The sequence below is a fragment of the Salinicola sp. CR57 genome, from assembly GCF_003206585.1.
GTDB classification, from domain to species: Bacteria; Pseudomonadota; Gammaproteobacteria; order Pseudomonadales; family Halomonadaceae; genus Salinicola; species Salinicola lusitanus.
Genome location: NZ_PZJL01000011.1, coordinates 169393 through 345601, shown reverse-complemented (window position 1 = coordinate 345601; position 176209 = coordinate 169393). Strand labels below are relative to the sequence as shown.

Sequence of the window (176209 nt, the reverse complement as noted above, 5' to 3'; positions counted from 1 at the left end):
GGCGAGCCAGGTCAGTCCGCTGCGATGGTGGCTCTGGCAGTGGGTGACGATCTCCTTGTCCGGCGTCAGGCCGCGGGCTTCCAGCTCGGTGATCAGTTCGGCGTAGTCGCGCAGGCGTAGATCATTATGCTTGTCCATGACGTCGAGCCAGTCGAAATTGACCGCGCCGGGGATATGGCCAAGTTTCCGGTTGTCGCCCTTGGTGCCGCGATACTCTTCCGCGGAGCGGGCATCCCAGATCGCGAGCTGCGAATCGTCGAGGCGCTCGATCAGCTCTTCGCGACGAATCTGGAGCGTCGGATTGAGATAGGCGGCTTCATAATCGCTCGGGGTCGGCGTGGCCGGGGTGGTGGAGAGCGGGTAGCCGTCGGCGCGCCAGGCATGAATGCCGCCGTTGAGGTAGGAGTAGCGGCGGTGTCCGATCAACTCCAGCGTCCACAGCAGGCGCCCGGCCCAGCCGCCGCCTTCATCGTCGTAGGCGACGACGTGGGTTTCCGGCGTCAGCCCGAGTTCCGAGAACAGCGTGCTCAGCGCGGCTTCGGTTGGCACGTCGTTGGGTACATCGCCGGAACCCGCCAGCAGACGGCGGGAGTCGAGGAAGATTGCTCCGGGCACGTGACCGGCTGGGTAGCTGTCCGCCTTCAGCGGCACGTCGATGATCAGCAGGTGCGGGTCCTCGAGATGTCGTGACAGCGTGGCCGGATCCAGAATCAGCGGCAGTTGCGGCGTTTCGGAACTCATGGGCTTTCTCCTTGGGATCGATATCACGTCTGAAGCGGATTCACAGGCGGCACACCGGCGATGATGACATAGCCCGCCGTCGGCCCGGTAGCTGGACGGCCTGCCGGACCGGATAGGCTTTCGTTATACTACGCCGCGCTTGGCGATCGGCGGTGGCGCCTGGGAGTAAAAGTTGACAGGTTGGTCAACTTTTGGCTTTTCATTGCCTTCATTCTTGTATACAAAATGACGATGCGAACGCCCCCGCTGGCGGGGGTGTCGCCCGTCGTCGCGGATCTTGCAGGCCCGGCAACGCTGTCCGTAGGGATGCCGAGACGCCGCCGACGACACCGCCAACAACAATGACAGTACCGCCCAGGAGATAGTCGCGTGCTAGAAAAACTGTTTTCCCTCCGTTCACTGGAGACTACGCCGAAAACCGAGGTGTTGGCCGGCGTCGCCACGTTCCTGGCGGCGATGTACATCATCGTGGTCAATCCCTCGATTCTCTCCGGCGCCGGCGTGCCTTTCGCCGGGGCGCTGACCGCCACTGTGCTGATCAGCTTCTTCGGCAGCGTGATGATGGGGCTTTACGCGCGTAATCCGATTCTGGTCGCCCCCGGGATGGGGATCAACGCGCTGTTCACCTACACCATGGTGATGGGGGCCGGTATTCCCTGGCAGACGGCGCTTGGCTGCGTGTTCTGGTCCGGGGTGCTGTTCGGGATCCTGGCGCTGTTCAACGTTCGCCGCTACGTGGTCGATGCGATTCCCGCCACGCTGCGTCACGCCATTGCCTGCGGGATTGGTCTGTTCATCACCGTGATCGGCCTGGTCAACGCCGGCATGCTGGTGTCCAATCCGGCCACGGTGGTCGGGCTGGGCGAAATGACTCCGGCGCTCGTCACGTTTCTGATCGGACTCGGCATCACCGCGGTGCTGGTCGCGCGGCGCGTCCAGGGGGCGCTGATCCTGGGCATCGTCGTCACCACGTTGCTGGCGATCCCGATCGGTCGCCTGTGGGGCGATGCCAGCGCGGTATCGCCGGCCGGCACTCCGACGCTGGTCAACTTCCAGGGTATCTTCGCCTGGCCGGACTTCAGCGCCATGGGTCAGGTCGATTTCAGCGGCGCGCTGTCGGTGGCCTACTGGCCGTTCATCTTCGTGATCCTGTTCACCACCTTCTTCGATGCGATGTCGACCTTCATCGGGGTTTGCCAGGCGGGGAACCTGCTCGACGAAGACGGCGAGCCGCGCAACATCCGCCGCTCGATGATGGTCGATGCGGCTTCCGCGCTGATCTCCGCGCCCATGGGCACCAGCCCGGCCAATGCCTATGTCGAGTCCGCTGCCGGTATCAGTCAGGGCGGGCGCTCGGGCCTCGTCGCCGTAGTCGCCGGGCTGCTGTTCCTGCCGTTCCTGTTCCTGTCGCCTTTGCTGGCGCTGGTGCCGGCGATCGCCACCGCGCCAGCGCTGATCATGGTCGGGGTATTCATGCTCTCGCCGATTCGCACCATCGACTGGCAGCAGTACGACGATGCCATTCCGGCGTTCGTGGCGATGATGCTGATTCCGCTGACCTACTCGATCACCCATGGCGTGGTGTTCGGGTTCCTCACGTTCGTCGTGGTCAAGGTCGGCGTTGGCAAGGCGAAGGAAGTGCGCCCGGCGATGTGGGTGCTGTTCCTGCTGTCGATCCTGATGCTGTTCGAGGGTTGATCCAGACGACGGCCTGCGCTCAGGCCGCTCTTAAGCAATCGCCGCGTCTCAGGGCGCGGCGTTGCATTTCTGAGCCTAGTTGATTTGCTCGAAGTCTCGCACCCTGGGCGCCTTCCAGAACGGCGCTGAACGCAGAGCGTCGAGCCGGGTCTCGCGTCATGGATGACGCGAGATTGCAGTGGAACTACGACTGCCGAGTCCAACCCAGTCTATGGCTCACCGTGACGAGGGGGCTTGACGCTCGCCCCCTCGTCGCTCCCCCTCTATTTTGCGCCACAAGACCCGGCTCAACGCGAGCCGTTCAGCGTCGTCCTGCAAGGCGCCTGGGGTGACATCGACAAATCTTGGTGGCTCTTACGGCGCGGCAATATCGTCCCGTATCCGCTGAAAACTGGCGAAGCGCTGGGGATGGATCTCGCCGCGCTCGACGGCGTCGAGCAGGGCGCAGCCGGGCTCTTGACGGTGGCGACAGTCGCGAAAACGGCAGTGGCCGAGAAAGGGGCGGAACTCGATGAAACCGTCGGCCAGCTCGCGCTCGTCGAGGTGCCACAGCCCGAACTCGCGAATGCCGGGCGAGTCGATCAGATCCCCCTCGCGGGGGCGCCCCGCAATACCGCCCTCGGGCAGCGGGTAGAGCCGGGCGGTGGTGGTGGTGTGCTTGCCCTTGCGGGTGTCCGCCGACAGGGCGCCGATGCGCAGCGTCTCCTCCGGTAGCAGCTTGTCGATCAGCGACGACTTGCCGACCCCGCTCTGACCGACGAAGACGGAGGTGCGGTCCGTCAACTGCGCGTGCAGCGCGTCGAGACCGTTATCACCCCGCGCCGAGGCTTCGATCAGCGGATACCCTAGCTCAAGATAGCGTGCCAGCATGGTGCGTAACGGCCCGCCCTCGGCTGGCAGCAGGTCACTCTTGTTGAGGATCAGTGCCGGGGGGATGCCGGTATTCTCGGCAGCCACCAGATAGCGATCGATCAGGTTCGGATGCGGCTCCGGTTCCGTCGCGACCACGATCAGGATCTGGTCGATATTGGCGGCCACCGGACGCAATTGGCCATGAGAATCCGGGCGCTCCAGCACGCTGGTGCGTTCGCCGCGAGCGACGACGACGCCGCTGCCATCGCTCGCTTCCCGCCAGATCACGGCATCGCCGGTGACCAGCCCCTCCAGATTGGCACGCAGATGGCAGCGGTGCCGACTGATGCTGTCGCCCTCGACGAATTCGACCTCCAGCGAGCGGCCGAAATGGGCGGCGACACGCCCCGGGCGCTCGGCGCTGTAATCGCCGGCATCGAGGCGCTCGCCGTCGCGCTCGTCCTTCTTCGAGGCGCGCTCGGCACGCTCGGCCTGGATCTTCTCGACCCGCCAGCGCTGCTGGCGGGTCAGTTTGCGGCGGCTCATGGTTGGCGTCGACTCACGGTTGTCTGCAGCTCAGGAGAGGGAAAGCTCACCTCAGGCGTTTGCCCCTTCCTCGTGTCACGGGGGTAGAATGGCGGCATTGTAGCCGTTACCGACCTGCCGTGTCCGCTCGCGTCCGTGTGGCCGGGGACACCGACTCTGGAGTTGTTCATGTCTGAACCATCCGCCGCTGGCGCCCGCCGCGATCTGCTGATCTGGATCGATCTGGAAATGACCGGTCTCGACCCAGATCGGGAGCGCATCATCGAAGTGGCGACCCTGATCACCGACGGCGAGCTCAATCTGATCGCCGAAGGCCCGGTGCTGGCAGTGCATCAACCGGATGCCCTGCTCGAGGGGATGGACGAATGGAACCAGAAGACGCACGGTGAGTCCGGACTGGTTCGGCGGGTGCGCGAGAGCGCCATCGATACCTCGGAGGCGGAGCGGCGCACGCTGGCGTTCCTGGCCACCTACGTCGTGCCCGGCACCTCTCCGGTCTGCGGCAACAGCGTCCACCAGGATCGACGCTTCCTGGAGCGCGAGATGCCGACGCTCAACAACTTCTTCCACTATCGCAACCTGGATGTCTCGACGCTGAAGGAGCTGGCCAAGCGCTGGAATCCGGCGGCGGCCAACGGCTTCACCAAGCAGAACACCCATCAGGCTCTGGACGACATTCGCGAGTCGCTGGCGGAGCTTAAGCATTATCGCGAAACCTTCCTGAAGCTTCCGGACTGATCGTCGACGGGGCGCCGGTCGCTCGCGGCCACGCCTCAGCCGCTGGCGATGCGCGCCTCACGCTTGTGCCGCTGCTCCTCCAGTGCCCAGCGCACGTGCTCGCGTACCAGGTCGGAGGGGTAGGCCAGACGAGCTCGCAGGGCGTGCTCGACGCGCTCGCTCCAGGGCGCATTGCCCAGGCCGATGGCCAGGTTGCGCAGCCAGCGCGGGTAGCCGATACGCCGGATCGGGCTGCCTTCGGTGCGCTTGAGGAATTCGCTCTCGCTCCAGGCGAACAGATCGATCAGTTCCGCGCGGTCGAGATCGTGGCGCGGGGCGAAATCCGGCTCGGCGCTGACGCGGGTGAAGCGGGTGAAAGGGCAGAACAGCTGACAGTCGTCGCAACCGTAGACGCGGTTGCCCATGGCACGGCGAAATTCGAGCGGAATGCTGCCGTGGAGCTCGATGGTCAGGTAGGAGATGCAGCGCCGCGCATCGATCACCTTGTCGTCGATGATCGCCCCGGTCGGGCAGGCGGTCTGGCAACTGTTGCAGGAGCCGCAGTGCTCGCGCTCGAACGGCGGGTCCACCGGCAGCGGCAGGTCGGTGTAGAGCTCCCCGAGGAAGAACAGCGAGCCGGCCTGGGGATTCAACAACATGGCGTTCTTGCCGAACCAGCCCAGGCCGGCCTTTTGGGCCAGGGCACGCTCCATGACCGGGGCGGAATCGACGAAGGCGCGATAGCCGATCCGGCCGACCTCCTGCTCGATCCTGCGCGCCAGCTGGTCGAGACGCTTGCGGATCAGTTTGTGATAGTCGCGCCCCAGGGCGTAGCGTGAAACGTACGCCTTGTGCGGTTGTCCCAGTACCCTGGTGGTCTCGACCTCGGGCGGCAGATAATCCAGGCGCGCGCTGATCACGCGCAGCGTTCCGGGAACCAGCTCCTCGGGCCGTGTTCGCTTGGTCCCGTGCTTGGCCATGTAGTCCATCTCGCCATGATGTCCGGCCTCCAGCCAGCGCTGCAGATAGCGCTCATGGGTCTGCAGATCGGTATCGGTGATACCGATCGCCTGGAAGCCGAGCTCTCGTCCCCACTGCTTGACGCGTGAGGCGAGATCGTTGAAATCGACGCTGGATGGCTGTGACATAGCGCAGGAGTGCACGCAGAGGTGGGAATGTCGGGTGCGCTACCCTACACCACTAGCACTAGCCGGTCGAACGTCCGCCGGATGCCGGTCACGGCGTTTGGCGGCGTCGTTCATCGATAGCCACACCAGGGTTGTTCGCCATCTTTCGGAACACGACAGGAGCCTCCATGTCCGCCTCCTCTTCTCAGCGCCCGCTCTATCTCGCCGGCCAGGTCCGTGAACTGGATCGCCGCACCATCGAGGCCGAGGGTGACGGCTTCGCCCTGATGCGACGCGCCGGCGAATCGGCCTACGAGGCGTTATGTGCCCGGTGGCCGGGTATCCGTCGCCTCTGCGTGCTCTGCGGCGGAGGCAACAATGGGGGCGATGGCTATATTATCGCCGCGCTGGCTGCCGCCGATGGCGTGGCGGTCGAACTGGTGGCGCTGAAGCCGGTGGCCGAGCTCGAGGGCGATGCGCGGCGAGCCGCCGAGTTGGCGGCGGAAGCGGGCGTCGTGCCGGTGGCGTGGAATGACGAGCTGACGCTGGATGGGGAACTGATGGTCGACGCGATGCTGGGGACCGGCGCCCACGGTGCACCGCGCGCGCCTTATGCCGCGGCGATCGCCGAGGTCAATGCCAGCGGCTGCCCGGTGATGGCACTGGATGTCCCGTCGGGAGTCGATGTCGATACCGGTCACGTCGAGACGGAAGCGGTGGCGGCGACGCTGACGGTCACGTTCATTGGTGACAAGCTGGGGCTACATACCGGCGCGGCACTGGACGTGGTCGGCGATGTGATCTGCGCCTCGCTGGGCGTCGACCCTCAGTCACATGGCGATATCACGTCAGTCGCCTGGCTGCAGACGCGTGAGGATCTGGCTCGGGCCCTGCCACCGCGGAAGCCCAGCGGCCACAAGGGGGATTACGGCCACGTACTGGTTGTGGCCGGCGCACCGGGAATGGGCGGGGCGGCGCTGATGACCAGCGAGATGGCGGCACGCATCGGTGCCGGCAAGGTCAGTCTGGCCACCGACGCCGCTCATGTCTCGGCAAGCCTGACCCGGTTCCCCGAGATCATGGCGCGAGGCGTGCGCGGCGCGCCGGATCTGGCGGCGATGATCGACTCCGCCGACACGGTGGCCATCGGCCCGGGCATCGGGAGCGGTGCCTGGGGGCAGGCGGCGCTTCAGAGCGTGCTCGACGCCGGCAAGCCCTGCGTGGTCGACGCCGATGCGCTCAACCTGCTGGCTCGGGAGGAGAGCGGCGGCCACCGCGACGACTGGGTGCTGACGCCGCATCCCGGGGAGGCAGGACGACTGCTGGGAATGTCCACTGCCGAGGTGGAGCGGGATCGGCATGCAGCCGTGATCGCCCTGCAACGGCGCTGGGGTGGCACGATCGTGCTCAAGGGCGCGGGTACGCTGGTCTACAACGGCGAGCGGCTCACGCTCTGTCCGTTCGGCAATCCCGGCATGGCCAGCGGCGGGATGGGCGATGCGCTGACCGGCATCATCGCCGGGCTGGCCGGCCAGCTCGGATCGCTCGAGGAGGCTGCACGGATCGGCGTGCTGGTCCATGCCCTGGCGGCGGACGCGGCGGCGCTGGATGCCGGCGAGCGTGGTTTGCTGGCGACTGATCTGGCATCCTATGCGCGAACTTTGGTCAACCCTCAACCTGTCTCGAGCCATGCCGATCACACTTAACGACGAAGCCGCCCAGGTGGCCTTTGGTGAAACGCTGGGCCGGGCTCTGGCCGGTCGTGGTCAGGTTCATCTGATCGGTGACCTCGGTGCCGGCAAGACCACGTTGGCGCGGGGCATACTCCGGGCCTATGGCCATGGGGGCGCGGTCAAGAGTCCGACCTATACGCTCGTCGAGCCCTACGAGACCGCGTCGGCCCGAGTCTTTCATTTCGACCTCTATCGCCTCGGTGACCCCGAAGAGCTGGAGTTCATGGGCGCTCGCGACATGCTGGGTAGCGATGCACTGTGCCTGATCGAGTGGCCGAGCCGTGGCGCGGGTTGGTTGCCGGCCCCGGATCTGGAGATTCATCTGCAACTGGTCTCCGGTGGTGGCCGGCGGGTGTCGGGAACTGCTTACAGTCAACAGGGAAGAGCCGTCTTGGCGGCAATGCCGGCGAGCTTGAGTCACAAGGAAGACGAATGCTGAAAGACGCTCGAGAGATGTCGGCCGCGGTCGTGACCGTCCGTCGCGAGGTCCCGTCACGAATCGCCGGTGGGATCGGGTATGCGCTACTGCTACTGGTGTGGATCTGCTCGCTGGCCATGGCAGTGAGGTTGGCCGGGTTGGCCATGAACCGTTTCGTCGGAAGCCGGATAGATCGTCTCGGGAGGTATGGGCGGGCAGCGGTGACGGCGCTGGTGTCTCTCTGCTGCCTGGGCACGGCCGTGCAGGCGCAGGCGGTGGAAGTCCACAACATGCGGCTGTGGTCGGCGCCCGATCACGTCAGGCTGGTATTCGACATGTCGGGGCCGGTCAACGCTAACGTCTTCACGCTCGACGGCCCGGACCGTGTCGTGATCGATCTCGACAGCACCGACCTGGATTTCGATGTCGACAAGCTGGATCTGGACGACAGCGCCATCTCCAAGGTGCGCACCGGTGTACGCGAGAGCGGTGGGCTGCGGGTCGTGCTCGACGTCAATCGGGCCGTGGTACCCAAGAGTTTCACGCTACCGCCCAACGAGCAGTACAGTGCTCGGCTGGTGGTCGATCTCGACTATCCCGGCGCCAGCGCGGTCAAGAATCCCATCGATCCGATCGAGGCCATGATCCGGGATCAGGAGATCGCCGCGCAGCGGGCGCAGACCGAAGCCGTTGCCGAGGGCAATCCCGAGCAGGCCGAGGTGGTGGCATCCGCCGTCGAGGCCCAGCCCCATCCCAAGCGTGACATCATCATCGCCGTGGACCCCGGTCATGGCGGCGAGGACCCCGGTGCGATCGGTCCCCACGGTACCCGGGAGAAAGACGTCGTGCTGGATATCGCACGCAAGGTCAAGCAGCGCTTCGATCAGACGCCGGGATTCAAGGCTTTTCTGACCCGAGATGGCGACTACTACATCGGCCTGCGCCAGCGCACCCTGATCGCGCGCCAGCAGAAAGCCGATTTCTTCGTCTCGGTGCACGCCGATGCGGTGCGCAGCAGCCAGCCATCCGGCAGCTCGGTCTATGCGCTTTCTCAAGGGGGGGCGACCTCGGAGACCGCACGGTGGCTGGCGGCAAGCGAGAACCAGTCGGATCTGATCGGCGGTGTCGATGGCAACTTGAGCCTGGACGACAAGGACGAGGTATTGCGCGGCGTGCTGCTCGATTTGACCATGACCGCGACGATGAACGACTCGCTGGCAACCGGCGGGCAGGTGATCGACCAGCTCGGGCGAATCAACAAGCTGCACAAGTCGAGTGTCGAGCAGGCCGGTTTCGTGGTGCTGAAGTCACCCGACATTCCGTCGCTGCTGGTGGAAACCGGGTTCATCTCGAATCCGCGCGAGGAGGCCCAGCTCAAGTCCTCCGCACACCAGGCCAAGCTGGCCCAGGCGATCTACGACGGGATCGTGGCCCACTTCCGCCAGCATCCGCCGCCCTCCAGTCTGCTGGCGTGGCAGCGGGATCAGGGGCGTGGCGGTGCCAGCAATGAATACCGCGTCCAGCGAGGCGACTCCTTGTCCCAGGTGGCGGCGAACCACAACATCAGCATGAAGGCGCTGAAGCAGGCCAATGGGTTGGATAGCGATATCCTGCGGGTAGGGCAGGTGTTGACCATTCCATGATGAGGGCAATCGAGGCGATAGCCGCAGGAGACCGTCGATGAGCGAGTCGTCACGCATCCGCATACTCGACCCCCGCCTGGCCAACCAGATCGCCGCGGGGGAGGTCGTCGAGCGTCCGGCGTCGGTGGTCAAGGAGATCGTCGAGAACGCCATCGATGCCGGCAGCCAGCGCATCGAGGTCGAACTCGAGGCGGGTGGTTCCCGGCTGATCCGGGTACGCGACGATGGCATCGGCATCGGCGAGGAGGATCTGCCGCTGGCGCTGTCCCGACACGCGACCAGCAAGATCTCCTCGCTCGAGGATCTCGAGGACGTCTCCAGCCTGGGGTTTCGTGGCGAGGCGCTGGCCTCGATCAGCTCGGTCTCGCGGCTGGAGCTGATTTCCAACGCCGCCGACGACCCCGCCGGCGGCTGGCGGGTGGTCGCCGAGGGGCGCCAGATGGAGCCCCGGGTCACCCCCGCGCCCCACCCGAGGGGTACCTCGGTGCTGGTGCGCGACCTGTTCTTCAATACTCCCGCTCGGCGCAAGTTCCTGCGTACCGAGAAGACCGAGTTCGGCCACGTCGAGGAGGCGTTCCGGCGGCTGGCGTTGTCCCGTTTCGATATTGCCTGGGTGCTGCGGCACAACCAGAAGGTGGTGCATCAGCTGCCCGCCGTGGCGTCGGATCAGGCCGGGCGCGAGCGCCGAATCGGCTCCCTGCTGAGCAGACGTTTCCTCGATGAAGCGCTTCACGTCGACCTGGAAGCCACGGGGCTGCGACTGTGGGGCTGGGTCGGCCAGCCGACCCATTCGCGGGCCCAGGCCGATCAGCAGTATTTCTTCGTCAACGGCCGCATCGTCCGGGACCGGCTGGTCGCCCATGCCATTCGCCAGGCCTATCGCGACGTGATGTTTCACGGCCGACACCCGGTGTTTGTACTCTACCTGGAGCTCGATCCGCGGGTGGTGGACGTCAATGTTCATCCGACCAAGCACGAGGTGCGCTTCCGCGACGGGCGCCTGGTCCACGATTTCCTATTCTCGAGCCTGCACCGCGCGCTGGCCTCGGTGAAGCCCAACGATGCGGTGGCGGAAAGCGGCGAGGAGGGCGCGCACGAGTCCGCCGCCGACATGACGGTCGCCACGGCCTCGCCACGGCCGGGCAATCCGGCACACCCGTTGGCCGGGGACGACTCCCCGGACTGGCAGCAACAGCGGATGGCGCTGGCCGGGCAGCACTCGCTGGGGGCACAAGTGGGGCAGAACCGGCCCGGGACGCAGCGCATTCGCGAATTCATGGCCGGTTATCACGCGCTGCATCCGGATCATGAATCGACGCTTCTCACGCCGCGGGAAGCAGGCGCTGGCGCGCCCGGCGGCGAAGCGGCCAGCGTCGCCCAGGACGAGCGCTCGCCGGCAGCGGTGACCACCCTGCCGGCCACGGACGACACCCAGGCACCGCCGCTGGGGTATGCGGTAGCGCAGTTGCATGGCGTCTATATCCTGGCGCAGACCGAGCGCGGCATGGTGATCGTCGACATGCATGCCGCCCACGAACGGATCGTCTACGAGCGCATGAAGCAGCAGATTCACGCGGGCGCGCTCGATGCCCAGCCGCTACTGGTGCCGGTCTCCATGGCGGTCAGCGCGGGTGAGGCCGAAGTGGCGGAACAGGAGCGCGAAGCGTTCGCCCGGCTGGGGGTCGTGCTCGATGCCGCCGGCCCGGAGACACTGCTGATCCGCCAGGTTCCCGCACTGCTGGCCGACGCGGACATCGAGCCGCTGGTGCGGGACATGCTCGGCGATCTCGAAAAGTTTGGCCGCTCCGACCGTCTCGAGACCCGCATCAACGAGCTGCTCAGCACCATGGCCTGCCACGGCAGCGTGCGCGCCAACCGGCTGCTGACCCTGCCGGAGATGAACGCGCTACTGCGAGACATGGAGCGAACCGAGCGCAGCGGGCAGTGCAATCACGGTCGTCCCACCTGGACCGAGATGTCGATGGCGCAGCTCGACAAGCTGTTTCTTCGGGGGCAGTGACCGCGTGAACGACATCTCTTCCACTTTTCCACCGTCAGATCATTCGCGCCGGGACGACCGACCGCTGGCGATTCTGTTGCTCGGTCCGACCGCCTCGGGCAAGACCGACAGCGCGATCGCGCTGCACGAGCGGCTGGGGGCCGAATTGATCAGCGTCGACTCGGCCATGGTCTACCGGGGCATGGATATCGGGACAGCCAAGCCGTCTCCGGCCGAACTGGCGCGGGCGCCACACCGGCTGATCGACATTCGCGATCCGGCGGAGATCTACACTGCCGCCGATTTTCGCCGCGACGCCCTGATCGAGATGGAGAAGATCAGTGCCTGCGGCAAAATGCCGCTGCTGGTGGGCGGGACCATGATGTACGCCAAGCGTCTCGTCGAGGGGGTGGCCGCCATGCCCGCCGCCGACCCGCAGCTGCGCGAGCGACTTCGTCGGCGCGGCGAGTGCGAGGGCTTCGAGACGCTCCACGCGGAACTCGCCCAAGTCGATCCCCAGGCCGCCGAGGCGATCCATCCGCGCAACCGGCAACGCCTGATCCGGGCGCTCGAGGTGTTTCAGCTCAGTGGCGTGACGCTCTCCGAGCACTGGCGGTGCCAGCAGCAGGAAAACTTTCCCTGGCGACTGTTGTCCATAGCTCTCGCGCCTGCAGAGCGTAGCGTGCTGCACCAACGCATCGCCCGACGTTTCGATGCCATGCTCGCTGGTGGATTCGTCTCGGAAGTGGCTACATTGAAACAGCGAGGCGATCTTCACGCGGATCTGCCATCGATGCGCAGCGTCGGCTACAGGCAGGCTTGGGAGTATCTCGAAGGCGCCTATGATCGCGATGCGTTGCGTGAGCGTGGCATTGCTGCCACGCGTCAACTGGCCAAGCGCCAGCTGACCTGGTTGCGGCGCTGGCCAGATCTGCACTGGGTCGACAGCTGTGCGCCGGACGTCGATGGGCAGATTGCGAAAATCGTGCGTGAGCACGGCAGTTAGCGTAAAATGGCGGGCTTCGTCCAGACCTATACTCGCGGCAAGCGATGCCGCCGGTGTGATGCCGAGTCAGAACGAATCGCCGCCCAACTAAAACAGCACTACTCATAACAGCATTAGGGAGAGCAACATGTCCAAAGGACAGTCCCTTCAGGATCCGTACCTGAACATTCTGCGCAAGGAGCGCATCCCGGTTTCCATTTTTCTGGTCAACGGCATCAAGTTGCAGGGACAGATCGAGTCTTTCGATCAGTTCGTCATCCTGCTGCGCAACACCGTCAGTCAGATGGTCTACAAGCATGCCATTTCGACGGTCGTGCCGTCCCGTAACGTCCGGTTGCCGCCGCAAGACCCCAACGCAGCACCCGGACTCGATAGCTAATCGAGAGGTTGTGATTGTTTTTCGAACGTCCCGACGCCGGCGAAACGGCGATTCTGGTCCATGTGGACTTTCAGGACGAGCAGGAGCGCGAAGATCCGGGTGAACTCCTGGAACTGGTGCGCTCCGCCGGGGCGGAGTCGGCTACCCTGATTCAGGGCAGTCGGCGCCGCCCCGATCCTCGTTCCTTCATCGGCAGTGGCAAACTCGACGAGGTCAAGACCGCGCTCGAGGCCCATCATGCCGAACTGGTCATTTTCAATCATGCCCTGTCTCCCTCCCAGCAGCGTAACCTCGAGCGTACGCTCCAGTGTCGCGTGCTCGACAGAACGGGCCTGATTCTCGATATCTTCGCGCAGCGCGCGCGAACCCATGAAGGCAAGCTACAGGTCGAGCTGGCCCAGCTCGAATACATGTCCACGCGCCTGGTGAGGGGCTGGACGCACCTGGAGCGGCAGAAAGGCGGCATCGGTCTGCGAGGGCCCGGCGAGACCCAGCTCGAGACCGACCGTCGCCTGCTGCGTGGACGGATCAAGTCGATTCACAAGCGCCTCGAGAAGGTCCGCAAGCAGCGCGATCAAAATCGCCGCGCCAGGGCTCGGGCGGAGGTGCCCAGCGTGTCGCTGGTGGGTTACACCAACGCTGGCAAATCGACCCTGTTCAACTCGATCACCGCCTCCGAGGTGTACGCCGCCGATCAGCTGTTCGCCACGCTCGATCCGACCCTGCGCCGGCTCGACGTGCCGGATGTTGGAGACGTGGTGCTGGCGGATACGGTCGGGTTCATCCGGCACCTGCCGCACAAGCTGGTCGAGGCGTTCCAGGCCACGCTGCAGGAGGCCACGGAGGCGAGCCTGATCGTCCACGTGATCGACGCCGCCGACCCGGATCGCGAGCTCAATGTCGCCCAGGTCGACAGCGTGCTGTCGGAGATCGACGCCGACGAAGTACCCCGTCTGCTGGTAATGAACAAGATCGACCTGCTGGGAACGTCGCCGCGCATCGAGCGCGACGAGCATGGATTCCCCCAGGTCGTATGGCTTTCCGCCCGCGACGGCGAGGGACTCGAGCTGCTGCGCGAGGCGCTCGGCGAGTGGCTGGCCGAGGATATCCTGGATATCCGCTTGACGCTGACACCCGAGCAGGGTCGACTACGAGCGGCGCTGCACGAATTGCAGGCGGTGCAGAACGAAGCGTTCGACGAACAAGGACATTCGAATCTGGAGATTCGCTTGCCCCGGCGGGAGTTTATGCAGATGATGGCTCGCTTGGGCGAACGCGCCGACGACTATTTACCCACCTCGGAAAAGACACCGGTTGCCGATTGGGAACGGGTTTGAGGTGACAAAAACGACGCAGGGGAGCTTCGTGGTCCGGGAACCGGACCCGAACGATGCAGGGTAACGAGGGTTCGATCTCGGTTCGAACAACCCTTTGCACGCGAGTGCAACGCCACGGCGGCTCACGCTCCCGATGCCATGCGTAATGCTTCGGCCTGACGCAACGCTTTGATCGCATCATTGGAGACTAGGTATGGCTTGGAATGAGCCTGGTGGTGGCAACAACCAGCAGGACCCCTGGGGCGGCGGAGGGGGCCGGCGTCCGAGTGGTAATGGTGGCAACAACGGTGGCGGCAATCAGGGGCCGCCAGACCTCGATGAAGCGCTGAAGAAATTTCAGGACAAGATCAATCGTCTGCTGGGCGGGCGCGGCAAGCGTTCGGGCTCCGGGGGCGGGGATAGCGGCGGTGGCGGCAAGCGCAATCCGTTCGTGCTGCCGATCCTGGTGCTGATCGTTGCGGCCGTGATCTGGGCCGGTTCGGGTTTCCACCTGATCGACCAGTCCGAGCGCGGCGTGGTGTTCCGTCTCGGCAAGTACACCGACACCTTGAATCCCGGCCTGCACTGGAATCCGCCGATCATCGATCGGGTGGACAACGTCAACGTGACCAGCATTCGCTCCGCCACGCAGACGGACTCGATGCTGACCAGTGACGAGAATATCGTTCGCGTCAGCGTGTCGACCCAGTATGTGGTGAGCGATGCGCATGCTTTCCTGGTCAACGTCAACGAGCCGGAAATGACGCTGCAGAACGCGATGGACTCTGCCCTGCGCCAGGAAGTGGGCAACATGCATCTGCAGGAGATTCTCACCACCGGCCGGGACCGGCTGGGGCAGCGCATCTTCGATCGTCTGACTGCCTACATGGACGCCTACGGCACTGGCCTGCGCCTGCAGACGGTCAACGTCGAATCGACGGCGCCACCGGACCAGGTCCAGAACGCCTTCGACGACGTCATCCGTGCCCGCGAGGAGCGTCAGCGCTCGATCAACCAGGCCAATGCCTACAGCCAGGCCGTCGTGCTCGAGGCCAAGGGTCAGAAACAGCGGCTGGTCGAGGAGGCCAACGGCTACAAGGCGGCCATCGTGTCGGACGCCACCGGTCAGACCAATCGCTTCAACTCGCTGCTGGGCGAATACCGCCAGGCACCGGACGTGACCCGGCAACGCCTCTATCTGGAAACCATCAGCCAGGTGCTGAGCAATACGCCGAAGGCGCTCGTCGACCTGGGTGACAGCAATGCCGTGACGGTACTGCCGCTCAACCAGATGCAGGCGGGTGGCAATGCCAGTGGCAAAAGCGGTTCATCGTCGATGAGCATGCAGCAGCTCGAACAGATATCACGCCAGGTAGTCGATCACATGAACAGTGGCTCGCAGCAGCCGACGCGTAGTTCCAGCCTGCGGGAGGGTCGCTAATGTTTAATAACCGCGCCCTGATTGGCGTCATCATCCTGGCCTTGCTGGCATGGTTCGCCAGTGCCAGTTTCTACGTCGTCAACGAGACCGAACGCGCCATCAAGCTGCGTTTTGGTGAAGTGATCGAAAACGATATCGGCCCCGGCCTGCATTTCAAGCTGCCGGTGTTCAACACGGTTCGTATCTTCGACGTCCGCGTGCAGACGGTGGACTCCAGTGCGACGCGCTATCTGACTGCCGACTCCAAGGCGGTGATCGTCGACTCCTTCGTGAAATGGAAGATCGCCGATCCGCAGCAGTTCTACGAAGCGACGCGGGGCAATATCCAGGTCGCCGAGAACCTGATCGCGCCGCGAACCGACGAGGCGCTGCGCAACAAGTTCGGTCAGACCGAGATGTCATCCATCATCCAGGAGCGGATCGCGGCAGAGAGCGACAACCAGCAACTGGTGGGAGAGGACAAGGGGGCCGATACCGTCGAGGGTGCCCGGGAAGAACTCATGGTCGAGCCGGTGCAACAGCTCGATCAGGCCATGCGCGACGAGCTTGGTGTCCATATCCTCGACATCCGCGTCAAGCGTATCGAGCTTCCGCCCGAAGTGACCCAAGCCGTCTACGAGCGGATGAACTCGGAGCGCGAGCGCGCCGCCCGGACCTATCGTGCGGAGGGCTCTCAGCAGGCCGAGGCGATCCGTGCCGATGCCGACCGTCAGCGTCAGGAAATTCTGGCGAATGGACGTCAGGAAGCGGAGACCACGCGAGGTGAGGGCGATGCCCAGGCGGCGAAGATCTACGCCAGTGCCTATCAGCAGGCACCGGATTTCTTCTCCTTCTACCGCTCGATGCAGGCCTACCGCGACAGCTTCAGTGGCGAAGGAAAGGATCTGCTGGTGTTGAGCCCCGATAACAGCGACTTCTTCCGCTACCTGAAGAATCCGACCCCTGACGGGACCTCGGCGCCGTGAGTGGCATCAACCGCGAATAGTGCGGAAAACGGACGCCCGCGGGATTTTTCCGCGGGCGTTTCGTGGTAATATCGTCTAGCCGGGTTTCGCCCGGCTTTTTTGTGCGGCCTGTATCGGTGCCATCACTTTCGGCTACGCCGAGCCAGGCGCAGGCGCGATTCCGGGATGCGCCGCGTGGCCACGCCCCATGGCGCCTCGGCCGCGATTATCACGGGTGGGCAAGTTCGCCTTGGCACCCGATCACTACCGAATCACCGCTTGGCAGGACAAGCTCATGACGATCGCTGACCGCTGGTTGCTTCCCGACGGCATGGATGAAATATTGCCGCCGCAGGCGACCCGGATGGAGGAGTTGCGTCGGACGCTGCTCGACCTGTACGACCGCTGGGGCTACGACCTCGTCATGCCGCCGCCGGTCGAGTTTCTCGATTCGCTGCTGACGGGCACCGGCACGGATCTGGATCTGCAGACGTTCAAGCTGACCGACCAGTTGACCGGTCGGATGATGGGGGCCAGTGCCGACGTCACGCCGCAGGTGGCGCGGATGGATGCCCATTCGCTGAAGCGCCAGGGTCCGGTTCGACTCTGTTACTGCACGACCGTGCTGCGTGCTCAGGCCGACAAGCACCAGGGTGGGCGGAGTCCGATGCAGGTCGGCGTCGAGCTCTTCGGTCATGCCGGTCTCGACGCCGATGTTGAGGTGTTGAGGCTAGCGCTTTCCAGCCTGGAAGCGGCGGGCGCCAGCGAGATCCATCTGGCCCTGAGCCACATCGCGATCTATCGCGAGCTGGTGCGCGGCATCGACTGGAACGAAGAGGTCGAGCGGGCGTTTTTCGACGCCATCGAGCGCAAGGCGTACGTCGTCATCGACGAGCTGGTCGCCGCGAACGTCGCGGACCCCGGCCTGGCGCGCATGCTCGGCGAGCTGCCGAGGCTACATGGCGGCGCGGAGATTCTCGAGCATGCCAGGCTGGCACTGGCCGATGCGCCGAACGCCGTGCGGGAAGCCCTCGACCAGTTGGTGCGGTTGCATCGTGGCGTGGTGGCGGAGCACCCCGAGGTCTCTTTCTACTTCGATCTGGCCGAGCTTCGTGGCTATCAGTATCACACCGGGATGGTGTTTGCCGCCTACGTGCCGGGTTACGGCCAGGCACTGAGCAAGGGCGGGCGCTACGACGATACCGGGAAGGCGTTCGGTCGAGCCCGCCCAGCTACCGGCTTTTCCATGGATCTCAAACAGTTGGCGACCCTGGCCGAGCGCGAGCCGCCAACCAATGGCATCTGGGCGCCGGACCGCGAGGATGCGGCGCTGAACGACGCCATCAATCGCCTGAGGGCACAGGGAGAGCGCGTGATCCAGGCACTGCCCGACCAGCGGACCGGTCCGGGTGCACACCGATGCAATCGCCATTTGGTGCTCCAGGAGGGAGAGTGGCGTACCGAGCCGCTGGATTGACCGATGACGGCGAGATGCCGACAAGGTGACAGCGAATGGATCGCGACGAACGACGGGATCGCGACGGGTTGATCAAGAGACGAGAGCAATGGGCAAGAACGTAGTCGTATTGGGTACTCAGTGGGGCGATGAGGGCAAGGGTAAGGTCGTCGACCTGCTGACCGAGTCTGCCAGTGCCGTGGTGCGGTTCCAGGGCGGACACAACGCCGGCCACACGCTGGTGATCGATGGTCAGAAGACGGTTCTGCACCTGATTCCCTCCGGCGTGTTGCGCGACGACAAGATCTGCGTGATCGGCAACGGCGTGGTGCTGTCGCCGGAAGCGCTGATCGAGGAGATCAAGGAGCTGGAGGCCAAGGACGTGCCGGTGCGCAAGCGCCTGCGGTTGTCGCCTGCCTGTCCGCTGATCCTGCCGTACCACGTCCGTCTCGACCAGGCGCGCGAGAAGGCCCGCGGGATCGCCAAGATCGGCACCACCGGTCGCGGCATCGGCCCAGCGTACGAGGACAAGGTCGCGCGACGTGGCCTACGGCTCGGCGACATGCTGCATCGCGAGCGTTTCGCGTCAAAACTGGGCGAGGTGCTCGACTACCACAACTTCGTGCTCACCCGGTATCACGGCGAGCCGGCGGTCGATTTCCAGGAAGTGCTGGATCAGGCGATGGCCTTCGCTGAAGAGCTGCGGCCAATGGTCTGCGACACGGTCTCTCTGGTGCACGATATCCGCAAGTCCGGCGAGAACATTCTGTTCGAGGGTGCTCAGGGCTCGCTGCTGGACATCGATCACGGTACCTACCCGTACGTCACCAGTTCCAACACCACCGCCGGCGGCACCGCGACCGGTTCCGGTGTGGGCCCGCTCTATCTCGACTACGTGCTGGGCATCACCAAGGCCTACACGACCCGAGTGGGGTCCGGTCCTTTCCCCACCGAGCTGTTCGACGAATTCGGTCGGCACCTGGCGGAGAAGGGCCACGAGTTTGGCGCCACCACCGGGCGGGCGCGACGCTGTGGCTGGTTCGACGCCGTGGCGCTGCGGCATGCGGTGCAGATCAACTCGGTATCGGGTATCTGCCTGACCAAGCTCGATGTCCTCGATGGCCTCGAGAATATCCGGGTCTGTGTCGGCTATCGCAGCAAGGATGGCGAGACCATCGACAATCCCGTCGACTCCGAGGGATATGAGGTGATCGAGCCGCTCTATCACGATCTGCCGGGCTGGAACGAGTCGACCATCGGTGCGCGCAGCATCGATGATCTGCCGGCGAACGCGCGGGCGTATATCGCCTTTCTCGAGAAGGAGGTGGGGACGCCGATCGATATCATCTCCACCGGCCCCGACCGTAACGAGACGATCGTGTTGCGCAATCCGTTCGACTGATGCCCCGCGCTGGACGATGACCCCGACGACGAGACCCGNNAGCGGGTCTCGTCGTTGGTGGGGCGGCGTTCATGCCGACGCCGCGCGTTCACTGCGCTTTATCTGGCCTGGCGATTCCTCGTGCAGCACTCAGGTTGCCTGGCCAGCGGCATCGGCGACATCCGTATCCTCGAGTAGATCCTGCAACGTTCTGATGGCGGTTTCGCTGTCGCTCTCCATCACGCCATCGAGCCAGATCATTGCCTGCTGTTGATCGACGAACTCCACGCCCCGCGCCTGAAGGTAGGCCTGGGCCAGCGACACGCGGGCGGATCGGTGTCCCTGGCGTGCCGCATCGACCAGCAGTCGGGCGCCCTTGTGGGTATCGCGCGGCAACACCTCGCCACTGAGATAGGCGCGACCCAGCGCCGCCTCGGCACCGGCGTGGCCAGTGTCGGCCGCCGCCGTCAGCAGCTGCCTGCCGCGGGCCACGTCCTGGGCGATACCGCCTTGCCCCTCGAGATAAGCCGTACCGAGCGCAGCTTTCGCAGAAACGTTGCCGTTGTCGGAGGCGCGGGAGAGCCACTCGATGGCCTGGGCCGAGTCCTGGCCGACGCCATTACCCTCCAGATAGGCCTGCCCCAGGACACGCTGGGCATTATCGTCGCCGTGCTGCGCCGCGCGCTCCAGATAGCGCACGCCCTTGGCGGGATCGGCGGCGACACCGGTGCCGTTCAGGTAGGCCTCGCCGAGGGTCACGCCGGCGGAGCCGTGGCCGGCGTTGGCGGCCCGGGTCAGTAGCCTGACGCCGCGTTGTGGATCGACGGTGACGCCGTCGCCGGTCAGCAGCATCTTGCCCAGGTCGGCTTCGGCGCCGACATGGCCGGCGGCAATCGCACGTTCGAAATAGTTGGCGGCGCGCGCCTTGTCGACGCCGACCCCGAGACCGTCGGCGTACATTCGGCCTAGCGAGGCGGTGGCGCCGGGATGGCCTTCGTCGGCGGCGCGTGACAACCATTTCCTGGCGCTGGCGTCATCGGCGCGAACGCCTTGACCACCAAGATAGGCGCGACCCAGGTCCGCCATGGCCGGCACCTGGCCCATCCGGGCGGCGCGAATCAGGTCATCGATGTTGCCCTGCTCGCCACTGGCGCGATAGGTGCGCGCCAGCGCCTGCTCAGCGGAAGGGTGGCCGGCGCGGGCGGCACGTTGCAGCCAGCGTTCGGCGCGGTTCAGGTCCGGTGGCACGCCGACCCCGTCACGGTAGGCGCGGCCGAGCACGACCATGGCGTAGGCGTCACCCTGATCGGCGGCTTGCTCCAGCAGCCTGACGCCCTGGTGATCCCTGCCGGGCAGCTTGCTCTCGAGGATGCCCTGACCGAGCCGGGTCTTGGCGGTGGTGTCGTCGGGGTCCTGCTCGATGGCTCGGTCCAGCCACTGCTGCGCCTTGGCTGGGTCGCGCTGGACTCCCTCACCGTCCAGATAGGCGATCCCCAGGGTCCGGGCGGCACCGCTCTGATCCTGTTCGGCCGCCTCGCTCAATAGCGAGACGCCGCGTTGCGGGTCGGCCGGCGTACCCTCGCCCTCGAGGCAGGCTTGGCCTAGGCGCGCCGTGGCGTAGGGATGCCCCAGTTCGTGGGCACGTTCGAGATATTCGATGCCCTGTCTCGGCTGAGCCTGGAGCCGATCTCCCTCGAGATAGAGATTGCCCAGCAGGGCGAGGGCGTAGGCGTCGTCGTGCTGTGCCGCCCGCTGCAGCAGCGCGACCCCGCGCTGGAGACTTAGCGACAGGACGTCTCCCGCCACATAGGCCTGGCCCAGCGTGCGGGCGGCATCGAGCTGGCCCTGCTGGGCGGCTTCCGACAGCCACTTTTCGGCCAGGCCCGGATTGGGCTCGATCTGACCTTGGCCCAGATAGGCCTGGCCCAGCCAGTAGGCAGCGTCCACATTGCCGGACTCCGCCGCGCGCCGGAGCATGTCCAGCCCCTGGGCGGGATTCTGCTGCTTGACCAGCAGGTGGCCGGCGGCCGCCAGCGCTTGCGGGTCACCGCTGTCGGCGGCACGGATCAGCCACTGCCGCTGGCGTGCCGGCTGGGGCAGCAGACCGTCTTCGGCGTAAGCGCGCGAAAGCGCCAGCATCGCGCCAACGTCGCCGCTCTCGGCGCGCGGCGTCATTGCCTGGACGTAGCGTTCGGCGTAGGCCCGTGCCTGGCTCGGGTTGCTATCGAAAGCCCCGCCCGGCGCGTAGTTCTCGGCCAGGGCCTGGAGCGCGCGCGGCTCATTCTGCGCCGCCGCCTGTTCCAACTGGAGGCGAGCTCCGTCGACGTCACGCGCGACGCCTTCTCCGGCCAGCTGCATTTCGGCGATCTCGATGCGCGCACTGGGGTTGCCATCGTGAGCGACCGCCTGTTGAAACAGGTTCCACGCCAGGGCGGGGTCCTTCTTGACCCCGTCGCCGGCGCGGTAGAGCCGGCCCAGTTTCAACGAGGCGTTGTCGAGGCCGCTGAACTCATAGGGAACGGCCTGGCGATAGTAGTGCGCCGCCATCGCCGGATCACGGGGTACGCCGGTCGCGTCGTCGTAGATTCGAGCCAGCTCGTAGCTGGCCTCGGGATGGGTGACCGCCATCGGCTTGAGCAGTGCGATGGCCTCGAGACTCTGCCCCTTGGCTTCGAGGCTGCGGATATACTCCACCCGGTTCCAGTCGGTGGAGGGCATCGACTCGACGTAGTGATGGGCGAACAGCTCCTGGTCCTTGGCGGCGATCGGTTGCGTCTGGGCAGGTTGCTGGCTCGCGCAGGCGGTCAGCATCACCACCGATGCCAGGCCCAGCATGAAGCGACTGCCAGTGCGGCGGCGTATTACTGGCACGTCTTCGCGGGTGGAAGGGGACGTCGGTCTGGTCATGTGAATCTCTCCTTCGGGGCAGGCCCGGCCTCCGTCCCTGGAGCGGGCCAAGATGGGTCAGGGGTCGAGCTCGAGGCTCGAATGTGGGTGTCGGGACTGGCAGCGTGATCAGGCGTCGGGCTCGAAGGCGGCAAGTTCCGCCCTGTCGGGTTCCGGTAGCGCCCGAGGCTGGGCCTGCGGAGCCATGAAATAGAAGGTGACGTAGCCGCCGGCGCTGCGGTTGTCGACGGGCCGCTTCTGGCTGACGTAGTGGGCGACCCTGTCGTCGTCGTGGTGACTGAGATAGATCTCCATCCAGGCGAGATACTGCTCGTCGTCGAGGAAGCCGTAGTACTGTGCGTGGGTAGCCAGGTCCCCCAGCGCCGCCGGATCGTCGAACGTGTCCAGGGCGAACTGGACGGCGTCGTCGATGGTGTGGCCGTGGTATTCGAAGTCGAACAGATTGTAACCCTGGCGATAGGCGACCTGCATGATGGTGACCAGATAGAGCAGGGCGTAATTCTGGTAGTGGCTGGCGCGGCGGCCGCGAGCCATCTCGTGGGGCAAGGCGCCGCGTGGGGTCAGGTCGTTGAGCGCCGAGTAGACGGCGCTGACGCCGAACTGGAACAGCTCATCGTCGTCCGTCAGCACGCCGATCATGCTGGCGTAGAGCGCGCGACGATAGAAGTGGTTGTTGCAACAGCTCGGGTCCCCGCCACGGATGGAGGCGTGCTTGTGGGCCAAGGTGTTGAGCCAGTGGTCGATACGCTCGATCGCCTCCGGACGCTTGTCCGCGACCGCCGGACGCACGACCGAATAGGCGAGCGCGGCGGCAAACATCATCGATTCGGTCGAGTACCAGCCCTGGGGTTCCAGGCGATCGTAGTAGAACTGGCTCAGCGCGTCGTGAGTCGCCCACTTGTCCAGGAACCGAACCAGGCAGTCGGCGTAGTAGTCGTCACCGGAGGCGACATACGAGCCGGCCAGGTTGGAGACGGTATCCTCGAAATCGAACAGCGGCTCGGAGGCCAGCTCCCACGCCTTGGGCTGCGGATAGTAGCCGGGGATCCGGATGACGCTGTCCAGCGCCGGCTTGGAAAGCTCCTGACGACAGCTCGGACCCTGCTCGAGTTGATCCCGGTTGTACTGCAGCAGGTCGTTGTCGGTGCGCTGCAGCAAGGCCATGCGCGCCTTGACATCGAAATAGGACGCATCCGGATCGGTGACCGTGTACTCGGACAGATCCAGCTTCTGGCGCTGGGCGAAGCTCATCGTCTCGTCCGCCTCGGCGGGCCGGTCCGTCGGCGTCGGTTCGGCCGCCTGTGCCGATAGGGCCGAGTCGAGGGTCGCCAGACCCAGGACGAGAACGAGGCTGTGACGCAGGCCGGGTCGGCCCGCGATTGGCATCCGGTTCATGAGAATCGACTCCCTGTCGATAGGATGAATCACCCCTTCGGGGTCATCAGCGTGAAATCGGCGAAATCGACGGTCTGGTCCCGAGGCGTGCGCCAATCGCTGCCATGGCCGCCGAAGAAGGTCGAGAACATCAGCCCGTCGATGTGCACCTCATCCGTGGTGCGATAGACGATGCCCTGCTGTTCCAGTGTCGGCTGGCCGTCGATCCAGACTCGCGCAATGCCGTTCTTCCGCTCGGGATCGTTGAGCACGATCTCCTCCTCGACCGTGACCCACTGTCCCGGCGTGAAGTGCCAGCGGCCCCGGCCCACCGATTCGCCGTAGTCGGAGTCCTTGTTGACGACATACTCGTAGAGTTCGCCCTGTCCCTGCTTGCGCCACATGAACCGCATCGAGAAGCCGTTCTTGCCGGTGACTTCGTCGCCGCCGGTAGGGCCATCGCCGCCGTACAGCCCCGGTAGCTTGCCACCCTTGACGAAATCGAAGCCGGCCGGGAAGCGCACCCGGTAGCGCAGGCAGACGCGATCGGCCTGACGCAGCGCCGGCACCGGTACCACGAAACCGGCGCCGCCCTCTTCGGCGTCGCTGGGCGACGACGTGCCCGCGGGATAGTCGACACGCAGGGCAGGGCTGCCAAGACCGCTTTCGGTACTGTCCAGGACTTGCAGGTTCTGCTCGCCCCAGCGACGCTGGCCAGCCAGGTTGTCCTTGATCCAGGCTTTGGGGTCGGCATTGTCATTCATCGCCAGGATCTGCACCGGCGCATAGCGGGATGAGCAGGCGCTGGCCTGCGGCTGGGTGAGCGAGTGATCGCTGTCCGCCTGGGCGGGAAGCGAGGCCAGTGTCAACGCGCCAGCGACCAGAATCGCCGAACCCAGCGGGCGCCGCCGGCGAGGTTGGCTATTGTCGAGCTTGGCTGGAATCATGTTCGTCTCCTTGGCGAGAGTGGCGCTTCGTGAATGGCTAGGTGATGTTCGAGTTCATGACACGATCAGTTCATGGCGCTCTTCATGCCGTCGGCGGCGCGGCCCCACAGTGACTGAACGCCCTGAGCCATGGCGCGGCCGGCCTGGTAGGTCCATTCGGCAGCGGTATCGAGCATCGGGGCATCGGTGAAACGCACGTCGACCGGCGTGCCTACGGTGCTTGCCGGCAGCGGCGATTCCGGCACCAGCAGCACGCTGGCCACGTTCTGCTGTTGACGCACCCAGTCGGGGAAGCCGGCGCGCGGCTGACGCTCGACGTCGAGGGCGACGCTGCGCACGCGAGCGGGAATCGGCTCCGAGGCGTTGGGCAGGGCGATGTAAGCCTTCTGGTGGTTCTCGATATCGCCGATGTCCTCCATATGCACCAGCGCCTCGACCATCACGTCGTTGTTGCTGGTACTGACCAGCGTCATGACGCGGTCGCCCTCGTTGACATAGGTACCGCCGGCGGCGCTGAGCGCCCAGGCGACCTCGCAGTCGCAGGGGCTGTAGATGGTGTTGGCCGCGACCCGCGCCTTGTAGGCGTCGATACGCGAGCTCTCGTAGTCCCGGGCCGTCTCGAACTGCTCGACCCGGGTCTTGGCAATTTCCGGTGACAGGGTTTCAAAACCCAGCTCGCCGTTGGCGGGATTGGAGGAGGTGGCCACGCTGACCTTGCTGTTGCCGGCGTCATCGAGGCTCTGCTGCAGGTTCTCGATCAGGCGCTTGTTGTAGTCGAACGAAGCCTGAGAGAGCAGCAGGTCGTTCTGCAGCTCGGCGTTGTTGACGTCGATCAGTGGCTGGTCGCGTTCGACCTTGTCACCGGCCTTGAGATCGAGATCCTTCAACTGGCCGGCGCCGGGGGCAAGGATGTCGGTGCGCGGCGCCGTCACCGCAGCGAAGCTCGGCTCGATCAGGAAAACGTTGCGATAGACGGTCGCGGCGACGGCAGCCGTCAGCACGCCGGCGGCGACCAGCAGGGCCAGGTAGCGGAACATCGGCACCCGGCGCTTGGGTCGGGTGGCCGGCGTCGCCACGTTGCTCCGGCGTTTGCGCGGCGTTTGGGCGTCCTGCGGATCGATCAGGCCATCGAGACTGACGTGGCGGCCGCTCATCTGGGCTCGAATCACCCGGCGCAGGATATCCCGTTGACGGGGTTCCATCCGGGTGAACTCGAAGGCGACGAGCTGCGAACGGCCTTCGCCGATTTCCCGCAGCGGACGCGCCGTGGCGGAAAGGGCCAGTTCGATGCCGCTGGCGGTCAGCATCAGCGCCACGGGAATCTCGCGCTGGCGCTCGAGCGGCATCGAGGTCTCCGCCGAGAAGCCACCCATCGAGAGATCGTGGCCCTTGGCCACATGGCCGTCGCCCAGGCGTACGTCGAAGGGCATCTCGACGCGAACGTGGCGGCGTTCGTCACGGCGCTCGTGGCGTAACTGGTCCGTGTCGTTGTGTTGATCTGACATGATGAAATCTCCTTGTCGAGTCCCTGACCTACTGGCTGTTCCGGGCCAGCAGTTGTGTTTTCTCGTGGGCTTCGCCGAGCACCAGTGACAACTTCGTCAGGAGGACCTCCTGTCCGCCGACCCGGAGTCGGCAGGGGCGCTGTTCGTCACACTGGAATCGGCCCGCCTCGGCGAGCGTGGTGCCGTCGGCAATGAGCTGGGGGGCGAGATCGCCGGCGACCTGCAGCGTGGTCGGATCATCGGGGTCGCCGTAACCCTGAAGGCTGGCGCCTCGGATCTTGTCCAGCGAGGCGACCTGGTCGTTGAAGCCGGCATCGATCCGGAAGTGACCCGCCGGCAGCTGCACGCTGCCATCCTGCGGGGCATCGGCCAACGTCAGCGCGAGCCAGCGATTGTCGTGGCTGGCGCCGTGGTCGGTGGCGTCCGGCTGGGTGCCGACCATTGCCGCGAGCGAGAGCCGGTCCGCCGGTGCCATGATCCCGCCGAAGACGGCCAGCACGAAGATCAGCGCGCCAAAGTAGAGCGTGTGGATCAGGTGGCCGCCCAAGCGCTGGCGGCGCGCGGCACGTGGGTCCTCAGGCTCACCGGCTGAAATGCCCTGACGCGACCACTTCTGGCGATTGAAGCGAAAGCTGACGTAGGTCTTGAGAATCGCGCCGCTGAGCTGGTTGTAGTAGAGCATCGGCACCCACAGCGCGCTCCAGCGGCCACGCTGCCATGCCAGCACCAGGCTGGTGATGCCACGGGTCATCAGGATCCAGAGCAGATAGGCGAAGATGAACGACGGGCGTACGAACAGGGTCAGCAGCACGGCGATGCACGGGCCGATCAGGGTGGTCCACATCGAAAGCCGCTGATCGACGAGGCTCCACCAGGTGTAGAAACCCATTCGCCGGGGGCCGAGCGCAATCGCGCGGCCGTTGGTGCGCAGCATGTTGCCGAACCAGCGGCGCATCAGGTCTAGCGTAGACTTGAAGAAGCGCCGGCGATCCGGTAGTTCCTCGAAGCCGGTGACGGTGACGTCCGGCAGATAGAGCATCTTCCAGCGATGCTTGAGCAGCCAGAACCAGGTCGACTTGTCGTCGCCGGAGAGGAACTTGAAGTTACCGAAACGCCAGTGCTCGACATGGTCGTTCTCTACCAGTTCGATGAACTCGGGCTGGGTGGCCAGGTCGGCGCGGAAGGCACTGTAGCGGCCCGTCAGTACCAGCAGCCGTTCCGATACGGAGGTCGAGCTCATGACCAGGTGACGCTGGGCGTAGCGCAGGTCGTACCACTCCTTGGTCGCGTCGTTCCCGATCACCACGGCGTTGTTGTTGGTGGTGATCGCGCCCAGATCCTCTTTCGCCAGGAAGAACGACAGCGAGCGCGCCAGCGTTCCCGGCTCGATGCGAATGTCGCCGTCCATGCTCACCAGCAGCGAACGGTGCGTCGGCATGCAGCGCGAGATGGCGCGTAGCACCTCGGCCATGGCCGAGCGTTTGCCATCGCCTTTCTGGAACATGTAGCGGACGCTGATATTGTCCGGCCAGCCGTGTTCGTCCATCACCTGATCGATGATGTCGACATCGCTGCGATCGGCGATCGCGGCGAACAGCGTGGTCGGCACGCCGTAGTCAGCGGCATCGCGAACCAGGGCGTCGTAGACGGCGAAAGTGACTTCGGTGTCGATCCGGAAAGACGTGCACAGTATGTAGAGCGCGTCCGGTGTCTCGGTGGCACCGACGGCATCGGCCTGGGCTCGTAGCCGGGGAAACATGCGGCGGTTGTACCAGACCGAACGGATCGCCTGGACGAACCACCATGAGTAACGCCAGACGCCGATCAGGCCCACGGCGAAGATGAAGCTCTTCGAACCGGGATGGAAGACCTCGCCTGGCAGATGCGTTACCAGCAGCAGGACCAGCGTCGCGAGCAGCAGCATGACCGTGATTTCGGTTGCCACCGACGCCCTGCTGGGTCTGGCTCGGGTGTAGTTGATGTCGCTCATCGGTTGTCCCTGAAATCTTCTTCTGGGGTCGCTTCATGACGCGACGTTGCGGCGTCATTCATCGACCCGGTCCCTTGCCCGTGACCACCGAGTCTCTAGGGCAGACACGACGTTCCCGGGACCGACGCGGTGGCGCCGATCCAGATCGTGATCGAAAGGAGAGGTCGGCGGCCCTGCCGCCGACGAGGCCGGGTGTTACAGCGTGTAGGCGACGCTTGGTCCGTTTTGCCCGACCCGGGACAGCGGGGCCGGGGCGCCGTCGCCGCCGGAGAGCGGGATGCGCAGCGAGTCGGCACGACCTACTGCGAAATAGAGCAGGCCCGCGGTGCGTACGCTCTCCGGGTTGAACAAGTTGCGCCCGTCGATGATCGCCGGGGTAGTGAGCTGCTCGCGCAGGCGCCGGAAATCGACCGTGCGGAAGGCCTTCCATTCGGTACAGATGACCAGCGCGTCGGCGCCTTCTAGGGTGTCGTCGCGGCGCTTCGCCAGCGCCAGGTCGTCGCGCTCGCCGTAGAGGCGTCGACACTCCTGCATCGCCTCCGGATCATAGGCCCGGACCTTGCCGCCGGCGGCCCAGACGGCTTCCATCAGCTCGCGGCTCGGCGCTTCGCGCATGTCGTCGGTATTGGGCTTGAAGGCGAGGCCCCACACCGCGATGGTCTTGCCCTCCAGATCGCCGTCGAGGGCCTGGGAAAGCTTGGTGAACAGGCTCGCCTTCTGGCGATAGTTGACCGATTCGACGGCGTTGAGCAGTTGAGCTTCGTAATCGACATCGGTGGCAGTTCGCGCCAATGCCTGAACGTCTTTCGGGAAGCAGGAGCCGCCGTAGCCGCAGCCGGGATAGATGAAGCTGTAGCCGATGCGCGGGTCGCTGCCGATGCCGCGACGCACGTTCTCGACGTCGGCGCCGAGCCGTTCGGCCAGATTCGAGATCTCGTTCATGAAGCTGATCTTTGTCGCCAGCATGGCGTTGGCGGCGTACTTGGTCAGCTCGGCGCTGCGGATGTCCATGAACATCAGCTTCTCCTGGCGCCGGTTGTAGGGGGCGTAACATTCACGCATCAGCGGTTCGACGCGGGGCGAGTCGCAACCGATGACGATGCGAGCGCCCTGGGAGAAGTCCTCGACGGCCGAGCCCTCCTTGAGGAACTCCGGGTTGGAGCAGACATCGAATGGGATGTCGACGTCACGCTGGTGGAGACGCTGGGCAATGGCCTCGGAGACGCGATCCGCCGTGCCTACCGGCACCGTGGACTTGTCGATGACCAATTTGTACTCCTGCATGTGCTCGGCAATGGTGTCGGCCACGCTGAGGACGTACTTGAGATCGGCGCTGCCATCCTCGTCCGGCGGGGTTCCTACGGCGATGAACTGCAGGGTGCCGAAGCCGACGGCCTCGGCCGGATCGGCGGTGAACAGCAACCGCTCCTCGGCGACGTTCTGCTTGACCAGGGCTTCCAGGCCCGGTTCGTAGATCGGCACGATGCCTTTCATCAAGCCGTTGATCTTGTTGCTGTCGACGTCCATGCACATGACTTCGTGGCCGGCCTCGGCGAGGCAGGTACCGGTGACGAGTCCGACATATCCCGTTCCAAAAATGGTGATCCGCACGATGGCTCTCCTTGCTGGTTCGTGTCGCGACGCGTTCTCTTTCAATGGCATCAACCTGTCGCTACGGGGCCGGATTCGAGGGTCGACGACCCTATTATCACGGTCCTCAAACGGTAGCGCTCGGGTTACAGCCGATGACAAACAGCGTTTCCGAAAAGTCGAGACAACGGTAGGTGCAAGGCTTACTTAGGTCCAATTCAGGAAATCCTGATGTAATCGAGAGTGCGATATTTGTGTCGGTGTATTGCACAGGGCGTAGCCGGTTACGGACGCCGGGTGTCGCAGCACGGGGACGTGCAGGACAAGCAAAACACCCCTTTGTGTAACTATATATTTCAAAAACGTTGCTTTAAGAACGGAATGACTCCCTGCTTTGCTTTTTGTGTCATTTTGTTGTTGCGCGATTTGACGACATGTTTTGGCCTTCGCGCTCGTTCCTCCGGCATCACGGGGTGGTTGTCACCACTCGACGGTCGGAAGCCGTGATCCTCCAACAGCGAGCCTGCCAAGGCGACGCCTTTGCAGCAGTTCCTCCAGCAGGCGCCGCGTCCCATTTTCTGGACGCGCATGACGATGGTTTTTCAGGGGGCTATCTCGGTGCGTCGCGGCGAAGGTTTCGCCGTCCGTTGTGGGTTCACAGCGTATGTAAAGAGGACTAAAATGGTCCTATATGGCGGCTGTCAGGATCGAGAGGGCATCGAGACGTGCTGAAGCTATCGAAATTGACGGACTATGCGGCGGTGATCATGGCGCAGATCGCGAGGGATCCGGATCAGGCCCACACCGCGTCGGAGTTGGCGGCGCGCGTGAAGCTTCCGCATCCCACGGTAGGGAAGACGCTCAAAATGCTGGCCAAGAGTGGGCTGCTCGAGTCCCGTCGGGGTTCGCACGGTGGCTATGTGTTGTCCCGCTCTCCGGCGGATATCACGGCCAGTGATATCATCGCCGCGATCGAGGGGCCGATCGGCATGACCGAATGCAGCCACGCCGACGGCGAGTGTGGGCTGCTCGACTCCTGCGGCGTCGCCGACAACTGGCAGCGCGTGTCGCAGGCGATCCGCACGCTGCTCGATGGGGTGACACTGGCGCATCTCGCGCAATCCAGTCCACTCAAGCTGCCGGTGCAACTACCTATTCAAAGCGTGACGTTGCCCACGGCAAGCGGGGCGTTTCGCGAACATTAAGAAGGTGCGGCGATGGCTGGCCCAGTGGTGGCGACATTCGTTGCCTCTGGTCCGGCCCGGGATTGTGCCTTCGTCATAAGACTCTCGGTGGAGAGGAGAGAAGACCATGGCTAGCGAAGAGATGGAGCAGTTGGTCCGTCGCGAATACAAGCAGGGATTCGTGACCGACATCGAAAGCGATACCGTGCCGCCCGGCCTGGATGAAAGCACGATCGCCTTCATATCCCAGAAAAAGGGCGAGCCGCAGTGGATGCTGGAGTGGCGCCTCGAGGCTTTCCATCAGTGGCTCAAGATGACGCCTCCCTCCTGGGCACACTTGGAGTACCCGCCGATCGACTATCAGGCGATCTCCTACTTCAGCGCGCCCAAGAAGCCGGAAGATCGCCCGCAGAGCCTGGACGAAGTGGATCCCAAGCTGCTGGAGACCTACGAAAAGCTGGGAATCCCGCTGCATGAACGGGCAGCGCTGGCGGGGGTCGCGGTGGATGCGGTATTCGACTCCGTGTCCGTCACCACGACGTTCAAGGAAAAGCTCCACGAAGCGGGCGTGATCTTCTGCTCCATTTCCGAGGCGATCCGTGAGTACCCGGAACTGGTCCGTCGATACCTGGGCACCGTGGTGCCCCAGGCGGATAACTACTTCGCGGCATTGAACTCCGCGGTGTTCACCGATGGTTCCTTCGTCTACGTGCCGGAAGGCGTGAAATGCCCGATGGAGCTCTCCACCTATTTCCGGATCAATGCCGCCAATACGGGGCAGTTCGAACGGACGTTGGTCATCTGCGACAAGCAGGCCCAGGTCTCTTACCTCGAGGGCTGTACCGCGCCGATGCGTGACGAAAACCAGCTGCACGCGGCCGTGGTCGAGCTGGTGGCGCTGGAAGACGCTTACATCAAGTATTCGACGGTCCAGAACTGGTATCCGGGCGACGAGGATGGCAAGGGCGGCATCTACAACTTCGTCACCAAGCGTGGCGACTGCCGCGGCGATCGCTCCCGGATCAGCTGGACTCAGGTCGAGACGGGCTCGGCGATCACCTGGAAATATCCCTCCTGCATGCTGCGCGGCAAGGAGAGCATCGGCGAGTTCTACTCCGTCGCGGTGACCAACGGCCGACAGCAGGCCGACACCGGCACCAAGATGATCCATATCGGTGAGGGCACCCGTTCGACCATCGTCGCCAAGGGTATCGCCGCCGGTCGCAGCGATCAGTCCTATCGCGGGTTGGTCAAGATCGGGCCGCGGGCCAAGGGCGCGCGAAATTACACCCAGTGCGATTCGCTGCTGATCGGCGATCAGTGTGGTGCGCACACTTTCCCCTATCAGGAGATCGGCAACAGCACCGCGACCGTCGAGCATGAAGCCACGACCTCCAAGATTGCCGACGATCAGCTGTTCTACTGTCGTGCCCGGGGTATCGACGAGGAAGATGCCGTGAGCATGATCGTCAACGGCTTTTGCAAGGACGTCTTCCAGGAGCTGCCGATGGAGTTCGCGGTCGAGGCCGAGGCACTGCTCAACGTCACGCTAGAAGGCTCGGTGGGCTGATCCGTCGCCATTGCCGAAATCATTTCATTCGGGAGGCTGCGTCGGCGGTCTCTCTCGTTTCAAGGGTTTCACATGCTCGAAGTCAAAGATCTTCACGTCACGGTCGAGGACAAGGCGATCCTCAACGGCCTCAACCTGACCATCAATGCCGGTGAGGTGCACGCCATCATGGGGCCGAACGGCGCCGGCAAGTCGACGCTGTCGGCCGTGATCGCCGGCAAGGACGGCTATGAAGTCACCCAGGGTACAATTCTGTTCGAAGGTCAGGACATCTTCGAAATGGAGATCGAGGAGCGCGCTCGCGCCGGGCTGCTGCTGGGCTTCCAGTATCCGATCGAGATCCCCGGGGTCAAGAACATCTACCTGCTCAAGGCCGCGCTCAATGCGCAGCGCGCCGCCCGGGGCGAGGGCGAGATTCCGGCGCCGGAGTTCATGAAACTGGTGCGCGAGAAGAGCGCCGAGATGAAGATGGACCCGAGCTTCCTGCAGCGTGCGGTCAACGAAGGTTTCTCCGGCGGTGAGAAGAAGCGCAACGAAATCCTTCAGATGCTGGTGCTGCAGCCGAAGCTGGCCATGCTCGACGAGATCGATTCCGGTCTCGACATCGATGCCATGAAGGTCGTCGCCAGCGGCGTCAACTCGCTGCGCAGCGCCGATCGCGCGATCCTGCTGGTGACCCACTACCAGCGCCTGCTCAACCATATCGAGCCGGATCGCGTTCATGTCCTGGTCGACGGTCGCATCGTCAAGAGCGGCGACAAGGAACTGGCACTGGAGCTCGAAGCCCGCGGTTACGATTGGGTGCTGGAGGAGTCTGCTGCATGAGTGCACCGGAACGCTTTCTCGAGCGTCTGACCTTGCGTCGCACGGACGACCCGAGTTGGGTCGCGGCGAGGCGCCAGGCTGGCGCGGCTCGATTCGAGGCGATGGGTTTTCCGACCCGGCGTGACGAAGCGTGGAAGTATACGGACGTGCGCCGTATCGCCGAAGGCGACTTCGCGCTGGCGACCGACGCCGGTTTCGATGCGACTCGCTTCGAGGCACAGCGGCTGGACATCGATGCCTACCGGCTGGTGCTGGTCGACGGTGTGTTCAGCAAGGCGCTCTCCGAGCTCGAGGGCTTGCCCGATGGCGTCCAGGTCGAGCCGCTTTCGCGAGCCCTCTCTGCCAATCATGAAGCGGTGGGTGGCGCCCTGGGGCGTCTGGCGGGCGTCGATTTTTCTCCCTTCACCGCGTTGAACACCGCCTTTGCCGACGAAGGTGTCGTCGTGCGCCTGGCCCCCGGTGCGGTGGTCGACAAGCCGATCTACGTGCTGCTGCTGTCGCGTGCCAACGGGCAGGCGGTGATGAGTCACCCCCGCGTGTTGATCGAGGCGGGAGCTCGTAGTGAAGCGACGGTCATCGAGCACTACTCGGGTGAAGCCGAAGCGGCCAACTTCACCAATGTGGTGACCGAGGTGCTGCTCGATCGCGGTGCCATCGTCGACCATTACAAGCTGCAGGAAGCCGCGCTGACGGATCTTCACGTGGCCAGCATCCACGTCGACCAGAGTCGCGACAGCCGCTTCAACTCCTACAACCTGAATCTCGGCGGCGCGCTGGTGCGCACCGATCTGGTGACCGATCTCAACGGTGAGGGTGCCGAAGCTGCCTACAATGGACTGTTCTTCGTCCAGGGGCGACAGCACGTCGACAATCACACCCTGGTCAATCACAACTCGCCACGGACGTTCTCCAACGAGAACTACAAGGGCGTTCTCGATGATCGTGCCCATGGCGTGTTCAACGGCAAGGTCTTCGTCAAGAAGGATGCGCAGCAGATCGAGGCGTATCAGAACAACGCCAACCTGCTGCTGTCCGACCGCGCCGAGATCGACACCAAGCCGGAACTGGTGATCTACGCCGACGACGTCAAGTGCTCTCACGGCGCCACGACCGGTCAGCTCGACGAGGATGCCGTCTACGCCCTGCGCAGTCGTGGCATCGACGAGCCGATGGCGCGGGCGCTGCTGACCCTGGCCTTCGTGGGCGAGGTGATGGACAAGGTGCGACTCAACGTCATTGCCGAGCGCGTCGAGCGGGCCGTTGCCGGTCGCTTGCCGGAGCGCTTCAATCTGGCGGATCTGGTCGAAACCGCCGAGGCGATCCAGGAGGCCTGACATGACGTCGATCACCGATCTGACGCTGGACCTGGCGGCGGTACGCCGGGACTTCCCGATACTTGAGCGGGAAGTTCACGGCAAGCCCCTGATCTATCTCGATAACGCGGCAACCAGCCAGACGCCGGTGGCCGTCATCGATAGTCTCGGCGACTACTACCGTCGTTACAACGCCAATATCCACCGCGGCCTGCATACCCTGGCCGACGAGGCGACCGCCGCCTTCGAGGGCGTTCGCGCGACGGTCCAGCGGCACCTCAACGCCTTCGAGCCGCGCGAGATCGTCTTCACCCGCGGGACCACCGAGGCGATCAATCTGGTGGCCAACAGTTGGGGGCGGGCCAATCTGCGTGCCGGCGACGAGGTCGTGGTGTCGCTGATGGAGCATCACTCCAATATCGTGCCCTGGCAACTGCTCGAGCGCGAGTTGGGTATCGTGATCAAGGTCATCCCGGTCGATGCACGCGGCGTGCTCGATCAGCAGGCCTATCGCGAGCTGCTGGGCGAGCGGACGAGGCTGGTCTGCGTCAACCATGTCTCCAACGCGCTTGGCACGATCAATCCCATCGCCGAGATGGCGCGCGATGCCCACGCCCATGGCGCCTTGATTCTGGTCGACGGCGCTCAGGCGGTGCCGCACCAGGCCGTCGACGTGCAGGCTCTGGATGCCGACTTCTACGCCTTCTCCGGCCACAAGGTGTATGGCCCGTTGGGTGCCGGCGCGCTCTATGGCAAGGCCTCCATTCTCGAGGCGATGCCCCCCTGGCAGGGGGGCGGGGAGATGATTTCACGCGTCTCCTTCGAGCGTGGCACCGAGTTTGCCGCCGTTCCCCACCGCTTCGAGGCGGGCACTCCGTCGGTGGCTGACGTGATCGCCATGGGCGCGGCCCTCGACTGGGTCAACGCGCTCGGTATCGAGCGCCTGTCGGCCTGGGAGCAGTGGCTGCTGGATCACGCCACGCAGAAGCTCGAACGGATCGATGGCTTGAAGATCATCGGCACGGCGCCGCAGAAGGCGAGCGTGATCTCGTTCGTCGTCGACGGCGCACATGCGCAGGATATCGGGCTGCTGATCGACCAGTTGGGCGTGGCGATTCGCACCGGGCACCACTGTGCCCAGCCGGTATTGAACCACTTCGGTGTCGAGGCGACCTGCCGTGCCTCGCTGGCGGTCTACAACACCCCGGAAGAGGTCGATGCCTTCGTCGAGGCATTGCAGCGCGTGCTGGGGATGCTGCGTTGAGCCGGTCCAGGCGCCCGGCCGGCTCGGGTCGACAACTCTCTCAGGAGCGACGATGGATCCGTTAAGCCAGGTCTACAAGGGCCAGGAGATGCCGCTGCAGCGAGATGTCGATGCCATCTCGATTCCGTTCGGCAAGACGGTCACGCTGGTCGAGGACAGCACGGTCGTGGTGATGCAGGCCAAGGGCAGTTCGGTCAGCGTCAGCTACGAAGGTCGCCTCTATCTGATCGAAGGGCATGATCTCGACTCGCTGGGTCTCGACGCCCTCGAGCGTCCCACGCTGGCCCCGGGCGCGAGCGAGGAAGAGATGGAAGCTTTCGTCTGGGCGCAGCTGCGCACCTGCTTCGACCCGGAGATACCGGTCAATATCGTCGACCTGGGGCTGGTCTACGGCTGTCGTATCGAACGCCTCTTGACCGGCGAGTGCATGGTGACCATCCGCATGACGTTGACCGCGCCGGGGTGCGGGATGGGCGATGTCATCGCCGAAGATGCGCGCCGCAAGATTCTGGGCGCGCCGCAGTTCTCCAAGGTCCACGTGGAAATCGTTTTCGATCCCCCTTGGAGCCGTGAGATGATGAGCGAAGAGGCGCGTCTTGAACTGGGAATGTTCTAAGGACTTTACAGACGGAGCCTGACGAACGTTCCCGGCTTGCACAGCCGGTTTCTGGCAGAGCAACGAACGCGATATGCTGATCGACATTTCAACGCGCCACCGGATTTCCGGTAGAGGCCCTCGGTGGCCGCTTCCTGTCAATCGACCTTGTTCTTCCCCATGTTCCGGCTGCTGAAGGGCGTGTTCAAGGCGCTGCTGGCCAGCCTGTCGCTGGTGGCTGTCGGTATCGTGGTGATCAACCTCTGGATACTGCAGAAAACCCACGCGCGCATCGAGCACGAGGTACCGCTGTGTACGGTGCAGCCAGTCGGCCTGGTCTTTGGCACTTCGCAGTGGTTGCGTCAGGGCGGTTCAAATCCCTACTACCAGGCCCGGATGGAAACCTCGGCGGAACTGCTGCGGTTGCACCGTGTCCAGCACCTGCTCCTCTCCGGCGACAACCGCACCCGCTACTACAACGAGCCGATCAGCATGTGGCGCTCCTTGAAGCATCGCAATGTCGACGATACCCACATGACTCTCGACTATGCCGGGTTCAGTACCTTCGATAGCGTGGTTCGGGCCAAGGAGGTCTTCGGCGCTGATCGGTTGATGCTGATCTCGCAGGATTGGCACCTGCCACGCGCGCTATTCATTGCCGATGCACTGGGCATCGAGGCGACCGGATGCGCCGTGCCCGACGACGGCATCAAGGGGGAGTGGCGATTGCGGTTGCGAGAGTGGCTGGCCCGTGCGGCGACGTTCGGGGATCTCTATTTCTGGGGGCGCGAGCCTTACTTCCTCGGGCCTCTCGAGCCGATCCGGCTATCGTCATGAACTCGGCGGGGCGCCGACCGTTCTCTCTCAGCGCTGGCGCTGCTGGAGCTTGTTGATTTCCCGAATCAGTGCCCGGCAATTCTTCCAGCAGCGCTCCAGTGGCGGCTCGAGCGCTTCCGGCAGGGGATGGGTGAAGGCCGTGCCCAGCGCCTGCATCAGAACTCGCTCCTGCTCGAGCAGTTCTCCCAGCAGCACGGCGCTATCGTTGCCGACGAAACTCTTGATACGGCTCCAGAGCCAGAGGTAGTCATCGCGTTCGACGTCGGCATCCCGTGGCAGGATGTCGAGATGCTCCCGCACCAACTGCTGGAGTTCATGCATGGCAGCCCCACGTTCCTCATAATGGGGTTTCAGGGCATTACGCAGCGCCGGACGCAGGCGATCGAGATTGTCCTGAAAATAGTCGAGACTGTCGGCCAGCGCTTCGAGCACGCTGTCCATCGCCACTTGGCGATTGTCGAGAAACATGTGCGGCCACCTCCTGAGGTGACACAAATTGTGCGGCCGGAAACACTGTTTTGCTACCCCTGGGGGCAGAAAAATTTAGGGTTTCCGGCTATTTGTTCCCTTTCTCTAGCTCAGCCCTTGGGTTTCGGCGGCGCCTTGCGTGGCGTGCTGGCATTTTTCTCCAGATGCTCGATGATCAGTCCCGCGATATCCTTGCTGGTCGCCGTCTCGATACCTTGCAATCCGGGCGAAGAGTTCACCTCCATGATCACCGGGCCGTGGTTGGAGCGCAGCAGGTCGACACCCGCCACGGACAATCCCATGGCCTTGGCCGCTCGGATGGCGGTGGAACGTTCTTCCGGGGTGATGCGGATGACACTGGCGGTGCCGCCACGGTGCAGATTGGAACGAAATTCGCCATCGGCGGCCTGGCGTTTCATCGATGCCACCACTTTGTCGCCGATGACGAAGCAGCGAATGTCGGCGCCCTTGGCCTCCTTGATGTACTCCTGCACCATGATGTTCGCCTTCATGCCCATGAAGGCCTGGATGACGGATTCCGCTGCCTGATTGGTTTCTGCCAGGACCACGCCGATGCCTTGGGTTCCCTCCAGCAGCTTGATCACCAGCGGCGCCCCCTTGGCCATGGTGATCAGGTCGGGAATGTCGTCGGGCGAGTGGGCGAAGCCGGTCACCGGGAGCCCCAGGCCCTTGCGCGACAGCAGTTGCAGTGAGCGCAGCTTGTCGCGGGACCGGGTGATGGAGACCGAGTCGTTGAGTACATAGGTGCTCATCATCTCGAACTGGCGCAGTACGGCGCAGCCGTAGAAGGTCACCGATGCCCCGATGCGCGGCACGATCGCGTCGAAGGACTCGAGTTCCGCACCCTTATAGTGGATCGAGGGGCGGTGCGACGCGATATTCATGTAGCAGCGCAGCGTGTCGACGACTCTGACACTGTGGCCACGCTGCTCGGCGGCCTCGATCAGGCGGCGCGTCGAGTATAGGTTGCGATTGCGTGACAAGATGCCGATATGCATGCGCGAGAGGCTCCGAGCCGTGGTGTGAGGGCGGTGGCGAGAGAAACGTCAGGGTTCACCGTGAAGGAACGCGGCGCCCGGGGCAACCAGCAGCCGTCGCATGGCGCGTCTCCCGAGCAGCATGGGATGACGCATGTTGCTGCGATCGGTCAAGGTCAGTTCGATGGGGAAATCCAGGCCACCGAGGAGGAGGCGGGTGCGGATGACATAGCGCCACTCCTGCTGCCCGTTGGAACTCCTGACTCTCCGCCGGTCGTGCAGCGGCAACTGGCACTCGTGATGCGCGATGGGCTGCCCGCTCGAGCGGGTGATGAACCGAACCCATGGGTGTCCGCTCTCTTCGTAGGGCTCGATCTGCTCGGCATGTAGCGCCGAGGTACGGGCCCCGGTGTCCGCCTTGCAGCACAGTGTCATCTGCAGGTCGGGTAGCGTCACCATCTCGCGTCGACCGATGATCGCCTGGACCTGATAGGGCATTGCTTTCATGAAATCATGCGTTCCGTTGTCTGACGAGCCGGCCCAGGGAGGAGTCCATCGGTGCCTGACGTAGCATCATCAATATGGGCAGCCGCAGGCGAGGGATCAATGCCAAATCACGCACGACGGGACGAAAGTCGACCTCCGGGCTCTCCGCCAGGCGCTGCAGAAACCGTTCGAGGCGGGCCTCGTGCTCGAGATGGTGCCAACCACGGGCGGCAATGGCGGCAAGACAGTCGGCGGCCATCAGGGCGTCGTCATCGAGAATGCGGCCCAGCCACTCCCCGACCCTGGCGTCCTCGCTACCCAGTAGGGCTCTCAACAGGGCGCAGAAGGCTTCGATATCCCGTCTCTCGCGAGCGCTGTCGAGCATGCTCCACAGTCTCGGTAGCAACTCGTCCGGGGTGTCACCATGTTCCAGCAGGTAGCAAAGCGCTAGAATCACCTCCCGCGGCATGGCATCGAGGCCTGCCACCAGCGCCCCGATTACCGCCGGGTCCTTGGCGACAACCTGGTCGGCCAATCCTTGGAGACCCAGCATCTGCCAGTCGAGCGACTCATCGCCGAGGAGATAGCGGCGTGTCATGTCAGAGAAAGCCGAGGGAGGCTGGCCGAAATGACGAGACAAGCGGGCGTGCAGCAGCGCTCGCTGGTGTAGCTCCGGTTCGAAGGCCAGCGGGTTGTCCTGCATCAGATTGTCTGGCGCCAGATCCTCGTTAGAGGATGCCGCGCGGGCGCTCAGGGTCTGCAGCAGACGGTCGAGGAACGCATCGCGAGGGGCGGGCACCAGTTGGCCCTGCTCATCCAGTGGTAGAGAAAGGAACCAGATGGCCGGGTCCGTTTCGAGTTCGGGCCAGCTCAACGCACAGGCGACCTGGGCACGGTCGTTCCAGGGGAGTGGCCAGGGCATCTGCTCCCGCTCGAATGCGGCGAAAGCGGCCTGTTCCATAGGGGTGACGCGACGGCCCAGGGTCGATATCACGACCTCCGCGCCGCTGCCCGAGAAGAAATCGCTGAGCGTTTGCATGATAGGGGGTCGCCGTCTCCATCGAGGCGCGCACTGTAACTTGCCGCGCCGGCGCTGGATAGGTCCTGGCCAAAAATTGATCAGTCTGCGCCGAGACATGCATTACGCCGCGTCGGGATAGGTGTCCCAAGTTTATCCACAGGCTCCTTCAGGTTTTTTGTGAGCAACCAGAACAGTTTCCACACCCACCATTTCAGGAGGAACAATGACCTCGCACGACAGATTGGCTCACGCCTTGCGTGAATTGGAATCGACGCTGATGGACGTCGGTTTGTGGGAGGCATCGCAACCCCAACCGTCGGCGTTCGAGAGCCAGCAGCCATTTTGCGTCGATACCATGTCGATGCCGCAATGGTTGCGCTACGTCTTCATCGCGCGGCTCCAGGCGCTGGTCGATGCCCGTGCCACCTTGCCCGCGACTTGCGCCGTCGCCCCGGCGATGGAGGTCTGGCTCAAGGACGAGCCGGCCTCGACGAGGGATCCGGTAGTGCGTGAGCTTGCCAACGTCGATCTTATCGTCACCCAGGCATGATCGATCGCGGTCGAGCCCCGCTGGCCGAATCCGAGGCACAAAAAAACCGGGCCCTTGGGCCCGGTTTCCGATAGCGACTGCCGTTCGCTTAGAAGCGAGCGGTGACACCGGCACCGACGGTGACCGGGTCGAGATCGATGTCGCGACCGCCACTGATGTCGGCGCTGACATCGGTGTACTGAGCGAAGGCGTTGAAGCCGAAGTTGTCGGTCACGTTCAGATCGACACCCAGCTGGCCCGCTGCGCCCCAGGAGTCGTCGACGCTACCGACACCGCTCTCGTCAGAGAACGTGGTGTAGTTGACACCGACGCCAGCATACGGCTGGACGCGAGAATCGAGGCCACCCAGCGGATAGTACTGCGCCATCAGGTTAATCGGGACCTGCTTGAAGGTACCGCCTTCAGCGTGGACCTTGGTTTCAGTCATGGAGCTCAGCTCGACGCCGATCTTGTCGTGAACCATGTAACCCAGGCCCAGGTAGGCGCCCTTGTCGTTGTCGCCGGTATAGCCGGTATCAACGTCTGTCTTGGCTACGCCCAGGCGGCCGTAGAAATCGCCAGCGCCGTAGGCGAATGCAGCTTGAGTTCCGAATGCGCAAGCGCCGGCGACTACCATTGCGGAAAACAGTTTGGTCTTGGTCATGATAAGTACTCCCTTTCTTTCATCATGAAGCCGTGTTACCGGCCTTCACATTCTATGAGACAACGTCGCTATGATAGGAAACGGTGTTTTTTATGTCCAGTAAAATTTTGAAACAGTGTTTTTTTACATTCCGGTAGCGTTTACGCCTGTCTGTGCGCAGTCGCCTTTCTACCGCTAGGATTAGCCTAGACGCTGACGGATGACGTCGCCAACCCAAGGTGGGCCGACGTCATCGACCGAGGAGAAGAGCGCCGTGGAGAGATACCGAAAGGATTGGATGTTGTCGATCGTGGTACCGGTCATGAACGAGGAGGAGGCGATCGACCGGTTTCTACAGGCGGTGGACCGAGAGTTGGGCGATAGACTGCCGGCACTGGAGGTATTGTTCGTCGACGACGGTTCCACCGACGCAACGCTCGAGAGGCTCCGCACGAGTGCGTCCCGGGATCCCAGGGTTCGGGTTCTCTCCTTGACGCGGAACTTCGGCAAGGAAGCTGCCATGACCGCCGGGCTGGATCACGCCCGGGGAGATGCCGTCGTGCCAATGGATGTCGATCTGCAGGATCCCCCTGCGGTGATCCTGGAGTTCATTCGGCTGTGGCAGGACGAAGGGTACGACATGATTTACGGCATTCGTGGCTCTCGAGACGAGGATACCCAGGCCAAGCGGGCCTCCGCCGGCCTTTTCTATCGCTTTTTCAACCGTTTGGCCGAAACGCACATTCCCAGCAATGCAGGGGATTTCCGGCTGCTGGATCGCCGTGTGGTGGAAGCCATCAAGCGGTTGCCCGAGCGCAACCGGTTCATGAAAGGCTTGTTCAGCTGGCCGGGATATCGCTCCATCGGTGTCTATTACGATCGGCCGGCTAGAGAGAGCGGGGAGAGCAAGTTCAATTTCTGGAAGCTGTGGAATTTCGCCATCGATGGTTTCGTCAGCTTTTCTACCTGGCCATTGCGTATCTGGATGTATTTCGGCGCCGTCATCGCCGGACTCGCCTTCCTTTATATTCTCCTCCTCGTCGGGCGCGTGATCGTGGTGGGCAATGATCTGCCTGGCTACGCATCGTTGATGACCGCGATCCTGTTTTTCGGCGGCATGCAGCTGTTGTCCGTCGGTATCCTGGGCGAGTACGTCGGGCGCCTTTTCATCGAGACCAAGCAGAGACCGCTCTATCTGGTCGCCGAGGATAGTCTGATCGATCGGGAGGGGCAGATCGGTGAGGGTAGCAGGGCCTACCACGGGTCTGGCGGCTCGTGAAGCGCCGGCTCAAGCGTGAGGCGAAGACGGCTGCCCGGTTCGGGCTGGTGGGCGGTGTGGCGACGGCCGCGCACCTGACGATTGCGGCCATCCTCAGCGCCCTGTGGCCGGAGCTGTCGGAATTCTTGGTCAATCTGTGCGGCTTTCTGGTTGCCTTCCAGATATCGCTGATCGGCCACCGACGCTTGACGTTCCGGCGCCGGGGGAAGGCCAGGCGCTTCTTCACCCTGGCCTTACTGGGGTTCGTTCTCAATAACGGTGTCCTCGCCATGCTGCTGGCTTCGACCCGAGTGTCCGGATTCTGGGCCATCGGCATTGCCACGCTTACCGTGCCAGTGATTACTTACGTCGGCTCACGATTGTGGGCGTTTCGCGAGCATCACCACTGACAATCGGTAATTCTTGGGCGCGGGCGCGGGCGCGGGCGCGGGCGACGGCGATGCCGGGACCGATTGGCGGTTCGGGTTGCTACTCACGATCGCGATTGTCCGTGTGATGGCAGGCACGAAAAAGGGCTCCCTCAGGAGCCCTTGATCTTGGCGTTCGAGCCATGCTCAGCGCGTGATCTGGCGATACTCGCCGGCGTCGCTGGTCATGCGGCTCACCACCACGATGGCGAGGAAGGAGGCGATGAAGCCGGGGATGATCTCGTAGACGCCGGGGCCGCCCAGGAACGAGTTGCTGAAGCCCAGCGCGATCCACACGATTACCGTCACCGCACCCACCACCATGCCGGCGATGGCGCCGGCGCCATTGGTTCGCGACCACATCAGCGACAGCAGGATCAGCGGGCCGAAGGCGGCGCCGAAGCCGGCCCAGGCGTTGCTGACCAGGCCCAGCACCTGGGAGTCGGGATTGGAGGCGATGATCGCTGCCACCAGGCCCACCGCGACCACGCTCAGACGACCAATGGTGACGGTCTCCTTCTCGCTCGCCTCCTTGCGCAGGAACAGGCGGTAGAAGTCCTCGGTGAGCGACGAGGAGGCCACCAGCAACTGGCTGGAAATGGTGCTCATGATCGCCGCCAGCAGCGCCGCGTAGAGGAAGCCGGTGATCAGCGGATGGAACAGCAGGTTGGAGAGGATGATGAAGATCGTCTCCGGGTCCTGCACCTCGAGGCCGTTGCGAATCGCATAGGCGCGGCCGAAGATACCGACCGAGATCGCGCCGACCAGCGAAATGAACATCCAGGTCATGCCGATGTTACGTGCCGTGGGCACGTCCTTGACAGAGCGGATCGCCATGAAGCGCACGATGATGTGCGGCTGGCCGAAATAGCCCAGGCCCCAGGTGACCGCAGAGAGCCAGCCGACGATGGTCAGCCCGTCGGTCCAGGAGAGCAGCGTGGGGTCTACCTGATTGAGCGTCTGCTGGGCCTGGCTGAATCCGCCGCCGCCCTCGCCGAAGAGCACCACCGCGGGCATGATCACCAGCGCCAGCATCATGATGCAGCCCTGCACGAAGTCGGTCATGCTCACCGCCAGGAAACCGCCGACCACGGTATAGACCAGCACCACCCCGAGGGTGAGGATCACGCCAGTGGCGTAGTCGCTCAGCCCGCCGATGTCGATGACGCCGGAGAAGGCGCTCTCGAACAGCTTGCCGCCGGCCACCAGGCCCGAGGCGGTGTAGACCGAGAAGAACACCACGATGACGATGGCCGAGACCGTGCGCAGCGACAGCGCGCGGGTCGGGAAGCGGTTGGCCAGAAACGCCGGAATGGTGATGGCATTACCGTAGTGAACGGTCTGCTCGCGCAGCCGTGGCGCGACCAGCAGCCAGTTGAAGAAGGCGCCGACGAACAGGCCGATTCCGATCCAGGCCGAACCCAGGCCGGAGACGAACATCGCCCCGGGCAGGCCCAATAGTAACCAGCCACTCATGTCCGAAGCGCCGGCCGACAGGGCTGCGACCTGGGGACTGAGCGTTCTCCCGCCCAGCATGTAATCCTCGGAAGTGGCAGTGGAGGTGCGCATGGCGTAGAGGCCGATGGCGATCATGAGCACGAAGTAGGCGATGAGGCTTATCCAGACACCGATAGCCATGAGGACGTCTCCTTTCTCTTAGTTATTAGATGTCACCGGCCCGGACAGGATGCCGCCGGGCCTGGAGTGTGCACGCGGCCCGGAGCGACGGCGGCTCGCGCTGCGGATGGCTGGCGAGGGGGCGTTGGCCCACTGTTGGTATTGTTTTCGATCATGCAGAACTTCCTTCAGCTTGTTGTCGTTGATGACGAGCGGGTATCACTCGTCTCCCATCGCTAGCAGCGAAGCATTCCCGCCCAGCGCAGCCGTGTTGATGGTGCGTGTCTTCTCGGTGGCGAAGCGTAACAGGTAGTGTGGCCCCCCGGCTTTCGGACCGGTACCGGAGAAGCCCTGGCCACCGAACGGCTGCACCCCGACGACGGCGCCGATGATATCGCGGTTGACGTAGACGTTGCCGACACGGATACGGCTGGCGACATGCTGAGTGAAGCTTTCGTTACGGCTGTGGACACCGAACGTCAGGCCGTAGCCCTTGGCGTTGATGGCGTCGATGACGTCTTCCAACTGGTCGGCGCGATAGCGGGCGATGTGCAAGAGAGGCCCGAACTGCTCCGCTTGCATCGATTCGATGCCGTCGATGGCGAAGGCCATGGGCGCCACGAAGGTGCCGTTGCCGGTCTGTGCCGGATCGAGCTTGGCTTCGGCGAGCAAGCGCCCCTCAGCCTTCATCTTCTCGATATGGGCGAGCAGTCCTTCGCGAGCCTCCTCGTCGATGACCGGGCCGACATCGGTGCCGAGATCACGGGGATCACCGATTCGCAGCTCTTCCATGGCCCCACGCAGGATCTCGATGACGCGATCGGCAATGTCTTCCTGCAGGTAGAGAACGCGGAGGGCGGAACAGCGCTGGCCGGCACTCTGGAACGCCGAGTGGACGACATCCGCGACGACCTGCTCGGGCAGGGCGGTGGAGTCGACGATCATCGCGTTCATGCCGCCGGTCTCGGCGATCAACGTAGGCAGGGCGGCATTCTCTCTCGCGGCCAGTGCCCGGTTGATAACCTGCGCGGTATCGGTGGAGCCGGTGAAGACCACGCCAGTAATGCGTGGGTCGCTACTCAGCACGCTACCCACGGTGGGGCCGTCGCCCGGTAGCAGCTGGACCACGTCGCGCGGCATGCCGGCCTCGAACAGCAGTTCGATCACTCGGTTGGCGACCAGCGAGGTCTGCTCGGCGGGTTTGGCCAGCACGCTGTTGCCGGCCACGGCAGCCGCCACCAACTGCCCGGTGAAGATTGCCACCGGGAAGTTCCACGGGCTGATGGCGGCAAACACGCCCTTGCCGCTCATCGTCAGCTCGTTGGATTCACCGGTCGGCCCCGGCAGGACGGTTGGTTCGGCGAACAGTTCGCGGGCGCGGGCGGCATAGTAGCGGCAGAAATCCACCGCCTCGCGAATCTCGTCGACGCCATCGGTGAGCAGCTTGCCGCCCTCGCGTGAACAGAGCGTCATCAATTCCGGCAGATGGGTTTCCATCAGATCCGCGTGACGCTCGAGAATGGCCGCGCGCTCGTCGACCGGCGTCTCGCTCCATCGGGGAAAGGCTTTCCAGGCGATATCGACGGCCTGTTGGGCCTGCTCGCGTGTCGCCCACTGCACGCTGCCTACCGGCTGGCGGCGGTCGTAGGGGCTGGTGACTGGCTGACGCTGGCTGTCGTCGTCGGCGATGTCGATGCCCAGCAGCGGCTTGGCGTGATATTCCCGGTCCATGAACTCCGCCATGCGGTCGATGAGCGGCTGGTATTGACTGCTGATGTTCAAGTTGACGCCTTTGGAGTTCTTGCGTGCCGGACCGTAGATGTCCTTCGGCAACGGAATTTTGGGATTGGCGAAGGTCGGGTAGGGCTTGAGCGTGGCGATCGGATGGACGCATAGAGACTCGACCGCCACCCGCGGATCGACCAGCTGGTGGACGAATGACGAGTTGGCGCCATTTTCCAGCAGCCGGCGGACCAGGTACGGCAGCAGGTCCTTGTGTGCGCCAACGGGTGCATAGATGCGGCAGTAGGTGCCCTGCGGGGCTCGCTTGAGCGCCGCGTCGTAGAGCGCCTCGCCCATGCCATGAAGTCGCTGGAACTCGAAGGCGCGATTCGCGTCGTTGGCCAGTTCGAGAATACTCGTGATGGTGTGGGCGTTGTGCGTCGCGAACTGGGGGAAAATGCGGCCGCGGGTATTGTCGGAGAGCAGGAACTGGGCGCAGGCGAGGTACGCCACATCCGTGCAAGCCTTGCGGGTATAGACCGGGTAGCCATCGACGCCGAGCTTCTGCGATTCCTTGATCTCGGTATCCCAATAGGCGCCCTTGACCAGCCGCAGAGGGATCTCGTCGCCCTGCTGATCGGCCAGGCGATTGATGTAGTGCAGTACCGGCAGGCAGCGCTTGGCATAAGCCTGAACCACCAGGCCGAAGTGGCCCCAGCCACGGCAGACATCACTTTCGAAAACCGCGCGGAAGACCTCCAGCGAGAGTTCGAGACGGTCCACCTCTTCGGCGTCGACGGTCAGCGCCACATGGCGCTCCCGAGCCAGTTCCACCAACTGCTTGACGGTGTCGACCAGTTCCTCGAGCACCTGGGTGCGACGACCGAACTCGTAGCGTGGATGCAGTGCGGAGAGCTTGATCGAGACAGACGGGGCCGGCGTGCTGGCGTCCAGCTTGAGGCTGGTTTCACCGACCTGGCGGATTGCCGAGGCGTAGTCGTCGAAATAGCGCTTGGCGTCCTGACGGGTGCGGGCCGCTTCGCCCAGCATGTCGTAGGAGTAGGTGTAGCCCTTGTTGAACAGCGGCTTGGAGCGCTTCAAGGCTTCATCGATGGTGCGGCCCAGCACGAACTGCTGGCCCATGATCTTCATCGCCTGGTACATGGCGCTGCGAATCACCGGCTCGCCCATGCGATTGACCATGCGGTTGATGAAATTGGCGGGCTTGCCCTCTCTTGGCTTGTCCAGCTGGATGACGTTGCCCGTCATCAGTAGACCCCAGGTCGAAGCGTTGACGAACCACGACTCGCTCTGTCCCAGGTAGCGCTTCCAGTCGGCGACGCCTAGCTTGTCCTCGATCAGTGCATCAGCGGTGGCTTTGTCGGGGATACGTAGCAGCGCCTCCGCCAGACACATCAGCAGCACGCCTTCCTGGGTGTCGAGACTGTACTGCTGGAGGAGTTCGTCGATGGAGTCGACGGCGGTGTCCATGGTGCGAACGTCGCGGACCAGTTGCGCCGTCTTGTCGCCGATGCGCGCGAAATCCGTCTCGTCGGCGTCCAACATGGCGCAAAGCTGTTCGAGGTAGGCGTTCTCGTCAACCACATAGTGGTCGCTGATCCTGGCGAACAGCGTCTCCAGCGAAGTCTGCCAGGTAGCGGCATCCAGCATTTGGTCGGCTTTTAGCATTGTTTAACCCCGTGATAATCGGCGTTGGCGGTGATGCCCGCTTGCCGGAAGCGTACGGTGAACTGCGCCAAGGGATAGGCGTGGTGGCTGACTCTATCGTGAAACAGGTGGGCGGTACTTGCCAATTATCCGGGGGAATTTGCGAAAAAGGCCGGCTTGTCGCGCTAACGGGAGGGGCGTCGCAGCTGCATGGGCGGATGGCCATAGCGACGACGAAAGGCATTGCTCAGGGCGCTTTGATTGGCGAATCCCGTGCGTTCCGCGATATCCGCCAGCGGCATGTCGGTCAACGTTGTCAATTCACGGGCTCGGTTCAAACGCAGCCGCATCACGAACTGATAGGGAGTGATGCCGGTCTGTTCGCGAAATCGTTCGGCGAAGTGCGCCTCGCTCAGACAGACCAGGCGGGCCAGGTCAGAGACGCTCAGGCGTCGGTCCAGCCGTTCCAGAACGAACTGCTCGAGCCGTTGAACGTCGAGTGATCGGCTTGCTCGCTTGGCCAGCGAGGAGGAGCCCAGCGGCGCGTTCATGCGGGCGTGCAGTGAACTGAGCAGAGTGGCGACCAGCAGATCCCCGGGTGCGTGGCTGGCTTGACCCATCTCGTTGACCAGGAACTGCAGGTAGTGCTGTAGCGATTCATCGAGAGAAAAGTACCCCGGTCTATCGAACAGGGCTCTCGATCGCCGATTCATGCCGGTCAGGGCAGAGGCATCGTCCGGCAGGTCGATGATCAACTGGCGGTTATCCCCGATGCCCTCGTAGTAATGTTCGATATTGGCAGGCACGAGGCAGCCCGAGAGTGGCGCAACGACACCTCCCTGACCGGCGATCTCGAATTCCGCGTAACCAGACAGCCCGATCACGAGCTGGTGATAGTCGTGGTGATGGTGCTGGATGGCGTTGTCGAGCGGCGCCAGCCGGATGGTATCGGTCATGGCGTTCGTCGCGGCATGGCGGGATCAGGCATGATACTCACTTCCTTGGAGTGCCTGATGGGCAGCCAGGTGATCGCGCAGCGCCACCAGCTCTTCCCTGCCTTTACGAGAGAAGAGCGATCCCCCCTGGGCCGCCTGCCACGGGCGGCCGTGGGTTTCCATCAGGTGCTGGCTGCGGCGGCGCAGGTTTTCCAGGTAGGCATCGTGCCGGATCGGATAGCCGATCAAGGTGTGCCAGCGTGTTTCGCTGGCTCGGTTGTCCAGCACCGCGTCGAACAGGTCGAGAAGGTCCTGTGGCTGGGTTCGATAACGGGGGGTGCGCGAAAGCATCAGCGCCGCCACGGTGGCCAGACTGATCAGCAGGCAGACGAGAAAGACCACGAAGAATAGTGGCATGCAGAGGCTCCGGGGCGCGGCAGTCGGCACAGTTTACCATGCTGGCGGCGGCGCCCAAATGTTGCTGACACGGCGCTTGGCGAGGCGTGTCCAGCTCGATGTCGATCGCGAGTAGGTCAACGACAGGTCGAGCTGGAGAAAATGGAGCCGCCCGGGTGTCATGAGGTCGTCATGCTGGCTGATCGATCTCTGGGGGGGGCGATAGCCATCGACAGGAGGGAGCGGACTTGGCGGTGATCGCGCATATCGCCGCCACCTGGATAAAAAAACGCCGCGCTGGGCGCGGCGATAACGATCATTACAGTAAGCTCGAGAATCCCTGTAGCGACTGCTATTCAGTATCTCTTGATCGTTATGAGTCGTTATCGGCGAAAAAGTTCCTTGACGCGAACGAGACCGCCGAGTAGCTCTCGCTGAAGCGGGTGGTCGCGCCGGTCAAGGCAACGCTCTGGCGCCGGAGGCGGCGGGTATGTTGGCGTCCCACTGCCTGACTTGGCCGTTCTCGGCTACCCAGAACACCATGACGCCCTGGCGTAGGCAGAACTCCTTCATCCCGGCCATACGGCGGCGAAAGTCGGTGGTGTCGGGGAGCGCCAGCGATACCTGCGCCGTCTCGTCAGGCATTTCGCTGTCCTGGATGAGATAGAAAAAGGCTTGGGTGATCTCCATCCAGGAGTCCTGGCCGACATCCAGGCTGAATTCTCCCCGGCAGTCGACGATCAGGCGCCTCTGTCCGAAAACGGACGTGGCTTCGAGGTCGATTTCCGGTCGAGTGCCCAGTCGGCTGGGCCCACATCGATAGCCGTTGCTGGCGAGCCAGTGGGACATCGCCTGGACGACATGAGTATGAGTTATTGATGCCATCGTTTTTGTCATGAGTTTAATTAATGTTATGAAATGACGCGATTAGCTTCTGGTTTGATATTTCAATGATAAGATTAACATAGACTCGTTCCCGGATAGATGCATAGTTCGTATAGGGTCACTCCTGTTCTGCATGGTCTGACACGAACAGCGATTTCGTCTGTGAGTGGCGCCTTGTCTATGGTTTTTCAGTGACTTCTGGCGCCATGGCTATGGTTTGTGCCCGTTCAGTGGGGGATCGGGGAAAACAGAAATATGCCAAGTGATTGCTTGGGTCAGTGACCGAAGTTCGCCATTCCACGTAGTTAAGATACTTCTGTTTTAATATTAAAGTTCTAGTTTGATACGAGCGTTCGACAACGGTTGCCCGATACGCCGCGGCGGCGTAAAGAGCCCGCGGCTCGAGGCGTCATCTATCGATCAGTCAAAACCGGCGCGGTATTCACCGGCACACCTGCAAGAATATTGCCGGCCAACGGTTCCCATACCGCAGGCTTGCGTGAATAATCGCAGACCAACCCCATTAGACTAAAGTAGGAGGCGGCCGTGGCTGACGCTCACTCGACCGACACAGCAAGGCCTTCCCGACGGTATGCGTTACTGATCGAAATGGCGCTGGCCGTGGGAGGATTCGCCATTGGCGTGGGCGAGTTCACCATCATGGGTCTGATGCCGGATGTGGCCAAGGCTTTGAACATCTCCGAGCCGCAGGTGGGCAATGTCATCAGTGCCTACGCGCTGGGCGTCGTCGTGGGGGCGCCATTGATCGCCGTCATGGGATCGCACTTCTATCGGCGCCATCTTCTGCTGATGCTGATGGCATTTTTTGCGCTGGGCAATATCGCCAGCGCCTTGGCACCGGACTATCACACCTTGATGATCTTCCGGTTCATCTCCGGACTGCCTCACGGCGCCTATTTTGGCGTCGCCTCTCTGGTCGCGGCCTCGCTCGTGCCCTCGCACAAGCGGGCTCAGGCGGTGAGCAGGGTCATGTCCGGATTGACTATCGCCATGCTGATAGGCAATCCGCTTGCGACCTGGCTGAGCCAGATGCTGAGCTGGCGTCTGGCCTTTGCCCTGGTCGGTGGTATTGCCGTCTTGACGGTCATTCTGGTGTTCATCTACCTGCCATTGAACCGAGACGAGAAGCGTAACAGCCCAGCCCAGGAGCTCACCGCGCTCAAGCGTTCTCAAGTCTGGTTGACGTTGGGTATCGGCGCGATCGGCTTCGCCGGCATGTTCTGTGTCTTCAGTTACCTGGCCCCGGTCCTCGTCAACGTGACGCAGGTATCGCCGTACTGGATTCCCGTGGCCCAAGCGGCGTTTGGCGCTGGCGCCATCATCGGCAATATCGTCGGCGGCAGGCTATACGACCGCATGCAGCTCAAGGGGGTTGGCTGGTTGCTGGTCTGGTGCATCGCCATCCTGCTGCTCTTTCCGCTGGCGGCGCAGTCGCTATGGTCGATTCTGCTGATCTGTGTGGCGGTCGGTACCATGGTATCGCTGTCCCCGGCGCTGCAGACACGCCTGATGGATGTGGCAGCGGATGCCCAGACGCTGGCTGCCGCTTCCAATCACGCCGCTTTCAATGTGGCCAACGCGCTGGGGCCATGGCTCGGCGGCATGGCCATCGGCGCCGGACTGGGATGGACCGCGACCGGCTACGTTGGGGCGGCAACGGCGGCAGCGGGGCTGGTCGTGTTCTTCTTCGCCTATCGCCAGCAGCGCCGGTACGGTTGAGTGCGGAGGGATCGAGTCGAATCGTTGAATCGGAGAGGGGCCTGACCCGGCAGGGTCAGGCCCCTCAATAGCGATATACGGGGGTCAGGCGATCTCGGTGACCGCGGCCGAGGGGGCAGGGAAAGGAGTGCATGCATCCTCGCTAGGGCAGCGTTCGCACTTGATACTGACTGCCGCCTGCTCTTCTGCGTCAGGGGATGTCACTGGTAGCGGCTGCTCGTGGCCACAAGCACGACAGCATGCCATCAATGAACTCTCGGTTTGCTTGACCGTGAACATTTCCATCGGGTTCTCCTTAACCATGACGTGCGGCGCGTACTCGGCACTGCGCCCGTAAATCTTGTACGACTATAGTCTGACGTCAACTGTATAGCCGAGCACGGAAAATGCAAGATCGGTCAGTATCTCAGGGGCTGGGGGCCTCCCCATGGCAGCGGCGATACGAACGGAACGTCGAATGCCGCCAGTGTGCCGATCCGCTCGGGATTACGCCTGAACCCGTGCATCGTTTCGTCGCTTTTCTCCGTAGCGCGAGCCTGGGCCTTCAATCGCTCGTCGATCAGCCGGCCACTTTCCTGGCGGTGAGGGGCGGCTGTCATTGACGGCTCCAGCGTGCCCTGATGTAGCCGACGATGCGAAACGGCGGGTGGCGAACGCTCTCCACGGTCACACCGTGAAGCTGCTCTCCGCTGACGCGCATTCTGCCGGAGGCCAGATGCTCGAGATATTGAATCTGCAGAATTCCTTCCCGCTCCAGCAGATAGAGACCGTCCTGCTGAAACTTGTCGCACGGCAGGACGGCGGCCAGATCCCCCTCGAATAGGAAATCGAACGATTCGTTTTCTGCTGGCGTCACCAGATGACAATCCTGAGTCAGCAGTTGCAGCGTGGACATCGCGTCCGGCTCCGCTGTCTGTTGCTCCCAGGGAGCCGCCAGGTGCGAATGGAGGCTCAAGACGGCTCGATTCGACATCTGTGAGTCGACCGCCATCGCATTGAGGACATCGTCGTCGAGGAGCTGCTTGATCGAACAGTTCAGTGCCGAGGTGAGCGCCACGAGACGCTCATGGCCGATCTGCTTGATGGTACCTGACTCCCAATAGGAAATCGTGACGTCAGAGACGCCCACCCGTCTTGCCAGTGCAGCCTTGCTCATTCCTGCCTGAAGGCGGAGTTGTTTGATTCGTGGTCCTAACCCGTCCATCCATGAATCTCGCCTGCGTATTGGTGCTGTGAGGATATCCACTCATTGCCGAAGTATGTTTCGGGTTGCGAGCTTGTTGTCATATGTTTGTCTAATTTTCCGATCAAAGCGTTGGCTCGAAGCAGTGAATCGTCAAGCCATAATTTCATTGCCTCGGTGTTTTCCAGTCCTCAGTGCTCGTTCCTCTACAACGCAGGGTAGGGCAGCTAGCGCTGCAGCCTGCCCTCGGGAAGGCGTACAATCACAGCGCTCGTTCATCAACGGAATGGAATTCATGACGGTACGCACGCGCATCGCGCCTTCACCGACAGGCGATCCCCACGTCGGGACGGCTTACATCGCACTCTTCAATCTCTGCTTCGCTCGCCTGCACGGCGGGCAGTTCATTCTGCGAATCGAAGATACCGATCGCCAGCGCTCCACCGCCGAGTCGGAGAAAATGATTCTCGACTCCCTGCGCTGGCTGGGGCTGGACTGGGATGAAGGGCCGGACATCGGTGGACCTCACGGCCCTTATCGGCAAAGTGAACGAGGCTCCATCTATGCTCAGCATGCCGAACGACTGCTCGAGGACGGGCATGCCTTCAAATGCTACCGCACCAGCGAAGAGCTGGACGCTCTGCGTGAAGAGCGAAGGGCGGCGGGGCTGCATCTGGCGTTGAAGCCTCACGACCTGGCGCTGGACCCCGAAGAACAGCGCAGGCGGGAAGCGGCCGGTTACCCCTACGTCATTCGACTGCAGGTGCCTTCCGAAGGTGTCTGTGTCGTCCAGGACATGCTTCGTGGGCAGATAGAGGTCGATTGGGCGCAGGTCGACGCTCAGATTCTCATGAAGTCGGATGGCATGCCGACCTACCATCTGGCCAATGTGGTCGACGACCATCTGATGGGGATCACCCACGTCCTCCGGGGAGAAGAGTGGATCAATTCCGCTCCCAAGCATCAATTGCTGTACGAATATTTCGGCTGGCCGATGCCTGAGCTATGCCACATGCCGTTGCTGCGCAACCCGGACAAGTCGAAGTTGTCCAAGCGCAAGAATCCGACCTCGATCAACTACTACCGCCGGATGGGGTTCCTGCCGCAGGCGGTCACCAACTATCTCGGGCGGATGGGATGGTCGATGCCGGACGAGCGCGAGAAGTTCAGTCTCGACGAGATGATGGCTCACTTCGACCTTCAGCGGGTCTCGTTGGGTGGCCCGGTTTTCGATCTCGACAAATTGAGCTGGCTCAACGGCGTCTATATCCGCGAGGACCTGGACGATGCGGCGCTCCTGGAAGCGTTGCGCGAGTGGGCGTTCAACGAGGCGTATGTCGGACAGATCCTGCCCCAGATTCGCCCGCGGATCACCACGCTATCCGATGCGATGCCGCTGGCCGGCCATTTCTTCGCCGGCCTGCCCGAGATCGACGAGAAGAGCTTCGACGGCGTCAACCTCGAGCGCGAGACGCTGGTGACGCTGCTGCAGTTCTTGGTGTGGCGGCTGGAGAGTGTGGCGTACTGGGAGAAGGATGCACTGCTGGAGCAGGTCAAGCTGCTGGCGGAGCACTTCGAGCTGAAGATGAAGTCTTTCCTGGCGCCCGTGTTCATCGCGGTGACGGGAAGTTCCCACTCGACATCGGTACTCGATGCCATGGCGATTCTCGGCTCGGATGTCACGCGGGCGCGCCTTCGCCATGCGATCGAGGTGCTCGGCGGTGTTTCCAAGAAACAGGCCAAGCGTCTTGAGAAGCAGTATCGCGAGCTGTAACTCGATACCAGCCATGTCAGGGCGGTTCGATTTTTTCTGTGTAAAGCGTTGACTTATCAGTGGGATGGCCGTATATTTCGCCCCGTTCTTGGAACGGGGCCTTAGCTCAGCTGGGAGAGCGCAACACTGGCAGTGTTGAGGTCAGCGGTTCGATCCCGCTAGGCTCCACCACAAGAACTGACCTTCGCGTCGTCTTCAGCGTCCCATTCGTCTAGTGGTCTAGGACACCGCCCTTTCACGGCGGTAACAGGGGTTCGAACCCCCTATGGGACGCCACTTCTTCCTTCTCTAATTTCTCTTACCGATATCCAGCTTCGTGAGTTTCTGTGGCTGTTGATAACTGATCGGTATCGATCCCTCCAGGCTTGACATTCTGCCGGCTTTTCCACCGTGCGCGATTCGCTACCCCCTTGACGCCGCTAACTTACTGAAAATAGGTAAATGAAAATTTTACCTATTAAAATCAATGGTTTAGTTGTGGTTAAAAATTAAGCAATCTGTTGGCAGGGCGCTTCTGGAGGCGGTTTGGTGACATTATCGAGGGGTTTTTAACAGGCTTATCCACAGGAAGTGTGGAAATCTTCGCCGTCCGTGGGGCGGGCATGAAAAAGCCGCCGGTCATTCCGGCGGCCTTGGGTCGTGTTGCTGGTGCGCTGCCAGGCTACTTCTTCGGGTAATCCCGCTTGTCGTAGCCGGTATAGAGCTGGCGGGGGCGGCTGATCCGGTAGCCGTTGGTGATCATCTCGTTCCAGTGGGAGATCCAGCCAACCGTGCGTGCCATGGCAAAAATCACCGTGAACATGTTGGTTGGAATACCGATGGCCTTGAGGATGATCCCGGAGTAGAAGTCGACGTTGGGATAGAGCTTGCGCTCGATGAAATATTCGTCCTCCAGCGCGATCTGCTCCAGGCGCTTGGCGATCTGCAGTTGTGCGTCGTCGCCGACTCCCAGCTCTCCGAGGACCTCGTCGCAGGTCTCCTTCATCACCTTGGCGCGGGGGTCGAAGTTGCGGTAGACCCGATGGCCGAAGCCCATCAGCTTGAACGGGTCGTCCTTGTCTTTGGCCTTGTCGATGAAGCGCTGGATGTTCTCTTCCGAGTCGTCGCCAATCTCGTCGAGCATCGCCAGTACCGCCTCGTTGGCGCCGCCATGTGCCGGCCCCCAGAGTGCGGCGATGCCGGCGCTGATGCAGGCGAAGGGGTTGGCGCCGGTGGAGCCGGCCAGGCGCACGGTGGAGGTCGAGGCATTCTGCTCATGGTCGGCGTGGAGCATGAAGATACGATCCATCGCCTTGGCGATGACCGGATTGACCTCGTAGTGCTCGCACGGATTGCCGAACATCATGTGCAGGAAGTTTTCGGAGTAATTGAGGTCGTTGCGCGGATACATGAACGGCTGGCCGATGTTGTACTTGTGACACATCGCGGCCAGCGTCGGCATCTTGGCGATCAGGCGTATGGCGCTGACGTGACGCTGGTCGGCCTGGGTGATGTCGAGGTTGTCATGATAGAAGGCAGCCAGCCCGCCGACGACGCCGCAGAGAACGGCCATGGGGTGTGCGTCGCGGCGAAACCCCTTGTAGAAGTTGACGATCTGCTCGTGAACCATGGTGTGACGACCGATGGTATCCCTGAACTTCTCGTACTCCTTTGAAGAGGGGAGCTCGCCGAACATCAGAAGATAGCAAAGTTCGACGTAGTTGGAGTTCTCGGCCAGTTGCTCGATCGGGTATCCGCGATGGAGCAGTGTGCCGGCGGCACCGTCGATATAGGTGATGCCGGACTCGCACGAAGCGGTAGCGACGAAGCCAGGATCGTAGGTGAACAGGCCTTCTGCGGTCAGGCTGCGGACGTCGATGACATCAGGGCCGACGGTGCCGGGGTATACCGGCAATTCGATGGTGTTGTCGACACCATCGACCGATAATTTCGCTTTTCTGTCAGCCATGTAGGCCTCCTTTATCGTGACATAAGCCTTTGTCTTTACTGCCTGCAGGCGAAAAAAAGAGTTTGCCCACTATAGATTTCCGCAGGGGTTTGTCAATTCGCCTAGGTCGCGTTGACACCGTGGTTGCGGCGTTCGTCCCGGATTGTAGAAGAGGTGGCGGAGTGCCAGGGCAAGGAATGGCACCGGGGATGCCCGGGCCGAGTCGCCATCATACCCATCGAAGGGGGTGAGCCGACAGCGGCAAAAGAAATTTGGTTCGAGTGTCGACAACCCGCAAGCCGTTGGCGACGGGGGTGGACGGAGATTTTTCCTATGAGCGGCATGTGTGATGATTTGTCATACCGTTACCCAAACCCTATAATCTGCAACCGCACGATATGGCATCGTCAGCCGGTTGGGGCCGCATCGGAACTGCATCTTGCGACCGTGTCCAGCTTCTAAAAACCACCGCCCTGAACGGGCACGACCCGTTTGGGTTAAGAGAGTGTTTAAGAGCCGTGAATAGCAAACGTCCAGTAAACCTCGACCTGTCCACCATCCATTTTCCACTTCCCGCACTCACCTCTATCGCACATCGCATCACCGGCGTCATCCTTTTCGTCGGACTGATCTTCGGCTTCTGGGCGCTGGATGCTTCGCTCTCCTCTCCCGAGGGGTTCGAATCGGTGCGTAACGCGTTGGCGCACAATGTGCTGGCGAAGCTGGTTGCCTGGGGCCTGCTGTCGGCACTTGGCTTCCACTTTGTCGCGGGGATCAAGCACCTGCTGATGGATACCGGCTACGGTGTCGATCTCGAGGGTGGCAATCGCAAGGCGCAGATCACTGTCGTGATCAGTGCCGTTCTGGTGGTTCTGGCAGGAGTCTGGGTATGGTAACCAATATCACGAATCTGGGCCGCAGTGGCTTGTCCGACTGGCTGATCCAGCGGGTTTCCGCGGTGGTGCTGGCGCTCTATGCGCTGTTCGTCGTGGCCTACCTGCTGTTTCATCCGAACCTGGATTACGTTACCTGGAGCGGCCTGTTCTCCCAGACTTGGATGCGCATCTTCTCCTTGCTGGCCTTCATATCCATGGCCGCTCACGCCTGGGTGGGTCTGTGGACGGTTTCCACCGACTATCTCAAGCACACCGGTGTTCGCTTCGCCTTCCAGGCCATCGTGATTCTCGCCATCTTCGTTTTTCTGGTGTGGGGCGTTCAAGTCCTCTGGGGAGCCTGATCCATGTCAACCATGCGTAACCTGACTTTTGACGCCATCATCATCGGCGGTGGCGGTTCCGGCCTTAGAGCGGCGCTCGAGCTGGCCAAATCCGGCAAGAAGACAGCGGTACTTTCCAAAGTTTTCCCGACGCGGTCGCATACCGTTTCCGCGCAGGGCGGCATTACCTGTGCCATCGCTTCCGCCGACCCCAATGACGATTGGCGCTGGCACATGTACGACACCGTCAAGGGCGGCGACTATATCGCCGACCAGGACGCAGCCGAGTACCTCTGCTCGGAGGGGCCGAAGGCGGTATTCGAACTCGAGCATATGGGGCTGCCTTTCTCGCGTTTCGACAATGGACGCATCTACCAGCGCCCATTCGGCGGTCAATCCAAGGACTTCGGCAAGGGCGGTCAGGCCGCGCGCACCTGCGCCGCGGCCGACCGTACCGGACACGCGCTGCTGCACACGCTCTACCAGAACAACCTGAAGAACAACACGGTCTTCCTCGACGAGTGGTACGCCATCGACTTGGTCAAGAATGCCAACGGTGATGTCGTCGGCTGCATCGCGCTGTGCATCGAGACCGGCGAGATCGTGCATGTCAAATCCAAGGCGACCGTGCTGGCGACCGGCGGCGCCGGCCGTATCTATGCCTCGACGACCAATGCCCTGATCAATACCGGCGACGGCATCGGCATGGCGCTGCGCGCCGGGTTCCCGATGCAGGACATGGAAATGTGGCAGTTCCACCCGACCGGCATCTACGGCGCCGGTACGCTGGTGACGGAAGGCTGTCGCGGCGAGGGCGGCTACCTGATCAACAAGGATGGCGAGCGCTTCATGGAGCGCTACGCGCCCAACGCCAAGGATCTGGCCGGTCGCGACGTGGTCGCCCGCTCCATGGTCATGGAGGTTCTGGAAGGGCGCGGCTGTGGCGAAAATGGCGACCACGTCATGCTGAAGCTCGATCACCTGGGCGAAGAGGTGCTGATGAAGCGCCTGCCTGGCATCGTCGAGCTTTCCAAGACCTTCGCCCACGTCGATCCGGTCAAGGAGCCGATTCCGGTCACGCCGACCTGTCACTACATGATGGGCGGGATTCCGACCAACGTGCACGGCCAGGCCATCACTCAGGATGGCGATGGCAACGACCATATCATCAACGGTCTGTTCGCCTGCGGCGAGGCGGCCTGTGTCTCGGTGCACGGCGCCAACCGCCTGGGCGGCAACTCGCTGCTCGATCTGGTGGTATTCGGTCGCGCCGCCGGGATCTATATCGACAAGGCGCTCAGCGATGGCATCGAGTACCTCGACGCCTCGGCGTCGGACATCGAGCGGGCTACCAGTCGGCTGGCGCGCTGGAACGAGTCCAGCGGTGGCGAGTCCGTGCCCGAGCTCAAGGCCGAGTTGCAGAACACCATGCAGAATGCCTTCGGGGTCTTCCGGCAGGAAGACAACATGCAGGAAGGCGTCAAGAAGCTGGCGGAACTGCGCGAGCGCATCGGGCAGGCCCATCTGGGCGACAAGTCCGATGTCTTCAACACGGCCCGTGTTGAGGCCCTGGAGCTGGATAACCTGCTGGAGGTGGCCGAGGCTACCGCGATCGCGGCGCTCGATCGTAAGGAGAGTCGAGGCGCTCACTCGCGCTACGACTATCCGGATCGCGACGATGTCAACTGGCTCAAGCACTCGCTCTTCCATCCGGGCGACAAGACCGTGACCAAGCGTGATGTCAATTTCACGCCGAAGACGGTCGATACTTTCGAGCCGAAAGTCCGTACCTACTAAGGGGGTTGTCAACGATGTCCAATCTGCAGGTTTCCGTTTACCGCTACAACCCTGAAACCGACTCCGCTCCCTATATGCAGGAGTTCCAGATCGATACCCAGGGGCGCGATCTGATGGTTCTCAATATCCTGACCATGATCAAGGATCAGGATAGCTCGTTGGCTTTCCGTCGCAGCTGTCGCGAGGGCGTGTGCGGTTCCGACGGCATGAACATGAACGGCACCAACGGGCTGGCCTGCATCACGCCGCTGTCGGACGTGGTCAAGGACAACAAGCTGGTGCTGCGCCCGCTACCGGGGCTCCCCGTGATGCGCGATCTGGTTGTCGACATGGGGCTGTTCTACAAGCAGTACGAGCGCATGCAGCCGTATTTGCAGAACGATACCGCGGCACCCGCCATCGAGCGTCTGCAGTCGCCGGAGGAGCGTGACAAGCTGGACGGGCTGTACGAGTGCATTCTATGTGCCTGCTGCTCGACGTCGTGCCCGTCTTTCTGGTGGAACCCGGACAAATTCGTCGGTCCGGCCGGTCTGCTGCAGGCCTACCGCTTCCTGGCGGATTCGCGTGACAACGCCACCCAGGCGCGGCTGGCCGAATTGGAAGACCCGTTCAGCCTGTTCCGTTGCCGCGGCATCATGAACTGCGTCGCCGTCTGCCCGAAGGGGCTGAACCCGACTCGGGCGATCGGCAAGATTCGCGAAATGCTGTTGTCCAACGCGACCTGATCGTCAAAGGCGGTATCTACGACTTAAATCGTAGCGCTGGGCTTGTTATCATACCGCCACGCTACCGGCTGCGACCCGATGTCGCAGTCGGCCAGAGCTCAAGATGTCAGCCGGTGCCTCGCGCACCGGCTTTTAACGATCATGAAGACGCCTTGAATGGCATGGTCGTTGACCGTCTCGCGACGGTTCCGGAGTGACGCCGAGGCGCAGCTGCGACCGGCGCCGACAACACCCCATCAGTGTAGGGTGAACGAGAGATGCAAGAAGGCATAATGGAGTTGATGTGGCGCACTTCCCACATGAGCGGCGGCAACGCCCACTATGTGGAAGCGCTCTACGAGCAGTACCTGGATGATCCCGCGACCGTTCCCGATGAGTGGCGCCAAGCTTTCGAGCAGTTGCCACGCCTGGAAGGCTCTCCCTCCCAAGACGTTCCCCTCAGCCCGATACGGGAGCAGTTCTATCAGCTGTCGCGCGAACGTCGCACCCCGGCGACCGCCGCCACCGGCAGTAGCGAGAACCGCAAGCAGGTCAAGGTTCTCCAGCTGATCAACGCGTATCGATTCCGCGGCCATCAGCGCGCAAACATCGATCCGCTCGGCTTGCGCAAGCCCGACACGGTCCCCGATCTCGATCTCTCCTTCCACGACCTGACTCAAGCCGACATGAACACCGAGTTCCAAACCGGTTCGTTCTTTCTTGGCAAAGAGGAAGCGTCACTCAAGGAGATCGTCGAGGCGCTCGAGCAGACCTACTGCCGCTCGATCGGCTGTGAGTTCATGCACATCGTCAATACCGAAGAGAAGCGCTGGCTGCAGCAGCGTTTCGAGTCGGTGCGGTCCAAGCCGAAGTACAGCCAGAGCGAGCGCGAACACCTGCTCGAGCGGCTGACGGCGGCCGAGGGGCTGGAGAGCTATCTCGCTTCCAAGTACCCGGGCACCAAGCGCTTCGGTCTGGAGGGGGGCGAATCCTTCATCCCGATGATGGACGAGGTGATCCAGCGCAGCGGCAATTATGGCGTCAAGGAAGTGGTGATCGGCATGGCCCACCGCGGACGCCTCAACCTACTGGTCAACATCCTCGGCAAGAGCCCGTCGGAATTGATCGACGAGTTCGACGGCAAGAAGCAGATCGAGCAGGGCTCCGGCGATGTCAAGTATCACCAGGGCTTCAGCTCCAATGTCATGACGCCTGGTGGCGAAGTCCATCTGGCACTGGCGTTCAACCCCTCGCATCTGGAGATCGTCTCTCCGGTCGTGGAAGGTTCCGTGCGAGCACGCCAGGATCGCCGCCAGGACGACGACGGCCAGCAGGTCCTGCCGGTGGTGGTTCACGGTGACGCTGCCTTCGCTGGCCAGGGCGTGGTGATGGAAACCTTCCAGATGTCGCAGACCCGCGGTTACAAGACCGGCGGTACGCTGCACATCGTGATCAACAACCAGGTCGGTTTCACTACCTCGCGTGCCGACGATGCCCGCTCCACCGAGTACTGCACCGACATCGCCAAGATGGTTCAGGCGCCGATTCTGCACGTCAATGGTGATGATCCTGAAGCGGTGCTTCACGCGACCCAGGTCGCCGTGGACTATCGCAAGGAGTTCCAGCGCGACGTCGTGATCGACCTGGTTTGCTACCGTCGGCGTGGCCACAACGAGGCCGACGAGCCCTCCGGCACCCAGCCGCTGATGTATTCCAAGATCAAGTCGCACAAGTCGACGCGGACGCTCTACGTGGAGCAACTGATCAAGGAAGGCGTGCTGAACGAGGAGCAGGCCAAGCAGATGGGCGAGCAGTATCGGGACGACCTGCTGGCCGGCAACCACGTCGCCAACGCGCTGGTGAAGCAGCCCAACACCGGCTTGTTCGTCGATTGGACGCCGTATCTGGGGCACGAGTGGAGCGGTGATACCGATACCAGTTGCGATCTCGATCAACTGACCCAGTTGGCGCAGAAGATGAGCGAGATCCCCAACGGCATCGACGTTCAGCGCCAGGTCGCTCGGGTCTACGAGGAGCGTCGCAAGATGCTGGCCGGCAACCAGCCGCTCAACTGGGGATTCGCCGAGACGCTGGCCTACGCCACCCTGGTCGATGCCGGGCATCCGGTGCGCCTGACAGGGCAGGATACCGGTCGAGGCACGTTCTCTCATCGGCATGCCGTGGTGCACAACCAGGCCGACGCCTCGACCTATGTCCCGCTGCAGCATATCAAGGACGACCAGCCCGCCTTCGCCATCTACGACTCCTTCCTGTCGGAGGAGGCCGTCCTGGCATTCGAATACGGCTACGCAACGACCGCGCCCAATTCGCTGATCATCTGGGAAGCCCAGTTCGGCGACTTCTTCAACGGCGCTCAGGTGGTGGTCGATCAGTTCATCTCCTCTGGCGAGTCGAAATGGGCCCGTCTTTGCGGTCTGACGCTACTGTTGCCGCATGGTTATGAAGGGCAGGGGCCGGAGCACTCCTCCGCGCGCCTCGAGCGTTTCCTCCAGCTGTGTGCCGAGCACAACATGCAGGTCTGCGTACCGACCACCCCGGCGCAGATCTTCCATCTGCTGCGTCGCCAGGTGATCCGGCCGCTGCGCAAGCCGCTGATCGTGATGTCGCCCAAGAGCCTGCTGCGCCACAAGGATGCGACCTCGACCATGGAAGAGCTCGCGGAAGGGCGCTTCCAGATGGTCATCCCCGACGTCGGCGAACGGGATCCTCAGCAGGTCAAACGGGCCGTGCTCTGCTCGGGCAAGGTCTACTACGATCTCGCGACCTACCGGTCCGAAAACGAGCGTGACGACACGGCAATCATTCGTGTCGAGCAGCTCTATCCTTTTCCCAAGGACGAGCTATGGGAAGCGCTCAAGACCTATCCGAACCTGGAACAGGTCGTCTGGTGTCAGGAAGAGCCGCTCAATCAGGGCGCCTGGTATCAGAGTCAGCACCATCTGCGCCTGGTGGCGGGTATGGTGCGGGAGGGATTGGATCACAGCCTCAAGTTCGCGGGTCGTCCGGCTTCTGCCGCGCCAGCCGCGGGCTACATGTCTGTCCATGTGGCCCAGCAGAGCCAACTGGTCGACGACGCTTTCAACGCGTAAGACGCCTTGCCGCTGAGACAGGCGCGAGAGAAAAGAGACTAAGGATACGACATGGCTACTGATATCAAAGCGCCGACTTTTCCCGAATCCGTTGCCGAGGGAACGGTCGCCACTTGGCACAAGAAAGTGGGCGACAGCGTCGAGCGCGATGAACTGATCGTCGAGATCGAGACCGACAAGGTCGTCCTCGAGGTGGTGGCGCCCGAGGCCGGTACGCTCTCCGAGATCAAGATCGAAGAGGGCGACACCTGCGAATCCGAGCAGGTACTGGGCGTTCTCGGCGCGGCTTCGGAAGGCGGCAAGAGTGAAGAGAAGCCGGCCGCCGATGAGAAGTCGGAAGGCGAGGAAAAGTCGGGTAGCGAGAAGCCGGCGGCCAAGCCTGCCGCGTCCGGCAAGAGCTTCGAGGTCAAGGCGCCGAGCTTCCCCGAATCCGTGCAGGAAGGCACCGTCGCCAGTTGGACCAAGAAAGTCGGTGAAGCGGTCAAGCGCGACGAAGTTCTGGCCGAGATCGAGACCGACAAGGTCGTGCTGGAAGTCGTCGCCCCGGCCGACGGCGCGCTCTCCGAGATCAAGGTCGAGGAAGGCGAGGTCGTCGAATCCGAGGCACTGCTGGCCGTCTTCTCCGAGGGTGCGGGTGGCGAGGGCGACGGCGGGGCATCCGCTGAATCCGCCGGTGAACGGGACGAGGCTCCCGCCGCCGATGGTGAGGAAGATGCCAAGGTGGATGGCAAGATCCTGGCGCCTGCGGCCCGCAAGCTGGCGGCCGAGAACGATCTCGATGTCAGCAAGATCGAGGGTACCGGCAAGGGCGGTCGGATATTGAAGGAAGACGTGCAGAAGGCGGTCAAGGATGGCTCGGCGAAGAAGTCCGCCAAGCCGGCTGCCACCTCCGCACCGAAAGCGGCTGCAGCGCCGGCGGTCGAGGGCGAGCGTCCCGAGCAGCGCGTGCCGATGAGCCGTCTGCGCCAGACCATCGCCAAGCGCCTGGTCCAGGCCCAGCAGACTGCGGCCATGCTGACCACCTACAACGAGGTGGACATGAGCGCGGTGATGGCACTGCGCAGCGAATACAAGGACACCTTCCTCAAGGCGCACGACGTCAAGCTCGGCTTCATGGGCTTCTTCGTCAAGGCGGCGACCGAGGCGCTCAAGCGCTTCCCCGACGTCAACGCCTCCATCGATGGCACCGACATCGTCTACCACGGCTATCAGGACATCGGCGTCGCCGTCTCCACGCCGCGCGGTCTGGTGGTGCCGGTGCTGCGTGACACCGACAGCATGAAGCTGGCCGATGTCGAGAAGGCGATCGGCGACTTCGGCAAGCGCGGTCGCGAGGGCAAGCTCGGCATCGACGACATGCAGGGCGGCACCTTCACCATCACCAATGGCGGCATCTTCGGCTCGCTGATGTCGACGCCGATCCTGAACCCGCCGCAGACCGCGATCCTGGGAATGCACAAGATCCAGGAGCGGCCGATGGCAGTGAACGGCAAGGTCGAGATTCGCCCGATGATGTACCTCGCCGTCTCCTACGATCACCGCATGATCGACGGCAAGGACGCGGTCCAGTTCCTGGTGGCGATCAAGTCGCTGCTGGAAGACCCGGCGCGCCTGCTGCTGGATATCTGATGACCGGAGCCCGGACGCCTCGCGTCCGGGCCAGCGGATATTCGCACCGTCGCACACGAATTCGAAGACTGAACGTCAAACGAAGCGAACAGGAAACTTTTCATGGCCGATAAATTCGATGTGATCGTCATTGGCGCTGGCCCAGGGGGCTACGTCGCCGCGATTCACGCCGCGCAACTGGGCCTCAAGACAGCCTGCGTCGAGAAGTGGGTCAACAAGGAAGGCAAGACGGTTCACGGCGGTACCTGCCTGAACGTGGGCTGTATCCCCTCCAAGGCATTGCTGGAGACTTCGCACAAGTTCGTCGAGACGCGCGACCATTATGCCGAGATCGGCATCAACGTCGGCGATGTCGCCACCGACGTCAAGAAGATGATGGAGTTCAAGAACAGCGTCATCGCCAAGAACACCGGCGGTATCAGCATGCTGTTCAAGTCCAACGGCGTCACGGCGCTGGAAGGCACCGGCAAGCTGCTCGATGGCAAGAAGGTCGAAGTGACCGGTCACGACGGCAAGACCGAGACCTATGAGGCCGACAACGTCATCATCGCTTCCGGTTCGGTCCCGGTGAATATCCCGCCGGCACCGATGACCGACGACATCATCGTCGATTCCGCCGGTGCGCTGGAGTTCGCCGAGGCGCCCAAGCGGTTGGGCGTGATCGGTGCCGGGGTCATCGGCCTGGAGCTAGGTAGCGTTTGGAGCCGTCTGGGCAGTGAAGTCACCGTGCTTGAGGCGCTGGACACCTTCCTGCCGATGGTCGATCAGGCGATCGCCAAGGATGCCCAGAAACTGTTCAAGAAACAGGGGCTGGACATCAAGATGGGCGCGCGGGTGACCGGCTCCGAGATCAAGGGCAAGGGCAAGTCCCGTGAAGTCGTGGTCCAGTACACCGACAGCGAGGGCGAACAGGAACAGACCTTCGACAAGCTGATCGTCTGTGTCGGCCGTAAGCCCTATACCGAAAATCTGCTCGACGACGGCGCCGGTATCAAGCTCGACGAGCGCGGCTTCATCTTCGTCGACGACCAGTGCCGTACCAATGTTTCCGGCGTCTACGCCATCGGCGACGTGGTGCGCGGCCCGATGCTGGCCCACAAGGCCTCGGAAGAGGGCGTGATGGTCGCCGACATCATTGCCGGGCAGAAGCCGGAGATGAATTACGACGCCATTCCCAGCGTCATCTACACGGCGCCGGAAGTGGCTTGGGTCGGTATCAACGAGCAGCAGGCCAAGGAGCAGGGCATCGAAGTCAAGACCGGTGCCTTCCCGTTCTCGGCCAGTGGTCGCGCACTCGCGAACAACGCGCCGGAAGGGATGGTCAAGGTCATCGCCGATGCCGAAACCGACCGCGTCCTGGGTATCCACATTCTCGGCCAGCACGCCGGTGAATTGATCGCCCAGGGCGTGATCGCCATGGAGTTCGGTTCCAGTGCCGAAGATCTGGCGCTGACCTGTTTTGCACATCCGACGCTGTCGGAAGCGGTGCATGAGGCGGCGCTGGCTGTCGATGGACATGCCATCCACATGGCCAACCGCAAGAAACGCAAGTAAGTCGTTCTTCAGCGTTTCCTGCACTAGGTGCCATTCCCATGGAATGGCACGGGGGCGACGAGCCGATTGACCGGCTCGTTGCCATTCGAGTCACATGCAACCTAATGGCATGAATCGATGAACCTTCACGAGTATCAGGGCAAACAGCTGTTTGCCGATTATGGTCTTCCCGTTTCCAAAGGCTTCGCCGTCGACACGCCGGATGAAGCCGCGCAGGCCTGCAAGAAAATCGGTGGCGACAAGTGGGTCGTCAAGGCTCAGGTTCACGCGGGCGGCCGCGGCAAGGCCGGCGGCGTCAAGCTGATCAAGAGCCCGGAAGAAGCCAAGGCATTCGCCGAGCAGTGGCTGGGCAAGAACCTGGTGACCTATCAGACCGACGAGAAGGGTCAGCCGGTCGCCAAGATCCTGGTCGAGAACTGCACCGATATCGCCAGCGAGCTGTATCTGGGCGCGGTGGTCGATCGTGCCACCCGGCGCGTGGTCTTCATGGCCTCCACCGAGGGCGGTGTCGAGATCGAGAAGGTCGCCGAAGAGACGCCTGAGAAAATCCTCAAGGCCGAGATCGACCCGCTGGTCGGCGCGCAGCCGTACCAGGCACGCGAGCTGGCTTTCCAGCTTGGCCTGAACAAGGATCAGATCAAGCAGTTCACCAAGATCTTCCTGGGGCTCTCCAAGCTGTTCCACGACAAGGATCTGGCGCTTCTCGAGATCAACCCGCTGGTGATCACCGACGAAGGCAACCTCCACTGCCTCGACGCCAAGATCAACCTCGACGCCAATGCCATGTATCGCCACCCGGATCTGCAGGCGATGCGTGACCCGTCCCAGGAAGACGAGCGCGAGGCCCACGCCCAGGAGTGGGAACTCAACTACGTCGCCCTCGACGGTAACATCGGTTGCATGGTCAATGGCGCCGGTCTGGCCATGGGCACCATGGACATCGTCAACCTCAACGGTGGCAGCCCGGCCAACTTCCTCGACGTCGGCGGTGGTGCGACCAAGGAGCGGGTGGCGGAAGCGTTCAAGATCATTCTCTCCGACACCAACGTCAAGGCCGTGCTGGTCAACATCTTCGGCGGTATCGTGCGTTGCGACATGATCGCCGAAGGCATCATCGGTGCCGTCGAGCAGGTCGGCGTCAACGTGCCGGTCGTGGTGCGTCTGGAAGGTAACAACGCCGAGCTGGGTGCCGAGAAACTGGCCTCCAGCGGTCTGAACATCATCGCTGCTACCAGCCTGACTGACGCGGCTCAGCAGGTCGTCAAAGCGGCGGAGGGCAAGTAATGAGTATCCTGATCGACAAGAGCACCAAGGTCATCTGCCAGGGCTTCACCGGTGGCCAGGGGACTTTCCACTCCGAGCAGGCGATCGCCTACGGCACCAACATGGTCGGTGGTGTCACGCCGGGCAAGGGCGGCCAGGAGCATCTGGGCCTGCCGGTGTTCAACACCGTCAAGGAAGCGGTCGAGAAGACCGGCGCCGAGGCGTCCGTCATCTACGTCCCGGCCGCGTTCTGCAAGGACTCGATCCTCGAAGCCGCCAACGCTGGCATCAAGCTGATCGTCTGCATCACCGAAGGTATCCCGACGCTGGACATGCTCGACGTCAAGGTCAAGTGTGACGAGCTGGGCGTGCGCCTGATCGGCCCGAACTGCCCCGGCGTGATCACCCCGGGTGAGACTAAGATCGGCATCATGCCGGGTCACATCCACAAGCCGGGCCGTGTCGGTATCGTGTCGCGCTCCGGCACCCTGACCTACGAAGCGGTCAAGCAGACCACCGATCACGGTTTCGGCCAGTCCACCTGTGTGGGCATCGGCGGCGACCCGATCCCGGGCTCCACCTTCATCGACATCCTCGAGATGTTCGAGAAGGATCCGCAGACCGAAGCGATCGTGATGATCGGGGAGATCGGCGGCACCGCCGAAGAGGAAGCTGCGGCCTACATCAAGGCCAACGTCTCCAAGCCGGTGGTCTCCTACATCGCTGGTGTGACCGCACCTCCGGGCAAGCGCATGGGCCATGCCGGTGCGATCATCTCCGGTGGCAAGGGCACCGCAGACGAGAAATTTGCCGCGCTGGAAGATGCAGGCGTCAAGACCGTGCGTTCGCTGGCCGAGATCGGCGACGCGCTGAAGGCCGTGACTGGCTGGTAAGCTACGTCGCCATCCTTCGAGGCGTATCGTCTCGGCAACGGCCCGCCAGGGTTACCTGGCGGGCCGTCGTCGTTTTCGGCTGGGATTATTGCTCTGCGAGAGTCTTCTCCTGCGAGAGTCTTGTCCTGCGAGCGATGGGCCTGCCCGTGGTGGCGCCAGCGCGCGTCAGCCAGCCAGTCGAAAGCTGTTACGACCTTCTTGTTTGGCCTCCAGCAGGACACGGTCAGCCCGATTGACCGTATCCAGCGGCGCCTCCACCCTCGAGTGCTCGGCGACACCAATGCTCACGGTGATCGAAACGGGGATGTCGGTCACGGCAAACGTCAGGTTACGCAGATATTCGATGAGCCTGGCGACGATCTGACCCGCCTGCTCGAGAGAGGTGTTCTGCATCAGCAGCACGAACTCCTCGCCACCCCAGCGGCCACAGAGATCCCCCGCACGCATCTGATCGCGCAGCGAGTCGGCCAGGCTGACCAGGATGCGATCGCCGCCGTCGTGGCCATAGCGATCGTTGATCTGCTTGAAATGATCGATATCCAGCATCGCGACGCAAAACGGCTTGCCGCTCTGCGAAGCTTCCACGCCTGCCTGAATCAACTGCTCGTCCATCAGACGTCGGTTGGCCAGGCCGGTCAGCGGATCGTGGGTGGCGGCGGTCTTGAGTGCCTGATTGCGTTCACGCATCAGTTGCTGATAGCGATCCGAGATGCGCGACAGCTTGCGCTCCTTGTTGAGCTGGCGTTCGTACTGCTGCTTGAGACTGGCCAGGTCCGTCTGGGTGAACTGCTGATAGCCGTCGGCGATGTTCAGCAGTCGTTCCAGACGCTTCTGCTCATCGACATGGAGGCGGTAGAGCTGTCCCAGGGCGGCATGCAGGGGGTGGTCCCTGTGATCCGGCGCTGCCAGCAAGGCTTCGATCTGCTCAAGCAGGGGATGCATCGCGCTGGTCACGACGTCGCCTGCTTCGGTTCGATCGCGAATGGGAAGGTGCAGTCCTCGCGGAACTCCTCGGCCAGTTCGGCAATGCGCTCGTTTTCGGCATGGTAGCGCCAGTCGACGCTGACCGGCCTGCCTTGCCGATGGGCGTCTTCGAGAAGATCGAAGATGTCCATCATGGCCTTGACCGAGCTGGTGTTGAGGTAGACCAGTTGCAGCTCGAGCCGCAGCGGCAACCGGTTCTGTTCGAGGAACAAGCCGATCCAGCGGATGATCTGGTCGAACAGTTCGAACGCGTTCTCCGGGTAGGAGTCGCCTTGCATGGTCAGGCATCCCGTCTCCCAGTCACCACGGACGGTGGGTGTCGACTGGGTGCCTGAAATCTGGATATCGGCATTCATGGCGGTCGTCACGATCAAACGGTGGCAGTCAGGCTGAAGAATGCCTGACCGTTGGGCAGCGGTTGGAGGCGGGCTTGCAGCGGCAAGCTCGACTTGCGTGCCATATCGAGTAGCCCCAGCCCGGCACCGCGCGTCGAGTCGGTATCGCGTGGCTGGCGCAACTGGCGTTTGTAGGCTTGCTTGAGTTCGGCCTTGTCGAGTTCGCCGATCTCCTCGATCACCTTGGCCAGTTCGCGGCCATCGTCCGCTTCCACGAGGTTACCGGCGGAAACGGTGTAACGACCCGCGTCGTCTCGCCCCACGGCGACGGTGGCAGTCGCGTCGCGCTCTCCATACTGTCGTCGGCGCGAATAATGGCGGATGTTCTGCGTCATCTCGATATAAATCGCGAAGACATCCATCGACGACGAAAGCGCCGCCTGCTCGCTGTCGAGGTAGTTGCGCAGCGCATTGCCGATCTCCTCGATCAGGCTGCGCGAAATCGGGCCGTTGAAGCAGAGCATGACACGCTGCTGCTGATAGCTCTCCCGCATCGCTAATAGGTCCATGGTCTCTCCGGACGTGAGGTCGAGTATAGAGCGAATGGCTGCTCGAAGGCGGACAGGGTCATGTCGGCCTGCTGCCTGGGTCGGGTTGGAACACCAGCAGGGTGATATCGTCGCGCTGCGGATGAGTACCGCTATACGCCGCCAGCTCTTGTGCGAACGCGGCGACCTGGTCCGTCGGCGTCAGCGTGGCGTGGCGCGTCAGCATCTCGGCGAAGCGTTGGCGGCCGAAGCCGAAGCCGCGCTCGCCTCCCGCCTGATCCAGGAAGCCGTCACTGCAGAGCGTGTAACTCGCCCCGGGTTGCAGGGGCAGCTCGAGGTTGGCATAGCGCATCCGGCGCTTCTGCATCAGCGCCCGGCGCCCGCCAGGATGACATTCGAGGCGCTCGCCGTCAGCGACGTGAAGCGCCATCTTGGCGCCGGCGAATCGCATCCGGTGCTGGCGTTCGTCGATCCAGACCAGCCCCATGTCGATGTCGGTGGCGAGGTTGGCGGTGAGCGCTTCGCGCTGCAGCAGCTCGCGACACCGCGCGTCGACGTCATCGAGAATGGCGGCCGGGTCGGCGCCGCCGAGCCGCAGCACGGCATGATCGATGCTCGCCTTGACCAGCATGGTCATCAGCGCACCGGGGACGCCATGGCCTGCGCAATCGATGACTCCCAGCAGGTAGCCGTCCGGCGTGGCGTGGAAGATGAAAATGTCACCGCCGACCTGATCGCGTGGCTGCCACATGACTCCGTAGCGGTTGCCGAGTCGAGCATCCAGATTCTCGCCCGGGAGAATGGCGCGCTGTATCAGGCTGGCGTAGGCGAGCGACGACTCGATCTGGCGATGGGCCTGGCCCATTTCCTGGTTGGTCGCCTCCAGCGCCGCGGTGCGTTGGCGAACGGTGGCTTCCAGCTGCTGGGTATGACGCTCCACCTGCGCCGCCATGTCAGCGAACGCGCGCGACAACTCACCGATCTCATCGCTCCGCTGAACCGGTAGTCGGGAGTCGTATCTGCCGTCGGCGATCGCCTGCGCCGACTGTTTCAGTCGGCGCAGCGGTGCCAGAATCAGGCGCTCGCTGGTATAGATGAAGCCGGTCAACAGCAACACCATGAGCGCGATGGCGCCGAGGCTCAGCGGCCACAGCCAGTGGGTCGCGATCAGTTGGGCGCTTTGCCGATCCAGTTCCGTGACCATCAGCCAGTCGAGTTGGGGAATGTAGCCTACCGAAAGCAGGCGGGGGTGGCCGTCGAGGTGGGCGGTCAGCATGTATACGTCGTCGGGGTCGGCGACGGCGCGCTGGATCACCTCACGGAGCCCGGCGCGCTCGTCCTCGCCACCGAGAAGGGCCGCCAACTGCTGTCCCCGAGCGAGGTCACCGTTGTCCGCTTGCGCATTGAAAGCGATCCGTGATGCATCCGGATAGGCAAGTAACGCCCCCTGACGGTTGACGATCATCGGCGTGATGCCGTGGGCACGGGTACGAATGAACGCATCCAGGAATCGGCTCAGGTCGAGGCCGGTGCCGGCGATGCCCAGCGGCCGCCCGTCGCCGCGGATCACCACGTTGATCCACACCTTGGCTTCCTGCAGTTCGCGGTCAATGTTGACGTTGAGCGTATAGGATTGGCCGCTGGCGATGAGGTGCGAGTACCAGTTGTCGTCGGGGTCGTCCGCGCTCAGTCGGTAACGAGGCTGGCGATCGGTGGGCTCGTCGTCGCTGCTGAAGTAGTAATCCCCACTGGCGTCGACCACGGCGAAGTAGGTGTGATCCACGAACCCCTGGCGATAACTTTCGGCCTCGTCGAAGAAGCGCTGGCGCTTGGCGGGGTCTTGTTCGTCGGCCAGCCAGTCACGGGTAACCGGGGATTGGGCGAAGCGCTCGGCGAGTGCCAGTTCGCGGGAAATCGGCGCCAGGATGCGCTGCATCTGCAGCAGGGTGAAGTTCTCGGCATACGCCTGGGAGAACTGCTGGCGCACCGCGTCGATCGCCAGCCAACCGATCAGCAAGGCGGGTATCAGTGCCACCAGGCAAGCCGTCAATAGCGCGAGCGCTGATTTACCGCGTAATCCCCAACGAACGGCCATGGTCATCCTCGATCGACGATCCGCACGGGGCTTGTGCGACTGTCCGGTGGCGGAGAGTCACAGCGATAGGCGGCGTCATGGAGCCTCGAGCATGGCAGGAATCACACCATGACCAAGCATCGATTAATGTGGATTTACACGCGCTATTGGCGGTTTTGGTGAGGCGCCGCAGGGTCGTGGACCCTGCCGGCCGAGGTTCAGCGCGTCGAGGAGGCGCGCTGCTTGTTCATCATGCGCAGAAACGCTTTGCCTGCCGTGGCAATGAATAGCGGAAAGCCAGCCAGCAAATAGAAATAGTAGGTGACGAAACGCCAGATCAGGACGGCGGCGGCCGCGCTCTGTGCGCCGATCAGCGGCGTCAGCAGGGCCGAGGAGGTGAGTTCTGCACCGCCCGCGCCGCCGGGAAGGAAACTGAGCTGGCCGGCGGCCATGGAAACCATCTGCACCAGGAAAGTCCACGCCCAATCGATGTGCTGGCCGAGCCCCTGGACCACCAGGTAGAGAACGCTGTAACGGATCAGCCAATGCGCGCAGCAGAGCAGGAATACGGCGAGCAATAGCCAGCGCGGCAGCCGCAGCGTCTCTACCAAGGAGTTCCTGAAATGCAACAGGCGGCGGGCAAAGCCGAACCGTGAGCGGCGTTTGACGTTGAGCTTGGCCAGCCAGCGCCCGGTGATATGCATGACCCGCGCGTAGTGGGTCAGTGTCAGCCATAGCAGGACGAGAGCGGTGACCAGCAAGAGCGTGGGTAGTCCGACCAGCCAGCCGAGTTTCAGGTCAACCGCTTCGATCAGCACGTAGAGCGCGACGCCGATCAGGCCGGAGAGGAAGAACAGCAGGTCTGTCAACTGATCGACCGCGAAGATCGCCGATGCCTGAGCCGGACGGACACCGCGCCGGGCCAGCAGACCGAGCAGGGTCAGCGGACCACCGGTACCTCCCGGCGTGGCGCAGATGGCGAACTCGGTGGCCATGACGATGGAGAACGCTCGGATCTGGGAGAGTTTCCCCGCGCGCCCGGCCAGCAACAACCTCAGGCGCAAGGCATTGATGTTCCAGCAGATCACGACCATACCCATCATCAGCAGCAACTGCGAAGTAGGAAATCCTCGCAGTTCGGTGACGATGCCGCGTCCGCCGACCAGGATGGGTATTGCCAGCGCCGCCACTAGGCCCAGCGCGAGTAGCCACAGGATGCGCTTCATGCCGCGGAGCGATCCTTGTTCGCCGGTCCGGCGAGATTGGCTGAGGCGGGATCGGGGGCCTGGTCGAGCCAGGCCTGCTTGGTCAACGGCTGCCTTCCCGTCTCCAGCAGATGCTCCACGAGATGCAGCCAGTAGTCATGGGAGACCCGATGGCGCATATCCACGGGATGCAGCGCCAAACGCAACAGCGGTGCGTGCTGGAAACGGCGGTACTGGAGTGCACTGACAACTCTCGACATGCCGCGGCGCCAGGCGCTCCGGGCGCTCCACACGATGCTGGGCGCGTCCAGCGACGCCAGCGATGGCAAGCGATAGAGGTGTTGCAGATCGCTGGTGTAGGTGAACGGGCGTTGCTGCAAGGCCCTTCGGGTGCCTTCGCTCATCAGCCAGGCGGGGGCAACGAAACCGCCATGCGGCCAGCCGCAGGCGTCGAACTGGGCCATGCCTTCGTCGAGCAGGGCGCCGGCGCGATCCTGGTCGAGGGTGTAGAACTCCCCCTCCCAGGTGTAGATCCGGCGCATGTAGAAGTCCCGCAGTGAACGGGGCGCCGGGGCATCGTCCCGGTGAAAGTAGCCGTGCAGCGTCAGTTCGTCGCCTCGCGCCAGGCGATCATCGAGAACTCGGCGCAGCAGGTCGCTGTCGCGGCACTCGCCCCGGCCATGGAAGTTGGGGACGACGAGCCAGGTCATCGGAATGCGCTGGCCGAGCCGTTCGCCGAGACGATCGATCGCCTCGACGAACGGCTGGTAATCGGGCCAGGTTTCGGGGGCGATGTCGTGGAGCACCAGCGCGAAATGCGACTTATCCATGCTGGGAACCCTGCTGGGCTTCTCCCGCACCTTCGGTGGCGCTGGTCAGCCGTCGATAGTGGGAGAGCAGGCCGTCGATGACTACATCCCAATCGTGGTTGCGCTCCACGTAGCGTCGCGCGCGGCGCCCGGCTTGCGAGGCATCGTGGTTGGCGAACAGCTCCTTGACCGCGCGAGCCATGTCGGCGGGCGAATGGGGTTCGCTCAACAAGCCACAGCCCAGCGGCACGTTTTCGGCCAGAGCTCCTGCTCGGGCGGCGACCACGGGAATGCCGCTCGCCATGGCTTCCAGTGCCACCAGGCCAAAGGTTTCCTGGGTGCCCGCATGGACCAGCGCATCGCTGGAAGCCAGCCAGCTAGCGACCTCTTCGGTCGGGGTGTAACGGTCGATCACGCTGACATTGTCCGGCACCTGGCTGGGCATGCTCGGGCCAACCAGCAGCAGGTGGTAGCCCTTGCCCAGCAGCTGTGCGGTCTTCAGCAAGTCGTGGAGATTCTTCTCGCGGGAGCCGCGGCCGACGAAGATCAGCAGTTTCGTGGTCTCGTCGAGGTTCAGTCGCTCGCGCAGGGCCGCGTTCCGACGGCTCGGGTGGAACGTCTCCAGATCGACGCCCAGCGGCTGGATGGCAACCCGCTCGAGGCCGAGTCGGGTCAGCCGCTCGGCCATGACGCGGCTCGGTGCGAGGACCTGGTCGAAGCGGCGATAGAGCTGATAGACGTAGCGCTCGATCAGCTTGTCGGTGCCTTTGCCGAGTCGATTGCTGATCAGTCGAGGCAGATCCGAGTGGTAGAAGCCGACCACCGGTACGTCCAGCTTGCGGCCGGCGCGAAGCGCCGCCCAGCCAGTGACGTAGGGATCACCGGCCTCGATGATGTCCGGTGACAGGCGCACCAGTTCCCGTTCCCAGCCGCGACGCCGCAGCGGGAAGCGGTAACCTTGGCTAAACGGCAACGGCGGCGACGGTACCTCGTGGATGCCGTTGTGCGTGAAGAGCTGAGAGCCGGGGATCAGCAGGCTACAGGTGACACCAGGCAGCTTGGCGAGGCGCCGATGCTTGGCATCGAGATAAGTACGAACCCCGCCACTGGCGGGGGCATAGAACATCGTAACGTCGGCAATGTGCAACGAGCCGCTCCTCTTGAAGACTTCCCTGTCGATACGGCGCATTCCTGAGAATGGCGATGACTACATTGCAGTATATCGTTTTACTGCCACAGGGCGTTCACACCAAAGTGGTAGCCTGCCAGCGCCGTTCCCGGCGTCGGCAGGCCATTACCGCGTTCACTCGGCGGGCGCAGCCACCAGCGAACGCGTCGCTTCACGGGCTTCGACGAGCTTGACGCGCAGTGAGCCGCCGAGCTGGTAACGCAGCTCGCCGTCGATCCGAATGCGGCCTTCCTTGTCGTCGATGGCCATCTGGTTGCGGTCGCTGTGAATCAGCGGCGCCGGCACGAACGCCGTGGCGCCGTTGGCCGTCAGGCGAACGCGCATGCCACCACGGCGGATGTCGATGATATCGGCGTCGAAGACTTCACCCTTCTCGATGGTGGCGCCCAGATAGCGCACGTAGAGCCAGTCTTTGACGTCGCGCTCGGCCATTCGGTTCAGTCGGCGGCGTTCGGTCAACTGCTCCGTGAGTTGCTGGGTCGCCTCGGCGGGTGCCGCTTCGGACTTCAGCACTCGCTTGATCAGACGATGGTTGACCATGTCGCCGTACTTGCGGATCGGCGATGTCCAGGTGGCATAGGCGGGCAGGCCCAGGCCGAAGTGGGGCCCCGGCCGGGCCGACATGTTGGTGTAGCCCTGGAAGCGCCGCAGGCGGGCGTCCAGCCACGCATCCTCGCGCGCGTCCAGCGTGCGGCGAAGCTCCTTGTAGCGCGACAGTTCGGCGAGCTGCTCGCGCTCGACGGCGATTTCCTGGGTGGACAGGAACTCGACGGCCTGGTCGATCTTCTCCGGCTCGAAGGCATGGTGGACGTTGAAGATACCGTGGCCGATCTCCTTGGCCAGCAGGTCGGCGCAGCAGGCGTTGGCAACGATCATCGCCTCTTCGATCATGCGCTGACCGATGCGACGCTCCTCGATGACGATGCCCAGCACATTGCCGGCATCGTCGAGGTCGAACGCATAGTCCGGACGATCCTTGAACACCAGCGTGTTGGCTTCGCGCCAGGCCGCGCGGGCGCGGGCGAGGTCGGCCAATGTCTTGAGCTGCTCGGCGATGGGCTCGGCCGGCGCTGCGGTGTCGGACCGCTCCTCGAGCCAGTCGGAGACGTCGTCGTAGGCCAGGCGAGCCTGGGAGCGAATCGTGGCGGCGAAAAAGCGATATTCGCCCAGCGTGCCGTCGCGACCGACCTGCAGCCGGCATGCCAGCACCGGGCGATCCACGTCCGGCTTCAGCGAGCACAGGTCGTCGGCCAGCGCTTCTGGCAGCATGGTGATGTTCTGGCCCGGCAGGTAGACCGTGAAGGCGCGGGTGCGGGCCTCCTTGTCCGCCGGGTGGGACTCGCCCACGTAGGCGGTGGGGTCGGCGATCGCGACCGTCATCGTCCAGCCGTCGTCGGTCGCTTCCACCCGCAGCGCATCGTCCATGTCGCGCGTCTTCTCACCATCGATGGTGAAGAACGGCTCGGCGGTCAGGTCCTCGCGCACCAGGCCCTCGTCCTGCAGCGGCCACTCATCGGCCGCCGGCGGGCACTCCTGCTCGAGCGCATGGCGAGCCAGGGTGACGCGCCACGGCACTGCCGGGTCGTCGCTCTTGACCACCAACTCGTCGATCTGGGTGAAGAACCCCCGGTCGTCGGGGCGCAGCGGATGGCGAATCAGGCGCGCGACGATCCAGTCGCCGTCGGCGATGTCGGACTCTTCCAGCGAGCGCTTGAGGCGTGCCTTCAGCGACAAGTTGATGGAGGGGTGGTCGGGAACCACGGCCAAGCGGCCGTCGCGTTTCTGCACGCGAGCCACGAAGCGATCCAGCGATGCCTCGATCAGCGTCTCGGGGTCGGCCTGTTTCTTGTCGCCATCCTCCTTGATTACCGCTTCGATGCGGTCGCCGTGAACGACCTGCTTCATGGCGGGCGGCGGAATGAAGTAGGAAGTGCCGTCTTCGGCTTCGAGAAACCCGAAGCCCTTGTCGGTCGCCTTGATGGTGCCCTGGACACGCGGCGTATTGGCGCGGATGTCCTGCTTCAGCTGGGCCAGAAGAGAGTTGTTCTGCAGCATCGGATCGGATCGGTCGGTGGACGAGAGCGACACTATACGGATTCCGCGTTGGCCACGCCAATCACACGCCGCCGTCCCAGGGATCGTTGGACCTGGCACGTTCGGCCACAAGGGGGCGTGAGACCAAAGTCGCCCCCTATGGGTCTGGCAGATTGGTATTCGACTGGTTATGTTGGTGGTATTGAACTGGTATCACTCCATCACCTCGGGACCGATCTTCATGGCACCGACGCTATCGCGGCTCAAGCTGGACGCCGGCCGGTCGACGCCGCTCTATCGCCAACTGGCCCAGCAGCTGGTCGAGGCGATCGAAGCGGGGGACTGGGAGACCGGCGAAGCCTTGCCCTCGGAACGGGTCCTGGCGGAGTCGCTCAACATTTCTCGCATCACCGCGCGCAAGGCGCTTGACCGGCTGGTGGCACTGGGCCTGATCCAGCGCACCCATGGCTCCGGGACGTTCATCGCCCCGCGACTCAACCAGTCGCTGACGCGGCTGACCAGCTTTACCGAGCTGCTGGTTCAACGCGGCCACCGGCCCAGTTCGCGCTGGCTGAGCCGCTGCTCCGGGACGCCCACGGTGGAGGAGAGCCTGCGCCTCGGCTTGAACGCCGACCAGCAGGTCTCGCGGCTCCGGCGCCTGCGGCTGGCGGACGACGTGGTCGTCGCGGTCGAGGAGAGCTGCCTGCCGAGCCGGGTCCTGCCGGATCCCGAGAGCGTCACCCATTCGCTCTATCGCCATCTCGACGACCTGGGGACGCCGATCGTACGCGCCCTGCAGCACGTCTCGGCGATCAACGCCGACGCCGAGCTGGCGCAACTGGCGGAGGTGCCGCCCGCCCAGGCGCTGTTGATGATGACGCGCCTCGGCTATCTGGCCGACGGCCGCCCCGGGGAGCTGACGGTGACCTACTGTCGGACCGATTACTACGACTTCATGGTGGAGTTGACCCAATGAGATCGCACGAGCGGGAGACGACATGCTCTACGGCAATATTCTGACCCCCCGGGGCTGGCGACTGGGCACGCTGACATGGCGCGAGGGCCGGATAGCCGCCATCGACGGCGAGCCGGTCGACCCGGCCACCAACGCGCATCCTCGGTTGCTGCCGGGGTTCGTCGATCTCCACGTGCACGGCGGCGGCGGGGCGGACGCCATGGAGGGAGGCGACGCCGCGGCGGTCATGGCGCGGACCCACGTCCGTTTCGGCACCACCAGTCTGCTGGTGACCACGATGACGGCGCCGCTGCCCGACATTCGTCAGGCGCTGCGGGACATCGCTCGCATCATGGCTCGGCCTCCCTCCCACGCGGCGCGGCTGCTGGGCGTTCATCTCGAGGGGCCCTATCTCAATCCCGGCAAGCTGGGTGCGCAGCCGCCATATGCCCACCCCGGCGCGATCGCCGACGTCGCGGCGCTGATGGAACTGGCGCCGATCCGGCTGCTGACGCTGGCGCCTGAGCTGTCGGGCCATGCCACGCTCATCGGTCAACTCCGCGAGCGCGGTGTCCGCGTGCAGATGGGCCATACCCTGGGCAGCTACGAGGAAGGCGTGGCCGGACTCGAGCATGGCGCCCACGGCTTCACCCATCTGTTCAATGCCATGACCGGGCTCCACCACCGCAAGCCCGGCATGGTCGGGGCGGCGCTGGCGCACGCCGACTATGCCGAGATCATCCCCGATCTGCTGCACGTGCATCCCGGCGCCATCCGCACGGCGCTGCGCTGCATTCCCCATCTCTTCGGCGTCACCGATTCCACGGCCGCCGCCGGCATGCCCGACGGCGAGTACCGTCTCGGCGAGCAGCACGTCACCAAGTGCCTGGGCGGTGTTCGCCTGGCCGACGGCACCCTGGCGGGCAGCACGCTGACCATGGACCAGGCGTTGCGCAATCTGGTCCAGATCGGCCTCGAGCTGGACGACGCCTCGCGGCGACTGTCGCAATACCCCGCCGATTTTCTCGGTGAGACCGAAATAGGGCGGATCGATGTCGGCTGTCGGGCCGATGTCGTGGTCATGGATGCCGGCCTGGAGATCGACGCCGTCTATGTCGGGGGCGAACAGGCCCATCGCGGCCCGTCGGCCTCGACCCTGCCGCCGGCACCACAAGCGACCGGCGCGTCGCAGGAGAGAAACCGATGTCGTTGATGCTTCAAGAGGCGCAGAGCGCCCCGAATTGCCTGCGAGCCCAATGGCAGGCCAATGCCGCCATTCTCGCCGAGCTCGGCAGCTCCCTGCGCGGGGCGGACCTGCATGGGGCGCTGACGGTGGCCCGCGGCAGCTCCGATCACGCTGCTGCCTACTTCGCCTATCTCGGCATGAAGCACCTGGGGCTGCCGATGGCCTCGGTGCCGCCCTCGCTGACCACCGTCGCCGACACGCCGTGGCGGGTTCGCGGGCAACTGGCGGTGGCGATCTCGCAGTCCGGTGCCAGCCCCGATCTCATCGCGACGCAGCGGGCCCTGGTCGACGGCGGCGCGCGCAGCGTGGCGCTGGTCAACACGCCGAACTCGCCGCTGGGCGAGACTTCGGAGCACGAGATCGCGCTACACGCCGGCGTCGAGAAGAGCGTCGCCGCCACCAAGAGCTATCTGGCCACGTTGGCCGCCTGTGCGCACCTGATCGGCGCCTGGGCGGAGGACGACACGCTGCTGGCGGCGTTGAAAGTGCTGCCGTCGGCGCTCGAGACCGCAGCGCGGCAGAACTGGCAGCCAGCGCTGGACGCACTGGTCGATGTCGACAGATTGCTGGTCATTGGTCGGGGCGTGGGCCTTGCCGTGGCCCAGGAGGCTGCGCTCAAGTTCAAGGAGACCTGCGCCATCCAGGCCGAGCCGTTCAGTGCCGCCGAGGTCCGTCACGGGCCGATGGCGCTGATCGGCCCGGGCTATCCGGTGCTGGTGTTCGCGCCACCGGGTCCGGACCAGCCCGGGCTGCTGGAGCTGGCCGAGTGGCTGGCGGGGATCGGTGCCAGGGTGCTGCTGGCTGCCGACGAGAGCGTCGCGGCGCGCCAGTTGACGCTGGTCGACGCCGGTCACGACGACCTCCAGCCGCTATCGGTGATCCAGAGCTTCTATGTGATGGCAGCCGAACTGGCCGTCGCCCGTGGCGGCGATCCGGATCAGCCTCGCCACCTGCAGAAAGTGACGAGAACGCTGTGAGTCGTCGCTGAGGTCCTATTTCACCGTGAGTCGCCGCCTGCCCCGAGTCGCGCTGCGTGACGAGTCGGTCGGGATCGGAACAACAACAAGTCGGGAGTCTTCATGTCATCTACATCTCGGTTTCTCTGCGCCCCGCTGCGCGGGGTAGTAGTCCCGCTCGGCGAGGTGCCGGATCCGGCGTTCGCCGAAGGCGCCCTGGGGCCCGGTGTCGCCATCGATCCGCTGGGCGAGACGCTGCATGCGCCTTGTGACGGAGAGGTCATCCAGTGTGCCCGGACCGCCCATGCGCTCACGCTGCGCGACGACCACGGCCATGAATGGCTGTTGCACATCGGCATCGACACCGTCGACCTGGGCGGGGAAGGATTCGAGCTGCTGGTGGCGACCGGCGAGCGTGTCGCCGCCGGCGATCCGCTGTGCCGATTCGATGTAGATGGGCTGGCACGGCATGCCAAGGCCCTGGTCACGCCGATCGTGATGACCAACGCCCCTGACCTCTCCCTGGAAACGCTGGTCAAGCCGGGGACGATCGTCGACAAGGGCGAGGTGCTGTTGCAGTGGCAGGCCCCGGCGGCGGAGGCCGCCGGCCGGCGTGCCTCGTCCGAAGCGTCCGCCCGCGGCGAGGCAACGATCGCTGCCGCCCATGGGCTGCACGCCCGGCCGGCGTCGAGGCTAAGGGCGATCGCCCAGAAGCACGATGTCGAACTGAGGCTGGCGCGAGTCGACGAGGCCGGTAAAGACCGATCCGGCGTCGACGGCGCGAGCGTCGCCAGTCTGAGCGCGCTGCTCAATCTTGGGCTGGTTCGGGGTGACCGGGTCCGGGTCACGGCTCTGGGAGCCGGGGCCCAGGCGGCGGTCGACGCGGCCATCACGCTGCTGGAGACGCCCGAGCACGGGTCCGACGGGGCCGATGTCTCCGCCGAACCGGCTACTGCTCCCGCCGTGGCGGCAACGCCGGGTACGTTGAATGGCCTGTCGGCGAGCCCGGGCCTCGCCGTCGGCCCGCTGGTTCGCTACCGCGGCGCATTGCCCAGCGTTGCCGACACCGCCAACGACCCCGAGCGGGAGCGAATGGCGCTGGCCGCTGCCGTGGCCGAGGTGGATGCCGACCTGGAACGGTCGATGCGCGCGGCAGGATCGCGGGGACAGCAGGCCGAGGCGGATATCTTCGACGCGCACCGGGCCTGGCTGGACGACCCCGATCTGCGGGCGTCGGCGGAATCGAAGATCGCGGAGGGTGCCAGCGCCGGACGTGCCTGGTACCTGGCCCTCGAGACCGAGATCCAGCGTCTGCGCGGTAGCGGCAACGCGTTGCTGGCCGGGCGGGCCGACGATCTCCACGATCTGCAGCGCCGGGTCATGCAGCGTTTTGCCACCCAGGATGCCGTCGCCACCACCGGGCTCGAAGGAGCGATCCTCGCCGCGCGCGAGATGACTCCCTCGCAGTTCGTCGAGGTGGCGGAGCAGATTGCCGGGCTGTGCCTGGCGGGCGGTGGTTCGACTTCCCACGTCTCGATTCTGGCTCGGGCGCGCGGGCTGCCCTGCCTGGTGGCGATGGGGGATGCCCTGCTGGAGGCCAGCGGCGATCGGGTCTGCCTCGATGCCGATCAAGGGCGGCTGGAGCTGGGGCCCGATGAGCGTCGCCTGGCGGCGGTCGAGGCCGAACAGGCACGCCAGCGTCAGCGGGCCGAGGCCGACTTGGCCGCCGCCTTCGAGCCGGTGACGATGCGTGATGGTCGCCGTCTTCATGTCGCGGCCAATATCGCCGCTGGCGGGGAGGCGCAAGGTGCCCTGGATGCCGGGGCGGATGGGGTCGGGCTGATGCGCAGCGAGTTCCTGTTCCTGGCGCGGCAGGCCGCGCCGGATCTCGCCGAGCAGCAGGCCGAGTATCGCGCCGCCGTCGAGGCGATGGCGGGAAAACCGGTGGTCGTCCGGCTGCTGGACATCGGGGCCGACAAGCAGTTGCCCTATCTGGCACTTCCGGCGACGCCGAATCCGGCGCTGGGCGAACGCGGTGCGAGGCTGTGGCAATCGCATCCAGAGATGTTCGACACGCAACTGGATGCGTTGCTGGAAGCGGGTCGCGGGCTGCCGGCCTGCGAGGATGGCCTGACGAGGCTACGGTTGATGGTGCCGATGATCGCGGATGCCGGGGAGCTGCGCTGGGTGCGCCGGCGGTTGGCGACGAGGGCGGCCGCGCTCGGGATCGAACGGTTGCCTTCGCTCGGCGCCATGGTGGAGGTGCCGACGGCGGCGCTCTGCGCCGGCAGTCTCGCCCGCGAGGCGGAGTTCCTCTCGATCGGTACCAACGACCTGACCCAGTATGCGCTGGCCATGGACCGTGAAGTCGCGTCGCTGGCGGCGCGCAGCGATGTGCTGCATCCGGGCGTGCTGCGCCTGATCGCCCTGTGCCTCGAGGGGGCCGAAGGGCGGTGCCCGGTCGCGGTCTGCGGCACCGCGGCAGGCGATCCGCTGGCGGGGGCGCTGCTGGCCGCCATGGGCGTCGACGAGCTCTCCGTCGAACCTGCGCGAGTGGCGGCGGTCAAGGCGACGCTGCGCGGGCTGGATGCCGAGGCGTTGGCGGCACAACTACCGGCGCTGCTGGCGCTGGACGATGCGGTCGCGGTGAGAGAGGCGCTGGCCACGATGCTGGCATCGTCCGCCGAGGCAGCGACCCCGCCATCCGGCGACACCGCCGCCGACACGACAACAAGATCCTGAGGAGTCGTCATGACCACCACCTTCGGTTCCCGGCTCATGGCCGGTCTGCAGAAACTCGGACGCTCGCTGATGCTGCCGATCGCGGTGCTGCCGGTGGCAGGGCTGCTGCTGCGCCTGGGCCAGCCCGATCTGCTCGATATCGGCTTCGTTGCCAATGCCGGCAACGCGATCTTCTCCAACCTGGCACTGATCTTCGCCATCGGCGTGGCGGTCGGTTTCGCCGATGACGACAACGGCGCGGCCGGACTGGCGGGCGTGATCGGCTATCTGGTGCTCAACGCGGTACTGGAGACGCTGAATCCGGACATCAACATGGGCGTGCTGTCGGGCATCATCATCGGCAGCGTGGCCGGTGTGCTCTACAACCGCTACAAGGCGATCAAGCTGCCGGACTATCTGGCCTTCTTCGGCGGACGGCGCTTCATTCCCATCGTCACCGGGCTCTCCGCCGTGGTGCTGGGCAGCCTCTTCGGCCTGATCTGGCCGCCGATCCAGCAGGGTATCGATCAACTGGGGCAGTGGCTGATCGACGCCGGCGACCTGGGCCTGTTCGTCTATGGCGTGCTCAACCGGATCCTGATCGTGACCGGGCTGCATCACGTACTCAACAGTTTCGTGTGGTTCGTCTTCGGCAGTTACGACGGCGTCACCGGCGATCTCAACCGCTTCTTCGCCGGCGATCCGACCGCGGGCAGTTTCATGGCCGGTTTCTTCCCGGTGATGATGTTCGGCCTGCCCGCCGCCGCGCTGGCGATGTACCACGCCGCGCCCCGTTCCCGCCGGGCTCAGGTCGGCGGCCTGCTGCTGTCTCTGGCCTTGACCGCCTTCCTGACCGGTGTGACCGAGCCGATCGAGTTCTCATTCATGTTCCTGGCACCGGCGTTGTATGCCATGCACGCCATTCTCACCGGCATCTCGATGGCGGTGATGAACATGCTCGACGTCAAGCTGGGCTTTACCTTCTCCGCCGGGGCGTTCGACTATGCGCTCTCCTACGGTCTCTCGACCAACGGCTGGATGATGATCCCCGTGGGACTGGTCTACTTTGTGCTCTATTACGGCATCTTTCGCTGGGCGATCGTGCGCTTCGACCTGCCGACCCCGGGGCGCGAGCCGGAACTGGCGACGACCAGCGCCAGCCGTGACGCCGGCGAGCGGGGACCCGCCTTCGTGACCGCGCTGGGTGGGGCGGCCAACATGGTCAGCGTTGGCGCCTGTACCACCCGGCTGCGGCTGGTGATGAACGACGATGCCGCGATCGACGAACCGGCACTCAAGGCGCTGGGGGCCCGCGGCATTCTGCACCTGCGCGGTGGTGGCCTGCAGGTGATCCTGGGGCCGATCGCCGACGCCGTGGCCGACGACATCCGAGTAGCGGTGCGCGATCACGGCAAGACGCTGGCGGCGGCGCCGGCGGTCGAGGACGATACGCTACCGACCGATGCCCGGCTCGACGAGGCGTCGCGCAAGGCGTGGATGACGGCGCTGGGCGGTGCCGGGAACATTCGCAGCGTCGCTGCGGTGGCCACCACCCGCCTGCGGCTGGAGCTGGGGGATCGCGGGAAAGTGGACGAGTCCGCGCTGGCGGGGCTGGGTGCCGCCGGCATTCAGGACCTGGAACGCGGTGTCGTCCATCTGGTGCTGGGACGCCAGGCGGGGGCGATAGCCAACGGTATCGACACCAGGTCTTCCTGACGGAACGCCTGTCCAGACTGGATTGGAGCACGATACGTCCCACGGGCAGGATGTCGCGCCAGTCGCCGAATCGGCGGCTGGCGCTTCGTGTTCAAGCTTTGACACGGTTCGCTCGAAGCTGCTATCAACAGCCTCCTGCAGCCAGCGCTGGTCGAAGCCCGAAGCTGCTATCGACAGCCTCCTGCAGCCGACGCTGGTCGAAGCCCGAAGTCGCGTATCCGAGGAGACCTCATGTCCCAGTACCTGATCGCCAGCGATCTCGATAACACGCTGTTGAATGCCGAGCATCGGGTCGATGCCTTGACCCGCGATACGTTGCGTACGTTGTCGGCTCGGGGCCACGTGATCGCGCTGGCCTCCGGTCGGCATTACCACGATATTGCGGCGATCCGGCGCCAACTGGACATTCCTGCCTGGATCATCAGCAGCAACGGTGCCCACGTGCATGACGCCGAGGATGGTGTCGTCAGCGACACGCTGGTGCCCACGGCGCTAGTCAGGGCCCTGGTGGATCTGCCGCGACCGGCGTCGGTCAGGCTCAATCTCTATACCCGCGATCGCTGGTTGATCGACGCCGAAGCGCCCGAGCTGCTACCGCTGCATGCGATGACCGGCTTCACCTACCAGGTCGACGAGATGGACGATCTGGACAACGAGCATGTCGGCAAGGTGCTCTACATCGGCGAGCCGGCGCTGCTGAAGCCACTGGAACTCATCCTGAGGGAGCGTCACGGCGAGGCGCTGCACATCACCTATTCGGCGGCCAACTCCCTCGAGATCATGCAGCGGGGGGTGAACAAGGCGACGGCCCTGAGTCGGGCGCTCAAGGCACTCGATCTCCCGACCGAGAGAGCGCTGGCGTTCGGCGACAATTTCAACGATGTCGAGATGCTGACCCTCGCCGGCCACGCCTATGTGGTTTCCAATGCCCATCCGGCAGTGATCGATCAGCTCCCGCACGCCACCACCATCGGCGCCCATCACGAGTCGGCGGTGGCCCATGCGCTGCGGGAGTTCTTCGCGCTCGAGTGAGGGTGCGACGGCGGGCTTCAGCGCGGCTCCGCGCGATCGTCGAGCCTGCGCAGCTGCTGCCAGACCTCGCGGCGGAGGTCGGCCAGCCTTGGCTGTTCGTCCCCCTCGAACGCGATCGGTCGAATCGTGCGCATGGCACGCAGTCCCAGGCGCGCGGTCAGCAGTCCGGCACCGAGACCCTGCCCAGCGCGGGTGGACAGCTTCGCCGCCAGGTTCATCGACAGCAGATCCATGCCGGCGTCGCTGACCATTTCGCTGGCCCCGGCGAAGGCCATGTTGCGCAGCACTTCCCTGAACAGCCGCAGGCGGCTGGCATAGCCGAGCTGCAGGCCGTAGAGCGCGGCGATGCGGTCGAGCATGGCGATGTTGCGCCAGGCCATCAAGGACATGTCGACCAGTGTCAACGGGCTGACCGCGACCATCACGGCGGTTTCCCCGGACATCCGCGTCACCAGCCGTCGTGCCGCCCGGTCGCGCGGGTGGAGAAGATAGTGGGCGACCAGTTGGCGGGTCTCCTGGGGGGTGTGATGCGACTGATGGGCGTTCAGGAAGGATTGCCACTGGGGGTGATCCTTGGACAGGCCCATCTGTTCGCGAAGCTCTCCGGCCAGCGTCAGCGGGTCCGAGTGGGTGGTCGAGGTGTCGTCGACCCACTCCTCGTCGAGTTGCCGGCGCAGCCGGGCGTGCCGGCGTAGCTTGCGCAGCCGCCAGAGCTCGCCGAACAGCGCCTTGGCGCCCAGGCCAACGGCGGTCAGACCGATCAGGCTCCAGGCCCCGGCAAGCCAGTCGCCGCCGAGCGTGGAAAGGTAGAGCGTGTGGGCGGCCTCTATCGTGCCGAGGCCGAGCGCGCCACCGAGGACGATCATCAATCCCCAACGCCGCTTGCGGGGTGGCGCGATCGCGGCATCGATGGCGGCGGCGTCGGAGGTTTCGTCCCGAGTGTACGGATCGCTCGCCTGGGTGGGCGGATAGTGCCGCGCGCCCTGAACCGAGTCGGGCTCCTCCGGAGCGGGGGCATCGTCGAAGGTGAAGCGCTGTCCGGGCCGAGGATCGCTCATCGCAGTTTGTCTCCCATCAGCCACTCCAGGGCGGCATCCATCCGGATGTGAGGTAGCGCCTGGGACCGGCAGGGCACCGGTCGAAAGGCGGTGAAGTCGAATCCCTGGCGCTGCCAGAACTCTTTCTCGGGGAGTCTGTCTGGCACGTCGCCGGGGTAGAGCAGCAATGGCTCTCCGTCGAGACCGTGACCGCGCAGCGCCGGCTGTCGCTGGCTGTCGGTCTCTATCTCTCGGGTCTCGGTGGCGCGTATCGAGGCCAGGGAGAAGGCCCGCACCGGTACGTCCGCGTAGCGCAGGTCCTTGATCGGTTCGGCCAGCAGCGATTCGAGCAGCGCTACTAGATTGGCATGCTGATCCGGCGTGACGTGGTCCGCCTTGGTGGCGGCGATCGCCAGGCGGTCGATACGCGGCGAGAACAGTCGGTTGATCAGGCTGCGCTTGCCGTAGTCGAAGCTCCGCATCAGGGTCGCCAGCGCATCGGAGAGATCCTCGAAACGCTCGGGACCGGCGTTGAGCGCACCAAGCACGTCGACCAGTACGATCTGGCGGTCGAAGCGGCGGAAGTGCTCGCGATAGAAGGGCTTGACCACATGCTGCTGATAGAAGCGGAAGCGCTTTTTCAGCGTCTGATACAGGCTGCCGGCAGGTAGCGCTTCGAGTGTCTGGCGATCTGACTCCCCGACGCCCGGTAGCGGAAAGAACTGCAGCACTGGGGCTCCCTGCAGGTCGCCGGGAAGCAGGAGGCGGCCCGGTTGCAGGTGGGAGAAGCCGGCTTCCCGCGCGCTCCGCAAGGAGTTCGCGTAGAGATCGGCCAGTTCGGCCAGGCGGGATTCGTCCACCTCCTCGTCGGGGCGATGTCGAGCGACCGCCGTTCGCCAGGCTTCGGCATGCTGCTGGCGCTCCGGCCCGGTTCGTCGAAGCTGGCTTTCACTCCAACTGAGAAAGTCGTGCTCGAGCAGCGGCAGATCCAGCAGCCATTCGCCCGGATAGTCGATCAGGTCCAGGGTCAGCGTCGCCGTGTCACCCAGCAGGCCGCGTACGCGCCGGGTCTTGTAGCGCAACTGCAGGCGCAGTTCGCTGATGCCGCGCGTCGGTTCGGGCCAGCGGGGCGGCGTCGATTCGAGCGAGGCGATCGCTTCGTCGTAGGGAAAACGAGGGATCCCGAGATCCGGCTGAGAAATCCGCTGCGCGCCGAGCAGGCGCTCCTCACGGGCGGACTTGAGCAGGTCGAGACGCGCATCGATACCGGCATGGCGCAACTGATTGACCAGCGACGTCAAGAACGCCGTCTTGCCGGCGCGGGAGAGCCCGGTGACGGCCAGTCGCAGTTGGCGGTCCCGGCCGCGATCGAGCAGATTCCGTAGTTCGTGAGTCAGGTGTCGGGGCATCGCCTCTATTTCCGAAGAAACCAATCCGCATGGTAAACGATATCGGCGGTGGTCAGTGACCCCCCGGGGCGAGAGGGCAACCGTTGACGAGGGCCGGAAACGACGACGCCTCGCACGAGAGGCGAGGCGTCGGTCGGGTCGGGTTCGCCCTCGGTCGCGTCAACCGGCGAAGGCGAAGTAGATCGCGAAGACCAGAATCAGCAGCACGATCGCTACCGGTACCGCCCCCTTCCAGGGCGTGAGATCGACCGCCTTGGCGTCCTCGTGCACCCACGCCTCGCGGCGTGGCGCGATCTTGCCGATCAGTAGCATGCCGAGCACCAGTACCACGAAGACGCCGGCCACGAAGTGATACTGGTTGGTGATCTCCAGGATACCGTTGAACGGTGGCACGAAGTAGCCGGCCGCAATCAGCACGATGCCGCCGACCAGCCCGAAGATGGCGGCGGACTCCGGCACCCGCTTGGTCAGCAGACCCACGATCACCACCGCCAGGATCGGGATGAAGTAGATCGCGTTCATCGTTTGCAGGTAGTCGAAGAGACTGTCCTGGCCGGCCAGCAGCGGGGCGATCACCATGGCCGCGACGGCCATGACCCAACCGAAGATCTTGCCGGCGTTGACCACCTGCTGCTCGCTCGCTTCCTTCTTGAATATCCCTTTGTAGATACCCAGGCTGAACAGCGTTGTGGTGCTGTTCAAGGCCGAATTGAAAGACGACAGGATTGCACCGACCATGACGGCGGCGAAGAAGCCGGTCAGCCACGGCGGCAGCAGGTGGAAGACCAGATAGCCATAGGCCTGGTCGCCAGCGATGCCCTCATCGGCATAGAGCTGGTAGGCGATGATGCCGGGCAGCACCAGGTAGAGCGGTCCGAGGAGCTTGAGGAAGCCGGTCAGCAGGACGCCTTTCTGGCCTTCGGAGAGACTCCTGGCGGCAAACGTCCGCTGAATGATCTGCTGGTTGGTGGACCAGTAGAACAGGTTGATCAGGAACACGCCGGTAAACAGTGTTGGCCAGGGAACCTGCTGGTCCGGGCGACCCAGGGAGTTGAGGCGGTCCGGCTGAGCCTGCTGAATGGCCTGCCAACCGGCGGCGATGCCGTTGCCGTCTCCTGCGGCATTGAGACCGAGATAAACGATCAGGAAGCCGCCGACCAGCAGGCCGATGGCATTGATGGTATCGGAGACGGCGACCGTTCGCAGACCGCCAAACAGGGCGTAGATCGCGCCGATGATGCCGACAACCCACACGGTCAGCCACAGCAGCGTGGTGCTGGACTCGATGCCCGTCAGCACCGGCAGGTCCAGCATCCCCTGCAGACCCACTGCGCCGGAGTAGAGAATGATCGGCAGCAGGATGACGGCATAGGCGACCAGAAAGATGACGTTGCAGATCAGTTGCGTGGTCGGGCCGAAACGTTCCTGCAGCAACTGAGGGACGGTGGCTATCCCGCTGCGCAGGAAGCGCGGCAGGAAGAACAGCGCCAGCAAAACCAGAGCGACGACGGCAACGACTTCCCAGGCCATGACGCTCAGGCCGTCGGAGAAGGCCGCGCCGTTGAGACCGACCATCTGCTCGGTGGAGAGGTTGGTCATCAACAGCGAGCCCGCGATCAGCGGGAAGCTCAGGCTGCGACCGGCGAGAAAGTAGCCCCGCGTATTGCTGAGATCGTCACGGTGAGTGATACGCCACGTGATCAAGGCGACCAATCCCGTAAAGAAGAGGAACGAGATCAGAGTCCATGCATGCATAGAGGTGTCCTGGTTGAATGCATCCCGGTGGCGGCTCACGAAGGAGGCTACCGCCACGTTACCCCGGCAGTGTTGGGCAACGGGCGGCGAATCGCCATTCTCCATTTGTCTGACATAGCTCGTTAAATGTGTAGGCGTTTGGAGGTTCGACCGGCGCGGCTTGGCGTCGGAGGTCCGTTCATCGTCGCGGCAGGGCGAGCGTCGCGCTCAATCGTCGATGGGGAGTTCGCTGGTCGTCAGGCTGCGGTGACAGCGAGGCTCGAGAGAGACCACGTAATGGCCTTCGAATCGATAGAGCGTATACCAGGCTCGCCGGACCAGCGGAGGCAGGCTCTGGCAGCGGGACTCGAAATCGCTCCGCAAGGCCGTGTCGCTGCTGAGCTCGAAGCCCGCGGACAAGCCTCTACGATAGAGCTCCTGGTAGCCCCACCAGTAGCCATTGTCGAGATAGGGCTGGATCAGTTCGCCGATCATCGGGTGCGAGGCGATCGCATTACGGGTGGTCCGGGAGTAGGGCAGCGAGCCGTCGATGACCAGCGGCGCGGCCGAAGGCTGCACGGCGAGATCATCGATCAGCGTCATGGAGACGTGATCGGCGAACAGCGCCTGCTGTCTCTGCGCGTTGCCGTAGGCGTAGCTCAAGGTGAGGGGCGTACCGAGCGCAATCACCAGCAGCGGCCAGCCTATCGTCACGTCGTTGACCAGCCGCCAGCGGGAGCGTCCCAGCCAGTGCAGCGTGCAGAAGAGCAGTCCGGCATAGACCGCGCCGAATCCCATCATCACTCTTGGCCGCCAGATAGGGTCGGCCAGAACGGATAGAAAGCCGAGCCCGCCCAGCGGCAGGCTGATCGTGACCAGACACATGACAGCCAACCCCGCAAGATTGCGATGGCGCCATGCCGTGACCCACAACCCCGTTACGGTCACGACAGTCAGCGTCATCACCAGCCACCATGTCGGGGTGCCCAGGGTCATGGCGGCGTAGTGCCAAAATCGCCATGTCTGTTCGACCAGATGGCCGGGGAGCTGGTCGAGGGAAACCAGTTGACTGTGCTTGACGCTGTAATCGCCGGCGATCAGCCATATCGAGATGGCCTTCGAGATCACCAGCGCCGTCACGCCGATCGCTAGCGCCTCCAGATGCCGGGGCCAGTCCGGACGACCCCGCAGGGAAACGCTCAAGGCGACATGGAAGGCAAGCATCACGAAATAGACATTGGCAGCCGGCTGGTAGAAGAGCAGCGATGCCAGAATGCCGCCACCACCGGCCAGCCAGCGAAATCTTGCCTGCCAGTCGTGATGCTGACGCGGATCCAGCGCCCAGGCGATACCGGCGATGGCGCAGGCCAGCGAGAGCGCCATGGGGAGCGCGTCGAAATGGTAGGAGAGGTTTTGTAGGAAAAACGGCTGTACGACGAGAATCAGCATCGCAAGCCAAGCGTGACCGCTATCGAAACCCAGCAGGCGCCGCCGCCACAGTAGAATGGCCGCGGCAACTGCGGCCAGGCCCAGCCACAGCGGCAGCGGCGCGAGGTCTGCAAGGCGTGGGCCACCGTTGAGCACCAGGACGACGAGACTGGAGAGCGGCCGACCGTTGGAAACCCAGCCCATCTCGCCGTGGAAACTACGCCAGATATCGTCCCGGTAGAGCCGGTCGGCCTGGAGCAGGGGGTAGCTGAAAATGACGAGATACGCCATCATGCCCAGCCATAGGCGTGGCCCGGTCGTCGCGGCCCTTTGATCGGAGTTCGAATCCATGGGCATGCAGCGGTCTCATCCGTCGGTGAACCGGGGGCGCTATTCAGTCAGGCAGTCGTGGGCCGATAACGAGGTCTTCCCGTACCCGAAGTGTAGCGTATGCTAGACTGCGGCGGTACGGAGCAAGGAGGCTTCGCTATCTCGTCGTCCTTCATCGTGAGTTGCGCCCGCTGCTGGCATGCCTTGCAGCGTGGCTTTTTCGGCTCGGCATGACTGACCGTTTTTTATAGTATCGGCATGCACGGCCTAGAACGCCCCGAGCTCGTTGATATCGGCCAAGATAGTTATGACAGGAGTAAGAGTGTGAGTGCATCGATCCGGCGGAGTAACCTTGAAAAACGCAAGGCGCTTCTTCCGGTGGTAGCCCTGACCGGGTTGCTACTCAGCGGTATCGCCCAAAATGTATTGGCTTTTGGTTTCGATGACGTCGCGAAGAAAGCCGAGGACCTTTCGCAGAAGGGTTACAGCGAACCCGAACAGAATCTGCCGGAGGCGCTGAGCAATCTGGATTATGGTCAGTACGAGCAGATCCAGTACAAACGTGATCGTGATGTCTGGAGTGGTGACGGGGTGCCCTTCACCCTGAGCTTCTTCCATGAGGGCATGCATTACAGCAGCGCCATTCAACTCCACAGCGTCGATGATCAAGGCGTACACGATTTCGCCTACAATCCCGACGACTTCACCTTCGGCAATCTTGATCTTCCGGACAGTGCCAAGAACGACGACGATCTTGGCATCGCGGGTTTCAAGGTCAATTACGCCCTCAACCAGGTTGATCGCAAAGACGAGACGATGGTGTTCCTCGGCGCGAGCTATTTCCGCGTCGTCGGCAAGAACCAGGTCTATGGGGTCTCCGGTCGGGGGCTCGCGGTCGATACCGGGCTCTCCTCCGGCGAAGAGTTCCCCCGTTTCAAGGAGTTCTGGATCGTCAAGCCGAGCAAGACGAGCCAGTACCTGACGATCTTCGCGCTTCTCGATTCTCCCAGCCTGACCGGGGCCTATCGCTTCGTGCTGCGCCCGGGCGCGGATACCGTCGTCGATGTCAAGTCGCGCATCTTCCTGCGTCGTCCGGTGGAGAAACTGGGCGTGGCACCGCTGACCAGCATGTATCTGTTCGGTCCCGAGCAGCCTTCATCGACGCTGAACTATCGGCCCGCCATCCACGACTCCAATGGCCTGCTTGTCAGCGACTCCCAGAACGGCTGGACCTGGCGGCCTCTGGCCAATCCGGCGAAGCTGATGATCAACGAACAGGCCACGCCGCGCCTGCGGGGCTATGGTCTGATGCAGCGGGACCACCAGTTCGACAGCTACCAGGATCTGGATAGCCGCTACGACTTGCGCCCGAGTGCCTGGGTCGAGCCGCAGAACGAGTGGGGCGCCGGCAAGATCGAGCTGATCCAGATCCCGACACCCAACGAGACCAACGACAACATCGTCTCGATGTGGCTGCCGGAGACTGCGCCGCAGCCGGGGACGCCGCTGGATTACGACTACCGCTTCACCGTGACCAAGGACGAGAGCCGCTACGTCGATCCCTCGCTGGCCTGGGTCGAGCAGACTCGCCGTTCCCGTGGCGAAGTGCGTAAAGACAACCTGGTCAGAGAAGCCGACGGTTCACTGGCATTCGTGCTGGATTTCAACGGTCCCTCGCTGTCAGGTCTCGGTGACGACGCCAACATCAGCGTGCAGGCAAGTGTCGGCGACAACGGTGAGCTGGTGGACAGCCATGCCGAGCGCAATACGGCCACGGGAGGCTGGCGCGTCTTCGTCAAGATCAAGCGCAGCGACAACAACCAGCCGCTGGACATTCGCGCCTATCTGAACCAGGGCGAGAAGCGGGTTTCCGAAACCTGGTATTACCGGTTGCCGGCCAATGGCTGAGGTGACGCCTTCCAAAACGATGGTGTCAGCCGAGCATTATCTGGAGCGGTTGGCGCTCGAAGCTCAGGATCGGAATGAGCGGCGCAAGCTGCTCGCCAGCGACCTGGACACCCACGACATGGCTTCGCTGCATGCCGCACTGGGCGGTGGCGAGGTCGACGAGGATGATCCGGCCGCCAGTTCGGTGGGCCGGCGTCTGGCTCTGGCCTACGCCGAGCCGCCGCTGGCACCGCCGGAAATCCTGAATACCGACGAGCACGGCATTACCCGGGTGAACACGGCGCCGCCGCTGCAGCGCACGCCGCTGGCGCCCGAAGGGTGGTCGACCAACCCCTTCGTGCGATTCGGTCAGCGCTTCAAGAGCTGGGCAGGGCGAGGGTTTCGTCGCAAACATCGAGAGAGCAGACCAGCGCCGCGCTGGCAGATGATCGCGAGCGCGCGCCGCTGGGTACTGCTGGTGCTCATCTTTGGTCAGAGCTTCATCGCTGCCAACCAGATGCGTACGGTCTTGCCGGGCCAGGGACAGCAGTGGCTCGAGATTACCATCCTGGCGCTGTTCGTGCTCCTGTTCGCCTGGGTCTCCGCGGGTTTCTGGACCGCACTGATGGGCTTCTTCCAGTTGCTTCGCGGGCGTGACCGCTATGCCATCGACTCCGAAGTCGGTGACGAGCCGATTCCGGCGGACGCGCGTACCGCACTGCTGGTTCCCATCTGCAACGAAGACGTTCCGCGTGTCTTCGCCGGCGTCCGGGCGACCATCGAGTCGTTGCGCCAGAGCGGTAATGGCCAGCACTTCGACGTGTTCATCCTGAGCGACACTTTCGATCCCGACATCGCGATTCAGGAAACCCACGCTTGGTTGGCGTTGTGCCGCGATCTCGAGGCGTTCGGCCAGGTCTTCTACCGACGTCGCCAGCGTCGGGTGAAGCGCAAGAGCGGCAACCTCGACGACTTCTGTCGCCGCTGGGGGGCGTGCTACCGCTACATGCTGGTACTGGATGCCGATAGCGTGATGAGCGGTGCCTGCCTGACCCGCCTGGTCCAGATGATGGAAGCGCATCCGGATGCCGGTATCGTGCAGACCGCGCCGCGGGCTTCCGGGCGAATGAATCTCTACGCCCGCATGCAGCAGTTCGCTACCCGTGTCTACGGCCCTCTGTTCACCGCTGGACTGCACTTCTGGCAGCTCGGTGAATCGCACTACTGGGGGCATAACGCCATCATCCGCATGGCGCCATTCATGCGCCACTGCATGTTGGCACCGCTGCCCGGCAAGGGCTCGATGTCAGGGGAAATCCTGTCGCACGACTTCGTCGAAGCAGCCCTGATGCGGCGCGCCGGCTGGGGCGTCTGGATCGCCTATGAGCTGGATGGCAGCTATGAGGAGATGCCGCCGAACCTGCTCGACGAGCTCAACCGGGATCGACGCTGGTGTCACGGCAACCTGATGAATTTCAGGCTGTTCCTCTCCAAAGGCATTCATCCCGTCCACCGGGCCGTGTTCCTGACGGGGCTGATGTCCTATATTTCCGCACCGCTCTGGTGTCTGTTTCTGGTGCTGTCGACCGCCTTGCTTGCCGTTCATACGCTGAGTACGCCCAATTATTTCCCGGAACCGGGGATGATGTTTCCGGTGTGGCCCCAGTGGAACCCGACGCTGGCCGTTGGCTTGTTCGGTGCTACCGCGACGCTGCTGTTCCTGCCCAAGGTATTGAGCGTGATCCTGGTGTGGGTCCAGGGGAGTCGTCAGTTCGGTGGGCCTCTCAAGGTACTGGCGAGCATGGTCCTGGAGTCGCTGTTCTCGATGGCATTGGCCCCTGTGCGAATGCTGTTCCACACGCGTTTCGTGCTGACCTCTATCATGGGGTGGGCGATCCAGTGGCGCTCGCCGTCACGGGAGAACAGCGACACGACCTGGGGCGATGCGATTCGCAATCACTGGAGCCAGACGCTCATCGGCGCCGTCTGGGCGGTGGGCGTCTACTTCATGGAACCGACGTTCCTGTGGTGGCTGTCGCCCATCGTGGGGGCCATGATGATCTCGATACCGGTATCCGCGCTCTCCAGTCGCGTCTCTCTCGGCAGCGCCTGCTTCCGGGCGCGACTGTTTCGGATTCCCGAGGAGACGCATCCGCCACGGGTGCTGCGCAGGATGGTGCGCCACCTGGGCAGGATGAACGCGGCCGCGCCCACGCCGAATTTCGTCCAGATAGTGGTGGACCCGGTATCGAACGCACTGGCAACCGCGCTCGGCACCTCGCGACATGGTCATGCCGAGCCGTTGAAGCGGCGGCGCCAAGAGCGCGTGAGCCGGGCGCTCAAGCAGGGGCCGGCTTCGATGAACAATCTCGAGCGCCTGGCGTTTCTGGATGATCCGGTGATGCTCTCCCAGCTGCACTGGCGGGTCTGGGGCGATGCCGAGGCACACCATGGCTGGCACGAGCACGGTTTGCCGTCGAGAGCCTCACTGCGGGTGCCGGCGTTCGGTTGACCTGACAGCGACGCCTTCGTCGGGCAGGAGGGTCGACAAAAGTTGACCCTCTTGCCGGTTATTCTTCGAAGATTCGGCGATTGGTGACTATGCTTGAGCAAGGCGGTATCGAGCCGCTTGCCGGTTATTCAATCCGAAGGGAATCAAGGAGTAGGACTATGGGCTTTATCTTGTGGCTGATCATCGGCGGCATTGCTGGCTGGATCGCCGGTAAGGTTATGCGTGGCGGCGGCTTCGGTATCCTCGGCAACATCGTCGTCGGCATCGTCGGCGCCGTGATCGGCGGCTTCCTGTTCAGCCTGCTGGGGTTGTCGTCGAACGGGTTGATCGGATCACTGGTCGTCGCCACCATCGGGGCGATAATCCTGTTGTGGATCGTTGCCAAGGTCAAGAAGGCATAGCACGGATTCATATCTCGATCGGCCATGCTGATCGATTGTCGTGACGGACGGCCGCGCTTCTGCGCGGCCGTGTCGGTTTAGGGCGAACGCGATGCGCCGCTGACGTGTCTACCCGGTAGAATCAGGTACACTAGCGCCTTTTGACGGCCAGAGATCTGCAACGGATGCTTGATTCATCGACCGCCACGCGCAAAGAACGTTTTATAGGGCTCGAATGGCTGCGTTTCCTGCTCGGCCTCTATATCGTCATTTTCCACACGCTCCATAACTATCCCTCCATACGCGAATGGTCGCATTACGTGACCGATATCGGTTTTTTCTCGACCAGTGCGTTCTTCGTGCTATCCGGCTTTCTGCTGACGCATGTCTACCTCGACTCTTCCGATCAGATGCGCGAGCCACGCAAGAGCTTCTGGCTGAAGCGGTTCTCGAATCTTTATCCCATTCATATCGGATCGCTGATCCTTGCCATGTCGGTCTCGGCGCTGGTGGGCTATCTGGCGATAGCGCCCGGAGATAGCGACATCTCGCTGAGATTCGTGGTCTACGACGTCAACAACGATATCGGTCAGCTGGACTGGAAAAGTCTCAATCACACCATGGGATCGCTGGAAACCGGCATCAACCTGCTGCTCAACCTGACCCTGTTGCACGCCTGGAACCCGCTGTACCTGACTTTCAATCCGCCGTCCTGGTCGATTTCGGCGCTGTTCTTCTTCTATCTGACATTCCCCTGGCTGGCGCCTCGCCTGCGTCGAGTGCGGAACCCCCGTCGCGCCATGCTGCTGGTCAATCTGATCTATCTGATCCCGCCGCTGTACGTGATCCTGACGACAGACTACGGCGTGCCGGAAACCGGCATTCTGCATCGCAATCCGTTGATTCGCCTTCCCGAGTTCGTCGCCGGAATTTTGCTCTGCACTTTCTACGCGCAGCGCAAGGCGCAGGGACGGCTGATGTCTTCCGGTCAGTGCTGGTTGACGCTGATGGCGGTTGCGGCAAGTGTCGTGGCCGCGGTCTATCTGCTGGGGTTGGGACATGCGTGGTACTACGTCCTGCACAATGGCCTGCTGCTGCCTTCCCAACTGGCACTGATCTATGTGGCGGCGCACTGGGGTGAGCCTCGTGACCCCCGGCTGATGCGGCTGGCCTCCAGGTTGGGCGGCGCATCGCTGCCGATGTTCGCGCTGCATGTGCCACTCTACGCGGTTTTTTCGCGTGTCGAGCGCGTGCTCTCCGGCGATCCCGGCCTGTGTCTGACGGATTTCAGAGGCTGTCTGGCGGCGGCGGGAGAGTTGCACCTGTGGCTCTATCCGCTGTTCCTGATTCTGACCGTGCTGTTCTGTGTGCTCTTCCAGGAGCAGTTCGTGGTGCGGGTCAGAAAATTCCTGCTACGCCGTCTCTTGGGCAAGGCGCCGCGCACTCACGCCGAGAAGATGAGCTGACGTCCGCTGCTCGGTCGCGCGCCGGCCATCGGCGCGCGACGACCTTTCCGTTATACTATGCCGCCGCAAGCGCACTGCCATGAGCCACTTCGGCAGTGAGCGCAAGCCGTCTCTCGTAGCACGAGGTTTCTCTTGAGCGAACTTCTCGTCCCGTGGTGGGCCCAGCAGCTGACGCTGTGTGGCTGGCCTCTCGTCAGCGATCCCCGACTGGCGCTCGATGCCGTACAGGCGCACTCGCGCCTGCAGTCACTGGGGGTCGGGGGGCGCGACGAGTTTGCCTGGCGCCTGTGGGAGAGCGGTGGCGACGCTCGGTCACCATCGTTCGCCCGGTTGGCGGCCCTGGAGCTGCTCGCGCTCGGGAGTGCGGCAAATTGGATTCGCTCCCCCTTTACCGACGCCTGGCTTGCCATGCTGGCCCGCGGCATTGTCGCGCAGGCGCCCACGCTCAAGGCCTGGCTGCAGTCGCTCGCCCCCTTGAACGACCCGGCGCTGGATGCCGCCGGGCGCGAGCTTCTGGCTCGCGAGCGTCAGCAGCGTGGCGCCTCATGGTCTGCGCTTCGCCACCGCCTCAAGTCCACCGATTCACCGGCACCCCAGAATGCCGCCGGATTCGATTCTCCCCCGTCCTGGTCTGCCGATCTCTGGCCGGACGGCCTGTGGCGAGCCAGGGCTGCCATGGCGCCGGTACTGGCCTGGCCGGTCGATATCCCACTCGACGAACAGCGACAGTATCGGACGCTGCTGCGCGAGCAGGACGACGTCGGGGGGCGTGAAGAGCTCATGACGCTGCTGTTCTGGCTCGCGGGGCAGGGGCATCGCTATGGCTGGGATCTGGACGCCGTGCGGATGTCACGTCAACGCCCCGAGGCGCAGCTCGAGTGGCTCTCGGGATTGAACGATCAGCACGATTATGGTCGGGTGCTGCTGGCGTTTCTGGCCGATGCGGAGCCGCTGGAGTGGGCGGCATGGGACTGGTTCCGACTCATCGATCAGGCGTATCTCGGCCATTGTGCCGGGTGGCTGACGACGCAGGAGGCGGAGCGGTTCGCGAGCCATGGCATCGACCTCCTGCAGCAGCGCTATGCGGACTGGGAGGCAGCGGCTCGGGCGTATCAACGGGGACGCAGCCTGTTCGAGGGGCGAGACCTGCGGCCCGTCTTCGATGAGGAGTGGGGCGGCCTGCTCTCCGCCGACACCAGTCCATGGGCGGTCCCGCTCGCCGATACGCTGGAGGAGGGGTTGCGCGAGTCGTCACGCGAGTTTGTTCGACAGTACCGCGAAGACCCCGGCTGCTGGGTATTGAGCGTTGCCTCGATCCGCGACCCGGATCTGGTCCACCGTCGATCCCTCGGCGAACCGCTGGGACCGGAACGGGTCCAGGAGGCGGAGCGCTATCTCGAAGAGGTGCTGGGCCTGCGTCGGGAAGAGGGCACCGCGGGGCTGGCGAGGTTCTGGATGCCAGCTCAGGCGCATCACCTCAACCAGCTGGCCGCCGACTCCCGCCATACCGCCACTCGCCGGTCGCCGCTGGTGGCATCTCGGCGATTGGCCGTCTGTGCGGATCACGCGGCGACGATCACGATGGCGGAAAAGTACGCATTCTATCTGGTAATGGCGTCGGACAGCGGACGCTATTCGACCGTCGAGATCGAGGCTCTGGCGCAGTCGCTGTGTGACGTGCTGAGCCGCTTCTACCGCGATGCCGAGAGTCTGCTCTCGGCATGGCAGGTCTGGGAGACCGTTCTGAGCGAGGATGAAACGCCGGAGGAAGTATCGCTGGCGGACGATATCGCCTGGCATCGGCGCGATCCCGGCTCCCCCTTTCACTGGCTGACCCCGTCGCGGTCGCTGACGTGGCTCGAGCCAGGGGTGCGGCCGACGTTGACGCGGTTCACCGCGATCTCGCTGGCGGGACCGCTCAACGAAGCGCTATGGCAGGCGCCGCAGCCGCTGGCGCCCCAAGACAGAGAAGCGCTGGGGGATTGGGTCGAGCATCAGTATGCGCTGCAGGGGGCCGCGGGGCTGGTCGACTTCCTGGATTTCCTGGCCGAGGCGGGAGACCGGCAGGACTATCAGATCAACTATGCTCCCTACACCCTGAATCGTACTCGCCTGGAAGCGGAAATCGCGATTCTCGAATCGGGGGCATGCGCGGAAGAGGACCGCGTCCACCTGATGCGGCTGAAGCACGTGCGGGATAATGCCTGTCACTGCAACGATCAGGACATGACGGCATGGGATATCGCGCAGCTGGTCGATCTGGCGCTGGCTGGTCGGCAGCTCGACTGGCTCGCCGAGGATCGCCTCGCGCACTATCTCGATGCCGCCATGCGTCTGGCGGAGCGCCACTACAGCAACTGGCGGGATTATGCCGAAGGGCTGTACAGCGGCTTCGGATTCTTCATGGACGATACGCCGGAGCGCGACGCTTTCCTGCAGCGCTTTCGCGAAGCGCTCACAGCCTGGCTGGAGGCGGAGCCCTTGCTGGCCGGTGCTTGGGCGAGTCTCGATTTTCCGGGCAGCCCCATGACGCACTGGACATCACTTCATGTCGACATTCTTCCCGGTGGACCCAGTCTTTTACATTAACGGCGTTCATTAACCGAGAACACTCGCCAAAGCGTTTTCAATGACATATGATCTCCGCTGTGCTACGCCCGCTGGAAAGAGGGCGTGGCTTTTTTCTGTCCGATTGATCATGATTCGAGCCCAATACAGGCCGTTCTGGCGGTGACACCTCGTCGAGGTGTGTCACCACCACAGCGACTCCAATTCGCCGGATGATTCGTCATGAGTCGTCGAAAAAGGCGGTGCCCGTAATGGCTCACAGGCGAACGAGGTCGCGCTGAATGCTAAGACGCACAGCCATGGGGTTGGCACTGGCGATAGTCATATCCGGTTGCTCCGCCCCTGTAAAACAACAACAAGTCAACGCGCAGTATTCACTCCCCCTGGTCAAGACTCGCACCGTTGCGGTCGATATTCCCAAGAGTGTCCCGCCGGCACCCCAGAAGATCCGGGACTTCCGGCCGCAGAGCGTCTCTCCAGCGGTGATCCGGAAGGCCCTGCTGGACGAACATCAACGGTGGGTCGGAACGCCTTACGTGCTCGGCGGAACGACGCACCGTGGTATCGACTGCTCTGCGCTGATGCAGCACGTGTTCGGTGAGGCCTTCGCTTTCGAGCTACCGCGGACGACCGAAGAGCAGGTTCTGGAGGGTGATCGGGTCGCGGAACAGAATCTCAAGGCGGGGGATCTGGTCTTCTTCCAGCCACCTGGACCCTACAATCATGTCGGCGTCTACGTGGGCGATGGCTACTTTCTTCACGCTTCCTCGTCGCAAGGGGTGAAGCTGTCCCGCCTCGATAACGTCTACTGGAAGCGATATTACTGGCAAGCGCGCCGTCCGGTCGAACGAACGCAACTGGCTCAGCGAGTCATGCTGGCCAACGAAGGTTGAATCGGGGCAGGCCGCGCGCTGAGGATTTCCGTCGCGGTCTCGCCCCGGTATCCGTTCCACCGGGGGCGCAGCGTCGAATCGGCGTAACACGAGCATGAAAAAAGGGCAGCCTCCTGGCTGCCCTTTTTTGTGGGGGGCGTACCCCCACCGATAGAACTGGCCCCCGGCGGGAGGCCTGTTCGACGATCAGTGCTCGTGACCACCTTCGCCATGGACGTGGCCATGGGACACTTCTTCTTCGGTCGCTTCCCGCACTTCGGCAATCTCGACATCGAAGTTCAGCTTCTCACCAGCCAGGGGGTGGTTGCCGTCGACCGTCACGGTGTCGCCTTCCACCTTGGTCACGGTGACCATCAACGGTCCTTCCTGGGTCTGAGCCTGGAACTGCATGCCGGGCTCGACAGCATCAACGCCCTGAAAGGCGTCCCGCGGAACTTCCTGGACCAGCGCCGGCTGGACTTCACCGTACCCTTCGCTCGGCGCGACGGCGACCTGAAGCTTGTCACCGCTTCCGTGGCCCTCGAGTTCTTTCTCGAGCCCCGGAATGATGTTGCCCGCACCGTGTAGATAGGTCAGCGGATCGCGACCTTCGGAACTGTCCAGGACCTCTCCTGCATCATTGGTCAATGTATAGTGGAACGCGACCACGGAGTTCTGGGCAATCTGCATCTCGGAACCTTTGCGTTTGTGCATGTCTGTCACATCCTAACGCGCCACGGCCTTTCTGTCAGGTCGCAATGACCGTGAAGTCGGGCCGATCGGGCGCTTATCTCGAACGGCGTCCATGGTAGTTGCGCCACTTCGAGGGTGTGGTTACCCTGACCCCACGACCAATTACCGTGATTTTGCGGCCGAGGAGAAGTTCGTCATGACCGTGTTCGTCGTTTGGCTCGTTGCCTTCGCCGTTTTTCTTTTTCTACTTCTCAAGGCTTGGGATGGGGCGCTTGGCGCGATGGTCAAACGCCGGTTGCCGACCCAGTTGCAGGGGGATCCCGCCCAGGACCGCTGGGTCATGTCGACGGCGCTGGCGGTGCTCGGCGCGACGTTCATCATCAAGCCGGTATCCATGCTCCTGACCTTGATTCTGCTGGCCATCGGAATCTGGGTGGGGTTGCGCGTCGCCTGCTGGGCGGTGCGTAAAGCCAAGCTGCATTGAATAGGGTCTCGGTCGCCTGGAGCGGCCCACGCAGGTAGACGGGCGATGCCGACAGCATCGCCCGTCGTGATTTCTGGGCCCGCTGCCTAGAGCCAGGTGGAAACGGTGATCGAGCCGAACTGATCGCCATCGTCCTGAGTCTCGAACTCGTGCGTCCGCCACACCGAGCTGTAGGTCAGCTGCCAGCGATCCCAGGATACGGCGAGGCCGAGTTGGGCATCCCCTACCCAGGGGCGCCGATCCACCGAGTGGCTATCCTCGAAGGTGTTGCCGTCGAGCAACATGTTGTAGGCCATCAGCCGACCTTCGAGGTTGGCGAACAGGTACCAGTTGAAGCCACTATCTTTCTCGAAAAAGACCCTGCTGCCCTGGGAGGGCGCCACGGCCGGCACGCCGAAGCTCTCGTCCAGCCCCTGCCCGATACGCAACCCGAGGCCGGTCGCACCATAGGTGTAGAGGTTGCCGACGGCCAGGCCGACCGACGGCCCATATTCGGTTTCCAGCGCTCCCAGGTTGCCCTGTTTCCACCAGGCGGTCTGGTAGGCGACATTGACGAAGGGCTCGTTGTGCAACTGATTGTGCCAGCCCTCGGCTTTGTCGCTGTCGACCAGATGGTGAAAGTTGTTCTGTACCGTATGGCCACCCGCACCCGGGCCGACAAGGCCGACGTCGAAATACACGCCACTGGTACGTCGCCATCCGCTCAACTGCTGGTCATCGAACAGGGAGAGTCCGGCGTAGAGCACGCCGGCGTAGGGGCGATCGTTCTCGATCAAGCCTCTCTCGTCGATGTCCTCCGGCGTATAGATCTGCTGTCCGAACCGGTAGGAGGCACCGTCCAGCGAGGCGGCACTCCATCCAGGGATCAGCTCCGCGAGGTCGCGGGTCCAGTGGTCCCGTGAAGGTCTGAAGGACCAGTCGGCTTCGATACCGTTGGTGTAGTGACCGTCGTCGCCGCTGGCGAAGATATCGTTTTCCGACTTCAGCGTCAGGATGCCATCCGCCCAAGCGGTGCTGGAAATGGCTGCCAAGGCCATGGCAAGGCCGGTTCTCGACCAGAGTTGTCCCTTCATGTTCCGCCTTATTCCCTTAAAACGAATGATTGAATCTGCGGGACATACAATAGCGTACGTAAAACGTCGAGAATATAGAAAATTAGTATCACGCTAACAGAAAGCGGCGCCCGAAGGCGCCGCTGGTATGGGATCTGGCTGTCGTCGTGCAATCAGTAGGGCGCGACGCTGACGCTGGAGCCACTGGCGACCAGCTTGACACGCTGGCCGACTTGCCAGTTGCGGTCCGCCTTCTGGACGACCACGACGTTCTGGCCGCTGTCCTGTCGAATCTCCAGTTCGTAGCCATCGACGCGGTCGGTGGCCTGCTGGATCTTGCTGCCCGCCACCGTACCACCGAGGGCGCCGGCCGCGGTCGCGATCGTGCGGCCGGAGCCACCGCCGACCTGGTTGCCCAGCAAACCGCCGATGACTGCACCGCCCAGGCTGCCCAGCACGCTCTCGCCGTTGCCACCCTGGATCTGTACCGGGCGTACCGACTGGATGGTTCCGTAACTCACGGACTGCGCCGTGCCCGCTTGATCTCCCCGGTAGACGTCACCCGAGTAGGTCGAGGTGTTGGTACAGCCCGCCAGAGCCAGCAGGCCCATGACCAGTGCGGGAGCGATGAGTCGTTTCATGATGATTCTCCTTAACATCCAGGTATGGCTTCGTGCCCAGTACATTAAAACAGTGTTCTAAAACTAGTCCAGTGCTAATGGAATCCATCGGCACTGTGCCCAGCACGGATTGAGTGTAGGAGCCACTGGCAATTCCTGCCTCTCACTCCTGGGGATCCCGGTCGCTGTCGGCGAAGCCCAGGCTGCCGCTGTCGACGAGCGTCGCCAACAGGCGCGCGCCGCCTGGATGGGTGAGTGCACTGGCGTCTATGGGAGCGTTCGACGCCAGCATCCGGGCCAGCTCTAGAGGGCAGTCGACGGCATCGCCGTCGACGAACAGGGTGGCGTTGGCCTCGTCCAGACGGTGCCAGGCGAAACGTGAGCCGAGGCTGCGAGTCAGTTCGTCGCCGCCCTCGAGCGCGGAGCGCAGCGCTTCCGGTGCGGTAGGGGAGTCCGGCGGGGCCAATTGATCCAGATATTTGGGCTGCGTCATGGCACGCCCGAACCATTGCGCCATCTGATCGGGTCGGTCGATGACGTCCAGCAGTAGCCGGCGAACGCGGGCCACGGCCTGCTCGTCCAGCTCGCCCGACGCGAACGGTGGTTGCAGGTCGGGGTCGGCATAGCGGTGGCCGTCGCCGAGCTGTTCACCGATGTAGTCGGCGAAGGAAGTGACGATCTCGTCGGCGGAAGGTGCCCGGAAGCCGATCGAATAGGTCAGGCAATCGTCGGCTTCGCTGATACCGTGATGAGCTACGCCGGGGGGAAGGTAGAGCATGTCGCCGGGCTCCAGTACCCACTCCTGGTCGGCCTGTACGGTGAAGTCTTCGAGGATGCGCAGGTCGATCCCGTGGATCAGCCGGGCATCCGCGCCGGGGCTGCCGCCCAGCTGCCAGCGCCGGCGTCCGCTGGCCTGCAACAGAAAGACGTCGTACTGGTCGACGTGCGCGCCAACGCTGCCGCCTGGCGGCGCATAGCTGACCATGATGTCGTCGAGTCGCCAGCTCGGCAGAAAATCGAAGGACTCCAGCAGTTCGGCGACTTCCGGCACGTAGTGGTCCACCGCCTGTACCAGCAGCGACCAGCCGCTGGCGGGCAGACGCGCGAAGGTCTCGTCATCGAATGGCCCGTGGCTGACCTGCCACGCCTTGTCCGGCCCTTTCTCCTCCACCAGCCTGGCCTCGATTCCCTCTTCACAGGCGAGGCCTGCCAGATCGTCCGGTTCCAGGGGCGAAACGAAGTCGGGGAACGCACCGCGTATCAGTAACGGCGATTTCTGCCAGTGCTGACTGAGGAACTGGGCGGGGGTGAGGCCACCGAGCAGCGTACGTGGCTTGTTGGCGGACGTCATGTCGGTCTCCTGGACGAAAACGTGTATGGCGCGCTCAGAGCGCCTTGGCCTGATCGATGGCGTTGCCGATGTAAGTCGCCGGCGACAGGGCCTTGAGTTCGGTCTTCACCTCGTCCGGCAGCGCCAGCGTGTCGATGAAGGCGGCAAAGCCGGCCTGGTCGATGCGCTTGCCGCGAGTCAGCTCCTTGAGCTTCTCGTAGGGCTTCTCGATCCCGTAGCGGCGCATGACGGTCTGGATCGGCTCGGCCAGCACCTCCCAGCTCTGGTCGAGATCGTCATCGAGACGCTGGGGATTGGCTTCCAGCTTGCCGATACCCTTGAGTGCCGCTTCGTACGCGATCAGGCCATAGGCCAGGCCGACGCCGAGGTTGCGCAGCACGGTAGAGTCGGTCAGGTCACGCTGCCAGCGGGAGATCGGCAGTTTCCGGGCCAGGTGATCGAGCAGCGCGTTGGCCAGCCCCAGATTGCCTTCTGAGTTCTCGAAGTCGATCGGATTGACCTTGTGCGGCATGGTGGAGGAGCCGATCTCGCCCGCCACCGTGCGTTGCTTGAAGTAACCGAGAGAGATATAGCCCCACACGTCGCGATCGAAATCGATCAGGATGGTGTTGAAGCGGCTGATGGCATCGAACAGCTCGGCGATGTAGTCGTGGGGTTCGATCTGGGTGGTGTAAGGGTTGAACGTGAGTCCGAGCGACTCGACGAAGGTGCGGGCGTTCTCGGCCCAGTCCACCTCTGGATACGTCGCCAGGTGCGCGTTGTAGTTGCCCACGGCACCATTGATCTTGCCCAGCAGTTCGACGGAGGCTATCTGCTTGAGCTGCCGCCTCAGGCGATAGGCGACGTTGGCCATCTCCTTGCCCAGCGTGGTGGGGCTGGCGGTCTGGCCGTGCGTCCGTGACAGCATCGGCTGTTCGGCATGCTGGTGGGCCAGACGGGCGATCGCATCGTGGACTGCCTGCATCGTCGGGGTCAGGGCATCGAGGCCGTCCCGCATCATCAAGGCGTAGGACAGGTTGTTGATGTCCTCGCTGGTACAGGCGAAGTGCACGAATTCCGTGATCGCGTGGAGCTCCGGCTGATCGGCGATGGCCTCCTTGATGAAATACTCGACCGCTTTCACATCGTGATTGGTGGTGCGCTCGATGGTCTTGATGCGCTCGGCATCGGCCAGCGAGAAATCACTCACCAGGGTGTCCAGAAACGCCTGCGCCGTGGCGGAAAGCGGCGGCACCTCGACGATGCCGGGATGGGCCGCCAGACGTTCCAGCCAGCGGACCTCGACGGTCACGCGCGCCCGGATCAATCCGAACTCGCTGAAATGTTCGCGCAGCGGGGCGGCCTTGGTGGCGTAGCGGCCGTCGACAGGGGAAAGGGCGGTCAGTGCGGAGAGTTCGATCATCGTGGGTTCCCGAGACATCGCGCGAGCCAGCAGCTCGCGATTGAGAGATTCGTGCGGCTCGATTCATGGGCTCGACGTCAGTGAGCGTCGAGCTGCCGCAGGGTGCGCCGGATGGCGCTCCGCTGGAAGATCAGGCGCCAGCGGCGGCCCCCTTGCTGGTGCCAGAGGAGGGCGAAGCGAACGCCGGCGAGCAGGGCCGTGCGGATGCGTTCCGGCATCATTCGACTCTGCAGCAAGCTGGGTTCGCCCTGGACCACGATCCGATAGCGGAAGGTGGAGAGTGTCTCCTGGTAGAGCTCGCCGAGGCTCGCGATCACGTTCTCGTGGGTTTCGCCGAAGTGCTCGGCCTGACCCTGGACGCGCCCCAGCCGTTGGCCGAGAGTCTCCATCATGGCGCTGTCCTTGCGTAGCTTCTGCATCAGCAGCACCATCGAGAAGCCGTAGCGCATGACAGCCGGCTGCGCGCTCTGGCGTGACATGACTGCCAGCAGCGTGTCGATGCCCAGACGCAGGTTGTTGTGGTGGCCGCCGTAGATCGACTCGAAACTGGGCGGGTCGGTGTCTAGCGTGGCGTGAATAAGGGTGTTCCAGGCGCGCTCGTCGCACTGCCCGGTGCGGGCCAGTTGATCGACGACGGATGCCGCCTGGAAGACGCCGGCCAGGGCCAGTGCCTGTCGGCCGTTGCTATCGAGCGGTGCCGATTGAATGGGCGTCGGGTTCATGCCGAGCGCTGGCTCCCTGTCATGGCGGAGGGGGTGTCGGTGAGTTCGGCGACGGCGGCGCCATCGTCGGTTCCGGTGGCGCGAATGACGGCGCCGCCCAGGCAGACTTCGCCATCGTAGAGCACCAGCGACTGGCCTGGCGTGACCGCACGCTGTGGGGTATCGAACCGGACCTCGAGTTCGCCGTCGGCCAGCAGCGTCACCTCGCAGGGAACGTCGTGCTGGCGATAGCGGGTCTTGGCGCTCAGGCGCGACGCCTCGGGGGGCGTTCCCGCGATCCAGGCTGCCGGCTCGCAGTAGACGACATCGCTGTAGAGCAAGGGGTGCTCGCCCTGAACGACCAAGAGGACGTTGCGCTCGAGATCCTTGGCGGCCACGAACCACGGATCCTCGCTGTGGTTCCTCAGGCCGCCGATGCCCAGGCCGCGTCGCTGGCCCAGGGTGTAGTACATCAGCCCCATGTGTTCGCCGATCAGGTCACCTTCAGGCGTTTCGATCCGCCCGGGCTGGGCGGGGAGATACTGCTTGAGGAAGTCGCTGAAGCGCCGCTCACCGATGAAGCAGATGCCGGTGGAGTCCTTCTTGCTCGCCGTCGCCAGACCGTGGCGCTCCGCCAGGGCCCGCACCTGCGGCTTCTCCAGCTCGCCGACGGGAAACAGCGTCCTCTCGATGGCGGCTCCGGGGACCGCGTGCAGGAAATAGCTCTGATCCTTGTTGCCATCCAGCCCCTTGAGCAACCGAGCCCGACCGTCGTCGTCGAGCCCTCTTCGCACGTAGTGACCGGTCGCGATCAGGTCGGCGCCAAGCATTTCGGCGTAGTCGAGAAAGACTTTGAACTTGATCTCGCGGTTGCACAGGATATCCGGGTTGGGCGTGCGCCCGGCCTGATACTCGGCAAGGAAGTGTTCGAAGACGTTGTCCCAGTATTCGGCGGCGAAGTTGGCCGTGTGCAGCTTGATCCCGAGGGTCTCGCAGACCGCCTCGGCGTCCGCCAGGTCGGCCATGGCGGTGCAGTACTCGGTGCCGTCGTCCTCGTCCCAGTTCTTCATGAACAGGCCCTCGACGTGGTAGCCCTGCTCCAGCAGCAGCAGCGCGGTCACGGAGGAGTCGACGCCACCCGACATGCCGACGATGACTTTCCGGGGGCCTTCGCTGGATGAGTGCGCGGTATCGCTGAATGCGCTGGCTGTGGTCATGACGATTTCCGGGGCAGGTGAGGGCGGGTCGTGAGACCCTGCGCGCCAGTGGCGGTGCCCGGCGAGCGTGCAGGATCCGATCAACGACCGACTCGGATGAGCGGCCCGCGATTATAGCCGAAAGCGGGGGATCGCATCGAGTCCATCGGCAACTTCCCGGGGGCAGAGCGTGCAATGACAGGCGGCGAGGCCGAGTTCGCTTCCCGGTCAGCGCTCGCGAATGACATCGAGCGGGTAGCGGCGACCGTCGCGCGTGTCGCGCAGCCGCTGCATCACGACCGGGCTCCTCAGCCGATGGCTGCGGTCGAGATCGTCGATCTCGTCGAAAGTGAGCCAGTGGGTGCCGATGATTCCCTTGTCCAGCGTATTGCCCAGATGGGCCAGTGGCAGGCTGAGAAACGCATGGCTGTGGAAGGTGAGGCCATCCGACGTCTGGTGGACGTAGAGCCCTAGATAGTCGGTGATGGCGACCTGCCAGGCAGACTCTTCGCGAACTTCTCGCTCGGCGGCCGCGATCAGGCGCTCACCCCGTTCCAGGTGGCCCGCGGGCTGGTTGAACAGGCTGAACGGGCCGCCGCGATCCTCCTCCACCATCAGGTAACGACCTGCTCGCTCCACCACCACGGCAACGGTCACGCGAGGCGTCCAACGGTTCATGTCATCATTCTCCCGACTCGATGCTCTGCCCTCGACATCCGGCCGTGGGACTCCAGCCGATCATACCCGGTCTACGCCAATTCGAAAGCCCGCTATCGGATTGGTGTGCCGGACGTCTGCCTGCTTCGCGATGATTCAGCGCTTGCGAGGGGAGTTCGAGCGCCGGCTCGTGTCGCGCCCGGGCGAATGCCGCGGGACGTTCACCGTCTCGCTGCGCCAGTGGCCCGGCGGCAGGTCGCCGAGCCGCCACGGTCCGATGCCGACGCGGATCAGCCGCAGGGTCGGATGACCCACGTGTGCGGTCATCCTGCGTACCTGGCGGTTGCGCCCTTCGCGCAGTTCTATCTCCAGCCAGGTCGTCGGCACCGAGGGCCGGTAGCGTACGGGAGGATCGCGGGGTGGCGGCTCCGGTGGCGCCAGCCGTCTGACCTTGGCCGGGCGAGTCGGTCCGTCCTTGAGGATGACTCCCTCGCGAAGCGCCTTCAGGGCGCTCGGGTCCGGCTCGCCTTCCACCTGAACCCAGTACTGCTTGGGCAGCTTGTGCCGGGGATCGCTGATGCGGTGAATCAGGGCGCCATCATCGGTCAGCAGCAGCAGCCCCTCCGAGTCGTAATCGAGACGACCGGCGGGGTAGATACCGGGCACCTCAAGGCAGTCGGCCAGTGTTCGCCGCCCACGAGCGTCAGTGAATTGGCAGAGCACGTTGTAGGGTTTGTGCAGCAGATAGATTCGACTCATGGCGCGCCGCCCCCGGCCTTCCTGGCCGGCTCCCGGGGCGCTCCCGAAGCGTTGCCCCATGGCGGGCAGCGGCGATCGAGACTATTTTCAGGGAAGGCTTGCATACCGGCTCCATCGGCCGCATCTTCAAGGAACTTCGGGTCTTCAACGGTATCCAATACCTCATCGAGTCCCGGCTTGCCGTATCTGAGCCGATGCATCCAGGGATTCATCCTTACTATGTCAGAGATCTCAAACAGAGTGTCGCCTTACCTTGCCAGGGAGCCGGCCCGCACGGGTATGACGCGTCCTCCCGACCCTGAACACGACGAGCAGGGTGATGTTGCCGAACAGGTGTCGGATCCGCAACTGGCGCCGCCGCCAATGTACAAGGTCGTGCTGTACAACGACGACTACACCCCGATGGAGTTCGTCGTCGAGGTGCTGCAACGATTCTTCGCCATGGACAGCGAGAAGGCGGTTCAGATCATGCTGGCCGTCCACACGCAGGGGAAAGCGACCTGCGGCATCTTCACCCGTGACGTGGCGGAGACCAAGTGTCACCTCGTCAATGAATATGCGAAGGAGTGCGAGCATCCTCTCATGTGCGACGTGGATGCCGCAGAGTAGATGGCGGACACACATCGTCGACGCTTTTGTCTTCGAAGACTTGCGAAACCGCTGTTTGTGCCCGATTGTGAAAGTGCCGACCGACGCCCTCAGTGGCTAAAAGGGGACTGCCATGTTGAGTAAAGAACTTGAACTCACCCTGAACACGGCCTTCACCGTGGCGCGTTCCAAGCGACACGAGTTCATGACCGTGGAGCACTTGCTGCTGGCGCTTCTCGATAATGCCTCGGCAGCCGACGTGCTGAATGCCTGTGGGGCGAATCTGGAAAAGCTTCGTGCCGATCTGCAGGATTTCATCAATTCCACGACACCGTTGATTCCCGAAGAGCAGGAAGACCGGGAAACGCAGCCCACGCTGGGCTTCCAGCGCGTGTTGCAGCGCGCGGTCTTTCATGTCCAATCCTCCGGCAAGAGTGAGGTGACCGGCGCCAACGTGCTGGTGGCGATCTTCTCCGAGCAGGAGAGCCAGGCGGTCTACTTCCTCAAACAGCAGAGCGTGGCACGGGTGGATGCGGTCAACTACATCGCCCATGGCATCTCCAAGGTCGCCGGTCATGGCCAGGCCCAGCAACCCTCCCAAGAGTCCGAGGACGGCGAGGAAGCCGCCGGTGAAAACGGGCAGAGCCCGCTTTCCAACTATGCGACCAATCTCAACGACCAGGCCCGGCTGGGCAAGATCGATCCGCTGATCGGTCGTGACCACGAGCTCGAGCGCGTGGTGCAGATTCTGGCCCGTCGACGCAAGAACAACCCGCTGCTGGTGGGCGAGGCCGGGGTCGGCAAGACCGCCATCGCCGAAGGCCTGGCCAAGCGAATCGTCGAGGAAGACGTGCCGGACGTAATCGCCGATGCCGTGGTCTACTCGCTGGACATGGGCGCGCTGCTCGCGGGCACGAAGTACCGCGGCGATTTCGAGAAGCGGTTGAAAGGGCTGCTGGCCGAGTTGCGCAAGCAGGACAACTCGATCCTGTTCATCGATGAGATTCACACGGTCATTGGCGCTGGCGCGGCATCGGGCGGGGTCATGGATGCCTCCAACCTGCTCAAGCCGCTGCTCTCCTCCGGCGAGCTGCGCTGCATCGGCTCGACCACGTTCCAGGAGTTCCGCGGCATCTTCGAGAAGGATCGAGCGCTGGCCCGTCGTTTCCAGAAGGTCGACGTGCCGGAGCCGACCGTCGAGGATACCATCCGCATCCTCAAGGGGCTGCGAGGCCGTTTCGAAGAGCATCACCAGTTGAAGTACACCGATGGCGCGCTGGAAAGTGCAGCCCGCCTGGCCGATCGCTATATCAATGATCGTCACCTGCCGGACAAGGCGATCGACGTGATCGACGAGGCCGGCGCGCACCAGCGCCTGCTACCTCCGGAAGCGCGGATCGCGACCATCGATGTCGATCAGGTCGAAGCGGTGGTGGCTTCCATTGCGCGCATCCCGCCGAAGAGCGTTTCGACTTCGGACCGCAAGCTGCTCTCGAATCTGGAGCGCGACCTGAAGATGCTGGTGTTCGGCCAGGATGAGGCGATCACCAGTCTGTCGGCGGCGATCAAGCTGTCTCGTGCCGGTCTCAAGTCGCCGGACAAGCCGGTGGGCAGCTTCCTGTTCGCTGGCCCGACCGGCGTCGGCAAGACCGAGGTCGCTCGGCAGTTGTCGCACCTGATGGGGATCGAACTGGTCCGCTTCGACATGTCGGAGTACATGGAGCGCCACACGGTATCGCGTCTCATCGGGGCGCCCCCGGGCTACGTCGGTTACGACCAGGGCGGCCTGCTGACCGAGGCGATCACCAAGCAGCCGCACTGCGTGTTGCTGCTCGACGAGATCGAGAAGGCGCATCCGGAAGTCTTCAACCTGCTGTTGCAGGTCATGGACCATGGTCGCTTGACCGACAACAACGGCCGCGAGGCGGACTTCCGGCATGTGATCGTCATCATGACCTCCAATGCCGGCGCCGAACAGATCTCTCGTCGCTCGATCGGCTTCCAGACCCAGGATCACTCGACCGATGGTATGGAGGTGATTCGCCGGACCTTCACACCGGAGTTCCGCAATCGCCTGGACGGGATCATCCAGTTCCACGGTCTCGAGCCATCCATCGTACGCAACGTCGTCGACAAGTTCCTGGTCGAGTTGCAGGCTCAGCTCGACGAGAAACGGGTGCAGCTCGATGTCGATGACGACGCCCGCGTCTGGCTGGCCGAGAAAGGGTACGACCCCGAGATGGGGGCGCGCCCGATGGCCCGAGTCATCCAGGAAAAGCTCAAGAAGCCACTGGCCGAAATGATCCTGTTCGGCGACTTGGCCGAGAATGGCGGCATCGTCCACGTGCGGGTCGACAACGACGAGTTGCAGCTCGAGACCGAAGCCGAACTGGCCTAAACCGTTAGCAACAGCACGACAACGCCTCGCCATGGCAACATGGCGAGGCGTTTTTGGATTCGTATCATCTCTGATTGCCCGCCTGACGGAGATAGAATAACAGGACTGTTCCTGAGGGCGGGAAGCCGTTCGGGGAAGGCGGAGCCGAGACAGGCTCGCGGATTAGCGAGAGCGGTAGACGATACGCCCTTTGGAGAGGTCGTAAGGAGTCAGCTCGACCTTGACCTTGTCGCCGGTCAGGATGCGGATGTAGTTCTTACGCATCTTGCCGGAGATATGGGCAGTCACGACATGGCCATTCTCCAGTTCAACGCGGAACATGGTGTTGGGAAGCGTGTCGACGACGACGCCTTCCATTTCGATATGATCTTCTCGTGCCATATAGGCGATCCCTCTTGAACGTGTTGAGAACGGGGCTTAGTTTGAGGGCCTGACACGGCGCCTCGCGGTTGGCTATCGACGCGGAATGCCGCGAAAGGCACGGGTGCCATTCACGTCATCATCGAGCCAGCCCGCCCTTGGGCCTCTGAAGTGCGCGATATTATGGGCTATCTCGCAAGGGAAGGCAAAAATACGTGGTAAATCGAATGGATCTCGGCTCATGACCGATCACCGGGCCTGCAGTGCGGAAGCTTTCGAACCGGTTAATCGTCTCTCCACCGTTCGGCGCTACAGAGGCGGGTCGCAGCGCTGAGTTCAGGAGCCTGGTGCGATACGGTTCATCGGTGTCATTACAGCGCCTTGGCCGGGACCATGCGCTGCCAGCGCCCCCCATTGAGATACTCCAGCGGTTGATAGTCCTGCTTGTAGCGCATTTTCTGGCAGGCGCGTATCCAGTACCCGAGATAGAGATAGGGTAGTCGGCGCTCGCGTGCCAGCTCGATCTGGCTGAGTATGGCGAAGCCGCCGAGAGAGCGTCGCTCGAAGATGGGGTCCGGGTCGAAAAACGTATAGATCGCGGAGAGGCCATGACCCAGGCAGTCGGTGGCAGCCACTGCCATCAGATGATCGCCCAGCCGGAACTCCAGCAATTTGGCAAAAGGGTGTGCCTGGGTCAGAAACATCCGGTACTGCTCGCGGCTGGGGGGAAACATGTCGCCGTCGGCGTGTCGGGCGCGAATGTAGCGGGCGTATAACGAGTAGTGTTGCTCGTCGAATACCGTCGGGCGCCATCGCGTGGTGATATCTCGGTTACGGTTGATCAGTTTGCGCTGGGTTCGGCTGGGGGTGAAATCCTCGACCGGAATTCTGACGGAAGTGCAGGCACTGCAGGCCTCGCAGTGGGGGCGGTAGAGGTTGCTGCCGCTACGCCGGAAGCCCAGCAGGGTGAGGGCGTCGTAGACCTCGGGCGCGACCGTTTCCTCGGGGTCGAGAAAGAGTGTCGTCGCCTCCCGTCCCTTCAGGTAGCTGCAGGGATGGGGCACCGTCAGGAAAAAACGAAGATCGCGTGCCTGACGTTGCGGGTTGTTCGCATTGTCGCTGCTCACGGTGGCTCCGTTGGCCAGAGGTCGGCCGGGTTGGGTGAGTTGACGTTGCCTTCAAGGTAGTCGATGAACGTCTCCCGGGCGATGTCTCTGGCACCCATGCTGGCCAGATGTGGTGTATGCATCTGACAGTCGATCAAGGCGAAATCGTGCAGTCGGAGTCGCCGCGCCAGATGGACCAGGGCGACTTTCGAGGCGTCGGGGACGTGGCTGAACATCGACTCCCCAAAGAAGACGCGACCGATCGAGAGGCCATAGAGGCCGCCCACCAGCGCTTCCGCCTGCCAGACCTCGACACTGTGCGCGTGTCCCAAACGGTGAAGATCGAGATAGGCCTGCCGCATGGCATCGTCGATCCAAGTTCCTTCCGCATCCGCGCGAGTCTCGGCGCAGGCGGTGATGACGCGCTCGAAGGCGTGATCGAACGTCACCACGAAGCCACCGTTGCGAAGCCGTTTGGCCAGACTTCTGCGGACACGGATCTCCTCGGGGAAGAGCACCATGCGTGGATCGGGGGACCACCACAGGATCGGCTGGCCCTCTGCATACCACGGAAAGATGCCTTGGCGGTAAGCGCTCAGTAGCCACTCCGGTGTCAGCGCGCCCCCGGCGGCCAGCAAGCCATCCGGTTCATCCAGCGCTTTGGCAACGGGTGGGAAGGCGACGAGATGAGGTGGTAGCCAGGGCAGCATTCAGGGGACCCGATGAGAAAGCGATCCACAGCATAGCAAACACCGGAAGCGTGATCCTCGGCATACCTTTGCCGAAAGGAGCATCAAGAATAGTCCAGCCATTGCCGATAGATTCTCGACTCCTCAAATTGTGGAAAGAATCATGGCTGCACTCCGACAACGCCTTCATCATGCCAGCATCGGCACCAAATTGGCCATCATTGTCGCCCTGTTGCAGGTTGCCGTGCTCATGGGGTTGGCTTTCGCCATGGCCCAGGCGAGCACGTCGCAACTGCGCGAGGCCACGACTCGCGAGTTGAAAACCCAGCAGGACTCGGTTTCCGCCATGCTGTCGCTGTTCGACTACAGCCTTCAGCAGCAGGCTGACCGGTTCCTGAATATCTTCTCGGACCAGTACTCGGGGCGGTTCGCGCTGAGTCCGGACCAGCAGGTCGAGGTTTCCGGGCGTCAGACACCGACGCTCAGGGATGGGCTCGAGGTGCTCAACGACAATACGTGGAAGCTCGATCGCTTCAGCGCGCAGACCGGCACGCCGGCGACGATCTTCGCCCGCGACGGCGACGACTTCGTGCGCATCTCCACCTCTCTCAAGGACCAAGATGGCAAGAGGGCGATGGGAACGCTGCTCAACCGGGAGTCCAAGAGTTACGCCAAGCTGATGGCGAACGAATCCTATATCGGACTCGCCAAGCTTTTCGGCACGCCCTACATCACCAAGTATCAACCGATACTGGATGGTGACGGCAAGGTGGTGGGGGCACTATTCGTGGGGGTCGATATCAGCGCCGAGATGGCCCAAGTCCAGAATCGCATCCGCGAGATGGGGATTGGCAGCAGTGGTTACACCATGCTGATCTCCGCCGCCGGGGATCATAAGGGGGACGTCATCGCGGGAGGGCCCTTCGAAGGACAGAACCTGCTGAATTCCGCTGACGCCGACGCCTTTGCGCCGCTGTTCGCTCAGGAATCCGGCGAGATCAGTTACGTCTCCGGCAGCGGCGACAATCGCTTGGCGTTCTACTCCCGCTATCCCGAGTGGCAATGGATCATCGCCGGTTCGGTGTCGGTCGACGAGATCGAGGCCGGTGTCATCGCTGCTCGCGATCGCTTCCTGTTGATCGCGCTGGTGCTGGCGGCGGCGTTGAGTCTGACGCTCTACTGGATTGCCAAGCAACTGGTCACGAAGCCGATGAACCGTGCCGTCGGCCTGGCCCAGGCGCTGGCAGAAGGGGATCTGTCGCAGCGAATCGAGACGCGTCGTCGTGACGAGATCGGCCAACTGGTCGGCGCCATGAACGGCATCGGCGATGGCCTCGAGCGAATCGTGGGGCAGGTGCGTCACGCGGTCGTGGAGACCGAGAACCATACGCAGGAACTGGCCTCGGGGAACGCCGAGCTCTCCTCGCGTACCGAGTCCCAGGCAGCGAGCCTCGAGGAGACCGCCGCCAGCACCGAAGAGATCAACGCGACCGTGCGCCAGAACACGCAGCGGGCGCAGGAGAGCGACGAGCAGACCCGGCAGACCGTGCTGGCCGCGGGCGAGGCCCAGAACACGGTCGAAGCCACGTCTGACGCCATGCAGCGCATCGTCGGGATGGCAAAGCAGATCTCCGAGGTGGTCGGCGTGATCGACGGCATCGCCTTCCAGACCAACCTGCTCGCGCTGAACGCCTCCGTCGAGGCCGCCAGGGCCGGCGAGCATGGCAGAGGCTTTGCCGTGGTCGCGCAGGAGGTTCGTGGTCTGGCCGAGCGCTGTTCGACCTCGGCGCAGGAGATCAAGGCGCTGATCGGGCGGACTGTCGACGAGGTCGACAACGGCAATCTGCGGGCTGCGGAGGCTGGGCAGCGGGTGTCGGAGATCGTGTCGCAGGTGGAGCGTATCAGCACCCTGATTTCGGAAATTCGTCTGGCCTCCGAGGAGCAGTCCCACGGGATCGAGCAGATCAACCAGGCCATCGCGCAGATCGACGAGACCACCCAGAGCAATGCGGCGCTGGTTCGTCAGTCCAGTGCTTCGACCCAGCAGTTGAACGAACAGAGCCGACGGCTGGCGGAGACGGTCTCGGTCTTCCGGCTGCGCGACGGTTCGGCCATAGATCGGCAGGGGGCGGACCTGGGGGCTCCCACGGCCAGTCTGACCCGACATGGTTCGACGGAGGAGCCCCTACCGGCTTGATTTGACGTCGTCGATTCGGTCGACACTCGACGCAACCCGCGCCCCCTGTGATGTCGGCGCGGGCCCCGGTATGATGGCGGGTTGAAAACACCGGGCCCGTCTTGGGGCCGGTCATTGATCGCCAATGCCGCGAGCGGAATGGAATGCCGCCAGCGGCGTGGCAGTTGACTGCGCTACGCCACGCCATACCGGGCGCGAGGGGGTTGATCATTTGAGTGCCAAGAGTTCGGCCAAGAAGAGCCGTCGTTCATCGACGCAAGCGCAAGCCAGGGAGCAGGCGCGCCACGTGATCATGCGCCTGCAGGGCGTGACTCGCGAGGGCGCCGTGATTCTGCTGCTCGCCATCTGCGTTTTTCTCCTGTTGGCTCTGTTCAGCTATACACCCACGGATCCTGGCTGGTCGCACAGCGGGCCGGACCAGTCGGTCTCGAACTGGATGGGCAAGATCGGCGCCTGGTTGTCCGATGTCCTCTATTCGCTGTTCGGTGCCAGCGCGCTCTGGTGGCCTGGCATGTTCGGGCTGGGCGCCTGGCGGCTGATGCGTCAGGCCCAGGTTCAGATTGCCTGGGACCCGATGGCGCTGGCCGTTCATACCGGCGGGCTACTGCTGTTGCTGATGAGCACGACCACGCTGGGTGACCTGCATTTCTACAGCGCTGCCAGTGACCTCCCCAATCAGGCGGGTGGCATTCTTGGTCGTGGCATCGCCGACTCCCTGACTGCCCTGGTGGGCGTGCGGGGAACCACCCTGATTGCCATTGCGGCGTTCATGTCGGGTTTCACGCTGTTCACCGGCATGTCGTGGCTGACGGTGATGGACGAGCTCGGCAGTTCGTTGAACCGGCTGTTCCACTGGACTAAGTCACGGGCCAGCGAGCGCCGCGAAGCGCGCCAGAACCGACGATCCGACAAGGCCGATGCCCGCCGGGACAAGGCCGAGTCGACGATCCCGGATCGGCCTGATGACCGGGTCGATGCGGTCGTGGCGGACGAGGACGAACCGCCGGCCAAGCCATCCTGGTGGACCAAGTGGCTGCCATGGCACAAGGCGCCCGATCTGGAGCGCTGGGACCACGACGAGTTGGAGCATGCCCGTCAGTCACGCCAGGAGCCCGGCTGGGAAAACGTCGTCGGCGCCGGCGAGGGCCTGGAACATCGCGACTCCTCGATGTGGCGCCACGATGGCCGGACCGACATCCCGTGGGACGTGCCGGCGCGAACGCCCTCCGCCAAGCGCCCCGAGGCTTCTTATACCGCCCGTCAGCAGCGCGACGAAGCGCGCGAGCCGACGTTGGGCCGTCTGCCCGCGACCGACGCCGACGCCTCACCGCGAACGATGACGCGTGGCGAACCGGGGCGGCCGGTATCTTCCGATCCGATGACGGTGGGCCGGATATCGGCAACCGACGAACCCGCCGCCACGGCCGCCGACTCCTCGACCGCGATGGCCGCGGCCTCGCAGGCGGGTTCGGCAGCCGACTCGACCGCTTCTCCGGAAAGGATGCCCTTCCGGGCCGACGTCACACGACGGCGTATACCCGATGCCTTCCAGGCCCCGGGAGAGACGTCTTCTTCTCCGAGCGGCGCTACCGGCAGTGAAGCGTCGTCGAGCGAGACTGCGCGTGACGACCTCGACGATCGTCGCCCCGAATCGCCGGTCAACGGGGTCTCGGCCCGCGACGACGATGCGCCGGTCCAGCAGTGGGGAATTCGCGCCGAGCGCCACGATCCGGCGGTGGATCGGCATCACGCCACGATATCGCGGGACGATGCGCCCGAAGAGACGGTCGAACGCGCGGGCGAACCGGAACAGCCGGCGCATCGGCGCACCGGTGTCGACTGGAGCCATATCGAGGCGGAGAGCGGCGACATGCCGGCGGACCCGACGCTTTCCTCGTCCCTGGCCGATGAGGAGCCTCGTGTCGAGGGGGCGGCGCGGCAGCGCCAGGAGCCGCGTTTCGATGTCGCCGACGAAGAGCGGCATGACGTGCCTGGTCCGGTCTCGCCGGAGCGCCAGCCGCCGCGTTTCGATGTCGCCGACGAAGAGCGGCATGACGCGGCCGGCCCGGTCTTGCCGGAGCGCCAGCCGCCGGCCGCGCCAGCGCCGCCCGTCGCTCGCCCCGATCCCGCGACACCGGCCGCGCCGAGTACGATACCGAGCGGTGAAGGCCCGCTGGCCACCGCGGATCAGGCCAGAGCGGCTGCCGAGGACCAGCCGACGCTATGGACCGTCGAACATCTGCAGAGCCAGCGTCCGGTGATGGACGATCTGCCGGAGCCGAGCGGTAATCTGCCGTCGATTCGTCTGACCACGCCCGCCGACCCAGAGCAGCCGAACTACTCGCCGGAACAGCTGGAAGACATGGCCGAACTGCTCGAGATGCGGCTGCGCGAGTATGGCGTCAAGGCGGAAGTGGTGGAGACCTGGCCGGGGCCGGTCATTACCCGGTTCGAAATCCGCCCTGCGGCCGGAGTGAAGGTCTCCAAGATCAGCAACCTGGCCAAGGATCTGGCGCGCTCGCTGATGGTCAAGAGCGTGCGCGTGGTCGAGATCATCCCCGGTAAACCGACCGTCGGGATCGAGATTCCCAATCCGCATCGGGCGATGATTCGGATTCGCCAGGTACTGGACTCGGACGTCTATCAGCATGCCGAGTCGCCGGTGACGCTGGCGCTCGGGCACGACATCGGCGGCAAGCCGGTGGTCGCCAATCTCAACAAGATGCCCCACCTGCTGGTGGCGGGCACCACCGGTTCGGGCAAGTCGGTGGGGATCAACACCATGCTGGTGTCGATGCTGCTCAAGGCGACCCCGGACGAAGTCCGAATGATCATGGTCGATCCCAAGATGCTGGAGCTCTCCGTCTACGACGGTATTCCTCATCTGTTGGCCCCGGTGGTGACCGACATGAAGGAGGCGGCCAACGCACTGCGCTGGTGTGTTGCCGAGATGGAGCGACGCTACAAGCTGATGGCGGCGATGGGGGTGCGCAACATCGCCGGATTCAACGCCAAGCTCGACGAGGCCGAAAGCCATGGGGCCCAGGTTCAGGACCCGCTGTGGGAGCCGCAGCCGTGGGAGATGCACCAGCCGCCGCCGACACTGGCGAAGCTGCCTTACATCGTCGTGGTGATCGACGAGTTCGCCGACATGTTCATGATCGTCGGCAAGAAGGTCGAGGAGTTGATCGCGCGGCTGGCCCAGAAGGCGCGGGCGGCGGGCATTCACCTGATCCTGGCCACCCAGCGGCCGTCGGTCGACGTGGTGACCGGGCTGATCAAGGCCAACATCCCCACCCGCATGGCGTTCCAGGTGTCGTCCAAGATCGATTCGCGCACCATTCTCGACCAGGGCGGTGCCGAGAACCTGCTGGGGCACGGCGACATGCTCTACCTGCCGGCGGGGGCCGGCATGCCGCAGCGCGTCCACGGCGCCTTCGTCGATGACGACGAGGTGCACCGCATCGTCGAGGACTGGAAGCGCCGGGGCGAGCCCGAATACATCGAGGAGATCCTCTCCGGGGGCGTTTCCGCGGACGCTCTGGCCGGGCTCGAGGCCGAGGGTGGCGGCGATGGCGACGATGCCGAGCAGGACGCGCTCTACGACGAGGCGGTGCAGTTCGTCACCGAGACCCGTCGGGCGTCGATCTCCGCCGTGCAGCGCCGTTTCAAGATCGGCTACAACCGCGCGGCGAGACTGGTCGAGGCGATGGAGCAGGCGGGTGTCGTCTCGTCCATGGGCAACAACGGCTCCCGCGAAGTCTTGGCGCCGCCCCCCGTCGGGCACTGATTCGAGCGGCCACGAGGAATTAAACCCCGTGGCCGTTTTGCTGTCCTAGCATTCACCAGATTCATGATCGTCGATCTCGGATCGACGATTCCCGATAAGGAATGTCCATGCGCAAGATGAAGACCTTGGCCTTGGCCGGATCGCTGTTGCTGGCGCCGGTATTGATGACCCAGTCGGCACTGGCGGATCAAGCATCCGCCGATCGGCTGACCCACCTGCTCGAGCCGCTGAAGACCTACTCCGCGGATTTCGAGCAGCAGATCCTGGATGCCTCGGGCTCCAGCCTGCAGGACACCAGCGGCCACATGTGGCTGTCGCGCCCGGGGCATTTTCGCTGGGAAGTGAACGAGCCCTACCGGCAACTGGTCGTCTCCGACGGCAACGAAGTCTCGCTCTACGATCCCGATCTCGAGCAGGTCACGATCCAGCCGCTGGACGACCGGGTCACCCACACGCCGGCACTGCTGCTCTCCGGGAGTGCTTCCGAACTCGCCGACAACTACGATGTCACGCGACAGCAGCAGGGCGCCAGCGAGACCTTCACACTGGTACCGCAGGCCAACGACACCCTGTTCGAGCAGCTCAAGCTGACCTTCTACGGCGAGCAGCTCGATGCGCTGCAGATGACCGACAGCACCGGCCAGCGCACCGCGATCGATTTCGACAACGCGCAGACCAATGTCGATATCGATCCCGCCCAGTTCCAGTTTCAGGCCCCTGAAGGTGCCGACGTGATTCGCGAGCAGTCTCCCGCCACGCCGTGACGCCAAGCTTGCCGCTCGACTCGCCCCGCCGTGGTCTCCACGCCGGGGCGAGTGCCGTTTGACGGCAGGCGACGTCTCTCAGGAGTCGCCGTCCGCCTGCCGATCCAGCTCCTCGCGCCAGGCCTGCATCTGCTGGAAGCGTTTCTCCTGACCGTAGTCGCTGGGCTCGTAGAAGCGGGTCTGCGGCAGGTTCGGCGGCCAGCAGTCGTGGCGGCTGCCGGCCGGGTAGCCGTTGGGCTCGTTGTGGGCGTAGCGATAACCCTCGCCGTAACCCAGCGAAGACATCAACTCGGTAGGGGCATTGCGCAGATAGACCGGCACCTCCAGGTCGGGATGCTCGGCGACGAATGCCTTGGCCTGGCTCCAGGCCTGATCGATGCGGTTGCTCTTGGGGGCGATCGCCAGGTGGATCACCGCATGGGCAATGGCGCGCTGGCCCTCGTAGTCGCCCAGCCGCAGGTAGGCGTCCCAGGCGGCTATCACCAACGGCAGGGCGCGCGGATCGGCGTTGCCGACGTCCTCCGAGGCGATCGCGGCGAGGCGCCGGACGATGTCCAGCGGATCACCGCCGCCGCTGATGAATTGGGCGACATAGAGCAGCGCGGCATCGGGGCGCGAAGAGCGAACCGACTTGTGGATGGCCGACAGCACGTCGTAATAGTGCTCCCCCTGTTTGTCGAACGCCGCCGCCTGATGCCCGATCACCTCGATCACGGCGTCGCGATCGAGAATCTCGCCGTGCTCGTCGCTCTTGACGAAGTCACAGGCGGTCTCGAGCAGGCCGAGGGCGCGGCGCGCATCCCCCGATGCCGCCCTCGCCAGAATCGACAGCGTCTCGTCGCTGGCGCGGATATTGCGCCGCCCGAGGCCCAGAGTCTCGTTGCCGAGGGCGCGTTTGAGCACCGTGATCAGCTCGCTCTCGTCGAGGGCTTTCAGGACATAGACCCGGGCACGGGAGAGCAGCGCCGAGTTGACCTCGAAGGAGGGGTTTTCGGTGGTGGCGCCGATCAGCGTCAGCAGGCCGGATTCGACGTGGGGGAGCAGGGCATCCTGTTGGCTCTTGTTGAGCCGATGGATCTCGTCCAGGAAGAGAAGGGTGCGGCGATCGCGCATCTGCCCTTCGCGGGCTCGTTCCACCGCCGCCCGAATCTCCTTCACCCCCGCCATCACCGCCGACAGTTGCTCGAGCCGGGCGCCGGAGGCTTCGGCGAGAATCTCCGCCAGCGTGGTCTTGCCCACCCCGGGAGGGCCCCACAGGATCATCGAGCGTACGCTGGCGGTCTCCGCCATGCGTCGAAGCGGCTTGCCCGGACCCACCAGCGCTTGCTGGCCGATGTAGTCGTCGAGGGTGCGCGGGCGCAGACGGTAGGCGAGGGGCGCGCTGTCCGGATGCGGGTCGCCTCGGGAGGCGTCGTCGGCAAATAGGTCCATGGGGCTTCCAGGCTGGCTGACGGCAGTGGAACGGTACATTTCGCTACACTGATTCAGACGTTAGGCGTAGAGCGTTTATCGGAAAAACCGCTAGGGTAGGAAATTCTAGCGTGTCGCTGGAGGCAGGCCCAACCGATCATCGACCAAGATGTCATTCGAGGCTCGTTTGCCGGTCTCCGGCCGAGGTAATCTATGGCGTACTTCGTCGGTTCCGATGGCGGCTGTCGGGATGGCGATGCCTTCGATCACTCCAGGCAACACCGGTGGCGGACCGTCGAAACGGGTTCCGGCACCAATGTCGTCGACAGGCACTACACTAGGCTGACTAGGCGACGGACGTCACTCGACACCGCGCTTCACGGACAGGAGACTCACCATGCCCATGCTGACCCAACTGCGTCAGGACCATGCCAACATGGCGCGCCTGCTGCATGTGTTGCAACTCAAGCACAAGACACTGGCCGACGGCGAGCGTCCTGACTTCCGGCTGATTCGGGAAGTCGTGGACTATATCCTCGATTACATGAACGGATTCACGATTCCCCTCGAGCGTCTCTGCAGCGATCAACTGGCGGCTAAGGCGTCCGGCATCCATGAATTGAGCACGCGTCTGGCCGAGGATTATCAGCATCTGCACGAACAACTGATGCGTCTGTCCCAGGACCTCGACATGATCCTGATGGATGGCGTGATGCCGATGGACAGGTTCGCCGACGACCTCAAGTCCTATCTCGAAGCGCATCGGGCCTATCTGCGCGCCGAGCGGGAGGAGCTGTTCCCGCTGATTCGCGAGCATTTCGACGAGGACGATCTCGCCCGTCTCGCCGACGAGCTGCCTCCCCAGGCGGGCGCCGAGCTGGCGCGGCTGCAGGAAGCGTATCCGGAACTGTATACCGAATTTCGCGAGGCCCCTTCGCCGCTGTAGGCGTGGCGCCTCGCTTCCCTTCGCTACCTGACACCCCGGCGATCGCCACTGCGCGATCGCCGTCGCTTGCGTAGAATGGCCGCCTGGAACGAGAGGACGGGGGCAGGATGGATCGACTGCAAGCGATGCAGGTTTTCCGCGCGGTCATCGACGCCGGAAGTTTTGCCGGCGGCGCACGGCGCCTGGGCGTTTCCAATGCCATGGTCAGCAAGCAGGTTTCCCGGCTCGAGGAGATGCTGGGCGTGCGGCTGCTGGTGCGAACCACGCGGCGTCTGCAGTTGACCGCCGAGGGCGAGCGCTACCTGACCACCGTCGTTCGCCTGCTCGACGAACTTCAGGAGCTGGAGGCTGGCATCGGCGAGCAGCGCGGCGAGATTCGTGGCCGGCTGCGGCTATCCGCGCCGGTGGATTTCGGGGCGCGCTCGTTGATGCCGGCGTTGCAGGCCTTCGAGGCGGCGCATCCGGCGGTATCGCTCGACCTGGTGCTCGAGGATCGCCGCGTCGATCCGCTGGCAGAGGATTTCGACCTTGTCGTGCGAATCGGCGAGCTGGAGGATTCCAGCTTGATCGCGCGGCCCTTGATGCAGATTCCGATGCACCTCTACGCGTCGCCAGGCTATCTCCAGCGCCATGGCACGCCCCGTCATCCCCAGGAGCTTCGCGACCACCGCTGTCTGCACTACACCCTGTCGAGACATGGGCTCTACTGGCCGTTCCGGGTCGACGGCGAGATCTACCGTTTCCGGCTGCAACCGGCACTCTCCTGCAACAACGGCAGGGCGCTGATCGAGGCCGCGGTACTCGGCATGGGATTGACCTTGAAACCGGCGTCCCTGGCCGCGCCGGAAGAGCGGGCCGGGCAACTGGTGCGCGTGCTCGAGGCCTTCGAGATGCCGCCGCTCGATATCCACCTCCTGTACGCCGAACGTGATTACATGCCGGCGCGCCTGCGCGCCTTGATCGAGGCCTTGCTCGGCTATTTCGGCGACGGTCAGCCCTATGATTGACGCATTGATCTTCGATTCCGGTGTCGGTGGGCTCTCCGTCAGCGAGGAGATTCGCCGGCGGATGCCGGACTGCTCGCTGGGCTATCTTTGCGACAACGCGGCGCTACCTTACGGTACCAGGCGTGACGACTGGCTGATCGAGAGGATCGTCGCCGTCTGCGTGAGCGCGTGCGAACTGGCGCGCCCCCGCGTGCTGGTGGTGGCGTGCAATACCGCCAGCACACTGGCCCTGGCGGCATTGAGGGCGCGGCTACCGATACCAGTCATCGGCACCGTTCCGGCCATCAAGCCCGCGGCCGAAGCGTCCCGCAGCCGGACGATCGGCCTGCTTGCCACCGGAGCGACCGTCCATCGGCCATACCTGGACCGGCTGATCGCCGATCATGCACCGAATTGCCGGGTGGTGCGCGTGGCGGCCGACGCCCTGGTGATCCAGGCCGAATCCCATCTCGCGGGTAAGGCGATCGATGCCCGCGCGCTTCAGTTGGCCGTTGCGCCATTGAAAGCGGTGGCGGAACTCGATGTCGTGGTGCTGGGGTGCACGCATTTTCCGTTGCTGCGTGGGCTGCTCGAACCGCTGATGCCAGACAGGCTCTGGATCGACTCCGGGGCGGCGATCGCCCGCCGACTGAGTCAGGTGCTCGGTGACACCTGGTCGGTCCCCGCGCCGCCAGGCGAGGCGAGCGAGGCGCTCAGCTGGGCCACGGCGCCCCAGGTCCCGAGTCTGGGGCCGATTCTGAGGCGTTTCGGTTACTCGTCGCCGCTGACCCTGGAGATCACCCAGCCGGCGGTCGCCACCCCCGTTTCATGAACCATTGCGCCAATTTTGTCCGAGGATTTCTGGTTTGGTGATTTTCGATATCGACCCCTCGCGTTACGACGCCCAGCTCGAAGCCAAGCGCGAGCGCATCGAGCGTCAATTCGCTCGCTTTTCGCCACCGCCGCTGGAGGTGTTCGCCTCGCCGCCGTCCCACTACCGGATGCGCGCCGAGTTCCGTATCTGGCACGAGGGAGACGATCTTTTCTACGCGATGTTCGAGGCCGACCCGGAGGCACCGCTTCAGCGAGGCCGAGTCGCCCAGCGCGTCGTCCGTATCGACCGGTTCCCGGTCGCCAGCGAGCGCATCAACGCACTGATGCCGCGTCTGCTCGACGCGATTCGTGACGAGCCGCTGATGCGGCGCAAGCTGTTCCAGGTGGAGTTCCTCACGACCTTGAGCGGGGAAGCGCTGGTCACGATGATCTACCACAAGCCGCTGGGAGAGGAGTGGGAGGCGCGAGCCCGCGAGCTCCAGGCCCAGCTCGGGGTGTCGCTGATCGGGCGCTCCCGCAAGCAGCGGCTGGTGCTGGATCGCGACCACGTCTGGGAGCGACTCGAGGTGGATGGCCGGGAGCTCCACTATCAACAGGTCGAGAACAGCTTCACCCAGCCCAATGCCGAGATCTGCCGTGCCATGCTGCACTGGGCCCGGGACGTCACCGCCGACAGCCAGGGGGATCTGGTCGAGCTATACTGCGGCAACGGCAATTTCACGGTAGCGCTGGCGCCCAATTTCCGGCGCGTGGTCGCCACCGAGATCTCGCGGACGTCGGTCGCCTCGGCCCAGGCCAACCTCGACGCCAACGGTATCGACAACGTGCATGTGGCGCGGATGTCGGCGGAGGAGTTCGCCCTGGCGCTGAGTGGCGAGAAGCAGGGGCGACGTGTCGCCGCCATGGCGCTCGACGAGTGCGACTTCTCCACCGTGCTGGTGGACCCGCCGAGGGCAGGTCTGGACGCCGACAGCTGCGCGCCGCTGATGCGCTATTCCCGCATTGTCTACATTTCATGCAATCCCGATACGCTGGCCACCAATCTGGAGCAGCTGACCCGTACTCATCGGGTGATTCGGATGGCGCTGTTTGACCAATTCCCGTGGACGGACCACTGTGAGTGCGGGGTGCTGCTCGAGCGCTTGCCGTCGGCATGATTCGAGGGGCGGTGCCGGCCCGGAGCGGGCCATCATCGCTGCTTGTCAACTGCCGATGCGGCCAGGCAGCCCCGTCGTTGATGCATAACCGACATGTGTCATGACGAAGCTTCAATTGTGTAGGGCGCCATAGGGCGCTGACGTAAGCTTCCAGCCTATTGAATGCGGCCGCCATGTTGACGGTCGATGCCAGCCGAGGTGATAGATGCAACACGTCGCGATCGAGGGAAAAACGGAATTTCTGGAGCAGTTGCAGGAAAAACTGTCCAAGCGGCTCCCCGAGGACAAGGTCAAGCGGATCACGGCGTTCGCCGAGGATCTCTACGCCACCGCGCCTTTCGAAGAGGCTGCGGATCGGCAGCTCGATGATGTCTATGGCGCGACCCTGGCGGCCTGGCATTTCATGCGCACCTTCGATCCCGATGAAGCCAAGGTGCGCGTCTTCAATCCCAGCTTCGAATCGCACGGCTGGCAGTCGCCCCACACGGTGGTCGCCGTGCTGCATCGCGACATGCCGTTTCTGGTCGACTCGGTGCGCATGGAGCTCAACCGCCGCGGTCTCACGCTGCACGCGATTCACAATGCGGTGCTGGCGGTCGATCGCGATGCGCGCCACCACGCCACGCGAATTACCGGCACCCGGGCCAAGCAGGCCCCGGAGGCGCGTGAGTCGATCATCCTGATCGAGGTGGATCGTCATACCGACAGCGAGACACTGTCCGATCTCGAGCAGGGCTTGCGCGACGTGCTGCTGGACGTGCGGACGGCGGTCGCCGATTTCGATCCGATGTGCGACAAGGTCCGTGAGGTCATCGACGCGCTGGACGCCCACAAGCCGAGCGGTATCACCGCGGCGGATCAGAAGGAGACGGTGGCCTTCCTCAAATGGCTGCTCGACGAGCACTTCACGTTCCTCGGCTATGTCGAGAGCCGCTTCGTCGGCACTGGCAAGAAAGCGCGCAGCGAGCGGATCGATGGCAGCGAGCTCGGCGTGCTCAAGCTGGACCAGCCGCGCTACCGGGAGCCGGTGCGATTCGAGCCGGACGAAGGGGCGGCGCTGCTGCACTTCGCCAAGAGCGCCTATCATGCGCGCGTGCATCGTCCGACCTATCCCGACTACATCGCCATCACACGCTACGACGCCAAGGGCAAGGCGGTCGGCGAGTGGCGCTTCTTCGGGCTGTTCACGTCGCTGGTCTACAACGAATCGCCGCGCACCGTACCGATCCTGCGCCGCAAGGTCCAGGCGGTCATCGACGCGGCCGGGGTCAACCCGAAAGGGCACAACGGCAAGCTGCTGCTGCAGGTGCTGGAAGTTCACCCCCGCGACGATCTGTTCCAGAGTTCCACCGAGGAGCTGAGCCGGACCGCGTTCGGCATTCTCAACATCCGTGAGCGCCGGCGGGTGCGTCTTTTCATTCGCGAGGACCGGGCTGGTCAGTTCTATTCCTGCCTGGTGTTCGTGCCGCGGGATATCTTTTCGACGGACCTGCGTCTGCGCATCCAGAAACTGCTGTGCGAGGAGCTCGACGCGACCTTCGCCGACTTCAATCCCTATCTCTCGGAGTCGATCCTGGCGCGTATCCAGTTCACGCTGCGTTTCAACGGCGACAAGCCCGTCGATTTCGACAGTCGCGCGCTGGAGAAGAAGGTCATCAACCTGGCCCGCAACTGGCGCGAGGAGCTGCACGGCGCGTTGATCGAGGCGCTGGGCGAGGAGGCTGGCAACCGTCAGGCCCAGGCCTTCCGCGACGCCTTCCCCAGCAGCTACCGCGACGACTTCTCGGCACGCACCGCCGCCAACGACATCCGTCATCTCGAGGCACTCGATGAGGGTGCCCCGATCGGGGTCAGTCTCTATCACCTGGCGGAGAGCGCCGCCGGCAGCGTCAATCTCAAGCTCTACCATCAGGATACGCCGATCCCGCTCTCCGACATGCTGCCGGTGCTCGAGAATCTGGGGCTGCGGGTGATCAGCGAGCGGCCCTACCGTATCGCCAGCGGCCAGCAGACCTACTGGATTCACGATTTCACCTTCGAGTATCGCGGCGCGGGCGATGTCGACCTGGGCGACATGCGCGACAACTTCATCGACGCCTTCTCCAGGATCTGGGTCGGTGATGCGGAGAACGATACCTACAACCGGTTGATCATCGGTGCCGATCTGGAGTGGCGCCAGGTCGCCGTGCTGCGCGCCTACGCGCGCTACATGAAGCAGCTGCGGATCGGGCTTTCGCAGGCCTACATCGCCAACACGCTGGCGGCCCATGCCGACATCACCCGAGGGCTCTCGCGGCTGTTCACGCTGCGCTTCTCCCCCGAGCTCGAGTCTCGTGAAGCGCAGTGCCAGAGCTGCATCGACGAACTCAACGCCATGCTCGATCAGGTCGCCAGCCTCAACGACGATCTGTTGCTGCGCCGCTACGTCGACCTGATCCTGGCGACCGTTCGTACCAATTTCTTCCAGCCACGCGAAGATGGCAGCGCCAAGGAGTACATCTCGTTCAAGCTGGAGCCGAGCAAGGTGCCCGGCATGCCCAAGCCGCGGCCGATGTTCGAGGTCTTCGTCTATTCGCCAAGGATGGAGGGCGTCCATCTGCGCGGTGGCAAGGTGGCCCGGGGCGGCCTGCGCTGGTCGGACCGCAACGAGGATTTCCGCACCGAGATCCTGGGGCTGATGAAGGCGCAGCAGGTCAAGAACTCGGTCATCGTCCCGGTCGGCGCCAAAGGTGGCTTCATCTGCAAGCGCATGCCGGAAAACGCCGATCGCGACGCGATCCAGGCCGAGGGGGTCGAGTGTTACCGGATCCTGATCCGCGGCCTGCTGGACATCACCGACAATCTCGACGGCACCACGATCGTCCCGCCGCGCACCGTGGTACGCCACGATCCGGACGATCCCTACCTGGTGGTGGCGGCGGATAAGGGCACGGCGACCTTCTCCGACTACGCCAACGCGATCTCGATCGAGTACGACTTCTGGCTGCGTGACGCCTTCGCTTCCGGTGGCGCCCAGGGCTACGACCACAAGGGAATGGCGATCACCGCTCGCGGCGCCTGGGAGTCGGTCAAGCGTCACTTCCGGGAGATGGGCCTTAATACCCAGAAGGAGACTTTCAGCGTACTCGGCATCGGCGACATGGCCGGCGATGTCTTCGGCAACGGCATGCTGCTGTCGGACAAGATCCTGCTGGTGGGCGCTTTCAACCACCGGCACATCTTCGTCGACCCGAATCCCGACGCCGCCAAGTCCTTCGCCGAGCGCAAGCGTCTGTTTGCGCAGCCGCGCTCGAGCTGGTCGGACTACGACGAGAAGCTGATCTCGGAAGGCGGCGGCGTCTTCTCCCGCGATGCCAAGTCGATCGCCATCTCGGCGCCGATGAAGAAGGTCTTCGGCATCAAGGCAGACAAACTGTCGCCCAACGACCTGATCAACGCGATGCTCAAATCCAAGGTCGATCTGATCTGGAACGGCGGCATCGGCACCTACGTCAAGGCCGCCAGCGAGAGCCACGCCGATGTCGGCGACAAGGCCAACGACGGTCTGCGCATCGATGGCCGCGAGCTCAACTGCCGTGTGGTCGGTGAGGGCGGCAACCTGGGGCTGACTCAGCGTGGTCGGATGGAGGCTGCGGAGAAGGGGATTCGCGTCAACACCGACTTCATCGATAACGCCGGCGGCGTCAACTGCTCGGATCACGAGGTCAATATCAAGATCCTGCTCGACGGTATCGTCCAGCGTGGCGACATGACCGAGAAGCAGCGCAACCAGTTGCTGGTCGAGATGACGCAGGAGGTGGGTGAACTGGTCGTGCGGGACAACTACCGCCAGACCCAGGCGCTGTCGCTCTCCGAGCTGCAATCGAAGGAGGGGTTGGGGCCGTACCGCCGGTTCATCAACGAGCTGGAGGCGGCCGGCAGTCTCGACCGGGAGCTCGAGTTCCTGCCGAGCGACGAGCAGTTGATCGAGCGCAGCAACAACGACGGCGGGCTCACGCTGCCGGAGTTGAGCGTGCTGATCTCCTACGCCAAGAGCACGCTCAAGAGCGATCTGATCGCGACGGAGCTGCCCTCCGATTTGCCGTTGCAGCAGCACGTGACGAGAGCGTTCCCCGAGACGCTGGCGGAACGCTATCCGGAGGACCTTTACCAGCACCGCCTCAAGCGTGAGATCGTGGCGACCCAGATCGCCAACGATCTGGTCGACCACATGGGCATCACCTTCGTGCGCCAGTTGCGCGACTCCACCGGCGCATCGCGGGTCGAGATCGCCCAGGCCTATGTCATCGCCCGCGATAGTTTCGGCTTGAACCAGCTATGGGAACAGATCGAGGCGCTGGATTATCGTGTCGACAGCCAGACCCAGTACGCCATGATGCTCGACCTGATGCGGCTGTTGCGTCGGGCGACACGCTGGTTCCTGCGTCACAGGGGCTCGCTCGGCGTCAAGGAGTGCGTCGAGCAGTATGCTCCCCAGCTGGCACAGCTGCAGGAAGATATCGGCAACCGCCTCAGTGGCGACGAGCGTGAAGCCTGGAGCCAGCGCCGGGATGCGCTGGTCAAGGCGAAGGTGCCGGAAGGTCTGGCATCGATCGTTGCCGCCGCTTCCAGCCTCTATGCCGGACTGGGGATCATCCAGGCGGCGCGGACCAGTGGTGAGAAGATCCAGCGGGTCGCGGAGACCTACTACACGATCGGCCAACGGCTGGAGCTGCCGCGGATGATGCAGCAGATCAACAGCTTGGAAGTGCGGGACAGCTGGCAGGCTCAGGCGCGGGAAACGTTCCGCGACGACCTCGATCGCCAGCAGTTGGCGCTGACGGTCAAGGTACTGGGCATGTCGGATGCCCCGCGCGAGATCGAACCCCGGGTCGAGCACTGGCAGGAGTTGCACTCGCCACTATTCGATCGCTGGAATGCCCTGTTGGTAGAGATCGACTCGGGCTCCCAGATCAGCTTTCCGCTGGTCGCCGTGGCCATCCGGGAACTGGTCGACCTTGCCGAGAGCGAAAGCGAGGGCTAAGGTGGCCTGCAGGCCGGGCGGCAGCCATGTCGCCCGGCATCGATGCACTGCCTCGTCGGTTACCACGTCGGCGAGGCAATGCATCCGCTATTCAGCACGGAGGCGCTCTCCCAGGCCTTTTAAGGTGCCTCGGGGAGCGTCTCTGTTATGCTTCGGCTCCGATTCGGTCGCAGAGTGCAGAGAGAGGCCCCATGAAGTATCGCGCGTTTTCCACCCTTATCTTGGCCGTCGGTGTCGCCACCGCGCTGCCCGCCGTGGCGCAGAGTGAGGCGCTCAAACAGGCACAGGCCGCAGCCGCCAAGGTCGACCTGACCAGCTTCTTCAAGTCCAGCTCCGATGCCCGCAGCCAGAGCTTCTTCTTCGGTGGCGTGCAGCAGCACCCGTTCACCGTCGACGAGGCCGGACGCTACCGCTTCACCAGTTCGACCCTGCCGGGCGAATCCCAGGACTACCGCATCAAGGCCACGCTGATCGACGCCAATGGCAACGTCCTGGCCAAGAGCAGCGGGCTTGGCAACACCGGCGGTCTGGAGATGGAGCAGCGGCTCGAGCCGGGCAACTACACGCTGCAGGTCTCGGGGCAGAAGTTCGGCAGCACCAAGACCGGCGGTAACAGCTTCAACATTCAGGTCGATGCGCTGGACGCCAGTGGCAAGGTGATCACCGCAGACCAGGGCGGGGTCGACAACGGTGGTGGCATCATGTTCGGTGGTCCCGGCAGCAGCGGCCGCACCACCGCCTTCGTCGACGACAAGGACGATGTGGCGACGCTCAGCGCGCCGGGACGTGAAGCGGCCGGTGCGGTTGCCGGTGGCGCGGCCGCTGGCACCAGCGAAGCCGCACCCAAGGGCCCCGACTTCGGCACCGCCAATACCGGCTCGGCGGCCAAGCCGGCGACGGCCGGGCAGGCCAGCGCGCCGACCGGTGCCTCCGCCCGCGAGCGTCAGCAGGCGCCGCTGCCGAGCAGCTTCGACGAGATCGTCTCCGACATCAAAGTGCTGCAGCAGGGCGAAGTGCTCACCTTCGATGTTGCCCAGGCCGGTACGGTCTCCGTCACCAGCTCGACCTTCCCCGGTCACGAAGGCAGCTTCCGCCTTCAGGCCAAGGTGCTCGACGCCGATGGTCGCACGGTGGCCAGTGACGAGGGCTCGCTGGCCGATGGCAACTTCGATATCAAGACCGAGCTCCAGCCCGGCCGCTATCGGGTCTGGGTCAAGGGCCAGCGGTTCGGCTCGGCGATGAACTCGGTCAACAACTATACCCTGCGCGTACAGCAGCTCGATTCACGGTAACCCACGTCTCTTCGCGGCACGATACCCGGCGCCTCGGCGCCGGGTTCGTCGTTCATGGACAGGGAAACCTCTCCACGGCGTGCGAGTCGTCCGCCGCGAGTTCGTCCCGAGACGCCAAGGTGGGATATACTCCTCCGCCGTCACGGATTCCCTTTGTTACCGACGAGACTTCCCATGTACGCCCTCGTTCGTTCGCTGTTGTTTCGGCTGGAGCCGGAAACCGCACACCGCCTGACGCTGACCGCGCTGGATAGTGTCCATCGTGCCCGTCTGTCCGGCCTGCTGAGCGATACCTACGTCGCTTCCACGGCCGTCGACGTGATGGGGCTGACTTTCCCCAATCGGGTGGGTTTGGCTGCCGGGCTGGACAAAAACGCCGATCATCTCGATGCACTCGGCGCGCTGGGTTTTGGCTTCGTCGAGGTCGGCACCGTCACGCCCAAGCCTCAGCTGGGGAATCCCAAGCCGCGCCTGTTCCGGCTGACCGGACCGCAAGCGATCATCAATCGAATGGGGTTCAACAACGCCGGGGTCGATCACCTGGTCGCCAATGTCCGCCGCAGTCGCTACAACGGGGTCATCGGCATCAACATCGGCAAGAACCTGACCACGCCGGTCGAGCGGGCGGTGGACGATTACGTGACGTGCCTGCGCAAGGCGCATCAGGCGGCGCACTACATCACGGTGAATATCTCCTCGCCCAACACGCCGGGGCTGCGCAGCCTGCAGTTCGGTGACCATCTCGATACGCTGCTGAGCGCCTTGAAGGCCGAGGTGACCAGGCTCGACGCCGAGCACGGGCGCCGCGTACCGCTGGCGGTCAAGATCGCCCCGGACATGACACTGGACGAGATGGCGCTGGTGGCCAATACCCTGCAGGCCAACGATATCGATGGCGTGATCGCGACCAATACCACCGTATCGCGCGAGCACGTGACCGGCATGCCCCATGCTCATGAGGCCGGCGGTCTCTCGGGCGCGCCGCTGTTCGCCAGTTCCACGGCGGTGGTCCGGGAGTTGAGACGGCTGTTGCCGAGCATCCCGATCATTGGCGCAGGCGGGATCGACAGCGGGGTTCGCGCGAGCGAGAAGTGCCAGGCGGGCGCCGACCTGGTGCAACTTTATACGGGCTTCATCTATCGCGGACCCGAATTGATCGGTGAGTGTGTGCGAGCGACGCAGCCCGAGGGGCGAGTTCGCCAATGACACCGTGAGCGGCGGTGTCCGGGGGAGGGCTCGAAACCGATGGACCCATAAAAAGGCCCACCAGTGGCAGGCCTTGAGATACCGAAATGACACCAACTTGCATAACGACTATGTCATGACCGTAGGGTTCTTGTGGATACCCGAGACGCCTGTCATACCGGCCCATTGGTCTCCGCGACCCTCACGCCAACCACTCATCCAGTTTTCGCGCAGATTCACATCCTGGCTCGGACATTCGTCGCGTGAGCGACCGACGACCCCCGCCTTGTAGCCGTGGAGAAATGCCCGCTGGTTGCGATCACGTTTCTGTCGTTTCATCGTGTAGTAGCCTCTTGTCAGAACAAGTGCATCTTCTGAGGAAAACTACAGCCAGTCGGGCGGCATCGAGCCAAATCCGACCAACTGCCCGCGAAAACGTCCGGACAGGCAAACCGCATGCGTTGTTTCGTAGCTACGAGTGTTAGCTTTAGTCGAAATGAGAAACGATGTCGATAGGCGTTTTGTCATAAAAGCCTCTCTTCACTGCATTCACAGGAATATGACCGCTCCATAACGGTCGGATGACGCCGCCATGAAAGACGATAACTCCCTGTTAAGCCTTCATATCACCTGCCCCTGGGGGATCGAAGCCCTGCTGGCCGAAGAGGTCGTCGAACTGGGCGGCGAGATACAAAAAACTACTGTCGCCGGCCTCCATGCATTGGCCGATCGAGCGACGGCGTACCGGATCTGTCTCTGGTCGCGATTGGCGAACCGGGTGATCCTGACGCTGGGGCGAGAGACGAATTGCGAAGCGCCGGCGTCGATCGTCGAAGCGGTCAGGAGCCTGCCCTGGACGCGGGTGCTCAAACCGGGGCAGACGCTGGCGGTGGATTTCCATGGCCAGTCTCCCGCCATCCGGCATACGCGCTTCGGCGCACAGGTGGTCAAGGATGGCGTGGTCGACGCGCTGCGCGCGGCAGGCTGGGAACGCCCGGACATCGCTCCGCGCGACGCGGACGTCAGGCTGTTCGCGCATCTCCACAAGGGGCAACTGCTGGTCGGCATCGACCTGGTGGGAGCGAGCCTGCACCAGCGGGGTTATCGTCGTGACTCGGGGCATGCGCCGCTCAAGGAGAATCTCGCCGCGGCATTGCTGATGCGAGCCGACTGGCCGGCGCGGGCCCGGCGTGGCGAGCCGCTCGTCGATCCGATGTGCGGTGCCGGCACGCTGCTGATCGAAGCGGCGATGATGGCGGCCGACATGGCACCACAACTGAATCGGGAACGATTTGCCTTCGAGACCCTGGCCGACTTCGATGCCGAGGCCTGGCATGTCCTGCAGCGGGAGGCACAGGCTCGCGCCAACGTCGGTCGGCGCCGGGCCCGATCGAGCCTGTTCGGCCTGGATCAGAGTCCACAGGCGATCAGCGCGGCGAGGAGTAACGCCATGCGTGCCGGCATCCCCGCCTTGATCACGCTGGCCGGCGGCTCGGTGAAGGCGCTCGAATGCCCGGCCGAAATCCGGGCGGAGGAGGGCAGGACCGGGCTGGTAATGACCAACCCGCCCTACGGCGAGCGGCTGGGCGAACTGCCCGAGCTGGTCGCGCTCTACAGTGATCTCGGTGAACGGATGCGTCGCCAGTTTCCGGGCTGGCAGCTGGCACTGTTCACGGGCAACCCGGACTTGGGGCATCGGCTCGGGCTGCGGGCACACAAGCAGTACGCGTTCAAGAACGGTCCGCTCGACTGCAAGCTGCTGCTGATCGATATCGCCGCCCAGGGGGCTCTGGCCGAGGAGCGTGAACCGTCGCGTCCGGCGCCGCGGGGGAGCGTGCTGAGCGAGGGGGCGCAGATGTTCGCCAACCGCTTGCAGAAGAATCGCAAGCGGCTGAACAAGTGGCTGAAGCAGTCCGGGGAGTCCTGCTATCGACTCTACGATGCCGACATGCCGGAGTATGCGCTGGCTATCGACGTCTACGGGCATCAGGTCCACGTCCAGGAGTACGCGGCACCCAAATCGATCGATCCGGGCAAGGCGCAGCGCCGCCTGATGGATGCATTGAGCGCGATTCCAGTTGCCTTGGACGTTCGGCCCGAGCAGATCCACTACAAGCAGCGCGAGCGTCAGAGCGGCAAGGCGCAGTATCGCAAGCAGGGCGACAGCGGCGACCGTTTCGTGGTTACGGAGGGCACGGCCAAGCTGTGGGTGAACCTCAAGGACTACCTCGATACCGGCCTGTTTCTGGATCACCGGCCGGTACGGCGTCTCCTGGCCGAGAAGGCGGGCGGCAAGCGCTTTCTGAACCTGTTCTGCTACACCGGCACGGCGACGGTGCAGGCCGCGTTGGGCGGCGCCGGCGACAGCGTCAGCGTTGACCTGTCGAACACCTACCTGGAGTGGGCGAAGGACAATTTTCTCTTGAACAAGCTCGATCCCGGCCGGCATCGGGTCGTGCGCGACGACTGCCTGCGCTGGCTGGAGACGGCGGGCGGGGAGTTCGATCTGATCTTCATGGATCCGCCGACCTTCTCCAACTCCAAGCGGATGGAGGGCACGTTGGACATCCAGCGCGACCATGCCCGCCTGATCGAGCTGGCCATGGCGCGCCTGGCCCCGGCGGGAGAGCTGATCTTCTCCAACAATCAGCAGCGGTTCAGCCTGGATGCCTCATTGGCGACGCGCTATCGGGTCGAGGAGATCACCGCTCAGACCTATGACCCGGACTTCACCCGGCGGGCCAACCTGCATCACTGTTTCCGTATCCGCCACGCGGGCTGACACGTCGGACTCGTGTTCAGTCAAGTAGCGACAGCTGGGCCACGGCCTGCCGTCCTTCGGGGGTATCGTCCTCGGCCTCCAGCACCTTGCGGTAACCGCGCGCCGTCTGTATGTGCGAGAGGTCGTCGAGCCACATCATGGCCTGATCGTAGCTGTCGGCGACGGCATGCTTGAGGCCGCCGTACTGGGTGCCGATCTGGCCCCAGGCGCGACTGTAGATCCAGTCGCCAAACATGTCCTGGTGCAGATGGACCAGGACGTAGTCATGCTCACTTTCCCAACGGACGATCACGCGGACTCCTGCTGCTTGGTGCTCATCGCTTGTTCATCGCGAATGGCCGGCCTAATATGGCTGCGCCGAGCGTCGCGGCTCAATAATTCCGCGACGCGCCCGACGTCAGGCGCCATTGTAAAGCAAGCCCCGTAGAAATCGACGCCGGTGTCGATGTGCAAGGCGTGAATCGCGATGTTGTCTGGTCCCCGCTGACGCCGGGCTCGAACGAAACAAGAGGGTAGTCATGCGCATCCTGGTGGACGAGAACATTCCGCTGGCGGAAGAATTCTTCGGCGAGTTGGGTGAAGTCACGCGCCAGCCTGGCCGCGAGATGACCGCGGCCACTCTTCGTGGCCACGACGTCCTGGTGGTCCGCTCGATCACGCAGGTGGATCACGCGCTGCTGGAGGGCGCGGACAAGCTGAAGTTCGTTGGCACCTGCACGATCGGCACCGATCACATCGATACCAGCCTGCTGGCCGAGCGCAATATCGGTTTCGCCAGTGCCCCGGGCAGCAACGCCGAATCCGTTGTCGACTACGTGCTCTCGAGTCTGCTGCTGCTGTCCGAGGAGGACGGGTTCTCGCTTTCCGGCAAGACCGTCGGAATCGTCGGTGCCGGCAACGTCGGCGGTCGCCTGGCGGCGCGGCTGGACAATCTGGACGTCGACTGTCTGATCTGCGATCCGCCGCGTGCCGAGGCCGAAGGGCGGGAGGATTTTGTCGACCTTGACACGATGATCGAGCGGGCCGACATCATCTGCCTGCACACGCCGTTGGTGGCCGCTGGCGAGCATGCCACCCATCACCTCATGGATCGTCGACGCATCGACGCCCTCGGGCCGGGCACGGTGCTGGTCAATGCCGGGCGTGGCGACTGCCTCGATGGCGACGCCCTGCGCGAGCGTCTCGAGAGTCAAGGCGATCTGCGCACGGTCCTCGATGTGTGGGAACACGAGCCCGGCATCGATGAGGTGCTGTTCGAGCTGGTCGATATCGGGACGCCTCACATCGCCGGCTACAGCGTCGACGGCAAGATGCTGGGCACCGAGATGATCTATCAGGCCGTGATGCGACACTTCGGCCTGCCGGCGCGCAAGAAGCTCGGCCAGCTCAAGCCCGACCCTTGGTTGCGCAAGATCGTCCTGCACAGCTGGACGCCGCCGCTGGAGGCACTGTCGCTCTGTGCCCGGGCCTGCTACGACGTGCGCCGGGACATGCTGGCGTTCGATCGTTACCGTCGGCGACTGGGCATGGCGGCGGGATTCGATGCCTACCGACGCGAATATCCTCCCCGCCGTGAATTCCAGACGCTGCGGGTCGAACTGAAGAAGAACAAGGGCGGCCTGCGCGACGCCCTGGAGGGCTTCGGCTTCAGCGTCAAGCTCGGCAAGTAGCCGAGTCCGGAGAGCGCCGCCGCTGGAGGACTCGGCTCAGGCGCTCCCCGCTTCCTCATCTGTCGGTATCCTCACGCTTGGCCATCCGGTGGCCATCCTCGCTGGCGCCCAGTTTCCAGTAACTCGAAATGTACATCGCTCGCTTGTCCACCCCGCGATCCTCGATCAGGTGGCGACGCAGCTTGCGCATGGCGGAAAACTCGCAGGCGACCCAGATTCCCGGGACGCCCGGAAGCCAGTCGAACTCGCGCAGGGCCGCGACGAGACGGTCGCTGTCGCTGCCCGGGTGCGGGTTGATCAGCCAGTTGATCCGCATGCCGTGGGGCAGGTCGAACCACTGGATATCCGCTTCGCTGGTCACTTCGATGATGGCGTACCCACTGGCCTCCGGGGGCAGGCGCTCCAGGTTGGCACCGATCGCCGGCAGCGACGTCATGTCGCCGACCAGCAGATACCAGTCGGCTTCTTCCGGCAGGCGTTTCACGGAGCCCGGGCCACCGATCAGAATCGTGTCGCCCGGTTGCGCCGCTGCCGCCCAAGTCGCGGCCGGGCCGCCATCCTCGTGCAGTACGACGTCAACGTCGATCTCGCCGGGGCGCTGGCGGCGAACGGTATAGGTGCGCGGCACGGTGCGGGGCTTGCCTTGGCCATCTTCGCCGTCAGGCACCATCAGTTTGACGTAGGCGCTCTCCTGATCGTCGGGAAATTCGGTCATCCCTTCTCCACCGAACGTCAGCCGTAGCATGTGGGGCGTGATGAGTTGGCGGTTCAAGACGGTGTAAGGTCTGGGGGCGGGTTTGGGCATCGGGACTCTCGTTACCTCAGGTTGGCGATCATCAACCGCGACAGGCGCAGAAACGCCTCCAGATCCGTCTGCGTCATCCCGCTCGAGAGCTGCTCGTGGGCCTCGCGTTCGCAGGCATCGATACGTGCCAGCAAATCCTGACCGTGCCCGGTCAACGACAGCATCTGGCTGCGACGATCATCCGGATGAGGCGCCTTGACGACAATATCCGCATCGAGCAGGTCACGAAGCAGCCGGGTGATCTGGGCCTTGTCGCGCTGGGTACGATGCGCGATGTCCTGCGCGGTGCAGGGCATCTGGCCGCGGATCGCCTTGAGCGTGCGGATGTGCGAAACGGTGAGGTCCAGCCCGGCGTCGGCATAGGCCCGGCGTAGCGCCCGCTTGTAGGCATGCATGAGCTGATGCAGGGATTCACCGACCGTCGTCTCGGACATGTCGCGCCTAATTGGTTGNNCAACCAATTAGGCGCTTGATGTTGGAGAATGTCAACCATTCGCATTGGCGCTGGGGTAGAAGCTGGCCGCGCCCATCAAGGGCGCGGTCTTCCAGAGGCGGGGAAGTGGCGAATTACAGCTCGACGGCGCGGCCGATGAACTGAATCGGTCCGGTCGGGCGGTCGAGCGGGGACCCGGAATCGTCCTCGAGAGTCAGTTCGAAGAGCTGGTTGTCCTCGAGTGGCGGAAGGTCGTCCAGCGACAGTTGCTTGGTCTCGCCTGGCTCGACCAAGCCCAGCGAGACGGGGCCGCTCCAGTCGTCCGCCTTGGTCCAGAACTCCAGCGCCTTGCCAGGCGGCACCTCGAAAGTGCCGATCGGCTTCAGGCTGATTCGTTGCGGTGAGCTTGCCTGCACGATCCAGCCGGCTTGCGTATGTTGGGGCGTCATCAACACGACCAGATAGCGAGAGGAGGGCGTCTGCCCGGGGCCGAGTGCCAGCATGGCGGCTAGGCCGATGGCGACGACAATGCTGGCGAGACTCACGCCTCGCCATAGGGTCAGGTCATGCCACAGTCGATTCAGCAGTCCGCCCGGGGGAGTGGCGCGCTCTTCCGCCGATGATCGAGAAGTCTCCCGATCATCGAGCGTGCGGGTGATGCGCTGCCACAGCCGGCTTGACGGCGTGATCGGCTCGACCATTGCCGTATAGGGCTGGAGGCGTCTTTCCCAAGCCCATATCGCCTCCTGCAGCTTCGGGTTCTCCTGCAGGCGACGCTCGACATCGAGACGCTGTTCGGCGCTCAGCGTGCCAAGCACGTACTCGCCTGCCAGATCGTCGGTCTCCTCCGGGCCGAGCGGAGGTGGCGACGTCGAATGATCGCTCATGACAGGCACTCGCGCAGTGCAGCCAGGCTGCGTTTGATCCAGGCCTTGACGGTGCCGAGAGGGCGATCCATGCGTGTGGCAATCTCCGGGTGGCTGAAGCCGTCGACATAGGCGTGAAACAGGCAGTTGCGCCGCTCGGGCGCCAGTTGCGCCAGGCAGCGATCCAGATCCCCGTGACCGAGCCAGTCGAAATGATCCTGCATGTCCATCTCCGCTTCCTGAGCGCGCTCGGCGTCGATCCTGTCGGCAGTTTCGTCATCCACGGTCACTTCCCGATGCCGGGTTCGGACATGGTTGAGCGCCAGGTGGCGTGCGACGCTGAAGATCCAGGTCTTGCCCGATCCACGAGTGGCATCGAAGGTGTGCGCCTTGTTCCAGATGTTGACGAAGGCGTCGTGAATGATGTCTTCGGCGATACCGCGATCGCCGACGATTCGCAAGACCACGCCCAGCAGGCGCGACCCTTCCTGTGCATAGAGCTGCTGCAGCGCTTGACGCTCTCCCCTGGCGCAAGCCTCGAGCAGGGCGCCATGATCGGCTGCCGACGGATTGAACGCTGCTACGTCGTCTGTCACACGAACTTCCTTGAAGCGCACCCCGCTGGGGCTGACACACTCATACTACGCAACACGGGCTCGTCATGGCGAGCCCGTGCTGGTCTGCAATGACCCGCTGTCGTGATCAGCGGGCGCTGCCGGTCATCCGCGCTGTCGGATCAGCTGGCTTTCCAGAACAGGTAGTCCGCCTGGTATTCGACGACCTCTTCGTCGCCGACGTTGTCCGCGCTGCAGGCCATATCCGGCGCTACGCCGCCCTGGGTATTCAGGCGCTGTACGTAGGTGACACCGGACATGTGGCCGTCACCCTCTGCCGGATTGGCTTCCACGAGCTGGAAGGGGATGTTGCCATCGCCGCCGGGGGCCGTGGCGAGCTGGGTACCGGTGATCTTGGAGCCGTCGCTGGATTCCCAGGTCGCCGGCGGGCCGTAGTAGCTGCCGACCTGGTTACCGTCCGCGTCGTTGAGCTTGGCATCCGGACCCTTGAACACCCACTCGTGGGCGCCATCCTTCATTTCGCACGCGTAAGTGATCTCGCCGACGCCCACCGTCTCCATGGCAATCTCGTTGCCATCCGGGACCTGCACGTCCGACGGGACGTCGTTGGCATGCGCCGCGAGGCTGAACCCCCCCAGCAGGGCGGCGGTCAGGGTAACGCTGGCTAGTTGTCGAGTTTTCATTGGCGTCTCTCCGAGCGTGAATAGGTCAGGACTTCATGTCCTGCACGGGGATTACACGTGGGTCGGAGAGACGGATGCAGCCGGGCTCGATTTTTTTCGCGAATGGCGCGACATGGGCTCGAGCCTGGCCGAGGAGTTACAGGGCCGGCTTCAGCGATTGCTGGCCCAGATAGCGACAGCACAGCGGATAGAGCGCCACCGCCAGCGCGATACCGACCAGCGGTGGCGCCCATGGCGAGAACCAGGCGCCCAGGGTTGCCAACGCATAGGTGCCGAGCCCGGGAAGATGAAACGCCGGCAATACGGCGGTGTCGAGTCTGGGGTAGTGGCCACGACGCAGGAAGAGGTAATCGGCGATGATCACTCCGCCCAGCGGTGGGATGCAGGTACCCAGCGCGATCAGAAAGGGCACCAGTAGCGTATCCATCCCGGCCAGCGCCAGCAGCGTGCCGATCGCCGCGCCGCCAAGCGTCACCCAGCCACGCTGGCGGGTGCGCAGCAGGTTGCAGCCGGCGGCGGCAAAGTTGTAGATGGTGTTGTCCTGCGTGGTCCACAGGTTGAGGAACAGCATGGCCAGGCCGACGGTGGTCAGGCCTTGCAGGATCAGTACCTCGACCACGTCCGGCTGCTGGTAGACGAGAGCACCCACGGCGCCGATCAGCACCATCAGGCCATTACCGATGAAGAACGCCAACAGGGTCGCCATGACCGCCTGACGCGGCGTACGCGCGAAACGGCTCCAGTTGCTGGCCTGCGTTGCGCCGGATACGAAGGTGCCGAAGATGATGGTGATACCGGCTGCCCAGCCCAGCTCTGAACTGGGGGCGATGGCGGTCAGGCCGGTCCAGCCGCCGCCATCGCGCCAGGCGATGATCATGCTGATGGCGATCAGCAGCGTCATCGCCGGCACCGCCACGTTGGAGAGCAGCGCCAGGCCACGGTAGCCGATGAAGGCGGTGAGACAGAAGCCGATACCGAACAGCACCATCAACGGAGCCGCCCAGCCCGGTGCGAGCCCCAATGTCGATACCAGCACGTTGGCGATGGTCGCCACGCCCCAGGCGTACCAGCCGACCTGGGTGATGCCGAGCAGCAGATCGGACAGCGCGCTGCCACGCTCGCCCAGCGCGAATCGTGACATCAGCGCCGTGCTGAGCCCGGAGTGTGCGGCGATGCCGGCGATTGCCGCGGCATAGATGCCCAGCAGCAGGTTGCCCACCACGATCAACGCCAACAGCTCGGTGAACGAGAAGGCGGCGCCGATCTGGCCGCCAGCGAACATGGTTGCGGTGAAGAAGGTGAAACCCAGCAACAGCAGCGCCAGCGATGCGAAGGGTTTGCGTGCGTCGCCAGGCACTTCGCTCAGCGGATAGTCATTGTCGGCTTGGGGCAGGGCCATGGGTCGATCCTCACGAGGGCAGTCGGGACTGACCAAGCAAGCTATATGCCGCGGCGCGGAAAAGGGTTATCCATCCGCGTTCTCCACGAATCGACGGCCTGTCCTGGGCGCCAGGTCTGCACGTCTATGGTGCAGAGTATGCCGGATCGAGTCGTCGGTTTGCCGAAAGGGGGCTAAGAGAGGGAACGCGGCTCGGGTGGCTATCTGGATAAGCCAACGCCCCGCACGGGGCGGGGCGTTGGAGGGGGCTGGCAGCCTCTCGGGCATCGCCGAATGGATGTCACTCCCGGTAGGCGGATTCCTTCAGCGCCCGGATGCGATCATCCAATGGCGGGTGGCTGGCGAACAGTTTCTCCATGATCTTGCGGGTCTGCCCGGTGGTGATGGCGAAGGCTGTCAACGAATCGGGCATCTGGTCCGGCTGGCTGGTCTCGGATTTCAGTCTGGCCAGGGCGTTGATCATGGCGCCACTGCCGGCATATTTGGCACCGGCGGCATCGGCGCGATACTCACGGAAGCGCGAGAACCAGGCGACGATGATCGATGCCACCAGGCCGAATACGATTTCGGCGACGATGACGACGGCAAAATAACCCATGAAACCCAGGCCGCCGCCGTTGTCGCGGCCGCGCAGGAAACTGTCGACGACCTGGGCGACCACTCGCGCGAAGAACATCACGAAGGTATTCAGCACCCCCTGGATCAGTGCCAGCGTGACCATGTCGCCGTTGGCGACGTGGCCGATCTCATGCGCCAGTACCGCACGAATTTCCTCGGGTCGCATGCGCTCGAGCAGCCCCTGGGAAACCGCTACCAGGGCGTCGTTCTTGTTCCAGCCGGTGGCGAAGGCGTTGGACTGCTGGGCCGGAAAGATCGCCACTTCCGGCATCTTGATATTGGCCTGTTGCGCCAGCTCGCGCACCGTGTCGAGCAGCCACTGCTCGGTGGAATTGGCGGGCTGGTCGATCACCTTGGCCTTGGTGCTCATCTTCGCCATCCATTTGGAGATGAACAGCGATACCAGCGATCCGGCCATGCCGAACACGAAGCAGAAGATCAGCAGGCTGTTCATGTTCAGCCCGTTGGCGTTGAGATAAGGCTCGACGCCCAGTAGTCGCAACGTGATGCTGGCGACGAGAATCACCGCCAGGTTGGTTGCCAAGAACAGGATGATTCGCATCATCGGTCTTTACCCTCAGTCGTGGAAAGCGTGGCCGTCGTCATGTCTTGCGCCGGCTTATGATTAGCGTGTTGTTCGTTAATACCCGGTAATCAGGCGGTTATGAACCGTTAGATACGACTTTCATGAATAGGTTTCAAGAGGGCGGGGCCGCGCGTCGAAACGCGCGGCCCTGTTGCATGGCGGTGACTGGCCACCGCCACGCATCACTGGCGATAGCGTGAGAGGAAGCGGGCAAAGCGGTCGATGGCGTCGCCGAGCTGATCGGCCCAGGGCAGGGTCACGATGCGCACGTGGTCCGGCGTCGGCCAGTTGAAGGCCGTGCCCTGAACCAGCAGGATGCGCTCCTGCAACAGCAGGTCTAGCACCATCTGGGCATCGTCATGAATGGGATAGACCTCAGGGTCGAGCCGCGGAAAGGCATAGAGCGCCCCCATCGGTTTGACACAGGAGACCCCGGGGATCGCGTTGAGCTTCTCATGCACGACGTTGCGCTGAGCCAGCAGTCGCCCGCCGGGCAGGACCAGGTCGTTGATCGACTGATAGCCGCCAAGGCCGGTCTGGATCGCGTGCTGCGCCGGCACGTTGGCGCACAGTCGCATCGAGGCGAGCATGGTGAGGCCCTGGATGAAGTCCTCGGCGTTCTGCTTGCCCAGCCCGCCGGACAGGATCATCCAGCCGGAACGGAAGCCGGCGCAGCGGTAGCTCTTGGAGAGCCCGTTCATGGTCACGACCAGTTGGTCGTCCTCGGCCAGGGCGCCGGTGGAGACATGCTCGACGCCGTCGTAGAGGATCTTGTCGTAGATCTCGTCGGAGAAGACGACGAGGCCGTGCTGACGGGCGACCGCCAGAATCTCCTTGACCACCGCCGGCGGGTAGACCGCACCGGTCGGGTTGTTGGGGTTGATCAGCACGATCGCGCGCGTCCGTGCCGTGATCTTGTCGCGGATATCGGCGATATCCGGTGACCAGCCGGCGTTCTCGTCGCACAGATAGTGAACCGGATGGCCGCCGGAGAGATTTGCCGCGGCGGTCCACAGCGGATAATCCGGCGCAGGAATCAGCACCTCGTCGCCATCGTTGAGCAGCGCCTGCATCGCCATCACGATCAGCTCGGAAACCCCATTGCCGACGAACACATCCTCGATGCCCACGCCCGGGATTCCTTTGCGCTGGCACTCCTGCATGATCGCCTTGCGCGCCGAATAGAGCCCCTTCGAGTCGCAGTAACCCTGGGCCGTCGGCAGATTGCGCATCACGTCTTGGAGAATCTCCTCGGGCGCTTCGAAACCGAAGGGCGCGGGATTGCCGATATTGAGCTTGAGAATGCGATGGCCTTCGTCCTCGAGGCGCTTGGCATGATCGAGAACGGGCCCACGAATGTCGTAGCAGACATTGTCGAGCTTGTGCGATTTCCGAATGGGGCTGTTCATTGAAGTTCCGTAAGCTGCACAGCCTAAAACGTCAGGCGGGTTGAAGAGGGCGGGAAGTGGCTATTCCCCGGTGGGCTGTGTCACCGATTCCCAGCATAACGCCGCGCTGGCGCGGCGCAAGAGGCAGAAACGGAAGGATTTTCGGTGCATCTGTATGGTGGGGGTCAGTGCTCGGCCGCGTCGATATCTTCCTCGACGGGATCGGGGATATCTGCCGGCAGCTCCAGGGTCAACCGGCCGAGCTTGCCATCACGCAGCTCATGCAGCAGTACCTCGGCGCCACGGTGGAGGTTGATCACCCCACCGGCCTTCAGGCCGCCGCGTTTGCGCGCGATCTCGTTCATGATCGCGTGACCGTCGAAGCCCGCCCTGGCCTGGAAGTCGACCAGCCTGGGACCGTCGGCATCGACGCTATCGGTCTCGGTCGGCGCCACGTAGACGGGTAGCTCGCCGAGCCGGTAGCGCTCGCGCAGGGCATCGGGATAGCGCTTGGCCAGTTCGGCGGCACAGACGATGGCGACATCGACGTACTCGATCGCGGTATCGCGGATGGCACCGCTGGCCGCGAGCCGGTAGGCACTGGCCTGATCCTCGATCTTCGGCCACAGCACGCCGGGGGTGTCGATCAGCGAGACGCGTCCGTCGATGCGGATCTTCTGCTGGCGCTTGGTCACGGCCGGCTCGTTGCCGGTCTTGGCGATCTTGCGCCCGGCGAGGCCGTTGATCAGCGTCGACTTGCCGACGTTGGGAATGCCCATCACCATCACGCGCACATCGCGGTCGGCGCGTACCTGTCCAGCCAGTTCATGGCACAGCGCCGGGATCTGCTTGAGTTCACGCGCCTGGGTCGTGGTGACGGCAATCGCGCGGCTGTCCGGCTGAGCGTCGAAGTGCGCGATCCACGCCTGGGTGGCCTCGGGGTCGGCCAGGTCGGCACGCGAAAGAATTTTCAGTACGGGTTTATGCTCGGCCAGCTCTGCCAGCATCGGGTTGCCGCTGGAGTAGGGCAGGCGGGCATCGAGCACCTCGATCACCACATCGATCTCCGGCAACGCCTCGGTGATCTGGCGCCGCGCCTTGTTCATGTGTCCGGGATACCAGCCGAGCATGATCTTCTCCTGCCTGTTCTTCGAATCGTGCCGCGCCCAACGGCAAGCGGGCGGACATTCTAGCAGGATGCTGAGGTGGTGTGCTGGAGGCCCGTATTGGGTGGTCTGCTGCTTCAAGCTGCTGACGCGTGGGGCATCCGTGGGCCAAGGCGCCCCATGGCTTCATCCCGTTTCAGGCCCCTGCAGCCTCGGATCGGCTCTTGGAGTCGACCCACTTCACATAGCTCCCACGAGCATGGCGTAATCCTGGTGCCTCATCTGCTTGGCAACGAAGGCCAGGTTGCCATGGGCCGTCAGCGACCAGCCGGCGATGATTTGGCGAGTCTGGTCGGGCGGCGGTGTGCGGCATGAACTCTGGCAGCGCACTCAACTAACGGATCGTCCCCAGTGAGCCGCCTTTTCGACGATGGCATCGATTTCGGCGCGGACGCGGGCCGACGGACGATCCATCGAGGTATCGCCAAGCGCCTGCAGTGCGGCCACGCGGGGATCCTCGTCCGTCACCACGGCTCGGTAGACATCCGTAGCCTCGAGGCGCCCGAGGATCTCGGCCTGCATCAGCAGGATCGCATCCAGCTTTTCGTCGGTTGTGGCCATGTGGTCAGCCCTTCGATGCGGAGTGTTGGAACGCCGACTGTAGACCACTGACGGCATGGCCAGCTATTGCACACAAGTCGACCCGCAGAGGGTCACGACAACGTCTCGGGGGAGTACGCCACGACAGTTCATATTGCTGATGACTCCAGTCGGACGCGACCAATGGCCAGAACCCACATGACCAGGAGATCGGGTCTAGCGGGCTGGTGTGTGGTACCTGAGACTATGGTTTACGAGTAAGCCGGTGGGTCGTTGGTTACGGTGATCAGGGAATGTCTTTGAACAGCGAAGCGAGGTGACGAATGCGTGGTTTCCTATTGATTTCGGGCTTGGCCCTGGCGGGTCTGTGCGGATTGGCTCAAGCGGCACAGTCGTGCGACGACGCCGCCACGCAGCAAGAGATGAACGCCTGTGCGGGCGACGAGTACCAAGCCGCGGATAAGGCGCTGAATACCACCTATGCCGATATCTTGGACCGGCTCGACGGAGACGCCAAGGAGCGCCTGAGGGCCGCCCAGCGAGCCTGGATCGGGTTCCGCGACGCCGAATGTGAATTTGTCAGTGGGCCGACGTCCGGGGGCAGCATCAACGGGATGGTGAAGGCAGGCTGCCTTGAAGAGCTGACACGGCAGCGCACGGAGACACTGGAGAGCTATTCGGATTGCGAGGAGGGCGATGTCAGTTGCCCAGTGCCTAGGCAATGAAGGGACGATTCCGGTCGCTATGTCGCACCTGTTGCCACTTCTGATTTCCGCGTCCTGGGGCCAGAGGCGATTCACTTTAGGTATCGGCGAGCTAGCGCCGTAGCCAGCCTCCGCGATATCGAGGGACGGAGGGGCAAGACTGGGGCGAGCCGAGCGCCAAGGTATGTTTTTTTACCCTCAACGCCTGGAACGAGGTGAGATGACAAAGCCCATAACCATGGGCTTTGTCGCTACTTCATGCTGGATGGGCCAACGGGTCCTAGCATTCCAGCAGGATGCCCGCCCGCTCGAAGAGGTCGTTCGGTGTGCTATTCGCCGGCGTGGAAGGTGATCGCTACCGAGTTGATGCAATAACGCTGGCCGGTCGTCTCCGCCGGGCCGTCCGGAAAGACGTGACCCAGATGAGCGTCGCAGCGTCGGCAGGTCACCTCGATCCGGCGCATGCCATGGCTGTCGTCCTGATGCTCTTCGACCGAGGCCGCTGCCAGGGGCCGGTCGAAACTCGGCCAGCCACAATGCGCCTCGAACTTGTGCTCGTTCTCGAACAGTGGCGCACCACAGCAGACGCAGTGGTAGATACCCTGAACCGCCTCGACCTGGTAGTCGCCGGTAAATGGACGCTCGGTGCCTTTCTCGCGGGTAACGTGGTACTGCTCGGGGGTGAGCTTTTCACGCCACTCGGCTTCCGTCTTCTGTACCTTACCCATAGCCAGTTCTCCTTATCGCTTCGACTTGCTCACCGCATTACAGGCCATTTGCCATGCCCTGACCAGTCCCGATTAGGCTATGGCGAAAATCGGTGAAATCAATCGCTTGACACCTCAAAATCGTCTCAGTAACATACGCGCCACTTCGACGGAGCCGAGACATCACGTCCCATTCGTCTAGTGGTCTAGGACACCGCCCTTTCACGGCGGTAACAGGGGTTCGAACCCCCTATGGGACGCCACTTGGTTCAACGAAGTCGTGTAGAAAGTTACGGTGCGGGAATAGCTCAGTGGTAGAGCATCGCCTTGCCAAGGCGAGGGTCGGGAGTTCGAATCTCCTTTCCCGCTCCAATTTTGCGGTACTGGAAGCGTTAGAGAGGGTCGTGAGCCGGAACGCCGGTCCGATCGATCTCCTTTTCCGCTCCAATTTTAGGTAGTATCGGAACAGCTCTGCTGCTCCATTGCGTCCCATTCGTCTAGTGGTCCAGGACACCGCCCTTTCACGGCGGTAACAGGGGTTCGAACCCCCTATGGGACGCCACTTCGATGATCCGCCACGATCATCACGTCGGACCCAGGTCTCGACATCATTCAGCGGGAATAGCTCAGTGGTAGAGCATCGCCTTGCCAAGGCGAGGGTCGGGAGTTCGAATCTCCTTTCCCGCTCCAGTTTTATCGTTTCCGAAGCGTATCAATCTCTCTCCATATCGGCTGATATACCGAGTCGCAGATGCGCGGACAGCCGGTGCGCTGGTGCCTGCCTCCATCTTCCTCGGCCTGACGGTATCGCGTCGGCTATGCCTTTCCGCCACGCATCGCGTGCCACGATATCGCTCTCGCCGACGCCGGCTGGCTCCCGACTACGCTGACACGGTAGCGTCGGTGACGCCGACGATAGTGGCGGACGTTATGGCGATGGAGTTTATTCGTCTGCTAAAGATTGATTTTCCATCGATCGGCCCCATATGTGGCGGCACTTCTTCTATGTACTCGACAGGAATCCCGATGGCAGAACCGGCACTGTCCATCCGCGGGCTGACCAAAGTCTACGGTAATGGATTCGAAGCCCTCAAAGGCATCGACCTCGATGTCGAGCAGGGCGACTTCTTCGCGCTGCTCGGCCCCAACGGCGCGGGCAAGTCCACCACACTCGGTATCGTCTGCTCGCTGGTCCAGAAAACGGCGGGACAGGTGAAGATCTTCGGTATCGATATCGACCGCGACTTCGCCAAGGCGAAGTATGCGCTCGGCGTCGTGCCGCAGGAGTTCAACTTCAGCCAGTTCGAGAAGGTCGAGGACATCATCCTCACCCAGGCGGGCTACTACGGCATGCCGATGAAGGAGGCCAAGCCGCGCTGCGAGCGCCTGCTCAAGGATCTCGGCCTGTGGGACAAGCGCAACGGCGCCGCGCGCATGCTCTCCGGTGGTATGAAACGGCGGCTGATGATCGCGCGTGCCTTGATCCACCGTCCGCGTTTGCTGATCCTCGACGAGCCCACCGCCGGGGTCGATATCGAGCTGCGTCGCAGCATGTGGGAGTACATGCGCCGGATCAATGAGGAGGAGGGCACCTCGATCATCCTGACCACGCACTATCTCGAGGAAGCCGAGAGCCTGTGCCGCAATATCGCCATCATCAATCGGGGCGAGATCATCAAGAATACCTCGATGCGCGGCCTGCTGACCGAGCTGGACACCGAGACCTTCCTGCTCGATCTGGCCGAGCCGCTGGAGGCCGCCCCCCAGGTGGAAGGCTTCGAGGTCGAGCGGGTCGACTCGCACCAGCTGTCGCTTTCCGTGCGCAAGGGCACCGATCTCAACGATGCCTTCCAGCAATTGACTCGCCAGGGCGTGCGCGTGCTCTCCATGCGTAACCGTGCCAACCGTCTGGAAGAGCTGTTCGTCTCGATGACCTCGCAGCCGGATGCCGGTAGCGGCATCGACAGCGCCACCTCTACACCGGCCAAGGAGACGGCATCTTGAATACCCGGCAACTGCTGATTTCGCTCTGGACCATGGTGGTGAAAGAGGTGCGCCGCTTCGTGCGGATCTGGCCCCAGACCCTGGTGCCGCCCTCCATCACCATGACGATGTACTTCATCATCTTCGGCAATCTGATCGGTTCACGCGTGGGTGAGATGCATGGCATCTCCTACATGTCCTACATCGTGCCCGGCCTGATCATGATGTCGGTGATCACCAACAGCTACTCCAACGTGGCCTCATCGTTCTTCTCCAACAAATTCCAGCGCAGCGTGGAGGAGATGATGGTCTCGCCGATGCCCAACTGGGTCATTCTGGCCGGCTTCGTCATCGGCGGTGCTGCGCGTGGGCTGGGCGTCGGGCTGATCGTGACGGTGGTCTCGCTGTTCTTCACCCATCTCGACCTGCACCACCCGTTCCTGACCCTGATGGTGGTGGTGATGACCGCCCTGCTGTTTTCGATCGGCGGCTTCATCAATGCTCTGCTGGCCAAGAAGTTCGACGATATCTCGATCATTCCGATCTTCGTGCTGACGCCGCTGACCTACCTGGGGGGCGTGTTCTACTCGATCGACCTGCTGCCGGAGTTCTGGCAGAAGGTGACCATGGTCAACCCGATCCTCTACATGGTTAACGCCTTCCGCTATGGCATTCTCGGCATCTCCGACATTCCGGTGAGCGGGGCGCTGATCGCCATCGCCGCCTTCATCGTCGCCTTCTGGTGCCTGGCGCTGTGGATGCTCAACCGAGGCAAGGGGATTCGTTCATGACCACACCGCGCCCCGACACTCTCGCCGACGCGCCGCTCGGGCGCGAATCCGCTTATCCCGAGCGCTACGACGCAGCATTGCTGTTTCCCATCGAGCGTGCCGCCAACCGGGCGCCGCTGGGAATCGAGGCGGCGTCACTGCCGTTCGTCGGTGGTGACGAGTGGTGGGCCTTCGAGCTCTCCTGGCTCGACCCGCGTGGCAAGCCGGTGGTCGCGGTGGCGCGCTTCCGGCTGCCGGCGGATTCGCCGTGCCTGATCGAATCCAAATCCTGGAAGCTCTATCTCAACGGCTTCAACCAGACGACGTTCGCCGGCCGTGACGCGGTGATCGAACTGCTGCAGCGGGACCTGGGCGCCGCGGCCGGCGCCCCGGTCACGGTCGAGCTGTTCGGTGTCGATGATCCCGCGCTCGCACCGGCGCCGCTGCCGGGTGATGGCATCGACGAACTCGATGTCGCCATCGATCGCTACACGCCGGCCCCCGAGCTGCTCGCCTGCGATGAGGGCGATATCGTCGAAGAGACGCTGCACTCGCATCTGCTCAAGTCCAATTGCCCGGTCACCGGGCAGCCGGACTGGGGCAGTGTGCTGATTGCCTATCGCGGGCCGCGACTCGATCGAGCCGCGTTGCTGCGCTACATCGTTTCCTATCGACAGCATCAGGATTTTCACGAGCACTGCGTCGAGCATATCTTCGTCGACCTGATGGCACGCTGCAGCCCCGAGCGGCTGCTGGTCATGGCGCGCTACGTGCGCCGCGGTGGGCTCGATATCAGCCCGTGGCGGGCCACGCCGGGTTGGACGCCGGAGCTGCCCCCACGCCTGCTGCGACAGTAGCGCTTTTGACGTAGAGTCGAGCGATCCCTTGCTTGTTACCACCGATGTTTCAGAGGAGTCAGACATGGATGCCATGACGCTACTGCATCAGCGTCGTTCGATGGGCAAGCTGGCCGGTCCGGCGCCCACCGCCGAGCAGCTCGACGCCATCTACCGTGCGGCACTGCGGGCGCCGGATCATAAGGAAATGACCCCGTACCGCTTCATCGAGATCAGCGGTGAAGGGCTCGATCGGCTGGGTGAACTGTTCGCCCGATCCGATTATCAGGCCAACCCGCATATCGATGACGGAAATCTCGATGCTGCGCGCAAGAAACCCAAGCGGGCACCGATGATCATCGCGGCGATCGCGCGCATCACGCCGGATCTGCCCAAGGTGCCGCCGGTAGAACAGCTCATCTCCGCGGGTTGCGCCGCGCATGCCATGCTCTACGCGGCTTTCGCGCAAGGGCTGGGGGCAATGTGGCGCACCGGTACCTATGCCCATGACAAGAGCGTGTGGCGCGGTCTCGGACTGGGTGAGCACGAAGAGCTGATCGGCTATCTCTACCTTGGCCAGGTTGGCGGGCGCTATCCTGAGGCGCCAGCGCGCGATCCGGAGGCGTATCTGGAGCGATGGCGCTGATACTGGGCTTTCCGTGCTGGAGAGATCGTAAAAGGTCGTCGGAAAAGGAAAAACGGCTTGCGATCACGGGTTTAGCTCGTTACTATGTGCGCCGTTCTGAACGCAGCGGCAACGCCGCTACGGGTGGGGCGACAATGCGGAGGGGTGTCCGAGTGGTCGAAGGAGCACGCCTGGAAAGTGTGTAAGTCGAAAGGCTTCGAGGGTTCGAATCCCTCCCCCTCCGCCACGAATTGAAAAGAACCGGCTCTCAGTGGCCGGTTTTTTCATGCCTGGAATTAGGCATTGGTTAGGGGGAGTGGATGAGAACCCTCCGGTTCGCACCGAGGCGCTCGCGGTTTTGGTGTTCGAGCGCCGACAAACGGCCTCGCGAAGCGAGCCGGTAATCCCTCCCCCTCCGTCACGAATTGAAAAGAACCGGCTCTCAGTGGCCGGTTTTTTCATGCCTGGAATTCCCTTCATCCCTGCCGCGAATGGGGATCAACTGGCTCGAATGTCCGTCAGGACGACCAGATATCGGCCAGCATGCTGCGTATGGCGGCGATGATCGGCTCGTCGCGGCGTTCCGCGAGCCAGACGACGCTCAATGCACAGGGCAGGCTGATACCGTGGGCAACGATCAGGCCCCGTTTCTGGCGCTCCTGCGAGGCATTGGCGTCCTGGCCCAGGACCAGGCCGATCATGCACGGCTCCTGATCGGCCACCCTGACGTCAAGGCGATCTCTTTGGTGGATCCCACCTGCGGGTAGGAGGTGTGACCGGCCTGCGTGTGGTGGATGCCAGCATCATGCCGACCATCACCAGCGGCAATACCAACTCATCGACATTGATGATCGCCGAGAAGACAGCAGGTTGGCTTCTGGCATCACGCTAGATCCTACAGGTGGCTGGGGAGAACACCGATGGCCAACTCAACGCAAATGGACCCCCAGGAAAGGTCCGCTCGACGACATTACCTTACTCGACTTTTCTCGGGTGCTCACCGGGCCTTATTGCACCATGGTGCTGGCCGATCTCGGTGCCCACGAGCCCTCGCCCCAGCACTGATGGCCAGTCCCTTCGCTATCAGTTATCCCAAGCGCTGGCGTCATAATCTTTTCCCGCGGATTTGAAGAGTTCGCTAACAAGCAAATGAGCTTCTGGAGACAATTGATAGCCGGCGCGCTTAACGACACCGTGTGGTCCCATCAAAGAGGGTATGTATATGTCTAGACAGGAGAGTATGTCCACGCTAACGCAATATTTTGCGACTTCCTGTGGCACGACTGCCACTAGGGAGGGGTCCTGTTGCAGTAACATGAGAGTGCTAAATGTCGATGATGTCTCTATCGGGTGTCGAATGGCCTCTAGGCCTGCTTCGTTAATGGCATGCTCCAGGGACTGACGCATGGGCATATTGGATGGATACGCAATCCAGGCGACGTCACTAAGGTCCTGCAAATGTAAATTTCTGATGCCTGAAAGCGGGTGTTGCTTGTTAGCAATGACTGCCAGAGGCTCTTCGCTGAGTTCAATGCTGTCGTAGGCTGCTAGCCTTTGCCCCATACTTTCTCGACCGATGGCCAGGTCGATTCTTCCTTGGCTCAATAAACTCATGAGTTTAGAGCTGGTATCCTCGACGATCTCGATCGAAACAGTGGGCTGTATCGCCCTTAACTTTTGAATCGCGTATGTCAGAGAAGGAACGGCTCCCATTATCGTCCCGACAGCGATGTATCCTCCATAGCCTTGCATCAACCCAACGATTTCTTCCCTCATATGAGCCAAGTCACTATAGACTAGACGCGCGTAGCGGATGACACATGCCCCAGCATCATTCGGCTCAATGCCTTTCGTCATACGTTCAAAAAGCTGCATCCCGAGTGCGTCCTCAATTTCGCGCAGTGATTTGGTTGCCCCAGGTTGCGATATAAAAGTGACTTTCGCAGCTTTGTGCAATGAGCGGTGGTCGTCCAAGGCAATGAGTAGTTGCAGGTGCTTGAGGCGCAAACGTGAAATGATGGATTGTAATGATGGAGCCATGTGTTTAATTCTATCCCAAGTTAATGCTGCGTTATATGAAAGAATGATGGATGCTGACTCTAGTGCTGTCTAAAACGACTGATCTCGCCCATGCGGTATTCTCATTAGCCATTCTCTGGCGCGGACTGCGTAGGTCGCAAAAGTCGATAGTGACTCCAGTATTCTGGGTGATCTTGAAATGCCACATCATCTCGCGCCCCTGGTCATAGGCCATGCTCTTCCGAGCGGTCAACGGGATGCGATTCAGCGTCGCTCAGAAGTCTTTCAGTTAGAGGTCGCGGTCGCATCGTTTACCTTCGCCAAGGATCAGGTAATCGCTTTCGGGTCCGACCAGAATACCATCCGCTGATCCGTTGCCCCTGCCTTCGATGAGGTCGCCTTCATCAATGGTCTAGTAATTCGGGTTTTTCTACTTCAGAAAAGATTGAATTAAAACTGACCTGCCAGGCGTTTGATCGCGCCGATCGATGCGTCCACGGCGGAGCTCTTGAGTGGATTTCCCTCGCCGCAAGCGCGGATCAACGCCTTCCCCGGCTCACCGACAGAAGACGGGAGCGCTATAGATTGTTTCGCGGCAGGCGTCGGTGTCTCGAAGACCTGGGGTATTCGTATGCTTGAGCTTGCCGCTGATGTGCACGGAGAACAAGCGAAACCGCGACCTGTGCTGGGTCAAGACGAAGCGAGGAGTTCCTGCAAGCAGCTTGCACGTAGGGCAACCTCTTGGGCGATCCTGGCGACACGGGGCCGGTATTGCGCTCACACGTCGAGGGAGATCTTCTCCTGTTCATGTTGCGATAACGATCAGGTCAATATAAACATAGGTATTATATACTAAAGGTGAAGATGAATTTAGGTTATCGGTGGATCAAGCATATTCATTATTCATGGTTTTAGTCGCTGTGTAGCTTAAGCGCAAAAGCTAACTAGTTAACTGATCTAGTGGCTCGTGCTGTAAATGTGCAAATTGCTGAATTTTTTTGCAATTAGCAAAGTACACAAAAGACAAGATGGGGGTTTGATATGTTTGATAACGCTAAGCAGTATGGTGTGGGAGCGTTGTTTATACTGGGATGTGCTTTTTTTTCAGGCGCAGCCAGCGCAAGTTATAATATTAAAATTGCACATTCGTCACCTGCTGTCGATGATCGACTTGAGAAATCCCTGCAAGTATTTAAGGAGAACGTTGAGAAGCGCACGGATGGTGAGGTTACCATTTCAACCTACCCGGCTAGCCAGCTAGGAGGAGAGAGAGAGCAGCTTGAAGGCGTGCAGTTTGGCTCCATTGAAATGGCGGTGCTCGCTGGGCCGATCTCGAGTATCTATCCTGATATTATGGTCTTTGATTTGCCTTACTTGTTCAAGAACAAGAAGGTGGCCTACGAGGTGCTCGATGGTGATTTTGGGCAGCGTATCTTAAATGGGATGTTGCCTAAGACGGGCATTCGAGCTTTGGCCTGGGGTGAAAATGGCTTCAGGCACTTCACGAATAACGTGCATCCGATTAAGAAGCCTGAAGATCTTGCTGGTTTGAAGATCAGGACGATGGAAAACCCCGCGCACATGGCGATGGTAAAGGACTTGGGTGCTAATCCCACGCCTATGGCTTTCGGAGAAGTCTACTCGGCGCTTCAAATGGGGGTCATTGATGGTGAAGAAAACCCTGTCTCCCTGATAGACAGTATGCGGTTTTACGAAGTGCAGAAATATCTTACGCTTGATGGGCATGTTTATAACCCATTCACGTTTATCGTGAATGATGCTTTTTTTAGCAGCCTTCCGGCAAAATATCAGACGGTTCTGAAAGAAGAGGCAAAGCATTGGAGTGATGTCGAACGACAGCTTAATGCGGAGCAGGCCGAGCGCTCCATTCAAAAGCTGAAAGATTCCGGTATGCAAATAGTTGACTTGAGTGACCAAGATAAACAGGCGTTCCGAGAGGCGACTCAGCCTGTTTACGATATGTATCGTAAACAGTTGGGGGATGCAATGATTGACGACCTCTTGAATGCTGTTGCTGAGGCTGAGTCCAAGAACTGATTGGGGATATGGCTGGGTTCGTGGGACTGGCCCTTGGCTGAGCGTGTTTAGCTGTTTTTCAATATGATATCTTACTTTGGTGTATGTATATGGCTCTCTCCAAATCACTTGAAAAGTTGGATGCTATCTTGACAAGTTTTGAGGAGAGGGCTGTGTATATTCTCCTCGTGGCAATGCTAGCAGTTGTGTTCTTGGGAGTCTTGAATCGTTTTCTGATTCAGCTGCCTTTGCCATGGACGGAGGAACTCGCTCGATACTTTATGATATGGGCGACCTTTGTTGGTGCTGGCCTGGGAGTCAAGCGGGCTACGCATATTTCTATCGATGCTCTAGTGATTATACTTCCCGCGGGTGCTCAACGAGCGGTGGCGCTGCTGGCCAATTTGGTGAGCTTCTTTTTTTGTGCTTGGCTCTTCCATATTGGGATGGACTTTGTAGGCCGTATGATGAGTGCAGGCCAGCTATCTCCTGCCATGCGGATACCTATTTATATCGCCTATGCAGCCGTGCCGTGCGGCTTTTTCCTAATGACTCTTCGGTATTTTCTTAAGTTCTTTGAGTGTTTCGTGAAATCAGATGGGGAAGTCACGCCCCATGGAGCCCCACAGGCCAGTGTGGAAAAATCGCTTGAAAGGGGTGATAAGTAATGACGACTTTGATGTTTGTGGCAATGTTTTCTTTGTTGATAGTAAACATACCGCTAGCGTTGAGTATCGCCTTCGCTTGCTTGGTCGCCTTCGTCTTCTCTTCCCATATGCCTGACTTTGTCACCGTGCAGAGAATGTTTACGGGCCTTGACTCGTTCCCCCTCATGGCAATTCCCTTTTTCCTCCTTGCAGGAAAAATAATGGAGAAAGGCGGGGTCTCTACGCGGCTTGTCAATCTCGGTGCGAGTATCGTGGGATCACTGCCGGGAGGGCTTGCCATCATAGCGCTGCTCGCCAGCATGTTCTTTGCCTCGATCTCTGGTTCCGCTCCCGCTACCGTCGTCGCGATAGGCAGTATCATGGTGCCTGCGATGATTACTGCGGGTTATGATAAAGGATTCTCCATTGCACTCATGGCAGTGGGGGGGACCATCGGTATTATTATTCCGCCCAGTATACCTTTCGTGGTCTATGGGATTTCAGCTAATGTCAGCATAGGTGACTTATTTGTTGCCGGTATCGTTCCTGGCTTGATTGTTGGGTTGTCTTTGATTCTTTACGCATATCTGTATTCTAAAAAGAAAGGATATCGGGGCGCAGAGCCGACGAGCTTCGCCAATTTTGTGGATAAGTTCAAAAAATCCATTTTGGGCTTGGCTATGCCTGTCATAATACTTGGCGGGATTTATAGTGGCGTTTTCACGCCAACTGAATCTGGTGCTGTTGCCTGCATTTATGGGCTGATCATATCCATTTTTGTGTATAGAGAGCTGAAATTCTCCGACCTGAAAGAGATATTTATTTCTTCGGGGCTGACATCGTCCATGGTGCTTCTCATAATTGCGGCCGCCAATATCATGGGATGGGTGTTGACAACAGAACAGTTCCCTCAGCAAGTATCTAGCTGGGTCAATGCTTTCGGTGCTGATCAAGTTTGGTTGTTGATTGCGATAAATGTCATTCTACTTCTGGTCGGTACCTTCCTGGAGTTAAATGCGGCAATCATTCTCCTGGTGCCGATCTTTCTCCCGATACTGGCCCATGAAGATGTTAATTTAATTCACTTTGGCGTGGTCATGATTACCAATTTGGCCATTGGCTTGCTAACACCTCCGTTAGGCGTAAACCTCTTTGTTGCTAAAAGTTTAGATGTGGTTTCTTTTGGTCTGGTCGTTCGAAAAGTTGCGCCATTACTTCTCGTGATGCTGGTGGATTTGTTGCTGTTTACGTTCCTTCCGAAAATCTCTTTGCTGTTCCTGGGGTAAGCCAAGGTTCAGCGTTGGATTGACTTTAACATCCGTAAATTATAGAGGAAGAAAAATGCAAGATTTTCAATTTTATTTTCCGACGACGCTTAAGTCAGGTTTTGGAATGGTCAAGCAAGCAGGAGCGTTGCTGAAACCTCATGTGGAGGGCAAGCTTCTTGTCGTTACCGATCCCGGCTTGATGGGATCTTCTGTTCTGGACAGCTTGTTTGATTCGTTGGAAAAAGCCGATCTTAGTTATGAGGTCTTCTCCGATGTGGAACCGAATCCATCGACAGAAGTATTAGAGAATGCCGTCAGACGTCTCGAGGAGTCTGGCTGCGGTGCAGTTATTGGTGTGGGTGGAGGCAGCAGCATAGATACTGCTAAAGGTGTGGTTGCAATGGCAACGCATCCTGGCAGCATTCTGGATTATGAAGGGTATGGGAAGCTTGTGAATGAACCACTCCCTTTGTTTGCCATTCCTACAACGTCAGGCACAGGAAGTGAATGCACGGCCTCCACAGTGTTTACCAACAAGGAGACGTCATTCAAAACGGCTATCATAAGTCCGCTGCTTTTCCCCAAGATCGCGATCCTTGATCCCGAGCTTACCATGAAGCTCCCGGCGCCCATTACGGCAGCCACAGGTATGGACGCGCTGACGCATGCGATCGAGTCCTATGTTTCCAAACAGGCGAACCCTATTAGCCAGGCCTTGGCTCTCCATGCGATACGGATGATATCCAGCAATATTAAAAAGACGTACTTCGTTGGTAGCGATGCTGTGGCACGTGAAAATATGCTGGTAGCTTCATTTCTTGCTGGCGTGGCATTCACCCAGTCAAAGCTAGGTAATGTTCATGCGATATCACACACGTTTGGCGGAGTTTTCAACATCGCACACGGGGTGGCTAATGCAAGCTTGCTACCCTATGTCGTGAAATTTAATCTAGAGGCGTGTCCCGAATTGTTTCGTGACATTTCGGTAGCTTTGGGGCAGGACGTAGCGGGGCTCAGTGAATATGATGCCGGCGCGAAAGTGATCGACTACATCGTTGATCTGAACAAGATGATCGGAATACCGCAAAACACCAAGGATTTAGGGGTGGACTTGGATATGCTGCCTCAGCTGGTGAGGGACTCAATGCGTAGCGGGAACGTTCTCGTCAATCCTCGCCTAACGAGTTCAGAGGATATCGAGAAGATCATCGTCAATTCTTACAACGGTGTCTTGGATTGATCTGCCTGACAATTTTTGAGCTATTGCCGGCCCTCGCGTGCGCTCGAAGATTGTCATCAGGTCTCTGATTCATAGAGCTTGACGCTCGAGTCATAAATTTTCATGGAGGCGCTGCCAAAGCTCTCATTGAAAATGGCACTGGCAGTCACCGCGAATAAGGATGGGTTATGTCTTGTACAGGAAAGATGTTGATCGGCCAGCAGGCTGTCGATGGTAGTAGCCGTATCATCCATGCCATCAATCCGGCCACCGGCGAGCGGCTCGATCCCGGCTATGCCGGGGGGACTGCTGCGGACGTTGAAAAGGCTGCCCAATTGGCTTGGGACGCTTTCGATGTTTACCGCGAGACCTCGCTCGAGGATCGTGCGGTTTTCCTCGAAACCATAGCCAACGAGATCGAAGCCATCGGCGGTGATCTTATCCAGCGTGCCGTGGCCGAGAGTGGCCTGCCCCAGGTGCGCATCGAGGGCGAACGCAGCCGTACCTGTGGTCAACTGCGGTTGTTTGCCAATGTCGTGCGGGCCGGCGAATGGCTCGACGCACGTATCGACCCGGCATTGCCTGAACGCAAACCCATGGCGCGGGTCGATCTGCGCCAGCGTCATATCGCGCTGGGGCCGGTGGCAGTATTCGGTGCCAGCAACTTCCCACTGGCGTTCTCGGTGGCGGGCGGCGATACCGCTTCGGCGCTGGCGGCCGGTTGCCCAGTGATCGTCAAGGCACACTCTGCGCATCCTGGTACCTCCGAGCTGGTCGGCCGCGCGGTACAGAAGGCCGTCGCCCAGTGCAGACTTCCGGAAGGCGTGTTCTCTGTGCTGTTTGGCTCCGGCAGCGATATCGGCGCGGCGCTGGTCGCTGATCACCGCATCAAGGCGGTGGGCTTCACCGGCTCCCGCAGTGGCGGTACCGCTTTGATGAAGATCGCCCAGCAACGACAGGAGCCGATCCCGGTATATGCCGAGATGAGCTCAATCAATCCGGTGTTCCTGTTCCCGGCGGCGCTGAAAGCTCGTGCCGAGATGCTGGCCGCTGGCTTCGTCTCCTCGCTCAATATGGGCGCCGGGCAATTCTGTACCAATCCAGGTCTGGTGATCGCCGAAAAGAGCGAGGCGTTGGATACCTTCGTGGCCCAGGTCGGCGAGAGAATCATGCAGAGTGCGGCGCAGACCATGCTAACTCCGGGAATCCATGACGCCTATCAGCATGGCGTGAGTCGGCTTTTCCGCCATGACAAGGTACGTGAAGTTGCCCGTGGACAAGCCTGCGAGGGGCCGAACCAGTGCCAATCGGCGCTGTTCGTCACCACTGCGGCCGATTTTATGGCTGACAAGACGCTACAGGAGGAGGTGTTCGGCGCTACCTCTCTGGTTGTCGAGTGTGACGATGGGACGCAAGTCAAACAGGTCGCAGAGATGTTGGAAGGTCAGCTCACGGCCACACTGCAGGTAGACGATGACGACATTGATGCGGCTCGTCAGTTGTTGCCGACGCTCGAGCGCAGAGCAGGACGCCTACTGGCCAACAGTTGGCCGACAGGCGTCGAAGTCGGTCACGCTATCGTCCACGGCGGACCCTATCCCTCCACTTCCGACAGCCGCACGACCTCGGTGGGGAGTGCTGCGATCTTTCGCTTCCTGCGTCCGGTCTGTTATCAGGCGCTGCCGGATGAGTTGCTACCCGAGGCGCTCAAGGAGAGCAATCCGCTGAAACTCAAACGGCTCTATGACGGTAAACGCGAGTCCTGACAGCCAGGCTCCCGCCATTTCTCGAACGTCCGGTTTTATCGGTGAGGACCGTGGTCGGTTGAAACTCCGAGCGGTTGAGGGCGGGATCTTGTCATCATCAAGCGAATCGGCTCTTGGGATAAAGCAGCCTTTGGTCGATTTGGCACTCCCATATTGTCATCCAGCCCTGTCATGCGCCAGAGACTGTATGATAAAGGTGGCAGGAATGACCATGCGGGGAGTCGTGATGAAAACCATCGGTGTACTGGGCGGCATGAGCTGGGAGTCCACCCAGAGTTATTACCGCATGCTCAACGAGGGCGTGCGAGCGCGCCTCGGCGGATATCACTCGGCCAGGATCGCGATGGTGAGCGTCGACTTTGCCGAGATCGAGGCGCTGCAGCAGAGTGGCGATTGGGACGAGGCCGGGGAGAAGTTGGCGTTGGCGGCCCGTCAGGTCGAGACCGCCGGCGCGGAGTGCCTGTTGCTGGCAACCAATACCATGCACAAGGTGGCCGACGCGATCGAGTCGGCTCTGAGCGTCCCCTTTCTCCACATTGCCGATGGCACCGGATCACGATTGCGTGCCAATGGCGTCGAGCAGGTCGGTCTGCTGGGGACGCGCTTCACGATGGAGCAGGAGTTCTATCGAGGCCGGCTGCTCGACGAGCATGGCATCTCCTGCCTGGTACCGTCCCAGGAAGATCGGGACAGCGTTCATCGCATCATCTTCGAGGAGTTGGTCCATGGCGTCATCACCGAGCCCTCGCGGCAGGCGTATCGGGATATCGTCACCAGGCTCCAGCAGCAGGGTGCACAGGCCGTGATTCTGGGATGCACGGAAATCGCCTTGCTACTTCGGCCGCAGGATTGCGACCTGCCGCTCTACGACACGACCGCGCTGCATGTCGACATGGGGCTTGCATTTGCCCTGGGTGAGTAGTCGGTCGCCAGCGCAATCTCCCCCGGATTGACGAGACAATTCAGCCTGATGAAGTGTGCCCGCCGATCGATAATGGCGCCGGGGACTATCCCCTGCGTACTTGCCCGGCCTTCGGGCCGGGGCTTTTTCGATGCCTATCTCCTAACGCCGCTTCTTGTCCGCCTTTCCCGTCCGTGACGTTCTTTTCCATAAAGCCTGCCGGTGGTAAATGCCCGATCCGGGAATACCCGCATGGCTGTGAACGCCGCGACGGCTGATATTCAGGTTGGCGCCGCGGGGGCCGATCGAGAGCGTCGGGCCCTGGCTGTCGAGCCGGATCCGCAAGCCCGGGGCCAGCCGCAGGATGCGGCGAAAGCGAAGTCCCATGGGATATCTCCTGGAAGTCTGTTCACGGTTGACTGCGCCTGACGGCATTCGTTCGGTGGACTTGCCACGCTCGCCACAGCGGGCTGCCGGGGACGATCAGCGCCAGCAGGATGCAGGCGGCCGCGGGGGATAGCACATCGAGGATCGAGTCCGGCGACCAGTGGTGAACCAGTCCATAGAAATAGCCGACCGCATTGGGTCCTCCACCGGCATATTCGTGCTGGGCGATCTCGCGCCCGAGAAACACCGCGACGATCAGCGAACCGCCTACCCAGCGACCGACCAACGGCCATAGCAGGCATTGAAAAGCGACAGCGATGATGGCGTGTTCGAGATGGCTGGTGTTCATGTCGACCTCGTGGACAACCGGTTGGCATCAGCATAGTTGCCCGCGAGGTGCACGGTGGCGCGTCAGTCTCGGCGCGGCTGCCTGACCCGACTGGCGCCCGGGGTAACATTGCGACAGGCGGGCAGGACCCGCTCGCGCAGATAGCGCTGGTTGGCGGCGCAGACGCTGAGGCCGTCACCACCATAGTGCTCCAGGCAGATCACGCCGCGAAAGCCGGCTTCCACGGCGAGTTTCAACGCCTGGCGATAGTTGATCAGGCCGCTCTCCATCGGTGCGGGGAAGGCGACGTAATGGCCTCGTTCGGTGTCCTCGTCGCGCATGTAGTTCTTGGCATGCCAGAAATTCGACCACGGCAGCACCTTGCGCATGGCCTCGAGCCAAGGCTCCACCGGCCGGTGCAGCCGGATCAGGTTGCCGATATCCGGATTCAATCCCACCGAGGCCAGGCCGATCTCCTCGACCATGGCCACCGCCGAGTCGGCACTGCCGAGATAGGTATCCTCGTACATCTCCAGCGACAGCACGATACCGAGTTCGGCGGCGTGCTGGCCGAGTTCGCGGATCCGCGTCACCGCTCTTTGCCACTGTGCCCGGTCGTCGGGGTCATCACGGTGACCCTCCACGGTCCAGAACCAGAGCTGTCGCTGCTGGGCCTCGGTCAATGGTCGATGCAGGCCGATCGAGACGGTGCCGATGCCGAGCCTGGCGGCGGCCTCCAGCGAGCGATGGCTGTAGGCGAGATGGTCGTCGCCATGGCGTTCGTCGATCACGCTCGAGCGCACCACCGAGATCGAGCCGGGTTTCAGGCGTGCCGACTTGATCACGCTGGCGAGTGCGTCCAGCTGGTCGCTCTGCATGTCGCCGGGGCGAAAGCAGTTGTCGGAGAGATCGACGTGGTCGAAGCCGGCCTCGGCGATCTCCTGAAACAGCGGGTGCCACTGTTCGGCGCTGGCCGCCTGCAGTGGCGAGCCATCCGGCAGACGGTTGGAGAACGGCAGCATGGCGGCGGCGATGGGCCAGTCGGCAAGGTCGGTGGTCATCTGGGGGTCTCGATAGTGGCGTGGGTCGATGTCATGGCGTCGGCGAAGAACAGCGCATCCTGGCTCTGGCGCAGCTTCCACAACCATGAGCTTTCGTCGATCGCGACATCGCGCAGGCGGATGGGATCGCCGGCGCGGACAGGGCGCATCAATACCCGGTTGGCGGCAAGATAGTAGGGCAGTGGCGCGTCGTCGCCGAGCGGGCTGGCCGGCACCAGTGCCGACGATACGTGATCGATGCTGTGGTGGTGGCCGTGAGCGGTGAGCGTGGTGCCTTCGGTCAGGTTGGAACCGGCAACGGCGATCAGATCGACATGGGGTCGCGGCTGGCCGACGCTGCTGGGAACGCCGCGGCGCACCATCTCCAGCAGGGTAGTGGCGGCTTCCAGCCCGAGCAGGTGGCGAGGCAGCGGCAGCATCGCACTGTCGCCGCGCCGGCTGACCAGATGGCCTTTCTCGGCCAGCATCTGCCAACTGGTGCGATCATGGCCGCGCACGACCACGAACACGCCGCCGGCAAGGCTGAACTCGTCCGGCCGCCGCAGGCAGTGGAAGACCTCCAGCGCCGGTGTCCGCGTCAACAGGCCCCCGTCGGCGGTCGGCACGAACAGTTCGGCGATCTCGCCGAGACGGGCGATGGGGTAGTGCAGTGACGGACGGTCCGGCATCACGCCGGTCGCGTTGGCGACGATCGCCATCTCGCACAGGTCCGGCACCGCGTGCTGCGGCAGATCAACGGCCAGGCGAGCGCGATCCGCCACCCATTGACGGTGACCCTCGCTGTCCAGGCCTTCGGGCAGATCCCAGCGCTCCCCGAAGCCGCGGACGTCGATGCGTTTGCCGTTGCTGGTCAGGGTTTCCGTCGATGGGTCGAAGACGAAGTCGTATTCGCTCGACTTGCCGGCAGCGAGGATCTCCAGGCCCACCGTTTCGGCCCAACTGACCAGGCCGATCGCCAGCGCCGGCTGATCGCCATCCACCGGGCTGATCACGCAGCCGCGCTTGCGAGCCATGGCCGCCAGGCCGGGGCCGACCACGCTGTCGACTTCCTTGGTGACCAGGGCCACATGATGGCCGGCTTCCAGCGCGAGCGCGGCATGGCGGGCGCCGGCTTCGGGGTGACCGGTGGCCTCGATGACGACGTCCAGGGGAAGTTCGATCACCGCCTCCAGCCGGTCGCCGACGATCCAGTCGCCTCGGTCCCAGGCACGGCTGGCCTCTGCCGGCGTCCGGCAGTGCCGGATTCGGCCCGGTTCGATACCGGCGTCGACCAGCGCCTTTGCCGCAAGCGCCGGATCCAGGTCGATCACCACGCGCGCCTCCATGGCTTCCAGATGCCGGGAATGGAGGATGAAGCTGCGGCCGAAGCCACCCGAGCCGATCACGCAGCAGCGAATCGGGGCGTCACCATCGAGATAGTGGGAGAGGTGCATCGCTGTTTCCTTGTCTCAGGGGCGGGAGTCGGGCGTCGCCGGCTTCGAGGCCTGCGGTTTCTGGCGCTGCAGCCGTCGCCGCCAGCCTCTCAGCCCCAGCATGCGGGAGAACAGCGGCCACACCAGCATCAATACCCCGAGTCCCATGATCGTGCTGACCAGCGAGTTGGACCAGAATACGGTCAGCGAGCCGTCGGACATCACCATCGACTGGCGGAAGGCTTCCTCGGCGCGATGGCCGAGCACCATGGTCAGCACCAGCGGGGCGACCGGGTAATCGAGCTTCTTGAACAGGTAACCCAGCAGGGCGAAGAACAGCAGCAGCCAGAAATCGAAGGTGGAGTTGGCGACCTGATAGACGCCGGTGAAGATGACCGCCACGATCACCGGGCCAATGATGGCGAAAGGCACCCGCAGGATCGAGGCGTAGAGCGGGACCGTCGCCAGTACCAGAATGACCGCGACCACGTTGCCCAGGTACATGCTGGCGACCAGACCCCAGACGAAGTCGGGGCGGGTGATGAACAGCATCGGCCCGGGCGTCAGCCCCCAGATCATCAATCCACCCATCATCACCGCCGCCGTCGCCGAACCCGGCACGCCCAGTGCCAGCATCGGCAGCAGCGCGGAGGTTCCGGCGGAATGGTCCGCCGCTTCCGGCGAGACGATACCATTGGGCTCGCCCTTGCCGAAGCGTTCGGGGTGGCGGGAGAAGCGCTTGGCGATGCCGTGGCTCATGAACGAGGCAGCGGTCGGCCCGGCGGGCGTGATGCCCATCCAGATCCCGATCAGGATGCTGCGGACCAGCGACGCCCAGTAACGCGGCAGCTCGGCCATGGTTCGCAGGATGTCCCGGACCCGAATGCGGCTCTTGATACCGTTGAAGCTCAGGCCCTCTTCGGTGGTGACCATGAGTTCGGCGATCCCGAACAGCCCCATGACCGCCACCAGGAAGCTGATGCCTTTGACCAGATCGGGAATGCCGAAGGTCAGGCGAAGGCCGCCGGAAACGCTGTCCATCCCCACCGTGGCGAAGGCCAGTCCCAGCATCATCGAGACCAGTGTCTTCGAGGGCGCGCTGGAACTCATGCCGATGAAGCTGCAGAACGCCAGGAAGTAGACCGCGAAGTACTCCGGCGAGGAGAACTTCAGGCCGAACTGGGCCACCGAGCTGGCCAGCAGCGTGATCATCACCACGCCGGCGAGCGCACCGAGACCGGCGGACATGAAGGCCAGGGTCAGCGCACGGGTCGCCTCGCCATTGCGTGCCATCGGGTAGCCATCGAAGGTCGTGGCGACCGACGAGGGTTCTCCCGGGATATTGAACAGAATCGAGGTGGTGGAGCCGCCGAACAGTGCCCCCCAGTACATGCAGCTCAGCAGAATGATGGCCGACACCGGATCCATGGTGAAAGTCAGCGGCAGCAGCAACGACACGCCGTTGGGGGCGCCCAGCCCCGGCAGCACGCCGACCAGCATGCCCAGCATCACGCCAATCACCATGATCAGCAGATGATTCCAGGTCAGGATGGTGGCAAAGCCATCCATCAGCAGCGATAGGTTGTTCATGGTGCGATCCCCTGAAACGGGCGCTTAGTAGATGCCGAACGCGTGCTCCAGGGGGCCTTTCAGCAGCGGCACCTGGAATACGAGTTCGAACAGCAGGTAAAAGCAGACGCTGATGGCCACGCCGCTGACCAGCGATTTCCACCAGGCGTAATGGCCCTGGAGGCGCATGGCGAACAGCACGTACAGCGTGGTCCCTACATAGAGTCCCAGCAGTAGCGAGATCACGGCGAAGCCGAGGATCGGCAGCACGAATCTGGCGAGGGACTTGAGCCGGGCGGCATCCAGGAATATCTCGTCCTTGTGGCGATGCCCGACGATCGTTCGCAGCAGATTGACGACGCTGCCGGCGACGATCAGCACGCCGATCCAGAACGGGAAGTAGCCGGAGTCCGGGCCGCTCGGGGTCCACCCGGTACCGACCTGCCAGGCGCCGTAGCAGATCGCGAGACCGATCCCGCCGGTCAGTAGCGCCGTGGCGATCTCCATGCTGTAACGGGAAATGCCGTTGTGGGTCATGCTGATTCCCTCCGAGGCGTGGCGGGCGCCAGTGGCCGCCCGCCGGCATGGGCTCAGGAAGCGTTCCAGCCTTCCTGTTCGAACACCTTCTTGACGCTCTTGGCGTTGTCATCGATGTACTGCTGGAGTTCGTCGCCAGTCAGGAATCGGCTGGTCTGCACGGTTCGGGTGGTGTAGTCCTTCCATTCAGGTGTCTCGCTGACCTTCTTGAGCAGCTCCTGGTAGTAGGTCACCGCCTCCTCGGGGGCGCCCGCCGGCAGCCAGACGGTCCGCGGCATGCGGTATTCGCTGATATCGATACCCTGGGACTGGCAGGTGGGGATATCGCCCCAGCCCTTGCCCTGGTAGACGGGCTCGCCCTTGGGAAGCTGTTCCGGGCTGAACACGCACAGCGGCTTAACCATGCCGGCCTGCCACTGACCGAGGTTCTCGTTGGGATTGTTGACGTTGGCGTCGACATGGCCGCCGGCCAGTTGCACCAGCGCCTGGCTGCCGCCGTTGAAGGGCACGTAGCGGAAATCGGCGCCAGTGGCTTCCTCGATCATGCTGACCAGTGTCTGGTCGGTGTCCTTGGATTGGCTGCCGGCGAACTGCATCTTGCCGGGGTTCTGCTTGGCGGCATCGATGAAATCCTTGGCACTGGCGTAGTCGGCGTCGCCGTTCACCCAGATCAGGAATTCGTCCATGGCCATGGCCGCCACCGGTTGCAGGTCGTCGGCGGCGTAGGGCATTTCCCCGACTTCGGGCAGCAGGTACTCGTTGTTGGTACCGAACGTCAGCTTGTAGGGATCATCCGGGGAAGAGGCCGAATAGACGTAGCCCTCGGCGCCGCTGCCTCCGCCCTTGTTGGAAACGATGATCGATTTGTCCATCAGCTTGTGCTTGCCGATGATCGATTGCACGGTGCGCGCGAAGGTGTCGGTGCCGCCGCCGGCGCCGGAGGTCACCACGAACTCGACGGGGCGTTCCGGTTGCCAGGCGAGCGCGCTCCCGGAGACGGTAAGTGCGGCGAATAACAGAGCCAGAGGCTTGAGCTGATGGGCGGAAAGGGGGTTGCGCTTGTTCATGGCGTTTCTCCTGTCGGTTCTTGCGTTGTTGCTCTTGTTGATGACGCTCGTGAGCTATGTCGAATCGGACTTGCCACTACCTTTCAGCGCCACTGGCGGAAGCCGCGGCGATGAAATTTCAGACGGCCGCCTTGCGCGCCTGGTCGGCCATGCGCGCGGCGAGCAGCAGCGCCTGTCGGGAGGCGCCCAGGTCGGCGATGCCGCGACCGGCGATGTCGTAGGCCGTTCCGTGAGCCGGCGTGCAGACCGGGAACGGAAGGCCGCCGAGCATCGTCACGCCACTATCGAATCCCATCATCTTCATCGCGATCTGCCCCTGGTCGTGGTACATGGTCAGTACCGCGTGGAAGCCCTCTTTCACGGCGCGAAGGAAGACGGTGTCGGCGGGGAAGGGGCCTTCGACCTCCAGCCCCTGTTCGCGGGCGCGGCGGATCGCCGGCTCGATGATGTCGATCTCCTCCATGCCGAAGCTGCCGCCGTCGCCGGCGTGAGGATTGAGGCCGGCGACGGCGATGCGCGGGTGGTCATGCCCCGCCTGCTGCAGGCAGCGATGGGTCAGTGTCAGCTCGTCGATGATCGATTCCGGGCTCAGGGCGGCGGCGACGTCTTTCAGCGGGATGTGGGAGGTGACCCGCGCATTCCAGACCGATTCGAGAATATTGAACTCGCGAGCCTTGCCGTCGAAGCCGATGGCGTCCGCCACGAAGCGAATCTCGTCGTCATAACCGGGATTGGCGTAGCGCATCGCCTTCTTGTTGAACGGCGTGAAGCAGACCGCGTCGACCCGACCGTCGTGGGCCAGCGCGAGCGCGCGGCGAAAGTTGGCCGAAGCGAACGCACCGCCGGCCGGGGTCGCCTCGCCCGGGTCGACATCCTCCGGCGCCAGGTTGGCAAGATCGAGAAATGCCGGTGTGCTCGCAAGATCGGCAAGCGGGCTCTGCTCGTCGATGGCATGTAGCGTCGGCGAGAGACCGGCGGTGCGGGCACCCTCGTCGAATATTCGACGGTCGCCGATGATGACCAGGCGTGCGGCTCGCTTGATGGTATCGTCTGCGGCCAGCCTGGCCGTCAACTCGGGGCTGATGCCTGCGGGATCGCCCATGGCCAGGGCGATGATCGGCAACTCGGGCGCGGCTTTGCGCGATGATGAAGGCGTCATGGTATCTCCTGGTCTTCGAGGCGGAGTGCCTGCTTGAGAGGAGATTGCGCCCAAAACCAAAATGTATACATTATACGTTGGTATTGAGGCGAAGGCCTCGGCTAGCGCAGTATGATGTCAGCACGCTTTTCGGCTGAGCAGGGTCGCGCAGGGACGGCCCACGGCTGAATCGAGACATTACAGGCGCCTATTTCGATCAACGGTTCCCTACCCATGAAGAGATCAGCCATGTCCGACACGACATCGCCGCGTTCCGCGATTGCCAGGCACTCGCTTCACGATGCGATCACCAGCCATCTCCGCGACATGATCATCGAGGGTGAGCTCGAGCCGGGAAAACGGATCTACGAGGGCCCACTTTGCGAACGGCTCGGCGTCTCGCGGACGCCTCTGCGAGAGGCACTTCGCTATCTGGCCAGCGAGGGGCTGGTGGAACTGACGCCACAGCGTGGCGCCTCGGTTCGCCGTTTCTCGGCAAAGGATATCCAGGACATGCTGGTGTTGATCCGTACGCTCGAAGAGCTGGCAGGACGCCTGGCCTGTGCCGAAGCGAGCGACGAGGAGATCGCGTGGGTGCGGGAGCTGCACAACGAGATGCTGGAACATTATCGCGAAGGGAACCGGCTCGACTATTACAAGACGAACCAGCGCATTCACTCCGCCATCGTGGCGCTGAGCCACAATGAGTCGCTGGTTCAGGTTCATGGTTCACTTCAGTCGAAGCTCAAGCGGGTTCGGTTCATCGGGCACGAGGGAGAGGAGAAGTGGGCGGCCGCCGTTGCCGAGCACGAATCGATGATCGACTCTCTCGAGCGGCGGGATGCGACAGCGTTGGTGGCGGCATTGAGCGAGCATCTGGAGCACGCCTGGGAGAGGGTGCGCGACGTCGTCTAACGGGTGCGCTGAAGCCCCGGAATCAGGTCAACGAGCGGGACAGATATATAAGAGTGATTCTATTTTGTCGGCAATCTCTTACAAAAAAACAGATCATTGGCTCTATTTCCCTCCGTATGGAGAAGATAAGATCGAGATTCGTTGTAGATCCTTGGTTCCCCGACTTTGGTCGGGGATTTTTTTGACGCTTCTTGATGACTTTTCCTACCTTTACTTCCCGTTTTTGCGACTTTATCTCCCGCCGGCCGACATGGACTGCCGTTACAAATCGCTGCTGAAAAACCTCTCATTACTTAATCCGCGTTGATTTTAAAATCGTTTTTATGGGTCAGTGATCGGCTTATTCCCTAGCGGACTTGTGTCTTCGATTGCGTGACGATAGAGCTTTTCACTGTCGGCCAGGGAAAAGATATCAAGGCACTCGCCAAGGATGGTGGCGCCAGGGAGTCGGGATTCAGTTCCCAGGGGCCGTCAGTTGGTCAGGCGAAAGCTGATCGAGAGCCCGGTCCACCTCAGGAGGACCGGGCTCTCTCTTGTGGATCGCCGGCGTACGACCGGGAAAGACGGCGGCAAAATGCAGGCTTGCAAAGGCCCAGTTCCCGGCTTTACGATCTAGCCCGTGGCGGGTGTAGCTCAATGGTAGAGCAGAAGCTTCCCAAGCTTAAGACGAGGGTTCGATTCCCTTCACCCGCTCCATTCCAGTAATCAGACCCGTCCATAAATATCCTTTTATCCCCCTCCAACCCGCGCGGTTACTGGGCTAGCCCGTTTTAATACGTCCAGACATCGACTCTGGTAGCCATAATCCTCTTGTATGGCCAGGTCTCAGCCATGCATGGAAGAGGGACGAACCGCGATCAGATCGAGCGGCGCCCGCTGGCGGATACCGCACTCGCCAAGCTCGAACCCGAGTCTCGAGAGTATCGCGAAGGTCTCGGTCTCGATTGCCACTATTTCGTATCGCCGCCTCCGGCCGGAAGCGGTGGGGCTCGGTCCGCCGGCCACCGGCCGATCACTTGGATTGGACTTGGCGGCGACCCCGGCCCACCGGCTCGGTGGGCCCGTGCTCGGGCGCAAGAGGCGATCGACCGTGTGACGTTCGGACCCGGCGCCGTCTTGAGCTAGTCGTGCGCGGGTGGCCGCAAGCCCGCGTGGACTTCGCCGGCGGCGAGGGAGCTCGAGGAGGGCGGCGCGCCCAGGGCGGCCTGGCCGACATCGACAACGGTGATCATGACGCCGCTTCCGTTTCCGCCGCGTTCCAGGTGACCAGCGCTTCGGCCGCGCCGACACGATCGACCGAGACGTCTTCCAGTTCCTCGAACTCGTTGAGCATACGCTCCCAGGCGATGGGATCGTCCTCGTCGAAGCGGTAGACGGTGACAGCATACTGCTCGCGATCGCGCGCCCGGGCGATCTGTCGCTGGATGCGGCGGGTCAACTGCTGATACGACGCGGCGGCTTTGAACTGTGTAGACATGACTGGGTGCTCCCTGAGGATGCTGGATGTGCATACAGTATCAGGCTGGCGTAGGCGTGGCCAATGGGTTAGGGGATAGGGAATTGAAGGCCCATCGTGGCGATGGGCCGAAGGTGAGAAATTACATCTGTTCGTTTTGGGCGCCAGAGCCTTTACGCGCTTTGCCGAGGGAGGGCTCCTGGCCCTCCGGCTCCGGCTGCTGACGTGTTGAGTACTCCGCTCGGCCGTCTAGCGACGGACCCGTGTTCCAGCGCCCCTCAGGCGCCTTCTTGTCGGTCAGGGTGTTGAGGTAGTAGTAGGCGTGCTCTGTCGCTTCGTGAGCCTTGGGGGTGGAGTTCGGAATCGGCAAATTCTTCTCGAGTCCGCCCAGCTCTTCGATCACCGCGAGCCACTGTTGTTGATGGTAGGTGTCACGGGCGATAAGGAACGAGAGAAAGTCCTTCATGCCCTTGTCGTCGGTCCAATTGTAGAGCCGCGAGGCCAGGACGCGGCCACCGGACTCCGCCGCAACGTTGGCCATCATGTCCGCGGCGATGTTGCCGGTCGCATAGACATGGCTCATATCGAACGGTACGCCGTTGGCATTGACCGGCATTGCCGACAGCCCGGACGACAGCAGGTGGCGAGGATTGGCGCCGCCAAGTATCGCGTTGATGATGGGGTCCTTGGCCGACTCCTCCTGATAGGAGACAGGGGCACCTTCCAGGTTGAGCGCGACGGCGTGGCCGAGCATTTCGATGTGAGAGAGTTCTTCCGTTGCCGTCGACATGAGCAAGTCGCGGATGCGGTCATCGCCGCGTGCTCCCATGGCCTGGAAGAAGTACTGCATCGCAACGCGGATCTCGCCCTCGACCCCGCCGATCGCTTGCTGCAAAAGCATCGCGAACTGGGGATCGGGCTTGTCGACTTTTACGGGGTACTGAAGCTTCGATGAATGCTGGAACATGATGTTCTCCGCAAATGTTGGACCGCGAAATCGCGGCCACCCTGCGAGGCTAAATCAACGCGGAGGGGAGGCTCCCAACATACGTTAAGCTCGAGTGCCATTGGTGCTTTGTCTCCTACGAGGGAGGAGATACTTTACGCCCAACTCCTGTCCGGTCCCGGCTCGGACCC

The 176209-nt window shown here is 63.0% G+C and carries 147 protein-coding genes, 8 tRNA genes and 1 pseudogene; 83 read left to right on the top strand and 73 right to left on the bottom strand.

The annotated features are described in order from the left end of the window. Positions 1-741 (bottom strand): sulfurtransferase (locus tag DOM56_RS16950; protein ID WP_110710206.1); only part of this gene is annotated, 741 nt, incomplete at its 3' end. Between the two features lie 369 nt (positions 742-1110). Here DOM56_RS16950 and DOM56_RS16945 point away from each other — a divergent pair. Then, entirely contained in the window at positions 1111-2439 is a 1329-nt protein-coding gene (locus DOM56_RS16945; protein ID WP_110710205.1) for an NCS2 family permease, read from the top strand. A gap of 354 nt (positions 2440-2793) precedes the next feature. On the opposite strand, the gene rsgA is transcribed toward DOM56_RS16945, so the two are convergent. Beyond that, on the bottom strand, positions 2794-3837 hold the full coding sequence (gene rsgA / locus DOM56_RS16940) for a small ribosomal subunit biogenesis GTPase RsgA (RefSeq protein ID WP_110710204.1): 1044 nt from the start codon (positions 3835-3837) through the stop codon (positions 2794-2796). 168 nt (positions 3838-4005) lie between these two features. Between rsgA and orn the strand changes: the two genes are divergently transcribed. Next, positions 4006-4575, top strand: coding sequence for an oligoribonuclease (gene orn, locus DOM56_RS16935; RefSeq protein WP_110710203.1), 570 nt, complete (start codon positions 4006-4008; stop codon positions 4573-4575). Between the two features lie 35 nt (positions 4576-4610). Here the strand turns inward: orn and queG are convergent, their stop codons facing one another. Then, the gene (gene queG / locus DOM56_RS16930; protein ID WP_110710202.1) at positions 4611-5702 is read right to left on the bottom strand and encodes a tRNA epoxyqueuosine(34) reductase QueG; all 1092 of its coding nucleotides are present in this window, start codon (positions 5700-5702) and stop codon (positions 4611-4613) included. A 167-nt stretch (positions 5703-5869) separates the two neighbouring features. Here queG and DOM56_RS16925 point away from each other — a divergent pair, with 167 nt between their 5' ends. From DOM56_RS16925 to DOM56_RS16875, 11 genes are all read left to right on the top strand, one after another. After that, positions 5870-7387 carry an NAD(P)H-hydrate dehydratase gene (locus tag DOM56_RS16925; protein ID WP_110710201.1) on the top strand — a complete coding sequence of 506 codons (1518 nt, stop codon included), beginning with the start codon at positions 5870-5872 and terminating at the stop codon, positions 7385-7387. After that, positions 7371-7853 carry a tRNA (adenosine(37)-N6)-threonylcarbamoyltransferase complex ATPase subunit type 1 TsaE gene (tsaE, locus tag DOM56_RS16920; RefSeq protein ID WP_110710200.1) on the top strand — a complete coding sequence of 161 codons (483 nt, stop codon included), beginning with the start codon at positions 7371-7373 and terminating at the stop codon, positions 7851-7853. The genes DOM56_RS16925 and tsaE overlap by 17 nt, the downstream gene beginning before the upstream one ends. A 269-nt stretch (positions 7854-8122) precedes the next feature. Next, on the top strand, positions 8123-9475 hold the full coding sequence (locus DOM56_RS16915; protein ID WP_232822349.1) for an N-acetylmuramoyl-L-alanine amidase: 1353 nt from the start codon (positions 8123-8125) through the stop codon (positions 9473-9475). A gap of 37 nt (positions 9476-9512) precedes the next feature. After that, complete coding sequence (gene mutL, locus DOM56_RS16910) at positions 9513-11495, top strand: DNA mismatch repair endonuclease MutL (RefSeq protein ID WP_110710199.1); 1983 nt, start codon at positions 9513-9515, stop codon at positions 11493-11495. Positions 11496-11571: 76 nt separating this feature from the next. After that, positions 11572-12480 carry a tRNA (adenosine(37)-N6)-dimethylallyltransferase MiaA gene (gene miaA, locus DOM56_RS16905; protein ID WP_232822344.1) on the top strand — a complete coding sequence of 303 codons (909 nt, stop codon included), beginning with the start codon at positions 11572-11574 and terminating at the stop codon, positions 12478-12480. Between the two features lie 127 nt (positions 12481-12607). Then, positions 12608-12859: an RNA chaperone Hfq gene (gene hfq, locus DOM56_RS16900; RefSeq protein WP_110600638.1), complete on the top strand. Its 252-nt coding sequence runs from the start codon at positions 12608-12610 to the stop codon at positions 12857-12859. A gap of 14 nt (positions 12860-12873) precedes the next feature. Next, the gene (gene hflX, locus DOM56_RS16895) at positions 12874-14196 is read left to right on the top strand and encodes a ribosome rescue GTPase HflX (RefSeq protein WP_110710198.1); all 1323 of its coding nucleotides are present in this window, start codon (positions 12874-12876) and stop codon (positions 14194-14196) included. Positions 14197-14389: 193 nt separating this feature from the next. After that, a complete protein-coding gene (gene hflK, locus DOM56_RS16890) occupies positions 14390-15616 on the top strand; it encodes an FtsH protease activity modulator HflK (protein WP_110710197.1) in 1227 nt (408 codons plus the stop codon). After that, a complete protein-coding gene (hflC, locus tag DOM56_RS16885) occupies positions 15616-16581 on the top strand; it encodes a protease modulator HflC (protein WP_110600643.1) in 966 nt (321 codons plus the stop codon). Before hflK ends, hflC begins: the two co-directional genes overlap by 1 nt. A gap of 274 nt (positions 16582-16855) precedes the next feature. Then, positions 16856-18037, top strand: a complete 1182-nt coding sequence (locus DOM56_RS16880; protein ID WP_110710247.1) for an ATP phosphoribosyltransferase regulatory subunit — start codon at positions 16856-16858, stop codon at positions 18035-18037. Positions 18038-18125: 88 nt separating this feature from the next. Further along, a complete protein-coding gene (locus tag DOM56_RS16875; RefSeq protein WP_110710196.1) occupies positions 18126-19418 on the top strand; it encodes an adenylosuccinate synthase in 1293 nt (430 codons plus the stop codon). A gap of 129 nt (positions 19419-19547) precedes the next feature. Here DOM56_RS16875 and DOM56_RS16870 read toward each other — a convergent pair whose 3' ends face one another. The 6 genes from DOM56_RS16870 to DOM56_RS16845 form a co-directional block, all read right to left on the bottom strand. Next, positions 19548-22304: an SEL1-like repeat protein gene (locus DOM56_RS16870; protein ID WP_110710195.1), complete on the bottom strand. Its 2757-nt coding sequence runs from the start codon at positions 22302-22304 to the stop codon at positions 19548-19550. A gap of 108 nt (positions 22305-22412) precedes the next feature. Further along, a complete protein-coding gene (locus DOM56_RS16865; protein ID WP_232822343.1) occupies positions 22413-23699 on the bottom strand; it encodes an alginate lyase family protein in 1287 nt (428 codons plus the stop codon). A 29-nt stretch (positions 23700-23728) separates the two neighbouring features. Further along, on the bottom strand, positions 23729-24625 hold the full coding sequence (locus DOM56_RS16860; RefSeq protein ID WP_110710194.1) for a polysaccharide lyase: 897 nt from the start codon (positions 24623-24625) through the stop codon (positions 23729-23731). Positions 24626-24690: 65 nt separating this feature from the next. Next, complete coding sequence (locus tag DOM56_RS16855) at positions 24691-26130, bottom strand: HlyD family efflux transporter periplasmic adaptor subunit (protein WP_110710193.1); 1440 nt, start codon at positions 26128-26130, stop codon at positions 24691-24693. A gap of 28 nt (positions 26131-26158) precedes the next feature. Beyond that, a complete protein-coding gene (locus tag DOM56_RS16850; protein ID WP_110710192.1) occupies positions 26159-28120 on the bottom strand; it encodes a glycosyltransferase in 1962 nt (653 codons plus the stop codon). Positions 28121-28315: 195 nt separating this feature from the next. Further along, a complete protein-coding gene (locus tag DOM56_RS16845) occupies positions 28316-29731 on the bottom strand; it encodes a UDP-glucose/GDP-mannose dehydrogenase family protein (RefSeq protein WP_110710191.1) in 1416 nt (471 codons plus the stop codon). Between the two features lie 704 nt (positions 29732-30435). Between DOM56_RS16845 and DOM56_RS16835 the strand changes: the two genes are divergently transcribed. From DOM56_RS16835 to DOM56_RS16805, 7 genes are all read left to right on the top strand, one after another. Next, positions 30436-30915 carry an SUF system Fe-S cluster assembly regulator gene (locus tag DOM56_RS16835; protein WP_110710189.1) on the top strand — a complete coding sequence of 160 codons (480 nt, stop codon included), beginning with the start codon at positions 30436-30438 and terminating at the stop codon, positions 30913-30915. A gap of 106 nt (positions 30916-31021) precedes the next feature. Next, positions 31022-32464, top strand: a complete 1443-nt coding sequence (sufB, locus tag DOM56_RS16830) for a Fe-S cluster assembly protein SufB (protein WP_110710188.1) — start codon at positions 31022-31024, stop codon at positions 32462-32464. Between the two features lie 72 nt (positions 32465-32536). Beyond that, positions 32537-33289: a Fe-S cluster assembly ATPase SufC gene (sufC, locus tag DOM56_RS16825; RefSeq protein ID WP_110600660.1), complete on the top strand. Its 753-nt coding sequence runs from the start codon at positions 32537-32539 to the stop codon at positions 33287-33289. Continuing rightward, the gene (gene sufD / locus DOM56_RS16820; protein WP_110710187.1) at positions 33286-34623 is read left to right on the top strand and encodes a Fe-S cluster assembly protein SufD; all 1338 of its coding nucleotides are present in this window, start codon (positions 33286-33288) and stop codon (positions 34621-34623) included. Before sufC ends, sufD begins: the two co-directional genes overlap by 4 nt. A gap of 1 nt (position 34624) precedes the next feature. Beyond that, positions 34625-35866, top strand: coding sequence for a cysteine desulfurase (locus DOM56_RS16815; protein WP_110710186.1), 1242 nt, complete (start codon positions 34625-34627; stop codon positions 35864-35866). Positions 35867-35918: 52 nt separating this feature from the next. Continuing rightward, on the top strand, positions 35919-36482 hold the full coding sequence (gene sufT / locus DOM56_RS16810; RefSeq protein ID WP_110710185.1) for a putative Fe-S cluster assembly protein SufT: 564 nt from the start codon (positions 35919-35921) through the stop codon (positions 36480-36482). A gap of 123 nt (positions 36483-36605) precedes the next feature. Then, on the top strand, positions 36606-37298 hold the full coding sequence (locus DOM56_RS16805; protein WP_232822342.1) for an ElyC/SanA/YdcF family protein: 693 nt from the start codon (positions 36606-36608) through the stop codon (positions 37296-37298). 27 nt (positions 37299-37325) lie between these two features. Here the strand turns inward: DOM56_RS16805 and DOM56_RS16800 are convergent, their stop codons facing one another. The 4 genes from DOM56_RS16800 to DOM56_RS16785 all read right to left on the bottom strand — a co-directional run bounded on the left by DOM56_RS16800 (position 37326) and on the right by DOM56_RS16785 (position 40289). Further along, the gene (locus tag DOM56_RS16800; RefSeq protein WP_110600667.1) at positions 37326-37766 is read right to left on the bottom strand and encodes a hypothetical protein; all 441 of its coding nucleotides are present in this window, start codon (positions 37764-37766) and stop codon (positions 37326-37328) included. A 110-nt stretch (positions 37767-37876) separates the two neighbouring features. Continuing rightward, positions 37877-38785 carry a 30S ribosomal protein S6--L-glutamate ligase gene (gene rimK / locus DOM56_RS16795; protein WP_110710183.1) on the bottom strand — a complete coding sequence of 303 codons (909 nt, stop codon included), beginning with the start codon at positions 38783-38785 and terminating at the stop codon, positions 37877-37879. Positions 38786-38833: 48 nt separating this feature from the next. After that, on the bottom strand, positions 38834-39271 hold the full coding sequence (locus tag DOM56_RS16790; protein WP_110600670.1) for a RimK/LysX family protein: 438 nt from the start codon (positions 39269-39271) through the stop codon (positions 38834-38836). Between the two features lie 4 nt (positions 39272-39275). Next, positions 39276-40289: a DUF3549 family protein gene (locus DOM56_RS16785; RefSeq protein ID WP_110710182.1), complete on the bottom strand. Its 1014-nt coding sequence runs from the start codon at positions 40287-40289 to the stop codon at positions 39276-39278. Positions 40290-40494: 205 nt separating this feature from the next. On the opposite strand from DOM56_RS16785, the gene DOM56_RS16780 reads away from it, so the two are divergent. Further along, positions 40495-40821 carry a YqcC family protein gene (locus DOM56_RS16780; protein ID WP_110600673.1) on the top strand — a complete coding sequence of 109 codons (327 nt, stop codon included), beginning with the start codon at positions 40495-40497 and terminating at the stop codon, positions 40819-40821. Between the two features lie 88 nt (positions 40822-40909). On the opposite strand, the gene DOM56_RS16775 is transcribed toward DOM56_RS16780, so the two are convergent. After that, positions 40910-41464: an OmpW family outer membrane protein gene (locus DOM56_RS16775; protein ID WP_110600675.1), complete on the bottom strand. Its 555-nt coding sequence runs from the start codon at positions 41462-41464 to the stop codon at positions 40910-40912. A gap of 253 nt (positions 41465-41717) precedes the next feature. Here DOM56_RS16775 and DOM56_RS16770 point away from each other — a divergent pair, with 253 nt between their 5' ends. Next, on the top strand, positions 41718-42722 hold the full coding sequence (locus DOM56_RS16770) for a glycosyltransferase family 2 protein (RefSeq protein ID WP_232822341.1): 1005 nt from the start codon (positions 41718-41720) through the stop codon (positions 42720-42722). Then, a complete protein-coding gene (locus DOM56_RS16765) occupies positions 42719-43111 on the top strand; it encodes a GtrA family protein (protein ID WP_110710180.1) in 393 nt (130 codons plus the stop codon). Before DOM56_RS16770 ends, DOM56_RS16765 begins: the two co-directional genes overlap by 4 nt. Positions 43112-43276: 165 nt before the next feature. On the opposite strand, the gene putP is transcribed toward DOM56_RS16765, so the two are convergent. The 5 genes from putP to DOM56_RS16740 form a co-directional block, all read right to left on the bottom strand. Next, positions 43277-44767: a sodium/proline symporter PutP gene (putP, locus tag DOM56_RS16760; RefSeq protein ID WP_110710179.1), complete on the bottom strand. Its 1491-nt coding sequence runs from the start codon at positions 44765-44767 to the stop codon at positions 43277-43279. Between the two features lie 198 nt (positions 44768-44965). Then, positions 44966-48157 carry a bifunctional proline dehydrogenase/L-glutamate gamma-semialdehyde dehydrogenase PutA gene (gene putA / locus DOM56_RS16755; RefSeq protein WP_110710178.1) on the bottom strand — a complete coding sequence of 1064 codons (3192 nt, stop codon included), beginning with the start codon at positions 48155-48157 and terminating at the stop codon, positions 44966-44968. A gap of 164 nt (positions 48158-48321) precedes the next feature. After that, complete coding sequence (locus DOM56_RS16750) at positions 48322-49092, bottom strand: helix-turn-helix domain-containing protein (protein WP_110710177.1); 771 nt, start codon at positions 49090-49092, stop codon at positions 48322-48324. 24 nt (positions 49093-49116) lie between these two features. Then, positions 49117-49488: a hypothetical protein gene (locus DOM56_RS16745; RefSeq protein ID WP_110710176.1), complete on the bottom strand. Its 372-nt coding sequence runs from the start codon at positions 49486-49488 to the stop codon at positions 49117-49119. A 435-nt stretch (positions 49489-49923) separates the two neighbouring features. Further along, a complete protein-coding gene (locus tag DOM56_RS16740; protein WP_157958262.1) occupies positions 49924-50352 on the bottom strand; it encodes a hypothetical protein in 429 nt (142 codons plus the stop codon). Positions 50353-50898: 546 nt separating this feature from the next. Between DOM56_RS16740 and DOM56_RS16735 the strand changes: the two genes are divergently transcribed. Continuing rightward, positions 50899-52092 carry an MFS transporter gene (locus DOM56_RS16735; RefSeq protein ID WP_232822340.1) on the top strand — a complete coding sequence of 398 codons (1194 nt, stop codon included), beginning with the start codon at positions 50899-50901 and terminating at the stop codon, positions 52090-52092. 398 nt (positions 52093-52490) lie between these two features. Here the strand turns inward: DOM56_RS16735 and DOM56_RS16730 are convergent, their stop codons facing one another. Beyond that, on the bottom strand, positions 52491-52691 hold the full coding sequence (locus DOM56_RS16730; RefSeq protein ID WP_110710173.1) for a hypothetical protein: 201 nt from the start codon (positions 52689-52691) through the stop codon (positions 52491-52493). After that, positions 52688-53296 (bottom strand): helix-turn-helix transcriptional regulator, encoded by a 609-nt coding sequence (locus tag DOM56_RS16725; protein ID WP_110710172.1) that lies wholly within the window; start codon positions 53294-53296, stop codon positions 52688-52690. The genes DOM56_RS16730 and DOM56_RS16725 overlap by 4 nt, the downstream gene beginning before the upstream one ends. Before the next feature lie 274 nt (positions 53297-53570). On the opposite strand from DOM56_RS16725, the gene gltX reads away from it, so the two are divergent. From gltX to DOM56_RS16710, 3 genes are all read left to right on the top strand, one after another. Next, positions 53571-55049, top strand: a complete 1479-nt coding sequence (gene gltX / locus DOM56_RS16720; protein WP_110710245.1) for a glutamate--tRNA ligase — start codon at positions 53571-53573, stop codon at positions 55047-55049. 95 nt (positions 55050-55144) lie between these two features. Further along, positions 55145-55220 (top strand) — tRNA-Ala (locus DOM56_RS16715). A gap of 29 nt (positions 55221-55249) precedes the next feature. Continuing rightward, positions 55250-55325 (top strand) — tRNA-Glu (locus DOM56_RS16710). 385 nt (positions 55326-55710) lie between these two features. Here the strand turns inward: DOM56_RS16710 and gltA are convergent. Continuing rightward, positions 55711-56997, bottom strand: coding sequence for a citrate synthase (gene gltA / locus DOM56_RS16705; protein WP_110710171.1), 1287 nt, complete (start codon positions 56995-56997; stop codon positions 55711-55713). Between the two features lie 497 nt (positions 56998-57494). Between gltA and sdhC the strand changes: the two genes are divergently transcribed. The 9 genes from sdhC (at position 57495) to sucD (ending at position 69142) form a co-directional block, all read left to right on the top strand. Continuing rightward, positions 57495-57872, top strand: a complete 378-nt coding sequence (gene sdhC / locus DOM56_RS16700) for a succinate dehydrogenase, cytochrome b556 subunit (RefSeq protein WP_198655819.1) — start codon at positions 57495-57497, stop codon at positions 57870-57872. Further along, a complete protein-coding gene (gene sdhD / locus DOM56_RS16695) occupies positions 57866-58213 on the top strand; it encodes a succinate dehydrogenase, hydrophobic membrane anchor protein (protein ID WP_110710169.1) in 348 nt (115 codons plus the stop codon). The genes sdhC and sdhD overlap by 7 nt, the downstream gene beginning before the upstream one ends. A 3-nt stretch (positions 58214-58216) precedes the next feature. Beyond that, entirely contained in the window at positions 58217-59989 is a 1773-nt protein-coding gene (gene sdhA, locus DOM56_RS16690; RefSeq protein ID WP_110710168.1) for a succinate dehydrogenase flavoprotein subunit, read from the top strand. Positions 59990-60003: 14 nt separating this feature from the next. Continuing rightward, a complete protein-coding gene (locus DOM56_RS16685; RefSeq protein ID WP_110600699.1) occupies positions 60004-60714 on the top strand; it encodes a succinate dehydrogenase iron-sulfur subunit in 711 nt (236 codons plus the stop codon). Between the two features lie 257 nt (positions 60715-60971). Continuing rightward, entirely contained in the window at positions 60972-63803 is a 2832-nt protein-coding gene (locus DOM56_RS16680) for a 2-oxoglutarate dehydrogenase E1 component (protein WP_110710167.1), read from the top strand. Between the two features lie 51 nt (positions 63804-63854). Continuing rightward, on the top strand, positions 63855-65432 hold the full coding sequence (odhB, locus tag DOM56_RS16675) for a 2-oxoglutarate dehydrogenase complex dihydrolipoyllysine-residue succinyltransferase (protein ID WP_110710166.1): 1578 nt from the start codon (positions 63855-63857) through the stop codon (positions 65430-65432). A 102-nt stretch (positions 65433-65534) separates the two neighbouring features. Beyond that, positions 65535-66986 carry a dihydrolipoyl dehydrogenase gene (lpdA, locus tag DOM56_RS16670; protein WP_110710165.1) on the top strand — a complete coding sequence of 484 codons (1452 nt, stop codon included), beginning with the start codon at positions 65535-65537 and terminating at the stop codon, positions 66984-66986. Between the two features lie 117 nt (positions 66987-67103). Then, positions 67104-68270, top strand: coding sequence for an ADP-forming succinate--CoA ligase subunit beta (gene sucC, locus DOM56_RS16665; RefSeq protein WP_110600705.1), 1167 nt, complete (start codon positions 67104-67106; stop codon positions 68268-68270). Continuing rightward, positions 68270-69142, top strand: a complete 873-nt coding sequence (gene sucD / locus DOM56_RS16660; protein ID WP_110600706.1) for a succinate--CoA ligase subunit alpha — start codon at positions 68270-68272, stop codon at positions 69140-69142. Before sucC ends, sucD begins: the two co-directional genes overlap by 1 nt. Before the next feature lie 165 nt (positions 69143-69307). Here sucD and siaD read toward each other — a convergent pair whose 3' ends face one another. The 8 genes from siaD to DOM56_RS16620 form a co-directional block, all read right to left on the bottom strand. Beyond that, the gene (gene siaD, locus DOM56_RS16655) at positions 69308-70096 is read right to left on the bottom strand and encodes a biofilm regulation diguanylate cyclase SiaD (protein WP_232822339.1); all 789 of its coding nucleotides are present in this window, start codon (positions 70094-70096) and stop codon (positions 69308-69310) included. Beyond that, positions 70093-70482: a biofilm regulation phosphoprotein SiaC gene (gene siaC / locus DOM56_RS16650; protein ID WP_110710163.1), complete on the bottom strand. Its 390-nt coding sequence runs from the start codon at positions 70480-70482 to the stop codon at positions 70093-70095. Before siaC ends, siaD begins: the two co-directional genes overlap by 4 nt. 14 nt (positions 70483-70496) lie before the next feature. Further along, complete coding sequence (gene siaB / locus DOM56_RS16645; protein ID WP_110710162.1) at positions 70497-71030, bottom strand: biofilm regulation protein kinase SiaB; 534 nt, start codon at positions 71028-71030, stop codon at positions 70497-70499. Between the two features lie 58 nt (positions 71031-71088). Further along, the gene (gene siaA, locus DOM56_RS16640; protein WP_110710161.1) at positions 71089-73104 is read right to left on the bottom strand and encodes a biofilm regulation protein phosphatase SiaA; all 2016 of its coding nucleotides are present in this window, start codon (positions 73102-73104) and stop codon (positions 71089-71091) included. 197 nt (positions 73105-73301) lie between these two features. Continuing rightward, complete coding sequence (locus DOM56_RS16635) at positions 73302-74309, bottom strand: lysylphosphatidylglycerol synthase transmembrane domain-containing protein (RefSeq protein WP_110710160.1); 1008 nt, start codon at positions 74307-74309, stop codon at positions 73302-73304. After that, entirely contained in the window at positions 74306-75118 is an 813-nt protein-coding gene (locus DOM56_RS16630) for a polysaccharide deacetylase family protein (protein ID WP_110710159.1), read from the bottom strand. Before DOM56_RS16630 ends, DOM56_RS16635 begins: the two co-directional genes overlap by 4 nt. Beyond that, entirely contained in the window at positions 75111-76244 is a 1134-nt protein-coding gene (locus DOM56_RS16625) for a glycosyltransferase family 1 protein (RefSeq protein ID WP_110710244.1), read from the bottom strand. The genes DOM56_RS16630 and DOM56_RS16625 overlap by 8 nt, the downstream gene beginning before the upstream one ends. Positions 76245-76400: 156 nt before the next feature. Next, entirely contained in the window at positions 76401-78341 is a 1941-nt protein-coding gene (locus tag DOM56_RS16620) for an exoribonuclease II (RefSeq protein ID WP_110710158.1), read from the bottom strand. A gap of 220 nt (positions 78342-78561) precedes the next feature. Between DOM56_RS16620 and DOM56_RS16615 the strand changes: the two genes are divergently transcribed. From DOM56_RS16615 to DOM56_RS16590, 6 genes are all read left to right on the top strand, one after another. Continuing rightward, on the top strand, positions 78562-79296 hold the full coding sequence (locus tag DOM56_RS16615) for a GntR family transcriptional regulator (RefSeq protein WP_110710243.1): 735 nt from the start codon (positions 78562-78564) through the stop codon (positions 79294-79296). 22 nt (positions 79297-79318) lie between these two features. Continuing rightward, entirely contained in the window at positions 79319-80488 is a 1170-nt protein-coding gene (nagA, locus tag DOM56_RS16610; protein WP_110710157.1) for an N-acetylglucosamine-6-phosphate deacetylase, read from the top strand. Beyond that, a complete protein-coding gene (locus DOM56_RS16605; RefSeq protein ID WP_110710156.1) occupies positions 80479-81498 on the top strand; it encodes an SIS domain-containing protein in 1020 nt (339 codons plus the stop codon). Before nagA ends, DOM56_RS16605 begins: the two co-directional genes overlap by 10 nt. 102 nt (positions 81499-81600) lie before the next feature. Beyond that, positions 81601-84219, top strand: coding sequence for a glucose PTS transporter subunit IIA (locus tag DOM56_RS16600; protein ID WP_110710155.1), 2619 nt, complete (start codon positions 81601-81603; stop codon positions 84217-84219). Positions 84220-84228: 9 nt separating this feature from the next. Further along, entirely contained in the window at positions 84229-85914 is a 1686-nt protein-coding gene (gene nagE, locus DOM56_RS16595; protein WP_110710154.1) for an N-acetylglucosamine-specific PTS transporter subunit IIBC, read from the top strand. Between the two features lie 231 nt (positions 85915-86145). Beyond that, positions 86146-86946, top strand: a complete 801-nt coding sequence (locus tag DOM56_RS16590) for a Cof-type HAD-IIB family hydrolase (protein WP_110710153.1) — start codon at positions 86146-86148, stop codon at positions 86944-86946. A gap of 17 nt (positions 86947-86963) precedes the next feature. Here DOM56_RS16590 and DOM56_RS16585 read toward each other — a convergent pair whose 3' ends face one another. From DOM56_RS16585 to DOM56_RS16570, 4 genes are all read right to left on the bottom strand, one after another. Further along, positions 86964-88004 (bottom strand): TIGR01620 family protein, encoded by a 1041-nt coding sequence (locus DOM56_RS16585; RefSeq protein ID WP_110710152.1) that lies wholly within the window; start codon positions 88002-88004, stop codon positions 86964-86966. Continuing rightward, positions 88001-89392, bottom strand: a complete 1392-nt coding sequence (locus DOM56_RS16580; RefSeq protein ID WP_110710151.1) for a YcjX family protein — start codon at positions 89390-89392, stop codon at positions 88001-88003. Before DOM56_RS16580 ends, DOM56_RS16585 begins: the two co-directional genes overlap by 4 nt. A 159-nt stretch (positions 89393-89551) precedes the next feature. After that, positions 89552-91147 (bottom strand): solute:sodium symporter family transporter, encoded by a 1596-nt coding sequence (locus tag DOM56_RS16575; RefSeq protein ID WP_110710150.1) that lies wholly within the window; start codon positions 91145-91147, stop codon positions 89552-89554. Positions 91148-91354: 207 nt separating this feature from the next. Then, the gene (locus DOM56_RS16570) at positions 91355-92911 is read right to left on the bottom strand and encodes a glucosyltransferase domain-containing protein (protein WP_110710149.1); all 1557 of its coding nucleotides are present in this window, start codon (positions 92909-92911) and stop codon (positions 91355-91357) included. Between the two features lie 297 nt (positions 92912-93208). Between DOM56_RS16570 and DOM56_RS16565 the strand changes: the two genes are divergently transcribed. The 6 genes from DOM56_RS16565 (at position 93209) to DOM56_RS16540 (ending at position 102590) form a co-directional block, all read left to right on the top strand. Then, positions 93209-94792, top strand: coding sequence for a glucan biosynthesis protein G (locus tag DOM56_RS16565; RefSeq protein WP_232822338.1), 1584 nt, complete (start codon positions 93209-93211; stop codon positions 94790-94792). Beyond that, on the top strand, positions 94785-97283 hold the full coding sequence (mdoH, locus tag DOM56_RS16560; RefSeq protein ID WP_110710147.1) for a glucans biosynthesis glucosyltransferase MdoH: 2499 nt from the start codon (positions 94785-94787) through the stop codon (positions 97281-97283). The genes DOM56_RS16565 and mdoH overlap by 8 nt, the downstream gene beginning before the upstream one ends. A gap of 158 nt (positions 97284-97441) precedes the next feature. Beyond that, positions 97442-97684, top strand: coding sequence for a GlsB/YeaQ/YmgE family stress response membrane protein (locus tag DOM56_RS16555; RefSeq protein ID WP_071233199.1), 243 nt, complete (start codon positions 97442-97444; stop codon positions 97682-97684). A 164-nt stretch (positions 97685-97848) separates the two neighbouring features. After that, positions 97849-99129 carry an acyltransferase gene (locus DOM56_RS16550; RefSeq protein WP_110600742.1) on the top strand — a complete coding sequence of 427 codons (1281 nt, stop codon included), beginning with the start codon at positions 97849-97851 and terminating at the stop codon, positions 99127-99129. 132 nt (positions 99130-99261) lie between these two features. Beyond that, entirely contained in the window at positions 99262-101718 is a 2457-nt protein-coding gene (locus DOM56_RS16545) for a YbeU/YbeR family protein (RefSeq protein ID WP_110710146.1), read from the top strand. A gap of 260 nt (positions 101719-101978) precedes the next feature. Beyond that, positions 101979-102590, top strand: coding sequence for an NlpC/P60 family protein (locus DOM56_RS16540; protein ID WP_110710145.1), 612 nt, complete (start codon positions 101979-101981; stop codon positions 102588-102590). 186 nt (positions 102591-102776) lie between these two features. Here the strand turns inward: DOM56_RS16540 and slyD are convergent, their stop codons facing one another. Beyond that, positions 102777-103259: a peptidylprolyl isomerase gene (gene slyD / locus DOM56_RS16535; protein ID WP_110601121.1), complete on the bottom strand. Its 483-nt coding sequence runs from the start codon at positions 103257-103259 to the stop codon at positions 102777-102779. Positions 103260-103458: 199 nt separating this feature from the next. On the opposite strand from slyD, the gene DOM56_RS16530 reads away from it, so the two are divergent. After that, positions 103459-103746 carry a hypothetical protein gene (locus DOM56_RS16530; protein WP_110710144.1) on the top strand — a complete coding sequence of 96 codons (288 nt, stop codon included), beginning with the start codon at positions 103459-103461 and terminating at the stop codon, positions 103744-103746. A gap of 86 nt (positions 103747-103832) precedes the next feature. Here DOM56_RS16530 and DOM56_RS16525 read toward each other — a convergent pair whose 3' ends face one another. The 8 genes from DOM56_RS16525 to DOM56_RS16490 all read right to left on the bottom strand — a co-directional run bounded on the left by DOM56_RS16525 (position 103833) and on the right by DOM56_RS16490 (position 111484). Continuing rightward, the gene (locus DOM56_RS16525) at positions 103833-104819 is read right to left on the bottom strand and encodes a lipid A deacylase LpxR family protein (protein ID WP_110710143.1); all 987 of its coding nucleotides are present in this window, start codon (positions 104817-104819) and stop codon (positions 103833-103835) included. Positions 104820-104971: 152 nt separating this feature from the next. Further along, positions 104972-105439 carry a glycine zipper 2TM domain-containing protein gene (locus tag DOM56_RS16520; RefSeq protein ID WP_110600753.1) on the bottom strand — a complete coding sequence of 156 codons (468 nt, stop codon included), beginning with the start codon at positions 105437-105439 and terminating at the stop codon, positions 104972-104974. Between the two features lie 142 nt (positions 105440-105581). Then, complete coding sequence (locus DOM56_RS16515) at positions 105582-106769, bottom strand: cupin domain-containing protein (protein WP_110710142.1); 1188 nt, start codon at positions 106767-106769, stop codon at positions 105582-105584. Between the two features lie 34 nt (positions 106770-106803). After that, entirely contained in the window at positions 106804-108168 is a 1365-nt protein-coding gene (gene purB, locus DOM56_RS16510) for an adenylosuccinate lyase (protein WP_110710242.1), read from the bottom strand. A gap of 80 nt (positions 108169-108248) precedes the next feature. Then, positions 108249-108893 (bottom strand): high frequency lysogenization protein HflD, encoded by a 645-nt coding sequence (gene hflD / locus DOM56_RS16505; protein ID WP_110710141.1) that lies wholly within the window; start codon positions 108891-108893, stop codon positions 108249-108251. Further along, positions 108890-110089, bottom strand: a complete 1200-nt coding sequence (mnmA, locus tag DOM56_RS16500) for a tRNA 2-thiouridine(34) synthase MnmA (protein ID WP_110710140.1) — start codon at positions 110087-110089, stop codon at positions 108890-108892. Before mnmA ends, hflD begins: the two co-directional genes overlap by 4 nt. 207 nt (positions 110090-110296) lie before the next feature. Continuing rightward, positions 110297-110746 carry an NUDIX hydrolase gene (locus DOM56_RS16495; protein WP_110600760.1) on the bottom strand — a complete coding sequence of 150 codons (450 nt, stop codon included), beginning with the start codon at positions 110744-110746 and terminating at the stop codon, positions 110297-110299. Positions 110747-110881: 135 nt separating this feature from the next. Beyond that, positions 110882-111484 (bottom strand): pseudouridine synthase, encoded by a 603-nt coding sequence (locus DOM56_RS16490; RefSeq protein ID WP_110710139.1) that lies wholly within the window; start codon positions 111482-111484, stop codon positions 110882-110884. A 279-nt stretch (positions 111485-111763) separates the two neighbouring features. Between DOM56_RS16490 and clpS the strand changes: the two genes are divergently transcribed. Together clpS and clpA are read left to right on the top strand one after the other, a co-directional pair. After that, complete coding sequence (clpS, locus tag DOM56_RS16485; RefSeq protein WP_232822337.1) at positions 111764-112093, top strand: ATP-dependent Clp protease adapter ClpS; 330 nt, start codon at positions 111764-111766, stop codon at positions 112091-112093. 112 nt (positions 112094-112205) lie between these two features. Then, entirely contained in the window at positions 112206-114470 is a 2265-nt protein-coding gene (clpA, locus tag DOM56_RS16480; protein WP_110600764.1) for an ATP-dependent Clp protease ATP-binding subunit ClpA, read from the top strand. 162 nt (positions 114471-114632) lie between these two features. On the opposite strand, the gene infA is transcribed toward clpA, so the two are convergent. From infA to aat, 3 genes are all read right to left on the bottom strand, one after another. Beyond that, positions 114633-114851 (bottom strand): translation initiation factor IF-1, encoded by a 219-nt coding sequence (infA, locus tag DOM56_RS16475; protein ID WP_013332816.1) that lies wholly within the window; start codon positions 114849-114851, stop codon positions 114633-114635. 350 nt (positions 114852-115201) lie between these two features. Further along, positions 115202-115957 (bottom strand): arginyltransferase, encoded by a 756-nt coding sequence (locus tag DOM56_RS16470; RefSeq protein WP_110710137.1) that lies wholly within the window; start codon positions 115955-115957, stop codon positions 115202-115204. Then, complete coding sequence (gene aat / locus DOM56_RS16465) at positions 115954-116646, bottom strand: leucyl/phenylalanyl-tRNA--protein transferase (protein ID WP_110710136.1); 693 nt, start codon at positions 116644-116646, stop codon at positions 115954-115956. The genes DOM56_RS16470 and aat overlap by 4 nt, the downstream gene beginning before the upstream one ends. A gap of 142 nt (positions 116647-116788) precedes the next feature. On the opposite strand from aat, the gene DOM56_RS16460 reads away from it, so the two are divergent. From DOM56_RS16460 to lolA, 3 genes are all read left to right on the top strand, one after another. Continuing rightward, positions 116789-118822 carry a Cache 3/Cache 2 fusion domain-containing protein gene (locus DOM56_RS16460; RefSeq protein WP_110710135.1) on the top strand — a complete coding sequence of 678 codons (2034 nt, stop codon included), beginning with the start codon at positions 116789-116791 and terminating at the stop codon, positions 118820-118822. A 292-nt stretch (positions 118823-119114) separates the two neighbouring features. Continuing rightward, positions 119115-122612, top strand: coding sequence for a DNA translocase FtsK 4TM domain-containing protein (locus DOM56_RS16455; RefSeq protein ID WP_280951303.1), 3498 nt, complete (start codon positions 119115-119117; stop codon positions 122610-122612). A gap of 107 nt (positions 122613-122719) precedes the next feature. Further along, complete coding sequence (gene lolA, locus DOM56_RS16450; RefSeq protein ID WP_110600771.1) at positions 122720-123376, top strand: outer membrane lipoprotein chaperone LolA; 657 nt, start codon at positions 122720-122722, stop codon at positions 123374-123376. Between the two features lie 78 nt (positions 123377-123454). Here the strand turns inward: lolA and DOM56_RS16445 are convergent, their stop codons facing one another. Next, positions 123455-124807, bottom strand: a complete 1353-nt coding sequence (locus tag DOM56_RS16445; RefSeq protein ID WP_110710133.1) for a replication-associated recombination protein A — start codon at positions 124805-124807, stop codon at positions 123455-123457. Between the two features lie 382 nt (positions 124808-125189). Between DOM56_RS16445 and DOM56_RS16440 the strand changes: the two genes are divergently transcribed. The 7 genes from DOM56_RS16440 to DOM56_RS16410 all read left to right on the top strand — a co-directional run bounded on the left by DOM56_RS16440 (position 125190) and on the right by DOM56_RS16410 (position 136230). Then, positions 125190-125732, top strand: a complete 543-nt coding sequence (locus DOM56_RS16440; protein ID WP_110710241.1) for a hemerythrin domain-containing protein — start codon at positions 125190-125192, stop codon at positions 125730-125732. Positions 125733-125839: 107 nt separating this feature from the next. Then, entirely contained in the window at positions 125840-126739 is a 900-nt protein-coding gene (locus DOM56_RS16435; RefSeq protein WP_110600773.1) for a LysR family transcriptional regulator, read from the top strand. Continuing rightward, a complete protein-coding gene (gene murI, locus DOM56_RS16430) occupies positions 126732-127550 on the top strand; it encodes a glutamate racemase (RefSeq protein WP_110710132.1) in 819 nt (272 codons plus the stop codon). The genes DOM56_RS16435 and murI overlap by 8 nt, the downstream gene beginning before the upstream one ends. Before the next feature lie 34 nt (positions 127551-127584). Further along, a complete protein-coding gene (trmA, locus tag DOM56_RS16425; protein ID WP_110710131.1) occupies positions 127585-128709 on the top strand; it encodes a tRNA (uridine(54)-C5)-methyltransferase TrmA in 1125 nt (374 codons plus the stop codon). 205 nt (positions 128710-128914) lie between these two features. Continuing rightward, entirely contained in the window at positions 128915-133732 is a 4818-nt protein-coding gene (locus DOM56_RS16420; RefSeq protein ID WP_110710130.1) for an NAD-glutamate dehydrogenase, read from the top strand. A gap of 191 nt (positions 133733-133923) precedes the next feature. Beyond that, positions 133924-135024: a hypothetical protein gene (locus tag DOM56_RS16415; protein ID WP_110710129.1), complete on the top strand. Its 1101-nt coding sequence runs from the start codon at positions 133924-133926 to the stop codon at positions 135022-135024. A 174-nt stretch (positions 135025-135198) separates the two neighbouring features. Next, the gene (locus DOM56_RS16410) at positions 135199-136230 is read left to right on the top strand and encodes a quinone-dependent dihydroorotate dehydrogenase (protein WP_110710128.1); all 1032 of its coding nucleotides are present in this window, start codon (positions 135199-135201) and stop codon (positions 136228-136230) included. A gap of 108 nt (positions 136231-136338) precedes the next feature. Here DOM56_RS16410 and rmf read toward each other — a convergent pair whose 3' ends face one another. Continuing rightward, positions 136339-136548, bottom strand: a complete 210-nt coding sequence (gene rmf / locus DOM56_RS16405) for a ribosome modulation factor (protein WP_110600781.1) — start codon at positions 136546-136548, stop codon at positions 136339-136341. Positions 136549-136801: 253 nt separating this feature from the next. Between rmf and rlmKL the strand changes: the two genes are divergently transcribed. Then, positions 136802-138991 (top strand): bifunctional 23S rRNA (guanine(2069)-N(7))-methyltransferase RlmK/23S rRNA (guanine(2445)-N(2))-methyltransferase RlmL, encoded by a 2190-nt coding sequence (gene rlmKL / locus DOM56_RS16400; protein ID WP_110710127.1) that lies wholly within the window; start codon positions 136802-136804, stop codon positions 138989-138991. A gap of 16 nt (positions 138992-139007) precedes the next feature. On the opposite strand, the gene DOM56_RS16395 is transcribed toward rlmKL, so the two are convergent. Next, a complete protein-coding gene (locus DOM56_RS16395) occupies positions 139008-139283 on the bottom strand; it encodes a WGR domain-containing protein (protein WP_110600785.1) in 276 nt (91 codons plus the stop codon). A 226-nt stretch (positions 139284-139509) separates the two neighbouring features. Here DOM56_RS16395 and pdxB point away from each other — a divergent pair, with 226 nt between their 5' ends. Further along, positions 139510-140661, top strand: coding sequence for a 4-phosphoerythronate dehydrogenase PdxB (gene pdxB / locus DOM56_RS16390; RefSeq protein ID WP_110710126.1), 1152 nt, complete (start codon positions 139510-139512; stop codon positions 140659-140661). Between the two features lie 55 nt (positions 140662-140716). Here pdxB and DOM56_RS16385 read toward each other — a convergent pair whose 3' ends face one another. The 10 genes from DOM56_RS16385 to DOM56_RS16340 all read right to left on the bottom strand — a co-directional run bounded on the left by DOM56_RS16385 (position 140717) and on the right by DOM56_RS16340 (position 149741). Then, positions 140717-141466: a siderophore-interacting protein gene (locus DOM56_RS16385; RefSeq protein WP_110710125.1), complete on the bottom strand. Its 750-nt coding sequence runs from the start codon at positions 141464-141466 to the stop codon at positions 140717-140719. Positions 141467-141477: 11 nt separating this feature from the next. Beyond that, a complete protein-coding gene (locus DOM56_RS16380; RefSeq protein ID WP_110710124.1) occupies positions 141478-141900 on the bottom strand; it encodes a MarR family winged helix-turn-helix transcriptional regulator in 423 nt (140 codons plus the stop codon). A gap of 133 nt (positions 141901-142033) precedes the next feature. Beyond that, positions 142034-142786, bottom strand: coding sequence for an anti-sigma factor (locus DOM56_RS16375; protein ID WP_110710123.1), 753 nt, complete (start codon positions 142784-142786; stop codon positions 142034-142036). Then, positions 142783-143361 (bottom strand): sigma-70 family RNA polymerase sigma factor, encoded by a 579-nt coding sequence (locus DOM56_RS16370; RefSeq protein WP_110710122.1) that lies wholly within the window; start codon positions 143359-143361, stop codon positions 142783-142785. The genes DOM56_RS16375 and DOM56_RS16370 overlap by 4 nt, the downstream gene beginning before the upstream one ends. A gap of 140 nt (positions 143362-143501) precedes the next feature. Next, positions 143502-144023 carry a DUF3455 domain-containing protein gene (locus DOM56_RS16365; protein ID WP_110710121.1) on the bottom strand — a complete coding sequence of 174 codons (522 nt, stop codon included), beginning with the start codon at positions 144021-144023 and terminating at the stop codon, positions 143502-143504. 136 nt (positions 144024-144159) lie between these two features. Then, positions 144160-145422: a cytosine permease gene (gene codB, locus DOM56_RS16360; RefSeq protein WP_110710120.1), complete on the bottom strand. Its 1263-nt coding sequence runs from the start codon at positions 145420-145422 to the stop codon at positions 144160-144162. A 280-nt stretch (positions 145423-145702) separates the two neighbouring features. Then, positions 145703-146605 carry a protease HtpX gene (htpX, locus tag DOM56_RS16355; protein WP_110600802.1) on the bottom strand — a complete coding sequence of 301 codons (903 nt, stop codon included), beginning with the start codon at positions 146603-146605 and terminating at the stop codon, positions 145703-145705. 203 nt (positions 146606-146808) lie between these two features. After that, on the bottom strand, positions 146809-148035 hold the full coding sequence (locus DOM56_RS16350) for a pyridoxal phosphate-dependent aminotransferase (RefSeq protein WP_110710119.1): 1227 nt from the start codon (positions 148033-148035) through the stop codon (positions 146809-146811). 164 nt (positions 148036-148199) lie between these two features. Next, positions 148200-149144, bottom strand: a complete 945-nt coding sequence (ylqF, locus tag DOM56_RS16345; protein WP_110710118.1) for a ribosome biogenesis GTPase YlqF — start codon at positions 149142-149144, stop codon at positions 148200-148202. 366 nt (positions 149145-149510) lie between these two features. Then, the gene (locus tag DOM56_RS16340; protein WP_110710117.1) at positions 149511-149741 is read right to left on the bottom strand and encodes a hypothetical protein; all 231 of its coding nucleotides are present in this window, start codon (positions 149739-149741) and stop codon (positions 149511-149513) included. 302 nt (positions 149742-150043) lie between these two features. Between DOM56_RS16340 and DOM56_RS16335 the strand changes: the two genes are divergently transcribed. Next, the gene (locus tag DOM56_RS16335) at positions 150044-150445 is read left to right on the top strand and encodes a lysozyme inhibitor LprI family protein (RefSeq protein ID WP_110710116.1); all 402 of its coding nucleotides are present in this window, start codon (positions 150044-150046) and stop codon (positions 150443-150445) included. Positions 150446-150753: 308 nt separating this feature from the next. Here the strand turns inward: DOM56_RS16335 and msrB are convergent, their stop codons facing one another. Beyond that, complete coding sequence (gene msrB / locus DOM56_RS16330; protein WP_110600811.1) at positions 150754-151152, bottom strand: peptide-methionine (R)-S-oxide reductase MsrB; 399 nt, start codon at positions 151150-151152, stop codon at positions 150754-150756. A gap of 166 nt (positions 151153-151318) precedes the next feature. On the opposite strand from msrB, the gene DOM56_RS16325 reads away from it, so the two are divergent. From DOM56_RS16325 to DOM56_RS16285, 9 genes are all read left to right on the top strand, one after another. Further along, a tRNA-Glu gene (locus DOM56_RS16325) sits at positions 151319-151394 on the top strand. 34 nt (positions 151395-151428) lie between these two features. Then, a tRNA-Gly gene (locus DOM56_RS16320) sits at positions 151429-151503 on the top strand. A 114-nt stretch (positions 151504-151617) separates the two neighbouring features. Beyond that, positions 151618-151693: transfer RNA gene (locus tag DOM56_RS16315), tRNA-Glu, on the top strand. Between the two features lie 53 nt (positions 151694-151746). Continuing rightward, positions 151747-151821: transfer RNA gene (locus DOM56_RS16310), tRNA-Gly, on the top strand. A 336-nt stretch (positions 151822-152157) separates the two neighbouring features. Beyond that, on the top strand, positions 152158-153135 hold the full coding sequence (locus DOM56_RS16305) for an ABC transporter ATP-binding protein (protein WP_110710115.1): 978 nt from the start codon (positions 152158-152160) through the stop codon (positions 153133-153135). Continuing rightward, complete coding sequence (locus DOM56_RS16300; RefSeq protein WP_110710114.1) at positions 153132-153905, top strand: ABC transporter permease; 774 nt, start codon at positions 153132-153134, stop codon at positions 153903-153905. The genes DOM56_RS16305 and DOM56_RS16300 overlap by 4 nt, the downstream gene beginning before the upstream one ends. Continuing rightward, positions 153902-154741, top strand: a complete 840-nt coding sequence (gene queF, locus DOM56_RS16295; RefSeq protein WP_110710113.1) for an NADPH-dependent 7-cyano-7-deazaguanine reductase QueF — start codon at positions 153902-153904, stop codon at positions 154739-154741. The genes DOM56_RS16300 and queF overlap by 4 nt, the downstream gene beginning before the upstream one ends. Positions 154742-154805: 64 nt before the next feature. Next, positions 154806-155366 carry a nitroreductase family protein gene (locus DOM56_RS16290; RefSeq protein WP_110710112.1) on the top strand — a complete coding sequence of 187 codons (561 nt, stop codon included), beginning with the start codon at positions 154806-154808 and terminating at the stop codon, positions 155364-155366. A 138-nt stretch (positions 155367-155504) separates the two neighbouring features. Next, positions 155505-155592: transfer RNA gene (locus DOM56_RS16285), tRNA-Ser, on the top strand. A 271-nt stretch (positions 155593-155863) separates the two neighbouring features. On the opposite strand, the gene DOM56_RS16280 is transcribed toward DOM56_RS16285, so the two are convergent. Further along, complete coding sequence (locus DOM56_RS16280) at positions 155864-156046, bottom strand: hypothetical protein (RefSeq protein ID WP_198655818.1); 183 nt, start codon at positions 156044-156046, stop codon at positions 155864-155866. A 50-nt stretch (positions 156047-156096) separates the two neighbouring features. On the opposite strand from DOM56_RS16280, the pseudogene DOM56_RS16275 reads away from it, so the two are divergent. Together DOM56_RS16275 and DOM56_RS20050 are read left to right on the top strand one after the other, a co-directional pair. Continuing rightward, positions 156097-156237, top strand: a pseudogene (locus tag DOM56_RS16275) (GMC oxidoreductase); the annotation flags it as partial. Then, a complete protein-coding gene (locus DOM56_RS20050; RefSeq protein ID WP_280951300.1) occupies positions 156216-156410 on the top strand; it encodes a CoA transferase in 195 nt (64 codons plus the stop codon). The pseudogene DOM56_RS16275 and the gene DOM56_RS20050, both read left to right, overlap by 22 nt. 18 nt (positions 156411-156428) lie before the next feature. Here DOM56_RS20050 and DOM56_RS16265 read toward each other — a convergent pair whose 3' ends face one another. Next, complete coding sequence (locus tag DOM56_RS16265) at positions 156429-157385, bottom strand: LysR family transcriptional regulator (RefSeq protein ID WP_110710111.1); 957 nt, start codon at positions 157383-157385, stop codon at positions 156429-156431. Positions 157386-158405: 1020 nt separating this feature from the next. On the opposite strand from DOM56_RS16265, the gene DOM56_RS16260 reads away from it, so the two are divergent. The 6 genes from DOM56_RS16260 (at position 158406) to DOM56_RS16235 (ending at position 165223) form a co-directional block, all read left to right on the top strand. Then, the gene (locus DOM56_RS16260; protein ID WP_110710110.1) at positions 158406-159422 is read left to right on the top strand and encodes a DctP family TRAP transporter solute-binding subunit; all 1017 of its coding nucleotides are present in this window, start codon (positions 158406-158408) and stop codon (positions 159420-159422) included. Positions 159423-159511: 89 nt separating this feature from the next. Next, positions 159512-160069, top strand: coding sequence for a TRAP transporter small permease (locus DOM56_RS16255; protein WP_157958261.1), 558 nt, complete (start codon positions 159512-159514; stop codon positions 160067-160069). Beyond that, a complete protein-coding gene (locus DOM56_RS16250; protein ID WP_110710108.1) occupies positions 160069-161334 on the top strand; it encodes a TRAP transporter large permease in 1266 nt (421 codons plus the stop codon). The genes DOM56_RS16255 and DOM56_RS16250 overlap by 1 nt, the downstream gene beginning before the upstream one ends. 55 nt (positions 161335-161389) lie before the next feature. Beyond that, positions 161390-162556 (top strand): iron-containing alcohol dehydrogenase, encoded by a 1167-nt coding sequence (locus DOM56_RS16245; RefSeq protein WP_110710107.1) that lies wholly within the window; start codon positions 161390-161392, stop codon positions 162554-162556. A 167-nt stretch (positions 162557-162723) separates the two neighbouring features. Beyond that, positions 162724-164301, top strand: coding sequence for an aldehyde dehydrogenase (NADP(+)) (locus DOM56_RS16240; RefSeq protein WP_110710106.1), 1578 nt, complete (start codon positions 162724-162726; stop codon positions 164299-164301). 226 nt (positions 164302-164527) lie between these two features. Next, the gene (locus DOM56_RS16235) at positions 164528-165223 is read left to right on the top strand and encodes an aspartate/glutamate racemase family protein (RefSeq protein WP_110710240.1); all 696 of its coding nucleotides are present in this window, start codon (positions 164528-164530) and stop codon (positions 165221-165223) included. Positions 165224-165364: 141 nt separating this feature from the next. On the opposite strand, the gene DOM56_RS16230 is transcribed toward DOM56_RS16235, so the two are convergent. The 8 genes from DOM56_RS16230 to DOM56_RS16195 all read right to left on the bottom strand — a co-directional run bounded on the left by DOM56_RS16230 (position 165365) and on the right by DOM56_RS16195 (position 172722). Then, positions 165365-165589 (bottom strand): DUF4236 domain-containing protein, encoded by a 225-nt coding sequence (locus tag DOM56_RS16230; RefSeq protein ID WP_157958260.1) that lies wholly within the window; start codon positions 165587-165589, stop codon positions 165365-165367. 22 nt (positions 165590-165611) lie between these two features. Next, the gene (locus tag DOM56_RS16225) at positions 165612-165938 is read right to left on the bottom strand and encodes a hypothetical protein (protein ID WP_110710104.1); all 327 of its coding nucleotides are present in this window, start codon (positions 165936-165938) and stop codon (positions 165612-165614) included. A 62-nt stretch (positions 165939-166000) separates the two neighbouring features. Continuing rightward, positions 166001-166978, bottom strand: coding sequence for a sugar phosphate isomerase/epimerase family protein (locus DOM56_RS16220; protein WP_110710103.1), 978 nt, complete (start codon positions 166976-166978; stop codon positions 166001-166003). Further along, positions 166975-168411, bottom strand: a complete 1437-nt coding sequence (locus tag DOM56_RS16215) for a flagellar biosynthesis protein FlgA (RefSeq protein ID WP_110710102.1) — start codon at positions 168409-168411, stop codon at positions 166975-166977. Before DOM56_RS16215 ends, DOM56_RS16220 begins: the two co-directional genes overlap by 4 nt. Before the next feature lie 15 nt (positions 168412-168426). Beyond that, a complete protein-coding gene (locus DOM56_RS16210) occupies positions 168427-169980 on the bottom strand; it encodes a tripartite tricarboxylate transporter permease (protein WP_110710101.1) in 1554 nt (517 codons plus the stop codon). Between the two features lie 24 nt (positions 169981-170004). Next, positions 170005-170496 carry a tripartite tricarboxylate transporter TctB family protein gene (locus DOM56_RS16205; protein ID WP_110710100.1) on the bottom strand — a complete coding sequence of 164 codons (492 nt, stop codon included), beginning with the start codon at positions 170494-170496 and terminating at the stop codon, positions 170005-170007. A 53-nt stretch (positions 170497-170549) separates the two neighbouring features. Further along, the gene (locus DOM56_RS16200) at positions 170550-171563 is read right to left on the bottom strand and encodes a tripartite tricarboxylate transporter substrate binding protein (protein ID WP_110710099.1); all 1014 of its coding nucleotides are present in this window, start codon (positions 171561-171563) and stop codon (positions 170550-170552) included. Between the two features lie 118 nt (positions 171564-171681). Next, entirely contained in the window at positions 171682-172722 is a 1041-nt protein-coding gene (locus DOM56_RS16195; protein ID WP_110710098.1) for a 4-hydroxythreonine-4-phosphate dehydrogenase PdxA, read from the bottom strand. A gap of 228 nt (positions 172723-172950) precedes the next feature. Here DOM56_RS16195 and DOM56_RS16190 point away from each other — a divergent pair, with 228 nt between their 5' ends. After that, positions 172951-173616 (top strand): GntR family transcriptional regulator, encoded by a 666-nt coding sequence (locus DOM56_RS16190; RefSeq protein WP_198655817.1) that lies wholly within the window; start codon positions 172951-172953, stop codon positions 173614-173616. A 622-nt stretch (positions 173617-174238) separates the two neighbouring features. Continuing rightward, positions 174239-174312, top strand: a tRNA-Gly gene (locus DOM56_RS16185). Positions 174313-174441: 129 nt separating this feature from the next. Here the strand turns inward: DOM56_RS16185 and DOM56_RS20045 are convergent. The 3 genes from DOM56_RS20045 to DOM56_RS16175 form a co-directional block, all read right to left on the bottom strand. Then, positions 174442-174567 (bottom strand): hypothetical protein, encoded by a 126-nt coding sequence (locus DOM56_RS20045; RefSeq protein ID WP_280951299.1) that lies wholly within the window; start codon positions 174565-174567, stop codon positions 174442-174444. Positions 174568-174844: 277 nt separating this feature from the next. Further along, positions 174845-175093, bottom strand: a complete 249-nt coding sequence (locus tag DOM56_RS16180; RefSeq protein WP_110710096.1) for a DUF1654 domain-containing protein — start codon at positions 175091-175093, stop codon at positions 174845-174847. 121 nt (positions 175094-175214) lie between these two features. Further along, a complete protein-coding gene (locus DOM56_RS16175; RefSeq protein WP_110710095.1) occupies positions 175215-176039 on the bottom strand; it encodes a manganese catalase family protein in 825 nt (274 codons plus the stop codon). Between the last annotated feature and the right edge of the window lie 170 nt (positions 176040-176209).

Coding starts and splice junctions, on each gene's coding strand:
- putA (WP_110710178.1), bottom strand. CDS start 48,157: ATGCTAAAAGCCGACCAAATGCTGGATGCCGCTACCTGGCAGACTTCG.
- DOM56_RS16365 (WP_110710121.1), bottom strand. CDS start 144,023: ATGAAAACTCGACAACTAGCCAGCGTTACCCTGACCGCCGCCCTGCTG.
- hfq (WP_110600638.1), top strand. CDS start 12,608: ATGTCCAAAGGACAGTCCCTTCAGGATCCGTACCTGAACATTCTGCGC.
- DOM56_RS16255 (WP_157958261.1), top strand. CDS start 159,512: ATGGCTCTCTCCAAATCACTTGAAAAGTTGGATGCTATCTTGACAAGT.
- DOM56_RS16280 (WP_198655818.1), bottom strand. CDS start 156,046: ATGATCGGCCTGGTCCTGGGCCAGGACGCCAATGCCTCGCAGGAGCGC.
- DOM56_RS16875 (WP_110710196.1), top strand. CDS start 18,126: ATGGGCAAGAACGTAGTCGTATTGGGTACTCAGTGGGGCGATGAGGGC.
- tsaE (WP_110710200.1), top strand. CDS start 7,371: ATGCCGATCACACTTAACGACGAAGCCGCCCAGGTGGCCTTTGGTGAA.
- gltX (WP_110710245.1), top strand. CDS start 53,571: ATGACGGTACGCACGCGCATCGCGCCTTCACCGACAGGCGATCCCCAC.
- clpS (WP_232822337.1), top strand. CDS start 111,764: ATGACGCGTCCTCCCGACCCTGAACACGACGAGCAGGGTGATGTTGCC.
- DOM56_RS16630 (WP_110710159.1), bottom strand. CDS start 75,118: ATGGATAAGTCGCATTTCGCGCTGGTGCTCCACGACATCGCCCCCGAA.
- siaA (WP_110710161.1), bottom strand. CDS start 73,104: ATGGCCGTTCGTTGGGGATTACGCGGTAAATCAGCGCTCGCGCTATTG.
- lolA (WP_110600771.1), top strand. CDS start 122,720: ATGCGCAAGATGAAGACCTTGGCCTTGGCCGGATCGCTGTTGCTGGCG.
- ylqF (WP_110710118.1), bottom strand. CDS start 149,144: ATGCTCGGCTGGTATCCCGGACACATGAACAAGGCGCGGCGCCAGATC.
- infA (WP_013332816.1), bottom strand. CDS start 114,851: ATGGCACGAGAAGATCATATCGAAATGGAAGGCGTCGTCGTCGACACG.
- odhB (WP_110710166.1), top strand. CDS start 63,855: ATGGCTACTGATATCAAAGCGCCGACTTTTCCCGAATCCGTTGCCGAG.
- nagA (WP_110710157.1), top strand. CDS start 79,319: ATGCTCTACGGCAATATTCTGACCCCCCGGGGCTGGCGACTGGGCACG.
- sufT (WP_110710185.1), top strand. CDS start 35,919: ATGGATCCGTTAAGCCAGGTCTACAAGGGCCAGGAGATGCCGCTGCAG.
- DOM56_RS16455 (WP_280951303.1), top strand. CDS start 119,115: ATGCGCCTGCAGGGCGTGACTCGCGAGGGCGCCGTGATTCTGCTGCTC.
- DOM56_RS16380 (WP_110710124.1), bottom strand. CDS start 141,900: ATGTCCGAGACGACGGTCGGTGAATCCCTGCATCAGCTCATGCATGCC.
- DOM56_RS16775 (WP_110600675.1), bottom strand. CDS start 41,464: ATGACCAAGACCAAACTGTTTTCCGCAATGGTAGTCGCCGGCGCTTGC.
- DOM56_RS16680 (WP_110710167.1), top strand. CDS start 60,972: ATGCAAGAAGGCATAATGGAGTTGATGTGGCGCACTTCCCACATGAGC.
- siaC (WP_110710163.1), bottom strand. CDS start 70,482: ATGAATGCCGATATCCAGATTTCAGGCACCCAGTCGACACCCACCGTC.
- DOM56_RS16520 (WP_110600753.1), bottom strand. CDS start 105,439: ATGAAACGACTCATCGCTCCCGCACTGGTCATGGGCCTGCTGGCTCTG.
- mdoH (WP_110710147.1), top strand. CDS start 94,785: ATGGCTGAGGTGACGCCTTCCAAAACGATGGTGTCAGCCGAGCATTAT.
- DOM56_RS16800 (WP_110600667.1), bottom strand. CDS start 37,766: ATGTTTCTCGACAATCGCCAAGTGGCGATGGACAGCGTGCTCGAAGCG.
- slyD (WP_110601121.1), bottom strand. CDS start 103,259: ATGCAGATTGCCCAGAACTCCGTGGTCGCGTTCCACTATACATTGACC.
- DOM56_RS16445 (WP_110710133.1), bottom strand. CDS start 124,807: ATGGACCTATTTGCCGACGACGCCTCCCGAGGCGACCCGCATCCGGAC.
- sufB (WP_110710188.1), top strand. CDS start 31,022: ATGGCTAGCGAAGAGATGGAGCAGTTGGTCCGTCGCGAATACAAGCAG.
- DOM56_RS16260 (WP_110710110.1), top strand. CDS start 158,406: ATGTTTGATAACGCTAAGCAGTATGGTGTGGGAGCGTTGTTTATACTG.
- mutL (WP_110710199.1), top strand. CDS start 9,513: ATGAGCGAGTCGTCACGCATCCGCATACTCGACCCCCGCCTGGCCAAC.
- DOM56_RS16620 (WP_110710158.1), bottom strand. CDS start 78,341: ATGCTGCAGAACAACTCTCTTCTGGCCCAGCTGAAGCAGGACATCCGC.
- DOM56_RS16205 (WP_110710100.1), bottom strand. CDS start 170,496: ATGACCCACAACGGCATTTCCCGTTACAGCATGGAGATCGCCACGGCG.
- DOM56_RS16850 (WP_110710192.1), bottom strand. CDS start 28,120: ATGAGCGACATCAACTACACCCGAGCCAGACCCAGCAGGGCGTCGGTG.
- DOM56_RS16915 (WP_232822349.1), top strand. CDS start 8,123: ATGCGGCTGTGGTCGGCGCCCGATCACGTCAGGCTGGTATTCGACATG.
- nagE (WP_110710154.1), top strand. CDS start 84,229: ATGACCACCACCTTCGGTTCCCGGCTCATGGCCGGTCTGCAGAAACTC.
- lpdA (WP_110710165.1), top strand. CDS start 65,535: ATGGCCGATAAATTCGATGTGATCGTCATTGGCGCTGGCCCAGGGGGC.
- clpA (WP_110600764.1), top strand. CDS start 112,206: ATGTTGAGTAAAGAACTTGAACTCACCCTGAACACGGCCTTCACCGTG.
- DOM56_RS16460 (WP_110710135.1), top strand. CDS start 116,789: ATGGCTGCACTCCGACAACGCCTTCATCATGCCAGCATCGGCACCAAA.
- sdhA (WP_110710168.1), top strand. CDS start 58,217: ATGTCAACCATGCGTAACCTGACTTTTGACGCCATCATCATCGGCGGT.
- DOM56_RS16635 (WP_110710160.1), bottom strand. CDS start 74,309: ATGAAGCGCATCCTGTGGCTACTCGCGCTGGGCCTAGTGGCGGCGCTG.
- DOM56_RS16540 (WP_110710145.1), top strand. CDS start 101,979: ATGCTAAGACGCACAGCCATGGGGTTGGCACTGGCGATAGTCATATCC.
- DOM56_RS16865 (WP_232822343.1), bottom strand. CDS start 23,699: ATGAACCGGATGCCAATCGCGGGCCGACCCGGCCTGCGTCACAGCCTC.
- DOM56_RS16265 (WP_110710111.1), bottom strand. CDS start 157,385: ATGGCTCCATCATTACAATCCATCATTTCACGTTTGCGCCTCAAGCAC.
- DOM56_RS16215 (WP_110710102.1), bottom strand. CDS start 168,411: ATGCACCTCTCCCACTATCTCGATGGTGACGCCCCGATTCGCTGCTGC.
- DOM56_RS16415 (WP_110710129.1), top strand. CDS start 133,924: ATGAAGTATCGCGCGTTTTCCACCCTTATCTTGGCCGTCGGTGTCGCC.
- DOM56_RS16750 (WP_110710177.1), bottom strand. CDS start 49,092: ATGACCGATACCATCCGGCTGGCGCCGCTCGACAACGCCATCCAGCAC.
- hflC (WP_110600643.1), top strand. CDS start 15,616: ATGTTTAATAACCGCGCCCTGATTGGCGTCATCATCCTGGCCTTGCTG.
- rimK (WP_110710183.1), bottom strand. CDS start 38,785: ATGCATATCGGCATCTTGTCACGCAATCGCAACCTATACTCGACGCGC.
- DOM56_RS16585 (WP_110710152.1), bottom strand. CDS start 88,004: ATGAGCGATCCTCGGCCCGGACAGCGCTTCACCTTCGACGATGCCCCC.
- DOM56_RS16385 (WP_110710125.1), bottom strand. CDS start 141,466: ATGCCCAAACCCGCCCCCAGACCTTACACCGTCTTGAACCGCCAACTC.
- DOM56_RS16740 (WP_157958262.1), bottom strand. CDS start 50,352: ATGGCATCAATAACTCATACTCATGTCGTCCAGGCGATGTCCCACTGG.
- DOM56_RS16730 (WP_110710173.1), bottom strand. CDS start 52,691: ATGACAGCCGCCCCTCACCGCCAGGAAAGTGGCCGGCTGATCGACGAG.
- DOM56_RS16515 (WP_110710142.1), bottom strand. CDS start 106,769: ATGACGTCCGCCAACAAGCCACGTACGCTGCTCGGTGGCCTCACCCCC.
- DOM56_RS16210 (WP_110710101.1), bottom strand. CDS start 169,980: ATGAACAACCTATCGCTGCTGATGGATGGCTTTGCCACCATCCTGACC.
- DOM56_RS16790 (WP_110600670.1), bottom strand. CDS start 39,271: ATGAAAGCAATGCCCTATCAGGTCCAGGCGATCATCGGTCGACGCGAG.
- DOM56_RS16880 (WP_110710247.1), top strand. CDS start 16,856: ATGACGATCGCTGACCGCTGGTTGCTTCCCGACGGCATGGATGAAATA.
- murI (WP_110710132.1), top strand. CDS start 126,732: ATGATTGACGCATTGATCTTCGATTCCGGTGTCGGTGGGCTCTCCGTC.
- codB (WP_110710120.1), bottom strand. CDS start 145,422: ATGGCCCTGCCCCAAGCCGACAATGACTATCCGCTGAGCGAAGTGCCT.
- aat (WP_110710136.1), bottom strand. CDS start 116,646: ATGCTGCCCTGGCTACCACCTCATCTCGTCGCCTTCCCACCCGTTGCC.
- DOM56_RS16555 (WP_071233199.1), top strand. CDS start 97,442: ATGGGCTTTATCTTGTGGCTGATCATCGGCGGCATTGCTGGCTGGATC.
- DOM56_RS16785 (WP_110710182.1), bottom strand. CDS start 40,289: ATGCAAACGCTCAGCGATTTCTTCTCGGGCAGCGGCGCGGAGGTCGTG.
- DOM56_RS16220 (WP_110710103.1), bottom strand. CDS start 166,978: ATGACCACCGACCTTGCCGACTGGCCCATCGCCGCCGCCATGCTGCCG.
- sufD (WP_110710187.1), top strand. CDS start 33,286: ATGAGTGCACCGGAACGCTTTCTCGAGCGTCTGACCTTGCGTCGCACG.
- DOM56_RS16235 (WP_110710240.1), top strand. CDS start 164,528: ATGAAAACCATCGGTGTACTGGGCGGCATGAGCTGGGAGTCCACCCAG.
- DOM56_RS16685 (WP_110600699.1), top strand. CDS start 60,004: ATGTCCAATCTGCAGGTTTCCGTTTACCGCTACAACCCTGAAACCGAC.
- DOM56_RS16195 (WP_110710098.1), bottom strand. CDS start 172,722: ATGACGCCTTCATCATCGCGCAAAGCCGCGCCCGAGTTGCCGATCATC.
- msrB (WP_110600811.1), bottom strand. CDS start 151,152: ATGGGTAAGGTACAGAAGACGGAAGCCGAGTGGCGTGAAAAGCTCACC.
- htpX (WP_110600802.1), bottom strand. CDS start 146,605: ATGATGCGAATCATCCTGTTCTTGGCAACCAACCTGGCGGTGATTCTC.
- sdhD (WP_110710169.1), top strand. CDS start 57,866: ATGGTAACCAATATCACGAATCTGGGCCGCAGTGGCTTGTCCGACTGG.
- DOM56_RS16615 (WP_110710243.1), top strand. CDS start 78,562: ATGGCACCGACGCTATCGCGGCTCAAGCTGGACGCCGGCCGGTCGACG.
- rsgA (WP_110710204.1), bottom strand. CDS start 3,837: ATGAGCCGCCGCAAACTGACCCGCCAGCAGCGCTGGCGGGTCGAGAAG.
- DOM56_RS16725 (WP_110710172.1), bottom strand. CDS start 53,296: ATGGACGGGTTAGGACCACGAATCAAACAACTCCGCCTTCAGGCAGGA.
- DOM56_RS16420 (WP_110710130.1), top strand. CDS start 128,915: ATGCAACACGTCGCGATCGAGGGAAAAACGGAATTTCTGGAGCAGTTG.
- DOM56_RS16410 (WP_110710128.1), top strand. CDS start 135,199: ATGTACGCCCTCGTTCGTTCGCTGTTGTTTCGGCTGGAGCCGGAAACC.
- DOM56_RS16435 (WP_110600773.1), top strand. CDS start 125,840: ATGGATCGACTGCAAGCGATGCAGGTTTTCCGCGCGGTCATCGACGCC.
- DOM56_RS16230 (WP_157958260.1), bottom strand. CDS start 165,589: ATGGGACTTCGCTTTCGCCGCATCCTGCGGCTGGCCCCGGGCTTGCGG.
- queF (WP_110710113.1), top strand. CDS start 153,902: ATGACCACACCGCGCCCCGACACTCTCGCCGACGCGCCGCTCGGGCGC.
- DOM56_RS16495 (WP_110600760.1), bottom strand. CDS start 110,746: ATGAACCGTTGGACGCCTCGCGTGACCGTTGCCGTGGTGGTGGAGCGA.
- DOM56_RS16245 (WP_110710107.1), top strand. CDS start 161,390: ATGCAAGATTTTCAATTTTATTTTCCGACGACGCTTAAGTCAGGTTTT.
- DOM56_RS16745 (WP_110710176.1), bottom strand. CDS start 49,488: ATGCCACTATTCTTCGTGGTCTTTCTCGTCTGCCTGCTGATCAGTCTG.
- DOM56_RS16815 (WP_110710186.1), top strand. CDS start 34,625: ATGACGTCGATCACCGATCTGACGCTGGACCTGGCGGCGGTACGCCGG.
- DOM56_RS16860 (WP_110710194.1), bottom strand. CDS start 24,625: ATGATTCCAGCCAAGCTCGACAATAGCCAACCTCGCCGGCGGCGCCCG.
- sucC (WP_110600705.1), top strand. CDS start 67,104: ATGAACCTTCACGAGTATCAGGGCAAACAGCTGTTTGCCGATTATGGT.
- orn (WP_110710203.1), top strand. CDS start 4,006: ATGTCTGAACCATCCGCCGCTGGCGCCCGCCGCGATCTGCTGATCTGG.
- DOM56_RS16225 (WP_110710104.1), bottom strand. CDS start 165,938: ATGAACACCAGCCATCTCGAACACGCCATCATCGCTGTCGCTTTTCAA.
- DOM56_RS16190 (WP_198655817.1), top strand. CDS start 172,951: ATGTCCGACACGACATCGCCGCGTTCCGCGATTGCCAGGCACTCGCTT.
- pdxB (WP_110710126.1), top strand. CDS start 139,510: ATGCGCATCCTGGTGGACGAGAACATTCCGCTGGCGGAAGAATTCTTC.
- DOM56_RS16530 (WP_110710144.1), top strand. CDS start 103,459: ATGACCGTGTTCGTCGTTTGGCTCGTTGCCTTCGCCGTTTTTCTTTTT.
- DOM56_RS16925 (WP_110710201.1), top strand. CDS start 5,870: ATGTCCGCCTCCTCTTCTCAGCGCCCGCTCTATCTCGCCGGCCAGGTC.
- DOM56_RS16600 (WP_110710155.1), top strand. CDS start 81,601: ATGTCATCTACATCTCGGTTTCTCTGCGCCCCGCTGCGCGGGGTAGTA.
- rmf (WP_110600781.1), bottom strand. CDS start 136,548: ATGAAACGACAGAAACGTGATCGCAACCAGCGGGCATTTCTCCACGGC.
- DOM56_RS16290 (WP_110710112.1), top strand. CDS start 154,806: ATGGATGCCATGACGCTACTGCATCAGCGTCGTTCGATGGGCAAGCTG.
- DOM56_RS16575 (WP_110710150.1), bottom strand. CDS start 91,147: ATGCATGCATGGACTCTGATCTCGTTCCTCTTCTTTACGGGATTGGTC.
- DOM56_RS16180 (WP_110710096.1), bottom strand. CDS start 175,093: ATGTCTACACAGTTCAAAGCCGCCGCGTCGTATCAGCAGTTGACCCGC.
- queG (WP_110710202.1), bottom strand. CDS start 5,702: ATGTCACAGCCATCCAGCGTCGATTTCAACGATCTCGCCTCACGCGTC.
- DOM56_RS16525 (WP_110710143.1), bottom strand. CDS start 104,819: ATGAAGGGACAACTCTGGTCGAGAACCGGCCTTGCCATGGCCTTGGCA.
- DOM56_RS16570 (WP_110710149.1), bottom strand. CDS start 92,911: ATGCCCATGGATTCGAACTCCGATCAAAGGGCCGCGACGACCGGGCCA.
- DOM56_RS16870 (WP_110710195.1), bottom strand. CDS start 22,304: ATGACCAGACCGACGTCCCCTTCCACCCGCGAAGACGTGCCAGTAATA.
- DOM56_RS16490 (WP_110710139.1), bottom strand. CDS start 111,484: ATGAGTCGAATCTATCTGCTGCACAAACCCTACAACGTGCTCTGCCAA.
- DOM56_RS16200 (WP_110710099.1), bottom strand. CDS start 171,563: ATGAACAAGCGCAACCCCCTTTCCGCCCATCAGCTCAAGCCTCTGGCT.
- DOM56_RS16240 (WP_110710106.1), top strand. CDS start 162,724: ATGTCTTGTACAGGAAAGATGTTGATCGGCCAGCAGGCTGTCGATGGT.
- DOM56_RS16580 (WP_110710151.1), bottom strand. CDS start 89,392: ATGCCCCGACACCTGACTCACGAACTACGGAATCTGCTCGATCGCGGC.
- DOM56_RS16175 (WP_110710095.1), bottom strand. CDS start 176,039: ATGTTCCAGCATTCATCGAAGCTTCAGTACCCCGTAAAAGTCGACAAG.
- DOM56_RS16780 (WP_110600673.1), top strand. CDS start 40,495: ATGACCTCGCACGACAGATTGGCTCACGCCTTGCGTGAATTGGAATCG.
- mnmA (WP_110710140.1), bottom strand. CDS start 110,089: ATGACCACAGCCAGCGCATTCAGCGATACCGCGCACTCATCCAGCGAA.
- rlmKL (WP_110710127.1), top strand. CDS start 136,802: ATGAAAGACGATAACTCCCTGTTAAGCCTTCATATCACCTGCCCCTGG.
- DOM56_RS16250 (WP_110710108.1), top strand. CDS start 160,069: ATGACGACTTTGATGTTTGTGGCAATGTTTTCTTTGTTGATAGTAAAC.
- DOM56_RS16590 (WP_110710153.1), top strand. CDS start 86,146: ATGTCCCAGTACCTGATCGCCAGCGATCTCGATAACACGCTGTTGAAT.
- DOM56_RS16605 (WP_110710156.1), top strand. CDS start 80,479: ATGTCGTTGATGCTTCAAGAGGCGCAGAGCGCCCCGAATTGCCTGCGA.
- DOM56_RS16335 (WP_110710116.1), top strand. CDS start 150,044: ATGCGTGGTTTCCTATTGATTTCGGGCTTGGCCCTGGCGGGTCTGTGC.
- DOM56_RS16440 (WP_110710241.1), top strand. CDS start 125,190: ATGCTGACCCAACTGCGTCAGGACCATGCCAACATGGCGCGCCTGCTG.
- siaB (WP_110710162.1), bottom strand. CDS start 71,030: ATGGACCTATTAGCGATGCGGGAGAGCTATCAGCAGCAGCGTGTCATG.
- DOM56_RS16305 (WP_110710115.1), top strand. CDS start 152,158: ATGGCAGAACCGGCACTGTCCATCCGCGGGCTGACCAAAGTCTACGGT.
- DOM56_RS16350 (WP_110710119.1), bottom strand. CDS start 148,035: ATGAACAGCCCCATTCGGAAATCGCACAAGCTCGACAATGTCTGCTAC.
- sufC (WP_110600660.1), top strand. CDS start 32,537: ATGCTCGAAGTCAAAGATCTTCACGTCACGGTCGAGGACAAGGCGATC.
- hflD (WP_110710141.1), bottom strand. CDS start 108,893: ATGAACCCGACGCCCATTCAATCGGCACCGCTCGATAGCAACGGCCGA.
- DOM56_RS16340 (WP_110710117.1), bottom strand. CDS start 149,741: ATGGCCACAACCGACGAAAAGCTGGATGCGATCCTGCTGATGCAGGCC.
- hflK (WP_110710197.1), top strand. CDS start 14,390: ATGGCTTGGAATGAGCCTGGTGGTGGCAACAACCAGCAGGACCCCTGG.
- gltA (WP_110710171.1), bottom strand. CDS start 56,997: ATGGCTGACAGAAAAGCGAAATTATCGGTCGATGGTGTCGACAACACC.
- DOM56_RS16855 (WP_110710193.1), bottom strand. CDS start 26,130: ATGTCAGATCAACACAACGACACGGACCAGTTACGCCACGAGCGCCGT.
- putP (WP_110710179.1), bottom strand. CDS start 44,767: ATGGCTATCGGTGTCTGGATAAGCCTCATCGCCTACTTCGTGCTCATG.
- sucD (WP_110600706.1), top strand. CDS start 68,270: ATGAGTATCCTGATCGACAAGAGCACCAAGGTCATCTGCCAGGGCTTC.
- DOM56_RS16375 (WP_110710123.1), bottom strand. CDS start 142,786: ATGAGCGATCATTCGACGTCGCCACCTCCGCTCGGCCCGGAGGAGACC.
- DOM56_RS16550 (WP_110600742.1), top strand. CDS start 97,849: ATGCTTGATTCATCGACCGCCACGCGCAAAGAACGTTTTATAGGGCTC.